Consider the following 166190-nt stretch of genomic DNA (forward strand, 5'->3'; position numbering starts at 1 on the left):
TCCTCAGTTGTCGCGGACGCGTGGTGGTTTCCGGCATCGGCAAATCGGGCCACATTGCGCGCAAGCTGGCCGCGACGCTCGCCTCCACCGGCACGCCGGCGTTCTTCGTCCACCCCGCGGAAGCGAGTCACGGCGACCTCGGCATGGTCACCGCCGACGACGTGTTCATCGCGATGTCGAACTCCGGCGAGTCGGAGGAACTGGTGTCGATCCTGCCGCTCGTGAAGCGGCTCGGCGCGAAGCTGATCGCGATGACCGGCCGCCCCGGCTCGACGCTCGCGCAGCTCGCCGACGTGCATCTGAACTCGGGCGTCGAGAAGGAAGCGTGCTCGCTGAATCTCGCGCCGACGGCCAGCACCACCGCCGCGCTCGCGCTCGGCGACGCGCTCGCGGTCGCGGTGCTCGACGCGCGCGGCTTCGGCGCGGACGACTTCGCGCGTTCGCATCCAGGCGGCGCGCTCGGGCGGCGTCTGCTCACCTACGTGCGCGACGTGATGCGCACCGGCGACCAGCTGCCGGTCGTGCGCGACGACGCGACGGTGCGCGACGCGCTGTTCCAGCTCACCGCGAAGCGCATGGGCATGACCGCGATCGTCGATCAGGAGGAGCGGGTGGCCGGCATCTTCACCGACGGCGACCTGCGCCGCGTGCTCGAACGCGCCGGCGATTTCCGCAACCTGCCGATCGGGTCGGTGATGACGAAGGCGCCGCGCACGATCGCGGCGGATCATCTCGCGGTCGAAGCCGTGGAACTGATGGAGCGCCACCGCATCAATCAGATGCTCGTCGTCGATCCGGCCGGCAAGCTGATCGGCGCGCTCAACATGCACGACCTGTTCTCGAAGAAGGTGATTTGATGGCTGCTTCCCATTCCGACGCGATCGAACGCGCCGCGCGCGTCCGGCTGATGATTTTCGACGTCGACGGCGTGCTGACCGACGGCGGACTGATGTTCACCGGCGCGGGCGACACGATGAAAGTGTTCAACTCGCTCGACGGCCACGGCGCGAAGCTGCTGCGCGAAGCGGGCATCGACACCGCGATCATCACCGGCCGCCGCTCGGAAATCGTCGCCGCGCGCGCGAAGGAACTGAAGATCACGCATCTGTTCCAGGGCGTCGAGGACAAGCGCGTCGCGTTCGAACAACTGCTCGCGGACACCGGCGTCGAGCGCGAGGCCTGCGGCTACATGGGCGACGACTGGCCGGACCTCGGCGTGATGCTCCAGTGCGGCTTCGCAACCGCGCCGGCGAACGCGCATCCGGACGTGCTCGAACGCGTGCACTGGGTCAGCGAGCGGCGCGGCGGCAACGGCGCGGTGCGCGAGCTGTGCGATCTCGTGCTGCGCGCGCAGGGCCGCTACGACGCCCTGCTTGCGCAGGCGTGCGCACCGGGGCATCGATGAACCAGAAGTTCCGCCTCACGTCGCTGATCCCGCTCGTCGCGGTGGCGCTGCTCGCCGGCGCCACTTGGTGGCTGCTGCAGGCGACGCTGCCGCGTGAGACGCAGGCGCCCGAGCATCCGAAGGCGCATACGCCGGACTACTTCGCGGACAATTTCTCGATAACCGAACTGGATCAGTCCGGCGCGACGCAATACCGGCTGACCGCGACGCACATGGTCCACTACGAGGACAACGAGTACAGCGACCTGACCAATCCGGCGGTGCGCGCGTTCCAGCCCGGCAAGCCGATCGTCACGGCGACGGGCCGGCGCGGCACCGTGAACGCCGACGCGTCGATCGTGGATCTGTTCGACGAAGCGCGGATCCTGCGCGCGGCCGGCTATGGCGACCCGCAGATGCAGGCCGACTCCGAGCATTTCCGGGTGCTCGTGAACGACGATGTGATCCTGACCGAAAAGCCGGTTAAACTTCAGCGCGGCCAGTCGGTCATGACCGCCACCGCTGGCATGAACTACAACAATGTCACCCGGGTCATCCAGCTGCACGGCAACGTCCGCGGCGCGATCGCCCCGGCTGACTCCGGCGGCTCGTCCTGAACCCCGGGCCGTCCACTCCAGGCGTGACTGCATGAACGAATCGCTCCCCCGTCCTTCGTCCGGCCGCCCGCGCGCGCAACGCGCGCGCCGCGCCGTGCTGGCCGCCGTCGCCGCACTCGCGGCGGCGCTGCCGTTCGCCGGCTTCGCGCCCGCCGCTCACGCCGAGCGCGCCGACAAGGACAAGCCGCTCAACATCGAAGCGGACGCCATGACCTACGACGACCTGAAGCAGCAGACCATCTTCACCGGTCACGTCGTCGCGACCAAAGGCACGATCCTGATCAAGGCGGACAAGGTCGTCGTCACCCAGGACCCGCAGGGCTACCAGTTCGCGACCGGCACGGTCGCGCCCGGCAGCAGCCCGCTCGCGTATTTCCGCCAGAAGCGCGAGGGCATCGACGAATACGTCGAGGGCGAAGCGGAACGCATCGACTACGACGGCCGCCAGGACCTGACCGTGCTGACCACGCGTGCGACCGTGCGCCGCCTGCAGGGCCTGTCGACGCTGCTCGACCAGGTGCACGGCAGCGTGATCACGTACGACGGCCAGAACGACTTCTACACGGCGAAGTCCGGCAAGGACGTCGCGGGGCCGGGTAATCCGTCCGGGCGCGTGCGCGCGATGCTGTCGCCGCGCAACCGCGGGCCGCAGCCGCTCACCGGCGCGCCGACGACGCTCACGCCGTCGCCCACGCTGCAGGGAGCGCCGCAACAGTGAACACCTCCGCGATCAACGGCCGGCAGCCCGCCGGCACCACCAGCTCGCTCGCCGTGCGCAACCTGAAGAAACGCTACGGGTCGCGCACCGTCGTGAAGGACGTGTCGCTCGACGTGAAGAGCGGCGAGGTCGTCGGCCTGCTCGGCCCGAACGGCGCCGGCAAGACGACGTCGTTCTACATGATCGTCGGCCTCGTGCCGCTCGACGCCGGCGAGATCGATCTCGACGGCCGCTCGATCAGCCTGCTGCCGATCCACAAGCGCGCGGCGCTCGGGCTGTCGTACCTGCCGCAGGAAGCATCGGTGTTCCGCAAGCTCACCGTCGAGGAGAACATCCGCGCGGTGCTCGAACTGCAGCATGACGGCACCGGCAAGCGGCTGTCGAAGGACGTGATGACGGAGCGCACCGAGGCGCTGCTCGACGAACTGCAGATCGCGCATCTGCGCGGGAATCCGGCACTGTCGCTGTCGGGCGGCGAGCGGCGGCGCGTCGAAATCGCCCGCGCGCTCGCAACCGACCCCAGTTTCATTCTGCTCGACGAGCCGTTCGCCGGCGTGGACCCGATCGCGGTGCTGGAAATCCAGAAGATCGTGAAGTTCCTGAAGCAGCGCAACATCGGCGTCCTGATCACCGACCACAACGTGCGCGAGACGCTCGGCATCTGCGATCACGCGTACATCATCAGCGACGGCTCGGTGCTCGCCGCCGGCGCGCCCAGCGACATCATCGAGAACGAAAGCGTGCGCCGCGTCTACCTCGGCGAACACTTCCGCATGTAAGCGGGCGCCGCCCGTCTCCGCGTCTGGCGGCCGCAACCGTCAGGCGAACCCCGCCAGCAACAGGCAACTCCCTCCCCTTCGCCGGGCGCGTACGCGCCCGGCCGGCCGGTTTTTCGCCCCTTCATGCCGCCCGCCGGGGCGTCGCGCCGGGCGGCCGCACCATCGGGGGGCACTCGTTTTTGCGACTGTCGCGAGGTATCGCGAGCGTGGCAAACTCTTTACAATGAGTCGCAAATCGCCATGAAAGCCAGCCTCCAACTCCGCCTTTCGCAGCATCTCGCGCTAACCCCTCAACTGCAGCAGTCGATCCGGCTCCTGCAGTTGTCGACGCTCGAACTGCAGCAGGAAGTCGCGACGGCGATCGCGCAGAACCCGCTGCTCGAAAACGAGGACGACTGGATCGCAAGCCCGCTGCGGGTTGCCGCGGACGGCTCGCTGATCGCGCAACCGCCGGCGCCCGCGGGCACCGACGCGCTGCCGCCCGGCACGTCGAACTCGACGTCGGCCAGCAACGGCAGCAGTGACGGCGGCGACGGCGAACCGCAAGGCGTCGACGAATACAACGGCCTCAGCGATACGAACAGCGACAGCAGCCAGTGGAATCTCGACGATTACGGCCGCTCCGGCAGCGCGTCGGACGACGACGACCTGCCGCCGCTGCAGATCCACGAATCGACGACGACGCTGCGCGACCATCTGATGGCGCAACTGCGCGTCACGCAGGCAAGCCCGCGCGACCGTGCGCTCGTCACGTTCCTGATCGAATCGCTCGACGACGACGGCTACCTCAGCGCGACGTTCGAGGAAATTCTGACCGACCTGCCCGACGAACTCGAAGTCGACACCGACGAACTGAACGCGGCGCTCGCGCTGCTGCACAGCTTCGACCCGGCCGGCGTCGGCGCGCGTTCGGCATCCGAATGCCTGAAGCTTCAGTTGCTGCGCATCGATTCGACGCCGACGCGCACGCTCGCGCTCGAAATCGTCGCCCACCATCTGGAACTGCTCGCGGCCCGCGACTTCACGCGGCTGCGCAAGCAGTTGAAGGCGAACGACGACGAATTGCGCGACGCGCACATGCTGATCCGCTCGCTGGAGCCGTTTCCCGGCGCCGCGTACGGCAAGGCCGAAGCGGACTACGTGGTGCCGGACATCATCGTGAAGAAGGTCGGCCAGGGCTGGCATGCGGAGCTGAATCCGGAGGTCGTGCCGAAGCTGCGGATCAACCATCTGTACGCGAATATCCTGCGCAACAACCGGGGCGATCCGGGCAGCGGATCGCTGCGCCAGCAACTACAGGAAGCCCGCTGGCTGATCAAGAATATCCAGCAGCGTTTCGAGACGATCCTGCGGGTTGCACAGGCGATCGTCGAGCGTCAGAAGAACTTTTTCGTGCACGGCGAAATCGCAATGCGCCCCTTGGTTTTGCGGGAGATTGCTGATACGCTGGGCCTACACGAATCAACTGTCTCGCGTGTGACAACCGGCAAGTACATGCTGACCCCATTCGGGACGCTAGAGTTCAAGTACTTCTTCGGGTCACACGTTTCGACGGACACGGGCGGAGCGGCGTCCTCCACGGCGATCCGCGCGCTGATCAAGCAACTGATAGGAGCCGAGAACCCGAAATCTCCTCTTTCAGACAGCCGCATAGCCGAACTGCTGGCGGAACAGGGATTCGTGGTCGCGCGCCGCACGGTCGCGAAATACCGCGAAGCCCTGAAGATCCCGGCGGTCAATCTGCGCAAGTCTCTTTAGGCCCGATCCGGCTTTGGCCGGGGCGGGCGTTTTCCGGCCGCGGCGCCAATCAGGCGAAGATGGCCGGCCGAGGTGTTCCGTCGTCGCCTGGCTACGGGGAGCCACACGAGCGGACAGTCCAGTCGACCGGCATTGACGTGCTTTTTCGCGCGCCCAGCGGCTATCAGCCTGGAGAAGCACTATGAATCTGAAGATCAGTGGACACCATCTCGAAGTAACGCCAGCGTTGCGAGAATACGTGATCACCAAACTGGACAGGGTGCTGAGGCATTTCGATCAGGTCATCGATGGCAATGTGGTCCTCTCGGTCGACAATCATAAGGAAAAGGATAAGAGGCAGAGGGTGGAAGTGAACCTCCATCTGAAGGGCAAGGACATTTTTGTGGAGAGCGCGAACGGCGACATGTACGCGGCGATCGACCTGCTGGTCGACAAGCTCGATCGACAGGTGGTGCGCCACAAGGATCGCGTGCAGGGGCATCAGCACGATGCATTGAAACACCAGCCCGCGCCGTCGATCGAAATTCCGCCGCAATAGTCCCCGACTGCGGCGCCGGCCACGCCGGAAGAATCGAAGCCGCCCGTTTCCCGGGCGGCTTTTTTGTTGAAGGAGCGCATCGCGCGCGATACTGTCGGCGCGGCGCGCACAACGTTACAGAACCCGCGCGATAAAGCTTGCATTCATGCATGGCGCATCGCACCATCGGCTTGCACGCTTGTTCTATAATGAACCCGTCACTTTCAGGGTGTTTCGGCCCCAAGGTCCCGGTAGCGGGCTCCCGTCGTCCGATCGCACCCGGCGTTCCGACGAATCCCGGACGTCCCGGACTGCCAGGGTGAGGAGCATTCAGGCCACGTTTTCGCCTGCCAACATGAATCGTTTAGCCAAAATACTTCCCCTCGAGAACGTCGTCGTCGGACTGTCGGTCACCAGCAAGAAACGCGTCTTCGAACAAGCTGGCCTGATCTTCGAAAACCAGAACGGCATCGCACGCAGCACGGTCACAGACAATCTTTTCGCGCGCGAACGCCTCGGCTCGACCGGGCTCGGCGAAGGCGTCGCGATTCCGCACGGGCGCATCAAGGGGCTGAAGCAGCCGCTCGCCGCGTTTGTCCGGCTCGCGGAACCGATTCCGTTCGAAGCCCCCGACGGCCTGCCCGTATCGTTGCTGATCTTCCTGCTGGTGCCCGAGCAGGCTACCCAGCAGCATCTCGAAATCCTGTCGGAAATCGCGCAGTTGCTGTCCGATCGCGACACGCGTGAGCGCCTGCACACCGAACAGGACCGCGAAACATTGCATCGCCTGCTCACCCAGTGGCAACCTTGAAGCAGCGCGTGGTCACACGCGGAACTTCGGACCGTGGCCGGCCGCCACGGCGATCCCGCGTCTGACGCGCCGCGCCATCACGGCGCCCGGCCGCATCCGCGCACACAGCGGCGGCCATAACGGAGTCATCGGCTCATGGACACGTCCAGCATCAACGCCCAAAGCATCTTCGACGATAACGCGACCACGCTGAAGCTGAGCTGGCTGACCGGGCACGAGGGCTGGGAGCGCGGCTTCTCGTCCGAGACCGTCGCGACGGCGACCGCGAGTGCCGACCTCGTCGGCCACCTGAACCTGATCCACCCGAACCGGATCCAGGTGCTGGGTGACGCCGAAATCCACTACTACCAGCGGCAGACCGACGAAGACCGTTCGCGCCACATGGCCGAACTGATCGCGCTGGAGCCGCCGTTCCTCGTCGTCGCCGACGGGATGACCGCGCCGCCCGAACTGGTGCTGCGCTGCACGCGTTCATCCACCCCGCTCTTCACGACGCCGATGTCCGCGGCGACCGTGATCGACAGCCTGCGCCTCTATATGTCGCGCATCCTCGCGCCGCGCGCGACGCTGCACGGCGTATTCCTCGACATCCTCGGGATGGGCGTGCTGCTGACCGGCGATTCGGGCCTCGGCAAGAGCGAACTCGGCCTCGAACTGATCAGCCGCGGCCACGGCCTCGTCGCCGACGACGCGGTGGACTTCGTGCGCCTCGGCCCGGACTTCGTCGAGGGACGCTGCCCGCCGCTGCTGCAGAATCTGCTCGAAGTGCGCGGCCTCGGGCTGCTCGACATCAAGACGATCTTCGGCGAAACCGCGGTGCGCCGGAAAATGAAGCTGAAGCTGATCGTGCAGCTCGTGCGGCGTCCGGACGGCGAGTTCCAGCGGCTGCCGCTGGAAAGCCAGACCGTCGACGTGCTCGGCCTGCCGATCAGCAAGGTCACGATCCAGGTCGCGGCAGGCCGCAACCTCGCGGTGCTGGTCGAGGCCGCGGTGCGCAACACGATCCTGCAACTGCGCGGAATCGACACGCTGCGCGACTTCATGGACCGTCAGCGTCTCGCGATGCAGGACCCCGACAGCCAGTTTCCAGGCAAGCTGATCTGAATCCGCGCGGCGCCGGCCGCGCGCCACTGCCACCGAGGGCTGATGCTATGATGACCGCAATGGTCTCCTCCATCTCCCCATGCGCATTGTCCTGATCACCGGCATCTCCGGATCCGGCAAGTCCGTGGCTTTGAACGCGCTCGAAGACGTCGGCTACTTCTGCGTCGACAACCTGCCGCCGCGCTTTCTGCCGCAGCTCGCCGGGTATCTCGCCAACGACGGCTACGAGCGGCTCGCGGTCGCGATCGACGCGCGCTCCAGTTCGTCGTTCGACGACATGCCGGAGATCATCCGCGACCTGTCGCGCGAGCACGACGTGCGCGTACTGTTCCTGAATGCGAGCACGCCGTCGCTGATCCAGCGCTTTTCTGAAACGCGCCGCCGCCATCCGCTGTCGGGCTCGACCGCGCACGATGCGGACGTCGGCATGCTGAAGTCGCTCGAAGAGGCGATCGAGCACGAGCGCGAACTGGTGTCGAATCTCGCCGAATTCGGTCACAAGATCGACACCAGCAATCTGAGCGCGAATGCGCTGCGCGCATGGATGAAGGTGTTCGTCGAAGAGCGGCACGGCTCGCTCGCGCTGACGTTCGAATCGTTCGGCTTCAAGCGCGGCCTGCCGCTCGACGCGGACTTCGTGTTCGACGTCCGCGCGCTGCCGAACCCGTATTACGACAGCCGGCTGCGTCCGTTGACCGGGCTCGACAAGCCCGTGATCGACTTCCTGAACGCGCAGCCCACCGTCCACCAGATGATCGACGATATCTACGCGTTCGTCGCCAAGTGGCTGCCGCATTTCCACGCGGACAACCGCAGCTACCTGACCGTCGCGATCGGCTGCACCGGCGGCCAGCATCGTTCGGTGTACATCGCGCAGACGCTCGCGACGCGCTTCGCGACCGAATCGAACGTGATCGTCCGTCACCGCGACGCGCCGCTCGACGTCGGCGAGTCGTCCCGGCTAATCGCCTAACCGGCCGCATCGCGCGGCCTTTAACCGAAAGCGTTGCGCCATGTCCTCCACTCCTGCCGTGCTTGCCGATCTGCCACTGTTCCCGCTGCATACGGTGCTGTTCCCAGGCGGCCTGCTGCCGCTGAAGATCTTCGAGGCGCGATACCTGGACATGGCGCGCGAATGCCTGCGCGAGAAAACGCCGTTCGGCGTGTGCATGCTGAAGAGCGGCGCGGCGGTCGCGCAGCCGGACGACCCGGCGGTGCCGGAGGCCATCGGTTGCCTCGCGGAGATCGAGCAGTGCGACGTCGAGGCGTTCGGCATGCTGCTGATCCGCGCGCATGGCACGCGGCGGTTCCGGCTGCTGTCGCATCGGGTCGAGCCGGACGGACTGCTGGTCGGCATGGCCGAGCCGCTGCCCGACGACATTCCGCTCGAAGGCGGCGAACGGCTCGCGCGTTTCGGCGCATGCGCGGAAGTGCTCGAACGGATCATCGCGACGATCCGCGAGCGCGACGCGTCGAGCGTGCCGTTCGCGGAGCCGTTCAGGTTCGACGATCCGTCATGGGTGTCGAACCGTCTTGCGGAAGTGCTGCCGATCCCGCTGCGCGCGCGTCAGAAGCTGATGGAACTGCCGGACGCCGGCGCGCGCATCGACGTCGTCCATCACTACATGCAGCAGCATCAGCTGTTGTGATGCGCAGAGCCGACAGCAACGCTTAGAGCAGCGAACCTCTCAATCCGTCGAGCAGCTTGCGCACCGGCGCGGGCACGCCGAACGCGTCGATCCCGCTCAACGCGACCCATGCAGTCTGGGCGTCCTGCGCGTCCAGTGCGACCGCTGCCGGTTGCGCCCCCTTGCCGTTCAGCTCGATCACGCGCGGCTCGATGTCGAGCCGGAAATGCGTAAACGTATGGCTCAAAGGCGCAAGCGGCGACACCGCGCCGTTCGCGCCGAACGCCCGCGCGCGGACACCGAGCGCGACTTCGTCCGGCGCTTCCGGCAGGCTCCACAGGCCGCCCCAGATGCCGGTCGGCGGCCGCTTCTCCAGCATCACCGCGTCGCCGTCGAGCAGCACCAGCATCCACGTGCGCCGCGTCGGCACCGCCTTCTTCGGACGCGAAGCCGGCAGTTCGCGCTGCCGGCCGGTCGTGTTCGCGACGCAGTCGTCCGCGAACGGACAACGCACGCAATCGGGCTTGCCGCGCACGCACAGCGTCGCCCCGAGGTCCATCAAACCCTGCGTGTAGGCGCTCACGTCCGCGTCGCTCGCATGGGCGCCCGGCACCAGCGATTCCGCGAGCACCCACATCGCGTTCTCGACGCGCTTTTCGCCGGGAAATCCGTCGATCCCGAACACGCGCGCGAGCACGCGCTTCACGTTGCCGTCGAGAATCGTCGCGCGCGCGCCGAACGCGAACGACGCGATCGCGGCCGCGGTCGAACGCCCGATGCCGGGCAGTTCGGCCAGCGCATCGACCGACGCCGGAAACGCGCCGCCATGCTCATCTGCGACGACCTGCGCGCAGCGGTGCAGGTTGCGCGCGCGCGAGTAATAACCGAGGCCGGCCCACAGCGCCATCACGTCGTCGAGCGGCGCGGCCGCGAGTGCGCCGACCGTCGGAAAGCGATCGAGAAAACGCGCATAGTACGGAATCACCGTCGCGACCTGGGTCTGCTGCAACATGATCTCGGAGAGCCAGATGCGATACGGGTCGCGCGTGTTCTGCCACGGCAGGTCGTGGCGGCCGTGCTGGCGCTGCCACGCGATCAGGCGTGCGGCGAATTCCGCGTGCAGCGGCGAAGCAAGGGAAGTTTCTGAGGACATGAAGAAAACCGGCTCACCGCTGGCAATGCGGACAGTAGTAGGTGGACCGCTGGCCCTGGACGATCTGTTTGATCGGCGTGCCGCACACGCGGCACGGCTCGCCCGCGCGATCGTAGACGAAATATTCGAGCTGGAAATAACCGCTCTCGCCGTCGCTGCCGACGAAGTCGCGCAGCGTGCTGCCGCCCTTCTCGATCGCCGATGCGAGCACCGCGCGCACCGCGTCCGCAAGCAGTTCGTAACGCGCGAGCGAAACCCGGCCCGCCGCGGTGGTCGGCCGGATGCCCGCGCGGAACAGACTCTCGGACGCATAGATGTTGCCGACCCCGACGACGATGTCGCCCGCGAGCAGCGCCTGCTTGACGGATACCTTGCGCCCGCGCGTCCGGCGAAACAGCAGCGCACCGGAAAACCCCTGCGTGAACGGCTCGATGCCGAGGCTCGCGAGCAGCGGATGCCCGAGCACGTCGCCCGCCTCGCGCGGATGCCACAGCACGGCGCCGAAGCGCCGCGGGTCGCGATAGCGCAATATGAACTCGTCGAAGATCCAGTCCACGTGATCGTGCTTCGCGGCCTTCGGCAGCTTCGGCAGGTTGCGCAGCACGCGCAATGTTCCCGTCATCCCAAGGTGGACGATGAACCAGCCGTCATCGACTTCGAACAGCAGATATTTGCCGCGTCGTCCGACGCTGCGGATCGTCCGCCCCTGCAATACCTGCGCGAAACCGGCCGGGACCGGCCAGCGCAGCGCGGGGGTGCGCACGTCCACGCGCTCGACGCGGCGGCCCGCGACCCACGGCTCGATTCCGCGGCGCGTGACCTCAACTTCTGGCAGCTCTGGCATATCTAACGGTTGGTCTGTAACTTGCGTGGTCGTCGTGCGCTTATTGTAGCGAGCGCGTTACAATCGACCGAAACATTCGACGGAATTCCATGGAACTGTCTTACGTAAAGCTGTTGGCGAAGCGCCGCTCGGCGGCGCCGCGCATGCCGGGCTCCGGCGCCCGTCGCCTGATCGCCGCGGCCGTCGTGGCAGCCTGGGCGCTCACCGCGTCGAGCGCATACGCACAGGATCCGTCCCCGGACACCGACGATACGTCCGTGTCGATGCCGGACGTGCTCGGCGCCGCGACCGCGGACGAGAAGAAGGATCTGCCGACGGTGCCGCTGTCGAGCCAGATCGTGTTCCAGGTGCTCGCGGCCGAAGTCGCGCTGCAACGCGATCAGCCGGCTCCCGCCTACCAGACCTACATGGCGCTCACGCGCGACACGCACGATCCGCGGATGGCGCAGCGCGCCACCGAAATCGCGCTCGCTGCGCAGAGTCCGTCCGATGCGCTGAACGCGGTGCAGTTGTGGCAGCAATATGCGCCGGATTCGGAGCGCGCGTCGCAGCTCGACGCGTCGCTGCTCGTGCTGGCCGGACGCCCGGACGACGCGCAACCGCTGCTCGCGCGCGAACTCGCTCGCGTGCCCGCCGAGAATCGCGGCGCCGCGCTGCTGTCGCTGCAATTGCTGCTGTCGCGCGGGCCGAACCGCGTCGGCGGGCTCAACGTGCTGAAGGATCTGCTGAAGGGCGACATGGATCGTCCCGAAGCGCAGCTCGCGATCGGCCGTCAGCAACTGCTCGCCGACGATGTGCCGGGCGCGCGCAAGTCGTTCGAACAGGCGCTCTCGATCAAGCCCGATTACCTGGCCGCCGCGCTGATGCTGTCGCAGATGGGGCCGGAAGAACGCAACGAAGGGATCGCGTCGATCGAGAAGTACGTGCAGCAGAATCCCAAATCGCATGAAGGCCGGCTCGCGCTCGCGCAGACGTATCTCGCGGCGGACCGCCTCGACGACGCGCAGAAGCAGTTCGAAATCATGCGCAAGGAAAACGGCAGCGATCTGATGCCGCTGATGGCGCTCGCGCTGATCAACGTGCAGCAGAAGAAGTTCGATGCCGCGCAGAAGTACCTGGCGCAATATGCGCAGCAGGCCGAAAAGACGCCCGGCGCCGATCCCGGCCAGGCATACATCTACCTCGCGCAGATCGCGGCCGAGCGCCAGGATACGGCCGGCGCGAACAGCTGGCTCGACCATATCGGCCCGACCAGCCAGCAATACATCCCCGCGCAGATCACGCGCGCGCAACTGCTCGACAAGCAGGGCAAGACCGACGACGCGCGCAAGCTGCTCGCCGGCCTCCAGGCTGCGGATCCGCGCGACCAGGCGCTGATCGCGCGCACCGACGCCGCGATCCTGTTCGATGCGCGGCGCTATCCGGAAGCGGAAGCGCGTCTCGCGAAGGCGACGAGCGACTTCCCCGACGACGCCGATCTCGCGTACGACTACGCGATGGCCGCCGAGAAGAACGATCACTACGACGTGATGGAACAGCAGTTGCGCAAGCTGATTCGCGCACAGCCGGATAACCCGCAGGCGTACAACGCACTCGGTTATTCGCTCGCCGATCGCGGCTTGCGTCTCGACGAAGCGGACAAGCTGATCGAAAAGGCGTCGTCGCTCGCGCCGGACGACGCGTTCATCATGGACAGCGTCGGCTGGGTCAAATACCGGCTCGGCGATACACCCGATGCGATCAAGCTGCTGCGCAAGGCGTTCACGCTGCAGCCGAACGCGGAGATCGGCGCGCATCTCGGCGAAGTGCTGTGGAAGAACGGCGACCAGGACGGCGCACGCGCCGCGTGGCGCGAGGCGCACAAGCTCGAACCCGACAACGACACGCTCGTGAAAACGCTCAGGCGCTTTCAGGTGAACGATCTCTGATGCCCGATTTCCGCTTCGCTCCCCGCTTCACGTCCGTCTCCCCGAATCGTCGCACCCGCGCGGGCCGCAATCTGCGGCGCTCCGCGCTCGGCGCGGCCGTCGCCGCGCTCGTCGCGCTCGCGGGCTGCGCGAGCCCGCCGCCGCGCCAGCCGTCGACGTCGAACGCGACAACGTCGCTGACCACGCAGACGAGCCGCGCGTATCACGGCCGCTTCGCGGTCCAGTACGTCGATCAGTACGGCCAGCAACGCAACGCATACGGCAACTTCGACTGGCGCGAGAACGGCTCGACCGTCGCGCTCGAACTACGCAACCCGCTCGGGCAGACGCTCGCGATCGTCACGTCGTCGCCGGCGCAGGCGACGCTCGAACTGCCGAACCGCCAGCCGCTGACCGCCGACAACGTATCGACGCTGATGCAGAGTTCGCTCGGCTTCGCGCTGCCGGTCGAAGGCCTGCGCTACTGGCTGCAGCCGTCGGTCGCGCCCACCTCGCGCGCGCAGACGACCGCCGACCAGCAGGATGCGTCGCGCCTCGCGCAGATCCGTCAGGATGGCTGGACGATCGACTATCTCGCGTACGCGGACGCGCCGGCCACCGGCGTGAAGCGCGTGAACCTGACCCGCGAAGATCCACCGCTCGAAATCAAGCTCGTGCTCGACCAGTAACCCGACGCACGCGAACGACCCATGATCGAAACCGAAGACTCGCTGCGCGACTGCCTCGCACCGGCGAAACTGAATCTGTTCCTGCACATCACCGGTCGCCGGCCGGACGGCTATCACGACCTGCAAACCGTGTTTCAGCTGCTCGACTGGGGCGACACGCTGCACTTCGCGCGTCGCGACGACGGCCTCGTCACGCGCCGGACCGACGTGGCCGGCGTGCCTGCCGAACACGACCTCACCGTTCGCGCAGCGACGCTGCTGAAGCAGCATACCGGCACGAGCCAGGGCGTCGAGATCGACATCGACAAGCGTCTGCCGATGGGTGCGGGCCTCGGCGGCGGCAGCTCCGATGCGGCGACGACGCTGCTCGCCTTGAACCGGCTATGGAAGCTCGACCTTCCGCGCACCGAATTGCAGGCGCTCGCATTGAAGCTGGGCGCGGATGTGCCGTTCTTCGTGTTCGGGAAAAATGCGTTTGCGGAGGGTGTTGGAGAGGCGCTTGAAACGGTACAATTGCCGCGGCGTTATTTTCTCGTCGTGACGCCGCGCGTTCATGTTCCTACCGCTGAAATTTTTTCAGAGAAGTCGTTGACAAGGGACACAGAGGTCGTCACAATGGCGGTCTTTCTTGCACAGCAAGCAACGCAGACGGCAGGATGGCCAGACAGTTTCGGCCGGAATGACATGCAGCAGGTTGTCGCGGGAAAATACGCGGAAGTTGCGCAGGTGCTGCAGTGGTTCGATACTGTCGCCCCCGCGCGGATGACCGGATCGGGTGCAAGCGTTTTTGCCGCGTTTGCCAGCCTCGCTGAAGCAGAAGCCGCTCAGGCCCGTCTGCCAGGCGACTGGAGAAGCGCAGTAGCGACGAGCCTGGATACGCATCCACTCTTCGCTTTCGCGGCTTAGGTTTTGCATCATGGGATGGTCCTACCCATCCGGTGAAGCACAAAGTTAAGTGTAGGGGAGTCGCCAAGTTGGTTAAGGCACCGGATTTTGATTCCGGCATTCGAGGGTTCGAGTCCTTCCTCCCCTGCCAAAAATTCTCGTAGTTCCTCCGCCCCCAGCCCGAAGCAGGTGCATGATGAGCAGCCATGACGGCCTGATGGTTTTTACTGGCAACGCAAATCCCGCGCTTGCTCAGGAAGTCGTCAAGATCCTCGGTATCCCCCTTGGCAAGGCAATGGTCAGCCGTTTCTCCGACGGCGAGATCCAGGTCGAAATCCAGGAAAACGTGCGCGGCAAGGACGTCTTCGTTCTGCAATCCACCTGCGCGCCGACGAACGACAACCTGATGGAACTGATGATCATGGTCGATGCGCTGAAGCGCGCATCCGCCGGCCGGATCACCGCAGCCATCCCGTATTTCGGTTATGCGCGCCAGGATCGCCGTCCGCGTTCCGCGCGCGTCGCGATCTCGGCGAAGGTCGTCGCGAACATGCTGGAAATCGCCGGCGTCGAACGGATCATCACGATGGATCTGCACGCCGACCAGATTCAGGGCTTCTTCGACATCCCGGTCGACAACATCTACGCGACGCCGGTGTTGCTCGGCGACCTGCGCAAGCAGAACCACGACAACCTGCTGGTCGTGTCGCCGGACGTCGGCGGCGTGGTCCGCGCCCGTGCGCTCGCCAAGCAGCTGAACTGCGATCTCGCGATCATCGACAAGCGTCGCCCGAAGGCGAACGTCGCCGAGGTGATGAACATCATCGGTGAAGTCGAAGGCCGCACCTGCGTGATCATGGACGACATGGTCGACACCGCCGGCACGCTGTGCAAGGCAGCCCAGGTGCTGAAGGAGCGCGGCGCGAAGCAGGTGTTCGCGTATGCGACGCACCCGGTGCTGTCCGGCGGAGCCGCCGAGCGCATCGCGGCGTCGTCGCTCGACGAACTCGTCGTCACCGACACGATCCCGCTCGGCGCGGAAGCGCGCGCCTGCCCGAAGATCCGCTCGCTGTCGAGCGCCGGCCTGCTCGCGGAGACGTTCTCGCGTATCCGTCGCGGCGACTCGGTGATGTCGCTCTTCGCGGAGAGCTAAAGCATTGGCGCGGGGCGCGGCAGCCAGTAACGGCGCCGCGCCCCGCGTGTAATCGGCGCGAGCGAACGAAGGTTCGCGCTGCTTGTTCTGGGGCCTGACGCGCTTGTCGCCAAGGCCCCGTTTTACTACCTGGTCGCGGGTAGTGCATTGGAGAAACAACATGAAAGTAGTCGCTTTCGAGCGTAACCTGCAAGGTACGGGTGCGAGCCGCCGCCTGCGCAACGCCGGCAAGACGCCGGCGATCGTGTACGGTGTCGGTGCCGAGCCGCAACTGATCGAACTCGATCACAACGCGCTGTGGCACGCCCTGAAGAAGGAAGTTTTCCACTCGTCGATCCTCGAACTCGAAGTCGGCGGCAAGTCGCAGCAAGTGCTGCTGCGCGACGTGCAATACCACCCGTTCCGTCAACTCGTGCTGCACGTGGACTTCCAGCGCGTCGATCCGAACAAGCCGATCCACACGAAGGTGCCGCTGCACTTCATGAACCAGGAAAGCAACCCGGCCGTGAAGCTGTCGAGCGCGATCATCTCGCACGTCGTGAACGAAATCGAAGTCGCGTGCCTGCCGGGCTCGCTGCCTGAGTTCCTCGAAGTCGATCTGGCGAAGATCGAAGCGGGTCAATCGCTGCACGCGAAGGACATCGCGCTGCCGGCCGGCGTCTCGCTGATCGCGCACGTCGAAGCCGAAAACCCGGTCATCGCGTCGGCCACCGTGCCGGCCGGCGCCGTGGCGGCTGGCGAAGACGAAGCAGCAGCCGAGTAAGCTGCGGCGATATCGCTCTATCCTCTCGATCCGTTTCGCTGAAACGGACGACGTGACCCGCCGCGGTAACCCCGGCGGGTTTTTTTTCGTACTTTTTTGGGCCACTCCGCGCATCGCTGCGCGACGGCCGGAAGAACGCCATGATCAGGCTGATCGTCGGACTCGGAAATCCGGGCGCCGAATACACCGCGACGCGCCACAACGCCGGCTTCTGGCTCGTGGACCAGCTCGCGCGCGAAGCCGGCACGACGCTGCGCGACGAGCGGCGCTTTCACGGCCACTACGCGAAGGCCCGCCTGTTCGGCGAGGAAGTGCATCTGCTGGAACCGCAGACGTACATGAACCGCTCGGGCCAGTCGGTCGTCGCGCTCGCGCATTTCTTCAAGATCCTGCCCGACGAGATCCTCGTCGCGCACGACGAACTCGACCTGCCGCCCGGCACCGTGAAGCTGAAGCTCGGCGGCGGCAGCGGCGGCCACAACGGACTGAAGGACATCTCCGCGCATCTGTCGACGCAGCAGTACTGGCGGCTGCGGATCGGGATCGGCCATCCGCGCGACCTGATCCCGGAGAGCGCGCGAGCCGGCGCGAAGCCGGACGTCGCGAACTTCGTGCTGAAGCCGCCGCGCCGGGAAGAGCAGGACGTGATCGACGCGTCGATCGAACGCGCGCTCGCGGTAATGCCGCTCGTCGTGAAGGGCGAGCTTGAACGCGCGATGATGCAGTTGCATCGGAACTGACCAACGCGTCGCGCAATACGTGTGCGACACGTGCGTGATACCTGCCGTCGCGCGCCAACGCGGGCGGCCGCATTGAGGAGAGTCTCTTGAGCCGTTACTGGAGTGACATCGTCCACCGGCTGGTGCCTTACGTGCCGGGCGAACAGCCCGCGCTCGCGCGGCCGGTCAAGCTCAACACCAACGAGAATCCGTATCCGCCGTCGCCGCACGTCGTCGACGCGATCCGCCGCGAACTCGGCGACGACGGCGAGGCGCTGCGCCGTTATCCGGACCCGACCGCGCGCCGTCTGCGCGAAGCGGTCGCCGCGCATCACGGGATTCGCGCGGACCAGGTGTTCGTCGGCAACGGCTCCGACGAAGTGCTCGCGCACACGTTCCAGGCGCTGCTGAAGCACGACCTGCCGATCCTGTTCCCGGACATCACGTACAGCTTTTATCCGACCTACGCGCGGCTCTACGACGTCCGCTACACGACCGTGCCGCTCGACGACGCGTTCGCGATCGACATCGACGACTACGCCCAGCCGAACGGCGGCGTGCTGTTCCCGAATCCGAACGCGCCGACCGGCCATGCGCTGCCGCTCGCGGAGATCGAGCGGCTTCTCGCGCGCAACACGGAGTCAGTCGTCGTGATCGACGAGGCGTATGTCGATTTCGGCGCGGAATCCGCGGTCGCGCTGATCAATCGTTATCCGAACCTGCTGGTCGTGCATACGACGTCGAAGTCGCGCTCGCTGGCGGGGATGCGCGTCGGCTTCGCGTTCGGCCACGCCGATCTGATCGACGCGCTGAATCGCGTGAAGGACAGCTTCAACTCGTATCCGCTCGATCGTCTCGCGCAGGTCGCCGCGACGGCCGCCTACGAGGACGGCGCATGGTTGCGCACGATGCGCGAACGCGTGATCGCGAGCCGCGCGAGGCTGACCGCGGCGCTCGCGGCGCTCGGCTTCGACGTGGTGCCGTCCGCCGCGAACTTCGTGTTCGCGCGCCATCCTGGCCACGACGCGGCGGCGCTTGCCGCGCGGCTTCGCGAGCAGGAGATTTTCGTGCGCTACTTCAACGCGCCGCGCGTGAACCAGCATCTGCGGATCACGGTCGGCACGGACGCGGAATGCGACACGCTCGTCGATGCGTTGAGCGCGATCGTCGGCGGAAAACGCGGCTGACGTGCCCGACACGCGGTACGCCGAAAAAACAAAACGCGCCGAATGGCGCGTTTTTCACATCGAAACCGAAGAATCCCGGCGCGGCGCCGGCAAACCCGCTCACGCGCCCTTCGCCGCCATCAGCGCGTGATACTTGCGCATCAACTGCTCAGGCGACTCCGAATGCTGCGGATCGCGCGGAATGCACTCGACCGGACACACCTGCTGGCACTGCGGCTCGTCGAAATGGCCGACGCATTCGGTGCACTTGTTCGGGTCGATCACGTAGATTTCCGTGCCCATCGAAATCGCATCGTTCGGGCATTCGGGCTCGCAGACGTCGCAGTTAATGCACTCGTCGGTAATCATCAGGGCCATGCTTTTCTCACTTCATGCCGGCGCGAACGCCGGCGCACAGATTGCCAGACCCTCTAGTTTACGCCGGTTCGCCCGACCGCTCAGGACTTCACGAGCGGGTCGCCGAGCGCGGACACCTTGTCCCTCAAGCGCTTTTCGACGGACGGGAACACGAACTTGCTGACGTCGCCGCCCAGTTGCGCGATCTCGCGCACGATCGTGCCCGAGATGAACTGGTACTGGTCGGACGGCGTCATGAACATCGTCTCGACGTCGGGCAGCAGATAACGGTTCATCCCCGCCATCTGGAACTCATACTCGAAGTCGGACACCGCGCGCAGGCCGCGTACGATCACCCGCGCGTTGTTGCTGCGGACGAAATCCTTCAATAGCCCCTTGAAGCTCATCACCTGCACGTTCGGATAATGACCGAGCACCTCGTGCGCGATGTCGAGGCGTTCGTCGAGCGAGAAGAACGGCTTCTTGTTGCGGCTGTCGGCGACCCCGACCACAAGCGTGTCGAAAATGCTCGACGCGCGCCGCACGAGGTCTTCGTGACCGCGCGTCAGCGGGTCGAAAGTACCCGGGTATACGGCGACTACCATGAGGCTTCTCCTCTCAACGGAAATGGACCGGAGCCCGCCGCGCGTGCGGCGCTGCCCGGGTTGCTGCCGTGACGGCGGCCCGTCCGGCGCTTGTTATCGAACGCGCATTATTCCTCATTTTCGCGGTGCAGCAAATGATAGCGGACCGCCCCCGCCTTGCCTTCGCGGACGACCGCCCAGCCCGCGAGCGCCGGCTCGGCGGACGGATCGAGCGTGCTGCCCGACTCGACGTACAGGTAGCCGTCGGCGGCCACCAGCGGCACGGCGAGCGCGAGCGCGCGGGCGAGCGTGTCGGCGTCGCCGAATGGCGGATCGAGGAACACGACGTCGAACGAGCCGGGAGCGAGGCCGGCCGCGAGCCGCAGCGCGTCCGCCTCCGCGATCTCGATCGCGCGCGCGTCGAGCCGCGCCTGGTTCGCGCGCAGTTGCGCGGCCGCGCGCGGGCTGCGCTCGACCATCACGACGCGCGCGGCGCCGCGCGACGCCGCCTCGAAACCGAGCGCGCCGCTGCCCGCGAACAGGTCGAGACAACGCTGGCCGTCGAGCCGCTGGCCGAGCCAGTTGAACAGCGTCTCGCGGACGCGGTCGGGCGTCGGGCGCAGCCCGTCGAGATCGAGCACCGGAAGCGGCGTGCGCTTCCAGTCGCCGCCGATGATGCGGATCGTGTGCGCGGCCCCGCCGCGGCCGGACGGCGCGGGCTGGGCGCCACGCGGGCGCGGGGAAGAAGGTCGGGACATGCGGTTTCTGCTTGACGGCAACGGTGAGGGCCGCGCCGGCTTGACCATTCGCCGTCGGATGCGGCGGGGCGCCGCCGGCTGGCCCGATGCGCGAACGTTACCACAGCGTTGCGGAGCCGCCGCCCGCCGAACGCAACGACGATGGGTGGGTCGCCTGATAAAATGCCGTGTTTTCCGCTCGTTGCAGCCGCCGTCGCGGCGCCGCCGCCCTCTCCGGCCGGAACGCAGCGCGCGTCCACCACGCCAGATCATGTTCAGTTTCTTCAAACGATTCCGGGGTTCGAAGTCGTCCGACAACGCGCCGGCAGAAGCCGCCGCAGTGCCGGAAACCGAAGCGCCCGACGCGCAGTCCGAAGCCGCGCCTGCGGTCGAGCCGGCTGCGCCGACTTCAACCGGGGCCGCTGCGCCGGCCGCCGGGACCTCCCCGACCGCTCCTGAAGCCGCACCGGTTATCGAATCGCCCGTGCCGGTTCAGCCCATCGCGCCGGCCGTCGAGGCGGAAACGCCTGTAGCCGTTCCCGAAGCTCGCCAGCCGGCTGTCGAGCCCGCGCCAGTGGCTCCGGCCGCGCCGCAGACAGTGGAACCGCAGCCCGCACCGCCCTCCGCTCACGCGCCGTCACAGCCGGTTAGCGCCGCGCCGCCCGTTCCAGCGCCGCAGCAGGCGCCGGCTCGCCCCGCGCCTGCCCCGGCAACGATGGCCGCCGCTACGGCCCCGCAACCGCGCGCCGCCGAAAGCGCGACAGCCGACACGGTCGAAACCGTCGAAATCGTCCCGCCGCCCGCGCCGGAGCCCGCCGCGAAAAAATCGTGGCTCGCGCGCCTGAAGTCGGGTCTGTCGAAGACCAGCTCGAACATCACGAGCATCTTCGTCAACGCAAAGATCGACGACGATCTGTACGAGGAACTGGAAACCGCGCTGCTGATGTCCGACGCGGGCGTCGACGCGACCGAGTACCTGCTCGACGCGCTACGCGCGAAGGTGCGCGCCGAGCGCTTGACCGACGCGCAGCAGGTGAAGGTCGCGCTGCGCACGCTGCTGATCGACCTGCTGAAACCGCTCGAAAAGTCGCTGATGCTCGGTCGCGCGCAACCGCTCGTGATGATGATCGCGGGCGTCAACGGCGCGGGCAAGACGACGAGCATCGGCAAGCTCGCGAAGCATCTGCAACGCTTCGACCAGTCGGTGCTGCTCGCGGCCGGCGACACGTTCCGCGCGGCCGCGCGCGAGCAGCTCGCGATCTGGGGCGAACGCAACAACGTGACCGTCGTGTCGCAGGAAAGCGGCGACCCGGCCGCGGTGATCTTCGACGCGGTCGGTGCAGCGCGCGCGCGCGGCATCGACGTGCTGATGGCCGACACGGCCGGCCGTCTGCCGACGCAGCTGCATCTGATGGAAGAACTGCGCAAGGTGAAGCGCGTGATCGGCAAGGCGCTCGACGGCGCGCCGCACGAGGTGCTGCTCGTGATCGACGCGAACACCGGCCAGAACGCGCTCGCGCAGGTGAAGGCGTTCGACGACGCGCTCGGCCTGACCGGCCTGATCGTCACGAAGCTCGACGGCACCGCGAAGGGCGGGATTCTCGCGGCGATCGCGCGGCAGCGGCCGGTGCCGGTGTACTTCATCGGCGTCGGCGAGAAAGTCGAGGATCTGCAGCCGTTCAGCGCGGAGGAATTCTCGGACGCGCTGCTCGGCAACTGAGCGCCGCCGGTCGCGACGCTCGTCAAAGAACAAAGGGCGCCTTGCGGCGCCCTTTGTTCTTTTCACTTCCGGATGGCCGCCAACGCGGCTGCGCTCACTCCGAATCCGGCTGCTCGCCGGGCGCCGCTTGCGCGAACGCGTCGATCTGCATCGCATGGTCGTAGATGCGTTGCAGCGTCGGGTAGCGCGTGGTGTCGATCTTGAAGCGGTTCGCGTTGAAGATCTGCGGGATCAGGCACAGGTCGGCGATCGTCGGCGTGTCGCCGACGCACAGCGCGCCGGTGCGCGGGTCGGCCGCCAGCCGCGTTTCGAGCGTCGAAAAGCCCAGCTCGATCCAGTAGCGATACCACGCGTCCTTCGCGTCGTCCTCGACGCGCATCGTGTGCTTCAGGTACTTCAGCACGCGCAGGTTGTCGAGCGGATGGATCTCGCACGCGACCTGCAACGCGATCGACCGGGCGTGCGCGCGATCGACGGCCGAGCGCGGCAGCAGCGGCGGCTCGGGATGCGTCTCTTCCAGATACTCGATGATCGCGAGCGACTGCTGGATGGCGGGCTGCCCGTCTTCGACCAGCGCCGGCACGATGCCGTCCGGATGCACGCACCGGTATTCGGGCTTCAACTGCTCGCCGCCGTCGCGCAGCAAATGCACCGGCACGTACTCGTACGGCAGGTTCTTCAGGTTCAGCGCGATGCGCACGCGGTACGACGCCGAGCTGCGGAAATAGCTGTAAAGCTTCATCCTGACGCGTCCCGGTGCGCTCAGACCACGCGCACGGCGAATTCGCCGAGGCCGTCCACGCCGCCGCGCATCACGTCGCCCTTCACGATCGCGCCAACGCCTTCGGGCGTGCCCGTGTAGATCAGGTCGCCCGGCTGCAGTTCGAACAGCGTCGACAGGAACGCGATCGTGTCCGCGACCGGCCAGATCAGTTGCGAGATGTCGGAGCGCTGCTTTTCTTCACCGTTCACCGTGAGCCAAATCGCGCCGCTGCCGATGTGGCCGACCTGCGAAACCGGATGGATCGGGCCGATCGGCGCCGAGTGGTCGAAACCCTTGCCGGTATCCCACGGACGGCCGAGCTTCTTCGCGTCGCCCTGCAGATCGCGGCGCGTCATGTCGAGGCCGAGCGCGTAGCCGTACACGTGATCGAGCGCGCTCGCGGCCGGGATGTCCTTGCCGCCCTTGCCGATCGCCGCGACCATTTCCATCTCGAAGTGCACGTTCTTCGACTGCGACGGATACGGGAAATCGCCGGTCTCGCCAGGCGCGACGTAGACGATCGCATCGGCCGGCTTCGCGAAGAAGAACGGCGGCTCGCGGTCCGGATCGTGGCCCATCTCGCGCGCGTGCGCCTCGTAGTTGCGGCCGACGCAGTAGATGCGGCGAACCGGGAACCGCGTGTCGGCGCCCGCGACCGGCACCGACACGACCGGCGCCGGATCAAATACGTAAGTCATTCTGCTCTCCGTCTTCGTTGATGGCCGCGTCGCGCGGCGAGACTGCGAGTGTAACCCGCACCGCCGGCCAAGGTGCGCAGCGGAATCGGGGCGTCCCGGGCCGGAACGGACGTGCCGCTCATGCGATACTGCGCGGATTCCGAACGTTTGGCCCTGCGCCCGCCGCGCCGCATTCCGCCGCCCGCGCAGCCGGCCTCGCCCACTACCCGCAATGACCGCCCCCGATACCCGCGACACCTTTTCCTGCGCCCGTTTCATCAAGGAGATCGGCCGCGGGCCGAACGGCGCGCGCGCGTTGTCGCCCGAAGATACGCACGCGCTGTATGCGGCGATGCTCGACGGCCGCGTCGCGGACCTCGAACTCGGCGCGGTGCTGCTCGCGTACCGCCTGAAAGGCGAGACCGCCGACGAACTGGCCGCGATGCTCGCGGCCGCGCACGCGTCGTTCGCGCCGCTGCGCACGCCGGCAGGCGCGCATCGCGCGGTGTCGATCCCGAGCTACAACGGCGCGCGCAAGCAGCCGAATCTCGTGCCGCTGCTCGCGCTGCTGCTCGCGCGCGAAGGCGTGCCGGTGCTCGTGCACGGCGTCAGCACCGATCCCGGCCGCGTGACCAGTGCGGAGATCTTCGATGCGCTGAACCTGCCCGCGGCACACGATCACGACGAAGCGCAAGCGCAGCTTGCGAGCCGCCGCGTGTCGTTCGCGCCGATCGACGTGCTCGCGCCGAAACTCGCGCGGTTGCTGTCGCTGCGGCGGCGGATGGGCGTGCGCAACTCGACGCATACGCTCGTGAAGCTGCTCCAGCCGTTCGCTGAGCCGGGCCTGCGGCTCGTGAACTACACGCATCCGCCGTATCGCGACAGCCTGAGCGCGCTGTTCGTCGCGCATCCGGACGCCGCCGTCGGCGGCGCGCTGCTCGCGCGCGGGACCGAAGGCGAAGCGGTCGCCGACACGCGCCGCCAGGTGCAGGTGGACTGGCTGCACGACGGCGTCTGCGAAACGCTCGTCGAACCGGAACGCTCGTCGCCGGACGCGCCGGAAGTCGATCTGCCGGAAGGCCGCGACGCCCCGACGACCGCCGCATGGATCGACGCCGTGCTGCGCGGCGACGCCCCGGTGCCGGGCGCGATCGCGCGTCAGGTGGAAACGATCACGTCGATCACCGCGAAACGCTGATGCGGGCGGCCTCTGGCCACAGTGGCGGGCACGCGCCGGCTCAAAAACCATGCGTCGCCTGTTGACAGGCCCCGCCGACCTGGCATAAATTCGCCGAATGCGTTCCCTCCCGAACACCCTCCGAATTACCTCCGGCCGCCTGGCGGCCCTATCGCTACGTCTAGCGTAAAAGCCTGACGTAGCGCTGCGCGTCCACGGTTCATCCGGCCGCACAGTCCTCCCAAGCAGTTCCCGAAGCACCCCAGCTTCGAACCCAAACCGCAGTCCCCTTACCAACTCTGTCGTCTGTATTCGTCCGTTTACCGTTCGGACGAATCGCGAGGGTCAAATGCACGCTGCATCGGCATCCGTCACGTTCGTGTCCGCCGCGATGGTCGTCTCCATCGCGACGGGCTCGTTCGCCGGCGGATTCCCCGCGTCGCGCCAACCGGCCACCCGCATCGCTGGCCGGCGCGGCAACGTGCATCGCCGTCATCGGGCCAGCCGCCCGCCGACGGCCGCCATCGCAGGCGACACCATGAACGAGGCTCGCCATGTTGCGTAATCCCGCCGAGAAGTACCGCCCCTTCCCCGCTGTCCCGTTGAACGGCCGCCGATGGCCGACCCGCACCGTCGAGCGCGCGCCAGTCTGGATGAGCACCGACCTGCGCGACGGCAACCAGTCGCTGATCGAGCCGATGAGCATCGAGCAGAAGCTGGAGTTCTTCGAGATGCTCGTTGCGATCGGCTTCAAGGAAATCGAAGTCGGCTTTCCGTCGGCTTCGCAGACCGACTTCGATTTCGTGCGCAAGCTGATCGTCGAGAAGCGCATCCCCGACGACGTGACGATCGAAGTGCTCGTGCAGTCGCGCGAAGAACTGATCGCGCGCACGTTCGATGCGCTCGAAGGCGCGCCGCGCGCGATCGTGCATCTGTACAACGCGATCTGCCCGTCGTTCCGCAAGATCGTGTTCGGGCAGTCGAAGGACGACGTGAAGGCGCTCGCGGTCGAAGGCACGCGGCTGATCCGCGCTTACGCGGACGCGCGGCCGCAGACCCGGTGGACGTATCAGTACTCGCCGGAAACGTTCAGCATGACCGAGCTTTCGTTCGCGCGCGAAGTGTGCGACGCGGTTGCGCAGACGTGGCGGCCGACACGCGATCACAAGATGATCGTGAACCTGCCGGCGACGGTCGAGGCGGCGATGCCGAACGTGTACGCCGACCAGATCGAATGGATGGACCGCAACCTCGCGTACCGCGACAGCATCGTGCTGTCCGTTCATCCGCACAACGATCGCGGCACCGCGGTGGCGGCGGCCGAACTCGCGCTGCTCGCCGGCGCGGACCGCATCGAAGGCTGCCTGTTCGGCAACGGCGAGCGCACCGGCAACGTCGATCTCGTCACGCTCGCGATGAACCTCTACACGCAGGGCATCGATCCGGGCCTCGACTTTTCGGACATCGATGCGGTGCGCCGCATGGTCGAGCGCTGCAACCAGTTGCCGGTGCATCCGCGTCATCCGTATGCGGGCGACCTCGTGTTCACCGCGTTCTCCGGCTCGCATCAGGACGCGATCCGCAAGGGCTTCGCGCAACAGAAGCCGGATGCGATCTGGGAAGTGCCGTATCTGCCGATCGATCCGGCCGACCTCGGCCGCAGCTACGACGCGGTGATCCGCGTGAACAGCCAGTCCGGCAAGGGCGGCGCGACGTACCTGCTCGAACGCGGCATGGGTTTCACGCCGCCGCGTCGTGTGCAGATCGAGTTCAGCCATGCGGTGCAGAGCGCCGCCGATACGTCCGGCGTGGAGATCACCGGCGACGCGATCTGCGAACTGTTCGCGCGCGAATACTTCGAGACGGCCGGCCCGGTCGCGCATGCGGGCGGCGGACGGCTGCGCTGGGAGGGTCGCGACGTCGCGACCGCGGCGGCTGCGGATACCGCCGATGCTCATGCGCAGGCGGTCGCGGCCGCGCTTGCGGGTGTGTCGGGCGAGACCATCGAGATCACGTCGTTCGAAAGTGCGCGAACCGCCGATGGCCGCACCGCGGTGTTCGTCGGCTGCCGGGTCGGCGAACAAACGATCCGGCACGGCGTCGGCGTCGCCGACGATCCGGCGACCGCGATCGTCGATGCGGTGGTCAGTGGCGTCAACCGGGCTGCGTGGCAGCAAATCGAGCGACGCGCGGCTGCGTAGGCTGGTGTGTAGAACCTGTCGTCGCTGGCTGAATGGGCGACGACGGAGCGATTCAGTTTTTTTCGCGGCAGGCGACAGGACAATATCGGCGGCACGACCGGCCGCCGAGGTATCGCCGGAACGCTCACGAGGCGTTACCGGCAAGCGTGCGGAACCGGGAACAAACCGGCCCTTATTCCAGCGCGCAGCGGGTCGCCTGCCATGCGAGCAGACGCCAGTGGCCGTCTTCTTGCGCCTGGATCGCCGTGTAGGCGATCGGGAACAGCAGCGCGCCGCTTTTCGCCTCCATCTCGATCAGCGCGCGACCGCTGACGACACAGGTTTCGCGGCCCACCGGCAACACATCCTGCGACTGGATTTCGATCTGGCGATAACGGCGGCGTCCGGCGGTGATCGCGTCGATGAACTGCTGCTTGGTTTCGCGCTTGCCGTTCGTGTGGACGTAGATCACGTGGTCGGAAAGCAGCATGTCCAGCGATGGGCCGTCGCCGTCCACCATCGCGCGAAACCGCTCGCGCTCCAGCCCGCGAATCGCATCGATCACCTTTGCAGCCGCCATCGCTCAAGCCCCTTGCACCGGGCCGCATCGCGGCCGCCGACGCGCCGAAGTGGTACCGCACGCGAAACGTCACCTTAGCTGGCTGAAATTTATACCAGGTTGAAACCGTTTGATACTCGCCTTCTGGCAGGCGGAAAAGCAATTTAAATAGGGCGACATTGATGCACGGCAGGATGGACCCTACGTTTGATTGCGGCGCGTCGTCGCACGTCCGCACCATGCAGCGAGCCGGAAGTCTGATTTCCAGCAGGTCGCCAGTGCATACGAGCTATTTGGGGCGCAATCTTCGCTAGTCGGACACCGAAGTTTGTTTCAGCCTGCACTCGGTAGAGAGCCGAAAAATTCTACTAAATCCGCACTAGCGAGCCTTTTGCGCAGGACATCAGCCGTGGAAAAGCGGATCGCGCCCCGAAATCCCTCCGCCCCGGACCCGTGGAATCTATCGAAACAAGAATTTCGATAGATTTCACGGAACCTGTAAGCCCCTACTCACTCCAAGTATTAGCACTCGGAAAAGCGGAGTGCTAACATCCACCACGGAGTCGCAGTCTGACTATTGCAAGATCCAGAGGAGTTCGCTACGTGACCAACAGTATGATGACCCTTCCGGGCACTCTGAGCCCGTCGCCGGCCAAGGCCTCTCCGGCAGGCGTACTGGCGCTCGCGAACGCTTCGATGCTGCCCGGCCAGCTAGGCAACATCGACGCCTACATCCAGGCCGTGAACCGGATCCCGATGTTGACGCTGCAAGAGGAGCGCCAGTTCGCGACCGAATACCGCGAACAGAACAACCTCGACTCGGCGCGGCGTCTGGTGCTGTCGCACCTGCGCCTCGTCGTGTCGATTGCGCGCAATTATCTGGGCTACGGCCTGCCGCACGCGGACCTGATTCAGGAAGGCAACATCGGCCTGATGAAGGCGGTGAAGCGCTTCGATCCGGAGCAGAACGTACGGCTCGTGTCGTATGCGATGCACTGGATCAAGGCCGAGATCCACGAATACATCCTGCGTAACTGGCGCATGGTGAAGGTCGCGACGACGAAGGCGCAGCGCAAGCTGTTCTTCAACCTGCGCAGCCACAAGCAGGGCCTGCAGTCGTTCACGCCGGAAGAAATCGACGGTCTCGCGCAGGAACTGAACGTGAAGCGCGAGGAAGTCGCCGAGATGGAAACCCGGCTTTCGGGCAGCGACATCGCGCTCGAAGGGCAGACCGAGGACGGCGAAGAATCGTTCGCGCCGATCGCATGGCTCGCGGATTCGCACAGCGAGCCGACCGCCGTGCTGGCCGCGCGCGCGAACGACCGTCTGCAGACGGACGGCATCGCGAACGCACTCGAATCGCTCGACGCGCGCAGCCGCCGCATCATCGAGGCGCGCTGGCTGCAGGTGAACGACGACGGTTCGGGCGGCTCGACGCTGCACGAACTGGCCGACGAGTTCGGCGTGTCGGCCGAGCGGATCCGCCAGATCGAGGCCAGCGCAATGAAGAAGATGCGCACCGCGCTCGCCGACTACCGGTAATCGCGCACCACGCGCCGGCTCCCCGCCGGCGCACGGTTGCGAAGCCCCGCCTTCTCACGAAGGCGGGGCTTTTTCTTTGTCGGCTCGCCGGCGGCACGTTCGGCGCATCGCAGGTCGTTTTTTCCTAAAGTAGACATCGTGAAGCCGATGCAACGCCCGATCCTTGCGCCCCTAATTTTTTGACTTTAAGCAATCGGCATCGCAATACCGAATAACGAGGCACGCGTTCGCGACCCAATGTCGCGCGTCGACTGTCACGTGCCGGTGACCCCCGCTCCTAGAATCCTTGTACACAAGCTCCGGGCAGCGTTCGTAGCCTGGTTTGGAAACGACGTTTAAGCGGAAGCAGTCATCGATCCATCATGATCTCGACCTCCGAACCTCCCGCCCGGCCGCCTGCCGCGCCACGCGCCAGGTTTCTGCGCTGGGTCCGCGGCCCCACGTTTGCCCGCGACATCGTTTTCGTTCTCGTATTCAAACTCGTGCTGCTGACCGCGCTGAAGTACGCGTTCTTCAATCATCCGCAGGCCGAGAACATGTCGATGCCGCCCGCCGAAGTCGCGCGGGCGATCCTGTCCGTACCCGCGCCGGACACGCCACAAGGGGACCACCATGCCCATTAGCGAAACCGTTGATCTGTCGCGTCTGCAGTTCGCCACCACTGCCCTCTACCACTTCCTGTTCGTGCCGCTCACGCTCGGGCTGTCGTGGATGCTCGTCATCATGGAGTCCGTCTACGTGATGACCGGCAAACAGATCTACAAGGACATGACGCAGTTCTGGGGCAAGCTGTTCGGCATCAACTTCGTGATGGGCGTCACGACCGGCCTCACGATGGAGTTCCAGTTCGGCACCAACTGGTCGTACTACTCGCACTACGTCGGCGACATCTTCGGCGTGCCGCTCGCGATCGAGGGCCTCGCCGCATTCTTCCTCGAATCGACGTTCGTCGGCCTGTTCTTCTTCGGCTGGAACCGGCTGTCGAAAGGACAGCATCTGCTGACGACGTTCTTCGTCGCGCTCGGCTCGAACCTGTCCGCGGTGTGGATCCTCGTCGCGAACGGCTGGATGCAGTATCCGACCGGCGCCGAGTTCAACTACGAAACGATGCGAATGGAGATGACGAGCCTGTTCACCGTGATCTTCAATCCGGTCGCGCAGGTGAAGTTCGTGCATACGGTGTCCGCCGGCTACGTGACCGCGTCGATGTTCGTGCTCGGCATCTCGTCGTGGTATCTGCTGCGGCGTCGCGACGTCGATTTCGCGCTGCGCTCGTATGCGGTCGCGGCCGGCTTCGGCCTCGCGTCGGCGCTGTGCGTGATCGTGCTCGGCGACGAGTCCGGCTACCGCACCGGCGAAGTCCAGCAGGCGAAGCTCGCGGCGATCGAATCCGAATGGGAAACCGAGCCGCCGCCGACGTCGTTCACGGTGTTCGGGATCCCGAACCAGCAGGAGCAGCGCACCGACTTCGCGCTCCAGATTCCGTACGCGCTCGGCATCATCGCGACCCGCTCGCTCGACGAACCGGTGATCGGCCTGAAGGACATCATCGGCCGTTCCGAAGTGCGGATCCGCAACGGCATCCTCGCTTACAGCGCGTTGCAGAAGCTGAAGGCCGGCACCGCCGACACCGAGACGCGCGACACGTTCGAAGCGCACAAGGCCGACCTCGGTTACGCGCTGCTGCTGAAGCGCATCGCGCCGAACGTCGTCGACGCGACACCCGAGCAGATCAAGGAAGCGGCGCGCGGATCGATCCCGCCGGTCGCGCCGGTGTTCTGGTCGTTCCGGATCATGGTCGGCCTCGGCATCCTGTTCCTCGTGACGTTCGCGCTTGCGTTCTGGTTCTGCGCGCAACGTTCGCTGCTGCAGACGAACCGCCGCTGGTTCCTGCGCTGGGCCGTCTGGGCGATCCCGCTGCCATGGCTCGCGGCGGAGTTCGGCTGGGTCGTGGCGGAAACCGGCCGCCAGCCGTGGACGATCGCCGGCGTGCTGCCGACGTCGCTCGCCGTGTCGAACCTCGCGCCCGGCGACGTGCTGCTGAGTCTCGCGGGCTTCGTCGTGTTCTATACCGCGCTGTTCGTCATTGAGATCACGCTGATGTTCAAGTACGCGCGGCTCGGCCCGTCGTCGCTGCACACCGGCCGTTACCACCACGAGCAGGGGTCCGAAACCGTGGTCAGCAGCAGCAACGTCGCGTGACGCGCTGCCCGATTCCGTCAACCGCAGAAGGAAAACGACCATGGATTACGCAACCCTCAAGCTGATCTGGTGGGTGCTCATTGGCGTGCTGCTGATCGGCTTCGCGCTGACCGACGGCTTCGACATGGGCGCCGCCGTGCTGCTGCCGTTCATCGGCAAGACCGACACCGAACGCCGGATCGTCATCAACACGGTCGGCGCGACGTGGGAAGGCAACCAGGTGTGGTTCATCACCGCTGGCGGCGCGATGTTCGCCGCGTGGCCGCTCGTGTACGCGGCGTCGTTCTCGGGCTTCTACTTCGCGATGCTGCTGGTGCTGTTCGCGCTGTTCTTCCGCCCGGTCGGCTTCGACTATCGCGGCAAGCGCGACAACGTGCGCTGGCGCACCGGCTGGGACTGGGCGCTGTTCATCGGCGGCTTCGTACCGGCGCTCGTGTTCGGCGTCGCGTTCGGCAACCTGCTGCAAGGCGTGCCGTTCTCGTTCGACAGCGACCTGCGCGTCACCTATCACGGCAGCTTCTTCGCGCTGCTGAACCCGTTCGCGCTGGTCTGCGGCCTCGTCAGCCTGTCGATGCTGACCGCGCACGGCGCCGCGTTCGTGAAGCTGAAAACCGACGGCGTGATCGCGCAGCGCGCGTCGTCCGCGCTGCGGATCAGCTCGGGGGTCGCGGTGCTGCTGTTCATCGTCGCCGGCGCGCTGGTCGCGACGCTGATCGGCGGTTATCACGTGACGAACCCGGCGCCGCTCGACTCGGTGGCGAACCCGCTGCTGAAGGAAGTCGAGGCCGGTTCGGGGCTGTGGCTCACGAACTACGGCGACTATCCGTGGATGATGCTCGCGCCGATCGCCGGCATCCTCGGCGGGGTGATCGCGTTCGTGCTGGCCGGCTCGCGCCACGAAAAGAGCGCGTTCCTCGCGACCGGGCTGATGATCATCGGCGTGATCCTGACCGCGGGTTTCTCGATGTTCCCGTTCATCATGCCGTCATCGCTCGATCCGCGCAGCAGCCTGACGGTATGGGACTCGACGTCGAGCCGCATGACGCTGCAGATCATGCTGATCGCGGTGATCATCTTCCTGCCGATCGTGCTCGCGTATACGTCGTGGGCGTATGCGGTGATGCGCGGCAAGGTCACGGCCGCGTCGGTCGAGGAAAACCGGCACACGCTGTATTGAACGCTTCGAACCATCGAATCACGGGAGCACACACATGTGGTACTTCAGCTGGATACTCGGCATCGGCGTGGCGCTCGGCTTCGGCATCATCAACGTGATGTGGCTCGAAGCGCATCACAAGGTGTCCGCGGACGAGCAGCGCGGCGACGAAGCCTGACGCGCATTCGCCCACAAAAAAACGCCGCATTTGCGGCGTTTTTTTACGTCCAGTCTGGTCCGGAATCAGGCCGGCTGCACCGCCGGGCCGCTGCCGACCGCCGGCAGATGCGGCGCGAACTGCTGCACATAACGCGCCGCGCTGCTGCCGACGACGAGATGCAGCGTGTTTGCCGAGATCCATGCGACGTCGAGCGCGCCGAGCCGCTGCCGGTCGATCAGCGCGCCATTGCGCACGACCACGCGCAGACGCGTCGCGGCCACCGCGTCGAGCGACGTGATGTTGGCCGCGCCGCCGAGCGCACCGAGCCAGCCGACCGGATCGGGATCGAGCGGGCCGGCATCGACGGCCGGCGTCGATCCGGCCGGCGCCGCAGCCTGCACAGAAGAAGCCGATGCGCGAGCCGTCCCGCCCTGCGCCGGCGTTTCGGCCACCGCACCGCCGCGCCAGATCTCGCTGCGAATTTCATCGGCGATGATGTCCGCCTCCGGCCCGATGATCACCTGCACGCTTTCGCCGCCGCGCTTGAGCACACCGCGCGCACCGAGCGACCGCAGTGCGGCTTCCGACACGTTCGCCGGATCGGCCACCGACAGCCGCAGCCGCGTGGTGCACGCATCGACGACTTTGAGGTTCGCCGCGCCGCCGAGCGCCGCGAGGTAGCCGGCCGCCCGCGGCGTCGCAACGGCGCCGGCCGGGACGGCTGCGCCGGCGGCGGCAGGCGCGGCGGCCGCGTCGCCGTTCGCCGGCTCGCGTCCCGGCGTCGGCAGGTCGAAGCGGCGGATGAAGAAGCGGAACAACCCGTAGTACACGACCGCATACGCGATGCCGAGCGGAATGGCCTGCCAGCCGTGCGTCGACAGCCCGTAGTTCAGCACGTAGTCGATCGCGCCCGCCGAGAACGTGAAGCCGAGCTTGATGCCGAGCAGCGAGCAGATCGCGAGCGACAACCCGGTCAGCACCGCATGGATCGCGTACAGCACCGGCGCGAGGAACATGAACGTGAATTCGATCGGCTCGGTCACGCCGGTCAAAAACGACGTCAGCGCCATCGACATCAGCAGCCCCGCGACCGCCGGACGCCGCGCCTTCGGCGCCTCGTGCAGCATCGCGAGACACGCGGCCGGCAGGCCGAACATCATCACCGGGAAGAAGCCGGCCATGAAACCGCCGGCGCTCGGGTCGCCCGCGAAGAAACGATGCAGGTCGCCGCTGACCGCCGCGCCGCCGCCCGGCGGCGTGAACGTGCCGAACACGAACCACACGAGCGAGTTCAGGATGTGGTGCAGCCCGGTCACGAGCAGCAGCCGGTTCAACAGCCCATAGACGAACGTGCCGATCGCGCCGGCCGTCGTCAGCCAGTGGCCGGCGGTATCGATCGCCGCCTGCACCGGCTGCCACACGTAGCCGAACACGACGCCGAGCACCACGCAGACCAGCCCGGTCACGATCGGCACGAAACGCTTGCCGCCGAAGAACGCGAGGAACTCGGGCAGCCTGATGTCCTTGAAGCGGTTGTACAGCATCCCCGCGACGATCCCGGCCACCACGCCCGACAGCACGCCCATGTTGAGCTTGTCGTTGATGTCCTTCATCACGGCGACCTGCACCAGATAACCGAGCGCGCCCGCAAGCGCCGCGACGCCGTTGTTGTCCTTCGCGAAGCCGACCGCGATGCCGATCGCGAACAGCAATGGCAGGTTGTCGAAGATCGCGCCGCCGGCGTCGGCGATGATCTTGATGTTGAGCATGTCCGCTTGGCCGAAGCGCAGCAGCAGGCCGGCGACCGGCAGCACTGCGATCGGCAGCATCAGCGCACGACCCAGGCTCTGGATCTTCAGAAACGGGTTTCCTTCCATGGGACGATCTCCAGTCGCTTGCTGCGTCCGTTCGTGATTCGTTACGTATGTACGTGGGGTACGTGTATGTGCCGCGCGCCCGTCGGGGCGCGCGATGCTCAGTCGAGCGGCCAGATTTCGCGGCTCGCGGCGCGCACCGACTGCGCCGATTCGAGCGCGAGCGCATCCTGAGCGCGCTGACGGCACAGTTGATAGTCGAGGTTGCGCACGCGCGCTTTCACCGTCGGTACCGACACCGGATCGACCGACAGTTCGGTCACGCCGAGCCCGACGAGCAGCGGCACCGCGAGCGGATCGCCGGCGAGCGCGCCGCAGACGCCCACCCACTTGCCATGCTTCTGCGCGCCCTGCACCGTCGCATCGACGAGCCGCAGCACCGCCGGATGCAGTCCGTCGGCCTGCGCGGCGAGGTTCGCCTGGCAGCGGTCCATCGCGAGCGTGTACTGCGTGAGATCGTTCGTGCCGATCGACAGGAAGTCCGCGTGACGCGCCAGTTGATCGGCAAGCAGCGCCGCCGACGGCACCTCGATCATCACGCCGACCTCGATCGCGTCGGCGCGGCCGAGTTCGCGCGCGAACGCGTCGATCCGCTCGCGCAGCCGCACGAGTTCGCCGACGTCGGTGACCATCGGCAGCAGGATCCGCACCGCGCCGGCCGGCTGCACCGCGAGCAGTCCGCGCAGTTGATCGTCGAGCAGGTCCGGGCGCACCTGCGCGAGCCGGATGCCGCGCAGGCCGAGCGCCGGATTCGGCTCGGGCGGCAGCGTCAGGTAATCGACTTCCTTGTCCGCGCCGACGTCGAGCGTGCGGATGATCGCGGTGCGGCCGGCGAGCGTATCGACGATCGACTGATAACTCTGCCGATGCTCTTCGACGCTCGGCGCAGCCTGGCGGTGAATGAACAGCAGTTCGGTGCGCAGCAGGCCGACCGCGTCCGCGCCGTTTTCGACGGCGATCGACGCGTCGTCGAGCGTCGCGATGTTCGCGGCGACCTCGATTGCGCGGCCGTCGCGCGTCGCCACCGCCAGCTGCGACGTGCGCCGGTTCGCTTCGCGCACGCCGGCAAGGCGCGAGCGTTCGAGCCGCGCGCGTTCGATGTCGAGCGCGCTCGGCGCGTATTCGATGCGGCCCGCGCTCGCATCGACGACGATCTGCGTGCCTTCGGGGATCGCATGCAGCGCGTCGCCGACCGCGACGAGCGCCGGAATGCCCGCCTGCCGCGCGATGATCGCCGCGTGCGACGTCGCGCCGCCGCGCGCCATCACGAGCGCGGTCACGCGGCTGCGATCGAGCGTCGCGAGATCGGACGGCGTGAATTCGTCGGCGGCGAGCACCGCTTCGTCGGGCAGCGCGCGAGCGGTCGTGCCCGCGTAACCGAGCGCGCGCAGCACGCGCTTTTCGATGTCGCGCAAATCGGCCGCGCGCTCCGCGAGCAGCGGATCGTCCACCTGGCCGAGCACGGCAATCTGCGTGCGGATCGCATCACGCCACGCGAAACCCGCGCTCTTGCCGAGGCTGATGAGATCGCGTGCGGCGTCGATCAGCGTCGGATCTTCCAGCAGCACGCGGTGCATCGTGAAGATGCCCGCCTCGCCGATCGCGCCGCGCTGCGACGCCGCGCGCACGCTGCTGTTCAGTTCGGCGTCGACGCTCGCGATCGCGTTGTCGAGCAGGCGGCTCTCGGCCGCCGACGTGCCGCTCGCGAGTTCGGGCGGCGCAAGCTCGGCGTCGTCCCAGCGCACCAGCGCGCCGACCGCGACGCCCGGCGCAGCACATACGCCCGCGAGCGTGTTCGGCGGCAACGGCTCGCCCGCCTGACGCACGGCCCCCGGTGCCGGCGAAAGCTGCCGCGCGGGCGTCTCGTTCGCCTCGCCTGCTGCTTCGCGCGTCAGTTCGTCCGCGACCGCGTCGATCGCCTTCTGGGCGTCGCGGCCGATGCCGACCAGTTCGATCGTCGCTCCTTGCGCGGCGCCCAGCGCGAGCAGGCCGACGATGCTCTCGACCGCCGCGTTGCGATCCCGGTAGCGCACCTCGACGCGCGCGTCGAAACCGCGCGCGGCCTCTCTGGCGCGCGCGGCGGGACGCGCGTGCAAACCGCCCGCGTGCGACAGCGTCACGCTGCGGCGCGCTTCGGTCTCGACCGAGGAAACCGCGACGGCTTCCGTCGCGACAACCTCCGTCGCGGCACCCCGCGCGCGCAGCGCGAGCAGCGGCGTGACGCCGGCCCGCACGTCGCCCGCTTCCGCGCGGCCGACCACCTCGAACGCGTCGGAGTTCGCGATCGCGACCACCGACACGAGGCTCGGCGCACGGCACGCGATCGCATCGACGTCGAATTCGATCAGCAGGTCGCCGCGCCGCACCTGCGCGCCCTGCTCGACCCGCGCGGTGAAGCCGTCACCGTTCAGTTCGACCGTGTCGATGCCGATGTGCACGAGCACCTCGGCGCCCTCGGCGGTCTGCAGCGTGACCGCGTGGCCCGTGCGCGCGAGATGCGTGACCGTGCCGTCGCACGGCGCGACCATGCGGCCTTCGAGCGGATCGATGCCGATGCCGTCGCCGAACAGCCCTTCCGCGAACACCGGATCGGGAACCGACGCGAGCGGCACGACCGGCCCGGAGAGCGGCGCGGTCAATACGAAGCGGCCGTGCGCCGCGTTCATCGGGTCCATCAGACGAGACTCCTCGATGCGTTCCATCAATGTTCCAGGCTAGTGGGTTTCCGTGACCTTGTGCAGGTAGCGCGGCTCGTCCGGATTGCGGCCGCGCGCGGCGGCCAGCGCCGCCGCCATCACGTAGAACGACAGGATCGCCGCGACCGGGTCGAGCGCCGGATCGGCGGTCGGCGCGAGCGGCAGCATTGCGTCGGCGACGTCGGGCGGCGCGGCGAGCAGCACGCTCGCGCCACGTTTCTGCATGTCGCGCGCGAGTTCGAGCAGCCCCGCCTGTTCCGGGCCGCGCGGCGCGAACACGAGCAGCGGATAATCGCGGCCGATCAGTTCCATCGGGCCGTGCCGCACCTCGGCGCTCGAAAACGCCTCGGCCTGGATGCCCGACGTTTCCTTCAGCTTCAGCGCCGCTTCCTGCGCAATCGCGAGGCCCGCGCCGCGGCCGATCACGATCATCTGCGACACGTCGCGCAGTTCGTCGACGGCCTTCGACCAGTCGAGCCGGCCCGCGCGTTCGAGCGCGTCCGGCAACGCGCGCAGCGCATCGACGAACGCGGCGTCGCGCTGCCAGAACGCGACCAGTTGCGCGGACAACGCGAGCATCGCGATATAACTCTTGGTCGCCGCGACGCTCAGTTCCGGGCCGGCGTGCAGCGGCAGTTCGATGCCGGCCGCCGCCGCGAGCGGCGAGCCGGGAACGTTGACGGCGGCGGCGGTCAATGCGCCCGCGTCGTGCAGCGCGCGCATCGTCGCGACGAGGTCGGGACTCCTGCCCGACTGGGAGAACGCGAGCGCGAACTGGTCGCGCACGCGCAGCGGCGCCTGCTGGAGCGTCGCGATCGACATCGGCAGCGATGCGACCGGCACGCCGATCCGGCTCATCGTCAGCGACGCGAAGTAGCTCGCCGCATGGTCCGAACTGCCGCGCGCGACGGTCAGCGCGACGTGGCGCGGCGCTTCGTCGAGCCGACGCGCGAGCGCCTCGACCGGCGACGTATCGGCAAGCTGCGCGGCCACGACGCCGGCCGACGCCAGCGCCTCGTTAAGCATATTCGACAATCGATTCTCCTTCGACATAGGTCGCCGTCAGCGCCAGCTCGCGATCGAACACGACGAGGTCGGCCCATGCGCCGCGCGCGATGCGGCCGCGATCCTCGATCCCGAGGTAGTCGGCGGCGTAGCGCGACAGGCGGTTTGAAACGTCCGCGACCGGCAGGCCGAGCGACACGAGATTGCGCAACGCCTGATCCATCGTCAGCGTGCTGCCGGCGAGCGTGCCGTCCGCGAGGCGCACGCCGCCCAGGCACTTCGTCACGTGCTGGCTGCCGAGCCGGTATTCGCCGTCGGGCATCCCGGTCGCCGACGTGCTGTCGGTGACGACGTACAGGCGCGGAATCGCGCGCATCGCCGCGCGGATCGCGCCCGGATGCACGTGCAGCAGGTCCGGGATGATCTCCGCGTACTCGGCGTGCGCGAGCGCCGCGCCGACGAGCCCCGGATTGCGGTGATGCAGCGGCGACATCGCGTTGAACAGATGCGTGAAGCCGCATGCGCCGTGCTTCAGCGCGGTGACGGCGTCGTCGTAGGTCGCGAGCGAGTGGCCGAGCTGCACGCGCACGCCGCGCGCGGCCATCTCCGAGATGATCTCGATGTGGCCGGCGATTTCCGGCGCGACGGTCACGACGCGGATCGGCGCGATCGACAGGTACTTCAGCACCTCGTCGAGCACCGCCGACACCGCCGCGTCCGGCTGCGCGCCGAGCTTGCCCGGATTGATGTACGGCCCTTCGAGATGCACGCCGAGCACGCGCGCGCCGCCCGGCGTGCGGATGCGCGCGACCTCGCCCAGTCCGGCGACGACGCTCATCAGTTCGTCGCGCGGCGCGGTCATCGTGGTCGCGAGCAGGCTCGTCGTGCCGTAACTCGCGTGGGTGCGGGTGATCGTCTCGATCGCGTTGCCCGCCTCCATCACGTCGGCGCCGCCGCCGCCGTGCACGTGCAGGTCGATGAAACCCGGCAGGATGTACGGCTCGTCGTTGCCGGCCGGATCGGCGGGCGTGCCCGCGATCGACGTGATGCGTCCGTTCTCGAACGACAGCGAGCCGTGAATCCAGCCGTCAGTGGTCAGTATGTTTCCGCTCAGCATGAGTTTTCCCGGTGGTGCACGATGTTGGGTTCAGGGGGCGTGGTCCCGGTCCGTCCCCGGGGGCGCGCGTTGCCTGCGTCGATCGCTTTAGTGGTTTTGGTGGCTCTACTGGCGCAACTCCGCGACAAAGTCGTAGTAGCCGTCGCGGCAATAGGTGTCCGTCAGCTCGATCGCGCGCTGGTCGGCCGAGAAGCCGACACGCGTGATGACCAGCAATGCCGCGCGCGGCTCGACCTCCATCAACGCGGCGATCTCGCTCGTCGCGTTGATCGCGCGGAAGTGTTGCAGCGCCCGCACGACCGCCGCGCCGCGCTGCTCCAGATACGTGTACAGCGACGTGTCGATCGTGTCCGGGTCCGGCACGATCGACACCGGCAGCGCCGAGTGCTCGACCGCCATCACGATCCCGTCCGCGCGCCGCAGCCGCCGCAGGCTCGCGACCGACGCGCCGGGGGACAACCCGAGCTGCACGATCTCGTCGCGGCGCGCCGGGCGGATGGTGCGCTCCAGCCACACCGAATCGGGCGTGAAGCCGCGCTGCTGCATCTTCTTCGTGAAACCAGTGAGCCGCGACAGCGGGTCCTCGACGCGCGGCGTGATGAAGCTGCCCGCGCCGCGTGCGCGCCGGATCAGGCCCTGCTCGACCAGCAGCTCGATCGCCTTGCGCGCGGTGATCCGCGACACGCCGATCGCGTCCGACAGCGTCCGCTCCGACGGCAGCGCCTCGCCGGCGGACCATACGCCGCAATGGATCGCCGTCGCGAGATTGCGCGCCAGTTGCAGATACAGCGGCGTGACGTTGCGCGCGTCGGGCATCAGGGCAGACCAACGGGTTTCCATACGCCTCCGGCGGGTGGTTCGGGAAGTCGATGCGGCCCGCATCGCGATGCGTCCGGTTCGAAAGCGAGCCCATTATATAACCACAATAATACCAGTCAATTTTCCCGAGTAAACCTACTAGATCGACATTAATCCATTTATATTCATTAAGTTACATGTTTCATCCCCGGTAAAATTCACGCCCTTCGTGTACCAGGATTTACCCTGGATGTGTATTATTCGGGGACCGTTTAAGAACCAGTCTATGCATATTTCATAGAAAAACGGCTCAACAATCGTACCAGTGCGATACCAGTGGCCTGTCCATGGGCGTTCGCCAGGGAACATGAATCACGAAAACTTGCCGTTATAGTGGTGACCGACCACTCACAAGAACGGCTACGGGGAATATGCAGTCAACCGACGAGGACGCGTTGCGGCGCGCCGAGGCAGTACGCCAGTTCAATCGCTTCTATCTGAAGCACCTGGGCGCGCTCCATGCGCGCCTGCCGCGAAGTGAGTTCTCGCTTACCGAAATCCGGATCCTGTACGAACTCTCTCGCGGCCACGCGCAAACCGCCGCCGCGCTGGCGCGCGACCTGTCGCTGGATACCGGTTATCTGAGCCGGATTCTCGCGGGCTTCGAGAAGCGCAACCTGATTTCGCGCCGGCCGTCCGCCACCGACGCGCGGCAGTCGCTGCTCGCGCTGACGGACGACGGCCACGCGCACTTCGCGCCGCTCGACGCCGCGGTGATCGGCAGCGTTCACGCGTCGCTCGCGCCGCTCGCGCCGACCGAGCAGGAAGAGCTGGTCGCCGCGATGCGGATCGTCGAGCGATTGCTCCGCAGACGCAAGGCGGAGGGCAACGTCGCGCTGCGGGCGCCGCGCGCCGGCGAATACGGGTGGCTCGTGTATCGACAGGCGCAGTGGTTCGCAAACGAATACGGCTGGGGTCCGCACTTCGAGGCGGCGCTCGCGGAAAGCGTCGCCGTGTTCGCGCAGAAGCAGGGCGCGGCGCGCGAAACAGGGTGGATCGCGGAACAGGATGGGAATGCGGTCGGGTCGGCGTTCGTCGTCGCGGCCGGACACTCGGTCGCGCGCGTGCGGCTGCTGTTCGTCGAGCCGTACGTGCGGCGGCTCGGCATCGGCTCGCAACTGCTCGACGAATGCGTGCGTTTCGCCGAACGGGCCGGTTACGAGATGCTCGACCTGACACTCACCGACTCGCTCGGCGACGCGAAGCGTCTCGCCGGGCGGCGCGGGTTCCGGTACGAGCATTCCGCGCGGGAAGAACGCTTCGGCCGGGAACTGATCGTCGAACGATGGGTGCGCGAGCTGACGCCGACCCAGCATTGATGCCGGCATGCCTCGCATAAGACAAAAGCGCCGCGGTACGAACCGCGGCGCTTTTTTCGTTTGTCAGGCCACGCGGGACGCGACACGCGTCCCGCCGTCGATCAGAACGACGGCACCATCGAACCCTTGAACGTGGTGTTGATGAACTGGCGCACGTCCTCCGACTGATAAGCCGCGACCAGCTTCTTCACCCACGGCTTGTCCTTGTCCTGCGTGCGCACCGCGATCAGGTTCGCGTACGGGCTGTGGACGTCTTCGAGCGCGATCGCATCCTTCGTCGGCTGCAGGCCGGCGGCCAGCGCGTAGTTCGTGTTGATGACCGCCGCATCGACGTCGGACAGCGCGCGCGGCAGTTGCGCGGCGTCGAGTTCGACCAGTTTCACCTTCTTCGGATTCTGCGCGACGTCGAGCGGCGTTGCGTTGCTGCCGTTCGTGCCCGCGCCCGCGTTCAGCTTGATCACGCCTTTCGCCTGCAACAGCAGCAGCGCGCGGTTCTCGTTCGACGGATCGTTCGGCACCGCGATCTTCGCGCCTTGCGGCAGATCGTTCAGCGACTTCAGCTTCTTCGAATACACGCCGATCGGCGAAATGTACGTGAGGCCGGCGTTCACCAGCTTGTAGCCGCGCTGCTTGATCTGGCTGTCGAGATACGGCTGATGCTGGAAGCTGTTCGCGTCGAGGTCGCCTGCGTCGAGCGCCGCGTTCGGCTGCACGTAGTCGTTGAACTCGATGACCTTCACGTTCAGGCCTTCGCGTTTCGCGACCTTCTGGACCACGGCCCAGACCTGCGCGTCCGGACCGCCGACGGTGCCGACGCGGATGACCTGGTTGTCGTCGGCACGTGCGCCGAAGCTGGTTGCGAGCGATGCGGCGGCAACGCCGGCGAGGAGAGCTTTGAAAAGACTTCTGCGATGCATGGATGTAACGTTCCTGCGGGTTGGTTCATGGTCCGCCCGTCGCGCACGGTGTGCGCGACGACGAGGCACGAATCGTCTCATACGGCCGCGATGCGGGGAAATACCGGAATGGCATACCGGTATGACTGGAGGTTCAGTCGAGCAGCAGCTTCAGGTCGTGGACCCACGGCGTGACGCCTTGGCCATCGCGCGCGAAGAGCCGCAGCTTGCCGTTCGTGTCGAACACGTAACTCGCGGCGGTATGGTCCATCGTGTAGCTGTCGGGCGCGTTGCCCGGCACCTTCGCGTAATAGACGCGGAAGTCCTTCGTGACCTGCTTCAGTTGCGCGTCGTCGGCCGGCCGCAGCGCGGCGAACGTCGGATTGAACGCCGCCACGTACTGGCCGATCAGCGCGGGCGTGTCGCGCTCCGGATCGACAGTGACGAACAGCACCTGCACGCGCTTCGCGGCTTCGGGGCCGAGTTGCTGCAACGCCTGCGACAGCTCCGCCATCGTCGTCGGACACACGTCCGGGCAATGCGTATAACCGAAGAACAGTACGACGACCTTGCCCTTGTAGTCCGCAAGCGTGCGCACGTGGCCGTTCGAATCGGGCAGCGAGAAGTCGCGGCCGAACTGCGTGTTGCCAGTGATGTCGAGATTCGTGAACGACGGCGCGCGTTCGCCGCAGCCGGCGACGAAGGCGGCGCCCAGCGTGCAGACAGCCGCGACCAGCGTGGCGCGCACGATGCGCGCGAACGGTTGACGGACCATCGCGTTACACCCCGATCCACGCGTGCACGTAGTGATCGACGAGCAGCGCCGCGAACAGCAACGACAGATAGACGATCGAGAAGCGGAACGCCTTGCGTGCGAGCGCATCCGAATACGCGCGGTAGATCTTCCACGAGTAGCCGAGGAAACCCACGCCGAGCGCCACCGCGGAGATCAGATAAACGACCCCGCTCATGCCGGAGATGAACGGCATCATCGTGACCACGAACAGCACGATCGAATACAGCAGGATCTGCAGCCGCGTGTACTCTTCGCCGTGCGTGATCGGCAGCATCGGCAGGCCCGCATTCTCGTAGTCCTTGCGGCGATACAGCGCGAGCGCCCAGAAATGCGGCGGCGTCCACACGAAGATGATCAGCACGAGAATCCACGCGTCGCCCGGCACCGCGCCGGTGACGGCCGCCCAGCCGAGCGCCGGCGGCATCGCGCCGGACGCGCCGCCGATCACGATGTTCTGCGGCGTGGCCGGCTTCAGCAGCAGCGTGTAGATGATCGCGTAGCCGATGAACGTCGCGAACGTGAGCCACATCGTCAGCGCATTCGTGAACGTGTACAGCGTCCACATGCCGACCGCGCCGAGCACGGCCGAGAAGATCAGGATCTGGGTGCTCGTGATCTCGCCGCGCGCGGACGGACGCCACGCGGTACGACGCATCATCGCGTCGACCTTCTGTTCGACGAGGCAGTTGATCGCGAACGCGGCGCCGGCCGTCAGCCAGATGCCGACGGTGCCGCCGATCAGCGTCTTCCACGGCACCATGCCGGGCGTCGCCAGGAACATGCCGATCACCGCGCAGAACACGGCGAGCTGCGTGACCCGAGGTTTGGTCAACGCGACGTATTGGGATATCCGGTTGCCCGGCGTATGGGGGAGGGTTGTGCTTTCCATGGGGAGGGATCAGGCCGGCGCGGCGTCGCGCGCGGGTACAACAGCGCGGCCGGGACGGCTACAAGCGATTCGAAAGTTTAGCATGACGAGCAGAAGCAGCAGGATCGCAGCCCCGCCGTTATGCGCCACCGCAACGGGCAACGGCCACTGCAACACGATGTTCGACAGGCCGGTGACGAACTGGATCACGACGACGAGCAGCACGCCGTTCGCGGGACGCCGCAGCGACTCGTAGCGCCGCAGCATCGCGGCGAGCCACACCAGATAAGCGACGACGACGAACGCGAACGTGCGATGCGTCCAGTGAATCGCGACGAGCGCGTCCTGCGTGATCACGTCGCCGTTGCCGTCCATGCCGAGCGCGCGCCACAGATGGAAGCCGTGCTGGAAATCCATCGGCGGAATCCATGCACCGTTGCAGGTCGGGAAGTCGGTGCACGCCAGCACTGCGTAATTCGTGCTGACCCAGCCGCCGAGCGCGATCTGCGCGATGAGCAGCGCGAGGCCCGCGAGCGCGGCGGCGCGCCAGCGCCCGGCATCCGGTTCGTACGCGGGCAGCGGCGTGAGCCGCGCGGCGAGCCAGCCTAGCGAGCCGAGCAATGCGAGGCCGAGCATCAGATGCGTGGTCACGATGATCGGCTGCAGCTTCATCGTCACGGTCCACGCGCCGAAGATGCCCTGCACGACGATCAGCCCGAACAGCGCGGTCGGCCACCACGGCGACACCGACAGCGAACGGCGCCGGATTCGCGCGGCCCACGCGATCACCATCTGCGCGACGATCAGCACGCCGATCGCCATCGCGAAATAGCGGTGGATCATCTCGATCCACGCCTTCGTCATGCTGACCGGCCCGGTCGGCATCGCCAGATGCGCGGCCGCGATCTGCGCGTGCGCGACGAACGGCGACGACGTGCCGTAGCAGCCCGGCCAGTCCGGACAGCCGAGCCCCGAATCGGTGAGCCGCGTGAAGCCGCCGAACATCACAAGGTCCAGCGTGAGGAACGTGGTGACCCAGACGAGCTTGCGGAACTTGTTGTCGTCGGCCTTCACCCACACCCATGACAACGGCAGCAGCGCGATGCACAGGCCGATCAGGCCGAGTTGCAATACGAACATCTCTCTACTCTTCTCGATATTTTCCAGCGTGCGCTGCGCACCTTACCCGATGCTCGACCACTTGAGCAGTTTCGTTACATCGCCTTTGATCTTTGACGGATCCGGCTGTGAGGGAAATCGCATCATCAGATTCCCGTTCGGATCCACCATGTAGATGTGATCCTCGTTGGACGTCGCGGCCTCCGCCGGCAGCCACGCGGCGAGCGCGGCCGGGTCGGCGCGCACCATCCGCGTGTCCGGGTACGCGCGCCGCACGGCGTCCGGCACCGGCGCATCGTCGGTGCGCAGCCACACGGTGACGATCCGCTCGCGCTCCGCGCCCTGCGTCGCGCGCACCTGGCGCATGAAAAACAGCTTCTTCACGCACGGTTCGCCGCACGCGCCGCCGTCCACCGACAGCATCAGCCAGCGCCCGCGCAACGACGCGAGCGGCTGCGCGCGGCCGTCGTCGCCGGTCACCGTCAGCGCGCCGGGAATCGGCCGCTGCGGCTCGATCAGCGTGCCGTAGCTCGTCGAGCCGCCCGCCGGTTTCACCACGTAGTACATGAAGTACGAGATCGCGATCGGCGCGCCGCAGACTATCACGAGCAGCAGCAATATCCAGCGGCCGCGCCGCCACGAACCATGCTGCCCTTCCGTCGGCGTGCGGCGCGGCGACGCCCCGGCGGGCTGTGGCGAACGGGAAGTCTGCATCGACACGGTTGGGCCTCTTTCTCTCACGGATTCGTGGGTGCGCCGGGTTCGACGCCATGCGTCGAAATACCGCGCCGCGACAGATGGGGAAGCGGTATTTCGCGACGGATCATGCGTCCTTCTTCGCGACCGAAACGCGCTCTTTTGCCGCAGCCCGGCGGGCCGCATAGAGCCCGAATCCGAACGCGGCCGCGGCGATTCCCCACCACTGGAACATGTAACCGTAGTTGCGTTCGACGCCCGTCGTCGGCGCCGGCCAGTCGCGCACCAGCCCGTCCAGGCCCCCGTTTCCGGGGCTTGTCTGCTGGATCACGAACGGTTGCAGCGGCAGCCCGGTTTCGGCCGCATACGCGGCGACGTCGAGATTCTGCCGTATCTTCTGATGCGGTGCAGAACCGCCGGCACCGAGTTCGAACGCGCGCGACGCATCCGCGCGTGCGATGCCGATCACTTCGACCGGCCCGGCCGGCGTGCTGTACGGCGCGATCGCGGTGCGGTCCGCGACGCTGCGCGGCAGCCAGCCGCGATTGACGAGCACATAACCGCCGTCCGCGAGCCGCATCGGCATCACGACATAGAAACCGGGCTGATCGTCATGCATCCGGTTGTCGAGATAGACGGCGAGGTCGGGCATGAACGTGCCGGTCGCGCTCACCCGATGGAATTCGATCGTGTTCAGCGGCAGCGGCGTCGCGCCGACCGGCTGCGGACTCGCGTGCTCGAACTGCGTGATCTGCGCCTGCAACGCTTCCTTCTGATGCGCGCGATCCCGCTGCCAGAAGCCGAGCCGCACTGCGACCACGACGACGGCGAGAATCAGCAGCATCGGCACGACGCGGATCTTCATCGGGTACGTCCGTTGCAGCCAAACGGGAACCGCTGCCGCGCGCCGGAACGCGGTGCGATAATGAGCCGCACACCTTCACGCCCGCCGACTACCGTGAACTTCATGCACATACTCGTCCCCATCGCGTTCGCGCTGATCATCGCCAGCATGATCTCGGCGCTGTACTTCATGATGCACGACCGGGGCCGCACGAAGCGGATGGTATGGTCGCTCGCGACGCGCGTGGGCCTGTCGATCTCGCTCTTCCTGTTCATCCTGTTCGCGCACTGGATGGGCTGGATCCAGTCGACCGGGATTCCGTACGGCCGCTAGCGCCGTCGCGTTGTCCCGCAGCATCCCGAAACAAACACGCCGCCCGACGACATGATCGCGGGCGGCGTGCGTTTGTTCTCCACACGATGGACTGCCCCTGCGCCGGCAGCCCGCATCCGGTCAAAGCCAGTACACGACGACGTACAGCCCGAGCCACACGACGTCGACGAAGTGCCAGTACCATGCGGCGCCTTCGAACGCGAAGTGGTGCTCCGGCGTGAAGTGGCCGCGGATCAACCGGATCATCACGACAGCCAGCATCGTGCCGCCGAGGAACACGTGGAAGCCGTGGAAGCCGGTCAGCAGGAAGAACGTCGAGCCGTAGATGCCCGACGCGAGCGTCAGGTTCAGTTCGTTGTACGCGTGGATGTACTCGAACGCCTGCAGGAACAGGAAGCAGACGCCCAGCACGAGCGTCGCCGCGAGCCACGCGATGGCCTTTTTCCGGTGATTGTCGCGCAGCGCGTGGTGCGACACGGTCAGCGTCGCGCCGGACGACAGCAGCAGCGCGGTGTTGATGGTCGGCACCGGCCACGGCGTCATCGACCGGAAGTGCGACACCAGTTCAGCCGGCCCCTGGTTCGGCCACACCGCCGAGAAGTCCGGCCAGATCAGCTTGTAGTCGAGGCTGCCGAGCTGATGCATCGCGATCGCGCGCGCGTAGAACAGCGCGCCGAAGAACGCGCCGAAGAACATCACCTCGGAGAAGATGAACCAGCTCATGCTCCAGCGGTACGACACGTCGACACGCTTGCCGTACATGCCGCCTTCCGACTCGGAGATCGCGTCGCCGAACCAGTGCCACAGCGTGAACAGCAGCCACAACAGGCCGACCACGACGCCGATCGGCGCCCACGAATGCCCGTTGAGCCACGCGGCGAGCGACGAGAGCATCACGAGCAGGCCGATGGACGCGCTGATCGGATGCCGCGACGGATGCGGAACGAAGTAATACGGGCTCTCGTTTTGACCGCTCATGCCTGATCTCCAGTTTCCAGTTGCGCCGGACCTTGCTCCGGCTACCTGCCGCTTTCGACGGTTCCCGACGTGTTCTCCGCGTCAGCCGACCACTGCATGCACGATCAACAGCAGCACGACGACGAACAGCGCGGCGCCGAGCACGCCGGCGATGACCAGATGCAGCGGGTTCAGTTGCGCCGCATCGGCTTCCAGATCGCGGCGCTTGCGCACGCCGAGAAACGACCACGCGACCGCGCCGATCAGTTGCAGGAAACCACCGCCCTTCGCCTTCGGCTTCGTTCCGCCGGGGCTCTTCGTTTCGTTGTCGCCTTCACCGCTCATATCGCTTCCGTCTCCCCGCCGCAGCGCCTGCGTTGCACACGTTGCACCTGTCGCGCGCGCCGCGTCAGACTCCGCCGAACAGCCACTGCCTGACGACGATGCTCACGAAAAACACCGCCGCGATCGCCAGCATGATGAACCCGAGCCGCCGGCTCGCGGCGCGAATCTGCTCGGGCGTGCGTCGTCTGTCTGGTGAGTTGCGGGTCATGCTCGGCATTCGGTTCCTTTAGCGCCCTTCGTCGCGGCGTCCGTCTGCTGCCTGCTCGCGAGGCGCAACGCGCGGGCCGCGCATCGCGAGCGATTCGCGCGGCTCACTCGACCGTCGGCGGATTCTCGAACGTATGGAACGGCGCCGGGCTCGGCACCGTCCATTCGAGGCCGGTCGCGCCGTCCCACGGCTTGTCGGCCGCCTTCTCGTGCTCGCCGCCGCCGCGATACGCGGGCAGCGCGACCGCGAACAGGAAATACACCTGCGCGAGACCGAAGCCGAACGCGCCGATCGAGATCACCTGGTTCCAGTCGGTGAACTGCGCCGGGTAGTCCGCATAACGGCGCGGCATCCCCGCGAGGCCGACGAAGTGCATCGGCAGGAACGCGAGATTGAAGAAGATCAGCGACGCCCAGAAGTGGATCTTGCCGCGTGTCTCGTTGTACATCCATCCTGTCCATTTGGGTGACCAGTAGTACCACCCGGAGAACAACGCGAACAGCGACCCGGCGACGAGTACGTAGTGGAAGTGCGCGACCACGAAGTAGGTGCCGTGATACTGGATGTCGAGCGGCGCCATCGCGAGCATCAGGCCCGACAGGCCGCCGAACGTGAACACCAGCAGGAAGCCGACCGCCCACAGCATCGGCGTCTCGAACGACAGCGAGCCGCGCCACATCGTGGCGATCCAGTTGAACACCTTCACGCCGGTCGGCACCGCGATCAGCATCGTCGCGTACATGAAGAACAGTTGCGACGTGACGGGCATGCCGGTCACGAACATGTGGTGCGCCCACACCATGAACGACAGGATCGCGATCGATGCGGTCGCGTACACCATTGAGCTATAACCGAACAGCGGCTTGCGCGAGAACGCCGGAATCACCTGCGAGACGATGCCGAACGCCGGCAGGATCATGATGTACACCTCCGGGTGTCCGAAGAACCAGAAGATGTGCTGGTACATCACCGGGTCGCCGCCGCCGGCCGCGTTGAAGAAACTCGTGCCGAAGTGGCGGTCGAACAGCAGCATCGTGATCGCGCCCGCGAGCACCGGCATCACGGCGATCAGCAGGTACGCGGTGATGAGCCACGTCCACGCGAACATCGGCATCTTCATCAGCGTCATGCCGGGCGCGCGCAGGTTCAGGATCGTCACGACGATGTTGATGCCGCCCATGATCGACGACGCGCCCATGATGTGCACCGCGAAGATCGCGAAGTCCATCCCCGGTCCCATCTGCGTGGAGAGCGGCGCGTACAGCGTCCAGCCCGCGGCGGTCGCGCCGCCCGGCGCGAAGAACGAGCCGACGAGCAGACACGCGGCGGCCGGCAGCAGCCAGAAGCTGAAGTTGTTCATCCGCGCGAACGCCATGTCCGACGCGCCGATCTGCAGCGGAATCATCCAGTTCGCGAAGCCGACGAACGCCGGCATGATCGCGCCGAACACCATGATGAGACCGTGCATCGTGGTCAGCTGGTTGAAGAACTCGGGGCGCATGATCTGCAGCCCCGGTTCGAACAGCTCGGCGCGGATGGCGAGCGCCATCACGCCGCCCGACAGGAACATCACGAACGAAAAAATCAGGTACAGCGTGCCGATGTCCTTGTGATTGGTCGCGAACAGCCAGCGTCGCCAGCCGTGCGGCGTCGCGTGAGCGTGGTCGTCCCCGTGCACGTCTCCGTGCCCGCCGGCTACATCGTGTCCGATGCTAGACATGACTCTCTCCTGAAGCGAATGCCTGCTTTGCCATCCACGAGATCCCGGGCCGCTCAGGCCGCCGGACCGATTTCCACACGACGCGCTTCCTTCGCGTCGCTGCCGCCGGTGATCGTCTCCGGCTTCTTCAGAATGATGCGGTCCTCCGCGATGCCCGCCGCCTTCAGCGCATCGCGCACCGCCTGTGCGCGGCGCTTCGCGAGTTCGGCGTTCGCATCGGCCGAGCCCGTCGCATCGGTGTAGCCGGACAGCGCGAACTTCGCGTCCGGATGCGCCTTTGCGTAGTCGGCGGCCGCCTGGATCGCGGCCTGCGCGTCCGCGGGCAGCGTGCTCTTGCCGGTGTCGAAGTAGATCGACGCGGGCAGCGATGCGGTGTTCTGCGCAGCCGAAGCGTCGGGCGCGGCGCTCGCCGCCTGGGTGTCCGACGCCGCGGCGGCGCCCGCGCCTTCCGCGAGATGGTTGCCGCCCTCGGGCAGCTTGCCGTTGCGCGCGTCCGCGACCTGGCGCGGCTGCAGGATGTCGTTCGTGTGGTTGTCCCACGCGTTGCGCTCGAACGTGATCACCGATGCGATCTCGACGTCGGACAGCGTCGGCGCCCACGACGGCATCGCGTTCTTGCCCTTCAGCACGAGGCTCACGTGCTCGGCGATCGGCCCGTTGACGATCTTGCTGCCGTCGAGCGCCGGGAACGCGCCCGCGCCCTTGCCGGTCGGCTGGTGGCACACCGCGCAGTTCGCCATGTACACCTTTTCGCCGCGCTCCTTCAGTTCCGCGAGCGTATACGTGCGGTTCGGATCGTCGGCGCCGGCCGCCATTTTTTTCTTCTGCGTATCGACCCACTTCGCATAGTCGTCGTCCGACAGCACCTCGACGACGACCGGCATGAACGCGTGTTCCTTGCCGCACAGTTCGGTGCAGAAGCCGCGATAGGTGCCGACCTTCGTCGCCTTGAACCAGGTGTCGCGCAGGAAGCCCGGAATCGCGTCCTGCTTCACGCCGAACGCGGGCACGAACCACGAGTGCACGACGTCGTTCGCGGTGGTGATGATCCGCACTTTCCTGTCGACCGGCACGACGAGCGGGTTGTCGACTTCCTGCAGATACGTGTCGGTGATCGGCGCGCGGTTGTTCACCTCGCTGCGCGGCGTGGACAGCGTGGACAGGAAGCTGATGCCCTCGCCCGGCCCCTTCACGTAGTCGTAGCCCCACTTCCACTGGTAGCCGGTGACCTTCACGGTGAGGTCCGCGTTCGACGTGTCCTTCATCGCGACGACGGTGCGCGTCGCGGGCAGCGCCATCAGCACGACGATGATGAACGGCACGATCGTCCAGATGATCTCGACCGTGGTGCTTTCGTGGAAATGGGCGGCCTTGTAGCCCTTCGACCGGCGGTGCGCGAAGATCGAATAGAACATCACGCTGAACACGCCGACGAAGATCAGCAGGCACAGCAGCAGCATCAGCATGTGCAGGCTGAACAGTTCTTCGGCAATCGGCGTGACCGGCGTCTGCAGGTTGATCTGGTTGACGCGGGGTCCGCCCGGGCTGTCTCCGACCGCCAGGGCCGCGCCGGCGAACAGGAGTCCGCTGCACGCCAGCACACCCGCGAGGGCTCGCTTGATTGTTTTCATGGCTTCCTTACCCAAATTTTCCATTCGAACCCTCGCCCCGCAGGAAGGCTTTGTCTCCCAGGTCGAACCCTGGCGGGACACGCACCAGCTAGCTACGCGCGAGCCACATGCGCAATTCCCGTGCGAACTGCGCACGACGATCCTGCGCGAGATGCAGCCCGACGGCGACCGTCTGGCCGCGGGACACGAGCCGCACCGGAGCGCGCCGCGACGCGCCCGGCTCGACCCGGACCCAGCGGGGATTGAATTCGAACTGCGTGAGCCTGTCTGCGCTCACCTGTTCGATCACCAGCCGGTTCGGGTACAGCCTGATACGTTCGTAATCGACAGCATGGCGCGCATGGATGGCGAAGGCGCCGCCCACGACCACCAGCTCGATGCCGGTGAAGGGGAGCACCAGCCATGCGCCGTTGAGCCATAGCAGCACGGCGATTGCAAGGGAGACGAGAGCCAGCGATGCGAAGAAGATGACGTATTGCCGGGGCGAGACCGAGCAGTTGCGCTTCATGGTCCAGTCTTTCAGGACCGGCTCCGGACTCGTCAGCAGATCAGACGCCTGCATCGCTGCCTCCTGCCATTTCCTGCAACTTCCGCAACCACTGTCGCCCTGCACATCTGTTGGCCTTACGGGTTTTCCACGTCAGATCTGGGGACTCTTCTGAGTGGCAAACTGACGCATTATAGGCTCGATCCCCGACAGCCACAAGCAAGCTGCCATCGGGCTGAAACCCGCGCCAGATAAGCCTGAGCGGGGTTTTTCAACATTTTTTCGAGGGCTTTCCGGACGCTGATTCCCGACATAACGAAAGCCCTCTTTACCGCTTCAACGATGGCTCGCGGGGCCTCGTCCGATGTCCTCGATCCGCACGATTCCATGCCCTTCGGCAGTCCTGCGCGGCACCGCCTTCCATGCGTGTCCGTAGATGATCTCGAAGGTGAGCGGGATCGTGCCGTCGTCGCGGCGGCGCGCTTCGAGCGCCGCAACGAGCGCGCGATGAAGCCGCTTCGCCGCGTGCGTCGCTTCGCGATCGCGCTCGAACGGATACGCGCCCCAGCGGCGCACGTCCGCGAGCAGTTTGTCCGCGGACGGATACGTGACGGTCAGCGTCTCCTGGTCCATCACCGGGATCTCGAAACCGTTCTCGACCAGCATGTCGCCGAGGTCGTGCATGTCGACGAAATCGACGACGTGCGCGCGCGTCGGCACGCCGTGCGCCGCCTCGACTTCCGCGTAGACGCCGCGCAATTCCTTCAGCGTGTCGGGGCCGAGCGTGCTGAACATCAGAAGGCCGCTCACCTTCAGCACGCGCTGCCATTCGCCGAACACGAGGTCCGGGCGCGGATGCCAGTGCAATGCGAGGTTCGACCACAGCAGTTCGAACGCGTCGGACGCGAACGGCAGCGCCGCGAAATCGGCTTCGGCAAAACGCGGGCCGCGCGCGCCGAGCGCCTTGCCGATCGAGGCGGGAAGAAAGCGGCGCCAGCTCGTGTCGCCGGCGTCGTTATGCGTCGCGCGTAGCAGCATCGCGTGCGACAGGTCCGCGCCGAACACCGGCGCATCAGGAAAACGCGTGCGAAGATCCGGCAGGTCGTCGCCGGGGCCGCAGCCGATGTCGAGCACGCTGGTCGGGGCGATCTTGATGTAGTCGAGCCGCTCGCGCATGCGTTGCGCGATCTCGCGCGGCAGGAACGCGACCTCGTCGAAGGTCGCCGCGCGGCGATCGAAAATCTGACGCACGCGTCGGGAATCGTAGGCCGGACGGCCGGGTCTTGCTGAAGACGGAGACATGTCGGTCGTATTGGCGAAGTCTGCGAAGTATACTCGCTCATCCCAGCGTTTCAGTCCTCGGCCCGCCGCCGGGCCGCCCGTCGATGCCGCCGTCCCCGCTCCACCCCGATCGTTTCCGCCCCGCCGCGCGGATTCGCGTCGCGGGTGTCCGCGTCTGTCAGGGTGTCCGGCAGCAGTGGCCGCGGTTCGCGCAGTTCGTTCTGCCCAATCGGTGTTCATTATGCGGCAATTTGTCGCAAACGACGCTGTGCGCGGCCTGCGACGCCGCGTACTGGAACGAACCGCGGCTGCGCTGCGCGGTTTGCGCGGTGCCGCTGAACGGCTCGTGGCGCACGGCGGCGCGCGGCTACCGCTGTAGCGACTGCGCGGAAGCGCCGCCGCCGTTCGACGCGACGCTGACACTCGCCGACTACCGCGCGCCGCTCGACCTGCTCGCGCGGCGGCTGAAGTTCCGCGCGCGCGTCGCGCTCGGCCACGAATTCGCGCTGCGGCTCGCGCACGCGGCAACCGACGCGCTCGATCCAGCCGATCCGCCGGACCTGATCGCGCCGGTGCCCCTGTCGCGCCGGCGGCTGATCGAGCGCGGCTACAACCAGGCGTGGCAGATCGCAAAGCCGCTGGCCCGCGCGCTGCACGTACGCGCGGACGCGACGCTCGCGCGACGCATCGCCCATACCGCGCCGCAATCGCGGCTAGACCGGGAAACGCGCCGCCGCAACGTCGCCGGCGCATTCGCGGTGACGAAGCCGGTGCGCGGCCTGCACGTCGCGGTCGTGGACGACGTGATGACGTCCGGCGCGACGCTCGAAGCACTCGCGCGCACGCTGAAAACCGCCGGCGCGCGGCGCGTGACGAACTTCGTCGCGCTGCGCACCCCGAAAACCTGATTGGCCTGTCCGCTCACCATGTTCAATGTCGTTCTCGTCGAACCGGAAATTCCGCCGAACACCGGCAACGTGATCCGCCTGTGCGCGAACACCGGCGCGCGGCTGCATCTGATCGAACCGCTCGGCTTCCCGCTCGACGACGCGAAGATGCGCCGCGCCGGTCTCGACTATCACGAGTACGCGCAAATGCACGTGCATCGCGACTGGCAAGCATTCGTCGCCGCCGAAACGCCGGATCCGACGCGGATGTTCGCGTTCACGACGCGCGGCTCCGGTCGATTTCACGCGCATGCGTTCGAGCCGGGCGACTGGTTCGTGTTCGGCGCGGAGACGCGCGGCCTGCCGGACGCGGTGCTGGATCATTTCGCGCCCGCGCAGCGCGTAAGGCTGCCGATGCGGCCGGGCAACCGCAGCCTGAACCTGTCGAACACGGTCGCGGTGGTCGTGTTCGAGGCGTGGCGGCAGACGGGGTTCGAAGGCGGGGAATGACGGGCCGCGCGCGGCGATGAACGCGCGGCGATGCGGTTACTGTGGTTACGTGTCGAGCTGCGCGAGTTCGCGCCGGTAGCGCGCGTACATCGCGTCGTCGAAACACGCGAAGATCACGTGCGTCAGTTCGGGCGTGGCGGCGACCGTGTCGATCACCGTCTGCGTCGCGATGCGCACCGCATCGTCGGGCGGAAAGCGATAGACGCCGCAACTGATCGCCGGAAACGCGACGCTCGTGCAACCGGCTTCGCGCGCGCACGCGAGCGACCGGCGATAACACGACGCGAGCAGTTCGGCCTCGCGCCGCGAGCCGCCGTGCCACACGGGGCCGACGGCGTGGATCACGAGCTTCGCGGGCAGGCGATAACCGCGCGTGACTTTCGCGTCGCCGGTGGCGCAGCCGCCCAGCGTTTCGCACTCGCGCAGCAGTTCCGGTCCGGCGGCCCGATGAATCGCGCCGTCGACGCCGCCGCCGCCCAGCAGCGACGGGTTCGCCGCGTTGACGATCGCATCGACGGCGAGCGTCGTGATGTCGACGATGCGCCCTTCGATCCCGCAGTTTCCGATGGTGAGCATGGCGACCTCCTCGTGCATGGAATGCAGCGGAGCGCCCAGTATGGCGGCTATTCGGCTTTCGCGTCGCGCCGCAACAGCGCGCTGACCGCGTCGCGCGGCGCCACGCCCTCGAACAGCACCGCGCAGACCGCCTGCGTGATCGGCATGTCGATCGCATGCGCGCGCGCGATCGCGAGCACCGCCTGCGCGCAGCGCACGCCTTCGGCGACGTGGCCGAGCCCGCCGAGCACGTCGTCGAGCGTGCGGCCCTTCGCGAGCTGCATCCCGACCGTGCGGTTGCGCGACAGGTCGCCTGTCGCCGTGAGAATCAGGTCGCCGAGGCCGGTCAGGCCCATGAAGGTTTCCGCGCGGCCGCCGAGCGTCACGCCGAGCCGCGACATTTCCGCGAGGCCGCGCGTAATCAGCGCGGCGCGCGCGTTGAGCCCGAGGCCCAGGCCGTCCGAAATGCCGGTGGCGATCGCAAGCACGTTCTTCACCGCGCCGCCGACCTCGACGCCGACGATGTCGTCGCCGGTATAGATGCGCATCGCGCGATGATGGAACGCGGCAAGCGTGCGTTCGCGGCACGCGGCCGACGCGCTCGCGACGGTCAGCGCGACCGGCAGCCCTTCGCCGACTTCGCGCGCGAAGCTCGGTCCGGACAGCACGCCGTTGCTGCGATGCGCAGGCAGTTCGGCTGCCACGACCTGATGCGGCAGCAGTTGCGTGTCCGCTTCGAAGCCTTTGCAGAGCCACACGAAATGCGCGGGCACCTTGCCGGCGTCGCGCATCGCGCGCAGCAGGCCGCGCAGGCCCGCGACCGGCGTCGCGACGACGACGAGCGCGGCGTCGTCCACTGCATGGCCGAGCGCCGCGTCGAGCGAGGTTTCGTAGCGCAGGGAATCAGGCAGCAAAACGCCCGCCAGATAGCGGGCGTTTTCGTGCGTGGTGCGCAGCGTGTCGATGAGCGCGGTGTCGCGCGCCCACAGCACCGTGTCGTGCGCGGTGGCCAGATGACCGGCCAGCGCGGTGCCCCACGCGCCGGCGCCGAGGACGGCAACCTTCATGCTGCGTTACTCCGCACCGGCGACGCGTTCAATGCGTGGCGTTGCTTTGCGCCGCGCCGTCCTGGCCGCCGAGCTGCGCGAGACGCTGCTCGTACAGCGCCTGGAAGTTGATTTCGGCGAGGTGGATCGGCGGGAAACCCGCGCGCGTGATCGCGTCGGCGATGTTCGAACGCAGGTACGGGAACAGGATCGTCGGGCAGGCGATGCCGATCAGCGGATCGATCTGCTCGGCCGGGATGTTGCGGATGTCGAAAATGCCGGCCTGCTTCGCTTCGATCAGGAACGCCACCTTGTCGCTCACCTTCGCGGTCACGGTGCCGGTGACGAGAATCTCGAACACGGATTCCGCGAGGCGTTCCGCCTTCACATCGACTTCGACTTCGACCGACGGCATTTCCTGTTCGAGGAAAATCCCCGGCGAATTCGGCTGTTCGAGCGACATGTCCTTGAGGTAGATGCGCTGGATGTTGAAGAACGGCTGGTTGTTCTCGTCAGACATGGTGATTTGCTTCCCTGATTGAATGAATTGCGGCAACCGGGCGGTCTCGCCGATGCGGCGCGCTGCGCACGCCGCATGCGGACCGTCACCGGCCGCGTGTGCCGTCAGGCTGCTTCGAGCAGCGGCGTCAGGCCGCCCGCGCGGTCGAGCGCGGACAGGTCATCGTAACCGCCAACATGCGTCTCGCCGATGAATACCTGCGGCACGGTCCGGCGGCCGGTGCGCGTCATCATTTCGTCGCGCCGCGCCGGATCCCTGTCGATCAGCACCTTCTCGATGTGTTCGACGCCGCGCGACTTTAAAAGACGTTCGGCCATCTGGCAATACGGACACACCTGGGTGCTGTACATGATCACCTTGTTCACTTCGAACCTCCTTGTTTGACGACAGGCATGCCGGCCTGCTGCCAGGCATTGACGCCGCCGTCCAGCACGTGGACCTCGGCGTAGCCCGCATCCTTCACGATGCGCAGCGCCTTGTGGGATTGCTGGCCGGTCTGACAGACCAGCAGCACCGGGTTGCTCTTGTTCTTCACGAACTGGCCAATCTTCGCATCAAGCTCGGAAAATTGCAGATGACGCGCGGAAGGCAGGTGTCCGTTCGTGAAGTCGGCGGCGGCGCGCAGGTCGATCACGACCGCGTTGCGGCGGTTGATCAACTGCGTCGCCTCGGCGGCGGAAACCCCGCCGCGTCCGCCGCGGACCAGCGACGGCCACAGGAGCATCCCTCCGGAAATAAGGACGACCGCGATGAGTACAAGGTTGATGTAATTAGTAAAGAACGTCACGGAAGGTCCGTTGGGAAAAGGGAATTCAGGAGATATCGAGCCTGGGCGATCCGGCCATTATAAAATAACCGTTTGACGAGGGTGGCCCCCGGGCCTGGGCGCCCGCCCCCGATTACCGCTTCCTCTACTACCGACCGGTATCTTCCATGTACAAACTCGTACTCATCCGCCACGGCGAATCGACGTGGAACAAGGAAAACCGCTTCACGGGCTGGGTCGACGTCGATCTGACCGAACAGGGCAACCGTGAAGCGCAGCAGGCGGGCCTGCTGCTGAAGGATTCCGGCTACACGTTCGACATCGCGTACACGTCGGTGCTGAAGCGCGCGATCCGCACGCTGTGGCACGTGCAGGACCAGATGGACCTGATGTACCTGCCGGTCGTCCATTCGTGGCGGCTGAACGAGCGCCACTACGGCGCGCTGTCCGGGCTCAACAAGGCGGAGACGGCCGCGAAGTACGGCGACGACCAGGTGCTGGTCTGGCGCCGCAGCTACGACACGCCGCCGCCCGCGCTGGAACCCACCGATCCGCGCACGTCGTACGACGACCCGCGTTACGCGAAGGTGCCGCGCGAACAGTTGCCGCTCGCCGAATGCCTGAAGGACACCGTCGCGCGCGTGCTGCCGGTCTGGAACGAGTCGATCGCGCCGGCAATCAAGTCGGGCAGGCGTGTGCTGATCGCCGCGCACGGCAATTCGATCCGCGCGCTCGTGAAGTACCTCGACGAAGTGTCGGACGGCGAGATCGTCGGCCTGAACATCCCGAACGGCGTGCCGCTCGTCTACGAACTCGACGAGAACCTGAAGCCCCTCAAGCACTACTACCTGGGCGACCCGGATGCGATCGCGAAGGCGCAGGCCGCCGTCGCGAAGCAGGGCAAGGCGGGTTAAGCCTCTCGTCGACGGGCGCCGGCGCAGGTCGCCGGCACTCCTGCTTCTCTTCATGTTTCGTGGGTTGGGCCACACTGGCCTGCGGTCCGCGTCATCGCTGCACGCCGCAGCGCCTGTCGTCCGCGCATCCATCGCGTGACGTTCGACGCTCTAACGTCACCGCTGTTTTTTCACACAAGGCTGGCAGAATTGCCAGCCTTGTGTCAGCGCCGCGACTGCTCCGACATATAAAGCACAATCGCGCGAACCCGCGGCGACTCCGGCTGTCGAACCCCGCAGCGCGTTTCCCCGTGCACAGTCAGGACAAGTGTGCAGTTATACTTGTCCGTCGCTCTTCTCCCCCAATCACGCTGCCACGCGCTCTTCGACCGCAACAGACTTTATGCGAAAGAACCTGAAAAACATCGGCCTGATCGCCGCGGGCCTTGCTACCGGCGCATTTGCAACCTTGCAGCTTTCCGCGTCGGCCCAGCAAACCGCCACCGAGCCGCTGCCACTCGACCAGTTGCGGCTCTTCGCCGAAGTATTCGGGCAAATCAAGCATGAATACGTAACGCCGGTCGACGACAAGAAGCTTCTCACCGCCGCGATCAAGGGGATGGTGTCGAGCCTCGATCCGCACTCGTCATATCTCGACAAGACCGACTACCAGGAACTGCAGGAGCAGACGAAGGGCCGCTTCGCGGGTCTCGGCATCGAGATCTCGTCGGAAGACGGGCTCATCAAGGTCATCTCGCCGATCGAGGACACGCCCGCGTTCCGCGCCGGCATCCGTCCGGGCGACCTCATCACGCGCATCAACGACAAGCCGGTGCGCGGCATGACGCTCGACCAGGCGGTCAAGCAGATGCGCGGCGATCCTGGCACGAAGGTCACGCTGACGATCTTCCGCAAGACCGACGACCGCACGTTCCCGCTCACCGTCACGCGCGCGATCATCCGCGTGCAGAGCGTGAAGGCGAAGGTGGTGCAGCCCGGCATCGGTTATGTGCGCATCACGAGCTTCCAGGAGCGCACGGTGCCCGACCTCGCCGCGAAACTGCAGGACATCGCGCGTCAGGAGCCGAACCTGAAGGGCTTGATCATCGACCTGCGCAACAATGGCGGCGGCCTGCTGCAAAGCGCGGTCGGCGTCGCGGGCGCGTTCCTGCCGCCGGACTCGGTCGTGGTGTCGACGAACGGCCAGATCCCGGACTCGAAGCAGGTCTATCGCGACACCTACGAGAACTATCGTCTGCCGTCGTTCGACGGCGATCCGCTGAAGAGCGTGCCGGCGGTCTTCAAGACGCTGCCGATCATCGTGCTGACGAACGCGTACTCCGCGTCGGCGTCGGAGATCGTCGCGGGCGCGCTGCAGGATCAGCACCGCGCGATCATTCTCGGCAAGACGACGTTCGGCAAGGGCTCGGTGCAGACCGTGCGCCCGATGACCGCCGACACCGCGCTGCGCCTCACGACCGCGTACTACTACACGCCGAGCGGCCGCTCGATCCAGAACAAGGGCATTCGCCCGGACCTGCCGGTCGATCAGTATGCGGACGGCGATCCGGACGACGCGCTCGTCACGCGCGAAGTGGACTACTCGAACCACCTCGCGAACACGCAGGATCCGAACGAGAAGAAGGAGCAGGAGATGCGCGAGCAGGAGCGCATGGACCAGCTGCGTCAGCTCGAAGAGCAGAACGACAAGAAGACGCCGGAACAACGGCAGAAGGATCGCGAGCGCAAGCCGGTCGAATTCGGCACGCCAGACGACTTCATGCTGCAGCAGGCGATCAACAAGCTGCAAGGCAAGCCGGTGGCCGAGTCGAAGTCGCCGATGGAGCGCCGCCTCGCGCAAACGAAGCCGGAACAGTCGGCGTCCGCGCCGATCGCGGTGAAGCCGGCGCTGCCGGTGACGCCGGGCGCATCGGCGCCGCAGCCGGCATCGGATCCCGCTCCGCAGAAGTAACGCCTGTCGCAATACCCGCAGTCCCCGTCCTCGCGGCTTCGGCCGCGGGGACACTTTCCTCCGCGCGGCTACAATAACCGGATCGAAAACGGCAACGCGCGCCGAGGACGCCTCCTGGTCCCGTTCACGCAAGCCTCTCTTTCCGCGCTTCGCGATGAACGACGAACAACTCCTCCGCTATTCACGCCACATCCTCGTCGACGAGATCGGCATCGAGGCGCAGCAGCGTTTTCTCGATGCGCATGCGATCGTGATCGGCGCGGGCGGTCTCGGTTCGCCGGCCGCGATGTACCTGGCGGCGTCGGGTGTGGGCACGCTCACGCTGGTGGACGACGACACCGTCGATCTGACGAACCTCCAGCGGCAGATCATGCACGACACCGGCTCGCTCGGCCGCCGCAAGGTCGAATCGGGCCGCGACGCGATCGCGCGGCTGAATCCCGACGTGAAGGTGAACCCGGTTGCGGAGCGCATCGACGACGCGTGGCTCGACCGCACATTGCCGGGTGCGACGGTCGTGCTCGACTGCACGGACAACTTCGCGACGCGCCACGCGATCAACCGCGCATGCGTCGCGCACGGCGTGCCGCTCGTATCGGGGGCGGCGCTGCGCTTCGACGGGCAGATCATCACCTTCGACTTTCGCGACGATGCGTCGCCGTGCTACGCGTGCGTGTTCCCCGAGGATCAACCGTTCGAGGAAGTCGCGTGCTCGACGATGGGCGTGTTCGCGCCGACGGTCGGGATCATCGGCGCGATGCAGGCAGCCGAGGCGCTGCGCGTGATCGGCGCAATCGGCAAGCCGCTGGTCGGCCGCTTGATGATGCTCGATTCGCTGCGGATGGAATGGAACACGATGCGGGTCGGCCGCCAGCCGGATTGCCCGGTATGCGGCGGCGCGCATCGCGGCCACGACGCGCACCAGTGAAACGGGCGGGGTCCGTGCCCCGCCCGCTTTTGCTTTTGCACTTTTTCCTCTTCCTGCTGCTGTCTACGAATCGTCTACGAATCGCAGAGCGCCTTTAGCGCCGCGTGCAGCTCTTCCGGCTCGTAAGCGGCCAGCACGTCCGCGATCGGCTTTTCGAGCATCTTCAACTGCGTGCGCAGGATCTCCTGCTTCACGACCAGCAACTGGCTCGGATGCATCGAGAACTCGGTGAGCCCCATGCCGAGCAGGAGACGCGTCAACGCCGGATCGCCGGCCATCTCGCCGCACACCGACGCCGGCACGCCCGCCTGCTTCGCCTCGCGCAGCGTATGCGCGATCAGATGCAGCACCGCCGGATGCAGCGGGTCGTACAGGTCCGCGACCGCGTTGTCCGCGCGGTCGATCGCGAGCGTGTACTGGATCAGGTCGTTCGTGCCGATCGACAGGAAGTCGAGCCGCTTCAGGAACAGCGGCAACGCGAGCGCCGCCGCCGGAATCTCGATCATCGCGCCGACCTGCACGTTCGGGTCGTACGACAGGCCCGCATCGTCGAGCTGCCGCTTCGCCTCGCGGATCAGGTCGAGCGTCTGGTCGATCTCCTGCGCGTGCGCAAGCATCGGAATCAGGATCTTCACCGTGCCGAACGCCGACGCGCGCAGGATCGCGCGCAACTGCGTGAGGAACATCTGCGGCTCGGACAGGCTCCAGCGGATCGCGCGCAACCCCAGCGCCGGATTCGCGGCCGTCTCGTAGCCGTCGCCGCCGCCGATCGATTCGAGCGGCTTGTCCGCGCCGACGTCGATCGTGCGGATCGTCACCGGCAGCCCGTTCATCAACTCGACCGCGCGACGATACGCGGCAAACTGCTCCTCTTCTTCCGGCAGCCCATCCTTGTGGTTCATGAACAGGAACTCGGTGCGGAAAAGGCCGATGCCGGTCGCGCCCGCGTCGAGTGCGGCCTTCGCGTCCTCGGGCAGCTCGATGTTCGCGCACAGGTGGATCTTCGTGCCGCACAGCGTCTGCGTCGGCGAGAACTTCAGCCGTTGCAGCTTGCGGCGCTCCAGCGCCATCTCGCTCTGCCGGTACGTGTACTCCTCCAGCACGATCGGCGCGGGATCGACGATCACGATCCCGTGGTCGCCGTCGACGATGATCAGATCGTCCTGGCGGATCAGCGCGCTCGCCTGTTGCACGCCGACCGTGGCCGGAATGCCGAGGCTGCGCGCAACGATCGCGGTATGCGACGTGCGGCCGCCGAGATCGGTGACGAAACCCTGAAACGTTTGCGTCTTGAACTGCAGCATGTCCGCCGGCGCGATGTCGTGCGCGACGACGATCATCTCGTCGCACGCGCCGTGCAGCGCGGCGGGCGATGCGCCCGCGAGCGCCTTCAGCACCCGCTCGACAACCTGCTCGATATCGGCCTTGCGCTCGCGCAGGTACTCGTCCTCGATGTCGTCAAAGTGGCGCGACAGCCGTTCGAGCTGCTCGGTCAGCGCCCATTCGACGTTGAAGCGGCGCGAGCGGATCAGGTCGATCGTTTCCTGCACGAGCATCGCGTCGTTCAGGATCATCAGGTGCACGCTGATGAACGCGTCCATCTCGCTCGGCGCGTCGATCGCGAGATCGGCGCGCAACACGTCCAGTTCCTGCTGGACGATGCGCAGCGCCACGCGGAACCGGTCGACCTCGTCGTCGATCTGCGTGGGCTCGATCAGGTAATGGTCGACGTCGAGTGCAGCCGGGGCGATCAGATAGGCCCGCCCGATGGCGATACCGCGTGACACGGGAATTCCATGCAGCGTGAACGACACGCGCACCTCCTCTAGTTGTGTGATGCCGCGGCTACCCGCTGCAATGCGCTCTCAGACCCCGGCGACGATTATAAATTCCGCGGCACGCATCCGTATGCATGCACTGCACCATGCGTCCCCGTATCGCTGCCCGCCACCCTCGTCCGACGTCGCCGTAAACGCAAAACGCCGCGGCGAACCGCGGCGTTCCAACGTCAGTCAACGTCAACCGATGCCGCGCCCCTTCATTGTCCCTCGCCGAATTTATCGGCGATCAGCTTGAGCAGCGCCGCCATCGCGTCGGTCTCGTCCGGGCCTTCGACTTCGATCAGCACCGTGCTGCCGATGCCGGCCGCGAGCATCATCACGCCCATGATGCTCTTCGCGTTGATGCGCCGGCCGTTGCGGCTCATCCAGATTTCGGACTGATAGTTGCCCGCCAGTTGGGTCAGCTTCGCGGACGCGCGCGCGTGCAGGCCCAGTTTGTTCACGATGGTCGTTTCTTGTTGCAGCATAGGTCGTCGGTCGAAGCGCAGTGGTGTGGTGAGGTTCCGTCGGCGATAGAGTCGGCGCTCACGCGCCGGCCGGTTTGAATTTTCCTGATGCGGCCTCGCAGGCCGCTTCGGCGCAAGGCGTCGGCGCGCAGCCGCAGTCGTTCGTGGCGGGCGGCGGCGTCGCCGGGCCGATCGTCTGCACGCCCTTGCTCGCGCCCGCGAGCGCCTTGTCGACGAGCGTGTCCAGTTCGCAGGCGCGATAACAGACCGCGCGCACCAGCATCGGCAGATTGACGCCGGCGAGCACGCGCACGTTCGGCACGGTCGCGAGACGCGCGGCGATGTTCGACGGCGTCGCGCCGAACATGTCGGTCAGCACGAGCGCGCCGTTCTCCTCGCGCAGCCGTTCGATTTCCGAGTTCGCCTCGGCGACCACCTTTGCCGGGTCGCTGTCGGGCAGCACGTCGAGCGCGCCGATGCGCGCCGGCAAACCGCCGTAAATGTGAGCGACGCAATCGCGAAGCGCGGTGGCGAGCGGTGCGTGCGCGATGATCAGAATCCCTGCCATATCAGCCTGACTGCAAAAAACGGCTCCGGATGCCGGCCGGACGGATCGTCCGGCGATGCCGAACCGGCGGCCAGCCGTGGGCCGCCAGGGTCGGAACACGCGTCGCGCGGAATGCCTCGCGCCGCTCGTGGCGACGCCGGCCTGCCGCCCGATATGCGGGCTCGCGGCATTGTAGCAGGGTCATTTTGGCGCGCGCCGTGTGCTTCTGCTCACACGTCGCACGTCGTGCGCCCGCCCTGCCCGGGCGTCATGCGGCCGCGCGCTCCAGCGCGTCGATAAACATGCCGGCCACGTCGAAGCCGGTCTGATCCATGATCTCGCGAAAACACGTCGGGCTGGTGACGTTCACCTCGGTCAGCCAGTCGCCGATCGCATCGAGCCCGACGAGCAGCAGCCCGCGCGCGGCCAGCACCGGCCCGAGCGTGCGGGCGATTTCCAGATCGCGCGCGGTAAGCGGCTGCGCGCGACCGAGTCCGCCGGCCGCGAGATTGCCGCGCACCTCGTTGCCCTGCGGAATCCGCGCGAGCGAATAAGGCACCGGCTCGCCGCCGATCAGCAGGATCCGCTTGTCGCCGGCCTTGATCTCCGGGATGTACTTCTGCGCCATCACGCTGCGCGCGCCGTCTTCGCTCAACATCTCGATGATCGAGCCGAGGTTCATGCCGTCCGGCTTCACGCGGAACACGCCCATCCCGCCCATGCCGTCGAGCGGCTTCAGGATCACGTCCCCGTGTTCTTCGTGGAACGCGCGCAGCCGCTTCGCGTCGCGCGTGACGAGCGTCGGCGCGACGAACTGCGGAAACTCGCCGATCGCGAGCTTTTCCGAATGGTCGCGGATCGCCTGCGGACGGTTGAAGATCTTCGCGCCCTGGCGCTCGGCGATTTCAAGCAGCCACGTCGCGGTCACGTACTCCATGTCGAACGGCGGGTCCTTGCGCATCAGCACCGCGCCGAAGCTCGTCAGCGGACGCGCCACCGGCTTCTCGACATACCACCGCTCGCGATGCAGGTCCACGTGATCGCCGACGATCTCGACGTGCCGCACGTCGGCCTCGACCGCGCCGCCGCTCCACGCGAGATGCTGCGGCTCGCACGCGTGCAGCACGTGGCCGCGGCGCTGCGCCTCGGCCATCATCGCGTAGGTCGAATCCTTGTAGATGCGGAACCGCGCGAGCGGATCGGCGATAAACAGAATGTCCATGTAGTCCCTGCTGCGCCCTCGCGGGCCGTTGTTCGTTGTGGGTTCGTCCGTCCGTGAGCGGCGCTCGCGCCGTCAGACCTGGATCGCCTCGGGGTCCGTCTTTTCCAGTTCGACCGACGCCGCGAGCAGTCCGAGCCGCGCGACGACGCCGTACATGTAGAAGCGGTTCGGCGGCGCGGCGCCGGGTTTCGCGTGCGCGTCCGGCAGCGCGGTGTGCTCGAAGCCGAGCGGCACGAAGTGCATGCCCGGCGCGTTCAGGTTCTGGTCGCGCTCGCGGCTGCCGTGCGCGCGATAGAAGCCGCCGACCACGTAGCGGTCGATCATGTACACGACCGGCTCCGCGACTTCGTCGCCGATCCGCTCGAACGTGTACACGCCTTCCTGCACGATCACGTCGTGCACTTCGAGGCCGTCCTTCGTCGCCGACATCTTCACGCGCTCGCGCTTGGTCAGCGCGGCGACCTCGGATGCGTCGTGCACCGTCATCACGCCCATCCCGTAGGTGCCGGCGTCGGACTTGATGACGACGTAAGGCCGCTCGGTGATTCCGTATTCGCGATACTTCTTCGCAATCTTCTTCAGCACGCCGTCGATCGCGTCCGCGAGCGGCTCTTCGCCCGTGCGCTGCTGAAAATCGACGCCTTCGACGTGCGCAAAATACGGGTTGATCATCCACGGATCGACGCCGACCATCTTCGCGAACTTCTTCGCGACGTCGTCATAACACGAGAAATGCATCGACTTGCGGCGCACCGCCCAGCCCGCGTGCAGCGGCGGCAGCAGGTACTGCTCGTGCAGGTTTTCGAGCACCGGCGGGATGCCGCCGGACAGATCGTTGTTCAGCAGGATCGAGCACGGATCGAAGTTCTTCAGGCCGAGCCGGCGCGCGGAACGTTCGAGCGGCTCCAGCACGAGTTTCTGGCCGTCGGACAGCGAAATCGTGACGGGACCGGCGATGTTTTCGTCGAGCGTGCCGAAGCGCACGTTCAGGCCGGCCTGGCGCATGATCGTCGCGAGCCGCGCGACGTTCTCCAGATAAAACGCGTTGCGCGTGTGCTGCTCGGGAATCACGAGCAGGTTCTTCGCGTCCGGGCAGATCTTTTCGATCGCGGCCATCGCGGCCTGCACGGACAGCGGCAGCACTTCCTGCGGCAGGCAGTTGAACGCGCCGGGAAACAGATTCGTGTCGACCGGCGCGAGCTTGAAGCCGGCGTTGCGCAGGTCCACCGAACAGTAGAACGGCGGCGTGTGCTCCTGCCATTCGAGCCTGAACCACCGTTCGATGGCCGGCGTCGCGTCGAGGATGCGCTGCTCCAGTTCGAGCAGCGGGCCGTTTAACGCCGTAACCAGGTGCGGGACCATAGAAAAATACTCACGGACTAAAGCAGTGATTGTAGGGAAACCGGCGGTTTATTTGGGGACGAACATCCATCACGCAAGACGCGATCCCCTTACGCGCGATGGGGTTAATCGCCCGGTTTCCGGCCTGCCGCGCGCAAACGCCCGCTGTTCGCGCGTCGCCGGCCGGCCCCGCTCCATGCGGGACACCCATTCTGGACCGGCCGTGGCCGGATACGCAAGCCGCACACCCGGCGCCGGAAAAAGAAAAGGCCCGCCAAAGAGGCGGGCCAATTGCTGCGCTGGTACTACGTTGCTACGTGATACAGGGGATAGATTCGTTGATCCGTTATTCGACGCGCTCGCCGTGCAGGATCACGTCGAGGCCTTCGCGCTCTTCTTCTTCGGTGACGCGCAGGCCCATCACCATGTCGATCACCTTCAGCAGGATGAAGCTCACGACGCCGCTGTAGATCACCGTGGTCAGCACGCCCTTCAGCTGGAGCAGCACGCTGCCGTCCGCGCCGCCGATGTCCTTCACCGCGAACACGCCGGTCAGGATCGCGCCGATGATGCCGCCGATGCCGTGCACGCCGAATGCGTCGAGCGAGTCGTCGTAACCGAGCTTGGTCTTCAGCCACGTGGCCGACCAGAAGCAGACGACGCCCGCGACGATGCCGATCACGATCGCGCCCAGCACGCCGACGAAGCCCGAAGCCGGCGTGATCGCCACCAGACCCGCAACCGCGCCCGATGCGATGCCCAGCACCGACGGCTTGCCCTTCGCGATCCACTCGGCGAACATCCAGCCGAGCGCGGCGCAGGCCGTTGCGATCTGCGTGGTCAGCATCGCGAAGCCGGCACGGCCGTCAGCCGCCACCGCCGAACCCGCGTTGAAGCCGAACCAGCCCACCCACAGCATCGCCGCGCCGGTCAGCGTCAGCACGAGGTTGTGCGGAGCCATCACTTCGCGGCCATAGCCGGAACGCTTGCCGAGCACGAGGCAGCAGACGAGGCCCGCCACACCCGCGTTGATGTGAACGACCGTGCCGCCCGCGAAGTCGAGGATGCCCGCGGTCGCCAGCCAGCCGGTCGGCTCCCACACCATGTGAGCGATCGGCGAGTACACGAGGATCGACCACAGCGACATGAACACGATCATCGCCGAGAACTTCATGCGGTCAGCGAACGCACCGGTGATCAGCGCCGGCGTGATGATCGCGAACGTCATCTGGAACACGAAGTAGACGGACTCGGGGATCGTCGGCGCGAGGTGGCTGACGGTCAGCGTCGTCGCGCTGTCACCCTTGATGTAGTTCATCCCGGCGAGGAACACGCGCGAGAAGCCGCCGATGAACGAATTGCCCGGCGTGAACGCGATGCTGTAGCCGATGACCGTCCAGATCACCGTGACGAGGCAGGTGATCGCGAAGCTCTGCATCACCGTCGCGAGCACGTTCTTCTTGCGGACCATGCCGCCGTAGAACAGCGCGAGGCCCGGGATCGTCATGAACAGCACGAGTGCGACCGAGGTCAGCATCCACGCGGTGTCACCCGAGTTGATCTTCGACGAATCGACCGAGAACGGCGCGGTCGGGGCAGCCGGAGCGGCCGCGGCAGGCGCCGAAGCAGCCGCTGCCGCCGCGGGGGCGGACGCGGCCGGCGCGGCGGCGGCAGCCGACGCATCCGGTGCGGCGCTTGCGGCGGCCGCGGTGTCGGCAGGCGCGGAAGCGGCCGCCGGAGCGGACGCATCGTCCGCCAGCGCGGCGCCGATACCGCCGGCCAGCAGCGAGCCGGCCATCAGCAGGGACATCAAAAGTTTGCGCATCTTTGTTTCCTCTTGTCTCTTTCGTCTGTCACAGGGCATCGGCACCGGTCTCGCCGGTGCGGATACGGATCACTTGTTCGATCGGCGTCACGAAAATCTTGCCGTCGCCGATCTTGCCCGTGCGGGCCGCGCGCTCCAGTGCCTCGATAGCCTGGTCGACGATGTCGTCCGAAACAGCGGCCTCGATCTTCACCTTCGGCAGGAAATCGACCACGTACTCGGCGCCGCGGTACAGCTCCGTGTGACCCTTCTGGCGACCGAAGCCTTTGACCTCGGTCACCGTAATGCCCGAGACGCCGATCGCCGACAAGGCTTCGCGCGCCTCATCGAGCTTGAACGGCTTGATGATTGCGGTAATCAGTTTCATGTAGTCCTCGCTGTGGTTGCGTATTCCCTTGTGTGCGTGGGCAATGGGCGCCGGCTTCGATCCCCCTGCCACCTGCCGGTTCGCCCCGGTCCAGCCGCCAATCGGTGCGCGGGGCAGTATTAGCAGCATCCGTGCCAGTCGGGTCCAGAACACGCAAGGGCGAATTCGAAGACAATGCGGGCCGCCCGCTTGTGCCCGTCGCGCGGGCCCTGGCCGGACGGCCAGCGTCGCGGGCGCGCTGTGGCGTCGCCTGGGGATCGTTGCTACAGTGTCCGCAGGCCTGAAGCCGGAGCGATCCACCCGAGGGCGACGCAACGCGCCGCCCTCGGACGGCGCGCACCAAGCGGGTTCAGCAGCGGACGCGGCGCGCCGCCGACGCACCAACTTCGCTCACCGCGCGAGGCAAGGCACAGGCGAAACGAAACATGCACATATTTTGTGCAACGAAGGGGAATGAAATGAAACAACCGACCGACGTATTCAACGATCTGCAGTCGCGTGTCAGCGAACTGCTGAAAAACTCGCCCGCGCGCGACGTGGAGCGCAACGTGCGCGCGATGCTGTCGCAAGGCTTTTCGAAGCTGGAACTGGTGACGCGCGAGGAGTTCGACGCGCAAACCCAGGTGCTGGTACGCACCCGCGCGCGGCTCGAAGAACTGGAGCGCCGCGTCGCCGAACTCGAACAGAAGCTGCCGGTCGCGACTCCGTCGAACTGACCGCCGCACCGCGCACCGACGGCAAGCGAGCCTCGGCGGACTCTGGCGGAACCCCGTCGAACGTCTCGATGGACCCGTAACGGGGCACCGCCTCACCAGCCCGGCGCACGCCGCGTTCAATGCGCAGCGCGCCGCCGCCCCGGAGAACCATCCCATGTCGCTTGCCGTGGTGCGCAGCCGCGCGCCGGCTGCCGGCCGCGCGCCCGAAGTCACCGTCGAAGTCCACCTCGCCAATGGGTTGCCGTCGTTTTCGATCGTCGGCCTCCCGGATCTCGAAGTCCGCGAAAGCCGCGAGCGCGTGCGCGCCGCGCTGCAGAACTGCGGATTCGACTTTCCCGTTCGCCGTATCACCGTGAATCTCGCGCCGGCCGATTTGCCCAAGGAGTCCGGGCGCTTCGACCTGCCGATCGCGCTCGGCATCCTCGCGGCCAGCGGGCAGATTCCGCCGCCGTCGCTCGCCAATCGCGAGTTCGCCGGCGAGTTGTCGCTGACCGGCGCGGTGCGCCCGATGCGCGGCGCGTTCGCGATGGCGTGCGGCACCGCGCGCGAGCACGCCGGGGGCGGCCGGGACCCCGAACTGTATCTGCCCGCCGAGAACGCGGCCGAGGCTGCGCTGGTGCCGGGCGTCGCGGTGTTCGGCGCGACCGGGCTGCGCGAACTGTGCGCGCACCTTGCCGGCGCGGACGACGCGCGGCTGTCGCCGGTCGTCGCGCCGGCCCCGCTCCCCTCCGCCGCGACGCGGCCGCCGGACATGGCCGATGTGATCGGCCAGCGCGGCGCGCGCCGCGCGCTCGAAGTCGCGGCGGCGGGCGGCCATCATCTATTGATGATCGGGCCGCCGGGCGCCGGCAAGTCGATGCTCGCCGCGCGCCTGCCCGGCCTGCTGCCGCCGATGACCGACGCAGAGGCGCTGTCGTCCGCCGCGCTGCTGTCCGCGAGCGCGATCGGCTTCTCGCCGCAGCAGTGGCGGCAGCGCCCGTTTCGCGCGCCGCACCACTCGTCGAGCGCCGCCGCGCTGGTCGGCGGCCGCAATCCGCCGCAACCCGGCGAAATCACGCTCGCTCACCTCGGCGTGCTGTTCCTCGACGAACTGCCCGAATTCGATCGCCACGTCCTCGAAACGCTGCGCGAGCCGCTCGAAGCCGGCTCGATCACGATCTCGCGCGCCGCGTGGCAAACAGACTTCCCCGCCGCCTGCCAACTGGTCGCCGCGATGAATCCGTGTCCGTGCGGCTGGCGCGGCGACCCGTCCGGCCGCTGCCGCTGCACGCCGGAGGCGGCGGCGCGGTATCTGCGCAAGCTGTCCGGCCCGCTGCTCGACCGCATCGACATCCAGATCGAGATTCCCGCGCTGCCGCCATCCGAACTGGCCGCGCGAACCAGCGCCGGCTGCGAGCCGAGCGCGGCGATCGCGGAGCGCGTGAAGGCGGCGCGCGACCGCCAGATCGCCCGGCAGCGCAAGACCAACCGCGAGCTGACCGGCCGCGAGACCGACGACGTCTGCCGCCTCGACGCCGCCGGCGAAACGCTGCTGCGCGAGGCCGGCGAGCGCTTCGGCTGGTCGGCGCGCGCGCACTACCGGGTGTTGAAGATCGCGCGGACCATAGCCGATCTCGCCAATGCGCCGATGCCGGACGCAAGCCACGTCGCGGAAGCGGTGCAGTACCGCCGCGCGCTCGCCAGCTAGCGATTCGACGCCGCGCTGCGCGACGCTGCCGCAGCCGATCGGCCAAAAAAATCAAAGTCAAGACTTGACTTATTCACATGAAAGCGCATCGACCCTTTCTTCACAGGGTTGGCCCGCTCGCCGACGCGCCCATCAGCAACCCATTGATTCCAAAGAAATTATGAAATTGCCGAGTTCGTGGGCAAATTAACGGGGCGTCCATGCGGCGGGCATTTGCGGCCTGCGACAAGACCTTTTCCACAAAGTTACCCACAGCTCCTGTGGGTAACCCGAAAAGCTGAACGAAATCGGGGAATTAGCGCGACAAGCTGCGAAGGAACTTTCACTGAAAAATACGATCACGTTCGCATTCTTCCGCGCCGCCGCCGTCGTTAGAAAAGTTTGAACGACCCGAAAAACTGATCCACCTGCTCCGGCGGCGGCTCCCGGTCGGCAACGATCGCGACCTGATAGGCGCGCGCGCCCTTCGCGACGAGCCGGACGTGGATCGTCCGCATCTGCCGCTGCGCGCCCGCCGCGCCGGTCATCCGCATCTCGACGCCTTGCACCGCGCCGCCGGATGTCAGCGGCACGTCGACCTCGTGCGCATCGGGTTGCACGCCGACGTTGCGCGCGAGCCCCGCGCGCAGGAACGCGAGCGCCTTCTGCTGCGTGTCGGCCCGCGCGTCCGGCAGGTCGACCGTGCCGACCACGAACACCGCGTCGCCGGCCTCCGCCGTCTGCATCCGCATGCGCACGACCGTGCCGCCGATGTCGATGCTGCGCTCGTCGGCGCCGGGCTTCGCCGGCAGGTCGACCACATAACCGCTGGCGCTGTTCGTCACCACGCGCCAGTCGTAGGTCGGTGAACAGGCGGCAAACGCGGCGGCAAGCGCCAGCGTACCGGCCGCGACGCCGAACGCGCGAACGCCGGCTCGCCGCGCGCCATCGAACGCGCGGCGCAACACGAAAAACCGGGACAACCCGCGAAAGAGAATCGGCATCCTGCGCACGAGTAACGGCGATGAAAGGGAAAATCTGCATTATCCATCCCGGTCTGCCCGCGCGCCGAGGCAGCCGAAGCAGAGCCGCCAGTTTCGGCGCTACAATAGCCGCGCTGCGTTTGTGCGCCAGCCGGCGCCCGAGGCCCCACGATGACCGCTACCCAGACTCCCCCGAACCCGCGCCGCCTGAGCGCGATCCACCGCATCGCGATCGCGGTGATCATCGCCGCGATCGCCGGCGTCGGTTTCTTCGCGTTCCGCGGACAGCAGCGCGTGCCGGACGCAACGTTCACGCTGCTGTCGGGCCAGAAGATCTCGACGTCCGACCTGAAGGGCAAGGTTTATCTGGTGAACTTCTGGGCGACGAGCTGCACGACCTGCATGCACGAGATGCCGCAGATGGTCCAGACCTACAACAAGTTCAAAGGCGACGGGCTGGAGTTCGTCGCGGTCGCGATGAACTACGACGCGCCGATGTACGTGGCCAACTACGCGCAGACGCGTCAACTGCCGTTCAAGGTCGCGATGGACGACGGCTCCGCCGCGCAGAAATTCGGCAACGTGCAACTGACGCCGACCACATTCGTCGTCGATCGCAACGGCAAGATCCTGAAGCGCTACGTCGGCGAGCCGCAGTTCGCGGAACTCGACCAGTTGCTGAAGAAGGCGCTGAACACCTGATTCCCGCATACAGCGACGTCCACATGGGCGGATAGAAAAACGGCGGCGGTTCGAATGAACCGCCGCCGTTTTTGTTTTCACCCGCAGCACGGTGGCGCTGCGGTCGGGCCGCACGTCACACTCCGCGCTCGCCATCCCCGCGCACCACCAGCCCATAACGCCGGATCTTCTCGTACAGCGTCGCTTTCGCCAGCTGAAGCCGGTCCGCCGCCAGCGCGACCGCGCCGCCCGCGTCCTGCAACGCATCGGCGATCAGCGCGCGCTCGAACTGCTCGACGCGCTCGCGCAGCGAACGCTGCGCGTCGCCGTCACCGCCGCTGCCTGCCGGCGCGCCGGGCGCGTCGTCCGGAATGCCGAGCACATAGCGGTCGGCCGCGTTGCGCAGTTCGCGCACATTGCCCGGCCAGTCGCGCTGCGCGAGGCTCATCCGCTCGCGCTCGGTCAACAGCGGCGCCGGTCGCTGATAGCGCACCGCCGCGTCGAGCAGGAAATGCTCAAACAGCGGCACGATGTCCTCGCGCCGCTCCGCGAGCGACGGCAGCGTGATCGTCACGACGTTGAGCCGGTACAGCAGGTCGCTCCGGAACGTGCCCGCCGCGACGTGATCGCTCATGTCGCCCTTCGCCGCCGCGACCACGCGGCAATCGACGCGCACCGGCTGGTTCGACCCCAGCCGCTCCAGCACGCCCTCCTGCAAAACGCGCAGCAGCTTCACCTGCAGCGCGAGCGGCATGCTCTCGATCTCGTCGAGAAACAGCGTGCCGCCCGACGCGTGCTCCAGCCGGCCGATCCGCCGCTTCGCCGCGCCGGTGAACGCGCCCGGCTCGTAGCCGAACATCTCCGATTCGAACATCTGCTCCGGCAGCGCGCCGCAGTTCACCGCGACAAACGGCTTGTCCCGCCGCGGCGACAGCTCGTGCAGGCTGCGCGCGACCAGTTCCTTGCCGGCGCCCGTATCGCCGTTGATCAGCACGGACGCGTCGGTCGGCGCGATGTTCGCGATCAGCCGCCGGATCTGCTCGATCGCCGGACTGCGGCCGATGATCCGCGGCGCGACCGGATTCTGCCCGGCCAGCTCGCGCCGCAGCGCGAGGTTTTCCAGCACCAGCGTGCGCCGCTCCAGCGCGCGCCGCACGGTCTCGGTCAGCCGTTCGGTCGCGAACGGCTTCTCGATGAAGTCGTACGCGCCGTCGCGCATCGCCTGCACCGCCATCGAGATGTCGCCGTGTCCGGTCACGAGGATCACCGGCACGTCCGGCGCATGCTCGCGGCACTGCGCGAGCAGGTCGAGACCGCTCGCGCCCGGCAGCCGGATGTCGCTGACGATCACGCCCGCGAACTCCGCGCCGATCGCCGGCTGCGCCGCCTCGGCCGACGCGAAGCCGGTCGCGTGAAAGCCCGCGAGTTGCAGACTTTGCACGCCCGCGCGACGCACCAGTTCGTCATCCTCGACGTACAGCACCTCTGAGCCTTTCTGATTCACCATGGTCGTTCGCGATCCTGATTCATGCGTCGGCCGCGGACGTCCGCGGCACGACGACCTGCACGCGCCGCAGCGTCAGCACGAAACACGCGCCGCCGCCAGGCTCGTTGCGCGCGGCGAGCGAGCCGCCGCAGTCGCGCGCGATCGACGACGAAATCGCGAGCCCCAGCCCGAGTCCCTGGCCGACTTCCTTCGTCGTGAAGAACGGCTCGAAGAGACGCGGCAGCACGTCGTCCGGAATGCCGGGGCCGTTGTCGCGCACGCTGATCGCGAGCGTCGCGTCGCCCGCCTCGACGTCGATCGACAGGGCCGGCGAAGGCACCGCCGCGATCGCGTCGAGCGCATTGCCGATCACGTTGATCAGCACCTGTTCGAGCCGCAGGTCGTCGCACTGCGCGACCAGTTCCGGATAGTCGAGATGCGGGTCGAACGGCGTGCGCGACGGCGGCTCGACGCTGCCGTTGACGAGCGCCAGTTCGACCCGCACGCCGTCGAGCCGCTTGCCGAGCAGCCCGAGCGTGTTGCGCAGCGCGCGGCCGATCAGCGCGCGCGCGTTCTTCGGCCGCGCGCGTCCGACGAACAGCTTCAACTGGTTCGTGATCTTGCCCATCCGCTCGGTCAGCGAGCCGATCGCTTCGAGGTTCTCGCGCGCCGCGTCGTGCTCGCCGCGGTCGAGCAGCACGCGCGTGTTGTCGGAGAAACTGCGCAGCGCGGCGAGCGGCTGGTTCAGCTCGTGCGTGATGCCGGCCGCCATCTGGCCGAGCGCCGCGAGCTTGCTCGCCTGGATCAGTTCGTCGTGGGCGGCGCGCAACTCCTGCTCCGCGCGGGTGCGCTCCGCGACCTCGCGATGCAGTTGTTCGTTCGCCTGCGACAGATCCGCGGTGCGCTCCGCGACGCGCTCGTTCAGCAGCCCATACGCCTTCTGCAGCATCTCGCGGCTGCGCATCACCTCGCGCACGCGCGCGCGCCGCATCCGCCAGTAGAAACCGAGCAGGCACAGCGACAGATACGCGAACGCGGTCATGATCGCGGCGCTGCGCGCGTCGTCGTCGACCGGCGCGACCGGCGACATCGTGACCAGTTGCCAGTCCGGCTCGCCGATCGAGCGGCGCGTCTCGATGAAACGCGGCGCGCCGATCCCGGTGCCGACGCGCACGATATCCGCGCCGTCCGCCAGCACGCTTTCGACGCTGAGCGGCAGCGGCGCGAGGTCCTGCCGCGCGTACTGCTGCGTCTGCTCGATCGAGTCGGCGATCGTGCCGGTCAGCGGCCGCACGGTGTGGTACTTCCACGAAGGCACCGACGACAGGAAGATCACGCCGTGATCGTCGGTGACGAAAAGCGGCTCGGTCGCATCCGAGCCCGGAAACCATTCGAGATTGAGCTTCACGACCGCGACGCCGACGATCCGCTCGTCGAGCCGCACCGGCTGCGAAATGTAGTAACCCGGATCGTGCGAGATCGTGCCGATCCCGAAGAAGCGACCGACGCCGCCGCCGATCGCGTCGATGAAGTACGGCCGGAAGCGGTATTCGACGCCGATGAAACTGTCCGGCCCGCGCCAGTTGCTGGCCGCGACGCACAGCCCGTCCTCGCGGATGATGTAGGTCGCGGTCGCGCGCGCGTGGTGGTTCACGTCTTCGAGGTAGCGGTTCGCCTGATCGACGAGATCCGGGTGCTGCTTCACCAGCACGTTCTGGATGAGCGGATGCCGGCTGATCAGGTAAGGCAGCGACTCGTAGCGTTCGAGCGTGCTCTTGAGCGCCGCCGTCATCCGGTCGCCGCGCACGGCCGCGTTGCGGCGCAGCGTGTCGATGCCGGTGCGCCACGTGATGGTCCACGTCAGCGCGCAGACCGCGACGAGCCCGACGGCGAGCACGAAGATGATGAGCAGGCGGCGCGTCACGGCGGCGGTTCCAGACGATCTGACGAGGGGTTATTGTGTCATACCGGCGACGGCGGCCGCCCGCTCCCGCGCCGCGCGCCGCCGGTCGCCAGGGTTACGCGCCCGCGCCTTCCTTCACGTCGACGCCGCCCTTCAGCGCCGACTCCAGCTTCGAGCGGTCGAGTTCCTTCTCCCACGCGGACACGACGACCGTCGCGACGCCATTGCCGACGATGTTCGTCAGCGCGCGGCATTCGCTCATGAAGCGGTCGATACCGAGGATCAGCACCATGCCCGACAGCGGAATCGTCGGCACGACCGCGAGCGTCGCCGCGAGCGTGATGAAGCCCGCGCCGGTCACGCCGCTCGCGCCCTTCGACGTCAGCATCGTGACCGCGAGCAGCGTCAACTGCTGCGTCAGCGTCAGGTCGGTGTTGGTCGCCTGCGCGATGAACAGCACCGCCATCGTCATGTAGATGTTCGTGCCGTCGAGGTTGAACGAATAGCCGGTCGGCACGACGAGGCCGACGACCGAGCGCGAGCAGCCGAGCTTTTCGAGCTTCTGCATCAGTTGCGGCAGCGCGGCTTCGGACGAACTCGTGCCGAGCACGATCAGCATCTCTTCCTTGATGTAGCCGACGAAGCGGAAGATGTTGAAGCCGACGAAGCGCGCGATCGTGCCGAGCACGATCACGACGAACAGGAACGCGGTCAGATAGAACGTGCCGATCAGCTTCAGCAGCGGCACCAGCGAGCCGACGCCGTACTTGCCGATCGTGAACGCCATCGCGCCGAACGCGCCGAGCGGCGCGAGCTTCGTGATGATCTTCACGATTCCGAACAGCACGCCGGACACGCCTTCGATGAAGTCGGTGACGACGCGGCCGCGTTCGCCGAGCGTCGCGAGCACCGAGCCGAACAGCAGCGCGACGAGCAGGATCTGCAGGATTTCGCCCTGCGCGAACGCCGACGAGATCGTGTCCGGGATGATGTGCATCAGGAACTCGACCGTGCTCTGGCCGTGCGCCTTCGCCGCATACGACGCGACGGCCTTGCCGTCGAGCGACGCGACGTCGACGTTGAAGCCGGCGCCCGGTCGCAGGATGTGCGTCGCGAACAGGCCGATCACGAGCGCGAACGTCGACACGATCTCGAAGTACAGCAGCGCCTTGCCGCCGACGCGCCCGACCTTCTTCATGTCCTGCATCCCGGCGATGCCGGTGACGACGGTACAGAAGATGATCGGCCCGATCACCATCTTGATGAGCTTGATGAAGCCGTCGCCGAGCGGCTTCATGTCGATTGCGAGTGCCGGCGAGTAGTGGCCGAGGAGGACGCCGACGACGATCGCCACGATCACCTGGACGTACAGCACTTTGTGGATAGGTTTCTTCACGGTCTTTCCTGCGTGTGAAAGTGAGCCAGTGGCCGGCAACGGGCGCGCGGCCGACGCACGGTCGGGCCAGCGCGCGCCTGCGGCGCCGGCCGCAAGTGCGAGGGAATCAGCAGTACCAGGGAGAGAATTCGGGCATCGGCTGTCTCCTTGCTTTAGTTGTCCGGCCATGGCTGGCCGTGCGCGTAAAAGGCAAGGTTGATGCCAGCCGAATAGATCGGCTTAGCCGTTGATCGGTAAGGAGTTTTTATCTCTGAATCATGGCGGCGGTCCGGATTTCCGGAATCGCCGCCGGATCGCGTCTGGAATCCCGGATTTAAGGATCGGATGGCGAGGCTGTGATGCTGCGAAGCGCCGCGCGGCGGTGTCGCGTGCCTGACGGCAGGGGGGTTGGGCAGGCAAATAAAAAGGCCCGCGGTGAGCGGGCCTTCGTTCCTGCAGCGGAGCAGGTATAGCGAGCGCGCTCAGACCACGCCCGCGCCGTGCGCCTGCAAATCGGCGTGATAGCTCGAACGCACCATCGCGCCGACGGCCGCGTGCGTGAAGCCCATCTTGTACGCCTCTTCCTCGTACATCCTGAACGTGTCCGGATGCACGTACGCGCGCACCGGCAGGTGGTGCTCGGACGGCTGCAGGTACTGGCCGATCGTCAGCATGTCGACGTCGTGCGCGCGCAGGTCGCGCATCACCTGAAGAATCTCTTCCTCGGTTTCGCCGAGACCGACCATCAGGCCGGACTTCGTCGCGACGTCCGGATGCTGCGCCTTGAAGTCCTTCAGCAGCTTCAGCGAGTGCGCGTAGTCCGAGCCGGGGCGCGCTTCCTTGTAGAGACGCGGCACGGTTTCGAGATTGTGGTTCATCACGTCGGGCGGCGCGGCGTTCAGGATGCCGATCGCGCGGTCCAGACGGCCGCGGAAGTCCGGCGTCAGGATTTCGATGCGCGTTTCCGGCGACAGCTCGCGCACCTGGCGGATGCACTCGACGAAGTGGCCCGCGCCGCCATCACGCAGATCGTCGCGGTCGACGCTCGTGATCACCACGTACTTCAGCTTCAGCGCGGCGATCGTGCGCGCGAGGTTGCCCGGCTCTTCCGGATCGAGCGGATCGGGGCGGCCGTGGCCGACGTCGCAGAACGGGCAGCGGCGCGTGCACTTGTCGCCCATGATCATGAACGTTGCGGTGCCCTTGCCGAAGCATTCGCCAATGTTCGGGCAGCTCGCTTCCTCGCACACCGTATGCAGGTTGTGCTCGCGCAGGATGTTCTTGATCTCGTAGAAACGCGAACTGCCGGTGGCCGCCTTCACGCGGATCCACTCGGGCTTCTTCAGTTTCTCGATCGGGACGATCTTGATCGGGATGCGCGCCGTCTTGGCCTGCGCCTTCTGTTTCGCGGTGGCGTCGTACGGAACGGCGTCGGTGGCGGGAGTGCCGGCGAGATTCGCGGCGGGGTTCGCGGTTACGTCAGTCATTCGTTCGATCCAGTCAGGCGGCCGATGCGGCGCTGGCCTGCGGTTGGTGCGGTTGCGCGAGCGTTGCCGCACGGGCGGCTTCGAGATTCGCGTCGAGATTGGCGATCAGGCGCGCGGCGAGCGTCGCGGCCACGTCGCGCCAGCCGGCGGCGACGCCGAGCGTCGCCATGTCGACCGTTTCGAGCCCCGCGTAGCCGCACGGGTTGATCGCGAGAAACGGCTTCAGGTCCATCGCCACGTTCAGGCTCACGCCGTGATAGCTACAGCCATTGCGGATCTTCAGCCCGAGCGCCGCGACCTTCGCGCCCGCGTGGGCGGCGGGCGTTTCGCCTGCACCGCGCGACACGTAGATGCCGGGCGCGCCAGCCTTGCGCTCGCCGGCGAGATTATACGCTGCCAGCGTTTCGATCACGGCCTGCTCGATCAGCGTGACCAGTTCGCGGACCATCAGCCGGCGCCGCCGCAGGTCGAGCAGCAGATACGCGACGACCTGGCCGGGACCGTGATAGGTGATCTGTCCGCCGCGGTCGATCTGCACGAGCGGGATGCCGCTGTTCGCGACGAGCAGATGCTCGGGCTTGCCGGCCTGGCCGAGCGTGAACACCGGCGGATGCTCGACGAGCCACAGTTCGTCCGGCGTGTCGGCGGTGCGGGCGGCGGTGAATTCGCGCATCGCGTCGAAGCTCGCCTGGTACGCTTCGCTGCCGCGCCAGCGCACGACGACCGGCACGGATGCGGGCGCGACGGCAGGCGCTTCGGGAGACGGAACGGCCTGTGTGGCCGGCGACGCGGATCCCGGCGTGACGGGATCGGAAAGAATCGGCGGGGATGAAACCGGGGTGGCGCACATGATTCCGCCAGTTTACCGAAATCGGACCGAAGCCGCCGGGCGCCGGACGCGCCGGCAACAGACCGCCGCCGGCGCCGATCCGGCGAAACGCCCTGCGCAGCGCGCCGTCACACCGTTCGCCAGCCGTCCCCGGCGTGAAGCCCGAAGCGCGCGGCGGCGCGCGCGAACCAGTCGAACGCGCGCTCGCCGGCGTGCGCCGGCATCTCGAACGCGACCCGCGCCGCTTCGTGTTCCGTGCCGATCCACAACCGCTCGCCGCGCCTCAGCCGCAGCGTGTGGCCCGGTTCGAGCCAGTAATCGGCGACGTCGTCGCTGCGCGTCACCCACACGAGCCCATCGCGCACGACCAGCCGCGTGCTGCGCGCGACGCGCACCGACGCGACGTCGCCGCCAGCTAGCTCGAATGTGATATCCGAAGAAATTTCTCTCATTTCCGACTCCTGACTGCCTGCCACCAATGGCTACAATCGTAGGCGGAGCAAGGGATCGGACCAAACGATCTATTTTCACGGTCTTGTGAGAAAAATTACGATGGATCTTCGCCAGTTGCCGGCGCTGAATGCGCTGAAGGCGTTCGAAGCCGCCGCCCGACACGAGAGTTTTTCGCGCGCCGCCGACGAACTGTTCGTCACGCACGGCGCGGTCAGCCACCAGATCCGCGCGCTCGAAGCGGAGCTCGGCGTCGCGCTGTTCGCGCGCGACGGCAAGCGCGTGCGCCTCACCGATACCGGCCGCCGCTACGCGGGCCACGTGCGCGATGCGCTGACGCTGCTCGCGCGCGCGACCGCCGAAATCCGCTCGGGCGACCGCGAACGGCGGCTCGTCGTGTCGATGCTGACCTCGTTCGCCGCGCGCTGGGTGACGCCGCGGATCGGCCGCTTCATCGAGGCGCACCCGGAATGGGACCTCGAACTGCAATCGACGAACGCGCTGACCGACTTCGTGCGCGACGACGTCGACGCGGCGATCCGCTTCGGCTACGGCCACTATCCGGGGCTGCACGCGGAACTGCTGCTCGACGAGATTTTTTTCCCCGCGTGCGCGCCGCACTTCAACGGCGGCAAGTTGCCGAAAACGCCGCACGAGATGGTGCAACTGCCGCTGCTGCGCTCGGACGACGAACTGTGGCGTCCATGGTTCGACGCGGCCGGCCTCGAAGACCTGCCCGAACCGAAGCGCGGCGTGCTGTATCAGGACTCGTCGAACCTGCTGCAAGCCGCGATGGACGGCCAGGGCATCGCGCTCGTGCGGCGCTCGCTCGCGATGCACGAGATCGCGTCCGGCCGGCTCGTGCGGCTTTTCAAGGACATCGACGGACCGAGCCCGTGGCGCTACTACTTCATCTGCCCGCCGCAGTTGCTGCAGACCGGGCGCGTGAAGGCGTTCCGCGACTGGGTGTTCGACGAGGTCGCGCGCTTCAGGCAGCTTTACGACACCGCGTGCGAAGCGGGACCGCAGGCCGCGGCCGACGCGATGCGCGCGGCCGGGAAATAGGGGAAATGGCGTGAAAAACGGTGAGCAGACCGCGAAACGCGGCCTGCTCAGCCGCGCTTACAGCACGACCTTGACCATCGGATGGCCGGTCAGCGCGCGGTAGATGTCGTCGAGATGCGTGCGGCTCGTCGCGCGCACCGTCACCGTGAGACCGATGTAATTGCCGCCGCTCGACGGCCGCGTCTCGACGCTTTCCGCGTCGAAACCGCTGTCGAACGTGCGGATCACCGTGACGATCGTGTCCTGGAACTCCGGATGCGCCTTTCCCATCACCTTGATCGGGAAATCGCACGGATACTCGATCAGCGATTCGTTCTGCACATTCTGCTCGTTCTGCGACATGCCGCTCATGGCTTCACCTCCTGCGTGGCTGCGACTTCATTCGTTTCGCGCGCCTTCGCGCGCTGGTACGCGGCGTACAGCGCCGCATGCACCGGTCCCGGCTTGCCGCTGCCGACCGGGCGGCCGTCCAGTTCGGACACCGCCAGCACTTCCTTCGTCGCCGAGCTGATCAGCAGTTCGTCGGCCGCGCGCAGCGCCGCCTCGTCGATCTCGCGCGCTTCGAAGCGGATGCCGCATTCGCGCGCCAGTTCCTCGATCAGCCCGTAGCGGATCCCTTCGAGAATCCGGTTGCTGCGCGGCGGCGCGTACAGCACGCCGTCCTTCACCACCCACACGTTCGACGACGCACCTTCGGTCACGAAGCCGTCGCGCAACTGGATCGTCTCCGTCGCGCCGTGCTCGACCGCGTATTGCGCCATCAGCACGTTGCCGAGCAGCGACACCGACTTGATGTCGCAATGCAGCCAGCGGCGATCCTCCGCGCTCACGCAGCGCACGCCGTTCGCGCGCTGCGCGTCGGTCGGCGGCTTCAGCGGCGTGACCATCACGAACACGGTCGGCCGGACGCCGGCCGGGAACGCATGGCCGCGCTTTGCGACGCCGCGCGTCACCTGGATGTAGACGATCGCGGGTTCGTCGCGCGAAATCGCGCCCGCGCGTTCGTTCGCGTCGATCACCCGCGCGATCAGTTCGCGCCAGCCGGCCTCGTCGAACGGATGGCCGATCGACACCTTGTCGAGCGAACGCGCGAGCCGCGCGAGGTGCTGCGCGATCCGGAACGGCACGCGCAGCGGCTCGCTCGCGCCGTCCGGCGCGAGCGCATACACGGGCACCACTTCGTACACGCCGTCGCCGAAGATGAAACCGCGGTCGAGCACCGGAATGCGCGCGTCGGCCAGCGGCGTCAACTCGCCGTTCAGCCAGACGATCGCGTCCGGCGCCGGGTCGGACGTCAGCGGGTCCGACGTCAGCGGCGATGCGGTCATTTCTTGTTGAACATCAGCATCACCGAATCCCACAGGCGGCCGACGATGCCCGCCTGCGCAACCGGCTGCAGCGCGACGACCGGGAACTGCGCGAGCACCTTGCCGTCCGCGCCGACGAACTTCGCGGAACCGACCGTCTGGCCGTTCGCGATCGGCGCGATCAGCGGCGTGGTCAGTTCGATCTGCGGCTTCGCCTTGTCGGCGGCGCCCTTCGGCAGCGTCACGTACTGGTCCGTCTTCACGCCGACCTTCACCGAATCCTCCGCGCCCTTGAACACGCGCGGCGTCGCGACCGTCTGGTTCGCCTGATAGATGCGCGTCGTGTCGTACGCGCTATAGCCGTAGTTCAGCATCTTCAGGCTGTCCTGCACGCGGTCGTGCTCCTTCTGCTCGCCCATCATCACCGACACGAGCCGGCGCGTCGCGCCGTTCACGCCCGGCAGCGAACGCTTCGCGGTCGCGATCAGGCAGTAGCCGGCCGCCTGCGTGTGGCCGGTCTTCAGGCCGTCGACGGTCGGGTCGATCCACAGCAGCCGGTTGCGGTTCGGCTGCTTGATGTTGTTGTACGTGAACTCCTTCACCGAGAAGATGCTGTAGTAGTCGGGGAAGTCGCGGATCAGCTGCGTGGACAGCCGCGCGAGGTCGCCCGCCGTCGTGTAGTGCTGCGGATCGGGCATCCCGTTCACGTCGGCGAAGTGCGTGTGCGCCATGCCGAGCTTCTGCGCCTCGGCATTCATCATCGTGACGAAGTTCGACTCGCTGCCGCCGACCAGTTCGGCGAGCGCGATCGCCGCGTCGTTGCCCGACTGGATAATCATCCCGTAGACGAGGTCGTGCACGCTGACCGGCTTGTTCGCCTCGATGAACATCCGCGACTCGTCGTTCTTCACGCGGCGCACCGCTTCGCTCGGCGTGACGACCTGGTCCATCGTGATCTTCTTCGACTGCAACGCCTCGAACACGAGGTACGCGGTCATCAGCTTCGTCAGCGATGCGGGCTCGACGCGCTCGTCCGCGTTGCCGGATGCGAGCACCTGGTTCGCGGTCGCGTCGACCAGCACCCACGAGCGCGCGTTCACCGCGGGGGGCGGCACCTGCGCGAACGCGGCGGTCGACGCGAAGAGCGTCGCGGACAACGCGACGCCTGCGGTGACGGTACGGACAATCGGGTGAGGGACGAAAGATTCGGAGGACGGAAAGCCGGAGGAGAGAAAACGCATAGGTTCAGTTCGGGCAGGATTGGGCGCGCCATGCGGCGCGCGTTCTGGAAAGCCGGAAAGAGCGGGACGCCGGGCTGCGCGAGCCGGCGTCGCGACGCGCGGGCCGCGTGGCGGCGCGCATCCGACACCGCGCGTCGGCCGGCACGCGAACGGCGCCCGTTGGACCGGCGGCGGCGCGGCGGGTTCGCTTCGCGCGGCAACAGTCTGGACGACGACGCGTGCCGCAAACTTCACGGCGCAGCGCCCACAAAAAGAGCGCCCATTATACGCGCGGCATCCGCGCGTTTTTCCGCGGGTGTTGCGTTTGCGCGGACCTGTCGCGCACTTTTCGCGTTTTCGGCGGGCTTGCGGCAAGCGTGGCGACGGCGCGGGGCGCGCACGAAGCGCGCCGGATGACGAATGCCTTACTTCAGACGAAAGCAGGGAAAAGCGGATGCGTCAGCGCCACGCTTCAACGATGATCCGCTTCAGCACGTGCAGCTTCCGGTGCAGGAAGTGCTCGGCTCCGGGGATCACGACGACCGGCAGTTCCTGCGGCCGCGCCCATTCGAACACGGAAAGGATCGGCACCGTGTCGTCGAGTTCGCCGTGGATCACGAGCGTGCTGTCCGGCACCGGCGCGACTTCCCAGCGGCTCGCGGCGGTGCCGACGAAGACCATCCGCTCGATCGCGCCGCCGGCCTCGACATGGCGCTTCGCGACGTGCGACAGCACGAAGGTGCCGAACGAGAAGCCCGCGAGCACGAGCGGCTGGTCCGCGTGACCCGGTTGCGCGCGCATGTAGTCGAGCAGCGCGAGCAGGTCGTCCTGTTCGCCGATCCCGTTGTCGTGCTCGCCTTCGGTCGCGCCGACGCCGCGGAAGTTCGAGCGGTACGTCGTGTAGCCGAGCTGGACGAAGGTGCGCGCGAGCGTCTGCGCGACCTTGTTGTCCATCGTGCCGCCGAACAGCGGGTGCGGATGCGCAACGAGCGCGATGCCGCGCACCGGCGTGCCGGCGTCGGGCCGGTCGAGCGCGCATTCGATCTTGCCGAGCGGGCCGTCGATCAGGAATTTCTGCGTTTGTGCGTTCATCGTGCGGGCCGCCTCACCGGTCGATCTTCAGTCGCTCGACGACCTTGCCGTTCGCGAGATGCGACACGACGATCTCCTCGACGTCGGCCTCGTCGACGTACGTGTACCACGTGCCCTCCGGATACACGACGACGACCGGCCCTTCCTCGCAGCGGTCGAGACAGCCGGCCTTGTTGATGCGCACCTTGCCCGGCCCGGCGAGGCCGAGCTGCTTCACGCGCTTCTTCGCGTACTCCTGCATCGCCTGCGCGTTGCAGTTCGCGCAGCTCGGGCGGTCCGCGCCGGGATCGCGCTGGTTCAGGCAGAAGAACACGTGATGCTGATAGAACGATGTCATGGTGTGGAGAACCTGGACTGAAGCCGGGACGGCGCGGCGGACGAAGCGGCGGCGCGCCGGCGACCCGTGGGATGTGGTCGGTCGATTATAGCGAGGCCGCGCAGCCGACGCCGGAGCCGCCGGGGCTTGAGCGACCCGGCTCCCCGCCCACTCCGGCCAGACTTCGCCCGCTCACCGCGACGCGGCGCGCCGGTCGAGCCACGCGCGCTCCAGCGAGAACGCGCACCAGACGAGCGCCGCATACGGCCAGATCCACGCGAGCCAGCGCGCGAGTCCATTGAAATGCAGATAACGCCCCTGCCGCCAGTCCGCGAGCACGACGTCGAAGTATGGATTCACCGGCAGCAGGTTCACGAGCACGAGCGACGCGACGAGCGCGGCGACGGCCGCCGCCGCGCGGAACGCGCGCGGCAGCCGCAGCGAAACGAGCGCCGCGACCACGCCACAGCCGATGCCCGCGAGCGCGCCCGGCGTCGCCCAGTCGAACACGAGGCCGCCTTGCGATTGCAGGAACGTCGCGCCGACCTTCACGACGAGCGTCGTCGCGACCAGCAGCAGCACGAGCCGCGCGCGCGGCGCGCGTGGACGCATCGGCAGCGACGCGAGCGCCGCGGCCGCGAACAGGTTCAGCGCGGTCACGAGCGCCTCCCAGCCGCTGTCCGGCAACCGCGCGGCGAGCGCGGCCGGCCACGCGCGCAGGTGCCATGCGGCCGGCGTCCACGCGAGCACCGCGTCCTGCATCGACGGATCGAATTTCTGCCACGCGACGACCGGCCAGTCGCCCATCCCGAACAGGCGCGGCGCGGGGAACATCGTCGCGAACGGCCACAGTGCCGCGAGCCCGACCGCCGCCGCCGCGTCGCGCTCGAACCAGCGGAACCGCAGCCGCCGCAGCCAGCCGCGGTCGAGCAGCGCGCCGGTCGCCGGCGCGGCCAGCACCGCACCGAGCAGCGCACCCAGCGCGTTCGACGCGAGATCGAGGTTCGACGCGACGCGCGTCGGCAGATACGTCTGCACCGCCTCCATCAGCGCGGACAGCAGCGCGCCGCCCGCGAAGCCGGCCGCGACCGCGAGCGCACCGCGCCAGCGCGGCCACACCGCGAGCACGACGAGCGCGCCGAACGGCATGTAGCCGAGCACGTTCGTCACGACGTCGAACGCGGTCAGGTATTGCGGGAAAGGATCGGACAGATACGCGAGCGGCCCGAGGCCGAGCGAGCGCCAGCCGCGAAACGGATACCACGATCCGTAGACGATCAGCGCGGCGTAGACCGCGAGCGCCTGGCGCGCCAGCACCGACGGCCGGTTGCGCCACAACGCGCCCGGCTCGCCGCCGTCGTGCGCGGGTCCGGGCTGCGGAGGCGTGGGGGCCGGATCGCGCCAGTTCATCGTCGCGGCCTGGGTTGCATGAAAGCGGGTCGGGGCGCCGCCCCGGTCACGGGGTGCCGGCGAACGCCTGCACGCTCAGCCACGCGGCGATCTGGCCGACCAGTTCGTCGCTCGCGGCCGCGAGCGCGCGCGCGCCGCCGGACGCGTCCGGCGTGCTCGCCGGCGCGCGCGACACGAACGTGCGCTGGCCGATCACCTTGCCGTCCTGGATCAGCGTCGCGCGCGCGGACAGCACGCCCGAGCTTTCGGTCGCGCTGTCGAACACCTGCTCGAACTGGTCGAGGTCGATCTTCAGCATCGGCGCGGGCACCGAGTCCGCGCCGGTCAGCACGGTCGCGTGCGACGACAGCGTGGTGCGCAGCCGCTGCGTGAGGAGCCGCGCGGGCGACATCGTCCAGCGGCTGTTCGCATAACGCGCGCTGCGCTGCGACGCGTAGCCGAGGCGGTACACGAAACCGTCGTTGTCGAGCGGCGGCGGCGCGCTCACGTCGAGCACCTTCAGCGGCGGCAGCGCGCCGGACGCCGGCGCGGCGGCGACCGGGCCGAGATCGTAGCGGACGTCGGACAACGCAGCCGGGTTGCCCGCGCAGGCCGCGAGCATCGAACCGGCGACGAGCGCCGCGAGCGCGGAGCGGCAAAGGTGAGAAATCGGGCGTGACATGACGGTTCCTTCTTGATTCTGGTTCAGGCATTGCACGCGGTGGGCGCGCCGCGAGACGCGCGCCGGGCGGGCCGACGGTGTTCGGATCGACGGCGCTCGCACAAGTTCGCCCAAAATGATGCAGTGCGCAAAATGACGGGAGGCGGAGCTGACGAAGCGGCTTGCGGGGCGGTGCATGAACCGGCTCACGAACCGTTTCACAAGCGAACTCGCGCCCCCGCGCAGGAACCGCCTCACCGGCCGCCCGCCGCCGGCCACGCGAAGCCCGGCTCGCCCGGCCCCGGCGCCGGCTGCGGCGCGCCGCCGAACAGCACGCTGCGCGGGCTGCGGCTGAACGTGCCGGCCGCGCTGTCCACCGAGCGCATCGCGGCGCGCACGTCCTCGGTCAGCGAGTCGACGCGCGGCAGCGTGTCGTAGCCGATCCGCGCGGACAGATCGCGGATCGAGCCGTTCATCGACGCGAGCGCGTCGCCGGCCTGCTGCGCGGCGGTGCCGGCCTTGTTCAGGTTCGTGATGAACGGGCCGTCCGGCCGGTTCACGTTCGCGATCAGCTGATTCGTCGAGTCGAGCGAGCGTTGCAGCGACGCGACCGCGCCGGGCAACTGCTTCGCGGTCGGCCCGAGCTGCTGCGTGAGCGTGCTCACGCCGTCGGCCGCCTGTTGCAGGCTCGTGACGGTCGCCATCATCTGCTGGCGGTTGTCGGTGGACAGCAGCGCATCGACGTCGTCGGCAATCTTGTCGAGCCGGCGCAGCAGCGCGTCGCCGCGCTGCTGCAACTGGTCGAGCAAGCCCGGATGCATCGGGATCTGCGCGACCTGCGAGTCCGACGACTTGAGCGGCGACAGGTCCACGCCCGTGTCGTCGAGCTGCACGAACGCGACGCCGGTCACGCCTTGCAGGCCGAGCGTGCCGAACGTCGAGCGCGTGATCGGCGCCTGCTCGTCCACCAGCACGCGAATCCGGATCAGCCCCGGCCGCTTCGGATCGAACGCGACGGACTGCACGCGGCCGACGTCGAGCCCGCGAAAACGGACCGCCGCGCCGCCATAGAGCCCCGTCACGTTGCTGCGCGCGATCAGATCATACGGCACGTGCACGGTCCGATCGGCGCTGAAAAAAAACACCGTCAGCGCGATCGCGCAGGTGAGGCTGATCGTGAACAGCCCGGCCCAGAACGCATGCGATTTGTTTTCCATCGTCAAAGTCCCTCGTTGCGCGCGCGGTACGGCGCGCGGCTTGCGAGCGCGCGGCGCGCGCACGCGTTGTGCGGCAGCGGCGTGCGGTCCGTCATCGCGTAATGCCGACCGAAGCCGGTTCCAGCGCCGCCGGCGGCAGCTTCGCGCGGCGCGCGGGCGGCAGCGCCTGCAGCGCGCGCCGGCCGCGCATGCCGAGAAAATATTCGCGGATGAACGGGTCGTCGACGCCCGCGGCCTCCTCGACCGGCGCGGCGACCAGCACCTTGCGGTCGGCGATCACCGCGACGCGCGTCGACAGCGCGACCATCGCGTCGAGGTCGTGGGTGACCAGCACGACCGTCAGCCCGAGCGCGCGATGCAGCGTGCTGATCAGCTCGACGACTTCGTCCGACGAGCGCGGGTCGAGGCCGGCCGTCGGCTCGTCGAGGAACAGCAGTTCCGGCTCCAGCACGATCGCGCGCGCGAGCCCGACGCGCTTGATCATCCCGCCCGACAGCGCGGCCGGCATCTTCGACGCGTGCTTGCACGGCAGCCCGACCATTTCGAGCTTCAGCATCACGATGTCGCGCAGCAGATCCTCCGGCACCTTGCCGAGTTCGCGCACCGGCTGGGCGATGTTGTCGAACACCGACAGCGACGAGAACAGCGCGCCGTGCTGGAACAGCATCCCGGTACGGCTGCGCATCAGCCGCGCGTTTTCCTCGTCGATCGCCGTCAGATCCTGGCCGAACAGCCGCACCGTGCCGGACGTCGGCTTTTCGAGGCCGAGGATCTGGCGCACGAGCGTCGTCTTGCCCGAACCGGAGCCGCCGACGATCGTGACGATCTCGCCGCGGCGCACTTCGAAATCCAGATGCTGGTGAACGATGTTGCGGCCGTAGCGCTTGGTCAGGTTGCGCACCTCGATCACCGGCTCGCCGATCGACGGCAGCGGCAGATCGCGCACGGCCTCCTTGAGCGGCGTGTTCATCCGATCCCCACGTTCTGGAACAGGATCGCAAACACCGCGTCCGCGAGAATCACGATCGTAATCGACGTGACGACGGACGTGGTCGTCCCCTCGCCCAGGCTCTGCGAGTTCGCCTTGATGCGGAAGCCGAAGTGGCAGCCGACGATCGCGATCAGCATCCCGAACGCGACGCCCTTGCCGAGCCCGATCCACAGGTTGGCGATCGGCACCGCGCCCGGCAGCGAGCGGAAGAAATACGACACGTCGATGCCGAGCACCGCTTTTGCCGCGACGGCGCCGCCGAACAGCGCGATCGCGTTGGTCCAGATCACGAGCAGCGGCATCGCGACGCCGAGCGCGATCACGCGCGGCATGATGAGGCGCAGCCCGTGCGGAATGCCCATCACGCGCATGGCGTCGAGTTCCTCGGTCACGCGCATCACGCCGATCTGCGCGGTGATCGCGGAGCCGGAACGCCCGGCGACGAGGATCGCCGACAGCACCGGCCCCAGTTCGCGGATCACCGCGATGCCGAGGATGTTCACGATGAACTGGTCGGCGCCGAAGAGCCGCAACTGCTGCGCGGACAGGTACGACAGCACGACGCCGATCAGGAACGCGACGAGCGCGGTGATCGGCAGCGCGCGCGCGCCGGCGTTGTAAACGTTTGCAGAGATCTCGACCCACGGCATCAGCTTCGGCTTGCGCGCGACGAGCAGCAGGTCGAGCACCACGCGGCCGAGCATCGTGACGCCGCCGTACAGGTGGTCGAAGAACGCGAACAGCGTGAAGCCGAGCTGCGTGACCGGGTCGATCCGCACGATCTTTTCGGGCGCCTCGCGCACCGAGTCGAGCAGCGAGATGCGATTGAAGATGTCGCGCTGCGTGTCGGTCAGCGCGACGAGGTCGGGCGGCAGCTTGTGGCCCCATACGCGCCACAGCGCCTGCCCGCCGACGTGGTCCATCTTCTCGATGCCCGACAGGTCCCACTGCCGGACCCGCTCGCCGACGAGCGAGCGCAGCCGCCGCACGGCGCTGCCCCGCTCGCGGTCGCGCGCGAGCGCGAGCGCGGTCCACTGGCCGGAGAGCCGGACGGTCGTTCCGTTGGAGCCGGCCGCTATTTCGAGGCCGGGCGGCGTCTCTTGTGTCAAGGGAGGGCGGTCTGGCGGGATGGAGTCAGCAGCCATTGTAGCGAACGCGCCCCGTTTCGCGAGGCCCGTGCGCACGATTGTCCGGTGCTGCGTTCGCCCGGCCGGCGCGTCGCCGCGCCACGACAACCCACTACAATACGGGTCATGACTGCCACGCCCACGCCTCCTTCCGCCGCCCGCGGCGGCCGCGCCGACGACTGGCGCATCGACCGCGACCGCGCGATCACGCTGTTCGGCCCCGCCGCTCACGACTGGCCCATCGAAATCGTCGAGGAAACCGGTTCGACCAACGCCGACCTGATGGCGCGCCTGAAGGCGCTGCCGCACGACGCGCATGCGCTCGCGCGGCCGATCGTGCGCGTCGCGTATCTGCAAACCGCCGGGCGCGGACGGCGCGGCCGCGCATGGTACGCGCAGCCGGGCGACGCGCTGCTGTTCTCGCTCGCCTGCGTGCTGCCGCGGCCGGTCGAAGGGCTCGCGGGCCTGAGCCTCGCGATCGGCGCGGCGCTCGTCGACGGACTGCGCACGCTGCCGGTCGCCGCGCCGGGCCAGATCGCGCTGAAGTGGCCGAACGACGTGCTGCTCGAAGGCGACAAGCTGGTCGGCATCCTCGTCGAGACCGCGTGGAGCACGCCGGACGCGACGGCCGTCGTGATCGGCATCGGCACGAACGTGCGCGGCGCGGACGAACTGGCCGCGAAGGTCGGCGCAATGAACGCGGCAGAGGCGGCGGTGCCGGGCACGACGCCGACCGCGCTGTCGCGCGCGCTGCCGAACGCGAACCTCACCGACACGCTCGCCGCCGAGCTGAACGCGCTCGAACCCGCGCTGCAACGCTTCGGCGACGCGGGTTTCGCGCCGTTCCAGGCGCGCTGGAACGCGTGCCACGCGTATGCGGGGCGCGAAGTCGCGCTGTTCGAACAGGGCATCGAGGTGATGCGCGGCGTCGCGGTCGGCGTGGACGAGCGCGGCCAGTTGCTGCTCGACACCGCGCGCGGCCGCGAGGCGGTGACGACCGGCGACGTGTCGCTGCGGCTCGCCGGCGGTCGCGCATGAGCGGCGGGCCGTATCTGCTGATCGACGCGGGCAACAGCCGGATCAAGTGGGCGCTCGCGCAGACGAACGGCACGCTGCTGCACGGCGGCGCGCTCGTCCATGCGGACCTCGGCGACGCGCCGGACTGGTCCGCGCTGCCGCCGCCGCGCCACGCATGGGTGTCGAACGTCGCGGGCGCGCGCGTCGCCGAGCGGATCGACGCGCTGCTCGACACGCACTGGCCAAACCTGCCGCGCACGACGATCCGCGCGTGCGCGCAGCAATGCGGCGTCACGAACGGCTATGCCGCGCCCGATTCGCTCGGCAGCGACCGCTGGGCCGGGATGATCGGCGCGCACGCGGCGTTTCCGGGCGAGTCGCTGCTGATCGCAACGTTCGGCACCGCGACGACGCTGGAGGCGCTGCGTGCGGACGGCCGTTTCATCGGCGGACTGATCGCGCCGGGCTGGTCGCTGATGATGCGCTCGCTCGGCGAGCACACCGCGCAGTTGCCGGTGCTCGACGCGCCGGCCGCGCGCGAACTGGCGACGCACGCGCGGCCGTCGTTCGCGGCCGACACGCGCCGCTCGATGTCGGCCGGCTGCGCGCTCGCGCAGGCGGGGCTGGTCGAGCGGATGTGGGCGGACCTGCGCGAAGAATGGAACGTGCCGGTGCGGCTCGTCGTCGGCGGCGGCGCGGCCGACGAAGTGGTCGCTGCCCTGAAAGCGCCGTTCACGCGCCACGATTCGCTGGTGCTGTCGGGGCTCGCGCTGATCGCGGCGCACGCATGAACGAACGCATGGCGGGCGCCGCCCATCGAACCCGAACGGCGCACGCCGCAACGCCACGGCGCCGCGCCTCACCTTCTCACGAACGATTTCGACGGAGCACCCAACGATGCTGCGCTGGCTGATCGCCTTTCTGCTTGTCGCCAACCTGGTCGCGTTCGCCGCGATATACGGCGTATTCGGCCCGACGCCCGCGTCGGGGCCGCGCGAAACCCAGCATCTCGGCCGGCAGATTCACCCGGAGCGGTTGATCGTGCGGCCGATCCTCGCATCGGAATCGGTCGACGTGCCGCTGATCGGCGGGCCGGTCGCGTCGCCGCGCGTGCAGTCGGAGCCGCTTTCGCAGTAACGGATGCAACGCGCGGCGCGTTGCGTCACGCTCAACGCTGCGCGCGCACCTTTTGCAGCAGTTTCGTCGTCGAGCGATCGTGCTCGAACGGGATCGCGAGCGCGCGGCCGCCCCAGCCGCGCACCAGTGCCGACTCGGGCAGCGCGTCCATGTCGTAGTCGCCGCCCTTCACGAGCACGTCCGGACGCAGCGCGCCGATCAGATCGACCGGCGTCTTTTCCCCGAAACAGACGACCCAGTCCACGCTTTCGAGCGCGGCGAGCAGCGCCATCCGGTCGCCTTCGCTGTTGACCGGCCGGTCGTCGCCCTTGCCGAGCATCCGCACCGACGCGTCGCTGTTCACGCCGACGATCAGCGTCGCGCCTAGCGCCTTCGCGTCCGCGAGGTAGGTCACATGCCCGCGGTGCAGGATGTCGAACACGCCGTTCGTGAACACCACCGGACCGGGCAGCGACGGGCGCCGTTGCGCGAGCGCGTCGCGCGTCGTGATCTTGCGTTCGAAGGAAGCGGGCATCGGAATCGGACCTGGCGTGCAACGCCGAAAGAAAAAAGCGGGATGGTTAACGCAGATGGCCCGGCGCGCTCGCGCGTGCCGGGCCATCTGCACTGCCGCGTCGGCTGCGCCGGACCGTTTCGGAACCCGGCACGCCGTACGCGGCGCGCGAAAAAACGCGTCAGGCCGGCTGCTGCGTGGAACCCTGGTCGGCGGCCTGCAGACGCGACACCACTTCCTTGCGGTAGCGGTTCAGTTCCTGCGCGGTGGTGAACGTGCGCTCGAACAGGATCGACAGATTGTGCAGGATTCTCTCGATGACCTTCTTTTCCCAGCCGTCGTCGAAGCGGATCTGCTCGTCGAGCCAGCGTTCGAGCCATTCCGGATCGGGCAGCCGCGACTGCACGGTGTCGCGCGGGAACAGCGACTGGTTCACGTGCAGGTTCGTCGGGTGCAGCGGCTTTTCGGTGCGGCGCGCGGACGCCATCAGCACGCCGATCTTCGCGAACGCCGCGCGCGCGACGTCGCCGAAATTCGTCAGCGCCTTTTTCATGTAGCGCAGATACGCGCCGCCGTGGCGCGCCTCGTCGCGCGAGATCGTCTCGTAGATCGCCTTGATGACCGGCTCCGTGTGCCATTCGGCGGCGCGGCGGTACCAGTGGTTCAGGCGGATCTCGCCGCAGAAGTGCAGCATCAGCGTTTCGAGCGGCGGCGCCGGATCGAACTCGAAGCGCACCGCGTGCAGCTCCTCTTCGGTCGGCACCAGTTCGGGCTTGAAGCGGCGCAGGTATTCCATCAGCACCAGCGAATGCTTCTGCTCCTCGAAGAACCAGACGCTCATGAATGCCGAGAAATCGCTATCGTGATGGTTGTCGCGCAGGAACATTTCCGTTGCAGGCAGCGCGGACCATTCGGTGATCGCGTTCATCTTGATGGTCTTGGCCTGCTCGTCGGTCAGGAGCGACGCGTCGAACTTGTCCCAGGGAATGTCCTTTTCCATGTCCCAGCGGACCGATTCGAGCGATTTGTAAAGTTCCGGATAAAGCATCGTGTTCATAGTCCCGCCCCTGTTCTGCGCATAACGACTCTTCGTAGCTTGTCGCGTGCCCGTCTTCCCTGCGCGGCGCAGGCGAAAAGCGTTTAATTTTACGCGGTAATCAGGCGTCCAGACGCACCGTGTGGCGCGAATACGCCTGCGGCACGCGTGGAATGTCCGTCAAACCGGAATGAAGGGCAGCGTCGCCGGCCGTGGGTAGTTGCTCCGTTCCTCTGGCCCGGCTGCCGTGCGGGGATCGCCCGCGCCGCCGGCCGCGATGCGGCTGGCAGGCCGTCTGTCATGCCGCCGGGGCCAAATGCCGCGGCGCGGCGCCCGATCGCGCTGGCAGCGTTCCGCATCGAACGCCACCTGACTGAAGACGGCGGAAAAGCTTACACCATGATAGCACGGCGATCTTTCAGTATTTGAGCGCGGGCAGGCCGGCGCGGCGCGCGCCCCGGCCCGCGAAGAAAGACGGGATGAGTCCGATGAGCGCGCAACGACGGCGCACCCTGCGCCGCCTTTCAGCGCGGGCGAGTCACTCCGGCTGCGGCGGCGCCTTCTTCGCGGCGCGCGGCGACGGCGATCGCCCGGACGCGCGCTTCGTCGCGCCGGACGCGTCCCGCTTGGCGGCCGGCTCGGCGCGAGCCGCCGCGTTCGCGGCCGCTTCGGCCGCACTCTGCGCGGCCGCGGCCGGCTGCGCCATCGCGAACTGCGCGAGCTGGTTGAACTGCGACTGCAGCAGGTTCCACCACGCGGACGCGTCGAATGCCGGCGTCTGCGCGTCGGCCGACGACTCCGCGTTTTCGCCGCCGGCGCGCGCGGCGTCCGGCGGCGGAGCGTCCGCCCCGGCCGTCCTGCGCGCGCCGAACGGGTCGTCGTGCGACGGCGCGGCGGCCGGCGTCGGCGACATCTGCGACTGCGCGAACGCGCCGAATGCGCGCAGCGTCGCGAGCGTCGCGCGCTGCACTTCGAGCGCCTGGATCGCCGACTGCAGCATGTTCAGGTTCAGCTTCAGCCACTGCTCGACCGCGCGCATGTCGGTGATGCGCTTGTCGAGTTCCTCGACGTTCGTGAGCGGCGCCATCAGGTCCGACATCATCGACAGCGACGGACCGAAGCCCTGCGCGACACCGGGCTCGACGCCCGGAAACGCGCTGCCGAACGGCGTGAGACGCATCATCCCCCACATGCGGTCGAGCATCTCGGCGGGCGGAAAGCCGGGAAAGCCCGGGAACGGCGGCACGGAGCCTGCGGTATCGGTCATGCGGATCTCCTCGCACGTTGATGGGGTTTCCGGAACGCGGCGCGCGTCCCGGGAAACCGGATGGTTTTTCCGATCATACAGCGCGCGCCGCGATGTAGGGACGGTTCACGGGCCGCGTTGCGAGCTTTCGTCGGCTGAGGCCGCCATCGTCATGCGATGCGCGATCCAGTCGCATCGAACAGCACACCGCGTACACGGCCATCGTTCGCGGCGCTTGACGAACAACGCGCCGCGCAACCGCCCGCGCGCGCCCGCCACGTTCAGAACGGATCGCCGCCTGGAAAATCCGGCGCACGGCGCTCGCGCAGCGACTTCACGCCCTCGTGCACGTCCGGCCCCGCGAAACCCATGAATTCCAGCGCGAGCGACGTATCGAAGTTCGGCCCCGCCATCCGCAGCCAGTTGTTCAACGCGTACTTGGTCCAGCGCACCGCCGTCTGCGAGCCGGTCGCGAGCCGCTTCGCAACCTCGAACGCCTTCGGCAGCAGATCGGCTTCGTCGACCGCGAGCGACACGAGCCCGATCCGCTCCGCCTCCTCGCCGCTCACCGGCTCGCACAGCAGCAGGTAATACTTTGCCTTCGCCATCCCGCACAGCAGCGGCCACACGATCGCCGCGTGATCGCCGGCGGCGACGCCGAGCCGCGTATGGCCGTCGATGATCCGCGCGGTCTTCGCCGCGATCGAGATGTCCGCGAGCAGCCCGGCGACCAGCCCCGCGCCGACCGCCGGCCCGTGCATCGCGGACACGATCGGCTTGCCGCAGTTGATCACGTTATAGACGAGATCGCGCGCCTCCCGCCACACGCGCGCGCGCACGTCGAAGTGCTGCGCCATGTCCTCGACGAGCTTCAGGTCGCCGCCCGCCGAAAAGCCCTTGCCTTCGCCGCGAATCACCGCGACGCGCGCGTCCGGATCGCGATCGACGTCGCGCCAGATCTCGGCCAGTTCGCGATGCATCCGCGCGTCGGCGGTCGCGAGCGCGCTCTGGTTCGCGCCCTCGCCGCTCATCACGATCTCGACGATGCCGTGCGGGTGGCGCCGCACGTGCAATGCGCCATAGTGCGCGTAAAAAGGATCGTTCATCGGCGCTCCATCGGTCTTGCGGTCGGGACGGCTCAGTGAAGCTCAGTGCGGCTGGTACACCCACTTGCCGTCGCGGATCTCGACCATCACGCGTGCGCGCTGGTCGAGGCCCAGGTGATCGGTGCTGCTCATGTTGACGACGCCGTTCGTGTCCGGCAGTTCGCGCGTCGATTCGAGCGCGTCGCGCAGCGCGCGGCGAAACTCCACGGTGCCGGGCGCGGCCGTCTTCAGCGCGACCGGAATCGCGCTGCCGAGCAGCAGCCCCGCATCCCACGTGTACGCGCCGAACGCGGACACGCTGCCTTCGCCGGCCCGTGCCTCGTAGCGCGAGATGTAGTCGAGCGCGAGACGCCGGCCCGGCCGGTCCGTCGGCAGCTGCGACGCGACGAGCACCGGGCTCGCCGGCATGAACGTGCCGTTGCAGTCCGCGCCGCACACGCGCAGGAAGTCGCGGTTGCCGACACCGTGGTTGTGATAGACGAGCCCCTTGTACCCGCGCTCCTTCAGCGCCTTCGGCGGCAGCGCGGCGGGCGTGCCGGCCGCGCCGACGACGACCGCATCCGGATGCACGGCGACGATCTTCAGCGCCTGGCCGGTCACGCTCGGGTCGGTGCGATTGAAGCGTTCGCTCGCGACAAGCTTGATCTGATGCTGCTGCGCGCTCTTCAGAACCTCGGTGTAGAACGTCTCGCCGAGCGCGTCGGCCTCGCCGATGTACGCGATCGTCTTCACGCCGTGCGCGGCCGCGTGCTCCATGATCGCGGCGGCCATCATCGCGTCGGTCTGCGGGGTCTTGAACATCCAGCGGCGCTTCGCGTCCACCGGGTCGATGATGCGCGCGGACGACGCAAGCGAGATCGTCGGCGTCTCGCCCTGCGCGACCACGTCGAGCATCGCGAGCGTGTTCGGCGTGATCGACGAGCCGATGATCGCGTCCACGTGCTGCTCGTCGATCAGCTTCTTCGTGTCCTGCACGGCCTGGGTCGTGTCCGAGGCGTCGTCGAGCACGATGTATTGGATCTTCTGGCCGGCGATCTCGGCCGGCAGCATCGCGGCGGTTTCGCGCGCGGGAATGCCGAGCGATGCGGCCGGCCCGGTCAGCGACAGCACGAGGCCGATCTTCACCTGCGCGAGCGCGAGCGCGGGGCTCGCGAGGCCCGCCAGCGCAAGCAGGCGGCGGATGCGGGTCGAACGGCTCGGGCGAGTCTGCTTCATCAAGGTCTCCTCGTAATTCTTCTGTTCGTATGTTCGTCTGCGCCGCGCGCGGAACGCCGGCTTCGCGTCCGCCAGTGTAGCCGCGCCCGCTGCGCCGCCGCATCCGGCGAAACCCTTTTATCGGTCCGGTTCCGGCATGCTCGCGTCGAATGGTTCGCCGGCCGCCGCATACAGCAGTTGGCCGCAGGCGGCGCATGCCGCGCGAAGAACGTGCGCATGTGCAGCGTTCAACGCGCGCATCCTGCAATCCTGGCCGCATCACGTTTTTCGGCGCGGCCTGTCTCAACCGCCCCGAAGCGCGACGATCGACGTTTCGGACCGCGTAAAAGGCGGCGTCAGCCCGCGTTCGCCGGCGGCGCGACCGCCTGGTCGATCGCGCCGAAGATCGACTTGCCCGCGTCGTCGAGCATCTCGATCTTCACCGTGTCGCCGTACTGCATGAAGCCGGTGCGCGGCTCGCCGTGCTCGATCGTTTCGAGGCAGCGCTTCTCGGCGATGCAGCAGTAGCCGCGCGTCGCGTCCTTGTTGGACACCGTGCCGGAGCCGACGATCGAACCCGCGCGCAGGTTGCGCGTCTTCGCCGCGTGAGCGATCAGTTGCCCGAAGTGAAACACCATGTCGGTGCCGGCGTCCGGCTGGCCGACCTTCTTGCCGTTCCAGTGGACGATCATCGGGCGATGCACGCGCCCTTCGCTCCAGTGCGCGCCGAGTTCGTCCGGCGTCACGGCGACCGGCGCGAACGACGTCGCCGGCTTGCTCTGGAAGAAGCCGAACCCTTTCGCGAGTTCGGCCGGAATCAGGTTGCGCAGCGACACGTCGTTCGCGAGCATCACGAGCCGCACCGCCTTCAGCGCGTGCTCGGGCGTCGCGCCCATCGGCACGTCGCCGGTGACCACCGCGACTTCCGCCTCGAAGTCGATGCCGAAGTCCTCCGAAACACACACGATGTCGTCGAACGGGCCGATGAAGTCGTCGCTGCCGCCCTGGTACATCAGCGGGTCGGTCCAGAACTCGGGCGGCATTTCCGCGCCGCGCGCGCGCCGCACCAGTTCGACGTGATTCACGTACGACGAGCCGTCCGCCCACTGGAACGCGCGCGGCAGCGGCGCCATGCAGTCGCGCGCATTGAAGCTGAACGCGTGCCGCGCGCGGCCGTGGTTCAGCGCGTCGTACAGGTCCTGAAGCTGCGGCGCGTAGAAGCGCCAGTCGTCGAGCACGCGTTGCAGCGTCGGCGCAATCGCGTCGGCAATCGCGGCGGTATGCAGGTCGCGGGACACGACGATCAGTTGACCGTCGCGGGTGCCGTCCTTCAGCGTGGCAAGTTTCATGGGCGATGCGTGGATGACGATAGAGGAAATGTATTCTACGATGGTGAATCGGCGCCGCCCAGGCTTTGCACGACGGCGCCGTCCCGATCGCGGCTGCGTGCCGTCGCCTGCAACCGCTGGCGACGGCCGCCGCCGCGGACTCAAACGAACGTATTCCATGCCGCCATCCACCCGCTCCGCCTCGCCGCGCGCCGCCCGGACCGCGCAGTCCGACTCCGACGGCCAGTGGCTCGCCGACCCGCATGCCGACGAAGCCGCCGATGCGGCCGACGCACCTGACGCCGTCGATGGCGGCGAAGAGAAGCTGCGCTCCGGCATCCAGTCGATCGAGGTCGGCTTCCGGCTGCTCGACGTGCTGACGAACGAGCCGCGCGCGATGATGCTGCGCGACCTCGCGCAGCGCGCCGGCATGAGCCCGGCGAAGGCGCATCGTTATCTGGTGAGTTTCCTGCGGCTCGGCGTGGTCGCGCAGGACCCGCTGTCCGGCCGCTACGAACTGGGGGGATTCGCGCTGCAGATGGGGCTCGCGCGGCTCGCGCGCGTCGACGGCGTGAAGCTCGCGCGCATCGCGCTCGCAGAATTGCGCGACACGCTCGACGTGACGGTCGGCATCGCGGTGTGGGGCAACCAGGGGCCGACGGTCGTGCACTGGATGGAGTCGAGTCATCCGGCGAAGGCGGCGCTGAAGCTCGGCGACGTGATGCCGATGCTCGGTTCCGCAACCGGCCTGCTGTTCGCCGCGTATCTGCCGCGCAGCAAGACCGGGCCGATGATCGAACGCGAACTGCGCGACGCGCGGCGGTCGTTGGCCGGCACGACGCCGCGCAGCGCCGACGAACTGGAGCGCACGCTCGCGGAAGTGCGCGAGCATGGCGCGGCGCGCGTCGAAGGGATGCTGCTGCCGACGATTCACGCGTTCTGCACGCCGGTGTTCGATTCGACCGGCGACCTCGCGCTCGGGCTAATCGCGCTCGGGCATGAAGGCGCGTTCGACATTCGCTGGAACGGCGAGATCGATACGGCGCTGCGCGACTGCGCGGGCAAGCTGTCGTACGAATTGGGGTACTGCCCTGCGTCGCGCGATTGAGTGAACGCGGATGCGCGGCTTTCTCCGCGAATGCCGGTGCTGACCGGCGCGGGTGAAAAGCCTGATCGCGTCGGCGCCATGGAACACGGATGCGCTCAGAGCGGTCGAACCGGCTTCGCGGTTCTGTCCGGGCTACCGCGTAACCATCGGCCGACGCGGGACAATGATGGTCCGGCACGCGTCCCTATCCGCCCAACCGTCGAAAATTCGCCGCCCACTTACATTCTGTTTCGATGTCGTCGTCCGCTTCCCCTTCGCGCGCCACGCGCACTTCGACTCCCCGCTCGCGACGCTTCAGCGCGTCGCGCTGGGCGGCGGTGTTCGTCGCGGTGACGGCGCTGCACTGGCTGGCCGCGCAGTGGATCGAACGGCATCGCGACATGCCGCAACCGACGACCCCGACCCACGTGCCGGTGCAGGTCGCGCTGCTGAAGCCGCAGCAGATCGAACGCAGCGCGTCGCCGCCGGCCGCCGCGGCGCGAACCGCGCGTCATGCGGAAACGCCGAAGCATCCCGAAGAGCGACGACATGCGTTGACGGCCATCGCGCACGAACCTCAACCGAAGGTATCCGCGCAAGCCGCATCGAGCGAGCCTGCCGCGGCCGAACCGGCATCGGCCGCCTCAGCGCCCGCCGCGTCGGGTAACGGCAACGCGCAAACCACGGGCAAGGGCGGCACGGGCAACACGCCGTCCGCACCGCCCGGCCCCGCGTCGCATGGCGTGAAGTTCTCGGTGCCGCCGTCCGGCGACCTGCAATACGACACGTTCTACAACGGCATGCGCAACCAGCCGGGCACGATTCACTGGTCGAGCGACGGCCAGCACTACGAGATGGTCGTGTCGGTGCCGCTGCCGTTCGTCGGCACGTTTAGCTGGACCAGTCGCGGGCGCGTCGACGCGTTCGGTCTCGCGCCGGACCAGTACGTCGAGAAGCGCGGACGCCGGCCCGAAGACGTCACCGTGTTCAATCGCGACGGCCGGCAGATCGTGTTCACGCGCACGCCGAATTCGCTCGCGCTGCCGGACGGCGCGCAGGACCGCTTCAGCATGGTGATGCAGCTTGCGAGCCTCGTGCGCGGCGATCCTGACGCATACAAGCCGGGCGTCACGCGCGAGTTCTTCGTTGCGGACAATGACAGCGGAGAAACCTGGCCGATCACGACGATCGGCGACGAATCGGTGAGCACCGATCAGGGTTTCGTGGACGCGCGGCACTTCATGCGGCTGCCGCGTCATGAGGGCGACCGCCGCCGCATCGACGTGTGGCTCGCACCGTCGCTCGGCTGGCTGCCGGTGCGGCTCGTGCAGACGGAACCGAACGGCACGCAGGTCGAACTCGTATGGCGCGGGCCGCTGACAGTGCCTGCATCGTCCGCTAAAGACGGAGCCGTCGCGCCGGAGACCGGCAACGCGAATTCCGCCGCGCCCGCGTCCGACGCGGCCGGAAACGCGGGCAGCGGCATTGCAACCGCGCCAGCGGAACCCGCAGGCCCTTCCACGCCTCAACCACCGTCACCGAATAACGGCTTAGCCGCACCGGCCGGCAATGCAGCAAACGCCGCAGCAAACGCCGCGCCCAGCATTCCGCAGCCCGACGATACCGCCGCTCCTGCGCCCGCGAAACCCTGACTGGCCGTCCGCGACCGCCCGCACGATCACTCACGCCCCCGCGCGAAACGCACGAAATCGCGGACCGGCGCATACTTCCGGAAACACCCTGCCGCACCGCGCACGACGACAACGAACAACCGACGAAAACGATCCGCGCGACCCTTTCCGCTATGACCGACCATCGAGGCGCGCCGCTTGCTCGCCTCGGGATGCCCTACCCAGCAGCACCTGGCAACTGGCCTCACTCCCGCCACTCAACGCGAAGGAGGAAACCTCATGCAAGTGACTGTCAACGGCATCGACACCCGCTACGTGCTCGACGACGAAAGCGGCGGCCCATGGCTCACGTTCGTGCATCAACTCGGCGGCGACCTGTCGGTCTGGGATCAGCTCGCCGGCCATTTCCGCCATCAGTACACGGTGATGCGCTACGACGTGCGCGGCCACGGCTCGACCGCGGTGTCGCCGAATCCGTTCTCGATCGCGGATCTCGCGGCCGACCTGAACACGCTGCTCGACGCGCTCGGCGCAACGAACACGCATCTGGTCGGGCTGTCGATGGGCGGCATGATCGCGCAGCGGTTCGCGCTCGATCGTCCGTCGCGGGTCGCGTCGCTGACGCTCGCGGACACCGCGAGCCGCACGCCACAGGACGCGCGTCCGATGTGGGAGCAGCGCGCAGCCATGGTACGGCGCGACGGCATCGCGGCGATCGCGGACGCCACGCTCGACCGCTGGCTCACCGCCGATTTCCGGCATCGTCACCCGGAAGCGGTCGAACAAATTTGTGACGTTTTATTACGGACTTCTTCGGAAGGCTACGCGATGGCATGCGATGCGCTGCGCGAGTTCGATGCGCACGAAGCGCTTCGCGATCTTCGCGTCCGCACGCTCGCCGTGGCGGGCCGCCACGACACCGGCACGCCGCCTGCGGCGACGAAGGCGCTTGCCGATGCGATAGGCGGCGCGCAATTCGAAATGCTCGACGCCGCACATCTGGCCCCGGTCGAAGAGGCGCACCGCTTCGCAGCGCTGCTTGAAACGTTTCTGCATCCGCGGGTCTAACCACCTGCGAGTGCCGGTACGCAGAAAGAGAGAGGTGATCGGGTCCACCCCTTGAATTCCGTCATGAACGCTCCACGTAGGGATCGAAGGATGCCAAAGGGAGCACAGGAAAAAGGAGTGTCGCCATGCAGATGATCTACAACAGCCCCAACTATTGCGTTGTTGAGTTTCCCCCGCAGGACGGCCATGTTGCGATGAAGTCCGGCGGATACGAAATCGTGGACAAGAACGCGCGGCGAGAACTCTTCATCGACGGCGCGATGGCGGCACGCTTTCGCGAGGACGTACAGAAGCTGATGGACACGGAGCAGTCGCTCGACGAAGTGGACGAGTTCCTCGGCCAGTTCGACAGCCTGATGCAGCACCCGGTCGTTCTGCACTGACTGATCTGCGCAGACGACACCCGCACTCTCCGAAACCCCATCCGGCCTGCCGGATGGGGTTTGTTTTTGGCGGGTCCGCTCCGCGCCCCCCGGCCTTGTCCGGCGACCGCGCCCCGCGCGGCGCACCGCCGCGGCAACGGCTACAATAACGGGTTTCCCCGACCAGCCGGCCTTTCGCCGCCGTCCGCCATGAACCAGTCCGCCGCTTTCGACGCTTCCGCTGCCCCCGCCCGCGCCTATACGCGCGGCGCCGCGCTTCCCGCGCTCCTCGCGTCGCGCATCCTGATCCTCGACGGCGCGATGGGCACGATGATCCAGCGCTACAAGCTCGACGAAGCCGCATATCGCGGCGAGCGCTTCAAGGATTTCCCGCGCGACGTGAAGGGCAACAACGAACTGCTGTCGATCACGCAGCCGCAGATCATCGGCGAAATTCACGACCAGTATCTCGCGGCCGGCGCGGACATCATCGAGACCAACACGTTCGGCGCGACGACGGTCGCGCAGGCCGACTACGGGATGGAAGCCCTCGTCGACGAAATGAACGTCGCGTCCGCGAAACTCGCGCGCGCCGCGTGCGAGCGCTATTCGACGCCGGACAAGCCGCGCTTCGTCGCCGGCGCGATCGGGCCGACGCCGAAAACCGCGAGCATTTCGCCGGACGTGAACGACCCGGGCGCGCGCAACGTCACGTTCGACGAACTGCGCGCCGCGTACTATCAGCAGGCGAAGGCGCTGCTCGACGGCGGCGCGGACCTGTTCCTCGTCGAAACGATCTTCGACACGCTGAACGCGAAGGCCGCGCTGTTCGCGCTCGACCAGTTGTTCGAGGACACCGGCGAACTGCTGCCGATCATGATATCCGGCACCGTCACCGACGCGTCCGGCCGCATCCTGTCCGGGCAGACGGTCGAGGCGTTCTGGAATTCGCTGCGCCACGCAAGGCCGCTCACGTTCGGCCTGAACTGCGCGCTCGGCGCGGCGCTGATGCGCCCGTACATCGCCGAGCTGTCGAAGCTGTGCGACACCTATGTGTCGTGCTACCCGAACGCCGGCCTGCCGAACCCGATGAGCGACACCGGCTTCGACGAAACGCCGGCCGACACGTCCGGGCTGTTGAAGGAGTTCGCGACCGCCGGCCTCGTGAACATCGCGGGCGGCTGCTGCGGCACGACGCCCGAGCACATCGCGGCGATCGCGAAAGCGCTCGCCGAAGTGAAGCCGCGCCGCTGGCCCGGCCAGTATCGCGACGCGGCCTGACCCGCGCCGGCCGCCGCCAGGCAAGTACAGTACAAGCCAGCAACGAGAACGAACGAGCGGAGCCGCGCGACGCCCCCCGCGCCGCGCGGCGACCAACCCGGGCAACAGTGAAGCCCGCGAACCATCCAAGATCCGGTCCCACGCCATGACTGACCATACCCTGCGACTTTCCGGCCTCGAACCGTTCAACGTCAACGAAAACACGCTGTTCATCAACGTCGGCGAACGGACCAACGTGACCGGCTCGAAAGCGTTCGCGCGAATGATCCTGAACGGCCAGTTCGACGACGCGCTCGTGGTCGCCCGCCAGCAGGTCGAGAACGGCGCGCAGGTCATCGACATCAACATGGACGAGGCGATGCTCGATTCGAAGGCGGCGATGGTGCGCTTCCTGAATCTGATCGCATCGGAGCCGGACATTGCGCGCGTGCCGATCATGATCGACTCGTCGAAGTGGGACGTGATCGAGGCCGGCCTGCAATGCGTGCAGGGCAAGGCGATCGTGAACTCGATCTCGCTGAAGGAAGGCAAGGAGCAGTTCGTCCATCACGCGACGCTGATCCGCCGCTACGGCGCGGCGTCGGTCGTGATGGCGTTCGACGAGCAGGGCCAGGCGGACACCTTCGAGCGCAAGACGCAGATCTGCAAGCGTTCGTACGACATCCTCGTGAACGAAGTCGGCTTCCCGCCCGAGGACATCATCTTCGACCCGAACATCTTCGCGGTCGCGACCGGCATCGAGGAGCACAACAACTACGCGGTCGATTTCATCGAAGCGACGCGCTGGATCAAGCAGAACCTGCCCTATGCCAAGGTGAGCGGCGGCGTGTCGAACGTGTCGTTCTCGTTCCGCGGCAACGATCCGGTGCGCGAGGCGATCCACACGGTGTTCCTGTATCACGCGATCCAGGCCGGCATGGACATGGGCATCGTGAACGCGGGCCAGCTCGGCGTGTACGCGGACCTCGATCCGGAACTGCGCGAGCGCGTCGAGGACGTCGTGCTGAACCGCCGTCCGGACGGAACCGACCGGCTGCTCGAAATCGCGGACAGGTTCAAGACCGGCGCCGCGAAGAAGGAAGAGAACCTCGAATGGCGCAACCAGCCGGTCGAGCAGCGGCTCGCGCATGCGCTCGTGCACGGCATCACGACGTTCATCGTCGACGACACGGAAGAAGCGCGCGCGAAGATCATGGGCGGCGGCGGCCGGCCGATCAACGTGATCGAAGGCCCGCTGATGGACGGCATGAACGTCGTCGGCGACCTGTTCGGCCAGGGCAAGATGTTCCTGCCGCAAGTGGTGAAGTCCGCGCGCGTGATGAAGCAGGCGGTCGCGCACCTGATCCCGTTCATCGAGGAAGAAAAGAAGCGGCTCGCGGAAGCGGGCGGCGACGTGCGCGCGAAAGGCAAGATCGTGATCGCGACCGTGAAGGGCGACGTGCACGACATCGGCAAGAACATCGTGTCCGTCGTGCTCCAGTGCAACAACTTCGAAGTGGTCAACATGGGCGTGATGGTCCCGTGCAACGAGATCCTCGCAAAAGCGAAGGTCGAGGGCGCGGACATCGTCGGGCTGTCCGGCCTCATCACGCCGAGCCTCGAAGAAATGGCCTACGTCGCGTCCGAGATGCAGCGCGACGACTACTTCCGCGTGAAGAAGATTCCGCTGCTGATCGGCGGCGCAACCACGTCGCGCGTGCATACCGCGGTGAAGATCGCGCCGCACTACGAAGGCCCGGTCGTCTACGTGCCGGACGCGTCGCGCTCGGTGTCGGTCGCGTCGAACCTGCTGTCCGACGAAGGCGCGGCGAAGTATCTGGACGAGCTGAAGGCCGACTACGAGCGCATCCGCGACCAGCACGCGAACCGCAAGGCGCAGCCGCTCGTCACGCTGGCGCAGGCGCGCGCGAACAAGGCGAAACCCGACTGGGCGAACTACGCGCCGACGAAGCCGAAGTTCATCGGCCGCCGCGTGTTCCGCAACTACGACCTGAGCGAACTCGCGAACTACATCGACTGGGGTCCGTTCTTCCAGACGTGGGATCTCGCCGGCCCGTATCCGGCGATCCTCAACGACGAGATCGTCGGCGAGTCGGCGCGCAAGGTGTTCTCCGACGCGAAGTCGATGCTCGCGCGGCTGATCCAGGGCCGCTGGCTGACCGCGAACGGCGTGATCGCGCTGCTGCCGGCGAACACCGTCAACGACGACGACATCGAGATCTACACCGACGAGTCGCGCAGCGAAGTCGCGTTCACGTGGCGCAACCTGCGGCAGCAAAGCGAGCGCCCGGTCGTCGACGGCGTGATGCGGCCGAACCGCTCGCTCGCGGACTTCATCGCGCCGAAGGACTCGGGCGTCGCCGACTACATCGGCATGTTCGCGGTGACGGCCGGCATCGGCGTCGACGTGAAGGAAGCGCAGTTCGAGAAGGATCACGACGACTACAGCGCGATCATGCTGAAGGCGCTCGCGGACCGCTTCGCGGAAGCGTTCGCCGAGGCGATGCACGCGCGCGTGCGCCGCGATCTGTGGGGCTACGCGGCCGACGAAACGCTCGCCAACGACGCGCTGATCGCGGAGAAGTATCGCGGCATCCGCCCGGCGCCCGGCTACCCGGCGTGCCCGGACCACCTCGTGAAGCGCGACATGTTCGAGTTCCTGCAGGCCGGCGAGATTGGCATGAGCGTGACCGAATCGCTTGCGATGCTGCCGGCCGCGAGCGTGTCGGGTTTCTATCTCGCGCATCCGGACAGCCGCTATTTCTCGGTCGGCAAGATCGGCGCGGACCAACTGGCGGACTACGCGCGCCGGATGGCGCTCTCCGACGACGACGCGCGCCGCGCGCTCGCGCCGCTGCTGTAACCCGCCAGCCGGGGCGCGCCACGGCCCGCGGCGCTCCGCCGCGCCGGCCGTTGCACCGGACCGACATATCCGGATTGCTAGCCTGAATATTTCGCGCGCGCTATTTTTCGGCTGTGTAAGCTCATCCGGCAATACCCTGAGCCGGGTGCGGCACGGCGCGTCCAGCCGCCCCGGCGGTTCGTCAGCACATCCTTAAAAGCAGCAACCGTCAACGGAGAAAACCCCATGAAAAAGCTGGTGTTGATGCTGGCAGCGACCGGCATCGCGGTGCTCGCGCAGCCATCGTTCGCGCAGACCGCCGCGCCGCAGGAATCGAGCGCGGCAACGTCGTATTCGGCGCCGACCGTCAAGCACGTGAAGAAGCCGAAGGCCGCGAAAACCACGAAGAAGCACTGGTGGAAGAAGAAAAAGGCCGCCTCGGCGCCCGACGCGGCCGCGCCGGCCAGCCAGTAACACGCGACGGCCGCCGCCCGCGCCGTTTTCTCGCGCGCGAAAGGCACAAAAGCAAAGAGCCCGCGGCAGGCGGGCTCTTTTTCATCGTGCGTCCGGATACGTGACCCGGAGCCTCATCGCGGCGCGCGCGCTCACAGCCCCCACACGATATCGCTCTGCTCCTTGCGTGCCGCGCGCAGCATGTCGAGGAACGGATATGCGCGCTGCGCGAGGCCGACCGGCACTTCGTGCGGCTCGTGGCCGTCCTCGCCGTCGTGGAAATGGCCCTCGTGTTCCGCGCGCTCCTGCTTGTCGGTCGCGATCGCGGCTTCGAGTTTGGCGATCGCGGCATCGAGTTCGTCGTGGGTGATTACACCGCGCGGGCCGAGCCGCTTGCCGATGATGCCGAGCAGGTATTGCGCGAGATTCTCCAGCATCGTCACGTCCGGCGACGCATGGCATTTGAAAGTGACCAGCATGTCTGCTCCCTTTTGTTTATGTCGCTGTCGCGTCGCATCCCGCGAGCGCGGCAACGCGGCGAGTGGCCCCGCCGGTCCGACAGGCGCGGCCACTGCCGCGCGTCCGGCCGCCGCCGGGCATACCGTTACACATATTAGCACCTGCTAAAATCCGTCTGGACGGAATTACCCGCGGGCGCCGGAACCTGCCGGAACCCGCTGGGGACGCCCGGCCGCCTGCGGCGACGCGCGCGAGAGCCCCGCTCCGGCCGGGCGCGGCGCCCGTCCCTCACCGCTTGTTCGATGGAGCCGGCCACGCCGCGCCGGCCCTTCCCCGATTACCCGCACAGGACCTGCAATCAGCATGCTGCCCGCACAGAAACACACCCTGGAGACCCTGATCGCCGGCGCCGTCGCACACGTTGCGAAGGCCGCCGAAGGCGCGGCCGATGCCGCGTTCGTCGCTCCGCCGATCACGCTGGAGCGGCCCAAGGTCGCCGCGCACGGCGACGTCGCGTGCAACGTTGCGATGCAGCTCGCGAAACCGCTGCGCGCGAATCCGCGCCAGCTCGCGCAGCAGATCGTCGATGCGCTGGTCGCGCAGCCCGGCGCAACCGGCCTGATCGAGTCGGCCGAAGTAGCCGGCCCCGGCTTCATCAACCTGCGCATCGCGGCCGCCGCGAAGCGCGCGGTCGTCGGCGAAGTGTTCGCCGCGCGCGAAGCGTTCGGCCGCTCGCAGCGCGAAGCCGGCAAGCGCGTGCTGGTCGAGTTCGTGTCCGCGAATCCGACCGGCCCGCTGCACGTCGGCCACGGCCGCCAGGCCACGCTCGGCGACGCGCTGTCGAACGTGCTCGCGTCGCAGGGTTATGCGGTGCACCGCGAGTTCTACTACAACGACGCGGGCGTGCAGATCCAGAACCTCGCGGTCTCCACCCAGGCGCGCGCGCGCGGCCTGAAGCCCGGCGACGCGAACTGGCCCGAGGCCGCGTACAACGGCGAATACATCGCGGACATCGCGCGCGACTACCTCGCGGGCGCGACGGTCGCCGCGAAGGACGGCGAGCCGGTCAAGGGCGCGGGCGACCCCGAGGATCTCGACGCGATCCGCCGTTTCGCGGTCGCGTATCTGCGCCACGAGCAGGATCTCGACCTGCAGGCGTTCGGCGTGAAGTTCGACCAGTACTACCTGGAGTCGTCGCTGTATCGCGAAGGCCGCGTGCAGAAGACCGTCGACGCGCTCGTCGCGGCCGGCGCGACCTACGAGCAGGACGGCGCGCTGTGGCTCAAGACGACCGACTACGACGACGACAAGGACCGCGTGATGCGCAAGTCCGACGGCACCTACACGTACTTCGTGCCGGACGTCGCATACCACGTGACGAAGTGGGAGCGCGGCTTCACGAAGGTGATCAACGTGCAGGGCTCGGACCACCACGGCACGATCGCGCGCGTGCGCGCGGGCCTGCAATGCCTCGGCATCGGCATCCCGAAGGGCTACCCCGACTACGTGCTGCACAAGATGGTCACGGTGATGCGCGACGGCCAGGAAGTGAAGATCTCGAAGCGCGCGGGCAGCTATGTGACCGTGCGCGACCTGATCGAATGGTCGGGCGGCGCGACGCCGGACAGCGAAACCGCGTCGGGCGCGATCGACGAGGCGACCATCCGCCGCGGCCGCGATGCGGTCCGCTTCTTCCTGATTTCCCGCAAGGCCGACACGGAGTTCGTGTTCGACATCGACCTCGCGCTGAAGCAGAACGACGAGAACCCGGTGTACTACGTGCAGTACGCGCATGCCCGCATCTCGTCGGTGATCGCCGAATGGAAGTCGCGCCATCAGGGCGACGAAGCCGCGCTGCCCGGCGTGGACCTCGCGCCGCTCGCGAGCGAACGCGCGCTCGCGCTGATCGCGAAGCTCGGCGAATTCCCGGACATGCTCGCGCACGCGGCCGACGAACTCGCGCCGCACGCGGTTGCGTTCTACCTGCGTGAACTCGCCGCGGAGTTTCACTCGTTCTACAATGCCGAACGCGTTCTCGTGGACGACGCGGCCGAGCGCGACGCGCGCGTCGCGCTGCTCGCGGCAACGCGCCAGGTGCTCGCCAACGGCCTCGCGATGATCGGCGTATCCGCGCCCGAGCGGATGTAACGCGCCCGCCGGCCTATCCGGAGCGACATGTTTGGGGCCGCCCGCGCGCCGCGGCCGGCCCTTCCACGATTCTCTTGTTTGCAGGTGATTCAGACGATGGCAAAACCGCGCCGCACTACAAAACAGTCGAAGCAGTCCGGGGGAACCTTTCTGGGCATCGTGCTGGGCCTGATCGTCGGCCTGGCGATCGCGGTGGTGGTGGCGCTCTACATCACGCGCGCGCCGACGCCGTTCGTGTCGAAGGTCGCGCCGCCCGCCGCCGCGCCGGACAACGGCGCAAGCCAGTCCCAGCAATACGATCCGAACCGCGTGCTGCAAGGCAAGTCGCCCGGCCAGCCGGTGCCGCAGGCCGCGCAGCCGACGCCGCCGAACACCGCGCCCGGCCAGTCCACCGCGCAGTCGCAATCGTCGGGCATGCTCGACGAGCCGCAGATCGTCGAAGTGCCGCCGGCCGGCGCAAGCGCGGGCGTCGCGCCCGCTCCCGGCGCGGCGAACGGCGTCGCGGTCGCGCCGAAGCCGTCCAGCGGCGATACCGGCACGGCCGCGAAGAAGCCGCAACCGGCCGCCAGCGCGCCGGCACAGGCGCTCGCCAACAACCCGCCGTCGAAGCCTGCGCAGGCGGCGCCCGCGCCCGGCGACGCGAACACCGGCTACTTCCTGCAGGTCGGCGCGTACAAGACGTCCGCCGACGCCGAGCAGCAGCGCGCGCGGCTCGCGTTCCAGGGCTTCGAATCGAAGGTCACCCAGCGCGATGCGGGCGGTGTCACGTATTATCGTGTGCGCATCGGACCGTTCGCGAAGTTCGAGGACATGAACTCCACGCGTCAGCGGCTGTCCGATGCGGGCGTCGATACTGCGGTGATCCGCTTTACGAAGCAGTAACACGCTCCCGCTGCCGCATCCGGCCGCTTCGGCGGCCGGCCTCGCGGCGAAGCCGGTACAACGCAGCACCGACTGTCGGAACGGCCCGCCCGGCGCGTATCGCGTCGGCAGACCGCGCCGTCAACGAGCGGCGGGCGATTGCCCGCCGATGCACGTCAACGTGGGTTACACGACATGAAAAGACTCCTCGGTTCGCTATTGCTTTCCTTTTCGCTGATCGCCGCCGGCGGTGCGCAGGCCTCGCCCGCCGCGCCGGTCGCCAACAAGGACTACACGGTCCTGAAGACGCCGCAGCCGGTCGACGTGCCGCCCGGCAAGATCGAAGTGATCGAATTCTTCTGGTACGGCTGTCCGCACTGCAACGAATTCAACCCGTTCCTCGAAGCGTGGATCAAGAAGCAGGAGCCGGACGTCGTGTTCAGGCGCGTGCCGGTTGCGTTCCGCGACGACTTCATCCCGCACTCGAAGATGTTCTATGCGCTCGACGCGCTCGGCCTCGCGCAGAAGCTGACGCCGGTGGTGTTCCACGAGATCCACGTGAACAAGAACTACCTGCTCACGCCGGAAGACCAGGCGAAGTTCCTCGCGACCCAGGGCGTCGATCCGAAGAAGTACATGGAAGCGTACAACTCGTTCTCGACGCAGAGCGCGCTGAAGCGCGACCAGCAACTGCTCCAGAACTACCAGATCGACGGCGTGCCGACGCTCGCGGTGCAGGGCAAGTACCTGACCGGCCCGGCATCGACGAACAGCCTGCCGGGCGCGATCCAGGTGCTCGACTATCTGGTCGCGCAGGTTCGCGCAAAGAAGATGTAAGCCCCGACGCGCCGGCATGAGCGAACCGTTGAAGGTCTTCATCACCGGCGCGTCGAGCGGGATCGGCCGCGCGCTCGCGGCCGAATACGCGCGGCGCGGCGCGATTCTCGGGCTCGTCGCGCGCCGCGCCGACGCCCTCGCCGACTTCCGGCAATCCCATCCCGACTGTTCCATCTCGATCTATCCGGCCGACGTGCGCGACGCGGCTGCGCTCGCGCATGCGGCGCAGCAGTTCGTCGCGGCGCACGGGCAGCCCGACGTCGTGATCGCGAACGCGGGCGTGAGCCGCGGCGTCGTCACCGGCGAAGGCGACCTCGGCGCGTTCCGCGACGTGATGGACACCAACTACTTCGGCATGGTCGCGACGTTCGAGCCGTTCGCGGCCGCGATGCGCGACGCGCGCCGCGGCACGCTGGTCGGCATCGCGAGCGTCGCCGGCGTGCGCGGGCTGCCCGGCTCCGGCGCGTACAGCGCGTCGAAGGCCGCGGCGCTCGCGTACCTCGAATCGCTGCGCGTCGAGATGCGGCCGGCCGGCGTGAAGGTCGTCACGATCGCGCCCGGCTACATCCGCACGCCGATGACCGCGCGCAACCCGTATCCGATGCCGTTCCTGATGGACGTCGAGCGCTTCGCCGCGAAGAGCGCGGACGCGATCGCGCAGGGCCGCGCGTTCGCGGTATTCCCGTGGCCGATGCGGATCGCCGCCGCGCTGCTGCGGGTGCTGCCGCGCTGGCTGTACGACCGCGCATTCGAGAACGCGCCGCGCAAGCCGCGCGCGGCCGGGCAATAACCGTAAGCCCCTCTGTGGCCATCGTCCCCGCGCTCAAGCCGCTAACGAATGCGCTTATGCGGATTCGTCGGTTGTCGCGACAATGTCCGTTCGATTAAGCTTGCGGCGACCGGGGCCGAATCGCGACGCGCTTTCGCAGAGGCGCGCCGACACGACCGAGGCAATCGCGGCGAACCGTGCCGCCACGGCCCGCCACCGCAGATAAACGGAGATCCCATGCGCTTCACGCTGTCCGCCATCGCACCCGCCGCGCTCGCGGCCGCGCTCGCCGTCGCCGCCGCACCCGCGCTCGCGAAACCGCTGACGGTCTGCACCGAGTCGAGCCCGGACGGCTTCGACGTCGTGCAGTTCAACTCGCTCGTGACGACGAACGCGTCCGCCGACGTGATCTTCAATTCGCTCGTCGCGTACGACGAGGCCGCTAAAAAGGTCGTACCGTCGCTCGCCGACAAGTGGGACGTGAGCGCGGACGGCCTCACGTACACGTTCCATCTGCGCCCGAACGTGCCGTTCCAGACGACCGCGTGGTTCAAGCCGACGCGCCCGTTCGACGCGGACGACGTCGTGTTCACGTTCGCGCGGATGCTCGACCCGGACAATCCGTGGCACAAGGTGACCGGCGCGAGCGGCTTCCCGCACGCGCAGTCGATGGGGCTGCCGAAGCTGATCAAGTCCGTCTCGAAGGTCGACGACCATACGGTGAAGTTCGTGCTGAGCGAGCCGAATGCGACGTTCCTGTCGATCCTGACGATGGGTTTCGCGTCGATCTACCCGGCCGAATACGCAGACCAGTTGCTGAAGGCCGGCAAGCCGACGGACCTGAACGCGCAGCCGGTCGGCACCGGCCCGTTCGTGCTGAAGAGCTACACGAAGGACGCAGTGATCCGCTACGACGTGAACCCGTCGTACTGGGGGCCGAAGCCGAAGGTCGACCGGCTGATCTACGCGATCACGCCGGACGCTGCGGTGCGCGCGCAGAAGGTGAAGGCCGGCGAATGCCAGATCGCGCTGTCACCGAAGCCGCAGGACGTCGCGGCCGCGAAGGGCGACAGCGCGCTGAGGGTCGTGCAAACGCCCGCGTTCATGACCGCGTTCGTCGCGCTGAACACGCAGAAGAAGCCGCTCGACAACCCTAAGGTGCGTCAGGCACTGAACATGGCGTTCGATCGCACGACGTATCTGAAAACGGTATTCGACAACACCGCGACGCCCGCGACGAACCCGTGGCCGCCGATCACGTGGGGCTACAACCATTCGATCCAGCCGTATCCGTACGACGTCGCGAAGGCGAAACAACTGCTCGCGTCGGCCGGTTTCCCGAACGGTTTCGCGACGACGATCTGGGTGCGGCCGAACGGCAGCGTGCTGAACCCGAACCCGCGCGCGGGCGCGGAACTGCTGCAGGCCGACTTCGCGAAGATCGGCGTGAAGGCGGACATCAAGGTGATCGAATGGGGCGAACTCATCAAGGAGGCGAAGCAGGGCCAGCACGACACGCTGTTCATGGGCTGGGCCGGCGACAACGGCGACCCGGACAACTATCTGTCGCCGCTCTTCAGCTGCAACGCGGTGCAGTCGGGGATCAACTTCGCGCGCTTCTGCGACACACAGTTAGACAAGCTGATCGCGGACGGCAAGGCAACGCCGGACATCGCGAAACGCACGAAGGCGTATGAAGCCGCGCAGAAGATCATCCACGATCAGGCGCTGTGGATTCCGCTCGGTTACCCGGTTGCCGCCGCGATCACGCGTGCGAACGTCGGCGGTTATCAGGTGAGTCCGTTCGGACGGCAGAACTTCGCGGGCGTGTCGGTGCAATAAACGCGTGCAGTAAGCCCGCCGCCGCCCGCAACGAAAAAGGCGCTTCGGTTTTCCGAAGCGCCTTTTTTACTTGAGGCCCGCGACGATCTGGTCGTACGTGCCGCCGTCCGAGAAGTGCGTCTGCTGCGCCTTCTGCCAGCTGCCGAACACCTGCTCGACAGTGAAGGTCTTCAGCGGCTTGAACTCGTCCGCGTGTTTCGCGAGCACCGCGGCGTCGCGCGGCCGCAGATGGTGCTGCGCGATGATCTCCTGCGCGGCCGGCGTGTACAGGTAGTCCAGATACGCCTGCGCGACCTTGCGGGTGCCGCGCTTGTCGACCACCTTGTCGACGATCGACACCGGCGGCTCCGCGAGCAGGCTCACCGACGGATACACCGCCTCGAAGTCGTTCGCGCCGACGCCGCTGCGGATCAGGCCGACCTCGTTCTCGAACGTGACCAGCACGTCGCCGATGCCGCGCTGCGTGAACGTGGTCGTCGCGCCGCGGCCGCCCGCGTCGAGCACCGGCACGTTGTGCAGCAGCGCCTTCGCGAAGTCGAACGCCTGCGCATCGGTTGCGCCCTGCTGCTTGCGGTAGCCCCAGGCGGCCAGATACGCATAACGGCCGTTGCCGGACGTCTTCGGATTCGCGATCACGACCTGGATGCCCGGCTTCACGAGATCGCTCCAGTCGTTGATGTGCTTCGGGTTGCCCTTGCGCACGAGGAACACCATCGTCGTCGTGTACGGCGCGCTGTCGTACGGCAGCCGCTTGCGCCAGTCCGCCGGCACCAGTTGGCCGCGCTCCGCGAGCAGGTCGATGTCGTTCGGCTGGTTCATCGTCACGACGTCGGCCTGCAACCCTTGCAGCACCGACAGCGCCTGCGCGCTCGACGCGCCGTGCGACTGGCGGATCGACACGGTCTCGCCGGTCTTCTGCTTGTACTGCTCGATGAACGCCGTGTTGATGTCCTTGTACAGCTCGCGCGTCACGTCGTACGACACGTTGAGCAGCGACGTGTCGGCGGCGGCATTGCCGGCCGCGAAGGTCGCCGAAGCTGCGATGAGTCCTGCGCCGAGCCAGCGCGATACGCGTCCCGAAACTGCCATGGTGTTCCCCGTCTGTTGTTGAAAGGCGTCGCCGGCCGCCGCATGCGGCGCGCCGCCGACCCACGATTCTAGCGGGGTCGCCCGCATCGCTTATGCGCGAAGCGGCTTTGCTTATCAGGATTCGAGCTATAGGCGGGTCACGCCATGATGTGCGCGCCGCCGTCGATGTACACGGTGTTGCCGCTCATCCGGCGCGCGTACGGCGTCGCGAGGTACGCGGTCGCATAGCCGACGTCCATGATGTCGACCAGTTCGCCGAGCGGCGCGCGGTCCACCGCTTCCGCGAGCATCCGGTCGAAGTCCGGCAGGCCGGACGCCGCGCGCGTCTTCAGCGGCCCCGGCGAGATCGCATGCACGCGGATTCCGCGCGGCCCGAGTTCGTACGCGAGGTAGCGGCACGCGGATTCGAGCGCGGCCTTCACCGGACCCATCAGGTTGTAGCTCGGCACCACACGGTTCGCGCCGTCGTAGCTCATCGCGAACAGCGTGCCGCCGTCGCGCATCAGCGGCGCCGCCCGCTTCGCCATCCGGATGAACGAGTGGCACGACACGTCCATCGCATAGGCGAAACCCTGCGCGGACGAATCGAGCAGGCCGCCCTGAAGATCGATCTTCGGCGCGAACGCGATCGAATGCAGCGCGATGTCGAGCCCGCCCCACGTGTCGCGCAGCGACGCGAACACCGCGTCGAGCTGCTCGTCGCTTTCGACGTTCAGCGGCAGCAGCAGGTCCGCGCCGAGTTCGGCCGCGAGCGGCTCGACGTAGGCTTTCGCCTTGTCGTTCAGGTAGGTGAGCGCGAGCCGCGCGCCGAGGTCGCGGAACGCGCGCGCGCAGCCGTACGCGATCGAGTCCGCGTTCGCGACGCCGGTCACGAGCGCATGCATGCCGGCGAGCGGCAGTTGGGGAGTGGACGACATGACAGACCTCGCTGATAGGACGCCGATGCGGTGACGTCGATGACGTGACGCCGACGATGCAGTTTGCCGCGCGTGCCGCAGCGAAAACGCGCGCGCGGAAACAATACGAAAGCGGTACCCGGAGGATGGCGGATCGGCGGACCTTGCGACGCGGGACGGAACACGCCGCGCAAGGTCCGCCGATCGGTGCTGCGCTCAGGCCGCGCTTATTCGCCGGCGGCCCGCGTCACCCGCCGCCGCCCGACCGGCGACGCCGCCGCGCGCGCCGGAGACCCGGATGCGGGCCGCACGCGCTTCGTCGTCTTCACCGCTTTCGCGGCGGTCTTTGCGCCGGCTGCCGGTTTCGACCCGGCGCCGGCGGCGGCCTTCGCCTTCGGCTTCACCGACGACTTCGCGCCAACCGCCGCGCCAGCCGGCTGCGCTTCGTGCTCGACGATCGGCACCGCAACTTCCGCCGTCACCGCTTTGTCGTGCACGGGCGCCGCGGCCTGCGGCGCCGGCGCTTCGAACTTCGGCGCAACCGTTGCGACTGGCGCGGGCAAAGCGGGCTTCCCGGCACCCGTCTCCACGCCGAACACCTGCTCGACCTCGCGGAAGCGCGCGCGCCGTTCGCCGTCGAGCGGCCCGTTCACCGTGAACACGCGATACACGGCGACGAGCAGCGCGCGCCGCGTCGCGACGTCCGGCACGAGTTCCGGCAGCGCCTCGATCGCGGCCTTCGGATCGAGCTGCACGATGAAGCCCTGGCGGCGCGCGGCGGCCTTCAGTTCCGCGACCGTCGGCTGATTGTCGCCGAGGTATTGCCGCGCGAGTTCGCGCATCCGCTGGAACGGCCGGTACTGCACCGTGTGCATTTCGTCCGCGAGATACGCAACGATCCGCATGAACGCATCGACGAGGCTGCCCTTCGCGAGATTCTCGCGCGCCGCCTTGAGCCGCAGCGTCGCCAGTTCCTTGCGCAGTTCCATCAGCGGCGGCGCGGTCGGATTGAGCGGCGTGTTCGGCACGACGCCGACGAGCGCCTGCACCCAAGGCGCCGAATACACGTTGTAGAACGTGCTTTCGACCCACGCGTCGCGCGTGTCGCGATAGCTGTCGAGCACCGACTCGATGGTCGCCGACATCTGCTTTTCCAGCAGCACGAACGGATTGTCCGCCGCGACCGGCCGGCGATGGCTGCGCACCGTGTCCGCGACGGCCGGCAGCACCGCGAGCGCCGGGTTCGCGTCGCTCAGCACGCTGCGCTCGACGCGCGACGGATGCGTCTCGCGCAGCAGATGCGCGGAAAACGCGTTGCTCGACGCCCGCACGAACGGCGACACGAACAGGTCGTACAACCGCTGGTTGTTCTCCGCGAAACGCCGCACGACTTCGAACGGCTGCTCATCGGTGCGGCCGTCGTCCAGCGCGAGGATGTCGTCGGTCGTGCGCCGCTCGAAGCGGATCTCATAACGCCCTTCGAGGGCTTCGAGCCGCCCCGCCTCCGGCGTCGTGTCGGTGATCTTCGCTTCGTACAGGCCCGGCGGCAGCACGTCGATCAGGTCGAGCGCCGAGAACAGTTCGGTATGCTCGCGGTTCGCGACGCTCGACGACACGAAGATCCCGAGGTGCCCGACCTTGTCGTGCAGGCAATAGACGATCACCTGCTCGTTCGCGATGATCTCGTCGACGCTCGCGTACAGGTCCGGAATCCAGTTCAGCGCCTGCTGCGGCGGCGTGATGTTGTCGCCCCACGACGCGAGCACGATGATCGGCGTGCGGATGTTGCGCAGATCGACCGGCGCGCGCGCGTTCTTCGCGTACACCTCGTTGCGCGTCAGATGATTGCCGACGAACAGGTTCTGCACGATCCAGTCGATTTCCGCGCGGTTCAACTGGAAGTGGCCGCCCCACCAGCGTTCGAATTCGAGGAAGCGATCGCGCTCCGTGTCGACCTTCGCGTACAGGTTGTACAGCTTGCCCCACAGCGTATTCGCCGGGTTCAGGCTCTCGAAGTTCTGCACGAGGTACGCGCCGTCGAAGTGGCCGTCGCCCAGGTCCGACGCGAGCGACGCGACCCACGACCCGCCGAGCATGCCGCCCGAATAGCGCATCGGATTCTTGCCGCGCACACCGGCCCAGTACGACAGCGGCGAGCCCGCGAGCATCAGCGGGCCGACGAGTTCCGGCGCGGACGCGGCGAGCAGCGCGGCGGCCCAGCCGCCCTGGCAGTTGCCGATCACGAACGGCAGGCCGTCCGCGTCCGGATGCAGTTCGCGCACCTTGCGCAGGAACGCGGCCTCGGCGCGCGCAACCGACTGGATCGTCTGCGTCTCGCACGGCACCGGGAAGAACGTCACGAAATAACACGGGTGCCCCTTGCGGAGCGCGACGCCGATCTCGCTGTCCATCTTGAAACCCGCGATGCCGGGGCCGTGGCCCGCGCGCGGGTCGATCACGACGAACGGGCGCATCCGCGGATCGGTCGGCGCATCGTCGGCCGGCAGGATGCGCAGCAGCGCGTAATTCGCCGGGTCGTCGAGTTCGCGGCCGTCCACGACGACTTCGTAAGGAAAGGTGAGCACCGGCGGCATGCCGGCCTTCTCGTGCAGGTAAGTCTCGTTGCCGCGTTCGCGCAGCACGTCGAGAAACAGCACGCTGCGCTGCCACGCGTCGAACAGGTAATCGGTCAGGGGCTGGAGCGCCGCGGGCACGGTTGGCGGCGCGGCGACGGAAGGAAATGCGGGAGCGGAAACTGCCACGACACGTTTCTCCTCGATAAGGGAGCGCCGGAATGCGGGATCGGATAGCGGCAGACCGCATCGCGAGCGAGCGGCCCGCTCGCGGCGAGCGCGCACCGGCGACGCGTCGTCACGCAGCGCCATGCTGCACCGCGGTATCTCAATTTAGAAAGCGTGCCGGTCAAAGTCAAGCGTCCGGCAAAGGGCAGGATCGCGCGACAACATGAACGATGCATGACGCCGCACGCGGCACTCCGCCGCATCTGCTAAAAAACAAGGACAGATACCGCACAGCGATCCGGAACCCTGATTTACACTGAGGTCCGCCTTGCGCTGCAGCAACGCAGCGCGCCGCGGGAAACCGCCCGTGCAGCACGGAGACGTTCATGACTTCATCGCCTGACAAGTACTCTGCGCTGCTTCAGCGCTGCGCCGGATTCCCGGCGATTCCCACCGCCGTCGCGCATCCATGCGACGCTTCGTCGCTGAGCGGCGCGCTCGATGCGGCGAGCCTCGGACTGATCGTGCCGATCCTCGTCGGCCCGGAAGCGAAGATCCGCTCGGTCGCCGCCGAAACGAACGTGTCGCTCGACGGCGTGAAGATCGTCGACGCGCCGCACAGCCACGCGGCCGCCGAAAAAGCGGTGCTCGCGGTGCGCAGCGGCGAGGCGGAACTGCTGATGAAAGGCAGCCTGCACACCGACGAACTGCTGCACGAAGTGGCGTCGTCGACGAACGGGCTGCGCACCGAACGCCGGCTGTCGCACGTGTTCGCGATGGACGTGCCGTCGTATCACAAGCCGCTCTTCATCACCGACGCGGCGGTGAACATCTTCCCGAAGCTCGCGGACAAGGCCGACATCGTGCGCAACGCGATCGAACTCGTGCAGGCGCTCGGCATTCCGCTGCCGAAGGTCGCGATCCTGTCCGCGGTCGAGACGGTCACCGACAAGATCCCGTCGACGATCGACGCGGCCGCGCTGTGCAAGATGAGCGACCGCGGCCAGATCACCGGCGCGCTGCTCGACGGCCCCCTCGCGTTCGACAACGCGATCAGCCACGAGGCCGCGCGCATCAAGGGCATCCGCTCGGAGGTCGCCGGCGACCCGGACATCCTGCTCGTGCCCGACCTCGAAGCGGGCAACATGCTCGCGAAGCAGCTGACCTTTCTCGCCGGCGCGGAAGCGGCCGGCATCGTGCTCGGCGCGCGCGTGCCGATCATCCTGACGAGCCGCGCGGACACCGTGCGCTCGCGGATCGGCAGTTGCGCGATCGCGGTGCTGCTCGCGCATGCGCGGCGCGCGCGCAAGACCACGGAGGCCGCGTGAGCACGCTTGCCCATCCGCTTCCGGCGATCGAGGGCCACGTCGTCCTCGTCGTCAACGCGGGATCGTCGAGCATCAAGTGCTCGGTGTATCGCGTGGTCGACGACCCACAGGCCGAAGGCGGCGCGCGCGCGATTCTCGGCGCGGGCGGCCAGATCGAGGCGATCGGCGTGACGCCGCGCGTGGTCGCCCACATGGCGGACGGCCGGCTGATCGTCGACGAGACGTTTCCGGTCGCGCAGGTGTCCGACCATGACGCCGCGTTCCGGCTGCTGCGGCTCGTGCTCGCGGTCGGGCTGCGCGACACGCCGCCCGCCGCGATCGGCCACCGCGTCGTGCACGGCGGCGCGCATCACGCGGACGCGGTGCTGATCGACGACGCGGTGATCGAGGAACTCGACGCGCTGACGCCGCTCGCGCCGCTGCACCAGCCGCACAACCTGGAGGCGATCCGCGCGGTGCGCGCGGCCGCGCCGGATCTGGTGCAGGTCGCGTGCTTCGACACCGCGTTCCACGCGCGCGCCGGCGTGCTCGCGAAGCTGTTCGCGCTGCCGTACAGCTACTACGAGAACGGCATCCACCGTTACGGCTTTCATGGGCTGTCGTACGAGTACATCGCGCGGCGGCTGCATACGGTCGCGCCGGAGATCGCGCGCGGCCGCGTGATCGTCGCGCATCTCGGCAACGGCGCGAGCCTGTGCGCGATGCAGGACGGCAAGAGCGTCGAGACGACGATGGGCCTCACCGCGCTCGACGGCCTGCCGATGGGCACGCGTTGCGGCGCGCTCGACGCGGGCGCGGTGCTGTGGATGATGGCGCGCGGAATGAGCCGCGACGACATCGAAAAGACGCTTTATCAGGAGTCCGGGCTGAAGGGGCTGTCCGGCATCAGCAGCGACATGCGCGAGCTGCTGGCGAGCGACAGCGAACGCGCGAAGCTCGCGATCGAGTTCTTCACGTACCGGATTGCGCAGGACATCGGCAAGCTCGCGGTGACGCTCGGCGGACTGGACGGCGTCGTGTTCACCGGCGGCATCGGCGAGCATGCCGCGCCGGTGCGCGAAGCGGTGTGCGCGCGGCTGAAGGGATTGTTCGGCATCGACGTCGATCACGACGCGAACGCGGCGAACAAGCTGCGGATCGACGCGCACGGCAGCCGTGTGCCGGTGTTTGCGATCCCGACCGACGAGGAAGGGATGATCGCGCTGCACACCGCGCGCATTCTGCGCGACTCGCACAAGGGGTGAGTTTTCGGCACGCGGGCGGCGGCGCTTGCCGCTCTTTACGCACATTTGCCCGCTGCTTCACGCGAAGTTCAGACGTACACGGCGTCGCCGCCATCCGGCTGCGCATCGCGCAGCCGGCGCGGCGCTTCGCAATGCACGAGCGTATCGACGAAGTATTTCGCGCGCGGCCACGGGCCGAAGCCGGCGGCCGTGTTGATGTGTCCGGCGTCGCCGAGATTCACGAATGCGCTGCCGAGACGCTGCGCGAGTTCGCGCGCGCCGCCAAGCGGCATCCACGGATCGGTTTCGCTGCCGATCAGGATCGACGGCATCGCGAGGCGCCGCGCGTCGAGCGCGCCGGCGAAGCGGAATTTTTCCGGGCTCGCGGGCGCGACGAGCAGCACGCCGACGACGTCCGCGCCGGTCGCGCCGTGCTGCAGCGCATGCGCTGCGACGAGGCAGCCGAAGCTGTGCGCGGCCAGCAGGAACGGGCCGCGTTCGCGCGCGAGCAGGTCCGCGAGCGCGTTGCTCCACACGTGAAGATCGGGCGCGTCCCAGTCGTCCTGCTCGACGCGCAGCGAGCGCGGGAACTGCCGTTCGAGCCACGTTTGCCAATGCGCGCCGTCGCTGCCGTGCAGGCCCGGCACGGTCACGAGTCTCGGCGGCCAACGCGATTGAGCGCATGAAAACATGATCTTTCGTCGCTCCTGCAAGGCGGACATTCGAGCGTGCATTGTGGCTTCTCCCCCGCGCGCGTCGAACCAATTATTTTTGCTTTGCTTCTGATCCGCCCGCCCGGCGCGGGCTGCCGCGAAAGCGGGGAAAGCCGGGCGCACGCCGTCGCGAAAAAGTAGAATGGGGGCTTGTCACCCACAGACCCGGCATCGGGGGAGATCATGTCGCAGGCTACGAGCATCAACCAGCGGCCGTTGCAGCCGTTCCATCTCGCGTTTCCGGTCACGAGCCTCGATAACGCACGCGCGTTCTACGGCGGCCTGCTCGGCTGCCCCGAAGGGCGCAGTTCGCCCGAATGGGTCGATTTCGATTTCTTCGGCCATCAACTGGTCGCGCATCTCGCGCCGCAGGAAGCGGGCCATCGCAGCGTGAACCAGGTGGACGGCGACGACGTGCCGGTGCGCCACTTCGGCGTCGTGCTGTCGATGAGCGACTGGCACGCGCTCGCGGACCGGCTGACCACGGCCGGCACGAAGTTCGTCATCGAGCCGCACCTCCGCTTCAAGGGTGAAGTCGGCGAACAGGCGACGATGTTCTTCCTCGACCCGTGCGGCAACGCGCTCGAATTCAAGGCGTTCGCCGACATCGGCCGCCTGTTCGCGAAGTGACGCGCGCGGTCCCGGCCGTCGCGTATTCCGAAGCGGGCGCGAACCGATGAAGGTGCTGTTCCATCTGCCGCAGACCGACGCATCCGCGTGGCTGCACGGCCTTGCGCTCGCGCTGCCCGGCGCGGAACTGCGCGAATGGCAACCCGGCGACGACGCGCCGGCCGACTTCGCGATCGTCTGGAAGCCGCCGCGCGAACTGCTCGCCGCGCGCGCCGGCCTGCGCGCGATCTTCAACCTCGGCGCGGGCGTCGATGCGATTCTCGCGCTGGAGCGCGAGCATCCGGGCACGCTGCCGAAGGATGCGCCGCTGGTCCGGCTCGAAGATTCGGGCATGGCGCAGCAGATGAGCGAGTACGTGATGCACGCGGTGCTGCGTTATCAGCGGCGCTTCGACGAATACGGGCTCGCGCAGGCCCGCCGCGAATGGCACGGGCTCGCGCCGCATCCGCGCGACACGTTCACGGTGGGCGTGCTCGGCGTCGGCGTGCTCGGCGCGCAGGTCGCGCGCGCGGTCGCGTCGCTCGGGGTGCCGGTGCGCGGCTTCAGCCGCAGCGCGAAGCAGCTGGACGGCATCGACACCTACGCGGGCGAGCTGCACGGCGCGCAGTTCGATGCGTTCCTCGACGGCGTGAAGGTGCTCGTGAACCTGTTGCCCGCGACGCCGGACACGATCGACGCGTTGAACGCGCGCACGTTCTCGAAGCTCGCACGCGGCGCGTATCTGGTGAACGTCGCGCGCGGTACGCACGTCGTCGATCGGGATCTGCTCGACGCGCTGGCCGGCGGCACGCTGTCCGCCGCGACGCTCGACGTGTTCCGCGACGAGCCGCTCGCGGCGGAGCATCCGTTCTGGCGCGAGCCGCGCATCACGATCACGCCGCATTGCTCGGCGCTGACGCTGCGCGACGAGGCGATCGCGCAGATCGCGGACAAGATCGCGGCGCTGTCGCGCGGCGAAACCGTGAGCGGCGTGGTCGATACGGAACGCGGTTATTGAAGCGCGTTCCGTGTGAATCCCCCGCGTGGCTCCCCGCGCGAATCATCAGGAAGCCGGCGCATCGTTCGCGCCGGCCCGCAAAAGCAGGAGACAACAGATGGCATTGCCCGCAGCAGTGAAGATCGTCGAAGTCGGTCCCCGCGACGGTCTGCAGAACGAGAAGGACTTCGTGCCGACCGCGACCAAGATCGAACTCGTGAACCGCCTGTCGGCCGCGGGTTTTCCGAACGTGGAGACGACCTCGTTCGTGTCGCCGAAGTGGGTGCCGCAGATGGCCGACGCCGCCGACGTGATGGCCGGCATCGAGCGCCGGCCCGGCACGCTCTACTCGGTGCTGACGCCGAACCTGCGCGGCCTCGAAGGCGCGCTGGCCGCGCGCGCCGACGAGATCGTGATCTTCGGCGCCGCGAGCGAGGCGTTCTCGCAGAAGAACATCAACTGCTCGATCGCGGAAAGCATCGAGCGTTTCCGGCCGGTGACCGAAGCGGCGAAACAGCAGGGGCTGCGCATTCGCGGCAGCCTGTCGTGCGCGCTCGGCTGTCCGTATCAGGGCGATGTGCCGGTGTCGGCGGTCGTCGACGTGGTCGAGCGTTTCGCGTCCATCGGCTGCGACGAGATCGACATCGCGGACACGATCGGCGTCGGCACGCCGAAACGCACGCGCGAAGTGTACGAAGCGGTGACCAGGGTGTTCCCGCGCGAGCGGCTGTCCGGCCACTTCCACGACACGTACGGCCAGGCGCTCGCGAACATCTATGCGGCGCTGCTCGAAGGGATCACGATTTTCCACGCGTCGGTCGCGGGGCTCGGCGGCTGCCCGTATGCGAAGGGCGCGACCGGCAACGTCGCGACCGAGGACGTGCTGTACCTGATGAACGGCCTCGGCATCGACACCGGCGTCGATCTGAACCAGGTCGTCGCGGCCGGCGATTTCATCTCGACCGCGCTCGGCCGGCAAAACGCCTCGCGCGCCGGCAAGGCGCTGCTCGCGAAGTCGCGCAACGAAGCCGCGTGCGCATGACACAAGCCGCGGGCCGCATCGCGCGGCCCGCGCCCCAGACGGAAAGACTCCCATGACGGAAACCACGCTCTCCCCCTCCGATCACCTCGATGCGCTGCCCGACGCCGCGCGGCGCGTCGCGCAACTGCTGCGCGAACGCGGCCACGCGAAGCCGGTCGTGATGCTGCCCGAGACCGGCAAGACGTCCGCCGAAGCGGCGGCCGGACTCGGCTGCGACGTCGCGCAGATCGCGAAGTCGATCCTGTTTCGCCGCCGCGACGACGACGCGCCCGTGCTCGTGATCGCGAGCGGCGCGAACCGCGTCGACGAACGCAAGGTCGCCGCGCAGGTCGGCGAGATCGGCCGCGCGGACGCGAAGTTCGTCCGCGAAAAGACCGGTTATGCGATCGGCGGCGTCTGCCCGATCGGCCACGCGACGACGCCGGTCACGCTGATCGACGCGGACCTGTTCGCGCTCGACAGCCTGTGGGCCGCGGCCGGCCATCCGCATGCGGTGTTCAACCTGACGCCGCAGGAACTGGCCGCGCTGACCGGCGCGCCGGTCGTCGACGTCGCGCTGCGGGACGCGTGACGATGGGCTCGGCTGCTTCCACGCAGGGCGCGGCGCTGTTGCTGCCCGCGCCGCCGTCGCCGTGCATCAACGTGTGCCGGATGAACGACGCGACCGGCTGGTGCGACGGCTGCCTGCGCACGATCGACGAGATCGCCGGCTGGTCGTCGTTCGACGACGAAACGAAACGCGCGGTGTGGCAAGCAATCGAAACGCGCCACGTGCAATGGATCGCGCGGCGCGCGCCGAACCGGGGAGGCGCATCGTGAACGCCCCGGCCCGGGTGGTGAAGATCGGCGAGACCTGTTCGTCCAGGCTCGCGTTGTCGCCCGAATCGGTGAAGTCGTTCGCGACGCTCGTGAACGATCTGAACCCGCTGCATCACGACGACGCGTATGCCGCGCAGAGCCGCTTCGGCGGCCTGATCGCGTCCGGCACGCAGCCGTCCGCGCATTTCATGGCGCTGCTCGCGACGCACTTCTCCCAGTACGCGCAGCCGCTCGGCCTCGAATTCGACATCAAGCTGAAGCGCGCGTCGCACGCGAACGACGTGCTGACGTTCGAATGGCACGTCGTCGATGCGTGGTGGAAACCGAGCCTGAACGGCGACCTCGTGAAGCTCGTGGGGTCGGTCGAGAACCAGAACGGCGACACGGTCATTCTCGGCCACGCGACGATCCTCGTGATGCCGAAACCCGGCAGCGCGCCGCAATGAGCGCGGACGCGATGCTGCCGCCGTCGGTGCGCGTGTTCGAGCGCGGCTGGCTGTCGTCGAACAACGTGCTGCTCGTCGACGACACGCGCGCCGCGCTCGTCGACACCGGCTACGCGACGCACGCGGACCAGACCGTCGCGCTCGTGCGCCATGCGCTCGGCGCGCGTGCGCTCGACCTCGTGGTGAACACGCATCTGCATTCGGACCATTGCGGCGGCAACGCGCGACTGCAGGCCGAATGGCCGTGCGATACGCTGATTCCCGCTGCATCCGCGGACGCGGTGCGCGCCTGGGACGACGCGCGCCTCACGTTTCGCGCGACCGGTCAGGCCTGCGAACGCTTCGGCTTCACCGGCACGCTGTCGCCGGGAGACCGGCTGACGCTCGGCGGGCTCGACTGGCAGGTGATCGGCGCGCCCGGCCACGATCCCGATTCGGTGATGCTTCACTGCGCGGGCGCGCGCGTGCTGATCAGCGCGGATGCGCTGTGGGAGAACGGCTTCGGCGTGATCTTCCCGGAACTGGACGGCGCAAGCGGCTTCGCGGAACAGCAGGCGGTGCTCGAAACGATCGCGCGGCTCGACGTCGGCACCGTGATTCCGGGCCACGGCGCGCCGTTCACCGGCGTCGATGCGGCGCTCGAACGCGCGTTCGCGCGGATCGCGTGGCTGAAGGCCGACCCGGCGCGCAACGCGAAAAACGCGTTGAAGGTGCTGATCGTGTTCAAGCTGCTGGAAGTGCGCGAGATGCGCTTCGACACGTTGCTCGCGATGCTGCACGATGCCGACGCGATGCGCGCGGCGGCCACGCAGCTTGCGCCGCCGCAGCAATGGCCCGCGCTGCTGCGTGAGCTGACCGGCGATCTGGCGAAAAACGGCGCGGTTATCGCGGATGGCGAACGGATCGTCGCTCCGGCACACGTTTGACCGCCGCCACGGCGCTGCCGGGCAAAAAAAACGCTCGCCCTGGAGGGGCGAGCGTCAGTATCTTTCTCTGACGTGATCACTGTCGAGCGCATCATACCGTCGCGCGCGTTCGCGAAGCATCGGTGATTTCCCTACGGATTCCCGACGCGGCCGGCGGCTCCGCCTCGTGATGAAACGCCGGACGGCCGCGCCGGAACAACGGCGCAACCCGAAGCGAACGGCCCGCCTTCCGCTCGCGCGGGCCGCACGATTAGTTCAGTCATCCAGAGCAATTTCTCAACTCAGGTCGAAGACAGCTTCCGCCGTTGCGGCACGATCCGCCAGCCGAGATTCACGCCGGCGGCCGCGAGCAGGATCAGCACCGCGCCCGCGATCTGGCCGTACATGATGCCGGTGTGCACGATGCCGAGCGTGACGATCTGCGCCCAATGCACCGGCGTCGCCGGCAGCGTGCCGTAACGGATGAACGGCGCGAGCGCCAGCGCGCCGAACACCAGTTGCACGAGCGCGATCAGATGCGGCGGCGTGCCCGCGAGCCGCTTCGTGATGATCGACGACACCGCGTACAGGAACGCCGCGCCGGCCGCGTACGCGACGCCTTGCAGATACTGCCCCGGCACCGCGAGCACGGCCGGCTGCACTTTCACGACGCAGACCAGCCCGACGAACGCGATTGCGAGCCACGCGAGCGTCGATGCGCTGACGCGCTCGCGGAACACCAGCACGCCGAGGCCGACCAGCATGAACGGCTGCGTGTTGTACACGGCGGTCGCCATCGAGATCGACGCGCGCGAGTACGCGGCGAACAGCAACACCCAGTTCGCGACGATCGCCGCGCCGCCGAGCGCGGCCAGCGTGATGACGCGCAGCGACAGCCGCGAGCGGCGCAGCATCCCGAGCGCCGCGCAGACCACGGCGAGCGTCGCGCCGCCCAGCACGCAGCGCAGAAACGCGATGTTCAGCGGCGCCTGCTGCGATGCGACGACGAGCCAGCCGATCGTGCCGGACATCAGCATCGCGGCCGCCATCTCGGCCGCGCCGCGACGGATATCGGATGAAGCCATCGAATGCAATCCTCGAAGGAACGGTGAACGCACGGCGAGCGCAAACGAATGCCCGGCCCCGTTCGCGTGCGGGTGAAGTGCGAATGAGTGAAACCAGTTTAATAGCTTCGCCGACGCGAATACATCGCTAAACTAAGGCGCAAACGAACCCGCGCCTGCGAATCGAAGGCGAAGACAACGCAAAAGAGAACGCGACCATGACGAAACGCCCGACCGCCCCGGCTCGCTCCGCGCCGCTCGACGACGTGGATCGCGCGCTGCTCGCCGCGCTCGCGGAGGACAGCCGCGCGCCGGTCAGCGAACTCGCGAAACGCGTCGGGTTATCCGCGCCGAGCACGTCCGAACGCCTGAAGCGGCTCGAAACACAACGCGTGATCGACAGCTTCACCGTGCAGGTCGATCCGCGCGCGCTCGGTTATACGTTGCAGGCGATCGTTCGCGTGAAGCCGCTGCCGGGCCAGCTGCATCTGGTCGAAGACCTGATCCGGCGCATCCCGGAGTTCGTCGAATGCGACAAGGTCACCGGCGACGACTGCTTCATCGCGCGGCTCTACCTGTATTCGATCGAGCAACTGGACGAGATTCTGTCGAAGGTCGCCGAGCGCGCGGAAACCAGCACCGCGATCGTGAAGTCGACGCCGGTGCCGCGCCGCCTGCCGCCGCTCGGCTGACGGCGGCGCGCGGCGCTCACAGTACTTACGGTTCGCGCGCGTCGAAGAACGACCGCATCTCCGCGAGCAGCGCGTCGGGCGCTTCTTCCGGAATGTAGTGGCCGCACGGCAGCGCGACGCCGCTGACGTCGCGCGCGACCTTGCGCCATTCGGCGAGCGGATCGAAGCATTGTCCGATCACGCCGTGCTCGCCCCACAGCACGCGCAGCGGGCACGACACCTTGAGCCCGCGTTCGATATCCGCGCGGTCATGATCGAGGTCGATGGTCGCGGACGCGCGGTAGTCCTCGCACATCGCATGCACCGCGCCTGGCTGGCGCAGCGCGTGGCGATACGCGTCGAGCGCCTCCGGCGCGAACGGCGCGAGGCCCGCATGGCGGCTGCCCATCACGCGCTCGATGTAGGCGTCCGGGTTCGCGCCGATCAGCGCCTCCGGCAGCGGCTCCGGCTGGATCAGGAAAAACCAGTGGAAATACAGCGTCGCGAACCGGCGGTCGGTCTGCTCGTACATCGCGAGCGTCGGCGCGATGTCGAGCAGCATCAGCCGCTCGACCGCGTCCGGATGATCGAGCGCCATCCGGTGCGCGACGCGCGCGCCGCGATCGTGCGCGCAGACCAGAAACCGCTCGAAGCCGAAGTGGCGCATCACCGCGACCTGGTCCGCGGCCATCGCGCGTTTCGAATAGGTTTCGTGCGCCGCATCGCCATGCGGCTTCGACGACGCGCCATACCCTCGCAGATCGGTCGCGATCACCGTGAAGTGCGCGGCCAGTTCCTGCGCGCAGCGATGCCAGATCAGGTGCGTCTGCGGATGCCCGTGCAGGAGCAGCAACGGCGGACCGTCGCCGCCCTTCACCCCGGCGATGTCGACGCCATTGGCGGTGGAAACGGTGAAAGGCGCGAATGCGTCGAACGGCATGGCGTGTCTCTTTGTCATTGTTGGATCTGCGACATTGTAGGTGCGATGGTCGCAGCCGGTACGCGGTTTCTCCGCGCCGCAGCGGAAACCGAACACTCCCTCGAAAGCATCGTGGGTAACGTATGGCCGTCATGCACGCCTATAATCGAACGACCGTTTTATGCCGTGAACGACGAACGTCGCCGCGCACGGTTCGTCATCCCGATCGATCGACCGCAACGCAGTGCATGCGCACACTCGCGCGAGGAGACCCGAACCATGGCTTTGCCCGCCGTTCTGCAGGACCTTTCGCTGCCCGTGATCGGCTCGCCGATGTTCATCGTCAGCTATCCGGAACTGGTGCTCGCGCAATGCAAGGCGGGCATCGTCGGCGCGTTTCCGGCGCTCAACGCGCGGCCCGCCGACGTGCTCGACGAATGGCTCACGCGCATCCAGACGGAGCTGGCCGAATACAAGGCCGCGCATCCGCACGCGCGGATCGGGCCGATCGCGGTGAACCAGATCGTCCATCAGTCGAACGCGCGGCTCGAACACGACGTGCGCGTGTGCATCGAGCACGAGGTGCCGATCTTCATCACGAGCCTGCGTGCGCCCGCGAAGGAGATCATCGACGCGGTGCACGGTTACGGCGGCATCGTGCTGCACGACGTCATCAACCAGCGGCATGCGGCGAAGGCGCTCGAAGCAGGCGTGGACGGGCTCATCCTCGTCGCCGCGGGCGCGGGCGGCCACGCGGGCACGACGTCGCCGTTCGCGCTGGTCGGCGAGACGCGGCGGCTGTTCGACGGGCCGATCGTGCTGTCCGGCGCGATCGCGAACGGCGGCTCGATCCTCGCCGCGCAGGCGATGGGCGCGGACCTCGCGTACCTCGGCACGCGTTTCATCGCGACGCGCGAAGCGCACGCGTCCGACGCGTACAAGCAGGCGATCGTCAACGCGAGCGCGTCGGACATCGTCTACACGAACCTGTTCACCGGCGTGCACGGCAACTACATCCGCGAGAGCATCGTGAACGCGGGCCTCGACCCGGACGCGCTGCCGGAGTCGGACAAGTCGAAGATGAACTTCGCCGGCGACAAGGCAAAGGCATGGAAAGACATCTGGGGCGCGGGCCAGGGCGTCGGGCTGATGAACGACGTGCCCGACGTCGCGGAACTGGTCGCGCGGCTCAGGCGCGAGTACGACGAGACGAAGGCGCGGCTCGGGATCGGGCGATGACGCGGCCGCGCGTGCGCTGACCGGCATGGGCGGCGCGCGACGCACAAGCAGACTGCGCCGCTCGTGCGGCTTTCAGCGCGCCTTCGTTCAACGGGCGGCCGCTTCGCAGATCTGCGCGAGAGTCGGCCACAGCCCGCGATCCGCGAAACGCCTCGCGAGGAAATCGACGAACGACCTCACCTTCGCGGACAGATGCCGCCGGCTCGCATACACGGCATAGATCGGCAGCTCGCGCGGCGGCAGTTCGTCGACGAGCAGCGGCACCAGCCGCCCTTCGGCGAGATCGTCGCCGATCACCTCGGTGCCGAGCATCGTCACGCCGACGCCTTGCAGCGCGACGACGCGCAGCGCCTCCAGATGGTTGACGATCAGGTTGCCGCCGAACTTCCCGCGCGCGCCGCCCGCCGCGTCGGCAAACGGCGCGAGTTCCTGCGCGGACATACCCGCGTAGCGCAGGAAGTTGTGCCGCGCGAGATCCGCGACGCGCTTCGGCGTGCCGTGGCGGCGCAGATAGTCCGGCGACGCGCACAGCACGATATGCGCGGTCGCCAGCTGCCGCGCGATCAGCGACGACGACTTGAGCCCCGACGGCGACGCGCGGATCGCCACGTCGAACCCCTCGTCGATCAGTTCGACGACGCGGTCGGACAGCGTGATGTCGACGGTGACCTGCGGAAATTCGGCCGCATAGTCGGCGACCGCGCCCATCACGTGACGCAGCCCGAACGCGGTCAGCGACGACACCCGCAGCCGCCCCTGCGGCACGACGCTCGCCGCGCCGACCGCCTGGCCGGCCTCGTCCAGTTCGGTCAGCACCTGCGACAGCCGCTCGTAATATTCGCGGCCCGCCTCGGTCGGCGCGACGCGGCGCGTGGTGCGGTTCAGCAGCCGCGCGCCGAGTTGCTGTTCGAGATGCATCACGTGCTTGCTCGCCATCGCCGCGGACATGTTCATCCGCCCGGCCGCGCCGACGAAACTGCCCGTTTCGACGACGTACCGGAACACCTTCATGCTGACGAGTGTATCCATCGGGTTCGCTCTTATCCGGAATCAATCGGCGCTATTGTGCGCCGTTTATCAATGCGGGAGAGGCAAACTTCAAAGCGGGCGGCGCAGGCCGCCGAATGAAAAAACCCCGCGTCCGGCAGGACGCGGGGCTGGCATGCGAGGAGTGGACCGCGCCTAGAACTTCGCGCGGATGCCGACGCCGAACGTGTCGCCGGACGACTGGTTGTCGATGTGGTCGTACATGTACGCGGCGTACAGGTCGGTGCGCTTCGACAGCGGATAGTCGTAGCCGATCGCGGCGGTGTTGCGCGTCTGGTTCAGGCCGCCCGAGTCGCGCGAGTACGCGTACGACGCCATCACCGTGCCCGCGCCGAGCGGCACGCTGACGCCGCCTTGCGCGGTGTTCACATGCCAGTCGCCGATGATGTCGTCCTTGTTGTCCGTGTACATGTACTGGGCGAACAGCTTCACGTACTTCAGGTCGTACGACGCGCCCAGTTGCGCGACGCCCTGGCTCTTCAGCCCGAGGATCGTGACCGTGTTGCTCGGGATGCCGCCGAGGTCGCCCGGGTTGTTGTTGAAGTTCACGTACTGATAAACCGCGGTCGCCGCGAATGCGCCGTGGAAATACAGCGCCTGCGCGCTCCACTTGCGCTGGCCGGCTTCGCCGGCCTGGTTGCCGAACGCGTACATCACCGAGCCGGACAGCCCGCCGAAGCTCGGCGTCGAATACTGGACCGCGTTGTTCCAGCCGGAGTCGCCGACGACGCCCTGGTCGGTCGTGTACGACGGGAACGTGCCGAGGCCGAGGTACACGTGGTACACCATCGGCGAGAACGTGTACGAATCGATGAACGAGTTGAACAGGATCGTCGAGATGAACAGTTGCGTCGTCAGGCGGCCCGCGGTGAACGTGCCGTACGGCGACTCGATGCCGACGTACGCGTTGCGCGCGAAGAACGTGTCGCCCTCGAAGCGGCCGTCCTGGCCGTTCTGTGCGCGGAAGAAGCTTTCCAGCGTGAAGATCGCCTTGTAGCCGCCGCCCAGGTCCTCGGAACCCTTCAAGCCCCAGTACGACGTGGACATGCCGCCGCCGCCGACATTCCACGCGCGGTCCGCGCCGGGGAATTTCGTTGCGCCGACCCATTCGTCCACCTGGCCGTAAAGCTGAACGCTGGACTGCGCGAACGCCGACGACGATGCGACGGCAAGCAGGGCGGCGAGCGCGCTCGCCTTGAGGCTGGTATTCAGCGCGCGGCTGATGGTTGTTTTCATGGGTTCTCCTGGCTTTGTCAAAAAAATAACTGGCGGCTTTAAGGCGCTCGCGCAAACCGTTTGTTTTGTTCGCTCGCTGGCGGGGCCGATCGGGGCAGGACCATCTTTGCGGACCATTTTTATGGACAAAAATATCCCCGCTTATTGCCGGTATATGGGCCGGATTACTTTGCCGATCGGCAGACCTGCTAGGACCGCCCGCCGGCGCGTCGATGACGCTCGAAAGCTGCGTGATCCTCACGCCCCGGCCTTGTCCCGCGCGGCATAGCGGCCGCCGGCGGGCGCTGGCGAGCAAGTCCGGGATTTGATGATGAAAGGGTTACGTATGACGAGCGATTTCAAAAAAGTGTGGTATCGGCGCGTCAGATCGTTGAGACGACAAAGGGGAAGGAGCGCGCAACGGCGATGCGCGACGCAAAGCGGCTCGCCGCGAGATGAGCAGCGAGAGGGGAATCCAGCGGGAGAACAGCATGAAACGCGCGACGCGGTGATGTGATGCGCCGCGCGGGAAGCTCAGTTCCGGTACGGAGAAGGCATCGGCGGACGCGGCACGTCCGCGCTGCCGTGCGCGAACGGCCGGAACGACGCGCGCTCCTCGTTGTAGCGCGCGACGTCCTCGCGGATCGAACCGGCGCGAACCGGCGAGTCGGCGGGCGGAGGCGGAACCGCCCGCGCTTCCGCGCTGACCGGCGTGATGCCGCCGCCGTAGCGGGCTTCGCCGCGACGGCTCTCGTAGCCGGCCGCATCGGCGACGCGCAGCGGCATCGCATCGTAGCGGGACGAGGGCCGCGCATGGGCGATCGGACCGTCCACCCGAGCACCGGACGCACGCGGCGCGGCACCGTACCAGCCGCCGCCCGGATTCACCCGCAGACCGTCGAGACGCGCGCCGCCATACGCCGCGCGAGCCATCGCGCCATGTCCGAACCCACCGCCATAGGACGCATGCAGGGGCGGATGCGACGGCTGCGCGTGAGCGAGCGCGAACACCGCCGCCAGCCCTGCGCCGAGCGCCCACCGTCCGATTCTGACCAACCCTGCGTGCATTGTGCGTATCACCTGCCCGACGAGCCGCCTCGAAGTCCGCCATTCGGGCCATGGCGGGCCAGTCCTGGGGATATGCTCGCGTGAATCGCGCGTAACTGTTGCTGCTGCAACTGCCCCAACGGCCTTTGCCGAGTAATTTATGGGCCTGCCGCCAGGGTGTCGAGCCAAAAAGTGTTATGCCCTCGGAAGGGTTGTAACACCATGTTACTGCACGGTTTTTACCCCAAAAATCGGGCTTCTTCGGACTTCTTTCGGGTTCGCTGGATGCTTTCTTCAGACATGGAAATACGCCTGTCGATGGCGTCTGCGGATGACTTTCAGTCCGCTTTCGCGCCCGTTCCATCATGCATCATCCGCATTAATCGATTCTTCAAATGAATTTGCTTTTTCAATCGGTGTGCGGGGACAATAGGCACTTCTTCGATTACCCGCTGCGCGCCAGCCGAATCGCGCAGCCCTGCGCCGCGCGTCGAGCGTGCGCCCTGAGATTTTCCGATGGCCCGTCCGAAACTGCTCCCCGATAACTTCACGCTGTGCCTCGTCGGCACGGTGATACTCGCCAGCCTGCTGCCGGTGCACGGCCAGGCCGCTGTCGCATTCAACTGGCTCACGAACATCGCGGTCGGACTGCTGTTCTTCCTGCACGGCGCGAAGCTGTCGCGCGAGGCGATCATCGCCGGCGCGACGCACTGGCGGCTCCATCTGGTCGTGCTCGCGAGCACGTTCGTCCTGTTCCCGGTCCTCGGCCTCGCGCTGAAGCCGGTGCTGTCGCCGCTCGTCACGCCCGCGCTGTACATGGGCGTGCTGTTCCTGTGCACGCTGCCGTCGACGGTGCAGTCGTCCATCGCGTTCACGTCGATCGCGCGCGGCAACGTGCCGGCGGCGGTGTGCAGCGCATCCGCGTCGAGCCTGCTCGGCATCTTCATCACGCCGGCGCTCGTCAGCCTGATCGTCACCACCCAGGCGGCCGGCAGCGGCTCGGCGTGGCACACGATCTGGAACATCGTGCTGCAACTGCTGGTGCCGTTCGTCGCGGGGCAACTGCTGCGCCCGCTGATCGGCCGCTGGATCGAGCGCAATCGCGGCGTGCTCAAGTTCGTCGATCAGGGGTCGATCCTGCTCGTCGTGTACGGCGCGTTCAGCGAGGCGGTCAACGAAGGCCTGTGGCATCACATTCCGCTCGCCGCGCTCGGCGGCCTCGTGGTCGTGAACGCGGTGCTGCTCGCGATCGCGCTCGGCATCACGATCTTCGTCAGCAAGCGCCTCGGCTTCTCGCGCGCGGACCAGATCACGATCATCTTCTGCGGTTCGAAGAAGAGCCTCGCGTCCGGCGTGCCGATGGCGAAGGTGATCTTCGCGTCGAACGCGGTCGGCGCGGTCGTGCTGCCGCTGATGCTGTTCCACCAGATCCAGTTGATGGTCTGCGCGGCGCTGGCGCAACGCTGGGGCGCGCGCGACACGAGCGCCGAGCGCGCCGCCGAGGCCGGCGACGAGTCGCGCGCAACCAGCGCCGAACGCCAGCAGACGGCCGCCGCGCGGCGCTGAATTCGAGCGCGTTCGTACGCATTCTCAGGCCTACGAACTCCGAAGCAAACGTTCATTACCGCGTCGATGCAGCCCCGAAGCCGTCGCGTCATGCGGCGGCTTCGTCGTTGCCTGTCTGCCGGCATCGAGCGGCACCCCGCCGCACCTTCGTCCGGCAGGACTGCTGGACAAGCCGACGCGACGGCGCAACGCGCCTCCGGCACCATCGCAGTGCCGGCATTCACCAAAATTTCACTCAACTTCCTGACTCGGCCAGCCGTTAAACGGGCGTTATCGCCTCGTACGGCCTGTCCATGCCTGTCAGCGCGCCCGTCTCAGCCGCCGCCGCCTCCGTCGTCCAAAACCTGATCGCGCAACGCAGCCTGCGCGCGGTATTCCAGCCGATCGTCGATTTCAGCGACGGCTCGATTCAGGGCTACGAAGGATTGATCCGGGGGCCGGCCGGCACCTCGCTCGAATCGCCGGCCGCGCTGTTCGCGCAGGCGGCCGCACAGGACTGCGTGATCGAACTCGAACACGAGGCGGCGCGCGTCTGCGTCGAAGCGTTCGCCGAACTCGGCTACGGCGGCAAGCTGTTCCTGAATTTCAGCGCCCGCGCATTGAGCCAGCTCGCGGAAGCGCCGCCGGTCGTGTTCCGGCTGTTCGAGCGCCGCCGCGGCGACCTGTCCGCATCCGCCGCATCCGCCGCGACCGGTCTCGCCGACGCCCCGCCCGCGTTCGACGCGAGCCGCATCGTGATCGAACTGACCGAGCAGAGCGAGATGGACGACCTGCGCGACTTCGCGCCGGTGATCGACATGCTGCGCGCATCCGGCGCGCAGTTCGCGCTTGACGACTACGGCAGCGCGTATTCGAGCATGAACGTGTGGGTGCGTCTGCAGCCGGACGTCGTGAAGATCGACCGCTTCTTCATCCAGGACATCGCGAACGACACGCTGAAGTTCGAAGCGGTGCGCGCGATGATGCACTTCGCGCGCGCGAGCGGCGCGCGGCTGATCGCAGAAGGCATCGAAACCGAGGCCGACCTGATCGTCGTGCGCGACATGGGCATCGGCAGCGGCCAGGGGTATTTCCTCGGCCGCCCCGCCGAGCATCCGCCGCGCATGCTCGCGCAGCAGGCGCGCGAGGCGGTTTGCGCCGGCCACATCGCGGTGTTCCCGGAGACGACGCGGCCCGCGCAGACGAACCCGGGCGGCGCGGCGGCCGCGAAGATGCTGGTGCGCGCGCCCGCGCTGCCGCGCGAGGCGACCAACAACGACGTGCTCGAACTGTTCAACCGGCAGCCGGACCTGCACGCGCTCGCGGTCGTCGAGAACGACCGGCCGATCGCGCTGATCAACCGCCGCTCGTTCATGGACCGCTACGCGCTGCCGTATCACCGCGAGCTGTTCGGCAAGAAGGCGTGCATGCAGTTCGCGAATGCGTCGCCGGTCATGATCGAGCGGTCGATGACGGTCGAACAGATGGCGACGCTGCTCGCGAGCGACGACCAGCGTTATCTCGCGGACGGCTTCGTGATCACCGACAACGGCCTTTATGTCGGGCTCGGCACCGGCGAGAGCCTGGTGCGCGCGGTGACCGAAGTGCGCATCCAGGCCGCGCGTTACGCGAATCCGCTGACGTTCCTGCCCGGCAACATTCCGATCAGCTCGCACATCGCACGGCTGATGGAGCACGACGCGGGTTTCCACGCGTGTTACGTCGACCTGAACAACTTCAAGCCGTTCAACGATCAGTACGGCTACTGGCAGGGCGACGAAGTGCTGAAGTTCGCGGCGTCGGTGCTCGCGGAGGTCTGCGATCCGACCCGCGACTTCCTCGGCCACGTGGGCGGCGACGACTTCATGATCCTGTTCCAGAGCGAAGACTGGCAGCGGCGCGCGCGCCGCGCGATCGATACGTTCAACGACGGCGCGCGCCGCTTCTACGCGCCGGCCGACCAGCTCGCGGGCGGCATCCACGGCGAGGACCGCCGCGGCAATCCGACCTTCTTCACGTTCGTCACGATGGCGATCGGCTGCGTGCGGATCGCGCCGGGCGGCGGCGCCGCGCACAACGGCAGCGAAGCGATCGCGTCGCTCGCCGCGCTCGCGAAGCGCCGCGCGAAATACGATCCATCGGGCCTGTTCGTGATCGACGGCGACGCTCACGCCACGCCGCAACCCGACGACGCGCCCGCCGAGTCCGACTGACTCGCGCGTTCTCGCTTTTTTCCTCCTCTTCCCGCCTGAAACACGGACAGCCGCGCGTTCACCGCGCGGCTGTCCGCGCTAGATCGACCCCATCAGCACGAGCACGACGACGATGACGACGATCACGCCGAGCGTGCCGCTCGGCGCATAGCCCCACGAGCGGCTGTGGGGCCACGCGGGAAACGCGCCGATCAGCAGCAAGATCAGGATCACGAGAAGAATGGTGCCGAGCATGTTGCCTCCGGTTTATCGAACGTAGTGATGGGAGCTCAGCAATCGATATGCCCGGGGCAGTTGTTTAGCCCGTTTTACTAAACACATAAAAACACGCTTTCTGCCTTTTATACGGGTATTTACGCGGGTTTCAGGCGGCTTCGACGCGTTGCCCGGCGGGATTTTTACTATACAATGGCCCGCATCCGAATACCGGGGCGGCGCGAAACGCCGCCACCTGCCACAACCATGGGGACAACCATCCGCGACGTCGCGCGGGCGGCCAGCGTGTCGATCGGCACCGTGTCGCGCGCGCTGAAAAACCAGCCGGGCCTGTCCGACGCGACGCGCCAGCGCATCGTCGAGGTCGCGCGCTCGCTCGGCTACGACCCCGCGCAATTGCGTCCGCGCATCCGGCGTCTGACGTTCCTGCTGCATCGGCAACACAACAACTTCGCGGCCAGTCCATTCTTCTCGCATGTGCTGCACGGCGTCGAGGACGCGTGTCGCGAGCATGCGATCGCGCCCGCGCTGCTCACCGCCGGCCCCGCCGACGACCTCGTGCAGCAACTGCGCGTGCACGCGCCGGATGCGATCGCAGTCGCCGGTTTCGTCGAGCCGGAAACGCTCGCCGCGCTCGTCGCGCTCGAACGCCCGCTCGTGCTGATCGACCTGTGGGCGCCGGGCCTGCGCTCGGTGAACATCGACAACGCGGCCGGCGCGGCGCTCGCGATGCGCCATCTGTTCGATCTCGGCCGCACGCGCGTCGCGTTCATCGGCGGGTCGCTCGCGCACTTCAGCATCGCGCAGCGCGCGTTCGGCTACCGGCGCGCGTTCTTCGAGGCCGGCCTGCTGTTCGATCCTTCGCTCGAAGTGACGATCGACGGCGGCCTCGATCCGGACACCGGCGCGGCGCTCGCGATGCGGCGGCTGCTCGACGCGACGCACGGCGCGCCGCCCGAGGCGGTGTTCGCGTACAACGACGCGGCCGCGCTCGCGGCGATGCGGGTGTGCATCGCGCGCGGGCTGCGCGTGCCCGAGGACATCGCGATCATCGGCTTCGACGACATTCCGGGGGCTGCGCACGCGTCGCCGCCGCTGTCGACGATCGCGGTCGACAAGGAGGCGCTCGGCCGGCGCGGCGTCGAACTGCTGCTCGAAGAAACGCCCGCCGCGACCGAACTCTGCCTGCCGGTGCAACTCGTCGCGCGCGCCAGCACACTGCCCGCGACCCCGACCACGACCACGAACGCCAACCCCGCCCTCACCGACATCCGGACCGCCGCGACCGTCGCGGAGTCCGTCCACCGACGTTTCGATGACGCCATGAGAAAGCCATGACGAAGCCAACCGATTCCGCCTCCGCCGCCATCGCCCATCCCGATCCGCATGCGCATCCTGACGCCGCGCCGCCGGTCGCGAGCTTCCGGGACCGCGGGTTCCTGCTGTCGCATGTGCAGGACACGCTGCGCTTCTACGCGCCGAACGTGCTCGACCCGAGCGGCGGTTTTCATCATTACTTCCGCGACGACGGCTCGGTCTACAACGCGACCTCGCGGCACCTCGTCAGCACTTGCCGCTTCGTCTTCAATTACGCGATGGCGTATCGCGAGTTCGGCGATCCGCAGTATCTGGAGTACGCGCGCCACGGCCTGCAGTTCCTGCACGACGGCCACTGGGACCCGCAGCGGCAGGGCTACGACTGGGAGATCGACTGGCGCGACGGCAAGAAGCGCACGCTCGACGGCACCCGCCACTGCTACGGCCTGGCGTTCGTGCTGCTCGCGTACTCGCACGCGGCGATGGCCGGCATCGACGAAGCGCGCCCGATGATCGCCGCGACGTTCGAACTGATGGAGCATCGCTTCTGGGACCGCGCGGCCGGCCTGTACGCGGACGAGGCGACGCCCGACTGGATCGTGTCGAGCTATCGCGGCCAGAACGCGAACATGCACACGACCGAGGCGCTGCTCGCCGCGTACGAGGCGACCGGCCATCTGGTTTATCTGGACCGCGCGGAGCGCGTCGCGTCGAACCTCACGCTGCGCCAGGCGAAGCTGTCAGACGGACTCGTGTGGGAGCACTTTCACGCGGACTGGTCGGTGGACTGGCACTACAACGAAGAGGACAGTTCGAACATCTTCCGGCCGTGGGGTTTCCAGCCCGGCCATCAGACCGAATGGGCAAAGCTGCTGCTGATCCTCGAACGCCACCGTCCGCTGCCGTGGCTGCTGCCGCGCGCAATCGAGCTGTTCGACGCGGCGATGGCGCGCGCATGGGACAACGACCACGGCGGCCTCTATTACGGCTTCGGCCCGGACGGCACCGTCTGCGATCACGACAAGTATTTCTGGGTGCAGGCGGAAACGCTCGCGACCGCCGCGCTGCTCGGCAGGCGCACCGGCAACGAACGCTTCTGGGACTGGTACGACGAGATCTGGCGTTATAGCTGGACGCACTTCGTCGATCACCGCTACGGCGCCTGGTATCGCATCCTCACCTGCGACAACCGCAAGTACAGCGACGAGAAAAGCCCCGCCGGCAAGACCGACTACCACACGATGGGCGCGTGCTACGAAACGCTGAACGCGCTGCCCGGTCGCGGCATGGCGCCGCCGGTCGGCCTGAGCGCCGGCTTCGCGCGCGGCCACGGCGACGACCGCCGCAACGAACAGCAAGGAGCCGCGCAATGAGCGTCTGCAACACCGGACCCGACTTCTCCTCCGGCTTTCCGGCGTTCGTGTCGGCGGGCGACATCCTCACCGACCTCGTGCGCTCGCCGGACCCGTCCGCCGGCTCGCACTGGCTCGCGCATCCTGGCGGCGCGGGCTGGAACGTCGCGCGCGCGGTCGCGCGGCTCGGCGTGCCGACCGCGTGCGCGGGCGCGCTCGGCACCGACTGCTTCTCCGACGAACTGTGGAACGCGAGCGTCGCGGCCGGCCTCGACATGCGCTTCATGCAGCGCGTCGAGCGGCCGCCGCTGCTCGCGATCGTGCATCAGACGCATCCGCCCGCGTACTTCTTCATGGGCGAGAACAGCGCGGACCTCGGGTTCGATCCGGCGCGGCTGCCCGACGGCTGGCGCGCTCACGCGAAGTGGGCGCACTTCGGCTGCATCAGCCTCGTGCGCCAGCCGCTCGGCGAAACGCTCGCGACACTCGCGGCCGAACTGCGCGAAGCCGGCGTGAAGATCAGCTTCGATCCGAACTACCGCAACCTGATGGCGCACGGCTACGAGCCGACGCTGCGCCGGATGGCGGCGCTCGCCGATCTGATCAAGGTGTCCGACGAGGATCTGCGGCTGCTGTTCGCCGGTCGCGACGAAACGGCCGCGATCGCGGAGCTGCGCGCGCTGAACCCGAACGCGACCGTACTGGTGACGCGCGGCCCGCAGCACGCGACGCTCTTCGCCGGCGACGACGTGATCGAGGCGACGCCGCCGCGCGTCGAGGTCGCGGACACGGTCGGCGCCGGCGACGCGTCGATCGGCGGTCTGCTGTTCAGCCTGATGAGCGCGCCGCAACGCGACTGGCGTCGGCATCTCGCGTTCGCGCTCGCGGCCGGCGCGGCCGCGTGCCGGCGCTCGGGCGCGCATTCGCCGTCGCTCGACGAGGTCGTCGCGCTGCTCGAAGGCTGATCCGGCATGCCGCCTGCCGCCGCGCAGGCGACGTGCTAGGATGGAATCTCCTTCCATCGGGAGCGGCATTATGGAAGACGTCACCTACACCAAAGGGATCTACACCGCCGTCGCGACGGTACGCGACGCGGACGGCGGGCAGTATCAGGGTCTGGTCTCTCTGGCGCGCGACGACGGCGAGGCGCCCGAAAACTCGGTGTACGAAGTGGACACCCTGTCGGGTACGCCGGAAGAAGCTCTGGAAGAAGCCAAGGCGCTCGCGCACCGGATCCTTGGCGAACTCGAACTCTAGGATGCCGGCGGCGCGCAATGCGCCGTCCGCATGACGTTCGGAGTCCGGACGCCGCTGCCGGCTCCGGCCGGAGGCGATCATGGCCGAGCAGTTGTTCCTCTACGGCGTCTTTGCGATCCATGTGCGTCCGCTCGAACTGCAGGGCGCGCGCTGGGACGCCGAATATCAGATCACCCATCGCGACCAGCCCGTGCAGCCGTGGACGACGGTCGGCGGCCACGCGGGTTTCGACACCGCCGCGAAGGCCGTCGACGCCGCGCATCGCCAGGCGATCGCCGACATCGAGCACGGCGCGGGCATCCCGAAGCCTCACACCTTTCCGTGAAGACGATCCCGTGATGTCGAGCGGGTGCGGCTAAATATCACTCAAAAATCGGGGTGGCCGCGTGAACCTTCGCGCGCCGGCCGCGAATGCGGAGCAAGTTAGCAAAAACATTCCGTTACTGGCGCGAAAAAATAGAGTCTCTTTCCGCGTGCGTCCGCCGATGCGCGCGGACATATAACAGCAACCATCCTGGATGGGATTTGGGTCAGGGCCGAAGCGCTTAACTCCGATCGACCGCTTTGCATGGGATCGGAGTAAGCGCTAAAGCGCTAACTCCGACCGACAACGGAGACTCTACATGACCGCGCGCCCCGCGTTCGGCAACACCCCCGCCCTGTCCGACTACCGGCTCACCGACAACCTGACCGCCACGCGCGGCCGCATCTTCCTGACCGGCACCCAGGCACTGGTGCGCCTCGCGCTGATGCAGCACGCGGCCGATCACGCCCGCGGCCTCAACACGGCCGGCTTCATCAGCGGTTATCGCGGCTCGCCGCTCGGAATGGTCGACCAGCAGGTGTGGAAGGCAAAAAAACTGCTCGACGCAGCCGGCGTGCGTTTCCTCCCGGCGATCAACGAGGAACTCGGCGGCACCGCGGTGCTCGGCACGCAGCGGGTCGAAGCGGACGCCGAACGCACCGTCGATGGCGTCTACGCGATGTGGTACGGCAAGGGGCCGGGCGTCGATCGCGCCGGCGACGCGCTGAAGCACGGCAACGCATACGGCTCGTCGCCGCACGGCGGCGTGCTCGTCGTCGCGGGCGACGATCACGGCTGCGTGTCGTCGTCGATGCCGCATCAGAGCGACTTCACGATGATGTCGTGGCAGATGCCGGTCGTGAATCCGTCGAACATCGCGGACATGCTCGAATTCGGGCTGTACGGCTGGGCCCTGTCGCGCTTCTCCGGCGCGTGGGTCGGCTTCAAGGCGATCTCGGAAACGGTCGAGTCCGGCTCGACCGTCGATCTCGACGCGCTGACGACCGACTGGCGCGCGCCGGAAGGCTACGCCGCGCCGGCCGGCGGCCTGCACAACCGCTGGCCCGACCTGCCGAGCCTGACGATCGAGGCGCGGCTCGCGGCCAAGCTCGACGCGGTGCGCCACTTCGCGCGCACCAACAGCATCGACCGCTGGATCGCGCCGAGCCCGCATGCGAACGTCGGCATCGTCACGTGCGGGAAAGCGCATCTCGACCTGATGGAGGCGTTGCGCCGCCTCGGCCTGACGGTCGCCGATCTCGACCAGGCCGGCGTGCGGATCTACAAGGTCGGCCTGTCGTTTCCGCTGGAGATGACGCGCATCGACACGTTCGTCGAAGGCCTCGCCGACGTGCTCGTGATCGAGGAAAAAGGCCCGGTCATCGAGCAGCAGATCAAGGACTATCTGTACAACCGCCGCGACAGCGCGCGCCCGACGATCACCGGCAAGCACGCGGACGACGGCGCGCCACGGCTGCCGGCGCTCGGCGAACTGCGGCCGTCGCGGATCCTGCCGGTGTTCGCCGCGTGGCTCGCGCAGCACAAGCCGCAGCTGGACCGGCGCGAACGCGTCGTCGATCTGGTCGCGCCGCAGATCCTGTCGAACGACGCGGACGGCGTGCGCCGCACCCCGTACTTCTGCTCGGGCTGCCCGCACAACACGTCGACGAAGGTGCCCGAAGGCTCGATCGCGCAAGCGGGCATCGGCTGCCACTTCATGGCGTCGTGGATGGAGCGCGACACGACCGGCCTGATCCAGATGGGCGGCGAAGGCGTCGACTGGGCCGCGCATTCGATGTTCACGAATACGCCCCACGTGTTCCAGAACCTCGGTGACGGCACCTACTTCCATTCGGGCATCCTCGCGATCCGCCAGGCCGTCGCCGCCAAGGCGAACATCACGTACAAGATCCTCTACAACGACGCGGTCGCGATGACCGGCGGGCAGCCGGTGGACGGCAGCATCTCGGTGCCGCAGATCGCGCGGCAGGTCGAGGCCGAAGGCGTGTCGCGCTTCGTCGTCGTCAGCGACGAACCCGAGAAGTACGACGGCCATCACACCCTGTTCCCGAAAGGCACGACGTTCCATCATCGCGGCGAACTCGATACGGTGCAGCGCGAACTGCGCGACACGGCGGGCGTCACGGTGCTGATCTACGACCAGACCTGCGCGGCCGAGAAGCGCCGTCGCCGCAAGAAGGGCGAGTTCCCCGACCCGGACAAGCGGCTCTTCATCAACGAGGCCGTCTGCGAAGGCTGCGGCGACTGCGGCGTGCAGTCGAACTGCCTGTCGGTCGAGCCGGTCGAGACGGAACTGGGCCGCAAGCGCCGCATCGACCAGTCGTCGTGCAACAAGGACTACTCGTGCGTGAACGGCTTCTGCCCGAGCTTCGTGACGATCGAAGGCGGCAAGCTGAAAAAGACGGCCGGCGTTGCATTCGATCCGCAGGCGCTGGCCGCACGCATCGCCGCGCTGCCGATGCCCGACGCGCATCTGGACGACGCGCCGTACGACATCCTCGTGACCGGCGTGGGCGGCACCGGCGTCGTGACGGTCGGCGCGCTGATCAGCATGGCCGCGCACCTGGAAGGCAAGAGCGCGTCGGTGCTCGACTTCATGGGCTTCGCGCAGAAAGGCGGCTCGGTGCTGTCGTTCGTGCGCTTCGCGGCGCGCGACGCGTGGCTGAACCAGGTGCGCATCGACACGCAGCAGGCGGACCTGCTGCTCGCATGCGACATGGTCGTCGGCGCGAGCGCGGACGCGTTGCAGACGGTGCGCCACGACCGCACGCGGATCGTCGTGAACACGCATGCGATTCCGAACGCGTCGTTCGTGCAGAACCCGGACGCGAACCTGCACGCGGACGCGCTGCTCGCGAAGATGCGCCACGCGGCGACCGGCGGCGCGGCCTCGATCGGCGCGCGCGATCCGCTGTCGACCTGCGATGCGCAGGCGCTCGCGAGCCGCTTCCTCGGCGACACGATCGGCGCGAACATCGTGATGCTCGGCTTCGCGTGGCAACTCGGCCTCGTGCCGGTGTCGCTCGCGGCGCTCACGCGCGCGATCGAGCTGAACAACGTCGCGGTGCAGGCGAACCTGCTCGCGTTCTCGATCGGCCGGCTCGCGGCCGGCGATCCTGCGGCGCTCGAAGCACCGGCACAGGCAGCGTTGGAGCACGCGCCCGCGACGTCGCTCGACGACCTGATCGCGGACCGCGAAGCGCGGCTCGTCGCATACGGCGGCGCGCGTTACGCGGCGCGCTACCGTGCGCTCGTCGACGCGGCGCGCAGCGCGGATACGACGCCGGACCACGCGATCGCGCGCGCGGTCGCGACGACGTTCTACCGGCTGCTGGCGGTGAAGGACGAATACGAAGTCGCGCGGCTGCATACGGCCCCGGCGTTCCGCGCGGCGCTCGAAGCGCAGTTCGACGGCGTCGCGGGCCGCGACTTCCGCGTGAAGTTCAACCTCGCGCCGCCGCTGATCGCGCGCGGCAAACACGGGACCGCGCCGCGCAAGATGCAGTTCGGCCAGTGGCTGTGGTCCGCGCTCGGGGTGCTCGCGAAAGGACGCGGACTGCGCGGCACGCGGCTCGATCCGTTCGGCCAGACGCTCGAACGGAAGATGGAACGCGCGCTCGCGGACGACTACGAAGCGACGCTGCGAGACGCGCTGGCCCACGTCGATGCGGCCAATGCCGAGGACGTCGCGAAGCTCGCGGCGCTGCATCAGCGCGTGCGCGGCTACGGTCATGTGAAGGTCGCGAATCTGGCGTCGGTGAAGCGCACCGAGCGCGAACTCGCCAGCCGCCTCGGCATCGACGCGCGGACCAGCGGGCCGGTCCAGCAGACGCTCGACGCGTTCAAGGGCGTGGGCGCGCTGCGCGGGATTCCGGTCGTCGTCGCGAAGCCGTAACCGGAAACGCGAAGCCGCGGCGCGCGTGGGCGGCCCTTGCCGCGCACGCGCGCCGTTTCGTTTTGTTCCGCGAAGTCAGTCCGGCCGGCTGGCGCTCACGACGGTTCGTCCGACAGCCAGTCGATGTCGCCGCACAGCACGCACAGGCGCTCGCCGATCTGCACGGCCATCGACAGCGTCACGCACGGCAGCGCCTCGTTGATCGACAGATAAGGGGCGGTCGCGTGCACGTGGCCCGGCACGCCGAGCGCGGCGCGGAAGTAAGGACGACGCAGCCAGTTCGCGCCCTGCGCGTCGTCGAGCGGCAGAAAACGCGCGTCGTTCTGCGCGCGATCGACGCGCAGCACCACGTTGCGGCCCATCTGCCGGCCGTTCGAATCGAGCAGGAAACAGCGCGCCGCCTGGTCGAGCCCGAGGAAATTCCAGCACACCTCTTCGAGCGCCTCGCCGGCCGCGAGCCGCTCCGCCGCGCGCTCGAACGCGCGGATGTACGGCGCGAGCCGGCTCGCGGTGCGCCGCTCGTGCGCTTCGGTCTGCTCGCGATAACGCTCGGTCGCCTCGGCGATCACCGCCTGCGCGTGCGGCGCGTCGGTCACGCCCGGATGCGGCCGCCCGAAGAAAAAGCCCTGCACGAAGTCCGCGTTGCACGCGAGCGCGAGCTGCGCCTCGTGCTCGGTTTCGACGCCCTCGATCAGCACGAGCTTGCCCGCGTCGTGCAGCAGCGCGACGAGCGCCGGCAGCGTCGCGGCCATGTCCGCGCGATGCGCGGAGTGCAGCAGCATGATGCGGTCGAGCTTCACGATGTCCGGGTTCAGGTGCCACACGAGCCCGACGTCGACGTGGCCCGCGCCGAAGTCGTCGAGCGCGATCAGGAAGCCGCGCTCGCGGAACGACACCAGCGCCTGCGCAAGCTGGTCGAGATCGACGGCTGGGTCTTCCAGCACTTCGAGCACGACGCGACGCGGCGGCAGACCGAGCCGCTTGAGGTTCGCGAGCAGCGCGGCCGCGTGATACGGCTCGATCAGCGTGCCCGGATGGACGTTGAGGAACAGCCACTCGCGCTCCGCGCCGAGCAGCCGGAAGTTCTCCAGATGCAGTCCCTGCGCGAGCCGGTCGACGAGCAGCAGGTCGCCGACGCGCGCGGCGTCGCCGAACACGTCGAGCGGCGACACCGGCCGGTCGAGCGAGTCGTGCGCGCGCAAAAGCCCTTCGTAGCCGATCGCGCGCATGTGCGACAGGCTGAATACCGGCTGAAACACGCTCGTCAGCGTCAGCCCCCCGTGTTGCGCGCTATAGCGCTGCAGTCCCGACGTGACACTCAGATCGAAGCCGGGCGGGGCGACTGCGGTCCGTTCCTGTTGCACTGTGATCATGCGTTCCTCTCGCACGGAATGAGCGGCGCGGCGCGATGTGCACGCGGCCTCCGCCGTACCCGTAGTTTGCGTTGCGAGCGGTTAAGCAAGGTCCGTGCGCACTGGCACGCGCGCTACGATGAAAACGGCATCGAACCTTGCACCGACTGAAAGGTTCGCGCCTCGCAAGCGGGCAAGGAACGCACCAATCCCGTGCGGACGCACCGCCCGCTCCCCCCGCGCCCCGCCGTGCGCTTCACGGCGATGCGCACGCCCCTCAGGCTAAACTGCTGGCTTGCCTCCATTCAATCCGCCCTGCGGGGCCGCCGCGATGCCCCGCGCTCACAGCCATCGATGGACACCGTATTCACCGTTCTCATTCTGCTCCTCGCGGTCTCGCTCTCCGGCGTGATCGTGCGCCTCCTGCCCGTGAAGCTGCCGCTGCCGCTCGTGCAGATCGGCATCGGCGCGCTGATGACGTTCCCGCTCGTCAATCCGCACGTGACGTTCGATCCGGACCTCTTCATGCTGCTGTTCATTCCGCCGCTGCTGTTCGCGGACGGCTGGCGGATTCCGAAGCGCGAGTTCTTCATGCAGCGGCGCGCGATCCTGATGCTCGCGCTGGGCCTCGTGCTGCTCACCGTCGTCGCGGTCGGCTACTTCGTGCACTGGCTGGTGCCGCAGATCTCGCTGCCGGTCGCGTTCGCGCTCGCGGCGGTGCTGTCGCCGACCGACGCGGTCGCGCTGTCCGGGATCGCCGGCAAGGACCGGCTGCCGCCGCAGTTGATGCACATCCTCGAAGGCGAGGCGCTGATGAACGACGCGTCCGGCCTCGTCGCGCTGAAGTTCGCGATCGCCGCCGCGCTGACCGGCGTGTTCTCGCTGCGCGAAGCGGCGCTGAGCTTCGTCGTGATCGCGGCGGGCGGCCTCGCGATCGGCGCGGCGATCGGCTGGGTGTTCAGCTTCGTGACCGCGCGCTTCCTGAACGGGGGCGACGACAGCGACCCCGCGCCCGGCGTCGTGATGACGCTGCTGATTCCGTTCGCGTCGTACCTGCTCGCGGAGCACGTCGAGTGCTCGGGCATTCTCTCGGCGGTCGCGTCCGGGATGGCGATGAACTACATGAACGTCGCGCACCAGGGGCCGGTGTCGTCGCGCGTGCGCGCGGCCAGCACCTGGACGATGATCGAATTCGTGTTCAACGGGATGGTGTTCACGCTGCTCGGGCTGCAGTTCCCCGGCATTCTCGGCAAGGCGCTGCTCGACGCGCACCACACGAGCAACACGCAGATGGCGCTGCTGCTCGGCTACATCGGCGCGGTGCTGGTCGCGCTGTACGCGATGCGCTTCGGCTGGGTGTGGCTGCTGCGCTGGTTCGCGTCGCGCGGCGCGGCGCGGCACGGCGTGACGAACGCGGTGCCGGGGCTGCGCACCGTCGCGATCACGACCGTCGCCGGCGTGCGCGGCGCGGTGACGCTCGCCGGCGTGCTGTCGCTGCCGGTCGCGCTCGCGAACGGCACGCCGCTGCCAGGCCGCGACAGCGCGATCTTCATCGCGTCCGGCGTGATCCTCGCGTCGCTGCTGGTCGCGATCGTCGGGCTGCCGCTGCTGCTGCGCGGCGTCGGGCGCGGCGGGCAAACCCCGCATGCGGCCGAGGAGCGCAAGGCGCGGATTCTCGCCGCGCAGGCGGCGATCCGCGCGGTCGATGCGCTGCACGAGAAAGCGAGCGCCGATCTCGACGAATCGTCGGCGGCGTATGCGGCAGACGTGACCGCGCGCGTGATGGACCTGTACCGCCGCCGGCTCGCGACGCTCGACGACGACCACGCGCGCAGCGGCCGCGCGCGCCTCGCGGAATCGCTGGAGCTGGAGATGCGGCTCGCGGCGATGCGCGCGGAACGCGCGACGTTGCTCGCGCTGCGCAACGGCCAGAAGATCAACGACGAGACGATGAACAAGCTGGTGAGGGAGGTCGATCTGGCGGAGACGGCGTTGACCTCGCGCGGGAGGGCTCGGGGGTGATGCGCCGCGTCGGTTTCGGGCGGCGTTCGCGGTAACGCCAGGCGAATTCCGCACCTCGCCGGTCGGGACAGCCATTCGCCAACGCCCCGCCGTTCATCCGCTACGCGCAGAGCGCATCGCGCGGGCAAGCGGGGCGACGTGACGGCACCCGAAAACGGCCACGCCTGCGGACGACATCACCGCCCTTTTGCGAACCACGCGCTCGCCTGGCCGCGCGCGGCGCGCACCCTTCGACTCAAACCGCCGCCTGCTGCGCCGGCTTCCTGCGCAGCAGCGCATACAGGATGATCGCGCCGAACGTCGCGGTGCCGATCCCGCCGAGCGCAAACCCGCCGAGCTTCAGCGAGAAGTCGCCCGCGCCGAGCACCAGCGTCACCGCCGCGACGATCAGGTTGCGGTTGTCCGAGAAGTCCACCTTGTTGACGACCCAGATGCGCGCGCCGGTCACCGAGATCAGCCCGAACACGACGATCGACACGCCGCCGAGCACCGGTCCCGGAATCGTCTGGATCACCGCGCCGAACTTCGGCGAGAAGCCGAGCACGATCGCGATCAGCGCGGCGATCACGAACACGAGCGTCGAATAGATCTTCGTCACCGCCATCACGCCGATGTTCTCCGCGTAAGTCGTGACGCCGGTGCCGCCCGCGAAGCCGGACACGACCGTCGCGATCCCGTCGCCGATGAACGCGCGGCCGATGTAGCGGTCGAGGTTGTGGCCGGTCATCGCGCTCACCGCCTTGATGTGGCCGAGGTTCTCCGCGACGAGGATCACCGCGATCGGCGCGAGCAGCGCCATCGCGTGCGGATCGAACACCGGCGCGCCGAAATGCGGCAGCCCGAACCATGCGGCATTGCCGACGATCGAGAAGTCGATCGGCCGGCCGAGGCCCATCCCGTTCGTGACGATCGCATAGATCGCATACGCGACCAGCAGGCCGACGAGGATCAGGAGCCGCTGCACCATCCCGCGCGTGAACACCGCGACGCCGCCGACGCACAGCACGGTGACGAGCGCCATCCACGAATCGAAGCTGGAGCCGCTCACGCCCTTCACCGCGATCGGCGCGAGGTTGAGCCCGATCACCGCGACGATCGAGCCGGTGACGACCGGCGGCATCAGCGTCTCGATCCACTTCGTGCCGACCGCCGACACGATCACGCCGATCAGCGCATACACGACGCCGCATGCGACGATGCCGCCGAGCGCGAGCGGAATGTTCGGATTCACGCCGTGTCCGCCATAGCCGGTAATCGCGATCACGAGGCCGATGAACGCGAAGCTCGACCCGAGATAACTCGGCACGCGCCCGCCGACGATCACGAAGAACAGCAGCGTGCCGATCCCCGACATGAAGATGCACAGGTTCGGGTCGAAGCCCATCAGGAGCGGCGCGAGCACCGTCGAGCCGAACATCGCGACGACGTGCTGCACGCCCATCGCGAACATCTGCGGCCACGGCAGCCGCTCGTCCGGCGCGACGACGCCGCCGGCGTTTCTCTGCGGCCGCCAGCGGGGGAAATAGGAATCTGACATCGCGGGGTTCTCCTCTTCGGCGTGGTCTGGTTGTGGTTATCGGCCGTCGCAGGCCCCGCCGGCAGCGGGCCGGGCGGAATGCGATGACCTGAATCACGCGCGAGTGTACGGAGAGCAAAACCCGGTGGCAAGCAACGGAAAACCAGAATCTCGATCAAATTCTGTCGTCGATAACGGGCCGATTAAGACATTTCCTATACGTGCGTACGCAACGCAGCCGTTAGACTGGCCCCTCTGCGTAACCCCACGACTGGTTGCGCAGAGGTTGTAAGTTGTAGTTGTAAAACTCTCCGACTTCCCGCTCATGTCCCCTCGGCTTGAGCGGTTTTTTTTTTGGGCGGTCCGGAATACGCGCGTCGTCGATCAGGCGTCGGCCGGCCGCGGCGACATCGCCAGCTCGTCGTCGCCGAACGCGGCCGCCGCGAGTTCCCGCGCATAGTCGCGCACGCCGTGCGGCCACTCCGCGTTCGCCGCGTCGAAGCGCTCGCGCTCGCCCGCATACAGCGCGCGCAACGCGTCCTCGTAACCGGGCAGTTCGAGCGCGAGCGCAAGCATGAAGCGATGCACCGTTTCCTGCGCCGCCTTCACGCGTTCCTTCGCGTTCTCGACCTCGCGCGCCCCATCGACGAGACGCCGCAGCGTCACCGACGCGCCGCCCGGCTGCATGGCCAGCCAGTCCCAGTGGCGCGGCAGCAGCGTCACCTCGCGCGCGACGACGCCCAGCTTCGGGCGGCCGCGGCCGCGCGGCGGATCGACCGCCAAGCCTGCCAGGCCCGCCGTGTTCCCGAGGCCCGACGCGTTCGAGGGATTGCCGTCCGCCCCCTCGACAACCGCGAGCTGCGCGGCCAGTTGTTCGATCGACAGGCGCGGATCGAACCGCAACGTCCGGGCGTCCCGGTCATCGAATATCAGAATCGTCGCGGCCTCGCCGCGCGCCACTGCCTGTTTCACCCTTTCGGCGACTGCGGCGGGCAAACCCCGCGCGATCAGCCGCGTTCCTGCGAATACCGTGCATTGCTTCGTCATGATTCACTTGCTGGGCGAACGCCGGGCAATCCCGGCTCATCCGCTGTACTGTCCTGCCGTCCATGCACGCGCCGCCTATGGCCCCGCGAGGCCCGCTGCCTGCATGGATGACGCCCTTTTCGCGCGGTGCCAACCCAGCACCGCCATCGACAGGCCCGCGATCACGGCCGGCACGCCGACGACGAAGAACAGCGCCGACAGCGTCAGCCCCATCGTCAACATCGCGCCGCCCGCCAGCGAGCCCACCACCGAACCCATCCGGCCGATGCCGTTCGCCCAGCTCACGCCGGTCGCACGACAATCGGTCGGGTAAAACGCCGCGGACAGCGCGTTCGCGCCGACCTGCGATCCCGATACGCAGAAACCCGCGGCGAACACCGCGAGCGCCGCGAGCCACGGCGACGCGGCAAGGCTGCCGATCGCCGCGACGAATACGCCCGCCGCCGCATAACTGAGCGCGAGCACGTAATGCGGATTGAAGCGGTCCATCAGCCAGCCCAGCACGATCGCGCCGAGCGTGCCGCCGACCTGGAACATCGCGGTCACGAGCGCCGCCGTGCGCAGCGACGCGCCGGTGCCGCGCAGCAGCGTCGGCAGCCAGCTCGACAGCAGATAGATCACCAGCAGGCTCATGAAAAACGCGAGCCACAGCAGCAGCGTGCCGCGCAGCAGGTCCGGCCTGAACAGCCGCGCGACCGGCGATCCCGATGCCGCGCCGTTCGGCGTCGCGAAGGTCGCGAACGTTGCGGTCGCCAGCATCGGCTCCGGCGCGATGCGCGCGAGCGTCGCCGCGATCCGGTCGCGCGCGCCGCCTTGCGTCACGAGGTAGCGCACCGACTCGGGCAGACGCCACACGAGCACCGGCACCAGCACGAGCGGCGCGACGCCGCCCGCGAGCAGCACCGAGCGCCAGCCGAACTCCTCGATCAGTGCGGCCGCAACGAAGCCGCCGAGCGCGGAGCCGATCGTGAAGCCGCAGAACATCGTCGTCACCAGAAACGAGCGGCGCGACGCCGGGCAATATTCGGACGTCAGCGTGATCGCATTCGGCATCGCGCCGCCGAGGCCGAGGCCGGTCAGAAAGCGCAGTGCGATCAGCCACGACAGCGACGGCGAAAACGCGGACGCGACGCTCGCGATGCCAAAGCCGCTGACGCACCACAACAGCAGGCGCTTGCGCCCGATGCGGTCGCCGAACGGCCCGAACAGCAGCGCGCCGGCCATCAGGCCCGCGAGGCCCGCGCCGAACACCGAGCCGAGCTGCGACGGCGCAAGCTGCCAGTGCGTGCGGATCACCGGCGCGATGAAGCCGATCGCGGCGGTGTCGAATCCGTCGATCGCGACGATCAGAAAGCACAGCACGATGATCGCCGCCTGAAAGCGCGACACGCGCTGGCGGTCGATGAATGCGGTCACGTCGATGGACGGTTGGTTGGTCATGTCTCCTCCGAGGGCTTTGGTTTCGTTATTGGATGAAAGACGCGCGGCCGGCTCGCGCCGCCGCGCGCGCTTTTGTCAAGCCACTCCGTTCAGCGCGTCTTCCGCGCGCCAACCGTACAGCCACTGCAGCGAGTCGTAAAACTGCTCCTGCGTGCGGCCGACCCACAGCGAATTGCGCACCAGCCGCTCGACGCCCTTCGCGTGATAGACCCGCCCCATCTCGCGCGCCGAATACAGCACGCGCGCGGTGCGCGGAATGCGCGCCTTTTCGTACAGCGCGAACGCCGCCTCGAAGTCGCCGTCGGCCGCGTCGTAGGCCGCGCCAAGCGTGACCGCGTCCTCCAGCGCCTGGCACGCGCCTTGTGCCAGGTACTGGGTCATCGGATGCGCGGCGTCGCCGAGGATCGTCGCGCGGCCGAAGCTCCAGCGTTCGACCGGATCGCGGTCGGCCGTCGCCCAGCGCCGCCACGACGTCGGCCGGTCGAGCATCTGGTGCGGCAGCGAATGGATGCCGTCGAAGTACGACAGCACCTCCTCCTTGCTGCCGTCGCGCACGCCCCACTGCTCCTTTTCGCGGCTGTGGAACGTGACGACCAGGTTGTACTGGCGTCCGCCGCGCAGCGGATAGTGGACGAGGTGGCAATGCGGGCCGGCCCAGACGACCGGCGCGTTGATCTGCAGGTCGGTCGGCATGTTCTCGACGTCGACGACCGCGCGATAAACGACGTGCCCGGTCACGCGCGCCTCGTCGCCGATCAGCGCCGCGCGCACCGCCGACTTCACGCCATCGCAGCCGATCACCGCGTCCGCGCGGTACTGTTCGCCGCGCTGGTCGGTGACGGTCACGCCGCGCTCGTCCTGCACGAAGCCGGTGATCTGCGTGCTCGTGCGGAACTGGATCAGCGGGTTCTGTTTCACCGCTTCGAGGATCGACAGATGGATGTCCGCGCGATGGATCACCGCGTACGGATTGCCGAAACGCTCGCGATAGCGCGGGCCGGTCTCGATGCGCACGATCTCGTGCGCATCGACCGCATCCATCAGCTTGATCCAGTCGGTGAACACCGCACGGCCGCGCGCGGCCTCGCCGACGCCGAGCGCATCGAGCGCGTTGAACGCGTTCGCGCCGAGCTGGATGCCCGCGCCGATCTCCGCGATCTGCTCCGCCTGCTCCAGCAGCAGCACCTGCACGCCACGGCGCGCAAGCGCCAGCGAGGCGGCCAGCCCGCCGATTCCGCCGCCGGCCACGATCACGTTGCGGCGCGCGTCTTTCTTCTGGTTCATCGTTGTGTCCCCCCGGTTCTCATCACGCCGCGTAGTCGGGCTGGCGCTGTGGTTGCGCACGCACGAATGCCGGATGCTCGTCCGCGTGCCGGTAGACCGCGAGCGAGCGCGCATACGGCGTGAGATCGCAGCCCATGCGCTGCGCGTTCGCGATCTGCGGCACGAGGCAGCAGTCCGCGAGCGTCGGCTGCGCGCCAAAGCACCACGGGCCGCCGTGTTCGCGCGCCGCGCGCACGAGCAGCCGCTCGACGCCCGCCATCCCGTCCGCGACCCAGTGCCGGTACCATGCGTCCTTTTGTTGCGTTGACAACGTGATTTCGTCCTGGAGGTAGCGTAACACGCGCAGGTTATTGACCGGGTGAATGTCACAGGCGATCAGATACGACAGTTCCAGCACGCGGGCGCGTAATTCGGGGTCGGACGGAATCAGGCGCGGCTCCGGATGGCGCGCGTCGAGCCAGTCGACGATCGCAAGCGACTGGCCCAGCGTGAATTCGCCGTCCACCAGCGCCGGCACCGACGCGGACGGATTCACGTCCGCCACGTATTGCCCGTCGCGATGCTCGCCGGTGCGGATGTTCACCGGCAGGTACGTGTAGTCGAGCCCCTTGAGCGCGAGCGCGATACGCACGCGATACGACGTCGAACTGTTGAAGAAGCTGTAGAGCTGCACGATTGGACCTCCTCGTTCGGCGCGCGTCAGACCACGCGGACCGTCAGTTCGCCGAGGCGCTCGACGCCGACGGCCATCGTCTCGCCCGCCTTCACCGGGCCGACGCCTTCGGGCGTGCCGGTGAAGATCACGTCGCCCGGTTCGAGGCGGAAGAACTTCGACAGGTACGCGACCGTCTCCGCGACCGACCAGATCAGGTGCGACACGTCGCTCTTCTGCTTCGTCTCGCCGTTCACGGTGAGCCACAGGCCGGCCTGCTCGAAGTGGCCGACGTCGCTCGCGCGGTGGATCGGACCGATCGGCGCGGAGCGGTCGAACGCCTTGCCGATCTCCCACGGACGGCCCATCTCGCGCATCTTCATCTGCAGGTCGCGGCGCGTCATGTCGAGACCGACCGCGTAACCCCACACGTAATCGAGCGCGTTTTCGAGCGGAATGTCCGCGCCGCTCCTGCCGATCACCGCGACCAGTTCGGCCTCGTAGTGGTAGTTCTGGGTCTGCGCCGGATATGCGAGTTCGAGCGTTTCGCCGTAGGCGACCGGCACGACCGCGTCGCCCGGCTTGCAGAAGAAGAACGGCGGCTCGCGGTCCGGATCGAAGCCCATCTCGCGCGCGTGCGCCGCGTAGTTGCGGCCGACGCAGTACACGCGGCGCACCGCGAATTGATCGCCGCTGCCGGCGACCGGAACGGCGACGGGCGCCTCGGGGGTGAAGACAAAAGCCATATCGATGTAACCCTGGTTCGGGGGAACGAGCCGTGGCGCAGCCACGGGATGAAATTCACGGGAAGAGTCCGGAAGGGGCCGGACTGGCCGGGCGCCGGAGCGGCGCCGCGGCAGTGCGCCCAACGCCTGACGCGTCCGGCGCACGACGCGCACGACGCGAACGACGACGAACGACGCGCGCGTTAAACGCGTTCCTCGCGCAGCAGGTTCAGCGCGGCGAGCACCGGCCGGTCCGAGTAGCTGAACAGCACGGCGTCGCTGTCCGCGTCGAGCCGCACCGGCTGCCACGACGGCGCGACGAACACGTCGCGCGCGTCGAACGCGAACGACTCGCCGCCGACGTGCGCGGTCCCCTTGCCCTCGACGACGCAGTAGACGGTCGAATCGGTGCTGCGGTACGTGCGGCCGCGAAAGCCCGTCGGCAGGAACTGCATGAACGTCGCGATCGTCGGCATCGGCCAGCCGCCGGTCGCCGGGTTCACGTAACGCAGCTTCACGCCGTCCCACGGGTCGAGTTCGCCGCCGCGGTACAGCACGTCCAGCGCCTCGCGGCTGCGCGCATACGGGTAGCTGAAGATCGGCGAGGTCGGATCGGTCACGCGGTGGCGCACCGGCACCATGTTGTGGCCGAAGCGCGCGAAGCTGTCGCCTTCGGGCCGCGACACCGGCTGCGTCGCTTCCGGGTAGCTCTGCGCGAAACCCGCGTCGAGATGCGCGACGAGCGGAATGTCGAGGCCGTCGAGCCACACGACCGGCTCCCCGCCTTCGTCGGCGGACGGATTGCCGTGGTCGTGCCACGTCCACGACGGCGTGATGATGAAGTCGCCCGGATGCATCGTCGTGCGCTCGCCGTTCACCGCGGTCCACGCGCCCTTGCCTTCGACGATGAAGCGCAGCGCGGACTGCGTATGGCGGTGGCTCGGCGCGATCTCGCCGGGCAGGATCAGTTGCAGGCCCGCGTACAGGTTCGGCGTCAGCGCGGACTTGCCGGGCAGGCCCGGGTTCTCCAGCACGAGCACGCGGCGCACGGCCTCTTCCGCGCTGATGACCGCGCCGGCCTGCATCACCAGATCGCGGATCTGCGCGTACTTCCAGATCGCGGGCAGCGCCTTCGGCTGCGGGGTCTTCGGCACGAGGTTGTGCAGCGACTCCCACAGCGGCGCGAGCCGTTGCTGGGCGATCTGCCCGTAATACGCGCGGCGGGTATCGGAAAGGGGGGCGGTTGCGGACATTCGGGCGTCTCCAGTCATGTCTCGTCCGAGCCGGGATCAGGAAAAACGCGCCTACCGGGTCGGCCATTGCAGTGGGACGATTTATATGCCTGCGAGCTATACGCTGTAAAATAGTAAATTCATCTCATTCATACGTTTCTGGATATAACAGGACGCACAATGACGGACTGGACTCATCGGCTGCGGCTGCGCCATCTGCAGTGGCTGCTGAGCGTCGCGGAGACACGCAACCTGAGCCAGTCGGCGGCCGCGCTGAACACGACGCAGCCGGCGCTTTCGAAATGGCTGAAGGAGTTGCAGGAGGACATCGGGCTGCCGCTGTTCGAGCGGCACGCGCGCGGTCTGCGGCCGACCGCGTACGGCGAGGCGCTGATCGAGCATGCGAAGCGCATCGAAGCGCACCTCGACTCCGCGCGCGACGACATGGCCGCGCTGATCGACGGCGGCAGCGGACTGGTGTCGATCGGCACGTCGGGGGTGTCGGCCGCGGACACGGTGCCGCTCGCGGTCGCGCGGCTGCTGCGGCAGATGCCGCGCGCGCAGGTGCGGCTGATCGAAAGCACGATGAACCTGATGATGCCGCAGCTCGTGCGCGGCGAACTCGACGTCGTGGTCGGCCGCGCCGCGAGCGAGACCGACGATCCGCGCCTGAGAAGCGAGACGCTGTATCGCGAGCCGATCAACTTCGTGAGCGGCATCGTGCATCCGCTCGCCGGGCGCGACGCGCTTGACTGGGACGACCTGTCCGGCTACGGGTGGATTGTCTGGCCGCACGGCACGCCGGTGCGCAAGGCGCTCGACACCGCGCTCGCGGCGGCCGGCAGGACGATGCCGCGGCACAGCGTCGAGTCGAACTCGTCGATCCTGAACATCACGCTGCTCAACCATAGCGAACTGGTCGGCGTCGCATCGCACCGGGCGGCGCTGCGCTTTGAGCGGCAGGGTGTACTGCGCGTGCTGCCGATGCAGTTGACCGGACACGGCGCGGTGTCGATGTACTGGCGCGACGACAGCCTGAGCCGCGCTGCGGTCGCGGCGGCGCTCGACCATCTGCGCGCCTGTGCGCGCGAAGGCCTGGACGCCGCCGACGACCTCGACGCGGACGCGGCCGGCTAGTCCGCGCGCAGCCCGGTGATCGCGGCGGCGCCAAGCCACGCGCCCCACTGGGTCGGGAAGTCGAAGCCCGGATCGAGGTCGAACCCGGCCGCGAGCGCGTCGTCCAGCGTCGCGCCGTTTTGCAGCGCGACGAACGCCGCGTGCGCGGCGGCCGTCTGCGACAGCACGCCGGGACGCCACTGCGGACGGACGACGAGCGACCACGACGGCGTGTCGATCCGCCCGGGCCACGCGCCGCCCGGTTGATGCGCGCGCCAGATCGCGTCGACCGCAAACGGGGATGCGAGCGCGACGCACGCCGGATGCACCGCGAGCCGCGCGTCCGACAGTGCAGCGGGGTCCATCGCGAGCCATTGCTGCGGGGAAAGCGGCACGACGTCGGCCGCGAACGCGGCCTTGTGCAGCGCCCATTCGAGTCGCGCGACGCCGGCGAAATACGCGTGACGCGGGTCCGGCTCGTAACGCGCGACGAAGTCGGCGAGGGCCGCGCCGAAGCGGTTCAGGTCCGCGTCCGGCGACGGATTCGCGCGCGCGTACGCAAGCGACAATGCGTCGAAGTACGGATCGCCGGTCAGCGCGAGCAGCACCGGGTATGCGCTGGCGAGCGCGCGCCGGCGCGCGGCGCGGACGTTGCCGCGATAGAGGCCGATGCGGGCATGGTGAGCGGCTTGTTGTGCGTCGGTGGCCGCAGCGTGATCGCGGTGCGCGAGGTCACTCGATCGGCTCCCCTCCAGTGGGTCTTGCAGATCGACAACCGGCCGCAGATGCGCGGACAACTGCGCATCGCGTGGCGGATCGTCCAGCGCGTCCGCGAACAGGCGCTGAAGCGTTTCGAGTTCCGCACCGCCGCTCACGGATGCGCTCCGTTCCGGACGGCGTCGGCCCGCGCCGCCGCCATCCGCTCGCGCGCGATCCGCGCTTCGTCCAGCAGCACGTCGAGCGGCGGCACGTCGGTATCCCATTCGATCAGCGTCGGCACGTTGCCGAACCGGTCGAGCGCCGCGTCGTAAAGCGCCCACACGGCCGGCGCGACGCGCGAACCGTGATCGTCGATCACCGCCGCCTCCGTCACCCGATGACCGGCCAGATGGATCTCGCCGACGACGTCTGCCGGCAGCGCGGCCATCGCGGCAAGCGCGTCCTCGCCATGATTGCGCTGGTTCACGTACAGGTTGTTCACGTCGAGCAACACGCCGCAGCCGGTGCGCCGCGCCAGTTCCGCGAGAAACGCCGTCTCGCCGTACTGGTCGGCGCGAAACCGCACGTAGGCGGACACGTTCTCGATCAGCACCGGCCGGCGCAGCGCATCCTGCATCTGCGCGACGCGCCCGCAGACGAGATCGAGCGCCGCGCGCGTGAGCGGCATCGGCAGCAGGTCGTGCAGATGTCCGCCCGCGACCGCCCCCCAGCACAGATGCTCGGAGACGACCGCCGGCTCGATCCGTTCGACGAGCCGCCGCAGACGCGCCAGATGCGTAGCGTCGAGCGGTCCCGCCGAACCGAGGCCCAGCCCGACGCCATGCAGGCTGACTGCCCGGTCGCGCCGCACGATGTCGAGCACGTGCAGGTCGTAGCCGCCGTCGCCGAAGTAGTTTTCGCTGTGGACTTCGACCCAGGCGACGGCAGGCGGCGGACCGGCGACGAACGCGTCGTAATGCGCGTGGCGCAGCCCGATGCCGACGCCTGCCGGCGCGCGCGGCGCGCTCATCGCCGTCATCCGCGCATGCAGCCGCCTGGCGAAAGCACCGTCATTTCTCCGCCGTGCCGCCGAGCTTGTCGCAGGTGCCCTTCGGCATGGTCTTGAAGTCGCCCTTGTCGTGATCCACCTTCGCCTGGCCCGCGCAGTCGTGCACGCCGGTCTTGCTCGCGCAGTCGTTCTGGCCGGCCTTCGCGACGCCGTAGCACTGCACGGTGTCGTCCGCGTGCGCGACGCCGACAGTCGCCGTCGCGAGGCCCGCCAACGCGGCGGCGATTGCCGCGTGGCGGCTGAGTTGCGTTTTCATCGGATGCTCCCGGAGTCGAGTGTCGCCGCGACGCCGCCGCTGTCGGGCGCGTCGCGTGGTGTCGCCTATTGTGCATCACCGAAATATCGCCCATCGCGGAACGCCGGCGGCCCACCATGCGGCAACGCAGCATTCAATGCCGAAGCATCACGAGGGGGGCGGCAATTATCTCAATATTGGCAATTAAGTTTGGCCTGCCCGGCTATTTATCTTGATATCGCGGTGCAATAAAGTTCACTCACACGCTCAGACGAACTCATTGTTACGAGCGAATACACAATATCCGGAGGTTTTGATCATGAAGTCGCTTATTGCAGCCGCTTTCGCCGTCACCGTTCTCGCCGCACCCGCTCTGACGTTCGCGCAGGAAAACAACGCGCCGATGACCCGCGCGCAGGTTCGCGCCGAACTCGTTCAACTGGAAAAGGCCGGCTACCGTCCGGGCCTGTCCAGCCCGTACTACCCGGAAGACCTGAACGCCGCACAAGCGCGCGTCGCGCAGCAGGACGCCCCGCAGGCTTCGGCCTACGGCCCGTCGACGACCGGTTCGTCGCAAACCGGCGCCCGTCCGGCAACCGGCCCGAAGTCGGTCTACTTCGGCCAGTAATGCCGCTCCGGCAGGACTCGCGCCTGCCGCCGCGCCCGATGCAAGGCATCGGTGCGCCGTCGTAATCGAGTAGTTGCTCAAGCCCGCTCTCGTCGATCGATCGCGAGAGCGGGCTGTTCGTTTATCGTCGGTCCACGCGCACAGGGATTCATGCAGTGGACCCACGCCCAGGAAACCTCCGCCGCCGGGAGCCCGGCGGCTTGCCCGGACGCAAGTCCGGGCCTTTTTCACCGCTCAACCCGCCGCGCCCAACCGGCGACGACTAGAACCGATGCCGGACGCCCGCGGCAATCATCAACTGATTGCGGCCACTCGACGGGTCGTTCGTGTTGATCACCGCCGGCGCGCCCGACGACGCGCGCTGGTACAGCGCCTCCGCATACACGTCCGTGCGCTTCGAGAACTGGTAGTTCGCCTGCACCGCGCCGGTGTGCCAGTGCGCGTTCGACGCGTTCGTGTACACGTACATGCCCGCCAGCGCGAGCGCCGGCAGCAGTTGCCATGTCGCATTCGCCTCGTAGTTGCTGAACGCGATCGACGCGAGCGGCGCGCCGCTGTCCGCGTCGGCGACGCCGGTGCTGATCGAGCGCGACCATGCGCCCGCGAGCGTCACGTCGCCGAGCGCGTAACTCGCGCCGACGCCGACCGTATCCTGCTTGCGCACGCTCGCGCTGACGAGCGAGCCATCCGGCCCCGGCAGCACGAACGGGTCGTATGCGCCGGACGGCGTCACGCCGCGCCCGTTCGCGCGCAGCCACGCGGCGCCCGCATTGAACGCGCCGGCCGAGTAGTTCGCGCCGATGCTGTACGCGCGGTTCTCCGCGAAGCGCCCCGCGCCGTTCGAGAACGCGTACATGCCGCCGAACGTGAAGCCGTCGTACGACGGGCTCGCGTACTTGATCGAGTTCGCGGCGAGGTACGAGTTGTTCGCGTTGTCGTTGTCGAACGGGTGCGCGAACGCGGTGCCGCCGTTGCCGCCCGTCAGCGTGAACGGCGCGAAGTAGTCGTGGATCGAGTCGTACTGGTGGCCGAGCGTCACCTGTCCATATGCATCCGATCCGAGCCCCACGTACGCCGGGTGATCGTTGAATTCCTCGCCGCTCGACACCGAAAAACCGCGCTCGAAACGGAACAGCGCCTTCGCGCCGCCGCCGAGATCTTCCGCGCCCTCCAGCCCCCAGTAGCTGCCGTCGATCAGCCCGGACGTCGTGCGGTACTGCGCGCGGCCGCCGACGTTGTTGACGTACGCGAAACCGGCGTCGAGTTCGCCGTACAGCGCGACGCTGCTCTGCGCCGCCGCGCCCACGCTCAACGTCCCGGCAACGATCGTCCCCGCGGCGCGAACAGCCGCCCTGTTCATCGAGATACCCATATCAAACCCTGCGAACGAGAAGAAAGCGGGAACCGGAGGCAGCCTGAATCCCGTTTGTACCGCAGCGCGCCGCAGCCGATCCGCAAGCTGCCGCGCTGCAGGCAATCCGATGCCGTCCGATCTGTAATGCGATGAAATGATAGTGAAAGACTCGGAGAGCCAACAACGCGGCGTCGCGTGTTTGCATCGGAATCCGCGCGCGTCGCGCGCTGCGTCAACGAGACCGGAAAACAGGATTGCGCGGACCGTTGTTTAGGTATTGAGATTCATTCTCAATCAAGAGGGTCTGCAATAGCGTTCAAGACTGGCCGGCGCGGCGGACGGAAGATGGCGCTCCCGTATCCAAGGAGCTAATACCCATGCAGTCAATGCAGAACGTCGATACCGCCTCACCCGCGACGCCGGAACGCTGCGTGATCGTCGTGGACAACCAGTTGCCGGCCGGACGCGCGGCGAACGCCGCCGCCGTGCTCGCGCTGACCGTCGGCCACCGGCACCCGGCGCTCGTCGGGCTGCCGCTCGTGGACGCGTCGGGCGTCGAGCATCCGGGGCTGATCCCGATCGGCATCGCGGTGCTGGCCGCCGACCAGGCAACGCTGTCCGGCATCCGCGGCAAGGGTGCGGCGGCCGGCTGCGACATCGTGGATTTCCCGGTGCAGGGCCAGCAGACGACCGATTATTCGGCATTCCGCGATGCCGTCGCGCAGGTCGCGACCGCCGACCTGCAATACGTCGGCGTCGCGCTGATCGGCGCGCGCAAGCCGATCGGCAAGATCGTCGCGAATCTCGGTCTGTTGAAGTAAGCGGAAATAAGCGGACCGCGCTCAGCGCAGCAGCGCCTTTCGGTACGCGCCCGGCGTCACGCCGACGCTCCGGCGGAAAGAACGCGTCAGATGGGCCTGGTCCGCGAAACCGGTCGCGGCCGCGACGTCGCTCAGCGCACGGCCGACGCGGATCAACCCGATCGCGCACCGGATGCGGGCCTGACGCTGATAGCCGTGCGGCGTCATCCCGACATGGCGCTCGAACGCGCGAAAGAGCCGGTACGGCGGCAGTCCGGCCGCCTGCGCGATGTCGCCGAGGCGGACGTTGCGGTCCAGATGATGCGTGAGGAAATCCTTCGCGAGCGCGATCGCACGCGGCTCGCGCCCCGCGTCGGCGCGCGCGGCCGGCCGGCGCACGTGCCGCTCGAAGAGCCGCGCCGCGAACGCCAGGTAACGCTCCTCGCGCTTGAGCGCCTCGCCCTCGACCTCCGAGCAGCGATGGACGCCGTAGAACATCGCCGTCAACGCGGGATCGCTGATGATCGGCCCGGTCAGCCGGCCGCCGTGGGTCGCGCCGCCGTGGCCGTCGCCGAGCAGCGAACCCAGATGCGCGGTGTCGACGTAGACCGTCCGCTGCCGCCAGCCGTGTTCGTCCACCGGCCAGCCCGCGTGCGGCTCGTCGGCGTCGATCGCGTACAGGTCGCCCTGCCGCGCGACGAATTCCGTGCCGCGCATCCGGATGCGGATCGCGCCTTCGGTAATCAACGCGAAACACGCAGTCTGGTGCGTGTGGACGTCGTACGAGAAATCGTGGAACTGGCCGCGCAGCAGTTCGGCGCCGAGATCCGGCGCGCGCCAGATTCGAACGTCCGTCTTGCGGACCGTGGAGGAAAGTGCGGAATGGCCCATGGTGTCGATGCGTGCGGTTCGCCTGCGTCGGCGCGGCAAAGCCGCACCACGGCTCGAACCGGCTGGATCGCCAAAGCGGTTCACGAAACCGGTCAATCATAGCCGCCGGCGGGAAATCGTGCGGACCGCGATCGCGGCCGTTCCTTTTCGGAAGCTTCGGAAGCAACCCGGCGCGCCGGCCCTCTTCATGCACATCGGCTCGCCGCGTCGCGTAGCTCCATCCTTTCGACACATCCGGGAACCAGACTCGTTGTCGTCGGCCCATAACCACGACCCACTCTGGAGGAATAGGCGATGGGAGCGAAGGTCCGCAGCTATCTGTCCCCGACGTTGGTCCTGCTCGCGTTCGACTGGCCGGAAGGCGCGACGCGCAAGGATTTTCTCGGCTTCGCAATCCGCCGCACGCCCGGCTTTCTGAGCGCGGACGGCCGCACGCGTGAAGCCCGTAGCTGGCTGCCGAACCGCCTGACGTTCGACGGCCCGGTGCCCGAATCGCAGCCGGACGCGCCGTCGAACGAAGCGCCGATCCAGAAGTTCATGTGGTGGGACGCACGAATCGAGCCGGCCGATCGCCAGAAGAAATTCACCTACGACGTGTATCCGGTCGTCGGGACGCCGAACGACCTGCAAACGCTCGACGCCGAAGCCGCGTCCTGCCCGCTCACGTTGCCCGCGCACATCGAGGACGGCATCGGCACGTGGTTCAACCGCGCGG

The 166190-nt window shown here is 67.6% G+C and carries 161 protein-coding genes, 1 tRNA gene and 1 pseudogene (1 of these 163 cut by a window edge); 78 read left to right on the forward strand and 85 right to left on the reverse strand.

Annotated features, from left to right (window positions below; translation table 11 throughout):
• From kdsD to BLV92_RS15830, 11 genes are all read left to right on the forward strand, one after another.
• A protein-coding gene (kdsD, locus tag BLV92_RS15780; RefSeq protein WP_090546423.1) for an arabinose 5-phosphate isomerase KdsD crosses the window boundary here: on the forward strand, positions 1 to 857 show its 3' portion. It extends 127 nt beyond the left edge of the window; the window shows 857 of its 984 coding nt (coding positions 128-984); the start codon falls outside the window, past its left edge; it ends in the stop codon at positions 855 to 857.
• Positions 857 to 1405 (forward strand): KdsC family phosphatase, encoded by a 549-nt coding sequence (locus BLV92_RS15785; protein ID WP_090546425.1) that lies wholly within the window; start codon positions 857 to 859, stop codon positions 1403 to 1405. Before kdsD ends, BLV92_RS15785 begins: the two co-directional genes overlap by 1 nt.
• Positions 1402 to 2001 carry an LPS export ABC transporter periplasmic protein LptC gene (gene lptC / locus BLV92_RS15790; RefSeq protein WP_090546427.1) on the forward strand — a complete coding sequence of 200 codons (600 nt, stop codon included), beginning with the start codon at positions 1402 to 1404 and terminating at the stop codon, positions 1999 to 2001. Before BLV92_RS15785 ends, lptC begins: the two co-directional genes overlap by 4 nt.
• 31 nt (positions 2002 to 2032) lie before the next feature.
• Positions 2033 to 2719 (forward strand): lipopolysaccharide transport periplasmic protein LptA, encoded by a 687-nt coding sequence (lptA, locus tag BLV92_RS15795; RefSeq protein ID WP_090546429.1) that lies wholly within the window; start codon positions 2033 to 2035, stop codon positions 2717 to 2719.
• Positions 2716 to 3498: an LPS export ABC transporter ATP-binding protein gene (lptB, locus tag BLV92_RS15800; RefSeq protein ID WP_090546431.1), complete on the forward strand. Its 783-nt coding sequence runs from the start codon at positions 2716 to 2718 to the stop codon at positions 3496 to 3498. Before lptA ends, lptB begins: the two co-directional genes overlap by 4 nt.
• A gap of 240 nt (positions 3499 to 3738) precedes the next feature.
• On the forward strand, positions 3739 to 5256 hold the full coding sequence (locus BLV92_RS15805; RefSeq protein ID WP_090546433.1) for an RNA polymerase factor sigma-54: 1518 nt from the start codon (positions 3739 to 3741) through the stop codon (positions 5254 to 5256).
• Between the two features lie 181 nt (positions 5257 to 5437).
• Positions 5438 to 5794, forward strand: coding sequence for a ribosome hibernation-promoting factor, HPF/YfiA family (hpf, locus tag BLV92_RS15810; RefSeq protein ID WP_090546435.1), 357 nt, complete (start codon positions 5438 to 5440; stop codon positions 5792 to 5794).
• Between the two features lie 334 nt (positions 5795 to 6128).
• Positions 6129 to 6584 carry a PTS IIA-like nitrogen regulatory protein PtsN gene (gene ptsN, locus BLV92_RS15815; protein WP_090546437.1) on the forward strand — a complete coding sequence of 152 codons (456 nt, stop codon included), beginning with the start codon at positions 6129 to 6131 and terminating at the stop codon, positions 6582 to 6584.
• A gap of 135 nt (positions 6585 to 6719) precedes the next feature.
• Positions 6720 to 7688, forward strand: coding sequence for an HPr(Ser) kinase/phosphatase (hprK, locus tag BLV92_RS15820; protein WP_090546439.1), 969 nt, complete (start codon positions 6720 to 6722; stop codon positions 7686 to 7688).
• Between the two features lie 79 nt (positions 7689 to 7767).
• The gene (gene rapZ, locus BLV92_RS15825) at positions 7768 to 8661 is read left to right on the forward strand and encodes an RNase adapter RapZ (protein ID WP_090546441.1); all 894 of its coding nucleotides are present in this window, start codon (positions 7768 to 7770) and stop codon (positions 8659 to 8661) included.
• Positions 8662 to 8701: 40 nt separating this feature from the next.
• On the forward strand, positions 8702 to 9337 hold the full coding sequence (locus tag BLV92_RS15830) for an LON peptidase substrate-binding domain-containing protein (RefSeq protein WP_090546443.1): 636 nt from the start codon (positions 8702 to 8704) through the stop codon (positions 9335 to 9337).
• A 22-nt stretch (positions 9338 to 9359) separates the two neighbouring features.
• On the opposite strand, the gene mutY is transcribed toward BLV92_RS15830, so the two are convergent.
• Both mutY and mutM read right to left on the reverse strand, forming a co-directional pair.
• On the reverse strand, positions 9360 to 10469 hold the full coding sequence (mutY, locus tag BLV92_RS15835) for an A/G-specific adenine glycosylase (RefSeq protein ID WP_090546445.1): 1110 nt from the start codon (positions 10467 to 10469) through the stop codon (positions 9360 to 9362).
• A gap of 13 nt (positions 10470 to 10482) precedes the next feature.
• On the reverse strand, positions 10483 to 11313 hold the full coding sequence (mutM, locus tag BLV92_RS15840; RefSeq protein ID WP_090546447.1) for a bifunctional DNA-formamidopyrimidine glycosylase/DNA-(apurinic or apyrimidinic site) lyase: 831 nt from the start codon (positions 11311 to 11313) through the stop codon (positions 10483 to 10485).
• A gap of 89 nt (positions 11314 to 11402) precedes the next feature.
• Here mutM and BLV92_RS15845 point away from each other — a divergent pair, with 89 nt between their 5' ends.
• The 8 genes from BLV92_RS15845 (at position 11403) to hisC (ending at position 18616) form a co-directional block, all read left to right on the forward strand.
• The gene (locus BLV92_RS15845) at positions 11403 to 13241 is read left to right on the forward strand and encodes a tetratricopeptide repeat protein (protein ID WP_090546449.1); all 1839 of its coding nucleotides are present in this window, start codon (positions 11403 to 11405) and stop codon (positions 13239 to 13241) included.
• Positions 13241 to 13909, forward strand: coding sequence for a lipoprotein insertase outer membrane protein LolB (lolB, locus tag BLV92_RS15850; protein WP_090546451.1), 669 nt, complete (start codon positions 13241 to 13243; stop codon positions 13907 to 13909). The genes BLV92_RS15845 and lolB overlap by 1 nt, the downstream gene beginning before the upstream one ends.
• A gap of 21 nt (positions 13910 to 13930) precedes the next feature.
• The gene (gene ispE / locus BLV92_RS15855) at positions 13931 to 14815 is read left to right on the forward strand and encodes a 4-(cytidine 5'-diphospho)-2-C-methyl-D-erythritol kinase (RefSeq protein WP_090546454.1); all 885 of its coding nucleotides are present in this window, start codon (positions 13931 to 13933) and stop codon (positions 14813 to 14815) included.
• A 53-nt stretch (positions 14816 to 14868) separates the two neighbouring features.
• Positions 14869 to 14945, forward strand: a tRNA-Gln gene (locus BLV92_RS15860).
• Between the two features lie 45 nt (positions 14946 to 14990).
• A complete protein-coding gene (locus BLV92_RS15865) occupies positions 14991 to 15947 on the forward strand; it encodes a ribose-phosphate pyrophosphokinase (RefSeq protein ID WP_090547131.1) in 957 nt (318 codons plus the stop codon).
• Between the two features lie 160 nt (positions 15948 to 16107).
• Positions 16108 to 16710 carry a 50S ribosomal protein L25/general stress protein Ctc gene (locus BLV92_RS15870; RefSeq protein WP_090546456.1) on the forward strand — a complete coding sequence of 201 codons (603 nt, stop codon included), beginning with the start codon at positions 16108 to 16110 and terminating at the stop codon, positions 16708 to 16710.
• 140 nt (positions 16711 to 16850) lie between these two features.
• The gene (pth, locus tag BLV92_RS15875; RefSeq protein WP_090546457.1) at positions 16851 to 17450 is read left to right on the forward strand and encodes an aminoacyl-tRNA hydrolase; all 600 of its coding nucleotides are present in this window, start codon (positions 16851 to 16853) and stop codon (positions 17448 to 17450) included.
• Positions 17451 to 17536: 86 nt separating this feature from the next.
• Positions 17537 to 18616 (forward strand): histidinol-phosphate transaminase, encoded by a 1080-nt coding sequence (gene hisC, locus BLV92_RS15880; protein WP_090546458.1) that lies wholly within the window; start codon positions 17537 to 17539, stop codon positions 18614 to 18616.
• 99 nt (positions 18617 to 18715) lie between these two features.
• Here the strand turns inward: hisC and BLV92_RS15885 are convergent, their stop codons facing one another.
• The 3 genes from BLV92_RS15885 to rsmD all read right to left on the reverse strand — a co-directional run bounded on the left by BLV92_RS15885 (position 18716) and on the right by rsmD (position 20294).
• Complete coding sequence (locus tag BLV92_RS15885) at positions 18716 to 18973, reverse strand: YfhL family 4Fe-4S dicluster ferredoxin (protein WP_090546460.1); 258 nt, start codon at positions 18971 to 18973, stop codon at positions 18716 to 18718.
• 80 nt (positions 18974 to 19053) lie between these two features.
• Positions 19054 to 19557 carry a pantetheine-phosphate adenylyltransferase gene (gene coaD / locus BLV92_RS15890; RefSeq protein ID WP_090546462.1) on the reverse strand — a complete coding sequence of 168 codons (504 nt, stop codon included), beginning with the start codon at positions 19555 to 19557 and terminating at the stop codon, positions 19054 to 19056.
• A 107-nt stretch (positions 19558 to 19664) separates the two neighbouring features.
• Positions 19665 to 20294 (reverse strand): 16S rRNA (guanine(966)-N(2))-methyltransferase RsmD, encoded by a 630-nt coding sequence (gene rsmD / locus BLV92_RS15895; protein WP_090546464.1) that lies wholly within the window; start codon positions 20292 to 20294, stop codon positions 19665 to 19667.
• Between the two features lie 250 nt (positions 20295 to 20544).
• Here rsmD and ftsY point away from each other — a divergent pair, with 250 nt between their 5' ends.
• Positions 20545 to 21993 carry a signal recognition particle-docking protein FtsY gene (ftsY, locus tag BLV92_RS15900; protein ID WP_090546465.1) on the forward strand — a complete coding sequence of 483 codons (1449 nt, stop codon included), beginning with the start codon at positions 20545 to 20547 and terminating at the stop codon, positions 21991 to 21993.
• A gap of 94 nt (positions 21994 to 22087) precedes the next feature.
• Here the strand turns inward: ftsY and maiA (BLV92_RS15905) are convergent, their stop codons facing one another.
• Positions 22088 to 22735: a maleylacetoacetate isomerase gene (gene maiA, locus BLV92_RS15905; RefSeq protein WP_090546467.1), complete on the reverse strand. Its 648-nt coding sequence runs from the start codon at positions 22733 to 22735 to the stop codon at positions 22088 to 22090.
• A 20-nt stretch (positions 22736 to 22755) separates the two neighbouring features.
• Positions 22756 to 23454, reverse strand: a complete 699-nt coding sequence (locus BLV92_RS15910) for a fumarylacetoacetate hydrolase family protein (RefSeq protein ID WP_090546470.1) — start codon at positions 23452 to 23454, stop codon at positions 22756 to 22758.
• 211 nt (positions 23455 to 23665) lie between these two features.
• Between BLV92_RS15910 and ybiB the strand changes: the two genes are divergently transcribed.
• From ybiB to leuA, 3 genes are all read left to right on the forward strand, one after another.
• Complete coding sequence (ybiB, locus tag BLV92_RS15915) at positions 23666 to 24631, forward strand: DNA-binding protein YbiB (protein WP_090546472.1); 966 nt, start codon at positions 23666 to 23668, stop codon at positions 24629 to 24631.
• 328 nt (positions 24632 to 24959) lie between these two features.
• Positions 24960 to 25175: a hypothetical protein gene (locus BLV92_RS31590; RefSeq protein WP_134166823.1), complete on the forward strand. Its 216-nt coding sequence runs from the start codon at positions 24960 to 24962 to the stop codon at positions 25173 to 25175.
• A complete protein-coding gene (gene leuA, locus BLV92_RS15920) occupies positions 25165 to 26811 on the forward strand; it encodes a 2-isopropylmalate synthase (RefSeq protein ID WP_090546474.1) in 1647 nt (548 codons plus the stop codon). Before BLV92_RS31590 ends, leuA begins: the two co-directional genes overlap by 11 nt.
• A 172-nt stretch (positions 26812 to 26983) precedes the next feature.
• Here leuA and BLV92_RS15925 read toward each other — a convergent pair whose 3' ends face one another.
• Entirely contained in the window at positions 26984 to 27370 is a 387-nt protein-coding gene (locus tag BLV92_RS15925) for a nuclear transport factor 2 family protein (protein ID WP_090546476.1), read from the reverse strand.
• A 597-nt stretch (positions 27371 to 27967) separates the two neighbouring features.
• Here BLV92_RS15925 and rpoH point away from each other — a divergent pair.
• The 5 genes from rpoH to cydX all read left to right on the forward strand — a co-directional run bounded on the left by rpoH (position 27968) and on the right by cydX (position 32427).
• Positions 27968 to 28891, forward strand: a complete 924-nt coding sequence (rpoH, locus tag BLV92_RS15930; protein WP_090547132.1) for an RNA polymerase sigma factor RpoH — start codon at positions 27968 to 27970, stop codon at positions 28889 to 28891.
• Between the two features lie 362 nt (positions 28892 to 29253).
• Positions 29254 to 29514 carry a cytochrome oxidase putative small subunit CydP gene (gene cydP, locus BLV92_RS15935; protein ID WP_090546478.1) on the forward strand — a complete coding sequence of 87 codons (261 nt, stop codon included), beginning with the start codon at positions 29254 to 29256 and terminating at the stop codon, positions 29512 to 29514.
• Positions 29504 to 31093 carry a cytochrome ubiquinol oxidase subunit I gene (locus BLV92_RS15940; protein WP_090546480.1) on the forward strand — a complete coding sequence of 530 codons (1590 nt, stop codon included), beginning with the start codon at positions 29504 to 29506 and terminating at the stop codon, positions 31091 to 31093. Before cydP ends, BLV92_RS15940 begins: the two co-directional genes overlap by 11 nt.
• Positions 31094 to 31133: 40 nt before the next feature.
• The gene (gene cydB / locus BLV92_RS15945; protein WP_090546482.1) at positions 31134 to 32270 is read left to right on the forward strand and encodes a cytochrome d ubiquinol oxidase subunit II; all 1137 of its coding nucleotides are present in this window, start codon (positions 31134 to 31136) and stop codon (positions 32268 to 32270) included.
• A gap of 34 nt (positions 32271 to 32304) precedes the next feature.
• Positions 32305 to 32427 (forward strand): cytochrome bd-I oxidase subunit CydX, encoded by a 123-nt coding sequence (gene cydX / locus BLV92_RS15950; protein WP_090546484.1) that lies wholly within the window; start codon positions 32305 to 32307, stop codon positions 32425 to 32427.
• Between the two features lie 65 nt (positions 32428 to 32492).
• Here the strand turns inward: cydX and nagE are convergent, their stop codons facing one another.
• The 5 genes from nagE to BLV92_RS15975 all read right to left on the reverse strand — a co-directional run bounded on the left by nagE (position 32493) and on the right by BLV92_RS15975 (position 39941).
• Positions 32493 to 34286: an N-acetylglucosamine-specific PTS transporter subunit IIBC gene (gene nagE / locus BLV92_RS15955; protein ID WP_090546486.1), complete on the reverse strand. Its 1794-nt coding sequence runs from the start codon at positions 34284 to 34286 to the stop codon at positions 32493 to 32495.
• 98 nt (positions 34287 to 34384) lie between these two features.
• Positions 34385 to 36985 (reverse strand): phosphoenolpyruvate--protein phosphotransferase, encoded by a 2601-nt coding sequence (gene ptsP / locus BLV92_RS15960; RefSeq protein ID WP_090546488.1) that lies wholly within the window; start codon positions 36983 to 36985, stop codon positions 34385 to 34387.
• Positions 36986 to 36997: 12 nt separating this feature from the next.
• Positions 36998 to 38005 (reverse strand): SIS domain-containing protein, encoded by a 1008-nt coding sequence (locus BLV92_RS15965; RefSeq protein ID WP_090546490.1) that lies wholly within the window; start codon positions 38003 to 38005, stop codon positions 36998 to 37000.
• Positions 37998 to 39101 carry an N-acetylglucosamine-6-phosphate deacetylase gene (nagA, locus tag BLV92_RS15970; protein ID WP_090546492.1) on the reverse strand — a complete coding sequence of 368 codons (1104 nt, stop codon included), beginning with the start codon at positions 39099 to 39101 and terminating at the stop codon, positions 37998 to 38000. Before nagA ends, BLV92_RS15965 begins: the two co-directional genes overlap by 8 nt.
• A gap of 105 nt (positions 39102 to 39206) precedes the next feature.
• Entirely contained in the window at positions 39207 to 39941 is a 735-nt protein-coding gene (locus BLV92_RS15975; RefSeq protein WP_090546494.1) for a GntR family transcriptional regulator, read from the reverse strand.
• A gap of 389 nt (positions 39942 to 40330) precedes the next feature.
• Here BLV92_RS15975 and BLV92_RS15980 point away from each other — a divergent pair, with 389 nt between their 5' ends.
• Positions 40331 to 41278, forward strand: coding sequence for a bifunctional helix-turn-helix transcriptional regulator/GNAT family N-acetyltransferase (locus BLV92_RS15980; protein ID WP_090546496.1), 948 nt, complete (start codon positions 40331 to 40333; stop codon positions 41276 to 41278).
• A gap of 101 nt (positions 41279 to 41379) precedes the next feature.
• On the opposite strand, the gene BLV92_RS15985 is transcribed toward BLV92_RS15980, so the two are convergent.
• From BLV92_RS15985 to BLV92_RS16010, 6 genes are all read right to left on the reverse strand, one after another.
• On the reverse strand, positions 41380 to 42195 hold the full coding sequence (locus tag BLV92_RS15985) for a MetQ/NlpA family ABC transporter substrate-binding protein (RefSeq protein ID WP_090546498.1): 816 nt from the start codon (positions 42193 to 42195) through the stop codon (positions 41380 to 41382).
• 133 nt (positions 42196 to 42328) lie between these two features.
• The gene (locus BLV92_RS15990) at positions 42329 to 42949 is read right to left on the reverse strand and encodes an SCO family protein (protein WP_090546500.1); all 621 of its coding nucleotides are present in this window, start codon (positions 42947 to 42949) and stop codon (positions 42329 to 42331) included.
• A gap of 4 nt (positions 42950 to 42953) precedes the next feature.
• Positions 42954 to 43859: a heme o synthase gene (gene cyoE, locus BLV92_RS15995; RefSeq protein WP_090546502.1), complete on the reverse strand. Its 906-nt coding sequence runs from the start codon at positions 43857 to 43859 to the stop codon at positions 42954 to 42956.
• Positions 43860 to 43868: 9 nt separating this feature from the next.
• Positions 43869 to 44978, reverse strand: coding sequence for a COX15/CtaA family protein (locus BLV92_RS16000; RefSeq protein ID WP_090546504.1), 1110 nt, complete (start codon positions 44976 to 44978; stop codon positions 43869 to 43871).
• A 42-nt stretch (positions 44979 to 45020) separates the two neighbouring features.
• The gene (locus BLV92_RS16005; protein ID WP_373681797.1) at positions 45021 to 45671 is read right to left on the reverse strand and encodes a cytochrome C oxidase subunit I; all 651 of its coding nucleotides are present in this window, start codon (positions 45669 to 45671) and stop codon (positions 45021 to 45023) included.
• Between the two features lie 109 nt (positions 45672 to 45780).
• Positions 45781 to 46518 (reverse strand): SURF1 family protein, encoded by a 738-nt coding sequence (locus BLV92_RS16010; RefSeq protein ID WP_090546507.1) that lies wholly within the window; start codon positions 46516 to 46518, stop codon positions 45781 to 45783.
• Positions 46519 to 46620: 102 nt separating this feature from the next.
• Here BLV92_RS16010 and BLV92_RS16015 point away from each other — a divergent pair, with 102 nt between their 5' ends.
• Entirely contained in the window at positions 46621 to 46830 is a 210-nt protein-coding gene (locus BLV92_RS16015; protein ID WP_075155677.1) for a twin transmembrane helix small protein, read from the forward strand.
• 120 nt (positions 46831 to 46950) lie between these two features.
• On the opposite strand, the gene BLV92_RS16020 is transcribed toward BLV92_RS16015, so the two are convergent.
• The 7 genes from BLV92_RS16020 to BLV92_RS16050 form a co-directional block, all read right to left on the reverse strand.
• A complete protein-coding gene (locus BLV92_RS16020; protein WP_090546509.1) occupies positions 46951 to 47808 on the reverse strand; it encodes a cytochrome c oxidase subunit 3 in 858 nt (285 codons plus the stop codon).
• A gap of 81 nt (positions 47809 to 47889) precedes the next feature.
• A complete protein-coding gene (locus BLV92_RS16025) occupies positions 47890 to 48132 on the reverse strand; it encodes a DUF2970 domain-containing protein (RefSeq protein WP_090546511.1) in 243 nt (80 codons plus the stop codon).
• A 64-nt stretch (positions 48133 to 48196) separates the two neighbouring features.
• A complete protein-coding gene (locus BLV92_RS32110) occupies positions 48197 to 48340 on the reverse strand; it encodes a cytochrome oxidase small assembly protein (RefSeq protein ID WP_090547134.1) in 144 nt (47 codons plus the stop codon).
• A 103-nt stretch (positions 48341 to 48443) separates the two neighbouring features.
• On the reverse strand, positions 48444 to 50060 hold the full coding sequence (gene ctaD / locus BLV92_RS16035) for a cytochrome c oxidase subunit I (RefSeq protein WP_090546513.1): 1617 nt from the start codon (positions 50058 to 50060) through the stop codon (positions 48444 to 48446).
• A gap of 53 nt (positions 50061 to 50113) precedes the next feature.
• Positions 50114 to 51715, reverse strand: a complete 1602-nt coding sequence (gene coxB, locus BLV92_RS16040) for a cytochrome c oxidase subunit II (protein WP_090546515.1) — start codon at positions 51713 to 51715, stop codon at positions 50114 to 50116.
• Positions 51716 to 51779: 64 nt separating this feature from the next.
• Positions 51780 to 52253 carry a DUF2244 domain-containing protein gene (locus tag BLV92_RS16045; protein WP_090546518.1) on the reverse strand — a complete coding sequence of 158 codons (474 nt, stop codon included), beginning with the start codon at positions 52251 to 52253 and terminating at the stop codon, positions 51780 to 51782.
• 261 nt (positions 52254 to 52514) lie between these two features.
• Positions 52515 to 53480, reverse strand: a complete 966-nt coding sequence (locus BLV92_RS16050) for a methyltransferase domain-containing protein (protein WP_090546520.1) — start codon at positions 53478 to 53480, stop codon at positions 52515 to 52517.
• An 83-nt stretch (positions 53481 to 53563) separates the two neighbouring features.
• On the opposite strand from BLV92_RS16050, the gene BLV92_RS16055 reads away from it, so the two are divergent.
• Together BLV92_RS16055 and trmL are read left to right on the forward strand one after the other, a co-directional pair.
• Positions 53564 to 54367, forward strand: coding sequence for a ComF family protein (locus BLV92_RS16055; RefSeq protein ID WP_110332446.1), 804 nt, complete (start codon positions 53564 to 53566; stop codon positions 54365 to 54367).
• An 18-nt stretch (positions 54368 to 54385) separates the two neighbouring features.
• Positions 54386 to 54856 carry a tRNA (uridine(34)/cytosine(34)/5-carboxymethylaminomethyluridine(34)-2'-O)-methyltransferase TrmL gene (trmL, locus tag BLV92_RS16060; RefSeq protein WP_090546522.1) on the forward strand — a complete coding sequence of 157 codons (471 nt, stop codon included), beginning with the start codon at positions 54386 to 54388 and terminating at the stop codon, positions 54854 to 54856.
• 45 nt (positions 54857 to 54901) lie between these two features.
• Here the strand turns inward: trmL and BLV92_RS16065 are convergent, their stop codons facing one another.
• The 5 genes from BLV92_RS16065 to BLV92_RS16085 all read right to left on the reverse strand — a co-directional run bounded on the left by BLV92_RS16065 (position 54902) and on the right by BLV92_RS16085 (position 57764).
• A complete protein-coding gene (locus BLV92_RS16065) occupies positions 54902 to 55432 on the reverse strand; it encodes an O-acetyl-ADP-ribose deacetylase (protein ID WP_090547137.1) in 531 nt (176 codons plus the stop codon).
• Positions 55433 to 55479: 47 nt separating this feature from the next.
• Positions 55480 to 56478 carry an NAD(P)H-dependent glycerol-3-phosphate dehydrogenase gene (locus BLV92_RS16070; RefSeq protein ID WP_090546524.1) on the reverse strand — a complete coding sequence of 333 codons (999 nt, stop codon included), beginning with the start codon at positions 56476 to 56478 and terminating at the stop codon, positions 55480 to 55482.
• Between the two features lie 28 nt (positions 56479 to 56506).
• Complete coding sequence (gene secB / locus BLV92_RS16075; protein WP_090546526.1) at positions 56507 to 56977, reverse strand: protein-export chaperone SecB; 471 nt, start codon at positions 56975 to 56977, stop codon at positions 56507 to 56509.
• A gap of 104 nt (positions 56978 to 57081) precedes the next feature.
• A complete protein-coding gene (gene grxC, locus BLV92_RS16080; protein WP_090546529.1) occupies positions 57082 to 57342 on the reverse strand; it encodes a glutaredoxin 3 in 261 nt (86 codons plus the stop codon).
• Positions 57339 to 57764 (reverse strand): rhodanese-like domain-containing protein, encoded by a 426-nt coding sequence (locus BLV92_RS16085; RefSeq protein WP_090546531.1) that lies wholly within the window; start codon positions 57762 to 57764, stop codon positions 57339 to 57341. The genes grxC and BLV92_RS16085 overlap by 4 nt, the downstream gene beginning before the upstream one ends.
• A 146-nt stretch (positions 57765 to 57910) precedes the next feature.
• Between BLV92_RS16085 and gpmA the strand changes: the two genes are divergently transcribed.
• From gpmA to BLV92_RS16100, 3 genes are all read left to right on the forward strand, one after another.
• Positions 57911 to 58657 carry a 2,3-diphosphoglycerate-dependent phosphoglycerate mutase gene (gene gpmA, locus BLV92_RS16090; protein WP_090546533.1) on the forward strand — a complete coding sequence of 249 codons (747 nt, stop codon included), beginning with the start codon at positions 57911 to 57913 and terminating at the stop codon, positions 58655 to 58657.
• A gap of 382 nt (positions 58658 to 59039) precedes the next feature.
• The gene (locus BLV92_RS16095; RefSeq protein WP_090546535.1) at positions 59040 to 60608 is read left to right on the forward strand and encodes a S41 family peptidase; all 1569 of its coding nucleotides are present in this window, start codon (positions 59040 to 59042) and stop codon (positions 60606 to 60608) included.
• Positions 60609 to 60762: 154 nt separating this feature from the next.
• Positions 60763 to 61536 (forward strand): HesA/MoeB/ThiF family protein, encoded by a 774-nt coding sequence (locus BLV92_RS16100; RefSeq protein ID WP_090546536.1) that lies wholly within the window; start codon positions 60763 to 60765, stop codon positions 61534 to 61536.
• Positions 61537 to 61610: 74 nt separating this feature from the next.
• On the opposite strand, the gene ptsP (BLV92_RS16105) is transcribed toward BLV92_RS16100, so the two are convergent.
• From ptsP (BLV92_RS16105) to BLV92_RS16135, 7 genes are all read right to left on the reverse strand, one after another.
• The gene (gene ptsP, locus BLV92_RS16105; RefSeq protein ID WP_090547139.1) at positions 61611 to 63350 is read right to left on the reverse strand and encodes a phosphoenolpyruvate--protein phosphotransferase; all 1740 of its coding nucleotides are present in this window, start codon (positions 63348 to 63350) and stop codon (positions 61611 to 61613) included.
• Positions 63351 to 63574: 224 nt separating this feature from the next.
• Positions 63575 to 63844, reverse strand: a complete 270-nt coding sequence (locus BLV92_RS16110) for an HPr family phosphocarrier protein (protein WP_090546538.1) — start codon at positions 63842 to 63844, stop codon at positions 63575 to 63577.
• Between the two features lie 58 nt (positions 63845 to 63902).
• Positions 63903 to 64391: a PTS sugar transporter subunit IIA gene (locus tag BLV92_RS16115; RefSeq protein WP_090546540.1), complete on the reverse strand. Its 489-nt coding sequence runs from the start codon at positions 64389 to 64391 to the stop codon at positions 63903 to 63905.
• Between the two features lie 247 nt (positions 64392 to 64638).
• On the reverse strand, positions 64639 to 65592 hold the full coding sequence (gene gshB / locus BLV92_RS16120) for a glutathione synthase (protein WP_090546542.1): 954 nt from the start codon (positions 65590 to 65592) through the stop codon (positions 64639 to 64641).
• A 72-nt stretch (positions 65593 to 65664) separates the two neighbouring features.
• A complete protein-coding gene (gshA, locus tag BLV92_RS16125) occupies positions 65665 to 66954 on the reverse strand; it encodes a glutamate--cysteine ligase (RefSeq protein ID WP_090546545.1) in 1290 nt (429 codons plus the stop codon).
• A gap of 325 nt (positions 66955 to 67279) precedes the next feature.
• Complete coding sequence (locus tag BLV92_RS16130) at positions 67280 to 68758, reverse strand: ammonium transporter (RefSeq protein WP_090546547.1); 1479 nt, start codon at positions 68756 to 68758, stop codon at positions 67280 to 67282.
• 28 nt (positions 68759 to 68786) lie between these two features.
• The gene (locus tag BLV92_RS16135; protein WP_006048089.1) at positions 68787 to 69125 is read right to left on the reverse strand and encodes a P-II family nitrogen regulator; all 339 of its coding nucleotides are present in this window, start codon (positions 69123 to 69125) and stop codon (positions 68787 to 68789) included.
• Between the two features lie 458 nt (positions 69126 to 69583).
• Here BLV92_RS16135 and BLV92_RS16140 point away from each other — a divergent pair, with 458 nt between their 5' ends.
• Both BLV92_RS16140 and BLV92_RS16145 read left to right on the forward strand, forming a co-directional pair.
• Positions 69584 to 69841 (forward strand): accessory factor UbiK family protein, encoded by a 258-nt coding sequence (locus BLV92_RS16140; RefSeq protein ID WP_090546549.1) that lies wholly within the window; start codon positions 69584 to 69586, stop codon positions 69839 to 69841.
• 154 nt (positions 69842 to 69995) lie between these two features.
• Positions 69996 to 71528 (forward strand): YifB family Mg chelatase-like AAA ATPase, encoded by a 1533-nt coding sequence (locus tag BLV92_RS16145; RefSeq protein WP_090546551.1) that lies wholly within the window; start codon positions 69996 to 69998, stop codon positions 71526 to 71528.
• A gap of 371 nt (positions 71529 to 71899) precedes the next feature.
• Here the strand turns inward: BLV92_RS16145 and BLV92_RS16150 are convergent, their stop codons facing one another.
• Positions 71900 to 72511: a hypothetical protein gene (locus BLV92_RS16150; protein ID WP_244283805.1), complete on the reverse strand. Its 612-nt coding sequence runs from the start codon at positions 72509 to 72511 to the stop codon at positions 71900 to 71902.
• A gap of 150 nt (positions 72512 to 72661) precedes the next feature.
• On the opposite strand from BLV92_RS16150, the gene BLV92_RS16155 reads away from it, so the two are divergent.
• Positions 72662 to 73192 (forward strand): TlpA disulfide reductase family protein, encoded by a 531-nt coding sequence (locus tag BLV92_RS16155; protein WP_090546554.1) that lies wholly within the window; start codon positions 72662 to 72664, stop codon positions 73190 to 73192.
• A gap of 115 nt (positions 73193 to 73307) precedes the next feature.
• On the opposite strand, the gene BLV92_RS16160 is transcribed toward BLV92_RS16155, so the two are convergent.
• From BLV92_RS16160 to BLV92_RS16185, 6 genes are all read right to left on the reverse strand, one after another.
• Entirely contained in the window at positions 73308 to 74678 is a 1371-nt protein-coding gene (locus BLV92_RS16160) for a sigma-54-dependent transcriptional regulator (protein WP_090546556.1), read from the reverse strand.
• A 19-nt stretch (positions 74679 to 74697) separates the two neighbouring features.
• A complete protein-coding gene (locus tag BLV92_RS16165) occupies positions 74698 to 76581 on the reverse strand; it encodes a sensor histidine kinase (protein WP_090546557.1) in 1884 nt (627 codons plus the stop codon).
• Between the two features lie 94 nt (positions 76582 to 76675).
• The gene (locus BLV92_RS16170) at positions 76676 to 77956 is read right to left on the reverse strand and encodes a dicarboxylate/amino acid:cation symporter (RefSeq protein ID WP_090546559.1); all 1281 of its coding nucleotides are present in this window, start codon (positions 77954 to 77956) and stop codon (positions 76676 to 76678) included.
• A gap of 461 nt (positions 77957 to 78417) precedes the next feature.
• Entirely contained in the window at positions 78418 to 79422 is a 1005-nt protein-coding gene (gene lipA / locus BLV92_RS16175) for a lipoyl synthase (RefSeq protein ID WP_090546561.1), read from the reverse strand.
• A 13-nt stretch (positions 79423 to 79435) separates the two neighbouring features.
• Positions 79436 to 80272 (reverse strand): lipoyl(octanoyl) transferase LipB, encoded by an 837-nt coding sequence (gene lipB, locus BLV92_RS16180; protein WP_090546562.1) that lies wholly within the window; start codon positions 80270 to 80272, stop codon positions 79436 to 79438.
• Positions 80273 to 80379: 107 nt separating this feature from the next.
• Complete coding sequence (locus tag BLV92_RS16185; protein WP_090546564.1) at positions 80380 to 80703, reverse strand: DUF2917 domain-containing protein; 324 nt, start codon at positions 80701 to 80703, stop codon at positions 80380 to 80382.
• Between the two features lie 100 nt (positions 80704 to 80803).
• Between BLV92_RS16185 and BLV92_RS16190 the strand changes: the two genes are divergently transcribed.
• Entirely contained in the window at positions 80804 to 81766 is a 963-nt protein-coding gene (locus BLV92_RS16190) for a transcriptional regulator GcvA (RefSeq protein WP_090546566.1), read from the forward strand.
• A 57-nt stretch (positions 81767 to 81823) separates the two neighbouring features.
• Here the strand turns inward: BLV92_RS16190 and BLV92_RS16195 are convergent, their stop codons facing one another.
• The 10 genes from BLV92_RS16195 to BLV92_RS16240 all read right to left on the reverse strand — a co-directional run bounded on the left by BLV92_RS16195 (position 81824) and on the right by BLV92_RS16240 (position 91068).
• The gene (locus BLV92_RS16195) at positions 81824 to 82108 is read right to left on the reverse strand and encodes a DUF493 family protein (RefSeq protein ID WP_090547142.1); all 285 of its coding nucleotides are present in this window, start codon (positions 82106 to 82108) and stop codon (positions 81824 to 81826) included.
• 5 nt (positions 82109 to 82113) lie between these two features.
• Positions 82114 to 83094, reverse strand: coding sequence for a D-amino acid aminotransferase (locus BLV92_RS16200; RefSeq protein WP_090546568.1), 981 nt, complete (start codon positions 83092 to 83094; stop codon positions 82114 to 82116).
• On the reverse strand, positions 83091 to 84314 hold the full coding sequence (locus tag BLV92_RS16205; RefSeq protein ID WP_090546570.1) for a D-alanyl-D-alanine carboxypeptidase family protein: 1224 nt from the start codon (positions 84312 to 84314) through the stop codon (positions 83091 to 83093). Before BLV92_RS16205 ends, BLV92_RS16200 begins: the two co-directional genes overlap by 4 nt.
• 438 nt (positions 84315 to 84752) lie before the next feature.
• Positions 84753 to 85385 carry an alpha/beta hydrolase gene (locus BLV92_RS16210; protein ID WP_090546572.1) on the reverse strand — a complete coding sequence of 211 codons (633 nt, stop codon included), beginning with the start codon at positions 85383 to 85385 and terminating at the stop codon, positions 84753 to 84755.
• A 13-nt stretch (positions 85386 to 85398) separates the two neighbouring features.
• The gene (locus BLV92_RS16215) at positions 85399 to 85722 is read right to left on the reverse strand and encodes a (2Fe-2S) ferredoxin domain-containing protein (RefSeq protein WP_090546573.1); all 324 of its coding nucleotides are present in this window, start codon (positions 85720 to 85722) and stop codon (positions 85399 to 85401) included.
• 171 nt (positions 85723 to 85893) lie between these two features.
• Positions 85894 to 87111 (reverse strand): VanZ family protein, encoded by a 1218-nt coding sequence (locus BLV92_RS16220; RefSeq protein ID WP_090546574.1) that lies wholly within the window; start codon positions 87109 to 87111, stop codon positions 85894 to 85896.
• 46 nt (positions 87112 to 87157) lie between these two features.
• Positions 87158 to 87772 (reverse strand): ABC-type transport auxiliary lipoprotein family protein, encoded by a 615-nt coding sequence (locus BLV92_RS16225; RefSeq protein WP_090546576.1) that lies wholly within the window; start codon positions 87770 to 87772, stop codon positions 87158 to 87160.
• Positions 87773 to 88005: 233 nt separating this feature from the next.
• On the reverse strand, positions 88006 to 88968 hold the full coding sequence (locus BLV92_RS16230) for an MlaD family protein (protein ID WP_090546578.1): 963 nt from the start codon (positions 88966 to 88968) through the stop codon (positions 88006 to 88008).
• 91 nt (positions 88969 to 89059) lie between these two features.
• Entirely contained in the window at positions 89060 to 89938 is an 879-nt protein-coding gene (locus tag BLV92_RS16235) for an ABC transporter ATP-binding protein (RefSeq protein ID WP_090546580.1), read from the reverse strand.
• Positions 89935 to 91068, reverse strand: a complete 1134-nt coding sequence (locus tag BLV92_RS16240) for an MlaE family ABC transporter permease (RefSeq protein ID WP_090546582.1) — start codon at positions 91066 to 91068, stop codon at positions 89935 to 89937. The genes BLV92_RS16235 and BLV92_RS16240 overlap by 4 nt, the downstream gene beginning before the upstream one ends.
• A gap of 144 nt (positions 91069 to 91212) precedes the next feature.
• Here BLV92_RS16240 and BLV92_RS16245 point away from each other — a divergent pair, with 144 nt between their 5' ends.
• The 3 genes from BLV92_RS16245 (at position 91213) to BLV92_RS16255 (ending at position 93240) form a co-directional block, all read left to right on the forward strand.
• Positions 91213 to 92124, forward strand: a complete 912-nt coding sequence (locus tag BLV92_RS16245; RefSeq protein ID WP_090546584.1) for a biotin--[acetyl-CoA-carboxylase] ligase — start codon at positions 91213 to 91215, stop codon at positions 92122 to 92124.
• Positions 92121 to 92894, forward strand: coding sequence for a type III pantothenate kinase (locus tag BLV92_RS16250; RefSeq protein ID WP_090546586.1), 774 nt, complete (start codon positions 92121 to 92123; stop codon positions 92892 to 92894). The genes BLV92_RS16245 and BLV92_RS16250 overlap by 4 nt, the downstream gene beginning before the upstream one ends.
• A gap of 106 nt (positions 92895 to 93000) precedes the next feature.
• Positions 93001 to 93240, forward strand: a complete 240-nt coding sequence (locus tag BLV92_RS16255; RefSeq protein ID WP_090546588.1) for a hypothetical protein — start codon at positions 93001 to 93003, stop codon at positions 93238 to 93240.
• Between the two features lie 31 nt (positions 93241 to 93271).
• On the opposite strand, the gene rfaE2 is transcribed toward BLV92_RS16255, so the two are convergent.
• The 6 genes from rfaE2 to BLV92_RS16285 form a co-directional block, all read right to left on the reverse strand.
• A complete protein-coding gene (gene rfaE2, locus BLV92_RS16260) occupies positions 93272 to 93754 on the reverse strand; it encodes a D-glycero-beta-D-manno-heptose 1-phosphate adenylyltransferase (RefSeq protein WP_090546589.1) in 483 nt (160 codons plus the stop codon).
• A gap of 160 nt (positions 93755 to 93914) precedes the next feature.
• On the reverse strand, positions 93915 to 94790 hold the full coding sequence (locus tag BLV92_RS16265; RefSeq protein ID WP_090546591.1) for a ferritin family protein: 876 nt from the start codon (positions 94788 to 94790) through the stop codon (positions 93915 to 93917).
• Between the two features lie 517 nt (positions 94791 to 95307).
• A complete protein-coding gene (locus BLV92_RS16270) occupies positions 95308 to 96036 on the reverse strand; it encodes a PhaM family polyhydroxyalkanoate granule multifunctional regulatory protein (protein ID WP_090546593.1) in 729 nt (242 codons plus the stop codon).
• Between the two features lie 260 nt (positions 96037 to 96296).
• Positions 96297 to 97121, reverse strand: a complete 825-nt coding sequence (locus BLV92_RS16275) for an enoyl-CoA hydratase/isomerase family protein (RefSeq protein WP_090546595.1) — start codon at positions 97119 to 97121, stop codon at positions 96297 to 96299.
• 42 nt (positions 97122 to 97163) lie between these two features.
• Positions 97164 to 98336 (reverse strand): ABC transporter substrate-binding protein, encoded by a 1173-nt coding sequence (locus BLV92_RS16280; RefSeq protein WP_090546597.1) that lies wholly within the window; start codon positions 98334 to 98336, stop codon positions 97164 to 97166.
• Between the two features lie 335 nt (positions 98337 to 98671).
• A complete protein-coding gene (locus tag BLV92_RS16285) occupies positions 98672 to 99664 on the reverse strand; it encodes a fumarylacetoacetate hydrolase family protein (protein WP_090546598.1) in 993 nt (330 codons plus the stop codon).
• A gap of 157 nt (positions 99665 to 99821) precedes the next feature.
• Here BLV92_RS16285 and BLV92_RS16290 point away from each other — a divergent pair, with 157 nt between their 5' ends.
• The 7 genes from BLV92_RS16290 (at position 99822) to BLV92_RS16320 (ending at position 108388) form a co-directional block, all read left to right on the forward strand.
• Positions 99822 to 100751, forward strand: a complete 930-nt coding sequence (locus BLV92_RS16290; RefSeq protein ID WP_090546599.1) for an IclR family transcriptional regulator — start codon at positions 99822 to 99824, stop codon at positions 100749 to 100751.
• A 233-nt stretch (positions 100752 to 100984) separates the two neighbouring features.
• Positions 100985 to 102382 carry a DUF3108 domain-containing protein gene (locus BLV92_RS16295; RefSeq protein WP_090546601.1) on the forward strand — a complete coding sequence of 466 codons (1398 nt, stop codon included), beginning with the start codon at positions 100985 to 100987 and terminating at the stop codon, positions 102380 to 102382.
• A 258-nt stretch (positions 102383 to 102640) separates the two neighbouring features.
• Positions 102641 to 103429 (forward strand): 3-oxoadipate enol-lactonase, encoded by a 789-nt coding sequence (gene pcaD / locus BLV92_RS16300; RefSeq protein WP_090546603.1) that lies wholly within the window; start codon positions 102641 to 102643, stop codon positions 103427 to 103429.
• Between the two features lie 125 nt (positions 103430 to 103554).
• Positions 103555 to 103812 (forward strand): BTH_I0359 family protein, encoded by a 258-nt coding sequence (locus tag BLV92_RS16305; protein ID WP_090546605.1) that lies wholly within the window; start codon positions 103555 to 103557, stop codon positions 103810 to 103812.
• Positions 103813 to 104001: 189 nt separating this feature from the next.
• Positions 104002 to 105072, forward strand: a complete 1071-nt coding sequence (locus BLV92_RS16310) for a homocysteine S-methyltransferase family protein (RefSeq protein ID WP_090546607.1) — start codon at positions 104002 to 104004, stop codon at positions 105070 to 105072.
• 130 nt (positions 105073 to 105202) lie between these two features.
• Positions 105203 to 107935 (forward strand): methionine synthase, encoded by a 2733-nt coding sequence (gene metH, locus BLV92_RS16315; RefSeq protein ID WP_279587321.1) that lies wholly within the window; start codon positions 105203 to 105205, stop codon positions 107933 to 107935.
• Positions 107936 to 108160: 225 nt separating this feature from the next.
• Positions 108161 to 108388, forward strand: a complete 228-nt coding sequence (locus tag BLV92_RS16320) for a hypothetical protein (RefSeq protein ID WP_090546611.1) — start codon at positions 108161 to 108163, stop codon at positions 108386 to 108388.
• A gap of 131 nt (positions 108389 to 108519) precedes the next feature.
• Here the strand turns inward: BLV92_RS16320 and BLV92_RS16325 are convergent, their stop codons facing one another.
• Positions 108520 to 108846, reverse strand: coding sequence for a DUF1840 domain-containing protein (locus BLV92_RS16325; protein ID WP_090546613.1), 327 nt, complete (start codon positions 108844 to 108846; stop codon positions 108520 to 108522).
• Positions 108847 to 109189: 343 nt separating this feature from the next.
• On the opposite strand from BLV92_RS16325, the gene argS reads away from it, so the two are divergent.
• The 5 genes from argS (at position 109190) to BLV92_RS16350 (ending at position 115283) form a co-directional block, all read left to right on the forward strand.
• Positions 109190 to 110974, forward strand: coding sequence for an arginine--tRNA ligase (argS, locus tag BLV92_RS16330; RefSeq protein ID WP_090546615.1), 1785 nt, complete (start codon positions 109190 to 109192; stop codon positions 110972 to 110974).
• Between the two features lie 78 nt (positions 110975 to 111052).
• On the forward strand, positions 111053 to 111856 hold the full coding sequence (locus tag BLV92_RS16335) for an SPOR domain-containing protein (protein WP_090546616.1): 804 nt from the start codon (positions 111053 to 111055) through the stop codon (positions 111854 to 111856).
• Positions 111857 to 112030: 174 nt separating this feature from the next.
• Positions 112031 to 112672, forward strand: a complete 642-nt coding sequence (locus tag BLV92_RS16340; RefSeq protein WP_090546618.1) for a thiol:disulfide interchange protein DsbA/DsbL — start codon at positions 112031 to 112033, stop codon at positions 112670 to 112672.
• Positions 112673 to 112688: 16 nt separating this feature from the next.
• Positions 112689 to 113462, forward strand: coding sequence for an SDR family oxidoreductase (locus BLV92_RS16345; protein WP_090546620.1), 774 nt, complete (start codon positions 112689 to 112691; stop codon positions 113460 to 113462).
• 216 nt (positions 113463 to 113678) lie between these two features.
• Positions 113679 to 115283 carry an ABC transporter substrate-binding protein gene (locus tag BLV92_RS16350; protein WP_090546621.1) on the forward strand — a complete coding sequence of 535 codons (1605 nt, stop codon included), beginning with the start codon at positions 113679 to 113681 and terminating at the stop codon, positions 115281 to 115283.
• A gap of 66 nt (positions 115284 to 115349) precedes the next feature.
• On the opposite strand, the gene BLV92_RS16355 is transcribed toward BLV92_RS16350, so the two are convergent.
• The 3 genes from BLV92_RS16355 to BLV92_RS16365 form a co-directional block, all read right to left on the reverse strand.
• The gene (locus tag BLV92_RS16355) at positions 115350 to 116372 is read right to left on the reverse strand and encodes a sulfate ABC transporter substrate-binding protein (RefSeq protein WP_090547143.1); all 1023 of its coding nucleotides are present in this window, start codon (positions 116370 to 116372) and stop codon (positions 115350 to 115352) included.
• A gap of 137 nt (positions 116373 to 116509) precedes the next feature.
• A complete protein-coding gene (gene fabI / locus BLV92_RS16360) occupies positions 116510 to 117289 on the reverse strand; it encodes an enoyl-ACP reductase FabI (protein ID WP_090546624.1) in 780 nt (259 codons plus the stop codon).
• Positions 117290 to 117495: 206 nt separating this feature from the next.
• Positions 117496 to 120030: a DUF3141 domain-containing protein gene (locus BLV92_RS16365; protein WP_244283806.1), complete on the reverse strand. Its 2535-nt coding sequence runs from the start codon at positions 120028 to 120030 to the stop codon at positions 117496 to 117498.
• A gap of 365 nt (positions 120031 to 120395) precedes the next feature.
• Here BLV92_RS16365 and BLV92_RS16370 point away from each other — a divergent pair, with 365 nt between their 5' ends.
• Together BLV92_RS16370 and BLV92_RS16375 are read left to right on the forward strand one after the other, a co-directional pair.
• Entirely contained in the window at positions 120396 to 121337 is a 942-nt protein-coding gene (locus BLV92_RS16370) for a bifunctional enoyl-CoA hydratase/phosphate acetyltransferase (RefSeq protein ID WP_090546628.1), read from the forward strand.
• Entirely contained in the window at positions 121334 to 122581 is a 1248-nt protein-coding gene (locus BLV92_RS16375) for an acetate/propionate family kinase (RefSeq protein ID WP_090546630.1), read from the forward strand. Before BLV92_RS16370 ends, BLV92_RS16375 begins: the two co-directional genes overlap by 4 nt.
• Before the next feature lie 68 nt (positions 122582 to 122649).
• On the opposite strand, the gene BLV92_RS16380 is transcribed toward BLV92_RS16375, so the two are convergent.
• Entirely contained in the window at positions 122650 to 123252 is a 603-nt protein-coding gene (locus BLV92_RS16380; RefSeq protein WP_090546632.1) for an RBBP9/YdeN family alpha/beta hydrolase, read from the reverse strand.
• Positions 123253 to 123456: 204 nt separating this feature from the next.
• On the opposite strand from BLV92_RS16380, the gene BLV92_RS16385 reads away from it, so the two are divergent.
• The 7 genes from BLV92_RS16385 to BLV92_RS16415 all read left to right on the forward strand — a co-directional run bounded on the left by BLV92_RS16385 (position 123457) and on the right by BLV92_RS16415 (position 128112).
• The gene (locus tag BLV92_RS16385) at positions 123457 to 123903 is read left to right on the forward strand and encodes a VOC family protein (RefSeq protein ID WP_166676903.1); all 447 of its coding nucleotides are present in this window, start codon (positions 123457 to 123459) and stop codon (positions 123901 to 123903) included.
• Positions 123904 to 123949: 46 nt separating this feature from the next.
• Positions 123950 to 124900: a 2-hydroxyacid dehydrogenase gene (locus BLV92_RS16390; protein ID WP_090546634.1), complete on the forward strand. Its 951-nt coding sequence runs from the start codon at positions 123950 to 123952 to the stop codon at positions 124898 to 124900.
• A gap of 97 nt (positions 124901 to 124997) precedes the next feature.
• Positions 124998 to 125921 carry a hydroxymethylglutaryl-CoA lyase gene (locus BLV92_RS16395; RefSeq protein WP_090546636.1) on the forward strand — a complete coding sequence of 308 codons (924 nt, stop codon included), beginning with the start codon at positions 124998 to 125000 and terminating at the stop codon, positions 125919 to 125921.
• 52 nt (positions 125922 to 125973) lie between these two features.
• Positions 125974 to 126492, forward strand: coding sequence for a YbaK/EbsC family protein (locus tag BLV92_RS16400; protein WP_090546638.1), 519 nt, complete (start codon positions 125974 to 125976; stop codon positions 126490 to 126492).
• A gap of 2 nt (positions 126493 to 126494) precedes the next feature.
• The gene (locus tag BLV92_RS16405; protein ID WP_090546639.1) at positions 126495 to 126740 is read left to right on the forward strand and encodes a DUF1289 domain-containing protein; all 246 of its coding nucleotides are present in this window, start codon (positions 126495 to 126497) and stop codon (positions 126738 to 126740) included.
• Positions 126737 to 127186, forward strand: coding sequence for a MaoC family dehydratase (locus BLV92_RS16410; RefSeq protein WP_090547146.1), 450 nt, complete (start codon positions 126737 to 126739; stop codon positions 127184 to 127186). Before BLV92_RS16405 ends, BLV92_RS16410 begins: the two co-directional genes overlap by 4 nt.
• The gene (locus BLV92_RS16415; RefSeq protein ID WP_090546641.1) at positions 127183 to 128112 is read left to right on the forward strand and encodes an MBL fold metallo-hydrolase; all 930 of its coding nucleotides are present in this window, start codon (positions 127183 to 127185) and stop codon (positions 128110 to 128112) included. Before BLV92_RS16410 ends, BLV92_RS16415 begins: the two co-directional genes overlap by 4 nt.
• Before the next feature lie 281 nt (positions 128113 to 128393).
• Here the strand turns inward: BLV92_RS16415 and BLV92_RS16420 are convergent, their stop codons facing one another.
• Positions 128394 to 129176 (reverse strand): DMT family transporter, encoded by a 783-nt coding sequence (locus BLV92_RS16420; RefSeq protein WP_090546643.1) that lies wholly within the window; start codon positions 129174 to 129176, stop codon positions 128394 to 128396.
• Positions 129177 to 129373: 197 nt separating this feature from the next.
• Here BLV92_RS16420 and BLV92_RS16425 point away from each other — a divergent pair, with 197 nt between their 5' ends.
• Entirely contained in the window at positions 129374 to 129847 is a 474-nt protein-coding gene (locus BLV92_RS16425) for an Lrp/AsnC family transcriptional regulator (protein WP_090546645.1), read from the forward strand.
• Between the two features lie 25 nt (positions 129848 to 129872).
• On the opposite strand, the gene BLV92_RS16430 is transcribed toward BLV92_RS16425, so the two are convergent.
• Positions 129873 to 130766 (reverse strand): alpha/beta fold hydrolase, encoded by an 894-nt coding sequence (locus tag BLV92_RS16430; RefSeq protein ID WP_090546647.1) that lies wholly within the window; start codon positions 130764 to 130766, stop codon positions 129873 to 129875.
• 258 nt (positions 130767 to 131024) lie between these two features.
• Here BLV92_RS16430 and BLV92_RS16435 point away from each other — a divergent pair, with 258 nt between their 5' ends.
• A complete protein-coding gene (locus BLV92_RS16435; RefSeq protein ID WP_090546649.1) occupies positions 131025 to 131984 on the forward strand; it encodes an NAD(P)H-dependent flavin oxidoreductase in 960 nt (319 codons plus the stop codon).
• 87 nt (positions 131985 to 132071) lie between these two features.
• Here the strand turns inward: BLV92_RS16435 and BLV92_RS16440 are convergent, their stop codons facing one another.
• The 3 genes from BLV92_RS16440 to BLV92_RS16450 form a co-directional block, all read right to left on the reverse strand.
• The gene (locus BLV92_RS16440; RefSeq protein WP_090546651.1) at positions 132072 to 133013 is read right to left on the reverse strand and encodes a LysR family transcriptional regulator; all 942 of its coding nucleotides are present in this window, start codon (positions 133011 to 133013) and stop codon (positions 132072 to 132074) included.
• Positions 133014 to 133166: 153 nt separating this feature from the next.
• Positions 133167 to 134267 carry a porin gene (locus BLV92_RS16445; protein ID WP_090546653.1) on the reverse strand — a complete coding sequence of 367 codons (1101 nt, stop codon included), beginning with the start codon at positions 134265 to 134267 and terminating at the stop codon, positions 133167 to 133169.
• A 513-nt stretch (positions 134268 to 134780) separates the two neighbouring features.
• Positions 134781 to 135302 (reverse strand): hypothetical protein, encoded by a 522-nt coding sequence (locus BLV92_RS16450; protein WP_090546655.1) that lies wholly within the window; start codon positions 135300 to 135302, stop codon positions 134781 to 134783.
• A gap of 507 nt (positions 135303 to 135809) precedes the next feature.
• Between BLV92_RS16450 and BLV92_RS16455 the strand changes: the two genes are divergently transcribed.
• Both BLV92_RS16455 and BLV92_RS16460 read left to right on the forward strand, forming a co-directional pair.
• Positions 135810 to 136859 (forward strand): bile acid:sodium symporter family protein, encoded by a 1050-nt coding sequence (locus tag BLV92_RS16455; RefSeq protein ID WP_090546657.1) that lies wholly within the window; start codon positions 135810 to 135812, stop codon positions 136857 to 136859.
• A gap of 293 nt (positions 136860 to 137152) precedes the next feature.
• Positions 137153 to 139051, forward strand: coding sequence for an EAL domain-containing protein (locus BLV92_RS16460; RefSeq protein ID WP_090546658.1), 1899 nt, complete (start codon positions 137153 to 137155; stop codon positions 139049 to 139051).
• A 78-nt stretch (positions 139052 to 139129) separates the two neighbouring features.
• Here BLV92_RS16460 and BLV92_RS16465 read toward each other — a convergent pair whose 3' ends face one another.
• A complete protein-coding gene (locus tag BLV92_RS16465) occupies positions 139130 to 139285 on the reverse strand; it encodes a DUF3309 family protein (RefSeq protein WP_090546660.1) in 156 nt (51 codons plus the stop codon).
• A gap of 228 nt (positions 139286 to 139513) precedes the next feature.
• Between BLV92_RS16465 and BLV92_RS16470 the strand changes: the two genes are divergently transcribed.
• The 6 genes from BLV92_RS16470 (at position 139514) to BLV92_RS16495 (ending at position 147413) form a co-directional block, all read left to right on the forward strand.
• Positions 139514 to 140605 (forward strand): LacI family DNA-binding transcriptional regulator, encoded by a 1092-nt coding sequence (locus tag BLV92_RS16470; RefSeq protein WP_090546662.1) that lies wholly within the window; start codon positions 139514 to 139516, stop codon positions 140603 to 140605.
• Positions 140602 to 141957: an AGE family epimerase/isomerase gene (locus BLV92_RS16475; RefSeq protein WP_090546664.1), complete on the forward strand. Its 1356-nt coding sequence runs from the start codon at positions 140602 to 140604 to the stop codon at positions 141955 to 141957. The genes BLV92_RS16470 and BLV92_RS16475 overlap by 4 nt, the downstream gene beginning before the upstream one ends.
• Entirely contained in the window at positions 141954 to 142901 is a 948-nt protein-coding gene (locus BLV92_RS16480; RefSeq protein ID WP_090546666.1) for a carbohydrate kinase family protein, read from the forward strand. The genes BLV92_RS16475 and BLV92_RS16480 overlap by 4 nt, the downstream gene beginning before the upstream one ends.
• 70 nt (positions 142902 to 142971) lie before the next feature.
• A complete protein-coding gene (locus BLV92_RS16485) occupies positions 142972 to 143193 on the forward strand; it encodes a hypothetical protein (protein WP_090546668.1) in 222 nt (73 codons plus the stop codon).
• A 79-nt stretch (positions 143194 to 143272) separates the two neighbouring features.
• On the forward strand, positions 143273 to 143518 hold the full coding sequence (locus BLV92_RS16490) for a hypothetical protein (RefSeq protein WP_090546669.1): 246 nt from the start codon (positions 143273 to 143275) through the stop codon (positions 143516 to 143518).
• 298 nt (positions 143519 to 143816) lie between these two features.
• On the forward strand, positions 143817 to 147413 hold the full coding sequence (locus BLV92_RS16495; RefSeq protein ID WP_090546671.1) for an indolepyruvate ferredoxin oxidoreductase family protein: 3597 nt from the start codon (positions 143817 to 143819) through the stop codon (positions 147411 to 147413).
• A 95-nt stretch (positions 147414 to 147508) separates the two neighbouring features.
• Here BLV92_RS16495 and BLV92_RS16500 read toward each other — a convergent pair whose 3' ends face one another.
• Positions 147509 to 148786 carry an EAL domain-containing protein gene (locus tag BLV92_RS16500; protein ID WP_090546672.1) on the reverse strand — a complete coding sequence of 426 codons (1278 nt, stop codon included), beginning with the start codon at positions 148784 to 148786 and terminating at the stop codon, positions 147509 to 147511.
• Positions 148787 to 149119: 333 nt separating this feature from the next.
• Here BLV92_RS16500 and BLV92_RS16505 point away from each other — a divergent pair, with 333 nt between their 5' ends.
• A complete protein-coding gene (locus BLV92_RS16505) occupies positions 149120 to 150787 on the forward strand; it encodes a Na+/H+ antiporter (protein WP_090546674.1) in 1668 nt (555 codons plus the stop codon).
• A gap of 235 nt (positions 150788 to 151022) precedes the next feature.
• Here the strand turns inward: BLV92_RS16505 and BLV92_RS16510 are convergent, their stop codons facing one another.
• From BLV92_RS16510 to gtdA, 7 genes are all read right to left on the reverse strand, one after another.
• Positions 151023 to 152324 (reverse strand): solute carrier family 23 protein, encoded by a 1302-nt coding sequence (locus BLV92_RS16510; RefSeq protein WP_090546676.1) that lies wholly within the window; start codon positions 152322 to 152324, stop codon positions 151023 to 151025.
• Positions 152325 to 152687: 363 nt separating this feature from the next.
• Positions 152688 to 153350, reverse strand: coding sequence for a DUF2239 family protein (locus BLV92_RS16515; RefSeq protein ID WP_090546678.1), 663 nt, complete (start codon positions 153348 to 153350; stop codon positions 152688 to 152690).
• 75 nt (positions 153351 to 153425) lie between these two features.
• Positions 153426 to 154790 (reverse strand): MFS transporter, encoded by a 1365-nt coding sequence (locus tag BLV92_RS16520; protein ID WP_090546680.1) that lies wholly within the window; start codon positions 154788 to 154790, stop codon positions 153426 to 153428.
• A gap of 75 nt (positions 154791 to 154865) precedes the next feature.
• Complete coding sequence (locus tag BLV92_RS16525; protein ID WP_090546681.1) at positions 154866 to 156074, reverse strand: 3-hydroxybenzoate 6-monooxygenase; 1209 nt, start codon at positions 156072 to 156074, stop codon at positions 154866 to 154868.
• 22 nt (positions 156075 to 156096) lie between these two features.
• Positions 156097 to 156747, reverse strand: a complete 651-nt coding sequence (maiA, locus tag BLV92_RS16530; protein WP_090546683.1) for a maleylacetoacetate isomerase — start codon at positions 156745 to 156747, stop codon at positions 156097 to 156099.
• A gap of 26 nt (positions 156748 to 156773) precedes the next feature.
• Positions 156774 to 157472, reverse strand: a complete 699-nt coding sequence (locus BLV92_RS16535) for a fumarylacetoacetate hydrolase family protein (protein WP_090546686.1) — start codon at positions 157470 to 157472, stop codon at positions 156774 to 156776.
• A 182-nt stretch (positions 157473 to 157654) separates the two neighbouring features.
• A complete protein-coding gene (gtdA, locus tag BLV92_RS16540; RefSeq protein ID WP_090546688.1) occupies positions 157655 to 158704 on the reverse strand; it encodes a gentisate 1,2-dioxygenase in 1050 nt (349 codons plus the stop codon).
• A gap of 159 nt (positions 158705 to 158863) precedes the next feature.
• On the opposite strand from gtdA, the gene BLV92_RS16545 reads away from it, so the two are divergent.
• Complete coding sequence (locus BLV92_RS16545) at positions 158864 to 159820, forward strand: LysR substrate-binding domain-containing protein (protein WP_090546690.1); 957 nt, start codon at positions 158864 to 158866, stop codon at positions 159818 to 159820.
• On the opposite strand, the gene BLV92_RS16550 is transcribed toward BLV92_RS16545, so the two are convergent.
• The 3 genes from BLV92_RS16550 to BLV92_RS16560 are packed head-to-tail and all read right to left on the reverse strand — an operon-like array spanning position 159817 to position 161823.
• Positions 159817 to 160674 carry an HvfC/BufC family peptide modification chaperone gene (locus BLV92_RS16550; RefSeq protein ID WP_167627070.1) on the reverse strand — a complete coding sequence of 286 codons (858 nt, stop codon included), beginning with the start codon at positions 160672 to 160674 and terminating at the stop codon, positions 159817 to 159819. The two genes, BLV92_RS16545 and BLV92_RS16550, sit on opposite strands and share 4 nt — an antisense overlap.
• Positions 160671 to 161528 carry an MNIO family bufferin maturase gene (gene bufB / locus BLV92_RS16555; RefSeq protein ID WP_090547148.1) on the reverse strand — a complete coding sequence of 286 codons (858 nt, stop codon included), beginning with the start codon at positions 161526 to 161528 and terminating at the stop codon, positions 160671 to 160673. Before bufB ends, BLV92_RS16550 begins: the two co-directional genes overlap by 4 nt.
• A 40-nt stretch (positions 161529 to 161568) precedes the next feature.
• Entirely contained in the window at positions 161569 to 161823 is a 255-nt protein-coding gene (locus tag BLV92_RS16560; RefSeq protein ID WP_090546693.1) for a BufA1 family periplasmic bufferin-type metallophore, read from the reverse strand.
• Between the two features lie 298 nt (positions 161824 to 162121).
• On the opposite strand from BLV92_RS16560, the gene BLV92_RS16565 reads away from it, so the two are divergent.
• Positions 162122 to 162430, forward strand: coding sequence for a DUF4148 domain-containing protein (locus tag BLV92_RS16565; RefSeq protein WP_090547149.1), 309 nt, complete (start codon positions 162122 to 162124; stop codon positions 162428 to 162430).
• A 262-nt stretch (positions 162431 to 162692) separates the two neighbouring features.
• On the opposite strand, the gene BLV92_RS16570 is transcribed toward BLV92_RS16565, so the two are convergent.
• Entirely contained in the window at positions 162693 to 163790 is a 1098-nt protein-coding gene (locus BLV92_RS16570) for a porin (protein ID WP_090547151.1), read from the reverse strand.
• Between the two features lie 371 nt (positions 163791 to 164161).
• Here BLV92_RS16570 and BLV92_RS16575 point away from each other — a divergent pair, with 371 nt between their 5' ends.
• Positions 164162 to 164605 (forward strand): DUF2000 domain-containing protein, encoded by a 444-nt coding sequence (locus BLV92_RS16575; RefSeq protein WP_244283807.1) that lies wholly within the window; start codon positions 164162 to 164164, stop codon positions 164603 to 164605.
• Between the two features lie 21 nt (positions 164606 to 164626).
• Here the strand turns inward: BLV92_RS16575 and BLV92_RS16580 are convergent, their stop codons facing one another.
• Positions 164627 to 165475 carry a helix-turn-helix transcriptional regulator gene (locus BLV92_RS16580; RefSeq protein WP_090546698.1) on the reverse strand — a complete coding sequence of 283 codons (849 nt, stop codon included), beginning with the start codon at positions 165473 to 165475 and terminating at the stop codon, positions 164627 to 164629.
• 294 nt (positions 165476 to 165769) lie between these two features.
• Between BLV92_RS16580 and BLV92_RS16585 the strand changes: the two are divergent.
• Positions 165770 to 166190 (forward strand): annotated as a pseudogene (locus BLV92_RS16585) (phospholipase D-like domain-containing protein); the annotation flags it as partial.

The sequence above is a fragment of the Paraburkholderia caballeronis genome (assembly GCF_900104845.1).
GTDB lineage: Bacteria > Pseudomonadota > Gammaproteobacteria > Burkholderiales > Burkholderiaceae > Paraburkholderia > Paraburkholderia caballeronis.

What these genes read in the sequence shown, in the direction of transcription:
- BLV92_RS16420 (WP_090546643.1), bottom strand. Translation starts at nt 129,176, where the DNA reads ATGGCTTCATCCGATATCCGTCGCGGCGCGGCCGAGATGGCGGCCGCG.
- BLV92_RS16275 (WP_090546595.1), bottom strand. Translation starts at nt 97,121, where the DNA reads ATGAACGATCCTTTTTACGCGCACTATGGCGCATTGCACGTGCGGCGC.
- cydX (WP_090546484.1), top strand. Translation starts at nt 32,305, where the DNA reads ATGTGGTACTTCAGCTGGATACTCGGCATCGGCGTGGCGCTCGGCTTC.
- maiA (WP_090546467.1), bottom strand. Translation starts at nt 22,735, where the DNA reads ATGAAGCTTTACAGCTATTTCCGCAGCTCGGCGTCGTACCGCGTGCGC.
- BLV92_RS16050 (WP_090546520.1), bottom strand. Translation starts at nt 53,480, where the DNA reads ATGTCTCCGTCTTCAGCAAGACCCGGCCGTCCGGCCTACGATTCCCGA.
- BLV92_RS16470 (WP_090546662.1), top strand. Translation starts at nt 139,514, where the DNA reads ATGGGGACAACCATCCGCGACGTCGCGCGGGCGGCCAGCGTGTCGATC.
- BLV92_RS15785 (WP_090546425.1), top strand. Translation starts at nt 857, where the DNA reads ATGGCTGCTTCCCATTCCGACGCGATCGAACGCGCCGCGCGCGTCCGG.
- BLV92_RS16095 (WP_090546535.1), top strand. Translation starts at nt 59,040, where the DNA reads ATGCGAAAGAACCTGAAAAACATCGGCCTGATCGCCGCGGGCCTTGCT.
- ctaD (WP_090546513.1), bottom strand. Translation starts at nt 50,060, where the DNA reads ATGTCTAGCATCGGACACGATGTAGCCGGCGGGCACGGAGACGTGCAC.
- BLV92_RS16255 (WP_090546588.1), top strand. Translation starts at nt 93,001, where the DNA reads ATGCTGCGCTGGCTGATCGCCTTTCTGCTTGTCGCCAACCTGGTCGCG.
- trmL (WP_090546522.1), top strand. Translation starts at nt 54,386, where the DNA reads ATGTTCAATGTCGTTCTCGTCGAACCGGAAATTCCGCCGAACACCGGC.
- BLV92_RS16015 (WP_075155677.1), top strand. Translation starts at nt 46,621, where the DNA reads ATGCACATACTCGTCCCCATCGCGTTCGCGCTGATCATCGCCAGCATG.
- BLV92_RS16400 (WP_090546638.1), top strand. Translation starts at nt 125,974, where the DNA reads ATGACGGAAACCACGCTCTCCCCCTCCGATCACCTCGATGCGCTGCCC.
- BLV92_RS16230 (WP_090546578.1), bottom strand. Translation starts at nt 88,968, where the DNA reads ATGGAAAACAAATCGCATGCGTTCTGGGCCGGGCTGTTCACGATCAGC.
- BLV92_RS16210 (WP_090546572.1), bottom strand. Translation starts at nt 85,385, where the DNA reads ATGAACGCACAAACGCAGAAATTCCTGATCGACGGCCCGCTCGGCAAG.
- BLV92_RS16460 (WP_090546658.1), top strand. Translation starts at nt 137,153, where the DNA reads ATGCCTGTCAGCGCGCCCGTCTCAGCCGCCGCCGCCTCCGTCGTCCAA.
- BLV92_RS16020 (WP_090546509.1), bottom strand. Translation starts at nt 47,808, where the DNA reads ATGAGCGGTCAAAACGAGAGCCCGTATTACTTCGTTCCGCATCCGTCG.
- pcaD (WP_090546603.1), top strand. Translation starts at nt 102,641, where the DNA reads ATGCAAGTGACTGTCAACGGCATCGACACCCGCTACGTGCTCGACGAC.
- BLV92_RS16195 (WP_090547142.1), bottom strand. Translation starts at nt 82,108, where the DNA reads ATGTCGCAGAACGAGCAGAATGTGCAGAACGAATCGCTGATCGAGTAT.
- BLV92_RS16065 (WP_090547137.1), bottom strand. Translation starts at nt 55,432, where the DNA reads ATGCTCACCATCGGAAACTGCGGGATCGAAGGGCGCATCGTCGACATC.
- gshA (WP_090546545.1), bottom strand. Translation starts at nt 66,954, where the DNA reads ATGGTCCCGCACCTGGTTACGGCGTTAAACGGCCCGCTGCTCGAACTG.
- hpf (WP_090546435.1), top strand. Translation starts at nt 5,438, where the DNA reads ATGAATCTGAAGATCAGTGGACACCATCTCGAAGTAACGCCAGCGTTG.
- BLV92_RS32110 (WP_090547134.1), bottom strand. Translation starts at nt 48,340, where the DNA reads ATGACCCGCAACTCACCAGACAGACGACGCACGCCCGAGCAGATTCGC.
- pth (WP_090546457.1), top strand. Translation starts at nt 16,851, where the DNA reads ATGATCAGGCTGATCGTCGGACTCGGAAATCCGGGCGCCGAATACACC.
- BLV92_RS15910 (WP_090546470.1), bottom strand. Translation starts at nt 23,454, where the DNA reads ATGACTTACGTATTTGATCCGGCGCCGGTCGTGTCGGTGCCGGTCGCG.
- BLV92_RS16525 (WP_090546681.1), bottom strand. Translation starts at nt 156,074, where the DNA reads ATGAACCAGAAGAAAGACGCGCGCCGCAACGTGATCGTGGCCGGCGGC.
- BLV92_RS16245 (WP_090546584.1), top strand. Translation starts at nt 91,213, where the DNA reads ATGACTGCCACGCCCACGCCTCCTTCCGCCGCCCGCGGCGGCCGCGCC.
- fabI (WP_090546624.1), bottom strand. Translation starts at nt 117,289, where the DNA reads ATGTCGTCCACTCCCCAACTGCCGCTCGCCGGCATGCATGCGCTCGTG.
- BLV92_RS16150 (WP_244283805.1), bottom strand. Translation starts at nt 72,511, where the DNA reads ATGCCGATTCTCTTTCGCGGGTTGTCCCGGTTTTTCGTGTTGCGCCGC.
- ybiB (WP_090546472.1), top strand. Translation starts at nt 23,666, where the DNA reads ATGACCGCCCCCGATACCCGCGACACCTTTTCCTGCGCCCGTTTCATC.
- BLV92_RS16160 (WP_090546556.1), bottom strand. Translation starts at nt 74,678, where the DNA reads ATGGTGAATCAGAAAGGCTCAGAGGTGCTGTACGTCGAGGATGACGAA.
- BLV92_RS16570 (WP_090547151.1), bottom strand. Translation starts at nt 163,790, where the DNA reads ATGAACAGGGCGGCTGTTCGCGCCGCGGGGACGATCGTTGCCGGGACG.
- hprK (WP_090546439.1), top strand. Translation starts at nt 6,720, where the DNA reads ATGGACACGTCCAGCATCAACGCCCAAAGCATCTTCGACGATAACGCG.
- BLV92_RS16185 (WP_090546564.1), bottom strand. Translation starts at nt 80,703, where the DNA reads ATGAGAGAAATTTCTTCGGATATCACATTCGAGCTAGCTGGCGGCGAC.
- bufB (WP_090547148.1), bottom strand. Translation starts at nt 161,528, where the DNA reads ATGAGCGCGCCGCGCGCGCCGGCAGGCGTCGGCATCGGGCTGCGCCAC.
- BLV92_RS16215 (WP_090546573.1), bottom strand. Translation starts at nt 85,722, where the DNA reads ATGACATCGTTCTATCAGCATCACGTGTTCTTCTGCCTGAACCAGCGC.
- BLV92_RS15990 (WP_090546500.1), bottom strand. Translation starts at nt 42,949, where the DNA reads ATGGTCCGTCAACCGTTCGCGCGCATCGTGCGCGCCACGCTGGTCGCG.
- nagA (WP_090546492.1), bottom strand. Translation starts at nt 39,101, where the DNA reads ATGCTGAGCGGAAACATACTGACCACTGACGGCTGGATTCACGGCTCG.
- BLV92_RS31590 (WP_134166823.1), top strand. Translation starts at nt 24,960, where the DNA reads ATGCACGCTGCATCGGCATCCGTCACGTTCGTGTCCGCCGCGATGGTC.
- BLV92_RS16440 (WP_090546651.1), bottom strand. Translation starts at nt 133,013, where the DNA reads ATGGATACACTCGTCAGCATGAAGGTGTTCCGGTACGTCGTCGAAACG.
- BLV92_RS16475 (WP_090546664.1), top strand. Translation starts at nt 140,602, where the DNA reads ATGACGAAGCCAACCGATTCCGCCTCCGCCGCCATCGCCCATCCCGAT.
- BLV92_RS15980 (WP_090546496.1), top strand. Translation starts at nt 40,331, where the DNA reads ATGCAGTCAACCGACGAGGACGCGTTGCGGCGCGCCGAGGCAGTACGC.
- BLV92_RS16515 (WP_090546678.1), bottom strand. Translation starts at nt 153,350, where the DNA reads ATGACGAAGCAATGCACGGTATTCGCAGGAACGCGGCTGATCGCGCGG.
- BLV92_RS15940 (WP_090546480.1), top strand. Translation starts at nt 29,504, where the DNA reads ATGCCCATTAGCGAAACCGTTGATCTGTCGCGTCTGCAGTTCGCCACC.
- BLV92_RS16320 (WP_090546611.1), top strand. Translation starts at nt 108,161, where the DNA reads ATGAAAAAGCTGGTGTTGATGCTGGCAGCGACCGGCATCGCGGTGCTC.
- BLV92_RS16380 (WP_090546632.1), bottom strand. Translation starts at nt 123,252, where the DNA reads ATGTTTTCATGCGCTCAATCGCGTTGGCCGCCGAGACTCGTGACCGTG.
- cydB (WP_090546482.1), top strand. Translation starts at nt 31,134, where the DNA reads ATGGATTACGCAACCCTCAAGCTGATCTGGTGGGTGCTCATTGGCGTG.
- BLV92_RS16115 (WP_090546540.1), bottom strand. Translation starts at nt 64,391, where the DNA reads ATGGCAGGGATTCTGATCATCGCGCACGCACCGCTCGCCACCGCGCTT.
- gpmA (WP_090546533.1), top strand. Translation starts at nt 57,911, where the DNA reads ATGTACAAACTCGTACTCATCCGCCACGGCGAATCGACGTGGAACAAG.
- BLV92_RS16435 (WP_090546649.1), top strand. Translation starts at nt 131,025, where the DNA reads ATGGCTTTGCCCGCCGTTCTGCAGGACCTTTCGCTGCCCGTGATCGGC.
- BLV92_RS15975 (WP_090546494.1), bottom strand. Translation starts at nt 39,941, where the DNA reads ATGGAAACCCGTTGGTCTGCCCTGATGCCCGACGCGCGCAACGTCACG.
- BLV92_RS16250 (WP_090546586.1), top strand. Translation starts at nt 92,121, where the DNA reads ATGAGCGGCGGGCCGTATCTGCTGATCGACGCGGGCAACAGCCGGATC.
- BLV92_RS16205 (WP_090546570.1), bottom strand. Translation starts at nt 84,314, where the DNA reads ATGCGTTTTCTCTCCTCCGGCTTTCCGTCCTCCGAATCTTTCGTCCCT.
- BLV92_RS16295 (WP_090546601.1), top strand. Translation starts at nt 100,985, where the DNA reads ATGTCGTCGTCCGCTTCCCCTTCGCGCGCCACGCGCACTTCGACTCCC.
- BLV92_RS16070 (WP_090546524.1), bottom strand. Translation starts at nt 56,478, where the DNA reads ATGAAGGTTGCCGTCCTCGGCGCCGGCGCGTGGGGCACCGCGCTGGCC.
- BLV92_RS16455 (WP_090546657.1), top strand. Translation starts at nt 135,810, where the DNA reads ATGGCCCGTCCGAAACTGCTCCCCGATAACTTCACGCTGTGCCTCGTC.
- BLV92_RS16155 (WP_090546554.1), top strand. Translation starts at nt 72,662, where the DNA reads ATGACCGCTACCCAGACTCCCCCGAACCCGCGCCGCCTGAGCGCGATC.
- BLV92_RS16345 (WP_090546620.1), top strand. Translation starts at nt 112,689, where the DNA reads ATGAGCGAACCGTTGAAGGTCTTCATCACCGGCGCGTCGAGCGGGATC.
- BLV92_RS16500 (WP_090546672.1), bottom strand. Translation starts at nt 148,786, where the DNA reads ATGATCACAGTGCAACAGGAACGGACCGCAGTCGCCCCGCCCGGCTTC.
- BLV92_RS15805 (WP_090546433.1), top strand. Translation starts at nt 3,739, where the DNA reads ATGAAAGCCAGCCTCCAACTCCGCCTTTCGCAGCATCTCGCGCTAACC.
- lolB (WP_090546451.1), top strand. Translation starts at nt 13,241, where the DNA reads ATGCCCGATTTCCGCTTCGCTCCCCGCTTCACGTCCGTCTCCCCGAAT.
- BLV92_RS15830 (WP_090546443.1), top strand. Translation starts at nt 8,702, where the DNA reads ATGTCCTCCACTCCTGCCGTGCTTGCCGATCTGCCACTGTTCCCGCTG.
- BLV92_RS16505 (WP_090546674.1), top strand. Translation starts at nt 149,120, where the DNA reads ATGGACACCGTATTCACCGTTCTCATTCTGCTCCTCGCGGTCTCGCTC.
- mutY (WP_090546445.1), bottom strand. Translation starts at nt 10,469, where the DNA reads ATGTCCTCAGAAACTTCCCTTGCTTCGCCGCTGCACGCGGAATTCGCC.
- BLV92_RS16575 (WP_244283807.1), top strand. Translation starts at nt 164,162, where the DNA reads ATGCAGTCAATGCAGAACGTCGATACCGCCTCACCCGCGACGCCGGAA.
- BLV92_RS16535 (WP_090546686.1), bottom strand. Translation starts at nt 157,472, where the DNA reads ATGGCTTTTGTCTTCACCCCCGAGGCGCCCGTCGCCGTTCCGGTCGCC.
- BLV92_RS15845 (WP_090546449.1), top strand. Translation starts at nt 11,403, where the DNA reads ATGGAACTGTCTTACGTAAAGCTGTTGGCGAAGCGCCGCTCGGCGGCG.
- BLV92_RS16290 (WP_090546599.1), top strand. Translation starts at nt 99,822, where the DNA reads ATGCCGCCATCCACCCGCTCCGCCTCGCCGCGCGCCGCCCGGACCGCG.
- BLV92_RS16340 (WP_090546618.1), top strand. Translation starts at nt 112,031, where the DNA reads ATGAAAAGACTCCTCGGTTCGCTATTGCTTTCCTTTTCGCTGATCGCC.
- BLV92_RS16560 (WP_090546693.1), bottom strand. Translation starts at nt 161,823, where the DNA reads ATGAAAACGCAACTCAGCCGCCACGCGGCAATCGCCGCCGCGTTGGCG.
- lipA (WP_090546561.1), bottom strand. Translation starts at nt 79,422, where the DNA reads ATGACTGACGTAACCGCGAACCCCGCCGCGAATCTCGCCGGCACTCCC.
- gtdA (WP_090546688.1), bottom strand. Translation starts at nt 158,704, where the DNA reads ATGTCCGCAACCGCCCCCCTTTCCGATACCCGCCGCGCGTATTACGGG.
- BLV92_RS16055 (WP_110332446.1), top strand. Translation starts at nt 53,564, where the DNA reads ATGCCGCCGTCCCCGCTCCACCCCGATCGTTTCCGCCCCGCCGCGCGG.
- BLV92_RS16270 (WP_090546593.1), bottom strand. Translation starts at nt 96,036, where the DNA reads ATGACCGATACCGCAGGCTCCGTGCCGCCGTTCCCGGGCTTTCCCGGC.
- BLV92_RS16395 (WP_090546636.1), top strand. Translation starts at nt 124,998, where the DNA reads ATGGCATTGCCCGCAGCAGTGAAGATCGTCGAAGTCGGTCCCCGCGAC.
- BLV92_RS16480 (WP_090546666.1), top strand. Translation starts at nt 141,954, where the DNA reads ATGAGCGTCTGCAACACCGGACCCGACTTCTCCTCCGGCTTTCCGGCG.
- coxB (WP_090546515.1), bottom strand. Translation starts at nt 51,715, where the DNA reads ATGGAAAATTTGGGTAAGGAAGCCATGAAAACAATCAAGCGAGCCCTC.
- BLV92_RS16145 (WP_090546551.1), top strand. Translation starts at nt 69,996, where the DNA reads ATGTCGCTTGCCGTGGTGCGCAGCCGCGCGCCGGCTGCCGGCCGCGCG.
- argS (WP_090546615.1), top strand. Translation starts at nt 109,190, where the DNA reads ATGCTGCCCGCACAGAAACACACCCTGGAGACCCTGATCGCCGGCGCC.
- BLV92_RS15865 (WP_090547131.1), top strand. Translation starts at nt 14,991, where the DNA reads ATGAGCAGCCATGACGGCCTGATGGTTTTTACTGGCAACGCAAATCCC.
- mutM (WP_090546447.1), bottom strand. Translation starts at nt 11,313, where the DNA reads ATGCCAGAGCTGCCAGAAGTTGAGGTCACGCGCCGCGGAATCGAGCCG.
- BLV92_RS16190 (WP_090546566.1), top strand. Translation starts at nt 80,804, where the DNA reads ATGGATCTTCGCCAGTTGCCGGCGCTGAATGCGCTGAAGGCGTTCGAA.
- rfaE2 (WP_090546589.1), bottom strand. Translation starts at nt 93,754, where the DNA reads ATGCCCGCTTCCTTCGAACGCAAGATCACGACGCGCGACGCGCTCGCG.
- BLV92_RS16310 (WP_090546607.1), top strand. Translation starts at nt 104,002, where the DNA reads ATGAACCAGTCCGCCGCTTTCGACGCTTCCGCTGCCCCCGCCCGCGCC.
- cyoE (WP_090546502.1), bottom strand. Translation starts at nt 43,859, where the DNA reads ATGGAAAGCACAACCCTCCCCCATACGCCGGGCAACCGGATATCCCAA.
- BLV92_RS16010 (WP_090546507.1), bottom strand. Translation starts at nt 46,518, where the DNA reads ATGAAGATCCGCGTCGTGCCGATGCTGCTGATTCTCGCCGTCGTCGTG.
- BLV92_RS16350 (WP_090546621.1), top strand. Translation starts at nt 113,679, where the DNA reads ATGCGCTTCACGCTGTCCGCCATCGCACCCGCCGCGCTCGCGGCCGCG.
- BLV92_RS16280 (WP_090546597.1), bottom strand. Translation starts at nt 98,336, where the DNA reads ATGAAGCAGACTCGCCCGAGCCGTTCGACCCGCATCCGCCGCCTGCTT.
- ispE (WP_090546454.1), top strand. Translation starts at nt 13,931, where the DNA reads ATGATCGAAACCGAAGACTCGCTGCGCGACTGCCTCGCACCGGCGAAA.
- BLV92_RS16495 (WP_090546671.1), top strand. Translation starts at nt 143,817, where the DNA reads ATGACCGCGCGCCCCGCGTTCGGCAACACCCCCGCCCTGTCCGACTAC.
- BLV92_RS15870 (WP_090546456.1), top strand. Translation starts at nt 16,108, where the DNA reads ATGAAAGTAGTCGCTTTCGAGCGTAACCTGCAAGGTACGGGTGCGAGC.
- BLV92_RS15965 (WP_090546490.1), bottom strand. Translation starts at nt 38,005, where the DNA reads ATGCTTAACGAGGCGCTGGCGTCGGCCGGCGTCGTGGCCGCGCAGCTT.
- cydP (WP_090546478.1), top strand. Translation starts at nt 29,254, where the DNA reads ATGATCTCGACCTCCGAACCTCCCGCCCGGCCGCCTGCCGCGCCACGC.
- ftsY (WP_090546465.1), top strand. Translation starts at nt 20,545, where the DNA reads ATGTTCAGTTTCTTCAAACGATTCCGGGGTTCGAAGTCGTCCGACAAC.
- BLV92_RS16565 (WP_090547149.1), top strand. Translation starts at nt 162,122, where the DNA reads ATGAAGTCGCTTATTGCAGCCGCTTTCGCCGTCACCGTTCTCGCCGCA.
- BLV92_RS16200 (WP_090546568.1), bottom strand. Translation starts at nt 83,094, where the DNA reads ATGACCGCATCGCCGCTGACGTCGGACCCGCTGACGTCCGACCCGGCG.
- BLV92_RS16285 (WP_090546598.1), bottom strand. Translation starts at nt 99,664, where the DNA reads ATGAAACTTGCCACGCTGAAGGACGGCACCCGCGACGGTCAACTGATC.
- BLV92_RS16140 (WP_090546549.1), top strand. Translation starts at nt 69,584, where the DNA reads ATGAAACAACCGACCGACGTATTCAACGATCTGCAGTCGCGTGTCAGC.
- BLV92_RS16465 (WP_090546660.1), bottom strand. Translation starts at nt 139,285, where the DNA reads ATGCTCGGCACCATTCTTCTCGTGATCCTGATCTTGCTGCTGATCGGC.
- BLV92_RS16580 (WP_090546698.1), bottom strand. Translation starts at nt 165,475, where the DNA reads ATGGGCCATTCCGCACTTTCCTCCACGGTCCGCAAGACGGACGTTCGA.
- rsmD (WP_090546464.1), bottom strand. Translation starts at nt 20,294, where the DNA reads ATGTCCCGACCTTCTTCCCCGCGCCCGCGTGGCGCCCAGCCCGCGCCG.
- rapZ (WP_090546441.1), top strand. Translation starts at nt 7,768, where the DNA reads ATGCGCATTGTCCTGATCACCGGCATCTCCGGATCCGGCAAGTCCGTG.
- BLV92_RS16385 (WP_166676903.1), top strand. Translation starts at nt 123,457, where the DNA reads ATGTCGCAGGCTACGAGCATCAACCAGCGGCCGTTGCAGCCGTTCCAT.
- BLV92_RS15885 (WP_090546460.1), bottom strand. Translation starts at nt 18,973, where the DNA reads ATGGCCCTGATGATTACCGACGAGTGCATTAACTGCGACGTCTGCGAG.
- BLV92_RS15985 (WP_090546498.1), bottom strand. Translation starts at nt 42,195, where the DNA reads ATGCATCGCAGAAGTCTTTTCAAAGCTCTCCTCGCCGGCGTTGCCGCC.
- BLV92_RS15925 (WP_090546476.1), bottom strand. Translation starts at nt 27,370, where the DNA reads ATGGCGGCTGCAAAGGTGATCGATGCGATTCGCGGGCTGGAGCGCGAG.
- coaD (WP_090546462.1), bottom strand. Translation starts at nt 19,557, where the DNA reads ATGGTAGTCGCCGTATACCCGGGTACTTTCGACCCGCTGACGCGCGGT.
- BLV92_RS16045 (WP_090546518.1), bottom strand. Translation starts at nt 52,253, where the DNA reads ATGCAGGCGTCTGATCTGCTGACGAGTCCGGAGCCGGTCCTGAAAGAC.
- BLV92_RS16130 (WP_090546547.1), bottom strand. Translation starts at nt 68,758, where the DNA reads ATGCGCAAACTTTTGATGTCCCTGCTGATGGCCGGCTCGCTGCTGGCC.
- BLV92_RS16135 (WP_006048089.1), bottom strand. Translation starts at nt 69,125, where the DNA reads ATGAAACTGATTACCGCAATCATCAAGCCGTTCAAGCTCGATGAGGCG.
- secB (WP_090546526.1), bottom strand. Translation starts at nt 56,977, where the DNA reads ATGTCTGACGAGAACAACCAGCCGTTCTTCAACATCCAGCGCATCTAC.
- BLV92_RS16490 (WP_090546669.1), top strand. Translation starts at nt 143,273, where the DNA reads ATGGCCGAGCAGTTGTTCCTCTACGGCGTCTTTGCGATCCATGTGCGT.
- BLV92_RS16000 (WP_090546504.1), bottom strand. Translation starts at nt 44,978, where the DNA reads ATGTTCGTATTGCAACTCGGCCTGATCGGCCTGTGCATCGCGCTGCTG.
- BLV92_RS16355 (WP_090547143.1), bottom strand. Translation starts at nt 116,372, where the DNA reads ATGGCAGTTTCGGGACGCGTATCGCGCTGGCTCGGCGCAGGACTCATC.
- lptC (WP_090546427.1), top strand. Translation starts at nt 1,402, where the DNA reads ATGAACCAGAAGTTCCGCCTCACGTCGCTGATCCCGCTCGTCGCGGTG.
- lptA (WP_090546429.1), top strand. Translation starts at nt 2,033, where the DNA reads ATGAACGAATCGCTCCCCCGTCCTTCGTCCGGCCGCCCGCGCGCGCAA.
- nagE (WP_090546486.1), bottom strand. Translation starts at nt 34,286, where the DNA reads ATGGAAGGAAACCCGTTTCTGAAGATCCAGAGCCTGGGTCGTGCGCTG.
- rpoH (WP_090547132.1), top strand. Translation starts at nt 27,968, where the DNA reads ATGACCCTTCCGGGCACTCTGAGCCCGTCGCCGGCCAAGGCCTCTCCG.
- leuA (WP_090546474.1), top strand. Translation starts at nt 25,165, where the DNA reads ATGTTGCGTAATCCCGCCGAGAAGTACCGCCCCTTCCCCGCTGTCCCG.
- BLV92_RS16220 (WP_090546574.1), bottom strand. Translation starts at nt 87,111, where the DNA reads ATGAACTGGCGCGATCCGGCCCCCACGCCTCCGCAGCCCGGACCCGCG.
- BLV92_RS16415 (WP_090546641.1), top strand. Translation starts at nt 127,183, where the DNA reads ATGAGCGCGGACGCGATGCTGCCGCCGTCGGTGCGCGTGTTCGAGCGC.
- BLV92_RS16425 (WP_090546645.1), top strand. Translation starts at nt 129,374, where the DNA reads ATGACGAAACGCCCGACCGCCCCGGCTCGCTCCGCGCCGCTCGACGAC.
- BLV92_RS16110 (WP_090546538.1), bottom strand. Translation starts at nt 63,844, where the DNA reads ATGCTGCAACAAGAAACGACCATCGTGAACAAACTGGGCCTGCACGCG.
- BLV92_RS16100 (WP_090546536.1), top strand. Translation starts at nt 60,763, where the DNA reads ATGAACGACGAACAACTCCTCCGCTATTCACGCCACATCCTCGTCGAC.
- BLV92_RS16545 (WP_090546690.1), top strand. Translation starts at nt 158,864, where the DNA reads ATGACGGACTGGACTCATCGGCTGCGGCTGCGCCATCTGCAGTGGCTG.
- BLV92_RS16265 (WP_090546591.1), bottom strand. Translation starts at nt 94,790, where the DNA reads ATGAACACGATGCTTTATCCGGAACTTTACAAATCGCTCGAATCGGTC.
- gshB (WP_090546542.1), bottom strand. Translation starts at nt 65,592, where the DNA reads ATGGACATTCTGTTTATCGCCGATCCGCTCGCGCGGTTCCGCATCTAC.
- BLV92_RS16325 (WP_090546613.1), bottom strand. Translation starts at nt 108,846, where the DNA reads ATGCTGGTCACTTTCAAATGCCATGCGTCGCCGGACGTGACGATGCTG.
- ptsP (WP_090546488.1), bottom strand. Translation starts at nt 36,985, where the DNA reads ATGGAACGCATCGAGGAGTCTCGTCTGATGGACCCGATGAACGCGGCG.
- BLV92_RS16430 (WP_090546647.1), bottom strand. Translation starts at nt 130,766, where the DNA reads ATGCCGTTCGACGCATTCGCGCCTTTCACCGTTTCCACCGCCAATGGC.
- BLV92_RS16370 (WP_090546628.1), top strand. Translation starts at nt 120,396, where the DNA reads ATGACTTCATCGCCTGACAAGTACTCTGCGCTGCTTCAGCGCTGCGCC.
- BLV92_RS16445 (WP_090546653.1), bottom strand. Translation starts at nt 134,267, where the DNA reads ATGAAAACAACCATCAGCCGCGCGCTGAATACCAGCCTCAAGGCGAGC.
- BLV92_RS16025 (WP_090546511.1), bottom strand. Translation starts at nt 48,132, where the DNA reads ATGAGCGGTGAAGGCGACAACGAAACGAAGAGCCCCGGCGGAACGAAG.
- BLV92_RS16405 (WP_090546639.1), top strand. Translation starts at nt 126,495, where the DNA reads ATGGGCTCGGCTGCTTCCACGCAGGGCGCGGCGCTGTTGCTGCCCGCG.
- BLV92_RS16520 (WP_090546680.1), bottom strand. Translation starts at nt 154,790, where the DNA reads ATGACCAACCAACCGTCCATCGACGTGACCGCATTCATCGACCGCCAG.
- BLV92_RS16485 (WP_090546668.1), top strand. Translation starts at nt 142,972, where the DNA reads ATGGAAGACGTCACCTACACCAAAGGGATCTACACCGCCGTCGCGACG.
- BLV92_RS16235 (WP_090546580.1), bottom strand. Translation starts at nt 89,938, where the DNA reads ATGAACACGCCGCTCAAGGAGGCCGTGCGCGATCTGCCGCTGCCGTCG.
- BLV92_RS16005 (WP_373681797.1), bottom strand. Translation starts at nt 45,671, where the DNA reads ATGCAGACTTCCCGTTCGCCACAGCCCGCCGGGGCGTCGCCGCGCCGC.
- ptsN (WP_090546437.1), top strand. Translation starts at nt 6,129, where the DNA reads ATGAATCGTTTAGCCAAAATACTTCCCCTCGAGAACGTCGTCGTCGGA.
- BLV92_RS16510 (WP_090546676.1), bottom strand. Translation starts at nt 152,324, where the DNA reads ATGTCAGATTCCTATTTCCCCCGCTGGCGGCCGCAGAGAAACGCCGGC.
- BLV92_RS16305 (WP_090546605.1), top strand. Translation starts at nt 103,555, where the DNA reads ATGCAGATGATCTACAACAGCCCCAACTATTGCGTTGTTGAGTTTCCC.
- BLV92_RS16225 (WP_090546576.1), bottom strand. Translation starts at nt 87,772, where the DNA reads ATGTCACGCCCGATTTCTCACCTTTGCCGCTCCGCGCTCGCGGCGCTC.
- lipB (WP_090546562.1), bottom strand. Translation starts at nt 80,272, where the DNA reads ATGTGCGCCACCCCGGTTTCATCCCCGCCGATTCTTTCCGATCCCGTC.
- BLV92_RS16390 (WP_090546634.1), top strand. Translation starts at nt 123,950, where the DNA reads ATGAAGGTGCTGTTCCATCTGCCGCAGACCGACGCATCCGCGTGGCTG.